The sequence below is a fragment of the Kribbella sp. NPDC005582 genome (assembly GCF_040605415.1).
GTDB lineage: Bacteria > Actinomycetota > Actinomycetes > Propionibacteriales > Kribbellaceae > Kribbella.
Genome location: NZ_JBEXCU010000001.1, coordinates 281,144 through 505,134, shown reverse-complemented (window position 1 = coordinate 505,134; position 223,991 = coordinate 281,144). Strand labels below are relative to the sequence as shown.

Sequence of the window (223,991 nt, the reverse complement as noted above, 5' to 3'; positions counted from 1 at the left end):
CCTGTTTCTTTGGCGCCTCCGGCGCGAGCACGCCACGCGGCCTTGAGCCAGGCCTAGCTAGGCGACAACCGGCCGCTTCGGTGATCGGCTCCGACCGTCGACCCCCGACGGACGTCTTCGTCGGTTCGTCCCAGTGTCTTCGTTCGTAGACACTTGCTTCTTGTCTTCGTTCGTGGACAGAGGCACACTGTCTATGAACGAGGACAACGGAGGGAGGGGGCGAATGCGTGATATTACGATCGCAGACTGGAACAAGTTCGGGGCGACGATCAAGGCCGAGCGTGCACGGCTGGCGCTGAGTCAGCATGAGTTGGCGACCCGGGCCGGGGTCTCTCGTTCCTGGCTGGCGAAGCTTGAAGCAGGTCACCGTGGAGCAGAGTTCGAACAGATTCTTCGTCTGCTCGACGCTCTCGGCTTGTCGCTGGTTCTCCGTTCTGGTGCGACTGCGCCTGCCGCGGACGAGCCGAGGGCTACAGCTCATCGTGTCGGCCAGGATTTCGACGCGCTGCGAGAGTTGATGGACAAACGCCAGCACAGCGCGGAGATCCGCCGACGCGCGTGGTCCGCCAGCAGGATCAAGCCAGCGCGATCCGATCATGGCTGAGCGCTTGGCCGTCCTGCTGTACGGACAGGTTGTCGGCCGGTTGGAGCGGATGGCGAGCGGAGACCTTCCGACGTTCAGTTATGACGGCGCGTATGCGGCGTCCGGTGGGGTGCCGCTCTCGTTGCGACTCCCGATCGCGCTGACCACCTATTCGGAGCAACGAGTCGAGCCCTACCTGCGTGGGCTTCTTCCGGAGAACAGAGAAACGCTCACGCGATGGGCTGACCGGCTCGGTGCAGTGCCGGACGACATCTTCGCGATTCTGGCCGAGATGGGATGGGAATGTCCTGGCGCGGTGCAGTTCTGTCGTCCGGACGAGATTGACGACCTGCTGAGCCGGAACGGTGAGTACAAGCCGGTCAGCGATACCGACATCGCTGAGCGCTTGCGTGAACTCGTCGACGAGCCCGCCTCGTGGAGCATGCCCGGCGAGCACTGGTCGTTGGGAGGACAGCAGGAGAAGTTCGCCCTCACACTGCTCGCCGGTCAATGGCACGAGGCGCACGGATCCGCTGCGACGACACACATCATCAAGCCCGGTATCAAGGCGCTGCATCACCAAGCGCTTGTCGAACACCTCACGATGGCCGCAGCATCTGACCTCGGAGTCGACGTTGCGACAAGCCGCATCGCTCAGTTCGATGACCAGTGGGCCTTGGTGGTCGAGCGCTTCGATCGCATCGTCGGACGTGACGGTTCAGTCGTGCGCGTCCATCAAGAGGACTTCTGTCAGGCGCTTGGCCGGCTTCCTGAAATGAAGTACGAGTCCCGTGGTGGTCCCCGGCTCACCGATATGGCGGGTGCCGTCAGGAAGTGGTCATCAGAGCGAGACGACGATTTGATGGCACTCGCTGACTTCGCGGCTGTCAATCTCGTCGCAGGCGCACCTGATGGACACTCGAAGAACATCTCGCTTCTCTTGGCTCCTGATGGCCGCCGTCGGATAGCACCCCTCTACGACCTCGCCACAGGCCTCAGTTACGACCGAGGATCGGTCGAACGAAGCGTCGCGCTCTCCGTCGGAGGCGAGCGGATCTTCAGTCGGATAAGGCGTAAGCAGTGGGAGAAGGCCGCTGGCACTGTGGGACTGGAAGCCGACCTGGTGATCGGCCGCGTCCGCGGGCTGGCCGATCAGTACCCGGATGCCTTCGAGCGTGCGGTAGCCCAGGCTCAGGGCATCCCAGGAGCGGACGAGATTGGCGCCCGGACCCTGCCTGCGTTGCGGGAACACTGCAAACGCCTCGTCCAGCAATTGGCTTGAGAGCTACATCATCTTTGCTCCCAGGGCAGGTAGTTCGTTGCCAGCGGCTGGGTGCTCTGTGAGCATGGCGGGCGTGGACGACCTCTCTACCCCTGCCCATGCCGCGGATATCTCGCGTTCGAAGAGCCAGTCGGGTCTCGAGATGCCGATTCGCTTTCGGTTTGGGCTTCACCCGCTGGCGAAGGTTGGGCTGTGGGGCGGCGACAAGCCGACTCTGCATTGGTTCGGCCTCACTGACGGCTGGTACTGGATCGAGCTGGGGGATGTTCGCCTGCTGAGGTTCGCGGCTGACTACGACATTCCCTACGTCGACTATTACGTCGTACGGCTTTGGGAGGATCTGCTGACGCTCCTACCCGCAGCACTCGAGGAAGTGCCGCCCGATCTGATCGACTTCCTCGAATCCGACGGCCGCGAATGGTGCGACGTCGAGTCCGAAGCAGCCGAGGCCGCCATCGATTGTTGGTCCGATCGCAGCCTGAACTTCAGCTACCTCCGCGAATCGCCAAGCCTCCGCTGCTGGCGAAACGGCGACGACATCACCATTGACTGGAACGCACCCGCCAACTTCGCCGAGCCCCGGACCCTGCGAACCACAGTCACCGTCACCGACTTCGTCACCGCCATCGACGAACTGCACACCGCGTTGATGGCTGCCATGGAAACCCGCATCACCGAAGTCGAAGCCTCCCCACGCCCAGGCGTCGACCTCGACCTCCCCAATCTCCACCGCGAACAGCAAGACCGCGCCCAGTGGCTGACCCGCGCCCGTTCTCGCATCCGCACCACCGACTGGACTGCCGTACGAACCGGAGCCACCCAACTACAACCGAGACGTTGATCCGCGACGCGACCAGGGCGAGTTCCGCTTCGACGTCTAAAGAGGCATCGCCTCCGGCGGTGCCTGCTCTTCTGGCGCCTCCGGCGCGGACGGGCGGGGTGGTCGCACTCGCGGCCGGACAGGGTGACTGCCGGCCGCGGCACTAACTGTCTGTGCAGTGAGCCGTGACGAGCTCTTCGGGTGTCGGTGGTTCGGGTATGGACAACCGCGGCGAGCCGTGGGAAGGATGTGCGAGGTGAGCGATGAAAAAGCGGTCGTGCCGGACAAACCCTCGGCAGTGGTCGCGGGCGGTGAAGGCCGCCAGAAGGACGAAGCGGATGGGCTGAGCGTCAACTCTGTGCTGGAAGAGCAGGACGCGGAGGCTGAGCAATTCGCTGTGGCGTTCCTGAAGAAGGTCGTCCGGCTGCGAGGTGTACGCGTCGACCGGAGTCAGTTCCTTAGGGCAGAACTGCACAAGCAAGGCGTTGCCTCTGCTGCGATAGATCGGGCTGTCGATGAGAATCCGGCGGCAGCAGGTATTCCGCTGGCGCTGCTCGACGACATCGCCAGAAGTGTTGTCGAGTTCGAGACCAGGAAATCCACGGCCTTGTCATTCGCGGCCGGCCTGCCTGGTGGATTTGCCATGGTCGGCACGGTGCCTGCGGACATCACCCAATTCTATGTTCACGCTTTCCGGGTTATGCAGAAGCTTGCCTACCTCTACGGCTGGCAGTCGTTCCTGGACGACATCGATGAGGTGGACGACGAGTCCCTGGGCATACTCGCGGCGTTTCTCGGCATCATGATGGGCGTCGGCGGCGCATCGGTCTCCCTGAGTCTCTTCGCGGCTCAAGTTGCCCGTCCAGCCGTTCAGAAGAAGATCGCCGGCGTGGCCCTGACCAAGACCGCGTGGTACCTCCCGATGAAGCAGATCCTGCGCGTGGTGGGGATTCACGTGACCAAGCAGAGCTTCGCCAGGAGTGTCAGCAAGGTCGTTCCGGTGGTTGGTGGCGTGGTGTCGGGCGGACTCACATTCGTCACCCTTCGCGCTCAGTCGAAGCGGCTGATGGAGCATCTCAGGGAACTCCCGCCGCCGAATGTCGACGCAGAGGTCTACCTGGCCGCGGTGCAGCGAGCCGATGAGCTGGGCTCGATGAAGACCAAGAGCGCAGGGGATGCGATGGTTGGGGCAGCGGGCGCTGTCGGCTCCAACATTGCTGGATTGTTCAAGTCGAAGAAGTCTGACAAGTAACACGCATCCCGGCAGTGTCAGAGCTCGTTTCCGTACCCGGAGTCGTCGACGAGGCCGGTGATGAAGGCGGCGAAGGTCGGGGCGAGGTTGGTGATTCGGTAGTCGACTTCCTGGTCGACGTGGACGACGCGGGGCTCGCCGGGGGAGCGGTAGTCGAGGGCGATCATGTCGTGGCCGGCGGAGGGGCAGTCCGCGAAGTAGATGCCGATGTCGGGATAGCCCCATTCGTCGACCCAGAATTTGCTTTTGAGGCTGCCGCACAGGCTCTCGTCGGCGGTTCGGCCGATGGCGAAGATGGACGTCACCCCTACGTGATCCTCGGCCCATGAGGTGGGTGACTCGACCGGGTGCGAGGTCCGCGCCAGGTACCCACCGTTGTGCAGGCGCGCCAGTTCGACGTACGCGGCCGGTAACTGCACTCCCAGCTCAGCCTCCACAGAAGCCACCAATGCGTGATCCACCGGCGGCTCGAATGCCTGCTTGTCCTCGAAAAGCCAGCTGGCTCAAGCACACCTCGAGATTAGTGCCCGAACACGGACTGTCGGTGGCGTGGGTCAGGATGGGCGTATGGCGGAATCGACGAGTACCGCGGGGGAGCGGCTCCAGTATGCGGCGCGGGACGCGGTGGAGCACTCCTACGACCTGGTGGTCGGTGGCTGATGGAAACGACGTTGCCGTTGTTCGAGGATGAACCGCATCGGCCGTTGGCTGATCGGATGCGGCCGACGGAGCTGGATCAGGTTGTCGGGCAGGAGCATCTGCTTGCGCCGGAGGCTCCGTTGGGGCGGATGGTTGCTCAGCAGCGGTTGGTCTCTGCGGTTCTGTGGGGGCCGCCTGGAGTTGGTAAGACGACGATCGCGCGGTTGCTTGCCGATCGGAGCAATCTTCACTTCGAGCCTGTTTCGGCGACTTTCGCGGGGGTGGCCGATCTGCGGAAGGTGTTCGCTGCGGCGCAGCAGCGGCGTACGGTCGGGCAGGGCACGTTGTTGTTCGTCGACGAGATCCATCGGTTCAATCGTGCTCAGCAGGACAGCTTCCTGCCGTACGTCGAGGACGGCACGATCGTGCTGGTCGGGGCAACGACGGAGAACCCGAGTTTCGAGCTCAACGGCGCTCTTTTGTCCCGCACGCAGGTCTTCGTGCTCAGGCGGCTCGACGAGGCCGCACGGCACGCCTTGACCGCGATGGCGGACGGCGACGGGCGGTACCTGCTCAACATGGTTGAGCAACTCCAGGCCCTGCCTGCCGACGAGCAGCCGCTGGACACGACCGCGCTCACCCGGCTCGTTCAGCAACGTGCGCCGTTGTACGACAAGGCGCAGGAGGGCCACTACAACCTGATTTCCGCGCTGCACAAGTCGATGCGCGGCTCGGATCCGGACGCGTCGCTGTACTGGCTCGCCCGCATGCTCGACGGTGGTGAGGACCCGCTGTTCGTGGCGCGTCGTCTCGTCCGCTTCGCCAACGAAGACATTGGGATGGCCGACCCGCACGCCGTACAGCAGGCTCTCGCGGCGTGGGATGTCTACGAGCGACTGGGGTCTCCCGAGGGCGAGTTGGCGATCGCGCAGGCTGTCGTTTATCTCGCGACTGCGCCCAAGTCGATCGCGGTCTACCGCGGCTTCGGCGCCGCGCACAAGTCCGCCAAGCGCACCGGCTCCCTGATGCCGCCGGCCCACATCCTGAATGCCCCGACCCGGCTGATGAAGGAACTCGGCTACGGCAAGGACTACCAGTACGACCCCGACACCACCGACGGCTTCTCCGGTGCCGACTACTTCCCCGACGACATGGACCGCGAGGCCTACTACCAGCCCACCCGCAACGGCTACGAGTCCCAGATCACCGAGCGGCTTCGCCAGTGGGCCGCCTTGCGGGCCGGCAAGTGACCGTTCTGAAGGCTGGCTGAAGCTTCCCGGCCACACTCAAGGCATCGGTTCTTTCGGAGGTTGGGGGAGACATGTCGGAGTCGTACTGGAAGTTCTGCTATTACGGGCCGGACGGCGAAAAGGTGTGTGACGAGCTGTACGCCGACCTGGATCCTCAGGTCGATGAGGTGCTGAAGGGAAAGCTCAAGGAGCTGGGCGGACTGCAGGAAGCTGTCGGGCAGGTGACGGATTCGGTCCTACAGGTAAGGCTTTTCGAGGTCTTGGATGAGGCGGCCACGCGGCTGAACCTTGCCCTGCCAGAGGGGTTCGAACTCAGCCGCGCCGACATCGCCTCCTTCGCGAACCAAGAGGAGTTCTTCGGCGTACCGGGTGTGGTCGGCATGACACATGTCGATGCGTTCAACACCTTGCGCGCCGCGGGATACGGCGTGAAGACCGTCTGGGAATGGACGAGCTCCGCCGACGAGGGCACGGTCACCGACCAGAGTCCCACCGGCGGTTCCTTCAACCTTCCGCCGACGGTGGTGAACATCTTCGTCCGCACGCTGCCGCCCGAGCCGGTGATCCCCGACAAGCCGGTGTTCCTACCCGAGTAGCGGGCGGTCCGCCTGGTGGAGGGTGGCGAGGCTCGCGGCTGCTTCGCGGATCGCGGTGACCAGGTCGGGCGGGGAGAGGGCTATGGCGTTACCGGCCTGAGCCAAGACGGTGGCGGTGGCTTCGGGGAGAGACTCCAGGTCGGTGTGGAGGATCCACCAGCCGGGCTCTGCGGCGGGGTGGATGGGGGTGGTGGGGCGGAAGCGGCGGAGGGAGTCGTCGTGGACGCGGAGGACGATCGGGTACGACGAGTGGGTGGCTCGGAAGGCGGCTTGGGACTGGGACCAGTGGGTGGCGAGGTCGAAGTCGGGTGGGCGGGTGAAGGTGGTGGGCAGGAGGGCGGCTGAGGTGAGTCGGCTGAGGCGGTAGGTGCGGAGGTGGCCGGCGGGGCGGGCGGCTACGACGTACCAGGTGCGGGCTTTGGCGACCAGGCCCAAGGGGGCGATGGTGAAGGGGGTCGTGCCGTCGGCGTAGGTGATGGAGAGGTGGCGTTCCTCCCAGAGGGCTTGGCGGCAGAGGTCCAGCCAGCGGGGCGTCTCGCGGCGGTCGTCCCAGTTGGCGTGGTCGATGAGGAGGCGCTGGCGGGCGTACTCGGCGTCGCGGCGGGAGGCGTCGGGGAGGGTGGCGATCAGTTTGAGGACGGCTTGGTCGGAGGAGGCGTCGAGGCCGAGGTCGGCGAGGACGTGGGCGGTGGCGCCGACGAAGACGGACATGACCTCCGACGGGGTGAGGCCGGTGAGGCGGCTGCGGTAGTCGGGGAGCAGGGACCAGCCGCCGCCGCGGCCGCGGGTGGCGTACACGGGGACGCCGGCCAGGCTGAGGGCGTCGAGATCGCGCTGGACCGTGCGGTGCGATACGTCGAGGGCGGCGGCCAGTTCGGCGACGGTGCAGCGGCCGCGGGTTTGCAGCTGCAGCAGGAGTCGGAGGAGCCGCTCGGCGCGCATGCGAGCAACTATGCCAGCTAAATAAGACATCAATTGGGAGGTTTTGTTTCTACGGTCGCGGGATGACTGTTGTCGAAGTGGATGAGCTCGCCATGTCCTATCGAGCTCCGGTGCGCAAAGGCGGGCTGCGGGCGGCGCTGGGTTCCCTCGTACGCCGCGAGTACAAGACGGTGCAGGCGCTCGACCAGGTGTCCTTCACGATCGAGCAGGGCGAGGTGGTCGGCTTCATCGGACCGAACGGCGCCGGCAAGACGACCACGATGAAGATCCTGTCCGGCATCCTGCACCCGACCGCCGGCCGGGTGAGCGTGCTCGGCGACACTCCGTGGCAGCGGCGGTCGGCGTTCCTGAAGCGGATCGCGTTCGTCCGCGGGAGTCAGCCGGTCGGCGGTTCGCAGGAGCTGACGGTGATGGACAGCCTCGAGTACCAACGCCTCCTGTACGACGTCGCGCGCCCCGACTTCCGCCGTACCCTCGACGAGCTCCAGGACCTGCTCGACCTCCAACTGGATCGACAGCTGCGGGCGCTCAGTTTGGGCGAGCGGATGCGGGTCGGCCTGGCGATGGCGCTGATCTACCGGCCGGAGGTCCTGTTCCTCGACGAGCCGTCGATCGGGCTCGACGTCACCGCGGGCGGTCAGATCCGCGAGTTCATCGCCGAGTACGTCCGCACGACGGGTGCGACTGTGCTGCTGACCAGCCACTACATGGCGGACGTCGCGTCGCTGTGTCCGCGGCTGATCCTCATCGACCACGGCGAACTCGCGTACGACGGTCCGCTCGCCGAACTGTCCGCCCGGCTCTCGCCGTACAAGCTGATCCGGATCACCACGCGGGACGGCGTACGGGACCTGCGGGTGCCGCGGGACGAGGTCGCGCAGACGACGGCCGAGTTGCTGCAGGCCGAAGATGTGATCGACCTGGCCGTCGAGGAGCCGCCGCTGGAGAAGGTCATCGACCAGGCGTACCGGGAAGGCGTGTGATGAGAACGCTGACCCTGCTCACGTTTCGCATCCGCCAGCAGGTGCTCGAGTGGTCCGGCGCCTGGTGGTTCCTGCTGACGCTCGTGGTCCAGGCGGTGATAGGTCCGCTGATCGGCCTGTTCATCTGGTCCGCGGTCTACCCGGACGATCCCTCGATCAAGAAGTACTACGTCGCGATCATCCTGGTCACGCTGATGACCGAGTCGTTCGAGCAGCACACCTTCTCCAACCGCGTGTACGACGGCACCCTCAGCCACGACCTGCTGCGCCCGCAACCGGTCGTGCTCGGTGTCATCGGGGAGAACCTCGCGATCCGCGGCTGGCTGACGTTGCTCGGGGCACCCATCGTGCTGGCGACCGCGTTCGCGATGGGCACCACCTTCGCCTGGCGGTCCGTGCTGCTGGCACTGCCCGGGATCGCGCTGGCCGCTGTACTGATCTTCCTGTTCACGTTCCTGCTCTCGCTGACCGCGTTCTGGACCGATCGGGTGCACTCGGTCGTCGGCTTCGGGCACCAGTTCAGCTTCCTGCTCGGCGGTACGGCGGCTCCGATCGCGCTCCTGCCCGACGGCTGGGCCCGGGTCGCCGAAGTACTGCCCTTCTACGGCATGCACGGGCTCCCGGCCGAGATCGCCTCCGGCAGCCGGTACGGCGGTTCGCTCGGTTATCAACTCGGTTGGGTGGTGATCCTGATGGTGGCGGTCGCGTACGTCTGGCGAGCCGGCGTCCGGCGGTACACGGCGGTGGGCTCGTGAAGCTTCTTCGTCTGCTCGGAGCGTCCTTCTCGATGTCGTTGCGCCGCAGCGTCGCGTTCCGGGTCAACCTGCTCTTCGACGTCATCATGGCCTTCACCGGACTCGGTACGACGATCGCCGCCGTACTGATCGTGTTCACCCGGACCGACACGGTGGGCGGCTGGTCGAAGGCGGAGTTCCTGGTGCTGATCGGGACCTACGAACTGATCACCGGCCTCCGCTCAACGTTCATCGATCCGAATTTGTCGTGGTTCCCGGACAACGGGATCCGCAACGGCAAACTGGACGCCTATCTGCTGCAGCCGGCGCCCAGTCTCTTCCTCGCCAGCCTGTCGCTGTCCTCGCCGCTCGCGCTGATCGAGTGCGTGCTCGGCGCCTCGGTGCTGGGCTGGGGGATCACCGCCGCGCCAGAAGCTCCCAGTGCAGCCGGCGTGCTGAGTTGGTTGCTGTTGCTGTGCGCGGGTCTGGTGGTGACCTGGGCGTTGAGCGTGCTGCTGGCCTGCCTGGCGTTCTGGGCGCCGAAGCTGCAGCTCGATGTCTTCTACGATTCCGCCTGGCAGCTCGGCCGCTATCCGACGGACGTGTTCGCGCGACCGATCCGCTTCGTGTTGACGTATGTCTTTCCGTTGGCGCTGATCGCCGCCGTACCGTCGTCGGCCTTGCTCAACGGAGCGCAGTTCGGCCAGCTGGCGGCCGGGCTGTTGGCGGCTGCGGTGGCAGGTGGGTTGGCTGCGCTGGCCTGGCGGGCGGGGCTTCGTCGATATACAGGTGCGACCTCGTAGCGCTCCTGGGTAGCGTGCGTGGATATGGCTGACGACTTGTTTGCGGTCCCGCGGCTGGCGGCGGTGTACGACGCGTTGGAGCCGGCGACCCGCGACGACCTGGAACCCTACGCGGCGATGGTGGTCGAGTTCGGCGCCGAACGGGTGCTGGACGTGGGCTGCGGGACCGGAGAGCTGGCCTGCCTGCTGGCCGGGCGCGGCGTCGAGGTGATCGGTGTCGACCCGGCAGCTGCCTCACTGGAGGTTGCCAAAGGCAAGGAGTTCGCGGATCGGGTGCGCTGGATACACGGCGACGGGACCACGCTGCCGCCGCTGCAGGTCGACCTGGCCGTGATGACGGGGAACGTGGCCCAGGTCTTCCTGACCGAGGAGGAGTGGTCGGCGACGGTGGCCGGGATCCGGGCGGCACTGAAGCCGGGTGGGCGGTTCGTCTTCGAGACGCGCGATCCGGCATACCGGGCGTGGGAGGAGTGGGCGGAGTGGACGCGCGAGAGCACCTACCGGGAGGTGCTGCTGCCCAGCGGAGAGACGGTCGCGCACTGGGGCGAGCTCACCCGGGTCGAGCTGCCGTATGTCAGCTTCCGTGGGACCTACGTGTTCAGCTCCGACGGTGCCGTTCTCACGTCGGACTCGACGCTGTGGTTCCGCGAGCGGGACGAGGTGTCGCTGGACGGGTTCGAGGTCGAGGAAGTACGCGAGGCGCCGGATCGGCCGGGCAAGGAGTTCGTGTTCGTCAGCAGGGCCGTCAAGGTGTGATGGGCCGTTCGCGACATCACCGGGTTGGTCTCGACGTAGTACCAGAGGCAGCCGATGGCTTGCGCGAACGCCCAGCCCATCCCGCGCCGCCACTGCGCGTCGTCGCTGCCGAGCGCCGTACGGAAGGCTTCGCGGGCGACCGGATCCAGCAGGTTCCAGGCCGGTTGCAGGTCCATCGCGGGGTCGGAGACGGTGAACGTGCCGACGTCGATCACACCCGCGAGGCGGCCGTCCGCGGCGAGCAGGTTGCCCGGCATCAGGTCGCGATGCGTCCACACGTCGGGTTCGGTCCGCGGCGTTTCGCGCAGCTCGGCCCACAAGCGTGCCAGCGCGTCGACGTCGATCATTCCGCGACTGCGCTCGAGCCCGTCGGCGACGTACTCGTCCTGTGAAGTCAGTACGCCGCCCCGCCAGGTGCCGGTGAACACGCGACCCTCGGTCGGCTCCGCGCGGAGTGCGAGGACGAAGCGCGCCAGGTCCTCGGCGAAGTCAGTCGAGCCGGCGACATCCGCGTCGTACGCCGTCCTGCCGTCGAGCCAGGTGTAGACCGACCAGGGGAGTGGGTAGCCGACGCCGGGCTCGCCGAGGGCGATCGGCCGTGGAGTCGGGTACGGCGAGATCGCGTGCAACCGCCGAGCCGCCTCAGCCTCGTCGGTGAGCTCCTGGCGGACCCGCGCGGGGTCGCCGGGCTGGAGCGGAAACCGCGCGACGAAGGCGTCCCCGATACGGAAGAGGGCGTTCACCGTGCCGTGCGAGGGGACTGCGCGAACGGTCCAGTCGGCCCACTCGGGGAACTGATTCCGGAGCAGCTGCTGAACGAGCGGGACGGTGAGCTCGAGCTGGCCGGCGTGCATCAGGTGGTGGCCAGTGGGCGGGCGCGCTCGGTGGCGAGGCGGATCGCGAAGACGGCCAGCGCCGTACCGGTCAGGTAGCGGTGAATCCGCATCCAGGTCGGCCGTCGGGTCAGGAAGACGGCGATCGAGCCGGCGGTGATGATGAAGACGGCGTTCATTGCGACGCCGACGACGAGCTGGGTCAGGCCGAGGACCAGGCTCTGCAGACCGAGCTGCCCGCGGCCCGGGTCCAGGAACTGCGGGAGCAGGGAGATGTAGAGGATCGCGATCTTCGGGTTCAGCAGGCAGGTGAGCAGGCCCATCCCGAACAGCTTGCGGGGGCTGTCCGGCGCGAGCTCCTGGGTGGCGAAGACGGAACTGCCGCCCGGGCGGAGCGCGTTCCAGGCGAGCCACAGCAGGTAGGCCGCGCCGGCGAACTTCAGCACCAGGTAGATCTCCGGCACCAGCGCGAACAGCGTCGCCAGTCCGGCGCTTGCCGCCAGCAAGTACACGAGGAAGCCGACGCCCACCCCGGCGAGCGAGGTCAGCCCGGCCCGGCGGCCCTGCGTGATCGAGCGGGAGATCAGATAGATCATGTTCGGACCGGGCAGCACCACCAGCCCGAGCTCCACCAGCGCGATTCCGAGTAACGCCTCACCACCGACTGGCATCTCCAGCTCCCTTCCACGTCACCGAAAACCTAACAGTGCCGGGGACCGGGGCCGCGGGGTTTTTCGCGGGCTGGGATACCTTGCGGGAATGGGCGAGCAGGAGTGCATGCGGTGCGGCAAACCGGTCGAGGGGAGCCGGGAGGACTACGAGCTCTTCGAGCGCATGCACTGGGACTGCTTCCACTTCGCCTACGAACACGACCTGTACGGCGAGGTCCCCGAGGACACCGATTGCGGTCAGCCGGGATGTCCGGCGGCGGTTTGACCGTATTCCGGTCGCTTGGAGTCCTCGTCCTCGGATAGCGTGTGCCATGTACGCCTGACGGTTTGAAGGAGACGGTATGAGCGAGAAGGCCAGCAAGCCGGCGGACGATCTGCAGAAGAAGTTCAGGGAAGCGCTGGAGAAGAAGAACGCCAATCACGCGGCACACCCGGGTTCCGGGAACCGCAAGGAAGGCGTCGGCGAGGCCCACAACGACAAGCAGAAGCGCCAGTTCCGGCGCAAGTCCGGCAGCTGAGAAACGCCAAACTGTCCATCCATCCGCCTGAGCCCTGGGTCCACGCCCAGGGCTCGACTCTTTTCGCCGTATTCTCGGCGGGTGAGTGTGCCGCTGCATTACGTGGTCAAGACCCGGCTGATCGAACTGGTCGAGGAGCTGGGCGAAGGCGCCGGCCTGCCGCCGGAGCGGGTGCTGGCCAAGGAGTTCGGGGTGTCGCGGTGGACGATGCGGCAGGCGATCCGGGAGCTGATCGCGGACGGGCGGCTGCGGGCCCGGCAGGGGCAGGGGACCTTCGTGGCGACGCCGAAGATCGTCCAGCCGCTGGCGTTGGTGAGTTACACCGAGGCTCTGCGGGCGCAGGGGCATACGCCGGCGCGTGAGGTGGTCAAGTTCGACGAGATCCCGGCGGACGACGTACTGGCTGAGCAGCTGGCGATTGCGCCTGGTGATCCGGTGTTCGAGCTGGAGCGGGTGCTGTTCGCGGACGGGCAGCCGATCGGGCTGGAGACGACGTACCTGTCGGTGGCGCGGTTTCCGACGCTGCGCGAGGTGCTGGAGCCGACCGGTTCGCTGTACCGCTGCCTGGTCGGTCAGCTCGGCGTCGAGTTCGGCGAGGGCGAGGAACTGCTCGAGACGGTGATTGCCTCACCGCGCGAGGCCGACCTGCTCAAGGCGACCCAGCAGTTGCCGATGCTGTTGCTGCACCGGCAGACCCGTGACCGCGACGGCCACACGATCGAGGTGGTCCGCTCGCTCTACCGCGGCGACCGCGTCGGCTTCCGCGCCACGCTGCGCCCTTGAGGTTCGGCGCCACAGGCAACTACTGCGACGACGGCGCCTCGCCTCGATCGCTGTCGACAAATCTGCTTTCGGCATCGGCAGCAAGGAGATCGCTGAGCCGCTGAAGCTCCGGTTCCCAGGCCATCTGGTGGTTGGCCGCATTTTCGGCGGTCGCGAAGCCCGTGTGGCTGAGAATCATCAGCGTGCCGTCCGCGACCTCGGAGAGGTCGACCTGCACGCGGCTGATCTCGTCCGCGCTGCCATCCCAGGCCCAGCTGAACACCAGCCGGTGCGGTGGCTCGACCTCGAGGTAGCTCCCGCGCACGACATGCGGGCCCATCTCCACGACGTACTCGCCGCCGACCCGGACATCGGCCTGCACCTTCAGCTCCAGCTGCGGATTCGGGCAGTACCACCGAACCATCAGATCGGCCCGGGTCCACGCGTCGTACACCCGGGAGATCGTTGCCGGAAGCACCCTTTCGATCCGGATCTCAGTCGTCATCGTCGTCCCCTCGCAGAAGTTCTTCCAGCCGGTCCACGGTGCTGTTCCAGTACGCCGTCAGGTCGTCGAGCCAGCGCTCCACCTCGGAGAACGCCTCCGGCCGGAGCGAGCAGACCACGGTCCGGCCCACCCGGCGGCGGCTCACCAGCCCGGCCTCGACGAGCACGCCGACGTGTTTGGTCATCGCCGGCGGCGTGATCCGGTGCGGCTCGGCCAGCTCGCCCATGGTCGCGTCGCCGCGGCTCAGCCGCCCGACGATGGCCAGCCGGGTCGGATCCGCCAGCGCTCCGAAGGTCGTCGTCAACACCTTCGACACTTCACCATCTGGTGAAATGTTCTGTCAAGACCGGCCATTGAACATCACGTGAAAGCCCGCTGAATCACACCACTGGGATTGTGAGGGGCTTGACCAGTGATGGCATCCTTTGTCAGATGACTGAGATCCTGGAGGTGGCGCGGCACCTGCTGGGCTTGGCCATGGCTTCGCACTGGTTGTTGCTCGTCCTCTTCCTGGCCGCCGCGATCGACGCCGTTTTCCCGATCGTTCCGAGTGAGGGCATGGTCGTCACCGCGGGCATGGCCGCCGCGGCCGGCCACCAGAACCTGCTGCTCGTGATCGTGGTCGCGATGGTCGGATCCGTCATCGGCGAGTCTGTCTGCTACCTGATGGGCCGCGGTTCCGGACCGGCGCTGCACCGCTGGATGAAGCGGCAGGAGCGCCGCCAGCAGCTCTACGAGAAGGTTTCCGCCGCGCTGCACAAGCGCGGCGGCCTGATCCTGGTGACGGTGCGCTACATCCCCGGCGCGCGGATGGTCGCGACGCTCACCGCCGGCGCGACCCGGTACTCGTTCAAGAAGTTCGTCGTCTTCACCTTCGCCGGTGTGACCATCGCCTACACGTACGTCGCTCTGATCGGCTACCTCGGTGGTGACGCGTTCGAGCACGACTCGCTCAAGGCGCTCGGCTTCAGCCTCGGGATGGCGTTCGTGATGGGGCTGGTGATCGAGACGACGCGCCGGATCGCGGGCCGGCGACGCGCGGCGAAGATCACAGCGGCCTAACGATCCCCGGGCGGGTTTTCGCGCGGCTGCGTGTTCCGGTTCAACCTCTGCTGCCATTCGTGCGTCAGTAGAGGCGTGGTGAGGCCTGCGGTGAATCTCGTTGCCGCTGCGGTGGTTGTCGCGGCGGTGCTGGTCGGCTGTGCCGATATCGAGTCCAGCGGGCGACCATCGGCGACACCTTCGGAGACGCCCACCAGTACGCCTTCCGGCACTCCCACCGGCACGCCTCCCAAGACGCCTTCCGGCACACCGTCGAAAACACCATCGCGGACTCCTTCGCCGACGCCTTCGGTGAAGCCGACGCCGACGCGTCCCCGCGGAGTCAACGCGGCGCCGGTGACCCGGCAGTTCCCGGCCCGGCTCGCCAACGGCAAGCCGCCGCTCTTCCTCGTCGTCTCGTTCGACGGCGCCGGTGATCTCGCCCTCTGGCACCACTGGCGCACTCTGGCCCACCAGGTCGACGCCCGGATGACGTTCTTCCTCTCCGGCCCTTACCTCTACCCGGCATCCCACCGCACCGACTACAAGCCGCCCTTCCACAACCCCGGCGCCTCCGACATCGGCTGGAGTACGCCGACCACCGTGGCGGCGCGTACGACGATCCTCCGCGAGGCGATCGCCGAGGGCCATGAGATCGGTACCCACGTCAACGGGCACTTCTGCGGTCCGAAGGGCGTCGGTGAGTGGACGACAGCTCAGTGGACCGCCGAGCTCAACGCCTTCGACCAGATGGTTCGCACCGGGCCGGGACTCGCGGCCGGCAAGACGGTCGCAGCGCCGTTCGACCCCGCCACGGTCAAGGGGATGCGGACTCCGTGCCTGGAGGGCAACAGAGCGGCGTACCGGCGGGCTATGAGCTACCGCGGCATGGTGTACGACGCATCCGCGACCGGGTATCTGCGGTGGCCCACGAAGGTCGACGGGCTGTGGAACTTCCCGCTGCAAGGCGTGACGCTGGCGGGGACGAGCAAGCAGACGCTGACGATGGACTACAACCTCTGGTACGCCCAGACCAAGGCCAGGAAAGCACCGCTCGCGCAGGTGCCGCAACTACGGGCGCAGGTGCTGGCGACGTACCGGCAGGCGCTCGCGCGGTCCCGGGCGAAGGGGAACCCGCCGCTGTTCCTCGGCAACCACTTCAACCGCTGGAACAACAGCGTCTACTCCGACGCGCTCACGACCTTCGTCAAGGAGACGTGTAAGCAGCCCGATGTCCGGTGTGTCAGCAACATCGAGCTGGCAGGTTGGCTGTCCAAGTACGCCGGAGTGCCCAGCGGCCGCCACTAGAACGGGGCGTAGCCGAACGCGTTCTGCCAGGTGCCGCCCTGCTTGATCCGGCTGACCACGAGCCGCTGCAGACTGGTGTCCTGCGGGAACTCGTCCAGGCGGCCGAGGTCGTGGCTGCGGAACGTGAAGAAGATCGCGCTGTCCTGGCTGTCCACCGGCGTCCCGTACGGCGTGAACCGGCGACCGAAACGCACCATGTTCGATTCCTGCGGGAGGTTGTCGAGCAGGTACGGGTCGAGCAGCCAGGAGTTCAGCGTCATGGTCTTGATCGGGTACTCCGGGAAGTACCGCGGGAAGAACTCGCGGGCCCGCGCGAAGCTGTCGTCGACCAGCTCCGGCGTCAGCGGACCGGACTCAGGAATATGTACGCCGACCACCCACTCGCCCGGCTCCGTCCCGGGCACCGGCTTCTCCTCGGTGACCTGGTAGAGCATGAACTGCAGGCGACCGAGCGCGTAGATCTGCCCGGCCCAGTGGATCGTCAGCCACCAGTGCGTCGCTAGCCCGTACTCGCCGTGCGTCCGTCGGCTGACCTGCATCTGCAAGCCCAGATCGGCCAAGGTCGCCCAGCTGATGTCGTCCGGGATCCCGCGCTCGCGGTGGTACTTCCGGATGTCCGGGACCGTCTCCAGTAGCGCTGCGATGGTGTTCCGCGTGTCCTCCGGCATCCGCAGCTGCGGCTCGGTGCCCTGATGCCCGACACCGGCCCGCAACTGCGCGACGAGGTCGGCGACCGCCGCGGGATCAGCCGTGAACTTCTCGGCGTCCTCCCGGTCCTCGTCGGCGAAACCCAGCAGCCGGTACTCGTCAACAGAAGTCACACGGCAACGGTAACCGATGTACGAAGGGGTCTACTCGGCCGCGGTGTCGATGTGGTGGGCCAGCACCAGGTCGTCCTCGGTAATGCCGCCGGCGTCGTGGCTGGTCACCCGGAAGGTGATCTTCGTGTAGCGGATGTCGATGTCCGGGTGGTGGTTGGTGGCCTCGGCGAGCTGCGCGACGGTGGCGACCAGCCGGATCCCATCCAGGAACGTGTCCCGCTCGACGGTTCGCACCAGCGTCTGGTCCACGGCCTTCCACAGCGGAATCAGGTCGCGGAGCGCGAGATCGATCTGGTCGTCCGTGAGCAGCTCAGCCATGTCGTCACTCTAGACCTTCGGACGGACTCGGCCCGCACACAGCAGCGCGAGGCCAGTCAGTACGGCGCCTGAGCTGGTGATCACGCCGAAGACCCAAGGCTGTGGGTCGCTGGCGTTGAGCGCGAGCAAGGTGCCGGTGACAGCGACTGCGGTCGCGATGCTCATCACCGAAGCCATCTGGGCGGCACTCGCGTTGCGGCCGGAGTTGCCGGCGTCGGACAGGTCGAGCATCAACACCGAGAGACTCGACGAACTGAGGCCCATGCCGATTCCCGCGATCGCCCAGCCGGTCAGCCCGAACCACACGGTCGCGTCGGTCCAGGCCAGCAACGACGTGACCGCGATACCGACGGTCATCAGTGCGAGACCGGTACGCAGTACGTTGACGCGCTGGAAGCTGTGCTCGCGCCCCTGCAACCAGGAGCCCAGCGCCCAGAACACCCCCGTGACCGACAGGCTCACGCCGGCACCTGCCGGACTGAAGTGATGCTGCAGCGTGAGCAGCAGCGGCAGGTAGACGCCAACGCCAGTGAATCCGGCACCGACGAGCCCGCGCATCGCGACCACCGCAGGGAAGCCACGCGCGGCGACGAACGCTCCCCGCGGCATCACTCGGACAGCCGCCACCCCCAGTACGACGAGCGCGACAGCGATCACCGTGCCGCCGAGCAGCTGGTGCTTGTCGAGGTGGTCACCGGTCAGCGTCAAGGTGAACAGCGCGACCGAGATCGCGGCCGCCCAGGGCAGCGCCGTACGCCAGGCAGCCAGCTCGGCGGCATGCTCAGCCGTGCGTTCGGGCTCCGGACTGTTCTGCGACTGCCGGATCGCCGGCCGCATCAGCAACCAGGTCGGGACCAGCAGTACGACGGCGCCCAGGAACACCCAGCGCCAGCCGAACTGCTCGGTGATCACGCCGGTCAGCAGCGGCCCGAAGATCGAGGGCAGCACCCACATCGCCGAGATCAGCGACATCATCCGCGGCCGCAGGACCGCCGGCAGCGTGCGGGCGACCAGCACGAGCAGCGACACATCGAGCAGACCCTCGGCGATCCCACTCAGCACTCGACCGGCGATCACCATCGGCATCGCGACAGCGAACCCGATCAGCACCTGCGCTAGCCCGAACGCGATCGCGCCGAGTCGCAGCGTCCGGATCGGTCCGTGCCGATCCGACCACAGCCCGGCGACCGCGAGTGAGAACACGAAGCTCGCATTCGGTGCCGCATTGGCCAGCCCGAAGCTCCCCAGTGCGTCGAACTCGCGCACCATCGTCGGCAACGCCGTACCGACAGCGCGGTTCTCCAGTGCGCTCAAGGTGACCAGGCCGATCACCCCGAGGGCGAGCGGCAGGTGGGAGCCGCTGAACAATCTCGGCGGGCTGGTCGACACGTCTGCGGTCATTGCGCCATCCTCGGAGTTCAAGCGGGCTTGAGGTCAATCGTGGCCTTTTACCGGGCTCCAGTTTTCTCGGGGATGCGGAAGATCAGGACCAGCACTCGGAGGACCAGCACCGCGCAGATCACCAGCAGGTTATAGGCGAACAGTTGGTACAGGCTGATGCTGGTGGTCACTCGCGGGCCGCCGTCGATGCCGAGCAGGAGCACGGCCATCAGGCCGGCGGTCGCGCCGAGGACCGCGAGCAGGACCTGGTGCAGGAGACCGGTCAGGTGCTGACGATCGCGTTCGTCGGCGAGCAGCCGGACATTGAGACCGAGCCGACCACTCTCGGCCGCGGCGGCGATCCGGTCGATCCGCCGCGGCAGTCTCCGCAGCATCGGCAGGATCGAGGCCAGCTCCTCGGTCGCCGTACGGCGTAGTGCGTCGGGGGTGAGCCGGTCGGTGACGTGCGCCGAGGCGAACTGACGCGACGCGGCAACCAGGTCGAACCCGGGGGAGATCCGGCTGATCGTGCCCTCGATCGTGGCCAGTGCCCGGAACACCGCCGCGACCTCCGGCGGTACGCCGAGTTCGTGCGAGGTGATGATCTTGAACAGGTCGTTGAACATCGCCGGCCCGATCGACACCGCGCCGGTCAGATGCCGGGTCATGAACTGCCCGACCGAACGCTCCAGACCGCGCTCGTCGATGACGTCCGGGCGGTCGACGATCTCGAGCAACGCATCGGTGGCGCCGACCGGGTCCCCGTGGTCGATGGCGAGCAGGAAGCGCTGCAGGGCCTCGCGGGTCGCCGGGTCGAGCCGTCCGACGGAGCCGAGGTCGAGCATGCCGATCCGGCCGTCGGTGAGCAGCAGGAAGTTGCCCGGATGCGGGTCGGCGTGGAACACGCCGTCGATCGCGACCTGGCCGAGCAGACAGTCGAAGAGGCTCCGGCCCAGCTGCGCGGCATCCAGTCCGCGTTCCGCGATCGTCTGTGCTGCGTTGCCGAGGCCGATCCCGTCCAGTCGCTGCATGGTGAGCACCCGCTGGGTGGACAGGCGGGCGTGGAGTTCGGGTACGACGATGTCGTTGCTGGCGGCAAGCGACTGTCCGGCCGCGACTGCCGCCATGTTGCCGGCTTCGACGGTGAAGTCGAGTTCCTCCCGCATCGCCTCCGCGAACCCGTCGGCCAGTGCCCGGACGCCCATCGAGCGACCCCAGTCGGTGTTCCGCTCGAGCAGCCGGGCGAGGCGCCGTACGATGTCGAGGTCTCGGTCGACCACGCTCGCGATCCCGGGGCGCTGGACCTTCACCACGACCTGCTGCGCCTCCGCGGTCCGGAGGGTCGCCGTGTAGACCTGCGCGACGCTGGCCGCGGCGAGCGGTTCGGTGCCGAAGTCGTCGTACACCTGACTGGGCGGAGCCCCGAGCTCCTCCGTCAGTACCTGCTCGATCTCCGCCCACGGCGCCGGCGTCACCTGATCCTGCAGCCGACTCAACTCGTTCGCGACCGACAGCGGAATGACGTCGCTCCGCGTCGACAACACCTGCCCCAGCTTTACGAACGTCACTCCCGCATCGTCCAGCGCCAGCCGCAACGACCGCGCCAACTCCGCCTGCCCCGCCGCATTCTCCCGCCCCGGCCGCCGCCGACCCCGCAGATACGGCCCCAGCCCGTGCTTGATCGCGATCCGCAAAATCTGCAGATACCGCCGCGTCCGCGCCACCCGGCCCCGCCACGTCCCGCCGCAAATCCCGGGCCCGAGGCAACGACCCCGTCGGCACCAACGCCTCCGCCAGCACCAGAAACACCAGCCCGCACAACGTCGCACACAACGTCGTCAACCCCACGAACGCAACCGCCGCCGCATTCGACCCCGTGAACGGCAACGGCCCCACCAACGCATTTGCGATCGGACTGAACGTCGACAACGTCAACGCCGCCGCCACCCCCAGCCGCACCAGCCCGAACCGCACCCCCAGCAACCGCTGCGCCACCGGAATGAAAATCACCATGAACACAACCAGGCTGAACACCCCAGCGATCGCAACATCCATCCCCGAACCCTAGGCCGTGCGCGCCAGACTCCGGTTCACCCACACGGGTGAGCCCACCCCGGTCCTCGCCCCTGCCCAAGCTGCCCATGAATCACCCGAACGACAGGACGTATACGCCCACTCGCCCCCTGGAGCCGTCGCCGGTGAGCGCGCGACCCGCGGCAGTGGACCTATACGTCCTGTCGTTGCGCGGATGGGTGGGATGCAACCGGCTGCGCGGTGACCTGCTGGCGCCGACCGGGCGTCGTGCGGTGATGCTGCTGCGCGCCGTGGGCCTATCGCCCACCGGTTTTCGCATCCGTCTGCCCGCGATGCTTGCCGCCGTCCCACTCGCAGGCATCGCAGCACGCGCCGCGTAGATGGTCGGTAAGGACACGTGGTGTGTGGTTGTGGCTGGCGGTTCACGCTTGGCTGGTCGCGTGGGAGGACCTTGAAGTCGACTACTACGTGTCCTTGGCGACGACGTCCAGGGCCCGCCAGCCACCGCTTGCGTCAGGTGGTCTGTACGCCTGGTCGAGTTCGGTGGTGGAAAAGCCTTGTCGCGCGGGGGCGGTGGGCGCCTAGGGTCGGGGCATGGGTGAGGGCGACTGGAGGGACAGCGGGTTCAGGGAGCGTCGGCCTTCCGAGGAGACTCTTGACTGGGTTGCGGCGTCGATGGGGCGGGGCAGTCGGGTTGTTGGGTATCGGCGGATGACGGGTGGCGTGTGCTCTGCGGTGCATCGGCTGACTGTTGAGCGTCGTGGGGTACGGACATTTGTCGTACTGCGGCAGTACCCGGCGGGGCTTGGGTTGGAGGAGGCCCTGGAGCAGGAGATCGCCAACCTGGGGGTGGTGGCGGGGAGTGGGCTGCCGGTTCCGGGGATCTTGGCTGCTGATGTTGCGGGTGCTGCGACGGGTGGGGCGCCGGCGTTGGTGATGACGCGGTTGCCAGGGCATGTTGAGTTGAGTCCTGCGGAGCCTGGGGTGTGGCTGAGGCGGATCGCGGAGATGGCGGCCTTGGTGCATTCGGTGGATCTTCCCGCGAAGACGTTCAGGCCTTGGACGGATTCTTGGATCGCTCCGCGGGGCGAGTTTCGGGTGCCTGTCGGTGGGCAGAAGCCGGAAGTGTGGGAGGCGGCGTTCGGAGCCATGGAGGCGGAGCCGCCGGAGGACGAGGCTGTGTTTCTGCACTGCGATCTGCTGCCGGTCAACTTGTTGTGGTCGCGCGGGAGGATTACTGGGCTGACCGACTGGAACGGGATCCATCGGGGGTCGCGTGCGGTCGACGTCGGGCACTGCCGGAGATACCTGGCGGCGCTCTACGAGCCCGAGTGGGCCGAGGAATTGCGGTCGCTCTACGAGTCGATCGCCGGGGTGACGCTCGATCCGTGGTGGGACCTGTATGCCTTGCTGCACTATGACGACAGCGCGTCGAAGTGGATCAGTAACCAGGTCGCCGGACGCCGTCCGGTCGATGTGCCCGGGATGACTGCCCGGGTCGAGGCGGCGGTTGAGACAGCACTACGGCGCCTCGGTTAGCTACCAACAGAACTGCGCCCGACCGCACAGGCGGTCGGGCGCAGCAGGGAAGCTAACCGGGTCAGACGCGGCGGCGGATCTTGTTGCCGAGCCAGACGATCGGGTCGTACTTGCGGTCGACGACGCGTTCCTTCATCGGGATCAGGGCGTTGTCCGTGATCTTGATGTGTTCGGGGCAGACCTCGGTGCAGCACTTGGTGATGTTGCAGAAGCCCAGGCCGTGTTGTTCCTGAGCGGCGTGCTGGCGGTCGGCGGCGTCGAGCGGGTGCATGTCGAGCTCGGCGATGCGCATCAGGAACCGGGGGCCGGAGAAGGATTCCTTGTTCTCCTCGTGGTCACGGATGACGTGACAGGTGTCCTGGCACAGGAAGCACTCGATGCACTTGCGGAACTCCTGCGAGCGTTCGACGTCGACCTGCTGCATCCGGTACTCACCGGGCTTCAGATCGGCCGGCGGCTTGAACGCGGGGACCTCGCGGGCCTTCTGGTAGTTGAAGGAGACGTCGGTGACGAGGTCCTTGATCACCGGGAAGGTCCGCATCGGGGTGACCGTGACGGTCTCCCCTTCCTCGAAGGTGTTCATCCGGCACATGCACATCAGCTTCGGCATGCCGTTGATCTCGGCGCTGCAGGAGCCGCACTTGCCGGCCTTGCAGTTCCAGCGGACCGCCATGTCGGGGGTCTGCGTGGCCTGCAGGCGGTGGATGACGTCGAGGACGACCTCGCCCTCGTTCACCTCGACCTCGTAGTCCTTCAGCTCACCGCCGTCGGCGTCCCCACGCCAGACCCGGAACTTGGCCAGGTAACTCATCGTCGTCCTCGCTTCGCTGCGGGCGCCAATGAGTGGAACTCGCTGTGCATATTGGTGTCCTCGCTTCGCTCAGCCACGAGGGAGCTCCTCTTCGGTGAGGTACTTCTTCAACTCGTCGCGCTCGAACAGTTCGAGCAGGTCGTCGCGCATCGGGATCTGGTCCTTCTTGACCACGGTGACGCCGTCGCCGTCGCTCTGCAGCGAGCAGACCAGGAGCACCTTGCGCCAGTCGGCGCTCATGCCGGGGAAGTCGTCGCGGGTGTGACCGCCGCGGGACTCCTCGCGGAGCAGGGCCGCCTTGGCGACGCACTCCGAGACGGTAAGCATGTTGCGCAGGTCGAGGGCGAGGTGCCAGCCGGGGTTGAACTGGCGGTGTCCCTCGACCGTCATCTTCGCGATCCGGCCGCGGAACTCGGCCAGCCGCGCGAGCGCCTGCTCGATCTCGTCGGCCTTGCGGATGATCCCGACCAGGTCGTTCATCGACTGCTGGAGCTCTTGGTGGATCGTGTACGGGTTCTCCCCGCCCTCGAGCTCGAACGGCGCCAGGGCCTCGGCCGCGGCAGCGTCGATGTCAGCCTCGGAAATACGAGGCCGGTTCTCGCCGAGCGACTCGACGTACATCGCCGCACCGGCGCCGGCGCGACGGCCGAAGACCAGCAGGTCGGAGAGCGAGTTGCCGCCGAGACGGTTCGAGCCGTGCATCCCGCCGGCGACCTCACCGGCGGCGTACAGGCCCTTGACCGAGGACTGCGCGGTGTCCGGCTCGACCTCGACGCCACCCATCACGTAGTGACAGGTCGGGCCGACCTCCATCGGTTCCGCGGTGATGTCGACGTCCGCCAGCTCCTTGAACTGGTGGTACATCGACGGCAGCCGGCGCTGGATCTCCTCGGCGGGCAGCCGCGAGGAGACGTCCAGGAAGACGCCGCCGTGCGGGGTGCCGCGGCCGGCCTTGACCTCGGAGTTGATCGCGCGGGCGACCTCGTCGCGGGGCAGGAGCTCCGGTGGGCGCCGGTTGTTGTCGGCGTCCTTGTACCAGCGGTCGGCCTCTTCCTCTGTCTCCGCGTACTGCGCGCGGAACACGTCGGGCACGTAGTCGAACATGAACCGCTTGCCTTCGGAGTTCTTCAGTACGCCGCCGTCGCCGCGCACCGACTCCGTGACCAGGATCCCCTTCACCGACGGCGGCCAGACCATGCCGGTCGGGTGGAACTGGATGAACTCCATGTTGATCAGCGTCGCGCCGGCCCGCATCGCGAGGGCGTGACCGTCACCGGTGTACTCCCAGGAGTTCGAGGTGACCTTGAACGACTTGCCGACACCGCCGGTGGCCAGCACGACCGCGGGGGCGTCGAACAGGATGAACCGGCCGGACTCGCGCCAGTACCCGAAGGCGCCGGAGATCGCGTCGCCGTCCTTCAGCAGCTCGGTGACCGTGCACTCGGCGTACACCTTGAGGTTGGCCTCGTAGTCGCCGGTGGCCTCGAAGTCCTCCTGCTGCAGCGAGACGATCTTCTGCTGCAGGGTGCGGATCAGCTCCAGGCCGGTGCGGTCGCCGACGTGCGCGAGCCGCGGGTAGGTGTGACCGCCGAAGTTGCGCTGGCTGATCTTGCCGTCCGGCGTCCGGTCGAACAGCGCGCCGTACGTCTCCAGCTCCCAGACCCGGTCGGGGGCTTCCTGCGCGTGCAGTTCGGCCATCCGCCAGTTGTTCAGGAACTTGCCGCCACGCATGGTGTCGACGTAGTGCGTCTTCCAGTTGTCGTTCGCGTTCGCGTTGCCCATCGCGGCCGCGCAACCGCCCTCGGCCATCACGGTGTGCGCCTTGCCGAACAGCGACTTGCACACGATCGCGGTGCGCTTGCCCTGTTCGCGGGCCTCGATCGCCGCGCGCAGACCGGCGCCGCCGGCCCCGATCACGACGACGTCGTAGGTGTGTCGTTCCAGCTCAGTCATGTCTCGGAGATCCTCAGTTCAAGAAGCGCAGGTCGGAGAACCAGCCGGCCGACAGCGCCATGATGTAGAAGTCGGTCAGGATCACGGTGAACAGCGACGCCATCGCGAACGTGCCGTGCTTCGGGTTCAGCTTGGACACGAAGGTCCAGTACCGGTACCGCAGCGGGTGCTTGGAGAAGTTCTTCAGCCGGCCGCCGACGATGTGCCGGCAGGCGTGGCACGACAGCGTGTAGAGCCAGAGCATCACCAGGTTGATCCAGATGATCAGCGTGCCCAGACCGATGCCGAAGCCGCCGTCCCTGCCGTGGAAGGCGAGTACGCCGTCGTAGACGTTCAGCAGACCGAAGACCAGCGCGCCGTAGAAGAAGTAGCGGTGCAGATTCAGCGCGATCAGCGGGAACTTCCGCTCACCGGTGTACGCCTTGTGCGGCTCGGGCACCGCGCACGCGGCCGGCGCGAAGAACAGCGACCGGTAGCCCGCCTTGCGGTAGTAGTAGCAAGTACCGCGGAAGCCGGCCAGTACGGCGAACGTGATGATGCTGTACGGGATGAAGACCGGGAACTTCGGGAACCAGGTGCCGAGGTGACTCGAGCCGGGAACACAGCCGTCGTTGATACACGGCGAGTACAGCGGAGTCAGGTAGTGGAAGTCACCCACCCAGTACCACTTGTTCATGAAGATCCGGATCGTCGCGTAGACGATGAAGAAGGCCAGGATCACGCCGATCCGCAGCGGCGCCAGCCACCAGCGATCGGTCCGTGCGGTCTTCAGTCCGACCTGTGCGCGCCCCGGTGAGTCGACTCCGTGCGTCATCAGGGTGCGTGCCGATCGGGTGCGCCGAAGCCTTCGTGCTCCGCGTCTGTCCACATGGACGCGTCATACTCCACGTCGGGAATCTCCTCGAGGTCCTCCGGAACCGGTCCGGGTCTGTGCTTCGGGTCGGGCGGGCCGAGCTCGGCCAGGTCGTCGCTCAGCCGGGCGACGTCCGACACCAACCGGCGGATGCCGAGGGTGTCGCCGTATTCCTGACTGAGCTTGCCGACGGCCGCATGCAGCGATTCGAGCGCGCGGACGACCGGCGCAACGGCGCTGTGACCTTCACCCATGCCGACTCCAGTGATGGTGTTGTAGCTGTCAGTATGGGCACACTTTGCCGCGCGGAGGCAGGCAACGGAAGACCTCTCGGTACGGCGTGTTTCTACTTAGGGTCGCCTCAGTTGCCGACGGCCGACGAGTGGAGTAATGGAGTGAATCCGGCCTTCAGCACAACGAGATTCGCGGGTGGGGTCAGCACCTCGACCTCGATCGTGCCCGGTGGCCGGCGCGCGTTTTCGTAGCCCTGCCACGACCATGGCAGCACTTGCCCCGCGAGCACCAGGGCCGGACGGCCGTCGTACCGGATCATTGCGCCGTCGGGTAGCTCGGCCAGCGGTCGCACGGTGGTGCGTTGCCGACGGGTGCGGGACTCGACGCGTTGACTGTGCAGTACGGCGTCCATCGCGGGCGCACGCGCGCGCTCAGCGAGGCCATGTCCCCGTGCCCAGGCCCCGGCGTACCGCAGGAAGTCGTTGCGGCGGCAGTAATGACAAGGACGATGACCGGCCGCGAGTGCCACCGCTTCGTCGAAGAAGAACAAGGCGGTCCAGCGCCCGGGTGGCATCGGATCGCGCTGAACTCCCTTCCAGTCAAGGACGCAGCAGATCCAGGCTTTCGAGCGCCAGCGCGTGACGCCCAGGCGGCGATCCGGGCCGTGCAGACTGCCGCGGTTGCCCATCAGCAGGCCGCGGCCTGGCTCGGCCACGATCTCCTGAGTGGGAAGAACCCTGTTCTGCAACGGCATGTGGCCGATCGTGCCGGAGGCCACCGACAGTTTTTCGTTGCAGGTCTGGCAGAGTCCACCTGTGCAGATTGTTGTCGGAGTTGCCGTCGTGCGGGGCGATCGGGTGCTGGCGGCGTACCGGCCGGGGCCCGACGGTGGATGGGAGTTCCCGGGCGGGAAGGTCGAGCCGGGGGAATCCGAGGCGCAGGCGGGAGCCCGGGAGTTGCGGGAGGAGCTGGACCTGGAGGTCGAGATCGGCGCCTCGCTGGGACCCGGCGTGGACATCTCCGACAAGTACCGGCTGCACGTCTACCGCGCCACGATCATCCAGGGCGAGCCGGTACGGCGGGAGCACGCGGAACTGCGCTGGTTCGCGGCGACCGAACTGGTCGAGGCGGACTGGCTGGTACCGGATCGACCGTTCGTCCGGGTGCTGCGCGACCAGTTGTAGTGGCGGAAGTCACATTCTGCCCCGAAGTCGTTCCGGAACCACTCGATCACGCTGAGAAAACGGCCCCGACCGCAACTGTATGGGTCGTTTGTATGGGTTGTACCTGGTGAGTGGTCTACACCGACGACGAGAATCCTTCTGCACGCTACTGGGGAGGAGTGAGGAATGTCGGTGTATCAGGTCGTTCCATCCGTCCGGAGGGAAGACGTCGTCGGTTCGGCCGATGTCTGCGAGATCTACGAGCTGGGCGCCCGGCGGCAGTCGCCGGCGGCGGTCAAGGAGCTGACGAGCCGTCAGATCGCGATCGGGCGGATGCTGTCCACCGGGACGAAGGACGCCGCGATCGCCCGTGAACTGGGGCTGTCGCTGCGGACCGTCCGGGCCGAGGTCAGTGCGCTGGTGGTCGGGCTCGGCGCCAAGTCGCGTTTCCAGGCCGGTTGCCTGCTGGTCCGCCGGTTCGGCTGATCCAGCTGGGCACCGGCAGCTCGGGAATATCTGTCGGTGCCCCGACGTAGTCTCTGGACATGGCTGATCTTCCCGACCGCCGGCTCCTGCTGGTGCACGCCCACCCGGACGACGAGACCATCAACAACGGCGCCACGATGGCGCGGTATGTGGACGAAGGCGCCCACGTCACGCTGATCACCTGCACCCTCGGTGAAGAGGGCGAGGTGCTGGTCCCGGACCTGGCCCATCTGGCCGCCGACCAGACCGACCAGCTCGGCGTGCACCGGATCACCGAGCTGGACGCCGCGATGGCCGAGCTCGGCGTCACCGACCACCGCTTCCTCGGCGGCCCCGGCAAGTACCGCGACACCGGGATGATCTACAACGACGAGGGCAACGCCGACGTCCCGCCGGACACCCGGCCGGACAGCTTCTGGCAGGCCGACCTGCTGACCGCGGCGAACGATCTGGTCCCGGTGATCCGGGAGATCCGCCCGCAGGTCCTGGTCACCTACGACCAGTACGGGAACTACGGTCACCCCGACCACATCCAGGCGCACCGCGTCGCGACGTACGCCGCCTCGCTCGCCGCGGCGCCGTCGTACCGGGAGGACTTCGGGCCGGCCTGGGACATCCCGAAGATCTACTGGAACGCGATGATCGAGTCGCGGCTGCGCGACAGCCTGCGCGCGCTGCGGGAGGCCGGCGACACTACGACCTTCGAGGGGATGGACCCGGAAGGGCCGCTCGGCCCGTTCGTGACCCCGGACCGGTTCATCGACGCGATCATCGACGGCCGGGCCTACATGGACCGCAAGATGAACGCGATGAAGGCGCACGCCACCCAGATCACCGTGGACGGCCCGTTCTTCGCGCTGTCGAACAACAACGGCAACGAGATCTGGGGCGACGAGGGCTATCGCCTGGTCAAGGGCACGGCGGCGCCCGGCCCGAGCGGCGTCGAGGACGACCTGTTCGCCGGCCTGGCGTGACCGTCCCCACACGCCTGCGCCCGGCAGCGGTCAGTCGCCGGGCATAGGCTGCTGGGGTGTCGTTGCCCGAGCCCAGTGGGATCGTGCCGCCCGGGGAGTTCCGGGCGGCGCTGGGTCAGTTCGCGGCCGGCATCCTGATCATGAGCACGCTGCAGGACGGCGTCGCCCACGCGATGACGGCGAACGCATTCACCTCCGTGTCGCTGGATCCGCCGCTCGTGCTGGTCTGTGTGGACAAGGGCGTGCGGATGCACGACGCCGTCCTCGACTGCGGCTACTGGGCCGTCTCCGTGCTGGCTGCGGACCAGCAGGCGCTGGCCGCCCGGTTCGCGCGGTCCGGACGCGACCTGCTCACCCAGTTCGACGGCGTCGCGATCGAATCCGGACCGAAGACCGGCTGCCCGGTCATCGCCGGCTCACTGTCCTGGCTGGAGTGCCGGACCTGGGCGACGTACGACGGGGGCGATCACACGATCGTCGTGGGCGAGGTGCTCAGTCTGGGGCTCGGTGAGCCTGGGCGCGGTGCGCTGATCCATCACGCCAGTCACTACCGGGAGTTGCCCGCGAGCTGAGCGTGGCGCTGGTGCGCAGGCGGGGACTTTGGGAGCAGGCGGGGCCTGCCCCAAGGGTCGGAGGGGCCTGCCCCGTCACGTAGGATGTTCGCTTGTGTCCTGAGCGGATACAGCCTGACCATGGGTGCCCTGCGGCGCCAGGGCTTTGAGCAGGAGGACTTCGTCCGGTGGGGAAGAAGCAGCTCGCGGGGATCATTGCCGCGGCAGGACTAGGCGTGTTCGTCGTGGGGTACGGCGCCGCGTTCGCGTTCGCCGGGGACAAGATTCCCGGTGACACCACCGTGCTCGGCATCCCGCTCGGCGGGCTGTCGGAGGCCGACGCCAAGGCCAAGCTCGAGGCCGGTCTGAAGGACCGCGTCACCGCGCCGATCAAGTTCTCGGCCGGCGACTCCGCCACGACGTACTCGGTGAATCCGGTCGAGGCCGGACTGGGCCTGGACTACGCGGCGACCGTCGAGCAGGCCGGCGCGGGCCGCAGCCTGGCCCCGGCGCGGATCTGGCGCGCGCTGACCGGTGGCTCCGCGGTCGAGCCGGTCGTCGCCAAGGACGAGGCGAAGCTGAAGGCCGCGATCGAGAAGCTCACCCAGCAGGTGAACCGCCCGGCCACCGAGGGCACGATCACTTTCGAGGGCACCAAGCCCGTCTCGCACAAGCCGGCCGAAGGGCTCGAGCTGGACGCCGCGAAGGCGACCGACGTCGTCGTCAAGGCTTACCCGGGCGGCGCCGACGCGGCGGACCTGCCGGTGCAGGTAACCCAGCCGCAGGCCAGTTCGGACGCGATCAGCAAGGCGATCAGCGAGTACGCCGAGCCCGCCATGTCGGGTCCGATCCGGCTGACTGTCGGTGACAAGTCGGTCTCTCTGAGCCCGTCCGAGCTCGCGCCCGCGCTGACCGTGACGGTGAAGGACGGCAAGGTCACCCCGTCGCTGAACGCGAAGCTGCTGGAGCCGCTGTTCCAGAAGCGGTTCAAGGCACTGGAGACGCTGCCGAAGGACGCCACCTTCGAGATCGCGGGCGGCAAGCCCAAGGTCGTCCCGGCCGTCGACGGCATGGTCGTCGACCGCGCCAAGGTCGTCCCGGCGATCCTGTCGGTGCTGCCGAAGCCGTCCGGTGAGCGCAAGGCCTCGGTCGGCCTGGCGAACTCCAAGGCGAAGGTGACCACCGAGCAGGTTCAGGCGCTCGGCATCAAAGAGGTGATGGGGGAGTTCACCACCGAGTTCCCGCACGCGCCGTACCGCAACACCAACATCGGTACGGCGGCCCGCAAGATCAACGGGACGCTGCTGAAGGCCGGCGAGACGTTCAGCCTGAACAAGATCGTCGGCGAGCGGACCAAGGAGAACGGCTTCACCGAGGGCAACATCATCAGCGGCGGCAAGTTCGTCCTGGACCTCGGCGGCGGCGTCTCCCAGTCCGCGACCACGACTTTCAACGCGGCGTTCTTCGCCGGGCTCAAGGACGTCGAGCACAAGGCGCACAGCGTCTACATCAGCCGCTACCCGATCGGTCGCGAGGCGACCGTCGCGTGGCCGTCGGTGGACCTGAAGTTCCTCAACGACTCCGGTCACGGGATCTACATCCAGACCATCTTCACCGCGTCGAAGCCCGGTAGCCAGGGCCGGCTCACGGTGAAGATCTGGGGCACCAAGGTCTACGAGATCAAAGCGCGGGCCTCCGGCAAGTCGAACAACCGCGCCCCTGGCCTGGTCTACAGCCAGGAGGCCGACTGCCGTCCCCAGGCGCCGACCGCCGGCTTCGACATCACGATCTTCCGGGACTTCTACCGGAACGGCGCGAAGGTCAAGACCGAGCAGTTCACCACGCACTACAACGCGGCCGACGACATCCGCTGCGGCCCGAAGCCCGGCACCGAGACTCCGGCCGTGCCCCCGAACAGCCAGGGCACGCCCCGCAAGCCCAGCTGAGCTCCTAGCTACGGCGCAAGCTCAGCCGCGGTGCAAGGTGTGGAGGCCGGCGGCGACCTGGTTGAACAGGTCCTCGCCGATCACCGCGCCCTCGCGCCGTACCAGCGCCGGCTCGACCCGCAGTACCCGGTCGAGCCGGACCTCGCTGTTGCGACCCTCGCGGTCCCAGGCGCCCTTGCCGATGTCCATCCAGACGCGGCCCCAGCGCGCCTCGTCGGCGGCGTCGCGGTCGTGGTCCTTGCTGGTCAGGATCAACGCGAGCAGGTACGGCCCGTCGGAGCCGACCACGAGCACCGGCCGGTCCTTGCCGCGCTGATGGTCCTCCTCGAACGGGACCCAGGTCCAGACGACCTCGCCCGGATCCGCCACCCCGTCGTCCGGATGCGGCGTGTACTCCACCCGCACCGTGCCTTCGAAGTCCCCGGGGTACTCAGGACGCTCCACCACGTGATCCGCCATACCGACGAAGCCTAGCGGGACGGACTCACCAGATAGCGGTACCGATAAGCCTCGACGTAGCCGAGCCGCCGGTACGCCGTCACAGCGGGCAGATTGCTCTCCAGGACCTCCAGATAGGTGCGGCGGCCGCCCTGAGGCCCTGCCCACCGCGCCAGCCCCTGTACGACGGCTGCCGCGAGCCCCTGACCGCGGTGCCCGGGCAACACCCGCACTGCGTCGATTCCCAGCCAGTGACCGGTCATCGAACCACGTCCGACCGCCACCAGCTCGCCGTCGACCGCGATCGACGCGAAGACGGCCTTCGGCGCCCCCTCCAGTACGACCGGTGCGGGCGCGGGAACCGGTCCCTCGAATGCGACGCCGTACCAGGCGTCGTCGGGGCGTTCGGCGAGCTGAACGTCGTACGGGGGGAGGGCGTTCACGTGGTCGAGCGTCGTATGCATGACCAGGACGTCCGAGCGGTCGGGGTGAGCGTCGATCCAGCCTTGCTCCTGGAACTCGGCCGCGGCCGGACTGTCGAGGCGGACGTGCGCCTGCGGCGGCAGACCTCGGTCGCGGTAGAAGGCCTCAACGCGCTCCAGGGCCTCGCTGAGTGGCATTCCAGGGCTGCCGACGGGGAGCACCGAGTTTCCACGGCCCGTCCAGCCCGACGATGCCCGCAGCAACCACTCGCCCAGGTGCACCGTCTCGGCCGCCGGCCGGCCCAGCGCGGTCGTCAGGAAGAGCTGGTCGACGTCGACCCGCCGCAACGGCATCTCCGGGATCGGCTTGGCCGCGGTGACCGCGGCGATCTCGATCTCGTGCCGGCTGCTGTCGGCGTGCCGAACCACGAGCCGGCCGTCCCGATGGCCCTCGAGCACGCCGATGACATCGGTCAGGCCACCCTCGATTCGGTGCCGGACCACCACACGGTGTCCGATATCACGGGTACCAAGGCCTGACACGATCCGGACTCCTGGCAGAGTGGGCAACGTATTACCGTGATACTAGTGTCCTGAGTCAGGCGTTCGACGGCACCGGAGGCGCCCAGGCACGCACCTCGCTGCGTTGGAGGAGCATCCACGATGAACACCACATCGAGGACGCCCCTCCGCCTTGCGAGGCACGCACCTGAACACCTCCGGCGCTCGCCGACCGCCTGACTCAGGACACCGACTCTCGCACCACCGCATCGCAGCAACCTCAGGACCGCCGCTGCGCTTGCCTGCCATAGGAGGAGTAGCAGTGACCTACGTCATCGCGCAGCCGTGTGTTGACCTGAAGGACCTCGCGTGTGTCGAGGAGTGCCCCGTCGACTGCATCTACGAGGGCAACAGGATGCTCTACATCCACCCCGACGAGTGCGTGGACTGCGGAGCGTGCGAGCCGGTGTGTCCGGTCGAAGCCATCTACTACGAGGACGACACCCCGGAGCAGTGGAAGGACTACTACACCGCGAACGTCGACTTCTTCACCGACCTGGGCTCGCCCGGTGGCGCGTCCAAGATGGGCAAGATCGACAAGGACCACCCGTTCATCGCCGCGCTGCCCCCGCAGGAGCACGACGAGGACTGAGCACGTGGCGGAGGTGGGGTACCCCGTACCCCACCTCGTCAGCCGACGTTGACCTCGGCCTTGGCGAGGATCTTCTCGTTCGCCAGCCGAGTGCCGAACCAGGCGAGCAGTGACCCCGGCAGGCCCCAGGCCGCGATGGTGACCAGCGTGCGGATCATCGCCTCCTCGGCCGAGTCCGACGACTGGGTCCAGATGCCGACGGCCGCATGCACGCCACCGTCGAGCCCGATGCCCAGCATCACGTAGGCGATCACGAGCAACAGCCGCCCAAAGCGATCGGCCGCGCCGCGCGTCCGGGCGCCCCGCCACAGATAGCGCCCGATCGTGAACACGATGATTCCCCAGAAGGCCGCCGCCATCCCGTCGGCCACGTGCACCGGCGGACCGTCGCCACGGAACGCGTCGAAGCTCTGGATGACCCCGACTGCCGCCACGAGGCCGTAGATGGTCAGGCAGATGCCTGCCACGATCAACACGAGTCCGGCCAGGTTGAACAGGATGTTCGGCCGGTGCCTTGCCCCCAGATTCGCCATGCACTCAGGGTGAGCGCGAGCCTTCAGACAGTCTTCAGGTCAGTTGTCGAGGACGTCGACGTGCACGTGGTCGAGATGCCGGAGGATCTTCTGGTCGCCGGCCCGCTCAGGCGGTGTGTAGTCGCGCCAGCCGCTGTCGGACTGGCCGCCCGCCGTCCAGATCTTGTCGCTGAAGATGATCGTGCGGATGTTGAGCTTCTTGGCCCGAGCGGCCAGGTACTGCGCCATCGCCCAGCCCTTGGTCGTGTTCGCCGCGGTGATCGGCCGCACGAAGACGTCGACCGCCCGGCCCTCGTAGTGCGCCGACCCCTCCATGTGCCCGCTCTGGATCCCGCCCGGCGCATAACCACCGGTCGACAGCTTCCCGAACGTCGCCAGCAGATCCCGCCGTACGGCGTCCGCGCGGGGCGTCAGCCCGTTCTTGCCGATCGTCTGCGCCGGTACGTCGTCCGGGTTGACCGTGCAGCTGAAGACGGCCTTCGAGTTGCCGGTGAGCGCTGATGCGAGCACGCGGGCGTCGGCCTCGTGGTCGGCGTACGCGTTCGGGAAGGCGCTGTGCTGGACCCGGTCGGCCGCGACCGTGATCGGGAGCGTCTGGTAGTTCTTGATCTTCACCAGGGCGTCGTAGAACTTGCCCGACGAGTAGTGCGGATCCTGCACCTGCTTGGTCGTGCCCCAGCCCTGCGACGGCCGCTGCTGGAACAGTCCCAGCGAATCCCGGTCGCCGTGCGCGAGGTTGCGCAGCCCGGACTCCTGGTACGCCGTGGCGAGCGCGATCGTGACCGCCCGCCCCGGCAGCCCACGCCGTACGGCGACGCCCGCGATGATGGCGGCCGACTCGGCCTGCTCCAGGTCCAGCTCGACCGTCGCGCCGTTGACCGTGGCCTCGCACTGCTCCGGCGGTGGCAGCAGCGGTCCGAGGTCCTTGCCGCCGATCCAGGCCACGGCTCCGCCGATGACGAGGCTGAGCGCCCCGATGGACCCCAAGGCGACGAGGACGCCTCGCTTCATCGGCATACCGCTCCCAACGTCCGGGAGCGGCGGCCTGGTTCCCAGGTGGTGGTCACGATGTGGTTGACGCTCGAACGTGCCTCGCGGTTGGCGCGAGCACGGTTGACGCGATGATCACGCGTTCGCGTGCGGTGCCGATGATCACGCGTTCGCGTGCAGGGCCTCGTTGAGCGTGATGCCCTCGCCCTTGCGCGGCCGGGCCTCGACCGCGCCGGTGACGGAGTTGCGCAGGAACAGCAGCCCAGGCTGACCGGACAGATCGCGGGCCTTGACCACGCTGCCGTCCGGCAGGGTGACCTTGGTACCGGCCGTCACGTAGAGCCCCGCCTCGACCACGCAGTCGTCACCGAGCGAGATCCCGGTTCCGCCGTTCGCGCCGAGCAGGCAGCGCTTGCCGATCGACACGACCTGCTTGCCGCCGCCGGACAACGTGCCCATGATCGACGCCCCGGCCCCGATGTCGCTACCGTCGTCGACCACGACACCCGCGACGATCCGGCCCTCGACCATCGACGTACCGAGCGTGCCGGCGTTGAAGTTCACGAATCCCTCGTGCATGACGGTGGTGCCCTCGGCCAGGTGCGCACCCAGCCGGACGCGGTCCGCGTCACCGATCCGGACCCCACTCGGTACGACGTAGTCCGTCATCCGCGGGAACTTGTCCACACTCGTCACGCTCAGGTGCTGACCGGCGGCGCGAGCCCGCAGCCGCACGTGCTCGATCTCGTCGACCGGCACCGGCCCGACCGAGGTCCAGGCGTTGTTCGGCAGGGCGCCGAAGATCCCGTCCAGGTTCAGGCCGTGCGGGCGGACCAGGCGGTGCGACAGCAGGTGCAGCCGCAGGTACGCGTCCGCCGTCCCGGCCGGCGCCTCGTCCAGCGCGATCTGCGTGCTCACGACCTCACGCCGTACCTGGCGGAGCTCGTCGTTGCCCTCCGCCGCGACCAGCTCGGCCGGCGCCTTCACGTCCGCGGGCTGCTCGCCCAGCTCGGGCGCCGGGTACCAGACATCCAGCACAGTGCCGCCGGCGGTAACAGTCGCAAGGCCGAAGCCCCAGGCATGGGTCACGTCAGTCATACCCACAGCCTAGTGGTCTACCCAGCGGAGCAACTTTCCGTCCGCCGGTGACGTCTTTAAGGTCATACGCCCACTGAAATGCGAGGCTGAGATGACCGTCCCCGTCATCAGCATCACTGATCTGTCCTGTCCGCCGGAGGATCCGGGCGACCACCTCGATCTGCTTCTGGCCTACGGCCTGCCCGAGCTGGACCTGCGCGCGGTGATCCTGGACGGCCGCGATCCCGGCGTGACCGCGGTCAGCCGGCTGAACGCGATCTTCGGCCGCGACGTGCCGGTCGCCTGGTGCCCGTCCACGCCGATGCGCGACCCGAACGACAGGATGTACGACGCTCCGCCGTCCCAGCAGCGGGGTGCCGACCTGCTCATCCACGCTCTCGCGGACAGCCCGGAACCGGTACACCTCCTGTCGTTCGGGTCGGCCCGGCCGGTGGCGGTCGCCTACAACCGGGCGCCGGAGGTCTTCCACGAGAAAGTTGCCCGGATCCACCTTTCGGCCCGGGACACCGATCTCGACCCGCAGGCCGGCGTCCGCATCGTGGACACCGGCCTGCCGCTCTCGCGCTACAGCGCTTCGTGGGAGCTGCCGGATCTGAAGTGGATCGAGGAGATGCACCCGTGGTTGCGGCGCTATCTCGGGTCCGCGCTCGGCCCGTCAGCGAGGCCGGATTTTCTGCGGGACCTCGAGGACGACGCAGCGGCCGACGTGATGGCAGACATCTACCAGCGCAGGCACACGGTCCGGACGACCGCCCTGTGGTTGGAGGTGTCGGGCCGGCAGCTGGTACGGCGTACCGACGGCTCGCACGCGATCATCCCGGCCGCCGAGGTGTCGGCCGGAGATACCGTGACCAGCAACGAGCAGGTGCTGATCGAGGCCTGGCCCGCGCTCTATCAGTCGTTATCTCCGAGCGGTCTCAGCTGACTCGTGATCTACTCGTCGGATGCTTCCTGGTTGGCTTCCTCCGGTTGTTCTCGAGGCGACACAGGCTCCGGAGGTCGAGGCGCTGCACGGTGACCTGCTGCGGAAGTGGGCGTCGTCGGAGGTCTGGCGTCTGTCGTACGGCCTGCGCAGTGTGATCGTGAAGCGCGGAACGGGCAGCCAGTCGAGCGAGGAGGCGGCGTACCAGCGGTTCGTGATTCCGCTGGAGCTGCCGGCGCCTCGACTCCTGTACGCCGAGGGCGGCGTGCTGGTCCTCGAGGATGTCGGCCGGGTGACGCTCGAGCAGGAGCCCACGGCCGAAGGTTTCGTGGCGGCGGCCGAGTTGCTCGCCAAGATCCGTACGGCGCCGGTCGAGGGTGCGAGCGAGTTCCCACCCGAGCGGGTGAAGGAGCTCGCGGCTCGGATCGGACGGATCGCCTTCGACGTGTCGCCGCTGACCGAAGCGCTCGCGGACCTGCACGCGCAGACGCCGTCGCGGGTGGTCCACAGCGACTTCGTACCGAAGAATCTGGTCACCGACGGCTTCCGTTGGACCGCGGTCGACTGGCCGCTGGCCCACCTGGCACCACACCTCAGCGACCTCTACACCCTGATCCGCGACGCAGTTGCCCTCGGCCACGATCGGGGGCCGATCGTGGCCCAGTACGTCGAGGCGGCCGGTGTGGATCCCTTCCTTGTCGACCGCCAGATCCTGGTCGGCGGCGCCTGTTTCTGCCTGCGGGCGCTCGACTTCGTGGTCGCCGAAGGACTGCAGACCATCCCCGAATCCGTGGACTGGATCGACCCGTTGCTGGCCGAGCTGGCCGACCTCGTGGAACAGCTCTCGTGAGGCTGCTGGTTCTCGGCGGTACGAGGAATCTCGGTCGGCACGTCGTCGAGGCCGCGCTGCGATCCGGTCACGAGGTCACGCTGTTCAACCGCGGTACGACGAACCCGGGATTGTTCCCGGATGTCCGGCGGGTGATCGGCGATCGCGCGGACCCGTCGGCCCTGGCCGCGGGGGAGTGGGACTGCGTGATCGACATGTCCGGTCTGCTGGTCAGCGATGTGCGGTTGAGCGCAGAGGTACTGCGAGATCGGGCCGGTCACTACGTCTTCATGTCGACGATCGGTGTGTACGCGGACAAGGCGACGCCCGGTCAGGACGAGTCGGGGAAGTTGCTGCCCTGGCCGGTCGATGCCCCGGACAACGAGTTCACGATGGACCTTTACGGCCCGGCGAAGGTGCGTTGCGAATCGTTGCTCGCAGCCACCTTCGGCAGCCGGACCGCCGCCGTGCGGTCGGGGTTCGTGGTCGGTCCCTACAACCCGGATTTCGGGAACTGGGGGACGGCGCTCGCGAGCGGCGGCCGGATGGAGTCCGCGGCCGGGCCTTCGCAACCCGTGCAGTACGTCGATGCTCGTGATCTGGCCGACTTCCTGCTCCGGTGCAGCGAGCTGTCCGGTCCGTTCAACGTGGTGGGTCCGACGCGGACGATGGGCGAGCTGGCCGCGGCCTGGCGGTCCGTCGTACCGGATCCGGCGCCGATGGACTGGGCGCCGGCGGTCGACCGCTTCCACCTGAACGACGAAGGGCTGTTCCGGCTGGACAACAGCCGGGCGCTGGCGGCCGGGCTGCGGCTGCGGACCGACGAGGAGATCGCTCGGGACTACGTGGCCTGGATCCAGGCGGGGAACATGCCCCCGGACCCGCCGCACTGAAATGTCATAACATTGCCGCCGTGATCCTTGAGACAGGTGGAGGGCCGGGCGGCCCGACCAGCCCGCGGGCAGGCTTCAGCAGCATCGACGCCGTGCGGTACGGCGGGACGACCGGTGGTCGGCAGGAGGCGTCGCTGAGTGTGACGGCCGGTCTGATCGAGCCCGGTCAACGGCTGCGGTACAAGGTGTATCCGGAGCTCGACGACCGCCTCGCGTACGACGCGACGTACGTGGCGGTGGATCTGGTCTTCACCGACGGTTCCCGGCTCTCCGAGCTCGGGGCGCAGGATCAGTACGGGTACGCCTTCGACGCTGTTGGTCAGGGTCTTGCGAAGGTCTTGTATGCCGACCAGTGGAACGACGTTCAGGTCTCACTCGAGGTGGCGGTCGGCAAGACGGTCGCGGACGTCGTACTGACTGTTGACGCGCCGACCTCTGGATCTGCCTTTGTGGGGTGGATCGACGACGTCGAGATCGGTGCCGCGCCTGCGCCGCTGGACGGTTCGGACCTCGCGGCGTACGTCGACACTCGACGGGGGACCAACGCGAGTTTCGCGTTCTCCCGGGGGAACACGCTGCCGATCACCGCGTGGCCGAACGGGTTCAACTTCATCACGCCGGTCACGGACGCGTCGACGTACCGGTGGGCATACGAGTACCACCGGCTGAACAACGCCGACAACCTGACCGAGTTGCAGGGGCTGACGTTCTCGCACCAGCCGAGTCCGTGGATGGGCGACCGTGATCAGCTGACGATCATGCCGGTCACAGCTGAGACACCGCTGGGCGATCAGGTTGCACGGGCGGCGGCCTTCAGTCACGGCGACGAGGTTGCCCGGCCGGACTTCTATTCGGTGCGCTTCACCGACGGGCTACTGGCCGAGTTGGCGCCGACCGATCACGGAGCGATCTTCCGATTCACGTTCCCGGCGGATGCGGCCGGCCGGCATCTGGTCATCGACACGATCGACGAGAACGGCGCGTTCGGGTACGACGACGGTGTGTTGACCGGCTGGGTCGAGAACGGCGCGGAGGCCGGGCGGACGCGGATGTTCTGCTACGGCGTCTTCTCGGCTCCGGCGCGTTTCGGCCCGGCCGATGGCGGGCGCGCCAACGCACGCGCGGCGAGCTTCGACGTGGACGAGGTGACGCTGCGGATCGCGACGTCGTTCATCAGCGTGGAGCAGGCTCGGCACAACTTGTCGCTGGAGCTTGAAGGACGGTCGTTCGAGGAGATTCGGCAGGCGGCCAACGAGATCTGGAACGAGCGGCTGGCGGTGATTCGTCCGGAGGGCGCGACCGAACCGCAGTTGCGCACGGTCTACGGCAACCTCTACCGGCTCAACCTCTACCCGAACTCACACTTCGAGAACACCGGTACGGCGGAGGCGCCGTCGTACGCGTATGCGTCTCCGGTGCTTCCGGCCGTTGAGGGTCAGGCGGTGGTGAGGCCGGGGAAGATGTATGTGAACAGCGGCTTCTGGGACACCTACCGGACCGCGTGGCCGGCGTACGCGTTCCTTTATCCGACGCTGGCGGCTGAGCTGGTGGACGGGTTTGTGCAGCAGTACCGCGATGGTGGGTGGATCGCGCGTTGGTCGTCGCCGGGATATGCGGACTGCATGACCGGTACGTCGTCGGATGTGTCGTTCGCGGATGCGTACCTGCGTGGGGTCGAGCTGGCGGACCCGTTGACGACGTACGACGCCGGACTGCGGAACGCGACCGTCGTACCGGAGGCAACCGAGGTCGGGCGAAAGGGTGCCACGACCGGGTTCTTCAACGGGTACGTCAGCAACGACACCGAGGAGAGTGTGTCGTGGTCGCTGGAGGCGTACCTGAACGACTTCGGGCTGGCCGCGATGGCTGCGCAGTTGGCGGAGGTCTTCCCGGAGCGCAGTGAGCAGCTGCGCGAGGAATCGGCGTACCTCTATCGGCGCTCGCAGAACTACGTGCTGCTCTTCGACCCGGCGATCAACTTCTTCCAGGGCCGGCGGCCGGACGGTTCGTTCGCCCGCACGCCGGAGGAGTTCGACCCCTGCGAGTGGGGCGGCGACTTCACCGAGACCGACGGCTGGAACTTCGCCTTCCACGTCGCCCACGACCCCCGCGGCCTCGCCGGTCTGTACGGCGGTCCGCGCGGGCTCGAGGCCAAGCTCGACGAGTTCTTCGCGACGCCCGAACTGGCCACCAAGAAGGGCACCTACGACATCGTCATCCACGAGATGCTCGAGGCGCAGGCTGTCCGGATGGGGCAGTTCGGCTTCAGCAACCAGCCCGCACACCACATCGCGTGGATGTACAACTACGCCGGCGCTCCGCACAAGACGCAGGCCATCGTCCGCGAGGTCCTGGACCGCCTGTACGTCGGCGAGCAGATCGGCCAGGGCTACCCCGGCGACGAGGACAACGGCGAGATGTCGGCCTGGTACCTGTTCGCCGCGCTGGGGCTCTACCCGCTGCGCGTCGGAGCGCCCGAGTACACGATCGGCTCGCCGCTCTTCCCGCGGGTCACCGTTGCACCGCTCGGCGGGAGTCCGCTCGTCATCACCGCCTCGAACGTCGAACACCCTTATGTCCAAGAGCTTCGCGTCGACGGCAAGCCGTTGCCCGTAGCATCGATCACGGATGCTGCTGTGCAGAGTGCCTCGGTTGTCGAGTTCGTCCTGGGCTCGGAGCCGTCCGACTGGGGCACGCTGGAGTCTCCGCCGTCGCTGTCGTCGGAGGTCCCCGTTCCGCTGGTCGACCTGATCCCCGCCGACCCGTCGAATCCGTTGTTCGACAACACCTCTGCCACGTCGGCTTCGGTCGACTCGGTCGTCGAGTGGTCCCTTCCGTCGCCGGAGGCCGCAGCCTTCTACACCCTCACCTCAGCTGCTACCGACGCTCCCAGCACCTGGCGCCTCGAAGCATCCCTCGACGGCATTGCTTGGTCCGTCCTGGACGAGCGCACCGACGAAACCTTCCCCTGGTCCCACCAACTCCGCCCCTTCCAGATCCCCACCCCCGCGCCGTACCAGCACTACCGCCTGACCTTCCCCGCCCCCGTCACCCTCACCCAGATCGAACTCCTCGCCTAACCACCCATCCCGATCACGCGGCGGCTTTGTGGAGGCGGGGCTCGGCTTGGGCGAGTACGGCGGTGAGGGCGACCGGCGGGTGGTTCCAGAGGATTTCGGCGCGGGCGTTGTGCAGGGCCGGCCAGAGACTGGCGGCCCAGGCGACCTCCAGTTCATCCGGTGTGAACTCGCGTTCCTCCTGATAGGCAACGAGAAACGCCTCCGAGCTCTCTAGCGGTGCGAGCGTCGGCACCTCCGTGCTGGCGAACGCTCCCGCGGCAGCACCGACCAGGGCGGGCTCGGGTAACCACGCCACGCTGTCCCAGTCGTGTACGACGTGGGGCGTGTGCCCGTGCCATCGCAGGTTCTGGGCTTCCCAGTCCGCGTGCCCGAGGATGCGCGGCATCGAGCCGGCCTGGCGCAGTCGCCGCCGTGCCCGAATGGCGATCGCGACCAGGTCCGCTCGGAGGGTTTCCGCGCCTGGGCGGCTGTCGTGCACCGGGTTCGGCGGCCACTGGCCTGGACCACCGTGGTCCCAGTGCACCCACTCCGGATTGGGCAATGGGGGCGGCAACTGCAGTCGGCGGGTCACCTCGGTCACCGCGGCATAGAGCCGCGCCGAGCGCGCCGCCGTACCGGGGTCGTTGCCGCGAGCAACCTCACCACCCGGCCGCCACTCCTCGGCATGCACCGCCCGGCCGTCCGCGACGGTCACCCCGGTCAGCACCCGAGCACACGGCAACCCGGCCTCGCTCACTGCCCGCTGCACCGCCAAACAAGTCGCCACGCGGCCGCCCGCATCCGGCCGGGCCTTCACCATGACTTCTCGGCCGTCATTGAGCCGCAGTCCCCACACCTGGCTCATCACCGAAGCGGCCAGCAACACCTCAGCCGGCTGAGTCCCCAACTCCTGCTCACACCACTCCACCAGCCACGGCTCGAGAGGCATCGGATCAGGAGGCGATGCGTTCGCGAGTACGGCGGGGAGTGGGTCCGGCTGGTGGGTTGATCTCGGTCCACACGTCGTCGAGGGAGAGACCGAGGACGTCGGCGATCGCGGCGATGGTCGGGAACGCGGGGGTGGCGACGCGGCCGGACTCGATTTTGCGCAGCGTCTCGGGTGAGACGCCGGCGTCGAGGGCGGTGTCGAGGATGGAACGGTCGCCGCGGGCGCGGCGCAGCAGCGCGCCGAGACGCTGTCCGCGCTCGATCTCGGTGGGGGTGAGCGGCAACCTGACCATGGTGGGATTATAGTACCGGTATAGTTATTGGTTCCACGAGAGGGACGCCCCCGCATGATCGAGATCCTGAGCTCCACCGAGCTCGTCAAAGCCCGCAAGACCGGCGCCCTGGTCGGCACCATCCTGCAGACCCTGAAGAGCCGGACCGCGGTCGGTACCAATCTGCTCGACATCGACCAGTGGACCAAGGCGATGATCGCCGACGGGGGCGCGCAGTCCTGCTACGTCGACTACGAGGCGTCGTTCGGTCGCGGGCCCTTCGGCCACTACATCTGTACGGCGGTCAACGACGCCGTACTGCACGGCAAGCCGGCCAACTACACCCTCGCCGACGGCGACCTCCTGACCCTCGACCTCGCCGTACTGCTGGGTGGAGTGGCCGCCGACGCCGCGATCAGCTTCGTCGTCGGCGAGACCCAGCCCGCCGAGAGCCTCGCGATGATCGCCACCACCGAGCGCGCCCTCGCCGCCGGCATCGCCGCCGCCCAGCCCGGCGCCCACCTCGGCGACATCTCGCACGCCATCGGCACCGTCCTCACCGCCGCCGGCTACCCCGTCAACACCGACTTCGGCGGCCACGGCATCGGCTCGACCATGCACCAGGACCCCCACGTCCCCAACACCGGCCGCCCCGGCCGAGGCTACAAACTCCGCCCCGGCCTCCTCCTCGCCCTCGAACCCTGGATCATGCAAGACACCGCCGACCTCGTCACCGACCCCGACGGCTGGACCCTCCGCAGCGCCACCGGCGCCCGAACCGCCCACACCGAACACACCATCGCCATCACCCCGGACGGCCCCGAGATCCTCACCCTGCCGGACGGCGAGTAGTCCGAACCCGCCGCTGCGTTCGGCGAACCGCCCCCACTCACCAACCTCAGTAGCAGCCGGTCCTGCGCGCTCAGCCGCCGGCCCGCGACAGCCCGGAACGGCAGTTGGTGAGTGGCGCAGGTCCGCCAACCCAGCCGCCGCGGAGCGGTGTCCCTACTTCGGGGCTGAGGTGGCCCGGATGTGGAGCTCGGTGCGGAGGGTGACGGTGGAGGGTGGGCGGCCGGGGGTGGCTATGCGGTCCTTGAGGAGGGTGCCGGCGGTTCGGCCGAGTTCGTACGTCGGTTGGGCGACGGTGGTGAGGCTGGGGACGACGAGGTCGGCCCAGGGGATGTCGTCGAAGCCGACGATGGCGATGTCGTGGGGGGCGCGGAGGCCTCGCTGGGCCAGGCATTCGAGGGCGCCCACCGTCATCAGGTTGTTGGTGGCGAAGAGGGCTTCGGGGGGTTCGGGGAGGGCCAGCAGGGATTCCATCGCGGCGTAGCCGCCGGCTTCGCGGAAGTCGGCGTGCCGGACGAGGTCCTTGTCGTAGCGGATGCCGGCGGCTTTGAGGGCGGAGCGGTAGCCGGCCAGGCGGTCCATCGCGGTACTGACCTTGCGGGGGCCGGTGATGCACGCGATCCGCCGGTAGCCGCCGTCGATGAGGTGTTTGACGCCTTCGTGGGCGCCGTGTTCGTTGTCGACCAGGACGGTGTCGGCCTCGACGCCCTCGACGCGGCGGTCGATCAGGACCATCGGCGTCTTTGCCTCGGCGAGCTGCTGAACACCTTCGGCGGTCGAGGTCGGCGAGATCACCACGCCCGCCATCTGCTCGGTCAGGACAGCCGACGCGTACGCCGCTTCCTTCGCCGGATCCTCGTCGGAATTACACAGGACGACGTGGTACCCCTCGGTCTGCGCGACATCCTCGAGCCCGCGGACCAGCGACGTGAAGAACGGGTTCTCGATATCGGAGATGACCACGGCCCACAGGTTCGTCCGGGACTTCCGCAGGTTCCGCGCGACGCCGTTCGGCCGGTAGCCCAGCTCGGCGACCGCAGCGCGGACCTTCTCCGACAGCTCCGGATCGACGTTGCGACGCCCACTCAGCACCCGGGAGACCGTCGCCGGGGACACGCCCGATCTACGCGCGACGTCGTAGATCGTCGTCATACCCGCCCCCTGCCGGAGATCGATTGGCCGTCTGGATCGCACTCTAACCCCGATCCGACGCAAAGGATCTCATGACGAGCCGGGCTCCAGCAGGGCGAGCGCTGCGGCGCGGGCGGGAGCTGAGGCGGCGGCGCCGTTGACGGTGGTGGAGAGGGCGCCGGCAGCGTTGGCCAGGCGTACGGCGGCGACCAGATCGGCGCCGGAGGCGAGGGAAGCGGCGAGGGAGCCGCAGAAGGCGTCGCCGGCGCCGACGGTGTCGACGGTCGCGACCAGGTGCGGTTCGATCCAGACCTCGGCGCCGGAGGAGCGGTCGACGACGAACGCTCCCCGCGCCCCGAGCGTCACCACGCATCCGCGCAGGTCCCACTCGTCCGCGAGTTTGCGGGCGATCACCGGTACCTGCGTCTCGTCGTCGCAGTCCAGTCCGGTCAGCGCAGCCGCCTCGACCTCGTTCGGCACCAGGATGTCGACATCCGCCATCAACCGCGGCTCGATCGGCCCGACCGGTGCCGGCGTGAGGACCGTCGTCACCCCAGCCGCTGCCGCGATCCGCAACGCTGTCTGGCTGGCCGCAACCGGCAACTCCAGCTGAACACTGAGCACTCGACTCGAAGTCAGTACGTCGGCCGCCGCCTCCACGTCCGCCGACGTGATCGCAGCGTTGGCCCGCGACACGATGATGATCGAGTTCCCGCCGTCCGGCAGCACGAGCGGAAGCCCGACCCCGGTCCCGAGCGACGGATGCCGGACGATCCACGACGTGTCGACCCCGTCGGACTCGAGCAGTTCGACGAACTCCTCGCCGTACCGGTCGCTGCCGATGGTCCCGACGATCGCGGTCCGCGCGCCCATTCGAGCCGCCGCGATCGCCTGATTCACGCCCTTCCCGCCGAGGTGCTCGGCGAACCCGGTCCCGTGCAGCGTCTCGCCGGGCAGCGGCCGCCGGTCCGCACTCGCGACCAGATCCTTCATGAACGATCCGAGCACGCAGACGTCGTACCTCATCCGTCCTCCCCGAGCAGACGCTTGCCCAGGGCACCGGACGGGTGGAACCGGGCGAAGTCGTGCTGGCTGAACTCCCGCAGTACGACGAGCGCACACGCCAGCGCATCGCCCATCGCCAGCGACGCCGTGGTCGACGCGGTCGGCGCCAGGTTCAGCGGATCGGCCTCGCGCAGCACCATCGTGTCCAGCGTGTACGTCGACAGCCGGGCCAGCGTCGACTCCTCGCGACCGGTCATCGCGATCACCGGGATGCCGCGGTCGCGCAGCATCCGGGCGAAGGCACAGACCTCGGCCGTCTCGCCGGACGCCGACAACGCCAGCACGAGATCGCGATCGGTGACCGCGCCCGAGTCGCCGTGCAGTGCGTCCCCGGAGTGGATGAAGGTGGCCGGCGTCCCGGTACTCGCCAGCGTGGCCGCGATCTTCCGCCCCACCAGCCCGGACTTCCCGAGACCGGTCACCACGAGATGCCCACGGCAGTCGGCGACTGCCATCAGCACATCGAGGAAAACCCCGTCGAGCCGATCCGCGAGGGCCGAGACGGCGGCGGCCTCGGTCTCGATCGCCGTCCGCGCTGCCTGCAGCCCGCGGGCCACCCGATCCGGCAGCACTGGCATCCCACGCCTCACAATCAGAAATCGATTTCCAAGAAGTAGGCGCAGAGTAGGGAGTGCGGCTGCGCAGTGTCAACGGCTGGATCGCGCTGGAATCCCTTGCAGGTAGACCAATACTGAGGGTCCAGGCTGGATCGAGGATGGCTCTGGTCTTGACCGACTTCAGTCTCAATCGTAGATTGCGAGAAATCGATTGCCCACCTCTGGAGCCGGCTGATGGTTGCCACCCCTGTCCCTGCCCGCCTGAGCCGCCGTACGTTGCTCGGTGCCTTTGCCGCGGTGCCGCTGCTGTCGGCCTGTGGCGGGTCGTCCGGCGGCGACGGCAAGGAGCTGTCGTTCTGGAACTTCTACGGCCCGTCGGACGACCAGGGTCCGCAGAGCAAGTGGTTCGTCTCGGTCGTCGACGAGTGGAACAAGAACAACGACGTCAAGGTCAAGCTGCGCTACATCCCCGGCAAGGACTATCTGAACGGGACCACCCTGCAGACGGCCTTCCAGTCCGGGCAGGGTCCGGACATCTTCCTGATCAGCCCGGGCGACTTCCTGCGCTACTACAACGGCAATGTCCTGCAGGACCTCGGGCCCGCGCTGTCGGCCGAGTCCAAGGCCGACTACCTTCCCGGCTTGCTCGAGGCGCGCAGCGTCGACGGCAAGGTCTACGGACTGCCGATGGAGATCGAGCCGCTGGCCATGTACTACAGCGAGACCGCGTTCGAGAAGGCCGGGCTCTCCGAGGCCGACCTGCCGAAGACCTGGGACCAGACGCTTGCGGTCGCCGAGAAACTCACCGGCAAGGACCGGTACGGCGTGATGTTCGAAACGCTGCCGGGCTACTACCAGAACTTCACCTGGTACCCGTTCCTCTGGCAGGGCGACGGTACGCCGATCAAGGACGGCAAAGTCGCCTTCGATTCGCCGGCCGCCGTCCAGGCGTTGAAGTTCTGGCAGGACACGATCCAGAACAAGGTCGCGCCGCGCAAGGCGCTCGGCGACGGCGGTGGTGATGTCGTCTCGAACCTTGGTTCCGGCGCGGCTGCGATGCAGCAGAGCGGAATCTGGGCGGTTGCGGATCTACGCGGCAAAGCGAAGAACTTCAAGTACGGAATCATTCCGCACCCGACTCCGGCCGGCGGCAAGCCGGCGACCGACCTCGGCGGCTGGGCGTTCGTGGCCAACTCCAAGGGCAAGAACCCGGAAGCGGCGGCGAAGTTCATCGCCTGGGCACTCGGCTCGACCGACGCAGCCGGGATCGAGCGGCAGCGGCAGTGGAACACCGTGGTCAAGACCAACGTCCCACCCCGCAAGTCGGTCCAGGCGGCCGCCGACGCCAAGGGTGCGTTCGACGACGGCGCACTGAAGAAGTTCGTCAGTGAGATCGCGCCGACCGGCAAGCCCGAGCCGCGGTTCCCACCGGAGGTCTATCAGCCGATCGCCGACGCGATCCAGGCCTGTCAGCTGAACGCTGCCGACCCGGCGAAGGCCGCGGCCGACGCGGCGGCCCGGATCGACACGTTCCTGCAGACCTACCAAGGCGCCCCGATCAGCTGATGGCTCGCAGGCGTGAGATGACGAGAAAGCGGCGGGAGGCGCTGGCGGCGTACGCGTTTCTCGCACCGGACACTCTTGGTTTGCTGACCTTCGTCGCGCTGCCGATGGTGCTCGCGTTCGGCGTCGCGTTCTTCAAAGTCGATGGCTTCGGCAACTATCAGTACGTCGGTCTGGCGAACTACAAGCTGATGGGCGGCGACGACCAGCTACTCGCTTCGCTGAAGGTGACCGCGACCTACGTGGTCACCTTCGTCCCGATCGCGTTCGTGGTCAGCTTCGCGCTGGCGATGCTGGTCCGCAACCACTTCAAGGGGATCGGCTGGGTCCGGGCGGCGTTCTTCCTGCCGAACGTGGTCAGCCTTGTCGTGGTCGGTCTGATCTGGCAGTTCCTGCTGGTCGACAAACGCGGCGCACTGTCCAAGCTGCTCGCACCCCTCGGCCTCGGCGACGTCTCCTTCCTCGGTACGCCATCCCTTGCCCTCGGCACCTATGTCGTGATCAGCGTGTGGTTCCTGATGGGCTACCAGATGCTGGTCTTCCTGGCCGGTCTGAAAGATGTCCCGAAGGAACTGGAGGATGCCGCCGAGATCGACGGCGCGAGCGCATGGCAGCGGTTCCGGTTCGTGATCTGGCCGCTGCTCCGTCCGACCAGCTTCTTCGTCGTGGTGAACTCGACGATCGGCGCGGTCACCGGACTGCAGGCCTTCGACCTGGTCTTCGTGCTCACCAAAGGCGGTCCGGCGCGCGCGACCAGCACGGTCGTGCTCTACATCTACGAGCAGGCCTTCACCTTCAACAACATGGGGTACGCCGCCGCGCTGACCACCGTGGTCGTTGCGGTCCTGGTGCTGTGTACGGGCCTGATGTTCGGAGTCACCCGGGGAGGACGCTTCGATGAGGATTAGAGTCCTGCCGATCGTGGCGCACGTGCTCGCGATTCTCGCGGTGTTGCCGCTGCTCTGGATTGTGATCAGTGCTCTCAAACCGGCCGAGGACGTCTTCGACTTCGGCTGGCCGAGCACGTGGACGCTGGACAACCTGCAGTACGTGCTGCTGAAGATCCCGATGCCGCGGTTCATGCTGAACTCGGCGATCGTCTCCGTGACGGTTACCGTGATCGCATTGTTCTTCCACTCGATGGCGGCGTACGCGCTGGCGCGGTTGCGGTTCCCGGGCCGCGGAATCATCTTCTCCGGGATCATGTCGACGCTGCTGGTTTCGCTGCCGGTGATTCTGGTCCCGCTGTTCCTGGTTGCCAAGCAGCTCGGTCTGCTGGACAGCTATGCCGGCTTGATCATCCCGAGCATCTTCCATGCCTTCGGCATCTTCCTGCTCCGGCAGTACTACCTGAACATCCCGCGGGAGCTGGAGGAGGCCGCTGACCTCGACGGCTGCGGCTACTGGCGGCGGTACTGGAGTGTCATCTTGCCGCTCAGCCGTCCGGTGCTCGCTTCCCTTTCAGTGCTGTTCTTCCTGGCCAACTGGAACGCGTTCCTCTGGCCGCTGACCATCACCCGGAACCCGGACCTGCGCGTCATCCAGCTCGGTGTCTCCGGCATGCAAGGGCAGTACGCGTCGGCGTGGAACCTCATCCTGGCGGCGGCCGTGATCGCGGCGATCCCGACGGTCGTGGTCTTTGTGGCGGGTCAACGCCGGCTGGTCGATGCGATGAAGACCACCGGTCTCAAGTGAGTGCGGCGACCATGCGTTGCCGGGCTCGGTAGTAATGGACCGGCTCGAGCACTGGGCGGTCGAAGCGCAGTGTGCGGTCCGGATCGAGCAGGTCCACCGCGGCATCCCTCCCGAGCCGCGCCCGGACGGCTTGGAGCGCGCGGTGGTCCCACATCGCTTGGGCGAACACCCGGTGCCGGAGCGACGGCCACGGCGTACCGTCTGGGCCGGGGTAGACGATGAACGGATCACCGGATGGGAACGTGTCGCCGGCTGAGGTCTCGGTGAACGGGTCGACCTGACGGACGGAGTACTGGGTGTACCAGAAGTTGAAACCCCAGTGCAGGAAGCCGTCGACGCCCGCTGCGAAGAGCTGGTGGCCGATGGCGCGGTTGCGGGCCGAGGGCATCCCGATGAAGCGGTTCGCGACGTCTTTGTTCTGGCTGACGCAGTAGTAGACCCACAACTGTTCCGGTCGCTCGGCCAGGAAGGGCTCGACGTGGTCGGTCGCGACGACCGGTACCTCGACGGCGCCTGAGGTCCAGAACGAGTGCTCGCTCAGAGCGTCGACAACAGTCCAGCCCTTGAGTAGATCGGCGACTACAGCCTTCGCCGCTAGGTAGCTGGTGAGGCCGTCCTCGCCGGACGGTTCGTCGGAGATGTGGAAGACCACGTGCTCGCGATCCCACTCTTCGTCGAGCACTGTCTGGAGTGCGGGTAGCAAGGCTTGCATCAGCTGCCGGTACTGCGGATCTGTCGCGTCGACGTCCCAGCCGAAGGCTCGCTGGTCGTTCACGACGATTCCGGGCGTTGCCTGGGCGCCCCACTGGGTGAAGAGGTGTGCGACCTCGACACCGGTGATTCCGTTGCGGCGGCAGAGCTCGAGCCAGCGCCGCAGCTTGTCGAAGCCGAAGCGGTAGCCGTCGTCGGTGCTCGTGATGTCGATCAGCTGTACGACGGTGCGGTACGAACCGACTGCCGTGTCGAGAGGTGGTGTCCAGACCGGAGTGAGCAGCGACGTGGCGCCCATCTCCGCTGCTGAGGCCATGAAGCGGTCGATGAGGGTCCAGTGCTCTTCGCTGAACACGTCAACGCGGTAGTGGTCAGCGAGTGCGTCGACGTGCATCCAGTGGCTCGACACGATGTCGAGTGCGGGTAGCTCGATGGCGGTGAGCTCGACGGTGACTGGCTGGCGGTGTAGCTCGGTTCCGTTCTGGGTTACTACGACAGTGAGCTCGTGGTGGCCGGCTCGTGCAGGGTCGGTGGTGGTGACGTCGAACCACAGCGCCGCCCACTCGCCGGGGCGCACCGGAGTCTCGCCGTTCGGGAGGGGGCGCAGCACGTCCGGATAGTCGCCGGGTTCGTCCCAGTCGTAGCCGGCGTCGTGGTCGGGGAAGGCGAGGAAGGAGCAGTGGACCAGCTCCACGCTCGACACCGCGACCAAGTCGGCCGCCGCCCCTTCAACCCGCACCCGCACCGAGCTCGCGCCCGCGCCGGCCCCTTTTACTCCCGCCTGCGGAGCGCACGCCTCCGCTGGTGCGCGGTAGGCGAGCTGGAAGGACGCCGGCTCGCCGAGGAACGCCTGGAAGTGAGCTGGCGCCGTCCGGTCGCCAGCAGGGCTGGTTGACGCCGGGCGCTGCTCCTGCGCGGGGTGCACTTTGGCGAGCGCGTCACAGAGTACGAACGTCCACTGCGCAGTCATGCCTACATCATTCAGATGCGAGCATCAATGCGCAACGGTCAGGGGTAGGGGAGGAGCTCCGGGGCGGGACCGGCGATCGGAGTGGGGGAAGGGCGGCCGGCGTACCAGGCGGTGAGTGCGGTGAGGGTGCCCGTGAGCACGTGGTCCTGGCCGGTGCCGTTCTCCCAGAGCGGGCCGTCTGACGGCTGCAGGATCAGGTGGACGCCGTCGGGCGTGCGGGGGCGGAGGAACTCGAGCAGGTGGGCGCAGAAGGGTGCGGGCCAGTCGTCGGGTGTGGAGCTGAGTCCGAGGTCGCTGGTGTGGATGACCAGCTCGCGCCAGGTGGCGTCGATGCCCTGGGCCAGGGTGCTGTTGCGGTGGAGGATCGGCCGGGACCAGTCGTCCGGGCCGACGCGGTCCCAGGCTGCCAGGAGAGCGGCGACGGCTTCGTTCAGGTCCGCGGTGAGCTCTGCGGCCGGGCGGTGGGCGCCGGCTTCGATCTCGGCGTCACGGGCGGGCCGGCCGCCGTCGTACACCTCGATGAGCTCGCCGCGCAGCGCGTACTCGACCTGTCGGGTGAAGGCGCGGGAGAAGTTGGCCAGGTGGGTGATCACGTGCCCCCGGGACCAGCCGGGCAGTACGGAGTCACCGCGAGCTGTGGACTCGTCCAGCCCGTCCACCAGCGTGCTCAACCGAGCCGCGGCGGTCTTCACGTCGCTCAGGGCCACAAGCGCTCCTTCGTCCAGGTGTCGGTCAGGCGGTACCGCAGGCGGAGGTGGCGGCGGTCCGCGTCCGCCTGCCAGAACTCAACCTCGTCTGCTTGCAGCGTGTACAGCGTCCAGTTCGGCGCGACCAATCCCGGGTCGGCGGTCAGACGCTCAGTCTGCTCGGCGACCGCGGCCTCAACTTCGGCCGGGTCCTCCAGTACGTCGCTCTGCCGCGCCGCCGACGCCATGGCGCGGGACGACACCGGCCGGGCCAGGAAGTCGCGTGCCGAGTCCTCTGGGGCAGCCGGCGCGACCCGGCCGAGGATGCGCACCTGGCGGCCGAGCGGAATCCAGTAGAACGTCAGAGCGGCGTACGGCGTCGCAGCCAGCTCAGCGCCCTTCGCGCTGGTGGACGTGGAGCCGAACTGCCAGCCCTCCGCGGTCACGTCCTTCAAGATCAGCACTCGCGCGTTCGGGTGACCGTCCGCGCGGACCGTGGACAGCGTGACCGTCAGCGGCTCCGGCACCTGCTGGTCCACCGCCGTCATCAGCCAGTCGACGAACAGCTCGTGCGGCGTCTCCGGGGCCTGCGCCGGATCGAACTGCAGGGGAGTCCCGGTCAACGTCGGTACGGCGCGCAGCCGGGTCCGCAGGTCAGTCACATCCACGACCCTAAGTCAGAGCGAGATCGAAAAAACTGGGGGTCGGCGTGGTTAGCCTTCGGGTATGACGGTGGCGAGGTTCAAGGACCTGTGTATCGACGCGAACGCGATGAGCCCGATGGTGACGTTCTGGTCCGGGGTGCTCGGACTGACCGTTCCGGCCGACAACCCGACCGTGCTGCTCGGCGACACGCCCGAGAAGACGGTCTGGATCAATGCGGTCGACGATCGGCGGACGGCGAAGAACCGTGTGCACCTCGACGTGCACACGGCGTCGATCGACGACCTGGTCGCGGCCGGGGCGACCGTGCAGGCGGAGCACTCGCACTGGACCGTGCTGACGGACCCGGAGGGCGGGGAGTTCTGCGGCTTCGTGCGGGAGCGCGTCCCGGCGTACCGGTTGATGGAACTGGTGGTGGACTCGGCCGACCCGAAGGAGCAGGCCGAGTGGTGGGCCGGCGTGGTCGGTGGCGAGGTCGGGAAGTCGGCGGACGACCCGTGGTACTGGCTGGAGAAGGTGCCCGGGCTGCCGTTCGCGTACTGGGTGTTCGTGCCGGTGCCCGAGCCGAAGACGGAGAAGAACCGCGTGCACTGGGACGTCACGGCACCCGCGCTGCAGCCAGTGCTGGACGCCGGCGCCACGCTGCTGCGGCCCAAGGACGACGAGATCGGCTGGCACATCTGCGCCGACCCCGAGGGCAACGAGTTCTGTGTGTTCATCCAGCATTGACCCCATGACTCTCGACTTGACCCTGTCCGGGCCTGACCTGACCGAGGCGTTGGTGAACATCTCGTCGGTCAGTGGGACCGAGGAGCCGTTGGCCGACCAGGTCGAGGCGGCGCTGTCGGCGTACTCGCATCTGAAGGTGTTCCGGCACGGGAACACGGTGGTGGCGCGGACCGACCTCGGGCGCGCGGAGCGGATCGTGATCGCCGGGCATCTGGACACGGTGCCGCTGAACGACAACCTGCCGGCGCGGCGCGCGGACGGGCTGATCCACGGGCTCGGGGCGTGCGACATGAAGGGCGGGGTCGCCGTCGGGCTGCGGCTCGCGGCCACGCTGGCGGAGCCGAACCGCGACGTCACGTACGTGTTCTACGACTGCGAGGAGATCGAGTCGGAGCGGAACGGGCTGTTCAAGCTGACGCAGTCCAACCCGGAGCTGCTCGAGGGCGTGTTCGCAGTCGTAATGGAGCCGTCGAACGCCGTGGTCGAGGCGGGCTGCCAGGGGACGATGCGGATCGAGGTCACCACCCGGGGCGAGCGGGCGCACTCAGCGCGGTCCTGGATGGGCCGCAACGCGATCCACGCGGCCGGGGAGATCCTCGCGCGGCTGGCGGCGTACGAGCCGCGGCGGGTGCCGATCGACGGGCTGGAGTACCGCGAGGGGCTGAACGCGGTCGCGATCACCGGCGGGGTCGCGGGCAACGTCGTACCGGATCTGTGCACGGTGGAGATCAACTACCGGTTCGCGCCGAGCCGGTCCGAGGCGGAGGCCGAGGCACATCTGCGCGAGGTCTTCGAGGGGTTCGAGATCGCGGTGACGGACTCCGCGCCCGGTGGGCTGCCCGGGCTGGAGCGCCCGGCCGCGGCCGCGTTCCTGCAGGTGGTCGGCGGCGAGCCGAAGCCGAAGTTCGGGTGGACGGACGTGGCGCGGTTCACGCTGCTCGGCGTACCGGCGGTGAACTACGGGCCCGGCGATCCGCTCTATGCGCACAAGCAGGATGAATTCGTGCCGGAGGCCGACATCGAGCTGTGTGAACAGCGGTTGAGGAGTTGGTTGACCGGCCCGGTCTGACCGGGGTTCTGCCGTGGCCACGCCCTAACCTGGGGGCATGGCAGACGAACCTTCGATCCACCCCGACCGTCCGGTCGGCCACCAGCAGCGCGGGCCGGTCGTGATGCGGCGTAACCAGGTGCAGCAGTCCACGTCCGAGCAGCGGCTGCTGGACAGCCGCGGGCCTTCGGACTGGGTGCACACCGACCCGTGGCGGGTGCTGCGGATCCAGTCGGAGTTCATCGAGGGGTTCGGCATGCTCGCCGAGCTCGGTGCGGCGATCAGCGTCTTCGGGTCGGCCCGGACGAAACCCGACGACCCGATGTACGAGGCCGCCGAGGAGCTCGCGCGCAAGCTCGTCGCCGCCGGGTACGCCGTGATCACCGGCGGCGGCCCGGGCGTGATGGAGGCGGCGAACAAGGGCGCCTCCGAGGCCGGCGGGGTCTCGGTCGGGCTCGGGATCGAACTGCCCTTCGAGAACGGCCTGAACGAGTGGGTCGACATCGGGATGAACTTCCGGTACTTCTTCACGCGCAAGACGATGTTCGTGAAGTACGCGCAGGGATTCGTGGTGATGCCGGGCGGGTTCGGCACGCTCGACGAGCTGTTCGAGGCGCTGACGCTGGCCCAGACGCGCAAGGTGACGTCGTTCCCGGTCGTCCTGTTCGGTACGTCGTACTGGGGCGGGCTGGCCGATTGGCTGCGCGAGACGATGCTCGCCGACGGGAAGATCTCGGCGGCTGATCTCGACATGTTCACGATCACCGACTCCGTGGACGAGGCGGTGAGCTACATCGTCAAGGCGGCCGAGCTCGCCGACGCCGCGGCGGAGGAGGCTGCCGCGACCGCCGCCGATCAGGTCGCCGAAGCCGAGAACCCAGCCGCCCGGGAACGCCGCGAGGAGCGCCGACTCGGCTCGGACGGAAGCTGAAAAGACCCGCCGATTGTGCGGGTGACTCGACCGGCATGGCACGATCGGTCCCGTGATGTGGTTCTTCGGGTTGATCGTGGTGCTGTTGATCGGGGCTGTCGCCGTCGTGGCCTCGGGACGTTGGGGTGCCATGAGCCCGGCGTACGACGACCGCCCCGACATGACTGTCCCCGCGCGGCAGGCGCTGACCGCGACCGAGATCGAGTCGGTCCGGTTCGCCGTCGGCCTGCGCGGCTACCGGATGGACGAGGTCGACACCCTGCTCGAGCGGGTCGCCCGGGAGGTCGCCGAGCGCGACCGCCGGATCGCCGACCTCGAGCGGGCCGTCGCTCCCATCCTCGATTCCCCGGACGGCGACGGGTTCGCCGCCCGGAACCGCTACACCGCGGCGGACTTCGACGACACCGGCGCGCAGCCGCCGATCCTGGTCGGCGGTGAGTTCCCCGGTGCGCACGACACGGCGGAGCAGCCCGCCGTGACCGGAGGAGCCGAAGCGCCGGCCGCCGAAGCTGCGGCCGCCGAACGGGCTGAGCCCGCTGGATCGGCTGAGTCGGCTGGATCGCCTGGATCGGCGGGACCGGCTGGGTCGGCGGGACCGGCTGGGTCGGCGGGACCGGCTGGATCGCCTGGATCGGCGGGACCGGCTGGGTCGGCGGGACCGGCTGGGTCGGCTGGATTGGGTGGATCGAGTGGATTGGCCGAGCAAGCTGGATCGGCCGAGCAAGCTGGATCAGCTGACCCTGCTGGATCGGGTGGATCGGGTGGATCGGCTGGGTCGGCTGAGGCTGCAAGCTCGGCGCAGCCTGCTCGGCCGACCGCGCCGGCACCGACTCCCGTGGCGGCAGCGCCCGGTGTCACGATCCCGGTAGTCGCCGTCCCGACGGCCGAGGCTCCGCAGCCCGCACCCGCCGAGACGCCCGCCGAGCAGGCACCTGCCTCGACCGCCGCCGAGGCGCCCGCTGAGCAGGCACCTGCCTCGGCCGCCGCGGAGTCGGCCGCGGACGAGTACGCGCGCCTGCAGGCCGAAGCCCGCGCGCTCCTCGAAGCCACCACCGGCAGCCTCCCCACCATCCGCCCAGCCGCCGAGCGCGCCGCTCCCATCCGCCCCACCGCGCAGCCGCCCGCCACCGAGCGGTCCGCGCCGCAGGCACCCGACGCCCTCAACACCCCAGCTCCCGCCGACCAAGGCACCTGGTTCCAAGACCAGCCCGCCTCCCCGGCCCAGCAGCCCCCTGCCCACCCCACGCCGTACCAGCAGGGCGAGGCGCAGCAGTCCCAGTACCAGCAGCCGCGGCAGCAGAACCAGGCACAGCAATCCCAGTACCAGCAGCCGCAGCAGCAGAGCCAGGCGCAGCAGTCCCCGTATCAGCAGCCTCCGCAGCAGCGCCAAGCCCAGCAGTCCCCGTATCAGCCCGCCGCGCCGGCCCAGCCCGCGAACCCCGGCCAGGCTCAGCCGCCCGCGTATCAGCAGCCCGCCGCGCCGGACCAGGGCACGCTCGCACCGGGCCAGCAGTTCCCCAGCCCGGGCCAGTCGCCGTACCAGCAGCCCGCCCAGGGCGCGCCGGCGCCGGTGCCGCATTGGGTGCAGCAGAACGGACAGCAGGAGAGCCCGGGGGAGCAGCAGGCCTGGGAGCCGCCGGCGGGCGATCCCGACGCTCAGGGGCGGCACAGCGCGCCGCCGGAGCAATCGGCGTACCAGCGTCCTAGCTGAAGCATCCAGTTCTGTCGGTGGCGTCGGGTTGACTGACGGCATGGTCATGAACAGGGAGGTCGCGGGATGACGGTTGTCGGCCCGGACGGGCAACCGCGGTGCGGGTGGGCGACCTCCGCACCGGAGTACATCGAGTACCACGACACCGAGTGGGGCAAGGAGATCCGCGACGACCGCGGACTGTTCGAGCGGATGACGCTCGAGGGCTTCCAATCAGGGTTGTCGTGGATCACGATCCTGCGCAAGCGGGAGAACTTCCGGGCCGCGTTCGCGCAGTTCGATCCGGAGGTGATCGCGAAGTTCGGCAGCGACGACTTCGACCGGCTGATGGCCGACACCGGCATCGTGCGGAACCGGCTGAAGATCAACGCGACGATCTCGAACGCGCGCGCCCTGCTCGAGCTCGGCGAGGGCGACTTCACCGAGCTGCTGTGGAGCTTCCGGCCGGCCAAGCAGAAGGTGCCGAAAAAGCTCGGCGACGTGCCCGCGACAACACCGGAATCGGTCGCGATGTCGAAGGCTTTGAAGAAGCACGGATTTGTCTTCGTCGGCCCGACGACGGCCTATGCGTTGATGCAGGCGACAGGCATCGTGAACGATCATCTGGCCACTTGTATAGCCCGCTGACCAGGGCGTTTGCATGGGTCAAATGCACGTGCACAACGCACGAAATCGTGTATTTTCCGTTGACTGAAAGACAAACGGCTGAACGAGTTGTGTTCCGGGCACGGAACGTGATGTGGTGTTCCACGGACTCCCCGTCTGTCAGGTGGTTGTCCGGTCGTGACTCGCCCGACCGGAAAGCGGCCGGGGAGTCCACCAACGTGAGGAGGCCGACCTTTACCGCCCGGTGAAGGTCGGCTTTTCTTTGGCCACGAACGACGCCACCGCGTTGTGGTGGTCCTCGGTGGCGCCGGTCAGTTGCATCTTCCCGGCCTCGAAGGCGAGCGACTCGGCCAGCGTGTGCGTCGCGGAGTAGGCCAGCGACTGCCGCACCGATCCGTAGGCGACGGTCGGTCCGGCCGCGAGCTTCGCGGCGAGCTCGGCAGTCGCCTTCTCGAGCTCGTCAGCCGGCACCACGGAGGACGCGAGCCCGAGCTCGAGCGACTCCGCGGCCGGGACGGTCCGCGGGAAGTAGAGCAGCTCCAACGCCTTCGCCTGACCGATCAGCCGCGGCAAGGTCCAGGAGATCCCGGTGTCGCACGACAGCGCGATCCCGGTGAACGCCAAGTTGAAGCCCGCGGTCTCCGCCACGATCCGGAAGTCGCACGCGAACGCCATCGACGCGCCCGCACCGGCGGCCACTCCGTTGACCGCGGCAATCACCGGCTTCGGCATCTCGGCGAGCGCCAGCGCGATCGGCGCGTAGTGGTCCGGCACCGTGCTCCAGAGCGCGTCCATGTCACCCGACTGCAGCAGCCCGATGTGCTCCTTGAGGTCCTGCCCGACACAGAACGCCCGCCCGGTCCCGGTCAGCACCACGACCCGTACGGCGTCGTCCTCGGCCGCAGCCTGGACCGTGTCGCGCAGCAGCACCTTGGTCGCGGTGTCGAGCGAGTTCATCGCCTCCGGCCGGTTCAGGGTGATGGTGGCGACACCTTCGGACACGCCGTACGTGACGGAGTCACTCATCGTGGTCAGCTCCTTGACAGTGGGTGAGGAAAATCAGTGCGTTGTCAGGCAGTCGTCGACGAAACGCCCGGCCGCGGGGCTCAGTCGTTGCGCGTGGAAATCGAAGTATGCGGCGGCCCGCGTCCCGGCCCAGCCGGCCGGCAGTAACTCGGCCGGCAGCCCCGGATCGAGGAACAGGAACTTGCGCCACTCGTGCACGAGTTCGGAACGGACGGCGAACGCCTGCTCGTCGGTGGTGTCGTCCCCGGCGGCGTCGACCAGGGCCTTCGCCTCGATCAGCCAGGCGTCGTACGACGCGCCGAGCTCGTCGAGTTTCCAGACCCGCCGGGCGAACTCGATCGCGCCGTCGTCGACGGGTGCCCGGAACCGGTCGGCGGTGATCCCTTCGACCTCCAGGATCTGGTCGACCTCGGTGTCGTTGCGCAGCCCGACCCAGGCGCCGTCGGACAGCGGAGCCCAACCCAGGAAGGCGAGTTGACTCGCCAGCTGCTCGCGGCGGCGGGCGTTCGGGACCTCGTGCAGGATGCCGAGATGCCAGTGCCGGTCCCAGGCCGGTACGCCGTCCGGATCGGTGCCGTCGGCACCGGTTCGGTAGATCCGGGCGGCCGCGTCGTCGAGCCGGCGGCGCGCCCGGGCCGACAACGCATAACCGGGCTGGCCGTCGATCCGGACCGGCTCCAGCCAGGCCTGCCGGACCATCCGCGACACGGCGGTCCGGACGGCCGGAGGATGGACGCCCAGCGGTGCGAGCAGGCGCACGAGAGCGGCCACCGGTGCTCGCGCTCCACGCGCGCGCAGGTGGTCGCCGTACAGGTCGAAAAGGGCTGAACGGGCGTGCACAAAACCCGAGTCTGCCGTATGGTGCGCGCCTTCGGCCTGTGATCGGGGATAATGGGTCCGGATACACATTGCGATACGCGCCGACGGCGCATCACCGCACGGCGCCGGCGACGGTTGTCCACGCGGTGTCGTCGCTCAACACCGAACTGGGAAGGGGTGCGCGCATGGCGGCGATGAAGCCGCGGACGGGCGATGGTCCGCTCGAGGTCACCAAGGAGGGCCGCGGGATCGTGATGCGGGTTCCGCTCGAAGGCGGCGGCCGGCTCGTGGTCGAGCTCAACGCCGACGAGGCGACCGAGCTCGGTAACGCACTGAAGGCCGTCGTCGGCTGACCGACTCTCCGGGGTGCCCTTCCGCACTCCTGTCATTCCCACGACCCCGGTGGGTGCCCTTTGCGGCACCAGCCGGGGTCGTTACGGTTAGGGGCCTGGACGGCGATCCCACGCCTACTGCGCGGCACTCGGCACGGCATCTCGCCGCACTGGTGCAAAGGGCACGATGCTCCACATCGAACCCTTCGCCCCAGCGCACCGAGCTACCGCACCGAGCACCTGCTCGCTACGGCGCTGGATCACCGTCCAGGCCCCTGGCTCCGCTGCACTTTTGACACTTGACCAGTGAGGACCCTCTAGTGGCTCGCCGCACCAGCACCTTCGCGTACCCGACGATTCCGGCCGTTGATTGGCAGCCCGGTCTGCCGGTGCACGGCGCGCCGACCTGGGTGATCGTGGTCGGGTCCGATGGGTTGCCCGCCGCGGCCAAGGAGGCGGGACAGCGACTCGGCGTCGATCTGGACCGGCTGCTCGAGGTGCAGCAGGAGGCCGGCTTCAGCGCGTCGGCCGGTTCGACGGTGGCGTATCCGCTGCTGTCCGGTGAGGTCAATGAGGTGCTGCTGGTCGGTGCCGGCGCCGGGACCGCGAAGGAGTTGCGCCACGCCGGTGCGGCGATCGCCCGGTCCGGCCGCGGCAAGGACGAGCTCACCACGCTCGTTGCCGAGGGCATCGACGACCAGGCGCTGCAGGCCTTTGCCGAGGGCGTCGTACTCGGCTCGTTCAGCTACACCCTGAAGACGGTCGACAAGCCCAAGCCGGTGGCCGGCCGGGTGACGCTGACCGACGGCTCGACCGCCGAGCGGCAGGCCGTGCTCGACCGCGGCATCGTGATCGGCCGGACCGGCTGGCTGGCCCGCGAGTTCGCGATCACGCCCTCGAACGAGAAGGACCCGGCCTGGCTCGCCGCCCGCGCCACCGAGCTGGCCGCGAGCACCGGCCTCGAGGTGAAGGTCTGGGACGAGAAGCAGCTCGCCGCCGACGGCTTCGGCGGCATCCTCGCGGTCGGCCAGGGCTCGACCCGCCCGCCCCGGCTGATCCGGCTGGACTACGTTCCCGCCGGCGCCACGGACAAGACGCCGTACGTCGTGCTGGTCGGGAAGGGCATCACCTACGACACCGGCGGCCTGTCGCTGAAGCCGCGCGAAGGCATGGTGTCGATGAAGCGCGACATGACCGGCGGCGGTTCGGTGATCGCGACGATGTCCGCGCTCCGCGAGCTCGGCGCGAAGGTCCGGGTGACCGGCCTGATCTGCTCCGCCGAGAACATGCCGTCAGGATCGGCGTACCGGCCCGACGACGTGATCCGCCACTACGGCGGCCGCACCACCGAGGTGAAGAACACCGACGCCGAAGGCCGCCTGGTGATGGCCGACGGCCTCGCCTACGCCGTCCAGGAGCTGAAGCCCGACGTCGTCGTCGACATCTCCACCCTCACCGGCGCGATCAAGGTCTCCCTCGGCGCGATGCTGTACGGCGGCCTGTTCGCCACCGACGACGCTCTCGCGGACAACCTGGCCGAGGCCGGTCGCGTTTCCGGCGAAGAGCTCTGGCGGATGCCCCTGGCCGCGGAGCAGTACCAGGACCTCATCTCGACGCCGATCGCCGACTCCGTGAACTCCTCCAAGGGCCCCGGCTCCATCACCGCCGCCCTCTTCCTCAAGGCCTTCACCGGCAACACCCCGTGGGCCCACCTCGACCTCTCGTCGATCGCCGAGTCCCCGGCCGACCGCCACGAGTACTCCGCCGGCGCCACCGGCGCCGGCGCCCGCCTCCTCACCACCTGGCTCACCACCGACGCCCCCACCGCCGGCATCGGCTGACGCCTAGCCCAGCAGGCTGGTGTACAGCTCGACCGTCTGCTGGGCTACGGCGTCCCAGCCGAACTGGGACACCGCGCGCTCGCGGCCAGCCTTGCCCATTGCCTCGGCCTTGGCCGGGTTGGCGACGAGTTCGTTGATGCCGTCGGCGAGTTCGCGCTCGAACGTGTCGATGTCGTTCTCGTCGTAGCGGACGAGGGTGCCGGTGACGCCGTCGTCGACGACCTCGGGGATGCCGCCGACCGCGCTGGCGACGACGGCGGTCTCGCAAGCCATCGCCTCGAGGTTGACGATGCCGAGGGGTTCGTAGATCGACGGGCAGCAGAAGGCCAGTGCGTGCGTCAGGACCTGGCGGACCTCTTCGCGGGGCAGCATCTCGGAGACCACGAACACGCCGTCGCGGGCGGCCTTCAGGTCGTCGATCAGTGCATCCGTCTCGGCCTTGAGCTCGACCGTGTCGGCCGCGCCGGCCAGTAGCACCAGCTGCACCGACGGGTCCAGGCGCAGTCCGGCGCGGAGCAGGTGCGGGACGCCCTTCTGCCGGGTGATGCGGCCGACGAACGTCACGTACGGCCGGCTCAGGTCCACGCCGAGCCGCTCGAGCACGTGGGTCGCCGGGTCGGGGTGGTAGAAGTCGGCGTCGATCCCGTTCGAGATCACGTGCACCTTGGCCGGGTCGATCGACGGGTAGCAGTCCAGCACGTCGTCGCGCATTCCGCGGCTGACCGCGACCACTGCGTCAGCAGCCTCGTACGACGTTTGCTCGGCCCAGCTCGAGAGTCGGTAGCCACCGCCCAGCTGCTCGGCCTTCCACGGTCGCCGCGGTTCCAGCGAGTGGGCGGTCACGACGTGCGGGACGCCGTACAGGAGTTTGGCCCAGTGGCCGGCCATGTTCGCGTACCAGGTGTGCGAGTGCACGAGTTGCGCCGCGCCGACCGCCGCGGTCATGGTCAGGTCGGTGGACAGGATCCGCAGCGCCGCGTTCGCGTGCGGGATCCGCGGGTCGTCCTCGGAGTGTGCGGTCGCGCCGAGGCGTGGCTCACCCATGCAGTGCACGTCGACGTCGAGCAACCGGCGCAACTCCCGCACCAGGAAGTCGACATGCACCCCCGCCCCGCCGTACACGTCCGGAGGAAACTCTCGCGTCAGGATGGCGACCTTCATAAGCCCCGACGATAGGTCATCAGGACGTGTGTGTAGCCACCCAGAACCGCAGCTTCCCGTGTCGCTCGTCCTCCAGTTCACCGCCGGCCGCCTGGATCACCTTCCGCGACGCGAGGTTGTCGGCGTCGCAGGTGACGAGTGCCGGGTCGATTCCGAGCTCGGCGGCGAACGGGAGGGACTGCACGAGCATCTGGGTCGCGTAGCCGCGGCGGCGGGCGGACGGGCGCACGCAGTACCCGATGTGGCCGCCGAGCTCCAGCAGCGGCGGAGTCAGCTCGTGCCGGATGGACAGCCGGCCGAGCCACTCCACACCGTCGACGAACCACAGGATCGTGTATGGGACGATTCCCGGCACCAAAACGGAGTCATGGTCGGCTGCGCCCCGGATACCGTCGACGAGACGCTTGAACTCCGCCGGATCAGCGGCCTGCTCGCGGGTCCAGTTCTCCTCTTCACCGCCGACGAACGTCTCGGCGCCCATCCAGCGCTCCTCGTCGGGCGCCAACTCGTCCCAGGCTGCCAGGAACGACCGGTGGACGGCGACAGTGGGCTCGACGAGGGTTGGCATCCGCCCAGTCTTACCTACGCCCGGTAGCCACCCAGTAGCGCAGCTTCCCGTCGTACTCGTCTTGGAGCTCGCCGCCCGCCGCCTCGATCGCCTTCCGCGACCCCACGTTGTCGACCAGGCAGGTGACTCGGGCCCGGTCGATCCCGAGCGCGGCGGCCACCGGCAGCGACTCGATCAGCATCGCCGTCGCATACCCCCGCCGCCGGTACGACGGACGTACGCCGTACGTGATGTGACCGGCGACCTCGGCGAAAGCCGGGCTGAGCCGGTGCCGGATCGAGAGCCGCCCGAGCCACTCCGCACCGTCGACGTACCAGAGCACGGTCTGCGGAATCATCCCCGGAGCCAGCGTGGTCGCAGCAGAAGCCTCGCTCGCAATTGCCGCCACCATGGCGGCGAACGCGGCCGGGTCCGCAGCCTGCTCGCGAGTCCACTCCGGTACGCCGGGGACGATCGAGCGCGCGCCCATCCAGCGGTCGTCCGCGCCGAACTCGTCCCACGCGCTCAGGAACGACTGGTGAACGGCGACCGTCGGCGAAGTGAGCTTCGGCATGGTTCCAGTCTCGCGACACTCGCAACCGCTTATGCAGAAACGTTTCGGAGACTAAGGTGCGGACATGGCAAAGGCGCCCAGAATTCTCGGAATCGTGCTGGCCGGTGGTGAGGGAAAGCGGCTGATGCCGCTGACGGCGGACCGGGCCAAACCGGCCGTGCCCTTCGGCGGCAGTTATCGGTTGATCGACTTCGTGCTGTCCAACCTGGTGAACGCGGGGATCCGCAGTCTGTGCGTGCTGACGCAGTACAAGTCGCACTCGCTGGACCGGCACGTCACGATCACCTGGCGGATGTCGACCTTCCTCGGTAACTACGTCACCTGTGTGCCGGCCCAGCAGCGGCTCGGCCCCCAGTGGTACCAGGGCAGCGCGGACGCGATCTACCAGTCGATGAACCTGATCAACGACGCCAAGCCCGACATCATCGTGGTGTTCGGCGCGGACCACGTGTACCGGATGGACGCCTCCCAGATGGTGGCCGACCACATCGCCCGCGGGAACGGCGTGACGGTCGCGGGGATCCGCGTGCCGCGCGCCGAGGCGTCGGAGTTCGGGGTGATCAAGACCGCGGACGACGGGCACACGATCGCCGAGTTCCTGGAGAAGCCGGCCGATCCGCCCGGGCTCCCGGACTCGCCGGACGAGACGTTCGCGTCGATGGGCAACTACGTGTTCAGCGCCGACGTGCTGGTGGAGGCGCTGCGCAAGGACGCCGCCAACCCGGCGTCGCGGCACGACATGGGCGGCGACATCGTGCCGATGCTCGTTGCCGAGGGCAAGGCCGGGGTCTACGACTTCAAGGACAACGACGTGCCCGGCGCGCTCGACCGGGACCGCTCGTACTGGCGCGACGTCGGTTCGCTGGACTCGTACCACGAGGCGCACATGGACCTGGTCTCGATCCAGCCGGTCTTCAACCTGTACAACTCGGACTGGCCGATCTTCACCTCGCACCCGCAACTGCCCGGTGCGAAGTTCACCGACAACGCCACCGTCAGCGAGTCGATCATCTGCCAGGGCTCGATCGTCTCCGGTGCGACCGTCGACCACTCCGTGCTCGGCTCGAACGTGAAGGTCGGCGCCGGTGCGAAGGTCGAGCGCGCGGTGATCATGGACAACTGCACGATCGGCGCGGGTGCGGTCCTGAAGAACGTCATCCTGGACAAGAACGTGATCGTCCCGCCGGGCGTCGAGATCGGCATCGACCCCGACTACGACCGCCAGCGCGGCTTCACGGTCTCCAAGGGCGGCGTCACGGTGCTCGGTAAGGGTCAAGTCGTCGAGCCGCCGCCTGCCCCTGCTGCCGAGGAGCCGGAGGGCCAGGTCGCCGAGGTATGAGCCCGGAGGAGGCGCTCGCCCTCGACGCGGCCGATCCGGGACACCGCGAGCTGTTCGACATCCCACCTGCGGAGCCCTTCGGAGAGGTCGCGTACTTCGCTGGCAACTCGCTCGGACTGCGACCGAAGGCGACTCGCACCGAGCTGCTCGAGGACCTCGACTCGTGGGGTGCGCTCGGAGTCGAAGGACACCTCGAGGGCAAGCGGCCCTGGCTGCCGTACCACGAGCTGCTGACCGCACCAGCGGCCCGGCTCGTCGGTGCGCTGCCCAGCGAGACCGTGGTGATGAACTCGCTCACGGTCAACCTCCACCTGCTGATGGTGTCGTTCTACCGTCCGACGCCATCGCGGTACCGGATCCTCATCGAGGACTCGGCCTTCCCGTCCGACAGCTACGCCGTACAGTCCCAAGCGCGCTTCCACGGGTACGACGATGCTGTCGTCCGCGTGCAGCCGGCGGAGGTGCTCGACCGGCTCGGCGATGACGTGGCATTGGTGCTGCTCGGCGGTGTGAACTACCTGACCGGCGAGCTGATGGACATCCCGGCTATCACCGCGGCTGGGCAGTCGGCTGGTGCAGTGGTCGGCTGGGACCTCGCCCACGCGGCCGGCAACGTACCGCTCGCACTGCACGAGTGGGGCGTCGACTTCGCCGCCTGGTGCTCGTACAAGTACCTCAACTCGGGCCCTGGCTCGCTGGCCGGAGCCTTTGTGCACGAGCGGCACCTGAGTGGCGACCGGCCGCGGTTCGAGGGCTGGTGGAGCACTGACGCCGCTACACGGTTTGAGATGGCCCCGTACTCGCGACCGCCTCAGTCTGCGGACGCCTGGCAGGTGTCGAACCCGCCGATCTTCTCGATGAGTCCGGTACGCACGTCCCTGGAGATCTTCGACCGGATCGGAATCACTGCTTTGCGTGAGCGCAGTCTGCGGCTGACCGCGTACTTGGAAAGCCTGCTCGACGTCCCGATCATCACACCGACCGACCCGGCTCGCCGCGGCGCGCAACTGTCGTTGCGGATCAGCGGTGCGCTGACTGCGGGCGAGCTGTCCAAGCAGCTACGGTTCGAGTACGGCGTGATCGCGGACGCACGCGAACCAGATGTGCTGCGACTGGCGCCGGTGCCGCTGTACTCGACGTACCACGACTGCTGGCGCGCAGCGGCGGCGCTGGCCGAGGTGATTCCAGGATGAAGGTTGCGATCGTCGGAGCCGGGCTGACCGGCAGTCTGCTGGCCTGCTACCTCGCCAGACGCGGGCTGACGGTGACTCTGTACGAGCGTCGTCCGGATCCGCGCGTGGCCACGGCGGACCGCGGCCGGTCGATCAACCTGGCGATCTCCGAGCGCGGACTGGATGCGCTGCGGCGGATCGGGCTGGACGCGACCGTGATGGCCGATGCGCTGCCGATGAAGGGCCGGATGATCCATCCGGTCGCCGGCGCGCTCGACTTCCAGCAGTACTCGGCCGGTGGCGACCGGGCGATCAACTCGATCAGCAGGGGCGCGCTGAACAACGCCCTGCTGACGGCAGCCTCGTCGGCTGACGGTGTGTCGGTGGAGTTCGAGCACCGCTTGTGCGAGCTGGACTCCGCGGCCGGGCGGATGGTGTTTCAGACGCCGTCCGGGAAGGTGGCGGCCACAGCGGACGTGGTGCTCGGCGCAGACGGCGCCGGCTCGGCGGTGCGCGAGCAACTGCTGACCGAAGGCATTGTCGCCGAGGACGTCGACTTCCTGGACTATGGCTACAAGGAGCTGACGATTCCGGCGGTGGACGGGGAGTTCGCGCTGGACCCAGGTGCGTTGCACATCTGGCCGCGTGGAACGTCCATGATGATCGCCCTGCCGAACCCGGACCGCTCGTTCACCTGCACCCTGTTCTGGCCGGCCGGGTCGTTCGACGCGCTCACCACCGCGGAAGGGATCATCGGGTACTTCGGTGAGCACTACCCGGATGTGTTGCCACTGGCACCGAATCTGGTCGACGACTACCTGCACAACCCCGTTGGCGTGCTGGGGACCGTCCACACGCTGCCCTGGCAGGCACACGGGCGCACTGGCCTGATCGGCGACGCTGCGCACGCCATAGTGCCGTTCTACGGCCAGGGCGCGAACTGTGCGTTCGAGGACGTCGTCGAACTGGACCGCTGCCTGGACGACACAGGTGGTTCGTGGGCTCGTGCACTGCCGCTCTTCGAGGCGCGTCGCCGCGAGAACACCGAAGCCATCGCAGCCATGGCACTCAACAACTTCATCGAGATGCGCGACAAGGTGGCGTCACCGGTCTTTCGGCTCACCAAGCGCGTGGAGCACACCCTGGAGCGGCTCCTGCCCGGCCGCTACGTCTCCCGCTACGAGCTCGTCTCCTTCAGCACCACCCCGTACGCGGAAGTCCAGCGGCGCGTCCAGCGCCAGCACCAACTGGTCGGAGGGGCGCTCGCAACCGCCCTCGGCATCGCACTGGCACTCATCGGACGGAGACGCCAGTGAGCACCCCCGCCGGCCTGTGGACGCCTGAGCTGCTCACCGGGCAACCGAGCTCGGTCGGGCTCCTGCGCCACTTCGTCGGTGGCGCCTTCGTGGACTCGCTCAAACGGTTCGCCAAGGTGAGCCCGGTGACCGGCGAGCAGATCTTCGAGGTGTGCGAGGCGGACGAATCCACCGTGGATGCTGCGGTGGAGGCGGCGCGCGGTGCGTTGAAAGGCCCGTGGGGTCGGATGGGAGAGCAGGAGCGGGCGAACATCCTGCGACGCGTGGCGGACGAGCTGGAGCGACGGTTCGACGATCTGGTCGCGGCCGAGGTCGGTGACACCGGCAAGTCGATCAGCCAGGCGCGCACACTCGACATTCCGCGCGGTGCGGCCAACTTCCGCGCGTTCGCGGACTTCGCGACGACCACCCCCACCGAGTCCTACACGACCACGCTCCCGGACGGGCGCCGCGCTCTCAACTACGCCATCCGCAAACCGGTCGGTGTCGTCGCGATCGTCGTACCGTGGAATTTGCCGCTGCTTCTGCTGACCTGGAAGGTCGCACCAGCGCTTGCCTGCGGCAACGCGGTGATCGTCAAGCCGTCCGAGGAGACGCCGTCGTCCGCGACTGTTCTCGCCGAGGTGATGGCGGCGGCCGGCGTACCGGAGGGTGTCTTCAACCTCGTGCACGGCCTCGGTCCGGCGTCGGCGGGGGAGTACCTGACCCGCCATCCCGGCATCGACGCGATCACCTTCACCGGCGAATCCGCGACCGGTACGGCGATCGCGAAGGTGGCCGCGGATCGCGTCAAGGCGGTCTCGTTCGAGCTCGGCGGGAAGAACGCCGGGTTGATCTTCGCCGATGCCGACCTGGACGCGGCCGTCGAGGGCTCGGTCCGCTCGACCTTCACGAACGGCGGCCAGGTCTGCCTCTGCACCGAGCGCCTGTACGTCGAACGCCCGGTGTACGACGAGTTCTGCGCGCTACTGGCCGCCCGTGCCGGTGAACTGACCTACGGCTGGCCGTCCGACGAGGCGACCACGAACATGCCGCTGATCTCGAAACAGCACCGCGACAAGGTTCTCTCGTACTACGACCTCGCGCGGGCCGAAGGGGCCGACGTACTGGCGGGTGGCGGCGTACCGTCGTTCGGTGATGTCCGTGACAACGGTTGCTATGTGCAACCGACCGTGCTGACTGGTCTGCTGGCCGACGCTCGGACGAACCGCGAGGAAGTGTTTGGGCCGATCTGTCATATCGCGCCGTTCGACACCGAGGAAGAGGCGTACGCACTGGCGAACGACAGCGATTACGGGCTCGCGGCAACCGTTTGGACGCGCGACGTCGGCCGGGCTCATCGGGCTGGAGCGGCGTTGGACGTGGGGCTGTGCTGGGTCAACACCTGGTTCCTTCGTGACCTGCGCACGCCGTTCGGTGGGATGAAGCTGTCCGGGGTCGGGCGTGAAGGTGGTACGCATTCGCTGGACTTCTACACCGAACTCACCAACGTCTGCGTGGAGCTCACATGAGCGTGGAGCCAGGGGCGAAAGTCGTTGCGGGTAAGGCGATTCCGCGAGGCCGCTTCCCGCATGTGAAGGTGGCGGGCGGTTTCGCGTTCGTGTCCGGGACCTCCAGCCGGCGCCCGGACAACACGATCGCGGGCGCGGTCGTGGACGAGCTCGGCACCACCACGCTCGACATTCGCGAGCAGACGCGCGCCGTACTGGAGAACATCCGCGACATCCTCGCGGCGGTGGGCGCTGATCTCGAGGACCTCGTGAGTGTGACGACGTACCTGGTGTCGATGAACGACTTCGGTGGCTACAACGAGGTCTACGGTGAGTACTTCGACGAGAACGGACCTTCGCGGACGACTGTTGCGGTGCATCAGTTGCCGCATCCCCAGCTGCTGATTGAAATTCAGGCCGTAGCGGCGATCCCGCAAAGGAGTGAATCATGAAGGCGACGAACTTTCCGGAGTGGATCGAGGAGAACAAGCATCTGCTGAAGCCGCCGGTCGGCAACAAGCAGATGTTCCCGACCGGGGACGACTTCATCACGATGGTGGTGGGCGGGCCGAACCAGCGCACCGACTTCCACGTCGATCCGTACGAGGAGTTCTTCTACCAGATCAAGGGCGAGCTCCGCGTCAACGTGATGACCGAGGACGGCCCGGAGGCCGTCGAGGTCAACGCGGGCGAGATGTGGGTGCTGCCGCGGAACATGCCGCACTCGCCGCAGCGCGGCCCGGACTCGATCGGCCTGGTGATCGAGCGAGTCCGCGAACCCGGCACGCTGGAGAAGTTCCGCTGGTACTGCGGTGAGTGCAGCGCGATCGTGCACGAGGTCGAGCTGCAGGTGACCGATATCGTCGCCGACCTGCCGCCGGTCTTCGCCGCCTTCTACGACAGCGTGGAAGCTCGCACCTGTCCTTCGTGCGGTGCGGTGCATCCGGGCAAGGCCTGAGTGTCCGTCGACGTCCACACCCACCTCGTCCCCAAAGGCTGGCCGGATCTCGCGGCGGCTTGCGGGGGCGAGGGGTGGCCGTGGCTGCGGGTCGACTCGGAGCGCGCCGCGATGATCATGGTCGGCGAGACCGAGTTCCGGCCGGTCGGTCCGCAGGCCTGGGACACCGCCGTTCGGCGGGCCGATATGGATGCCGACGGCATCGATCTGCAGGTGGTGTCGCCGACGCCGGTCTTCTTCGGGTACGACCGGCCGGCCGCGCAGGCGGTCAAGCTCGCCCGGATCTTCAACGATCGCACGCTGGAGACCTTGGCCGGGGACGAGCGGTTCATCCCGTTCTGCCAGGTACCGCTGCAGGACCCCGACGCGGCCTGCGCCGAGCTCGACCGTTGTCTCGCGGCCGGGCACGTGGGGGTCGAGATCGGCAATCACGTTGGTGACAAGGACCTCGACGACGCCGGAATTGTTGCCTTCCTCAAGCATTGCGCCGAGACCGGTACGCCGGTTCTCGTGCACCCGTGGGATATGCCGGGCGGGCCACGACTCGACCGCTGGATGGCCCGCTGGCTGACCGGCATGCCCGCCGAGACGCATCTGTCGCTGATCGCGATGATCCTCGGCGGAGCGTTCGACGTACTGCCGGAGTCGTTGCGGATCTGTTTCGCCCATGGGGGCGGGAGTTTCGCGTTCTGGCTGGGCCGGTTGGAGAACGCCTGGCACAGGCGCGGTGACATCGTGCGTGGTTGCTCCGAGCATCCACCCTCGCACTATCTGCAGCGGTTCTTCGTCGACACCGTCGTCTTCGAATCAGCGCCTTTACGGCTACTTGTCGATACCTTGGGAGAAGACCAGGTCCTGCTCGGCAGTGACTATCCCTATCCACTGGGTGAGCGACCGGTCGGGGAGGTGGTGCGGAACGCCGGCTTCCTGACCGTGGAACAGCAGCACAAGCTGTTGTCGACGAACGCTATGCGTTATCTCGGGAGGTCTTGATGAGCGAGGACCGATCAGTGCTCACGCGCGAAGCGCGCGCACCCGACGAACAGCTCCGCTACGGCGACCACGCCGACCAGGTGATCGACCACTGGCACGCCAAGAGCCCCCGCCCGCTGGTCGTCTTCATCCACGGCGGCTTCTGGCGTCCGGAGTACGACCGCGTCCACGCCCGCTCGCTCGGCGCCGCCCTCGCCGACCTCGGCTGGCCCGTCGCCTCCCTCGAGTACCGCCGCGTCCCCGGCTCCCCGGACATCACCACGGGGGACATCCGTACGGCGCTCGACGCGCTCCCGGACCTGATCGACGTAGAAGCGGGGTATGTGCTGGCCGGCCACTCCGCCGGCGGTCACCTGGCCTTGTGGGCTGCCGCCACTCTCAACCCGGTCCGCCTCCGCGGCGTAGTCGCCCTGGCCCCGGTAGCCGACCTACTCCTCGGCGACCAGCTCATGCTCGGCGACAGCGCCGTACAAGCCTTCATTGGCAGCGGAGTCCGCAACGACCTCGACCCCGTCCACCTCCCCGCCCCCATCGCCTCGGTCTCCCTACTCCACGGCCTCAACGACACCGTGGTCCCCTTCCGGCTCTCGGAGTCCTACTTCTCCGCCCACCCCACAGCCCGCCTGCACGCCATCCCCAACTGCGGCCACTACGAACTCATAGACCCCGAGACCGACCCCTTCAACGACCTGGCGACCGAACTAGCCCGCCTCACCACCTAGCCGCTTCGCTCACACCTGGTCGGGAATGCGAACCCAGACCGCGCCACGACCTGCTCCGGTCGACTTGACCTTGGCGTCGTCTCTGAGCTGTTCGAGTGCCAAGCGGATCGTTTGGTCGCTCACCCCTGGGAGCGCCGCGCGAACATCACCCACCTTGAAGATGATCGGTGCGTGCTTGAGTACGTACTCGCGAACCCGCTCCTGCTTGGTCCCTCCCGACCGGTCCGATGCCGCCCGTCGGGCGAATGTCTCGTAGGCCGTCGCTAGCGTGGCGGTGAAGTACGACAGCCACGGCCAGGGGTCCGCCGCGTCGTCGTGCCAGTCCCGAGTCGACTGGAGCAGAGCCTCGTAGTAGGCGTCCGCGGATTCGGCGATGAGCTGCTCGAGGGAAACCCAGCGGCAGACTTCGTGTCCGGCGTCGACCAGCAGGGCGTTGGTCAGCGCCCGGGCGACCCTGCCGTTGCCGTCGGCGAAGGGGTGGATGACGAGGAGGTCGAGAATCATCAGGCCGACCAGGAGCACGGGATGATGCCGCTGGCCATGCTGGGCGGTCCGATAGCCGTCGATCAGCGTCGTCAGATACTGCGCGGTCTTCGAGGCCGGCACCGGGACGAATCGAACGGTGGTGCTGCCGTCCGATGAGCGGTCGACGACCAGATTGTCGTCGGTCTTCAGCTGACCACCAGGGTAGTTGGTCTCCGACCACAGCAGCCGATGCAGGTGAAGCAGTAGACCCAGATTCAGGGGCTGCCAGTCCTCCTGGAACAGGTAGTCGAGTGCCTTGCGATAGCCGGCCAGCTCTTGCTCGCTGCGGGTACGAAGCACGCCGGCGCGACCCGCGATGATGCGTTCGGCTCGCTCTGCGTCCGGGACGACGATGCCCTCGATCGCTGAGGAGGCGGTGATGCTTTGAATGCGGGCGCGGTTGGCGAGCTCCGTGAGTAGAGCAGGCAACTGGTTGCGGTACAGCGCCTCACTACCTCGGCCGGTGTCGATCGCGCGGAGTTGCATGACTACGGTCGCGGGCACTTGCCCGATCACTCGATCCAGATCGGCGAACGAGCGCATGAAACCCCCAAAGAAACCCACAAATACGCTAATGGAGTGCCACTTTAGCGTATTTGTGGGTTTCTTTAGCGTATTAATCCGTCACTTGAGGCGTTTGGTGGCGGTAAGGAGGCCCTCCGAGGTGGGGAGGAGGGCGGAGACGAGGTTGTCGTCTTCGCGGACTGCGCGGATGAGGTCGCGCAGGGCGGTGGTGTCGGGGTCGCGGTGGGCTGGGTCGGGGACTCGGCCTCCTGCGAGGATGCCGGCGAAGATGACGATGCCGCCGGGGCGGAGGAGGCGCAGCGCCTCGTGCAGGTACGCCGTGTTCTCGCGGCGGTCGGCGTCGCAGAAGACCAGGTCGTAGTGGCCGTCGGTGAGGCGGGTGACGACGTCGAGGGCGGCGCCGGCGATCAGGCGGAAGCGGTTCGAGGTGATGCCGGCGTCCAGGAAGGTCTTGCGGGCCAGGCGCTGGTTCTCGGCGTCCAGGTCGACCGTGGTCAGGGTGCCGTCGGTGCGCATGCCGCGGAGCAGGGCCAGGCCGGAGACGCCGGTGCCGGTGCCGATCTCGACGACGGCCTTGGCGCCGACGGTGGCGGCGAGCAGGCTCAGCGCGGTCGCCGAACCGGAGCCGATCGCGGCGATACCACTGTCGGCAGCGCTCGCCCGGGCACCGGTGACGACCTCGTCGTCTCCGATGTAGTCCTCGGCGTACGCCCAGGAGCTCGGGTCGATGCCGGTGGCGATGATGCCCTCCCGTGGGTCTGCGGGGTAATCCGCTGCTGCGCTGCTCATGCTGTCGAGAAGCCTAGCGGCACCCGGTGCGGTTTCCTCGCCTCCCGCGCGGAGATTGCGCAAAGCTGCTCATTACAACAAGCGCGCAATCAGATATGATCGGTCTAGACAGACAGAGCTCACCTGAGGACAGGAGGTACGGCGAGATGCGGCTAAGCGCGGATGACGTCGATGCCGGCTTCCTTGAAGACGGTCAGCTGGCTCTCGTCGGCCTGGGCGTCGGTGACGAGGGTGTCGATCTCGCTCAGTTCGCAGATCCGGGCGAAGGCGCGCTGGCCGAGCTTGGAGGAGTCGGCGACCACGACGACCTTGGCGGCGCGGCTGACGATCAGCTGGTTGATGTTCGCCTCGCCCTCGTGGTGCGCGGTGGCGCCGGTCTCGTCGATCCCGTCGACGCCGATGAAGGCGATGTCCAGCGACAGGTCGGCGAGGATCCGGTGCGACAGCGGCCCGATCATCTCGTAGGACTGCGGCCGGGCCACTCCGCCGGTGAGCACCATCTTCACGTGCGGCCGGACGATCAGCTCGTTGGCGATGTTCAGCGCGTTGGTGACGAGCGTGAACGCGGGCTCGCCGTGTTCGGCCGACAACTCCGGCCGGGTCGCCAGCGTGCGCGCCACCTCGGAGATCGTCGTACCGCCGTTCATGCCGATCACCATGCCGCGCCGGACCAGCGTGGCCGCGGCCTGCGCGATCCGCTGCTTCTCGGACGCGAAACGCGCAGTCTTGTAGCGCAGCGGCAGGTCGTACGAGACCGCGTTGGCGACGGCGCCGCCCCGGGTCCGGGTGAGGAGCTGCTGCTTGCCGAGGTGGTCGAGGTCGCGCCGGATCGTCGCCGCGGACACGTGCAACTGCTCGGCGAGCTCGTCGACGTCGATGGCGCCCTTCTCGGCGAGCGACTCGAGCAAGGTGTTGAGGCGTTCATAACGCTTCACCCGGGGCTCCTCCTTCACACAATCGGTCAGCCGGATGGCGGCCGGTTGGCACCATTCGATCACGTTCGAGCAGTTTCGACCATGACAAGCCCGGAGACGACATGACCCAGACCCCCGACCAGAGCCCTTTCGTGACCGCTGAGATCGCCACCCAGCCTGAGCTTTGGCGCCGGGTGGGCAGCAGTTTCGCGCAGTACGGTGACGCATTGCCCAAAGCCGGCCAGCGTGTCGCGGCGGTCGGCTGCGGCACCTCCTGGTTCATGGCGATGGCGTACGCCGCCCTGCGCGAGGACCTCGGCCAGGGCGAGACCGACGCCTTCGCCGGCTCGGAGTTCCCCGCGGACCGCGCGTACGACGCCGTGGTCGTGATCAGCCGGTCCGGTACGACGACCGAGGTGCTCGACCTGATCCGGTCGACCGACCTGCCGACCGTCGCGATCACCGCGACGCCGGGGTCGCCGATCGTCGAGCTGGCCGATCACGTGATCATGCTGGACTTCGCCGATGAGCAGTCCGTTGTTCAAACCCGGTTCGCGACCACCACGCTGGGGCTGCTGCGCGCATCGCTCGGGCAGGATCTCGAGCAGGCGGCCGCGGATGCGGAGACCGCACTGAGCATCGACGTGGACGACCTGGCCAAGCTCGAGCAGGTCACGTACGTCGGGACCCGCTGGACCGTCGGTCTCGCCCACGAGGCGGCCCTGAAGCAGCGCGAGGCTGCTTCGGCGTGGACCGAGGCCTACCCGGCGATGGACTACCGGCACGGTCCGATCGCGATCGCGCAGCCCGGCCGCGGCGTCTGGGTGTTCGGCGAGGCGCCGACCGGCCTGCTCGACGATGTCGCCGCCACCGGCGCCACGATCGTTCACCATGCGGAGCTGGACCCGATGGCCTCCTTGGTCGTCGCCCAGCGGGTGGCCGTCGCCAAGGCTCTCGCGCTCGGTCTGAACCCGGACCAGCCGCGCAGCCTGACCCGCTCGGTCATCCTGCCCTGAGTAGAACCTGCTTCGTAGCCGGGCGTTGACGCAAGGTAGTCGAGTGATTACTTTGGCGCAGTGAATCGCCTTACTGCCGAGTAGGCCTTCGGTGGACAGGCGGTTCAACCGCCCCGCCCACCGAAGGAGTTGCCGTGCGCGCTTTCCGCCGCCGTCCGCTGCAGATCTTCCTCGCAACCCTGTTCGCCGCCGCCGTATTGACCCCGTCGACCGGCCAAGCCGCCTCGCTGGCCGCCAACCCGTACGAACGTGGTCCGGCTCCGACCAACGCCTCGATCGAAGCCCTGCGAGGCCCCTTCGCCACCGCGACCGTGACCGTCCCGGCCTCCGGGGCGCGCGGTTTCGGCGGCGGCACCATCTACTACCCGACCAGCACCAGCGAAGGCACCTTCGGTGCGGTGGCCATCTCACCCGGTTTCACCGCGACTCAGTCGAGTGTCGCCTGGCTGGGACCACGGCTCGCCTCGCAGGGCTTCGTGATCATCACGATCGACACCCTCTCCCGCTACGACTCGCCGGCCAGCCGCGGTGACCAGTTGCTGGCAGCGCTGGACTACCTCACCACCACCAGCTCGGTCCGGACTCGGATCGACGCGAGCCGGCTCGGTGCGATGGGACATTCGATGGGTGGCGGCGGCTCGCTCGAGGCCGCCAAGGACCGGCCCGCACTGCAGGCCATCGTCCCGCTGACCGCCTACAACACAACGAAGAACTGGTCGCAGGTGTCTGTGCCGACCTTGATCGTGGGCGCCGAGAGCGACACCATCGCGCCGGTCAGCAGTCACTCCGAGCCGTTCTACACGAGCCTGCCGGCCACCCTCGACAAGGCGTACCTGGAGCTGAACAACGCCAGTCACTCCGCCCCGACCTCGCCGAACACGACGATCGCGAAGTACAGCATTTCCTGGCTGAAGCGCTTCATCGACGACGACACCCGCTACGAGCAGTTCGTCTGCCCTGGACCGGCGCCGAGCACGCTTGTCGAGGAGTACCGCTCGACCTGCCCGTTCTGAGCCGGCCGGGCCCGGCCGCACGAAGCGGCCGGGCCTCGGAGGCTAGAACCAGACCTTGCTGGTGACCGCCTGCCTGAGCTGGGCCTCGCTCAGGGGCGCCTGCGAGCTGAGGTTCGGTCCGCCCTTGCGCGCGTAGGTGTACGAGAGGATCTCGATCACGTAGTGGTCCTTGGTGACCAGGATGGCCTCAGTGCCGCTGCCGCCGCCGTCCACTGCGGGTTCCCGGCCGAAAGCCGACAACAGGAAGGTCCCGTCCGGGCGCTCGGCGCAGGTCAGCGGCGGCCGGCCGGCGAGCCTCGCATCCTGGCGGATCTCCTCGCAGTGCTCGGCCGGAGTGCCGCGATAGGCGCTGAAGATGACAGACGTGAGGTAGCCCTTCCACAGGAAGTGGGCGACCTGGTTCTGCTTGCCGTCGTCGATGATCCGGCCGGTGCGCTTCTCGGCCTGGGTGATCTTGCCCGGGTAGATCTGGGCGAACAGTCCGGGCAGGTCAGCCGCCCGGACCGGGATGTCCGCCGTTGCCGGCGGCGGCACATTGGTGGGCTTGCCCGTCGGATTGTTCTTGGGATGGGTCGGCTTTGCGGTCGTACTCGTGGAGGGCCTCGCCGTCGTGCTGGTGGCCGGTACAGAGGCTCCGGCCGGAGCGACTCCGCTTCCGCCGCTGCCCAGTCCTGGGACGGTCACCGCGACCCCGACGATGCCGGCCACGCCGACCGCCGCGGCGAACGCCGTACCGGCCGTGTGCAGGCGGTGCTTGGCGCGGCCACGGCTGATCCCGCCGCGCACCAGCGCCGCGACGTCCACCTCGACCTCCGCCGTGGTGTCGTGGAACAGCGTCGTGACGCGGTCGTCCGTGGCCGTCTTGTCGTCGTGCATGTCAGTCCTTCCCGATTCTCAGTGAGTCGTCGGCCAGCCCGCGGATCCGTTCGAGTGCGCGCATACTGCGGTTGCGCACCGCGCCCGGCGAGGCACCCATCCGGTCGGCGACCTCGTCGACGCTGAGGTCCTCGAGGTAGCGCAGGACCAGCACCACGCGGTCAGCCGGAGGTAGCTCGGCCAGTAGCGCCCGGAGCGCCAGTCGCACGTCGGTCCGGATGGCCGGATCGTCGACCAGTTGCTCCGGTACGTCGGCGTACGGCTTCTCGCCGTAGCTCCGGCGCCGCCTCCCGCCGAGGAACGTCCGGGTCAGCGTGGTCTGCGCATAGGCCGCCGGATTGTCGATCCGGCCGAACGGCCGTCGCCATCGTGCGTAGAGCTTGGCGAGCGTCTCCTGGACGAGGTCCTCTGCCTGGTGGTGACTACCGCACAGCAACCACGCCGAGCGGTAGAGCTGAGCCGTCCGCGCCAGTGCGAACTCCTCGAACTCCTGCTCCGGACTCGACCCACTGCGATTCGGCATCGTTCTCCTCGGTTGGCGTCACTCCTTTCGATGCGATGCCTCCTCCGAATGTCACACCGGTTCGGGTCAATCGCAGTGGATCGCCGTGAAGAGAGCGATCACCGCGCTGGAGGGGTCGCCTCCGGGCAACGGGTTGTACGACAACGTCGCGTGGGTGGCACCGGTATGGGTCGAGTACGTCGTGTAGCCGAGGATCTCGCCGCTGTGCCCCTCGGCGGTGGTCCCGCAGGGCAATCGGAAGCGCTGCAGACCGAGCCCGTAGTCGAACAGATCGGTAGCGGGCACGTAGCGCCGCATCTCGGCCAAGGCGGCTTTGCTGGTCAACCGTGCCGCGAAGAGCGCTTCGAAGAAGCGGTTGATGTCAGCCGTCGTGGAGATCATCTCGCCGGCCGCCCAGTCCAGCGACGGGTTCATCCACGTCGCATCGACCAGCTTGCCGTCGACGGAGGTGTACCCGGGAGCGTGTGGTTCCGGCAGCCCGGGCCGGTCCCCGGGCAGGCTGGTGTGGACCAGCCGCAACGGTCTGACGATGCGCCGGACGATCTCCTCGCCGTACGAGCGGCCGGTGACGCGCTCGATCAGCAGCCCGGCGACGATGTAGTTCGTGTTGGAGTAGTGCCAGCCTGCGCCAGGTTCGAAGTACGGCGGATGGCTGAAGGCGACCTCGAGCAGTTGCTCAGGTTCGTAGTGGCGGAAGCGGTCATCGCCTCGCCATCGGTTGGTGGACCACCCCGGGTCGTGGGCGTAGTCGTAGATCCCGCTGGTGTGGTCGAGCAGTTGCCGCACGGTGATCCGCTCACCATCCGGTACGACGCCTGGCAGATACCGCTCGATCGGATCGTCGAGCCGGACCCGTTTCTCGTCGACAAGCTGCAGGATCACCGTCGCCACGAACGTCTTGGTGACACTTCCGATCCGGAAGTACGCATCCGGAGTGATCGGTCCGGCAGCACCCGCGCGGTCGCCGACGCGTAGTACGGCGGTGGATGCGCCGCCCGAATCGACGATCTGCTGCAGCTCAGCGGCGGGAAAAACAGGGGAGACGGCCAGTACGGCGCTGGCCACGAAGGCGGTGAGGTTCATGCCGAGAACGCTATGAATTCCGGCACCTCGTCCACTATGAGGACAACCCCCGAATCCGGTGGGGGGATAACCCAACCTAGTATCGAGAGGGTGAAGGCAGCGGCCGGGAACTTCCGGCCAGGGCGCCGCGTTGAGCCGTCGTACCAGCAACTCAGGGTCGAACCCGGGTGCTCCCGACGTGCGCAGAGGACGGTGACCGAGGCACCATGGCCTTCACGCTCATTGCCGAGAGGACCCAGGGAGGCGTTGCGGTGAAGCCGCTCGACACGCCGTCCGCCCCCGTGCGCCCAGCGGTCCAGGTGCCAGAGACGCTGCCCTCGTGGGACGAGATCGTCCGCACCCACTCCGCCCGGGTCTACCGGCTGGCCTACCGCCTCACCGGCAACAAGCACGACGCGGAGGACCTCACCCAGGAGGTCTTCGTCCGGGTCTTCCGGTCGCTGTCGTCGTACACGCCGGGCACCTTCGAGGGCTGGCTCTACCGGATCACCACGAACCTGTTCCTGGACGGCGCCCGCCGCAAGCAGCGGATCCGCTTCGACGGCCTGCCCGAGGATGCGCACGACCGGCTGCCGGCCAAGGGTGACGGCCCGGCCGAGAAGCTCGACTCGGACCTGTTCGACCACGACGTCCAGGGCGCCTTGGACTCGCTGCCGGAGGACTTCCGTGCGGCGGTTGTGCTCTGCGACATCGAGGGCATGACGTACGACGAGATCGCCGACGTGCTGGACGTGAAGCTCGGGACGGTCCGCAGCCGGATCCACCGCGGCCGCTCGATGTTGCGCAAGCATCTGGAGCACCGGGCCCCGCGGCCCGGTCAGACCCGGATCAGCGGCCCGTCCGTGGACGGACTGCTCGGTGAGAGTTCCGGAGGTGAGTACCGGTGACCCTTCAGCACCCGATGGACAAGCTCAGTGCCGTCGTCGACGGACAACTCGACCATGACTCGCGGGACAAGGTCCTGAGCCACCTGGTCGGCTGTGACACCTGCCGCGCCGAGGTCGACGCCCAGCGCCGGCTGAAGGCCCGGATGGCCGCCCTCGAGGCGCCGGATCCGTCGACCGACCTGATGCAGCGACTGATGGGCGTCTCGTCGTTCGCCACCGAGCCGCGTGAAGAGATCCGCCCGGTCCTGACACCGGCCCCGACGCTCTTCCCGCAGCGTTCGGCCTTCCCTGCTGCTCGCACGGGCGCCAGCCGCCCGGGTGCACCCCGGACGACGCGTTCCCGCCGCCGTGCAGGCGTCCTGGGCGCGGCCGGCTCCGCAGCGGCAGTCGCCTCACTTCTCGGTACGGCGTTCGTCGTCGGCGATCCGGCCCGTTCGGACCAGCCGCCGGCGCTACAGCCGCCGATGACCAGCTTCTCGTCCGACCACGCCAGCACCACGGGCGGGGCGCCGTTCGCCGACCCGGTGGCCGTGCTCAACTCGTACAACGGGTCCGGATACGTCGGGTTCAGCTCGACGCTGCAGCCGGTGGCCCTCACCGGGCGCTGATCCGTGAGCCTGAACCGGCTCGCCGTCCTGGTCAGCACCGCCCTGATCGGTATCGGCCTGCCGCTGCCTGCTGCCGCCGTACCGGCGATCGACCACGAGGACTCCCCGCTGGCCGTGACGTGGCTCGAGCGCGCCGCGGCGGCGCCGAACCAGGTTTCGTACCACGGCACCCAGATCATCACCGCCTGGGGGCCGCAGGGCGCCAGTTCGGCGATGCTCGACATCGTGCACGTGGCGACACAGGGCTCGGAGATCAGTGTCGTCGGTCCCTCGTCGTCGCCCGGCGCCAAGGCCTTCGTGCAGCGGGCGACCAGGACGGACGCCTCCATCGACGGCGGACCGCTCTCGCTGCTCCAAGCGACGTACAAGCTGGTCTACGACTGCTGCACGGACCTGATCGGGCGGACGGCAGTCGTGGTCGAGGCGCAGCGCGACGACAAGACCCTGGCCGCGCGGTTCTGGATCGACAAGACGACCGGGCTGCTGCTGCAGCGCCAGCTGTTCAGTGCGGACGGCAAGACGATGGTCCGGGCCACCGTGTTCACCGAGCTCGCGATCGAGCAGTCGGAGTTCATCGGGCACCTGCCGCCGATGACTCCGAACGGTGTGGAGCCGCTCGGACTCGGCAAGGTCGACCACTTGCGCTCCGAGGGCTGGGTCTGCAGCGCTGAGCTGCCCGCCGCCCTCAAGCTGTACGACGTCCATCAGGACACCACCAACAACTCGCTGCAGTTCTCGTACTCCGACGGCCTGTTCAACGTCTCCGTCTTCGAGCAGCGCGGTGCGCTCGACCCGGCCGCTGTCGCCGGCTTCACGCAGACCCGCACCCCCGGCGTCTACGTCCGCTACGGCATGCCGTCGTACGTCGTCTGGTCGTCCGGCGGCATCGTCTACACGCTGATCGGCGACGTACCGCCGGATGCCCTCGGCAAGGTGGTCGAGTCCTTCCCGCACGACCTCCCGGTGCACCTCAGCGCGGTCCAGCGGATCGGCAGCGGACTGGCCCGAATCGCGACGTGGCTCACTCCAATGGGTGCGCTTTCCCCCAAGCTGGGATAATCGAAGACGGATGGTGCTCCCGGCTACTCTCGGGAGTGGCCCCGGCCGATGTCTTCCGATCACGAGTGAGGCGATCACGTGAGCACCAACGACGCCGAACCGAGCACCCCGGTAACGCCCAGCGCCCCGCTGTCGGGCCTGACGCCGCCTGCGCCCGGGACCGGGACCACGCCGCTCGCGCCGCCGCGCAGTGACTCGGCCTTACGCCAGACCACCAGCTCCTCGCAGCCCGATCCCCAGCAGCCAGGCCAGCAGACGGCCCAGCAGCCGCTCCAGCCGCCCGGGCAGCCGATGCAGCAGGCGGGCCAGCAGCCGCTAGGGCAGTCAGCCGGCCAGCAGCCGCTCCGCTCGGTCACCCAGCGCAGCTTCGGAGTGCAGGAGCCCGCCTTCCGGCCTGTCTACCCGGGCCAGGCTTGGCCGACCGAGCGCCCCGGTTACCAGGGCCCGGTGCCTCCGCCGCCGCTGGACTGGCACGTGCAGCAGGCCCGCGCCTACACGCCGGGTCAGCCGCCGAAGAAGCTCGACAACCGGGTCATCCTGATCGCGGCGATCGTCGCGCTCGTCGTCGGTCTGCTGGCCGGCGGTGGCGCCGCAGTCACCGTGGTCGCGCTGAACGGCGGTAACGGCCCGATCACCGAGCAGCCCGACGTACCGGTTGGGACCGGCACCGACCCGAAGATCCGCAGTGGATCGGTCTCAGCGGTGGCCAGCAGCCTGCTGCCGAGCGTCGTGCAGCTCCGCGTCGAGGGCTCGGACAACTCGCAGTCGACCGGTTCCGGGTTCGTGATCGACAACGCCGGTCACGTGCTGACCAACAACCACGTGGTCGAGTCGGCCGCCAAGGGCGGTTCGATCCAGATCATCACCGAGAAGGGGAAGTCCCAGACCGCTCGGCTCGTCGGCCGGTCCCCGGCGTACGACCTCGCTGTGGTCCAGGTGATCGGGCTGGACGCTCCGTCGGTGCAGTTCGGCCGCTCGGACCTCGCGATCGTCGGGCAGGACGTGGTCGCGATCGGCTCGCCGCTTGGGTTGGCCGGGACGGTCACCTCGGGCATCATCTCGGCGAAGAACCGGCCGGTGACCGCCGGCGACAGCACGGACCAGGCGTCGTACATCAACGCCTTGCAGACCGATGCGGCGATCAACCCCGGCAACTCGGGCGGACCGCTCGTCGACATGAACGCCCGCGTGATCGGCGTGAACTCCGCGATCGCCGCCGTGCGCGGCGCACAGGAGGGTCAGACCGGCAACATCGGGCTCGGGTTCGCGATCCCGATCGACCAGGCCCGCCGGACCGCTCAACAGCTGATCGCGAACGGCAAAGCGACGTACCCGGTGATCGGGGCGACCATCGACATGCAGTTCGAGGGCGGCGCCCGAGTCAGCTCGGTCGGCGCCGGATCGCCGGCCTCCCGGGCCGGGCTGCGAGTCGGCGATGTAGTCACCGAAATCAACAACCAGCCCGTCGAGACCGCGGAGTCGCTGATCGTGGCGATCCGCACCCACCAGCCGGGCGAGACCGTCCGCCTGGTCTACGAACGCGCCGGCCGTCCGCGCCAAGCGACAGTGACGCTCGGCCAGCAGTTCGGCTGACACCTGCTCGGGTACGCTGTGCCCGGGAACGAGAAGTGAGGTGAACGGATGTTCGGCATCGGGCCGCTCGAGCTGGTCGTGATCGCGATCGTCGCCGTGCTCGTCTTCGGTCCGGATCGGTTGCCGGAGTTCGCACGCACCGCCGGCCGCCTGCTCCGCCAGGTCCGGCAGATGGTCAGCAACGCGCAGAACGACCTGCGCAGTGAACTCGGTCCCGAGTTCGCCGACCTCGACCTGCAGGACCTCAACCCGCGCAACTTCGTCCGCAAACACCTCCTCGAAGGCACGGACGACTTCGACGACAAGCCGGTCTCCACCGACTTCGCCGACGCCCCCCAACGTCTCCCCGCCGGCGCCAAACCGCCGTACGACCCCGAGTCCACCTGACCCGAAGCCGGGGGCGGACCCTTTAGCCACCCACTGCCGATCGCCCGACGGACAGGACGTATACGTCCGCTGGCCCGCCACACAGCCAAGGATGAGCGTGGCGGCGATCCGCAGTTGACCTATACGTCCTGTTCTTCGGCAGGTGGAGCGACGGGCGCAGTCAGTTCGTAGATGGCGAGGGCGTCTGGGCCGGTTGCCAGTTTGTACTTGTCTGGTTCGGTGCGTAGCAACGAGAAGCCGGCGCGTTCAGCCGTACGGCGGGCTGCGCGGTTTGTGCTCGCGGTTTTGATCAGGAGTTGCTGGCCGGCGTACTCGTCGAAGAACCAGCGGGAGACGCGTGCCAGGGCCTCGGTGATGAGGCCTTGGCCTTGGGCTTCGGGGTGGAGCCAGTAGCCGAGCTCGCCGGTGCCGTGTTCCAGGCGGAAGAGGGTGAGGTTGCCGAGGCCTAGGTCGGTTTGGCGGTCGGCTAGGCACCAGTTGTAGCGGGTGCCGGCGGCGCGTTGGTCGGCCAGGTCGCGTAGCCAGAACCGGGCGTCCTCCGCCGTGAAGGGCTGGGGGATGAACGGGAGGAAGTGTGCGGTCGCCTGGTTGGTGCGGGCGGTGGCGATCCGGTCGGCTTCGTCCTCGCGCCACAGCCGCAGCCGGAGCCGCGGTGTGGTCAGGAGGACGTCAGCGACCGGCAGGGCTCAGGCCCAGCTGGCGGCCGAGGAGGCCTCGGGGCTTGCCGCCGAGCTTGGCGGCGATGCCTTCGAGGACCTGGGCGGCGGGGGTGTCCGGGTTGGCGAGAGCGAGCGGCTGGCCGAGGTCGCCGCCGCTGCGCAGGCGCTCGTCCAGGGGGACCTCGCCGAGGAGTGGGATCGGGTAGCCGAGCCGGGCGGACAGGGTCTCCGCGACGCGGGTGCCGCCGCCGCTGCCGAAGATCTCGATCCGGTGCTCGGGACCGCAGTGCGGGCAGGGCAGGAAGGACATGTTCTCGATGACGCCCGCGACGCGCTGGTGCACCATCTGGGCCATCGTGCCGGCGCGCTCGGCCACCTCGGCGGCGGCCTCCTGCGGGGTGGTCACGACGATCACCTCGGCGCTGGTCAGCCGCTGGCCGACCGAGATCGCGATGTCGCCGGTGCCGGGCGGCAGGTCGAGGAGGAGGACGTCGAGGTCGCCCCAGTAGACGTCGGCGAGCATCTGGACGAGTGCGCGGTCCAGGATCGGGCCGCGCCAGGCGACCACCTGGTCGCGCTTCGGCTTCAGCATGCCGATCGAGATCACCTTCACACCGTGCGCGGGCACCGGCATGATCATGTCGTCGACCGCGGTCGGCCGCTCGTCGGCGACGCCGAACATCGCCGGGATCGAGTGCCCGTAGATGTCCGCGTCCAGGACGCCGACCGACAGACCCTGGCGCGCCATCGCGACCGCGAGGTTCACCGTCACCGAGGACTTGCCGACGCCGCCCTTGCCGGAGGCGATCGCGAAGACCTTGGTCAGCGAGTCCGCGCGGGAGAACGGGATCTCCTTCTCGGCCACGCCGCCGCGCAGCTGCGTCTGCAGCGCGGTGCGCTGCTCGGCCGACATCACGCCGAGGTCGATCTCGACCCCGGTGACGCCGTCGAGCTTGCTCACCGCGGCGGTCGTGTCGCGGCGCAGCGTGTCCTTCATCGGACAGCCCGCGACGGTCAGCAGGATCCGGACCGCGACCACACCGTCCTCGCGGACGGCGACGGACTCGACCATGCCGAGATCGGTGATCGGTTTCTTGATCTCCGGGTCGAGCACACCACCGAGAGCCGTGGTCACCTGGTCAGCAGTGGGGAGAGCCATACCCCAAGGCTACGTGCTGACGGCAATCCGCCCGACCACGGTCCATGTGACGTAGCTCCAGCAAGGCAACCCTTACAAACCCGGGGCGCCGTAGATCGGGAACCAGCGGGCCAGGTCCTGCTCGAGGCGCAGATCGTTGGCCAGCAGGGACTTGATCTGCAGTTCGGTGGCGTTGTCGCGGCGGTCCGCGCCGACGGGCACGAACGGGTACCAGGAGCCGCGCTTGTACAGGTAGACCAGGCCGAGCGAGTTGGTGCCGTTGCTGAAGTTGACCAGGGTGCACAGCAGCGCCGGGCCGAAGCCTGCGTCGACGAGCGAGGTGTTCACCCCGTGCAGGTCGGTGACGAGACCCTCGACGTTGTCCGGCGTCGTCTCGCGCACCAGCCAGGTGAAGCCGTAAGAGTCGGTGACCGAGGAGAACTTGCCGTTGTCGAGGGCGAGCAGGTTGTCGACCTCGGCGCGCAGCGCGGAGAAGCCACCGCCCTCAGCCGCCTTGAAGCAGACCGACCCGACCCCGGTCGGGCGATAGCCGCCCGCTGTCTCCAGGGTGATCGCCGCGGACGGCACTGAGAACAGTTGATCCAGGTTCGGCGGCACCGCTTTGCTGCGGCCGAGCAAGATGTCGAGGAAGCCCATAGCCCCAGGGTAGGTCTCGTGACCCCACGCCTACTGCGCTGCACTCGGCACGGCACCTCGCCGCACTGGAGGAAAGACCACGATGGAAAAACATCGAGGCCTCCCCTCCAGCACACCGAGCTACCGCACCGAGCACATGCTCGCTACGGCGCGGGATCACGAGACCTACCCAGCTTGCTCGCCCAGCTCGCGGGACAGCACACCGAGCCGGTCCAGGCGTGTCTCCAGCGGCGGGTGGGTGGAGAAGAGCGAGGACAGCGAGACGCCCTTGCCGGAGATCGCCGGGGCGAAGAAGAACGCGTTGAACGCCTCCGCCTGGCGCAGGTCGCGCGACGGTATTCGGGCGATGTCACCGCTGATCTTGGTCAGCGCCGAGGCCAGTGCGGACGGCCGTCCGGTCAGCATGGCGCCGGCGCGGTCAGCGGCCAGCTCGCGGTAGCGCGACAGCGCCCGCGTCAGCAGGAACGAGAGCGCATAGACGACGGCAGACACCGCGACGATAGTCAGTACGACGATTGCCGTGTTCTGGTCGCGACGCCCGCCGAGCCCGCTGTAGAGCCCGAAGCGCGTGATCAATCCGGCCAGTACGCCGAGGAAGGACGCGATCGTCATCACCGCGACATCGCGATGAGCGACATGGGACAACTCGTGCGAAAGCACGCCTTCGAGCTCGTCCGCGTCCAGCCGGCGCATGATCCCGGTCGTCACGCAGACCACCGCGTTCTTCGGGTTCCGGCCGGTCGCGAACGCGTTCGGCAGGTCGACGTCGGCGATCGCGATCCTCGGCTTCGGCATGTCGGCCAGTGCGCACAGCCGGTCGATCGCGCCGTGCAGCTGCGGCGCCTCCTCGGGCGTGACGATCCGCCCACCCATCGCGTAGAGCGCGATCTTGTCGGAGAAGAAGTACTGCACGAACAACGCGCCGCCGGCGATCACCACCGCGAGCACGGCGCTCTTCGTCAACGCGATCAGGGCCGCGACAAAGGCGACGTACAGGAGACCGAGCAGGAAGCTGGTCACGAGCATCCGCCTGCTGAGTCCCCGATCGGGCGCGAATCTGCTCTTCATCGTGACCTCCTTCCGTGGCTTGTCACCGAGATTAGCGCGGCCCCAAAGGGCTCTCGCGATCCAGCTCGGCCAGCAGCGACTTCAGCTCCGAGCGGAGGAAGTCGCGGGTGGCGACCTCGCCGACGGCCATCCGCAGCGACGCCATCTCCCGGGCCAGGAACTCCATGTCGGCGCGGGTCCGGGTGTCGATGTCGCGATCGCGTTCGTACTGGACGCGGTCGCGCGACTCCTGCCGGTTCTGCGCGAGCAGGATCAGTGGCGCGGCGTACGACGCCTGCAGGCTGAGCGCGAGCGTGAGGAAGATGAACGGGTACTGGTCGAACCGCACACTCTGCGGCGCGAAGATGTTCCAGAGCACCCAGAACAGGATCGTCGCGGTCATGTAGACCAGGAACTTCCCCGTGCCGAGGAACCGGGCGATCCGCTCCGACAACCGCCCGAACGCATCCGCGTCGTACGCGGACCGGATGGCGATGGTACGCCGCAGTTCCCGCGGGATGTCCAGGCGGTTGGAGGCGCGTGTACGACGGTCGTCGGTGCTGCGGTCGTCACGGGGCATCGTGGTCCACCTCCTGCGGTTGGTCGGATTCACGCCAGTCGGAGGGCAGCAGATGGTCCAGTACGTCGTCGACCGTAACCGCGCCGAGCAGCCGGCCCTCGTCGTCGAGCACCGGCGCCGCCACCAGGTTGTACGTCGCCAGGTACTTGCTGACCGCCGTCAGGCTGTCATCAGGGCGCAGTCCGTCCAGGTCGGTGTCCAGTGCCGCGGACACGAGCTCCGACGGCGGTTCGCGGAGCAGGCGCTGGATGTGGCCGACACCGATGAACCGTCCGGTCGGAGTCTCCAGCGGTGGCCGGCAGACGTAGATCATCGCCGCCAGCGCCGGACTGAGCTCAGCGTTGCGGACATGAGCGAGTGCGTCCGCCACTGTCGCATCCACCGGCAGGATGACCGGTTCGGACGTCATCAGACCACCAGCCGTGCGCTCCTCGTACGTGAGCAGTCGGCGCACGTCCTCGGCCTCGTCCGGCTCCATCAGTGTCAGCAGCCGCTCGGCCGTCTCCGTCGGCAGCTCCGCGATCAGGTCGGCCGCATCGTCCGGTGACATCTCCTCCAGTACGTCGGCAGCCCGCTCGGTGTCCAGACCGGCCAGGATCTCCACCTGGTCGTCCTCCGGCAGCTCCTCGAGTACGTCGGCCAGTCGCTCGTCGTTGAGTGCCGCAGCGATCTCCTTGCGCCGTTTGGGCGACAGATCATGCAGTACGGCGGCCAGGTCGGCCGGACGCATCGAGTCGAACGCAGCAAGGATGTGCGTCGCCCCCTGGCCCTCCTCGACCTGAGCGAACCCACTGACCTCGGACCAGTCGAGCACATGGGACTGCCCACGGCGCCGGAACCGCTTACTGCCTTCGCGGACCGCCACCTTCGACAGCACCCAGTCCTTGGTCCGCCACTGCTCCATAGCCATGTCGAACACCACACCGGTCGTCTCGGTCTCCCGGATGGTGACAGTGCGGTCCAGCATCTCGCCCAGCACCAGAATCTCGGTCGCGCGCTGTTCGAAGCGCCGCATGTTGATCAGACCGGTTGTGATCACGTGCCCGACGTCGACCGAGGTCACCCGTGTCATCGGCACGAAGATGCGCCGCCGCGCGAACACCTCGACCACCAGTCCCAGCACCCGCGGCGGCTGCGTACCCTGCCGCAGCATCGCGACCACATCGCGCACCTTGCCGACCTGGTCGCCGTTCGGGTCGTAAACAGGCAGACCGGCCAGCCGTGCGACATAAACACGTGTAGGTCCGCTCATGACCGAAGGCTAACCCGCAGCGCCTCAGCTCAACTTGCGACGCCCACGGACGCGCCGGTGCAGCGTGATCGGCTTCTTCCCCCGCGTGGTGGCAGGTGTCGCAGCCGGTGTCTCGTACGGCGATGCCCCGTCGAAGCCAGTGATCTCGCCAGTGGGCTCCAACACCAGCAGGTCCGCTTCAGAGCGCCACCGCTCGAGCTGTGTATCCAGTCCGGCCGCGTTGAGTCGTTCGGTGCGCAACACCAGCGCAGCGGCCGTCCACTCCTCAGTGCCCGGCTGCAGCCGCCGTACGGTCGCCTTCCAGCTCGCCAGCCGGTTGGTGGCCGGCTTAGCCGGTACGACGACCTCCGCGGTACCCGCCGCGGCCAGCCCCGGCAGCGGCTGCTCCGCACTGCCGTCAGCATCCGCCAGTACGACGTACTGGCCGTCGACCGTGGCGAACCAGGCAGGTGCTGGTCGCCGGCCGTCCCAGGAGAGCCAGACGAGTCCGGCTTTCTTCATGACGGTGGCGATCTCTGTCACAGCCTCCTCGCGAGTCACGGCACCAGGGTGTCACAGTGAGCGATGTCACCGGGCACTCAGCGGACCTTTCGCCGTACGCTGCCGAATGAACCGGTGAGTAACCAAAGGTGGAGGTCGACGGATGTCTGAGCAGGTGCTGCGAAGCAGAAGGTCGTGTCTGGCCACCCCGGGGTCGAACCCGCGGTTCCTGGCGAAGGCGAAGGGACTGGACGCCGACCAGGTGTTCCTCGACCTGGAGGACTCGGTCGCGCCGATCGCCAAGGTGGACGCCCGCAAGAACATCGTGGCGGCGCTGAACGAGGGCGGCTGGGGCAACAAGGTCCGCGTGGTCCGGGTGAACGACTGGACCACCGAGTGGACCTACGCCGATGTGATCGAGGTCGTCGGCGGCGCCGGCGCGAACCTGGACTGCATCATGCTGCCGAAGGTGCAGACCGCCGAGCAGGTGGTCGCGCTGGACCTGCTGCTCACGCAGATCGAGAAGGTGCACGGCTACGAGCCGGGCAAGATCGGCATCGAAGCGCAGATCGAGAACGCCCTCGGCCTGACCAACGTGAACGCGATCGCCGCCGCCTCGCCGCGGGTCGAGACGATCATCTTCGGCCCGGCCGACTTCATGGCCTCGATCAACATGAAGTCGCTGGTGGTCGGCGAGCAGCCGCCCGGGTACGACGTCGGCGACGCCTACCACTACATCCTGATGCAGATCCTGATGGCGGCCCGCGCCTACGGCAAGCAGGCCATCGACGGTCCGTACCTGCAGATCAAGGACGTCGACGGCTTCCGCCGGGTGGCCGGCCGCTCGGCCGCGCTCGGCTTCGACGGCAAGTGGGTGCTGCACCCGGACCAGATCGCGGCCGCGAACGAGGTCTACTCGCCGCGCCAGGACGACTACGACCACTCCGAGAACATCCTCGACGCCTACGACCACTACACCTCGGCCGCCGGCGGCGCCCGCGGCGCGGTGATGCTCGGCGACGAGATGATCGACGAGGCCTCCCGCAAGATGGCCCTCGTCATCTCCGCCAAGGGCCGGGCGGCCGGCATGACCCGCACGAACGTCTGGAAGCCCGAGGACTAGACCTGCGCCATCAGCGCGAGCAGGTGACCATCGGGGTCTGGGAAGAACGCCATCCATTCCTCGACCCCGTCGTCGTGGGTGTGGATCACGCGTGGCGGGTCGGTGAACTCCACACCACGCTGCCGGAGTTCGCCGTACGCCGCCTGAATGTCGTCCACCTGGAAGTACACGATCGGTACGTCGGCGCCCGCGCCTCCGGTCGCGGTGAGGAACAGCCGCGTCCCGCCGCAGTCGAAGAACGCGAGCTCGCCGAACGTGTACAGGTGCGGGAGCCCCAGCACGCCGCCATAGAACGCGATCGCCCGGTCGATGTCACCGACCGGCCGGGCGATCTGGCCGATCGGCCCCAGCTGCAGGGTCATCTCCCCATCGTGCCTCAGACAGTGATGACCTTGAAGATGCGGATCGGGCGGACCGGCGGTCCGTCCTGGTCCGGGTCGGCGATGCCGGCCTTGACCATCCGGTCGAAGGTGGGCATGCCGGCGATCACGTGGCCGAGCACGGTGTAGTTCGGCGGGATGTTGGCGAACGAGTGCACGACGAAGAACTCGCTGCCGTTCGTCCCCGGCCCCTGGTTGCCGTAGGCAACGGTTCCGCGCGGGTAGGTCTCCTTGCCGGTGACCTCGTCGGGGAACTTGTAACCCGGTCCGCCTTCCTCCTGGCGATAGATGTCACCGCACTGCAGGACGCCGAGGCGGGCCGAGTTGGTCAGCCGGAAGCACTGGGTGGCGTCGTAGAACCGGCTCTTCACCAGGTGCACGAAGTTCGAGACGCCGCAGGGTGCGTTCGCGCGGTCCATCCGGACCACGAACGAGCCGTAGTTGGTGAAGAACCAGACGTCGACGGTGCCGCGCGCCTTGGCGATCGGCGACGGCACTCGGACCGGCTTGGCGGCCGGGTTCTCGGGCGTCGGGGTGAACTCACACCGGACAACAGGCTTCGGATGAGCAACCGGTGCAGCCGACGCCGTGGTGGTGAACGTTGTTCCTAGCAGGGTGGCCGCGATCACAGCGGCAAACGTTCGCTTCATGGGCACACGGTAATACTCCGCTCGCGTTCCGCAGAGGTTTGCAAGGAATTGCCTCTGAACTCGATCTGATCGCCCGGGCCGCCTAGGGTAGGTCGGTCCGCTGCGGAAGGTGTTTGTGTGAACGGCGAGGTACTGGCAGGGCGCTACCGACTACTCACCCTGTTGGGGCGAGGTGGCGCAGGTGAGGTCTGGCAGGCCGAAGATCTCGTTCTGAAGCGCCAGGTGGCGGTCAAGCTGCTCCGCAGTCTCGACGGCGACCCGATGGACGCGGTAGCGCGGTTCGAGGCCGAAGCGCAGGCCGCTGCCCGGCTGATGCACCCGAACGTCGTCGCGACGTACGACGTCGGCTCTGCGGGTGACCGCGTCTTCCTGGTGATGGAGCTGGTCTCCGGACCGGATCTGGCCCAACTCATGCGTACGGCGGGCCTTCCGAGCGCGAAGCTGGTCGCGGACATCGCGGTCCAGGGCGCACGCGCACTGGACGCCGCCCACGCGGCCGGCATCGTGCACCGCGACGTGAAGCCGGGCAACCTGCTGCTGGCGCCGGACGGCACGCTGAAGATGACCGACTTCGGTATCGCCAAGCGAGCCGGCAACGAGACCACCGGGCTCGGAGTCCTGCTCGGCACCGCGTCGTACGTGTCGCCGGAGCAGGTGCGCGGCGGCGCAGCCACCCCGGCCAGCGACTGGTACTCACTCGGCTGCGTCCTCTACGAACTCCTCGCCGGTACGCCGCCCTTCACCGGCACGACCGTGGAGACGGTCATGCGGCAGCACCTGGAGTCGCCGCCGGCCCCCATCATGCGCAACGACGTCACCCCGGCGCTGGCGGCCCTGGTGATGCGCCTGCTCGCCAAGAACCCCGCCGACCGCCCCGCCTCAGCCACCGAGGTAGCAGAGCTCCTCACGTCGACGGCCCACAACGAAACCCAAGCAATCGCTTTGCCGCCCGTCAGCAACGCCACCCAGGTGTTGCCGGCCGCCGTGCTCGGTGTGGGGAAGTGGGAAGAGGAGCCCGCCGCTCCCAAATCAGCTCGAGCGAGCGCTTACGGCGCAGCGTCCCACGCCGAGGCGACCCATGCCGGGGCGGCGCATGCCGGAGCGCCCCATGCTGGGGCGTCCTACGCCGAGGCGCCCGAAGCCGGAGCGGCGTACTCCGATGCCCCCCACCTGGAGGCGCAGCACCGCGACCGCCCCCGGCGCACCTTCCCGTTTGCGAAGGTGATTGCTGCGATGGCCGTCGTACTGGCTGCTGCGGTGGGCGTTGCGTTGCTGAAGGAAGGCGTGAAGGGCGACCCGGCAGCAGTGGCTGGTGGCACGCCGTCCGCTCCCGTGAAGAAGGTGACCGCGTCGGCCAAGCCGACACCGACTCCGACGCCAACCCCCAAGCCCACCAAGAAGCCGACGAAGACGCCGACCAAGAAGCCGTCGAAGAAGCCTGACCAGTACCCGCATGTGGTCGCGCAGCTGCGGCAGTTGGCCGACAAGGTGCGCAAGAGCGGCCAGAACCAGCAGCAGTGGCCCGGTCAGAACCAGCCGAAGAGCAAGGCGCCGGGGCTGGCCGCGCGCGACCTGGACCAGGCGGCTGAGCAGCTGGCCCGCGGTGACGTCAACGCGGCCCGGAAGAACTACGACGAGGCCAAGGAGCGTCTGGTCGCCGCGCAGCGTGAGCGTAAGTGGCAGCCGACCGCCGAGATCTACATCGGGTTCGCGCAGCTGGACCGCACGATGCCGCAAGGCGACAACGGCGACGGCGACGAGTGAGGTAGGCGACGCTCATCGGGTGGCCGGTGTCACAGCGGGTGTCGGCGCTGTCCCGGGATGCTGAAAGCCGCAATACTCACCGGTAGCGGCCACCACCCCGAGGAGAATCATGAGCAGACTGCAGCAGACCGAGGGGCTGACCGATATTCAGGAGGAGATCCTGAAGACGGTCCGCGCGTTCGTCGAGTCGGAGATCCTTCCGGTCGCCACTGAGCTGGAGCACAAGGACGAGTACCCGACGGCGATCGTCGAGGGGCTCAAGGAGCTCGGCCTGTTCGGCCTGATGATCCCCGAGGAGTACGGCGGTCTGGGCGAGTCGCTGCTCACCTACGCACTGTGTGTCGAGGAGATCGCCCGCGGCTGGATGAGCGTCTCCGGCATCATCAACACGCACTTCATCGTCGCGTACATGCTGCTTCAGCACGGTACCGACGAGCAGAAGCAGAAGTATCTGCCGCGGATGGCCACCGGTGACGTGCGGGGCGCGTTCTCGATGTCCGAGCCTGGGTGTGGTTCCGATGTCGCCGCGATCAAGACGAAGGCCGTGAAAGACGGCGACACCTACATCATCAACGGCCAGAAGATGTGGCTGACCAACGGCGGCTCGTCGAACCTCGTGGCGGTGCTGGTCAAGACCGACGAGGGCCAGGACTCGGTCTACAAGAGCATGACCACGTTCCTGGTCGAGAAGGAGCCGGGCTTCGGCGAGGTCGACAAGGGCCTGACCGTGCCGGGCAAGATCGAGAAGATGGGCTACAAGGGTGTCGACACCACCGAGCTGATCTTCGACGGCTACTCGATCGGCGCCGACCAGATCCTCGGCGGCGTTCCTGGCAAGGGTTTCTACCAGATGATGGACGGCGTCGAGGTCGGCCGCGTGAACGTGGCCGCGCGCGGCTGCGGCGTGGCCCGGCGGGCGTTCGAGCTCGGGATCTCGTACGCCCAGCAGCGGGAGACGTTCGGCAAGAAGATCGCCGACCACCAGGCAGTGCTGTTCCGGCTGGCCGACATGGCGGTCAAGGTCGAGGCCGCGCACGAGCTGATGGTGAAGGCGGCCCGCAAGAAGGACAGTGGTTCCCGCAACGACTTCGAGGCCGGCGTCGCGAAGTACCTCGCCAGTGAGTACTGCTCGCAGGTCGTGGAGGACTCCTTCCGCATCCACGGCGGCTACGGCTTCTCCAAGGAGTACGAGATCGAGCGGCTCTACCGCGAGGCGCCGATGCTGCTGATCGGTGAGGGCACGGCCGACATCCAGCGGATGATCATCGGCCGCCGCCTGCTGGAGGACTACAAGCTCTAGCCCACAAGCCAACGCCTGCACCGGCGGCACGCTGGGTCGACAGGCGGGGCGGGGCCGGTCGGCCCAGCGCGCGGCGCGGGCAGGCGTCGAGTGCCTCAGGCGGTCAGGCGGGGCACTGCTTGCTGGTGCTGGTGCCGGGTGTTGCCGGAGCCGTAGCCCGACAGCAGCCAGATGCCGAGCTGGGTGATCTCGTGCCGGACGGAGGCGCCGGCACGACGGGTGGTGATCAGGCCTGCCTCCCGCAGGACGGTCGCCTGGTGGCTGGCGGCGGCCGGTGAGATCTTGCAGCGCTTCGCCAGCTCGGTCGTCGTACAGCCGGCGACTGCGGCCTCCAGGGCGGCCGCTCGGGTCGAGCCGAGCAGCGAGCCGAGCGGGTCGCTGGACGCGCTCTGATCCATCGACGCCTGCCGCAGAATGCCCGGTGCGTGCTGGATCGGATAGACCAGGATCGGCTTCAGCTCCGGGTCGCGCAGTTTCGTCGGCACCTGCCAGCAGAACGCCGACGGCTGCAGCTCGATGCCACGGCCGTCCAGGTAGAGATCGCGATCGTTCATGTCGAGCACCTGCAGCACCGGCGCCACCCAGCGCACCCGCGGGTGCAGCGACGACAGCAGCCGGTCCACACCGTGCCGAGCCAGTGCCTCACCGCGGTGCGCGTGGTCGGCTGAGACGTGCGTCCCGATCGACTTCCAGTACGGCGCGATCGCGGCCGCGTGGTACGTCCGGATCGCTCGGCCCAGCTTGTGCAGCGAACCGCGCTCGCCCTGAGCGAGCTCCCGGGTCCACGGCGAGGCCGGACGGTACTTCGACAGCAGGTCGAGCTGGCCGCGGATCTGCTGGCGTGGTGTCGCCAGAGCGATCTCCAGCGCGGTCTCGAAGTCCGGCGAGGACTCGGCCGGCGTGAGGAAGTCGGGGGAGTAGCCCTTCGGCGGGGTGAGCTCCAGCAGCAGCCGCATCTGGTCCGGAGCGACCGACGTCCGGACGTGCCGACGCCAGTCCTCGAAGATCAGCCGGCCGTCGGAGTGCTGCAACATGTGGAGGCTGAGCAGGACCTCCCATAACGGCGCGGGTCTGGTCGCGACCGTGACGCGCGTCAGGTCGCGCGGTGTGAAGTGAATTCTGAGCACGGCAACGCCCTCCCAGCGGCAAAACTGTCACGACATCCCCCGATGCCGTCGGTCGCAGATTGTGGCGGCCTGCTGACCGAACGCGATGGCACGCAGTAAATCAACTCCGCCAATCGCTGCACAACCGTTTGATCCATCCAACCGGCCGTGACTCCCGGCCATGGCAGAAGGCTGCCAACTCTGGCCGGACCCGGTGTCGCCGTGGTATTAGGCCTATTTGATCAAAGCCAGTGGTTGCGCTTGAACAATCGGTACAGACCGACACACGCCACGACCATCACGCCGAGCACCACGAAATACGCGTATTTCAGGCGTAGTTCGGGCATGTAGTCGAAGTTCATCCCGTAGATTCCGGCGATCATCGTCGGTACGGCGAGGATCGCGACCCACGACGAGATCCGCCGCATGTCCTCGTTCTCGGCGACCTGAACCTGCGCCAGACCGGCCTGCAGGATCGAACTGAGCAGCTCGTCGAACGAGATCACCTGCTCCTTCACGCGCAGCAAGTGGTCGTCGACGTCGCGGAAGTAGTTCCGGGTCTCGTCGGCGATCAACGGGTGCCGCAGAGTGGAGAGTGCTCGCATCGGGCCGGTCAGTGGAGCCACCGCACGCTTCAGCTCGAGCACTTCGCGCTTGAGCTGGTAGACGCGGTCGATGTTGCGCCAGCCGCGCGGGGTGAACATCTCGGACTCGATCAGGTCGATGTCGGCCTGGACCGCGTCCGCGACCTCCAGGTAGCGGTCGACCACATGGTCGGCGATGGCGTGCAGGACGACGCCCGGTCCGACCGCCAGTCGCTCCGGCTGTGTCTCCAGGTCCTGCCGGAGGCCGGTCAGTTCACTGTGTTCGCCGTGCCGGACGGTGACCACGAAGCCCGGCCCGCAGAACACCATCACCTCACCGGTCGCCACCACTTCACTGGTGGCGGTCAGATCCTGGTGCGGTACGTAGCTGACTGTCTTCAGTACGGCGAACAGAGTGTCGTCGTACCGCTCGAGCTTCGGGCGCTGGTGCGCTTCCGACGCGTCCTCCAGGGCCAGCGCGTGCAGACCGAACTCCGCACCGAGGATCGCGAGCTGGCGGTCGGTCGGCTGGAACAGGCCGATCCAGACGAATCCCTGGCCGCGCTTGGCCCGCCCGAGGGCCTCGGTATAAGAGCCGATCCGCTCGTCGCGATGACCGTCGCGGTAGAAGGCCCAGTCGACCAGGGCACCGTCGAGTTTCCCGCTCGCGACCAGGTCCGGCCGGGCCGGGCCGTCACCGCTCGGCCGGCGGGCGAACATCTGTCCCATCCGGCGTGTCGCGCCCAGGTCCCACCGTCGCCCGCCCATCACCGGCGAGGCTATCAAGACGCGGTAACCAGCCGTCGGCAATGATGGGGGTGGAAGCACGTGGAGAGGAACGACGATGACGCAAGGCATGCCCTTGATGGATCCGCGGCCGAGCGGTCTGACGATCGGGACGTATGACACCTACCGGGAGGCACAGCGCGCTGTCGACTACCTCTCGGACGAGAAGTTCCCGGTCGAGCACACGACCATCGTCGGCAACAACCTGCGCCAGGTGGAGAAGATCACCGGCCGGTTGACCTGGGCTCGGGCGCTCACCGCCGGTCTGGCCAGCGGCGCCTGGTTCGGCCTGTTCGTGGGTGTCCTGCTGGGCGCCGTCACGAACGCGAACTGGCTGGCCGCGCTGCTCACCGGTGTCGTGCTGGGCGGTTTCTTCGGCCTGGTCTTCGGCGGCCTGAGCTACGCCCAGTCGGCCGGCCGCCGCGACTTCACCTCCCGGACCGCGGTGGTGGCGACGACGTACGACGTACTGTGCGACTTCAAGTTCGCCGAGGAGGCGCGCAACCACCTGGCCAAGCTGGCGCTGAAGGGTGAGGTCAGCCCCCGGCTGCCCGACCACCCCGTGCAGCAGTCCCAGCCGCCGCAGAGCTGAAGCTTCCCGGGCGGAGTGACGCAGGTCTCTCCGCCCGGTGAGAGCCAGACCACGGCCCCCAGTGGTCCGATCCGCCAGCATGGGCTTGTCCAACCCACAGGAGGAGTCGGCATGCAGTTCGGGCGTAGTTACGAAGAGTTCGAGGTCGGTGCGGTCTACAAGCACTGGCCCGGCAAGACGGTCACCGAGTACGACGACCACCTGTTCTGCCTGCTGACGATGAATCACCACCCGCTGCACCTGGACGCGAACTACGCGGCCGAGACCACCCAGTTCGGGCAGAACGTTGTGGTCGGCAACTACATCTACTCGATCCTGCTCGGGATGTCGGTTCCCGACGTCAGCGGCAAGGCGATCGCCAACCTCGAGATCGAGTCGCTGCGGCACGTCGCGCCGACCTTCCACGGCGACACCATCTACGGCGAGACCGTCGTCCTGGACAAGTGGGAGTCCAAGTCCAAGGACGACCGCGGCGTGGTCTACGTCGAGACCAAGGGCTACAAGCAGGACGGCACCGTCGTCTGCCTGTTCCGCCGCAAGGTGATGGTCCCGAAGAACTCCTACCTCGAGGCCCGCGGCGGGGAGCAGCCGGCCCGCCCCACCCCGGCGTCCTGAGCAGACCATTCGTCGGACGTCGAAGGGGCAGCGACGGAAATCGAAATCCGTTCCATGCCCGTCGAACCTGTTGTTGCCTCTCGAGGCGGAGCTGACAGTGAGCTCTCCGTCTAAGGGGAGGTTCGATGTCTCGAGGTGTCGTTCGGCGTGCCTGGGCCGTAGTGCTCGGAGCCGCGCTCGTTGCGGGTCTGCATCCACCGGGTCCGACCGCTGCTCCGGCTGAGAGCGGAGAGGAACCGGCCTTCAAGGGGGCCAAGGTCAAACCGGTCCACGGCAGCAACTACAAGGTCAAGCCGAGGACTCCGGATCTCGACGTCGACGTCGTCCGGACGCCGACCGTGAACTGGCCGACAACCGGATCCGCTGAAGTGTCGCTGCCGACCACGGGCTGGTCGACGCAGCTCTCCGGCGTGCTGCCGAAGAAGGCCGCCGGCACGCTGCCGGTCGCGATCGGACCGGCGAGTGCCGACGGCGCTGCCCCGAGCGGTGTGAAGGTCGAGCTGCTCGGCCGGCAGGACGCCCGCATGCTGGTGAAGCTCACCAGCACCGACAAGACCGCCAAGGCTGCCGGCGGCAAGGTCCGGCTGGAGCTGAACTACCAGGCGTTCCGGCACGCGTACGGCGGCGATTGGGCGACCCGCCTCCGGCTGATTCAGATGCCCTCCGGTACGCCGGTCAAGACGCAGAACGTCGGCGGCGGCACGCTGAGCGCCGACGTACCGGCGACCGGCCTGTACGCGATGGAGGCGGCTGCCGCGGGAAGCAGCGGCGACTACGGCAGCACCTCGTTGTCCCCGTCGGCGTCCTGGTCGGTCGGTGGCTCCTCGGGTGACTTCAACTGGCAGTACCCGTTCCGGGCGCCACCAGGCACCGGTGGACCGATTCCGACCATGAGCTTGGGGTACTCCTCGGGCAGTGTCGACGGCCGGACGTCCGGCACGAACAACCAGACCTCCTGGGCCGGTGAGGGTTTCGAGCTGTCCCCGGGCGGCTCGATCGAACGCCGGTACGCATCCTGCTCCTCGAAGCCGCAGCAGACCGGCAACAACGGCACCCGCGCGGTGGGCGACCTGTGTTTCGCCACCGACAACGCGACCTTCTCCCTGAACGGCAAGGGTGGCGAGCTCGTCCTCGACGACACCACCAAGCAGTGGCGGCCGAAGGCCGACGACGGCACCAAGGTCGAGCGCCTGTGGGGCGCTCCCAACGGTGACGAAGGCTCCGACGGCAAGCCGCAGGAGCAGGGCGAGTACTGGGTCATCACCACCAAGGACGGCACGAAGTACTACTTCGGCCTGAACAAGCTCCCCGGTGCGACCACCGAGACGACGAACTCGACCCTGACGGTTCCGGTCGCCGGTAACCACGCCGGCGAGCAGTGCAACAAGGCGGCGTACGCGGACTCGTTCTGCCAGCAGGCCTACCGCTGGCAGCTCGACTACGTCGTCGACCTGCACGGCAACACGATGTCGTTGTTCTACGACGTCGAGAAGAACAACTACGGCTACAACGGCACGCAGACCACGGTGAAGAGCTACGACCGCGCGAGCAACATCCGCCGGATCGAGTACGGCCAGACCGATGGTCAGGTCTTCTCCGAGAAGCCGGTGGCGCGTGTTCACTTCGACACCACCGAGCGCTGCATCGCCGGCGCCAACTGTGCCCCCGCGGACTACTTCGACACTCCGCTGGATCAGGAGTGCACCAGCACCACCAAGTGCACGCAGACCGGACCCAGCTTCTGGACGAAGAAGAAGCTCAGCAAGGTCCGCACCGAGGTCTGGCGCGGTACGGCGTTCGACGCCGTGGACACGTGGACGCTGCGGCACTCGTTCCCCAACCCCGGTGACAACACCGGACCGCGGTTGTGGCTGGAAGCAATCACTCACACCGGTGAGGCCGGCCCCGGCGCGGTCTCCATCCCTGAGGTGAACTTCGACAAGCTGCAGCTGGACAACCGGGTCGCCGACGGGACTGCGCGCCCGCTGCTGCAGTGGTTCCGGATCCGCGGGATCCACTACGGCACCGGTGGCGAGCTGGCGGTCACCTACTCCGCCAAGGACTGTGCGCTGCCCGGCAATGTCCCGCCGGTGGACCGCAACGACCGGCGCTGCCACCCGATGAAGTGGACTCCGCCCGGAGAGACCGAGGAGCGCCTGGACTGGTTCCACAAGTACGTCGTCACCGCCGTCACCGAGTCCGACCGGGTCAGCGGCATGGTCCCGGTGCAGACCACCGTCAGCTACCCCGGCAAGCCGGCCTGGCGGCACGACGACGAGGACGGCCTGGTCGAGATCGGCCGCAAGACCTGGTCCCAGTGGCGTGGTTACGACCGGGTCATCGTCACCAAGGGCCATCCCGACGGCCCGCAGACCGTCACCGAGAGCCGCTACTTCCAGGGCATGGACGGCGACAAGCTGGCCGACGGAACGGTCAAGGACGTCAAGCTGACCGACTCCACCGGCGCCCAGACCGAAGATGTGAACGCGCTGGCCGGACAGGTCCGGGAGACCAGCAAGCTGGTCAACGGTGCCATCGTCGAGCGGTCCATCAATGACTCCTGGGTTTCCGGCGCGACCTCGACGCGGGTTCGCGACTGGGGAACCACCCAGGCCTTCAAGGTCGAGCAGAAGGCCGCGAAGCAGTGGGAGGCCAAGCAGGGCGGTGGATTCCGGCAGACGTCGGCCAACAACGACTACTCGGCGACGGGTGTGCTGCTGGCCGCTTCGAACGCCAACGACCTGGCCACCACGGCCGACGACACCTGCACGCGGTACGAGTACGTGAGCAACCCCGCGAAGGGGCTCACCGAGTTGCCGACCCGCACGCAGACCGTCGCCAAGGCGTGCGACCAGCCGTGGACCAAGGACGATGTCGTGTCCGACACGAAGCAGTCGTACGCCGGTGGGGCGACCCCCGAGAACGCCAAGCCGATCGCGGCCCAGCGACTCAGCGGCTTCGACAGCGCCGGTACGCCGACGTACGAGACCGTGGCCACCACGTCGTACGACGACCACGGTCGCCGCAAGACCGCGACGGACGCGAAGGAGAGCACGACGACCTTCGGGTACCTCCCGGCCGACGGCCCGGTCACCAAGACCACGGTGACGCTGCCGAACGGCCACACCACGAGCACCGAGCTGGACCCGGCCTGGGGTCAGTCGACCAAGGTCACCGACGTCGGTGGCCGGACGACGACCTCCGAGCGCGACCCGCTCGGCCGGATCAGCAAGGTGTGGCTGCCGGGTCGCGCACTGACGGAGACCGCGAACGTCGAGCACGTCTACACCGCCGGCATCGACCAGCCGGGCGTGGTGCAGACCAAGGCTCTGCAGGCCGACGGGACGGTGGAGACGAGCTACGAGATCCTCGACGGTCTCCAGCGCAAGCGGCAGACGCAGCGGGCGGCGTCCGATGGCATCGGCCGCGTGATCACCGACTTCGAGTACGACTCGCGGGGTCTGCAGGTGATCGAGAACAACCCGTACTACAACGACGCACCGCCCGGGGCCCAGGTCTTCGACCCGATCGAGGAGGAGCTGCCGGCGCGCAAGGCGACGACGTTCGACCAGCTCGAGCGGCCGTCGACGGAGGAGTTCTGGTCCCGCAACGAGCGGAAGTGGATCACCACCCACAGCCATCAGCCCGGGGTGCAGACGGTCGACCCGCCGGACGGTGAGCAGGCCACGACCCGGATCGACGACGCGCAGGGCCGGCTCCTCGAGACCCGGACGTACAACACCCCCGGCGTCAGCGCGGACTTCGACAAGACGTCGTACACCTACACCAAGGCCGGCCAGGTCGCCTCGGTGACCGATGCCGCCGGCAACCAATGGAAGTACGAGTACGACCTGCGCGGCCGCCGGACCAAGTCGGTCGAACCCGACCGGGGGACCACCACCTACACCTACACCGAGCTGGACCAGGTCGCGACGACGACCGACGCGCTCGGCAAGAAGCTGTTCTACAGCTACGACGCGATCGGCCGGCCGACGTCGGTGCGGGCCGACACCGCGGACGGTCCGCTCCAGATCGATCGCACCTACGACAGCCTGGTCAAGGGCTCACCCAGTACGGCGACCAGGTACGTGAACGGCAACGCGTACAAGACCGAGGTCACCGGGTACGACCCGTCCGGCCATCCGCTCGGCACCAAGGTCACGCTGCCGGCGGTGGAGGGCGGTCTGGCCCAGACCTTCACGACCGAGAGCACCTACACCGCCAGCGGTCAGCCCGCGACCCTCAAGGTGCCAGCCGTCGGCGGCCTGCCGGCGGAGACGCTGACCACGACGTACGACAGCAATGATCTGCCCAAGACGATGTCCAGCGACACCACGTCGTATGTGACCGACTCGCAGTTCAACTCCTTCGGCGATCTGACCTATCTGGAGGTCAAGCCGACCGGTGGCAAGTACCTGCGGCACAACTACGTGTACGACGACGCGACCCGTCGTCTGACCCGTGCGTTCAGCCAGCGGCAGACCACCGGACCGCAGCGCGTACTCGACCAGAGCTACGAGTACGACCTGGCCGGAAACGTCACGAAGATCATCGACGCGCCCGCCAGCGGCAGCACCGAACTGAAGGACGTGCAGTGCTTCGGGTACGACGAGTCGCGCCGGCTGACGCAGGCGTGGACGCCCTCCGACGAGAACTGTGCGGCGCAGCCGACCAGCGCGAGTCAGTTGGGCGGACCGGCGCCGTACTGGCACCAGTGGACCTTCGACAAGATCGGCAACCGCAAGACCGAGAAGCGCACCACAACCGCCGGCTCCACGACGAGCGCGTACGAGTACCCGGCCGCCGGCCAGGCGCAGCCGCACGGCGTACAGAAGATCACCACTACCGGCTCGGATGGGACGAGCAAGGTCAACAGCTACAGCTACGACGCTGCAGGCAACCAGATCACCCGCACGGTTGCCGGTGCCGGTGAGACCTTCGAGTGGACTCCGGAAGGCAAGCTGGCCAAGGTCACGAAGGGTGCTCAGAAGACCGAGTACATCTACGATGCCGACGGCAACCGGCTGCTCCGCAAGGACAGCACCGGTACGACGCTCTACCTGGGCAGCACCGAGGTCCTGCTGATGCCCGACGGTTCCCAGCTGGGCACCAGGTACTACCAGTTCGGCAAGCAGACCGTCGGTGTGCGGGTCGGGTCCAAGCTGACCTGGCTCGGATCGGACCACCACGGCTCGGCGACGCTGACGGTCGACGCGCAGACGCAGGCCTTCCAGCGGAAGCGGATCACGCCGTACGGCGAAGCCCGCGGACCGATCCCGTCCACCTGGCCGGGGCAGAAGGACTTCGTCGGTGGAACGCGCGACGACTCCACCGGTCTGATCCATCTCGGGGCACGGGAGTACGACCCGATCACCGGCCGGTTCATCTCGGTCGACCCGGTCGTCGATCCCAAGGATCCCCAACAACTGAACGGGTATGCCTACGCGAACAACAGCCCGGTGAGCTTCATCGATGCCGACGGCAAGCGGTATCGCACCGAGACGATCACCGAGACGAAGACGATCGTTCGCCAGCACGTGGCGCGGATCAAGGAACTGCGCCAGGAAGTGATCACGATCTACGTGAAGGTCGTGGTGCTGTCGATCGTCGCGATGATCGCCAACGCGCTCGGGTTGCACCAGTTCGCCCAGACCATCACCGCCGAAGTGGCCCGGCAGGTGACGATCTTCAAGGAAGTGATCAAGACACTGCGGTGGACGACCAACGAAGTGATCCGGATCGTCACCAAGAAACTCGTCTACATCCCTGAACTGCAACAGGCGCTGAACCTGGCCAAACAGACCGACAACAGCGTCGCGACGATGGAGAAACAGGTCGACGGCCTGGCCGACGTGGCCCGCAAGGTCGCGGAGCAGGCCAAGGCGCGCGAGGACGAGATCCTGAAGGCGACCGCGATCGCCGACGAGCAGAAGAAGAAGGACGCCGAGCAGGCTAACAAGGGCAGCTGTGGGGTCTGCGAGCGCGATCCGGGCGACGAGTCACTGTCGAAGACGGCTGTGATCGGAGGGGTCGTTCTAGCGTTCGGACTTGGTGCCTGTGCCTTCACCGCGGGGGTCGGCTGTGCGGTGGCAGCGGTCGTCGGTTACGGCGGCGTGATGGCCGGAGCCGGGACCTGGAACTGCCTCAACGGGCCGCCGAACTCGTGCAAGAAGCGCGACCCGAACCTGAAGTCTCCGGCTCAGCAGCACTCGGACCTGTGCAAGATGCCAGGTGCGCAGGAAGCCTGCAAGTGGTCCGGGCCCAGGTGATCCGGATGAGGAAACGCGCGATCGGCGGCCTGATGGCCGGTCTGCTGGCAGTGCCGCTGGTCGCGGTGGCCGGTGCGGGTACGGCGGTCTCCGCCGTGCCCGCCCCGGCGGGGCCGGTGCCGAAGCAGACGCAGCGGGTGGAGCTCGAGCACCTGCGCAACGAAACCACGCAGGTGTTCCGGGAACCCTCGGGCCTGCACACGATGGAACAGTTCGCGTACCCGGTCCGGGCCCGGAAGGGCTCGGGCTGGGCGCCCATCGACACCAAGCTCAGCGTTCGGCCGGACGGTTCGATCCGGCCGGGTGCGATCGTCACCGACCTGCGGTTGTCCGGAGGCGGCGACGGCAAACTCGTTGCCCTCGGCAAGTCCGATCGGCAGGTCCGGATGGACTGGAAGGGGAAGCTGCCGAAGCCGGTGCTGACCGGCGACACGGCGACGTACCGGGAAGTCATGCCTGGTGTCGACCTGCAGGTGCGGGTCGAGGCCACCGGGTTCCAGCACCTGCTGGTGGTCAAGAACCGGGCGGCGGCGGGCAATCCGGCGCTGAAACAACTGCGGTTCCCGGTCACCGGCACCGGGCTGAAGCTGGCAGCCAAAGCAGACGGTACGACGGTCGCGACCGACCCGGCGGGCAAGACCGTGTTCACGGCCGGCCGGGCCATGATGTGGGACAGCCCGGCGCCTGCGGCGAGTCCGGACGCCGGACAGCGAACCCGCCACGCCAGTCTGCCGACAGCCCGGTCCGGGAACGAGTTGGTGATCACCCCGGATCAGAAGCTGCTCACTGCGGCCACGACCCGGTACCCGGTGGTCATCGACCCGACCTGGTCGGTCAACAACAGCCTGTGGACCCATGTCAGCCTCGAACATCCCGAGGACTCGTACTGGGAGTACGACCGCGACCAAGGAGCCAAGGTCGGCCGCTCCTGGGACAACGTGATCACCTACCGGTCGTTCTTCCAGTTCGGTTCCGGTGACATGGCCGGGTCGAAGATCGTCAAGGGCAAGTTCGACATCTGGCTGGATCACAGTTCCGCCCGGGGACCGACTCCCGTCGACCTGTACGCGACCCTGCCCGTCAAGCGTGAGGAGAAGGTCACCTGGAACAGCACCGCCAACCATTGGCGGGCGTTCATGGGCCAGGTCAGCGGCAACGCCAACACCGACGGCGGCCAGCCGGACCTGCTGATGGCCTGGGAGAACGACGCGACGAAGGCCGAGTTCCAGCGCGCGGCCACAGACCGGGACGGGACCGTCACGTTCGGCCTGCGAGCGCCGAACGAGTGGGATATCACGCAGTGGAAGAGGTTCCACGGCGGTTCGGCGCGGATCGTCGTGACCTACAACAACGCGCCGTATGCGCCGGAACGGGTGAACTTCAGCCGGGCCCGGCCGTGTGGCACGGCCGCGAACCCGACCGTGGTCAGCTGGCCGCTGTCGGGGTACTCGTTCTCCGCGAAGGCGACCGACAAGGATGGCGACAACCTCGTCACCCGGTTGTCAATCCGCCGGACCTCGGACAACGTGCTGGTGCACGAGGTGGATTCCGCGCCGATCACCTCCGGATCGGCCTTCGGCTGGCCGGCGATCGACCGGACCAAGTTCGAGGACGGCAAGACGTACGCCTACTCGGCGAAGTCCGACGATGGTGTTACCGAGGACGACATCACCTATGGCCCGGCCAGTACCGAGTGCTTCTTCAAGGTCGACGCGAAGAAGCCCGGCAAGGCGGTCTTGTCGTCGACCGACTTCCCGGACGGCGAGGCGAACATCCCGGCCCGGACGGTCGGCACCGTCACGCTGAAGCCCGCGGCGGGGGACACCGACGTGGTCGAGTACCTCTACGGCTTCCAGCCCGAGCGAGTGGTGAGCCGGATCAAGGCGAACGCCGACGGTTCGGTCCAGCTCCCGTTGAGCGTCTTCCAGAAGTCCCTCACCGTGGAGCCGGAGCAGAAGGTGCTCTACGTGAAGGCGGTCGACGGCGCGAACAACATCAGCGACAACTCGACCGTCTGGTCGCTCAGTGCCGGTGAACTGGAACAGCTCCCCGCGACCAGCCGGAACGACGTGAACGGCGACGGCCGGGCCGACCTGTCCACCGTCCTCGACCAGGGCGACGGGCGGACCGCGATCTGGAACGTCGTCACCAAACCCGACGGCACCCTGCACACCGGTCAGATGGCGTGGGACTCCGGCGCCAACGGCGGCTTCCCGATGTACCGGAGCCGTCCGGTGCGTGGTGACTTCGACGGGGACGGCCGGACGGACGCCGTACTGTTCCGTGAGGAAGCGGGACGACGGATCGGCATGTACCGCGGGCTGTCCGCCGGTGAGCGGTACAACTTCGAGTCCGCGCCGGTCTGGTACAGCGGTGCGAACGGCTGGCCGCTCAGTACGGCGCGGATCATCGCCGGGGACGTCAACGGCGACGGCAAGTCCGATGTGGTTGCACAGCTGAACGTGTCGGGGACAAGCTGGCGCACCTTGGCGTTCCTCGGTGGTCCCGCCTTCGGTACGCCGGTCGAGTGGCTGCAGACGGGCAGTCCGTGGTCAGGCAGCGCTCCACTGCTGGCTGATCTCGACGGCGACAAGAAGGCCGACCTGGTGGACATGCAGAACCAGAGCGGTTGCCGCACGGTGACGAGGTACTTCAAGTCCACCGGTACGGCGTTCAGCAGCACACCGGTCACGCTGCACGACTCGGGCGCCGGTGCGTACTGCTGGGAGCGCAGCAAGCCGCAGGTCGCGGACGTCGACGGCGATGGGAAGGACGACATCGTCGCCCTCTACGAGAACAGTGGCACCGACGCCGCACTGAAGGTCTTCCGCTCGACCGGTACGGCGTACACGCTGTCCGAGTGGTGGCGGAACACGACGAGCTTCGACCCGGCCAAGACCGCGCTCTCCGTCGGTGACTTCACCGGCGACCGCAAGGAAGACGTCGGTCTGTTCTACTCACTGCCGGACGGCGGTCGCGAGGTCTTCACGCTCGCGTCGACCGGTACGGCGTTCGGTCCGGCGGTCAGCCGCTGGAAGGAGCCACGGGTCGGTGCGAGCACCGGACCGAGCTTCGACATCGAGGAACGCACGTACGAGCTGGTCAACCGCAACAGCAGTCAGTGCCTGGACGTGTGGAACGGCAGCCAGACCGACGCCGAGCGGCTCGTCCAGCACGAGTGTCACGGCGGTCTGAACCAGCGGTTCCGGATCGCCCGGATCGCGGGCACCGACCAGTTCGAGATCCGCACCGCGCATTTTCAGGGCAACATCGTCGACGGCAGGCCGCGCTGCCTGGACGTCGAGGACATGTTGCAGGACGACGAACGCAAGATCCTGCAGTGGCCGTGCATGGGCACGTCCAACCAGCAGATGCGGATCGAGTACCTGGAAGGGAGTAGCTACGACACTGTTGTCCGGCTGAAGTTCGCCCACAGCGACAAGTGCGCGTCACCGTCGGGCGGCAGCACCACGGCCGACGTGACGATCGTGCAACGCACCTGTACAGCCGAGGCCAGTCAGCAGTGGATCCTGCGGGCCGGCTTCAACCCGGCGCAGCCGACCGGGAAGTTCTACGTCCAGGCGTCGAACACGGCCTGGGTCCTCGACGTCGAGAACTGTCTTCCGGACGCCAGACTGCGGATGTGGAAGATCGTTGACCGCAGCCCCTGTCAGGGCTGGCAGCTGAAGCCGCTCGGCGACGACGTCTACCGGATCATCGAGCCGAGCACGGGCGAGGCGGTCGACGTACCCGGTTGCACCGAAGCGCTGGCGCAGTCGGCGACCACGATGCCGGAGAGCGACAGCCCCTGTCAGCGCTGGCGGATCGAACCGGCCTTCGACGGAACCTGGTCGATCACCCGAGAAGCCAACGGCTACTCGCTCGACGTCGCAGGCTGCAGTACCGCCGAGAACGCCGACCTGATCACCTGGCGCTACTGGAACGGCCCCTGCCAACGCTGGCGCCTCAACCCGGCCTGACGAATTGGGGCCGGCACCCGCGGGTGCCGGCCCCTGGCAACAGCTCAGTTCAGTTCAGTTCAGGAAGAGTTCGATCACCGGGACGTGCACGTCCGGCTTCTGGATCGGCAGCTTCAGAGTCAGTACGTCGGGCGCAGCCGCGGCCATGCTGGTGTTGTGGGCCTCGGCCGAGGGGTCGGGGGTGACGCGGTAGATCTCAGAGGCATCGTTGAGGAGCTGGGCGTACTTGACCTTGCCGGCCAGGCCGGCAAGGTGCACGTGGCCCATCGGCCAGGAGAACAGATGCAGGTAGAGGCGGTTGCCGTTCTGGGTGTAGCGGCAGTCCGGCGGCGGGGTGTACGCCGACGGGCCGGCGCCGCGGAAGGAACGTTCGTGCAGGCGGGTCCACTCGCCGATCGACGCCAGCGTCGCCAGGGCGCGGGGGTCGAACTCGCCGCGGCCGGTCGGGCCGACGTTCAGGAGCAGGTTGCCGTCCTTGGAGACGGAGTCGACGAGCATTTTGACCAGCAGCTCGGGTGACTTCCAGTCCAGGTTGTCGCGATCGTAGCCCCAGCTGCCGTTGAGGGTCTGGCAGGCCTCCCAGAGGACCGGCTTGCCGTCGCGGGTCATCGGGCCGTCCGGCTGGTACTGCTCCGGCGTCACGAAGTCGCCGGGGATGTCGAGGCGGTCGTTGATCAGAATGCCGGGCTGGAGTTCGCGGACCATCGCCATCAGCTCGACCGAGCGCCAGTCGTCGCGGCCCTTGCCGGGCAAGCCGTTGTGGTCGCGGCCGGCGTACGAGAAGTCGAACCACATGAGGTCGATCTCGCCGTAGTTGGTCAGCAGCTCACGGGTCTGCGCATGCAGGTAGTCCGCGTACACCTGGACGTCGCGACCAGCCGCCTTGGCGATCGCCTCCTGGTCGTCCCGCTGCGGGTGCATGCCGTCGATCGGGAACTCAGGGTGGTGCCAGTCGATCAGCGAGTGGTAGAACCCGACGCCGAGTCCTTCCTCGCGGCAGGCCTCGACGAACTGCTTCACCAGGTCCTTGCCGGCGCCCCACGCGGTGTGCGCCACGGTGTAGTCCGACACCGCCGAGTCCCACAGGCAGAAGCCCTCGTGATGCTTGGTCGTCAGAACGGCGTACCGCATCCCGGCCTCGCGGGCCGCCCGCGCCCACTTGCGCGGGTCGTACAGGTCCGGCTCGAAGTGGTCGAAGTACGGCTGGTAGTCCTCGTCGGTCAGCCGTTCGCGGTTCTTCACCCACTCGTGGCGGGCCGGCAGGGCGTACAGGCCCCAGTGGACGAACAGGCCGAACCGCCAGTCGCGGAACCTCTCGATCGAGGCAGCGGGTGGACCATCGGGCATGTCAAAGCTCCTCAGGAGTCGCGGTCATCCGATCTATAGTCGATTGTTTGGCCGCGACCCGCCAGGGTTTATAGTTAATTCACTCCGTTAAGTCTTAGAGGTCGGATGTATTTCCAAGAGCATCGCGTACGGCATCGGCAGTGTGACCTCGACCGCGGAGCCGGTGAGTTCGAGCGGCGTACTGATCATCCGGCTGCGCTCGGCGAGGTCGGCCAGCTGATCGTCGGTCGGCCAGTCGGTGATCCCTAGCTCGGCGGTCGCGGCGGCCAGGTCACCGGCGCCGATGCCGAGAGTGGTCGCCGTGACCTGCCAGGACGGATCCACGCCGGGCAGCTCCACGTGGACCGTCCTGGTCAGCTCGGGGGCGCCGTCCGCCTTGGTCTGGTCGAGAGTGAGATTCCACAGCAGTACGGCGATCCGATCGCGATCCCGGGAAGCCCAGGCCTCGATCAGACTGCCACCGCCGTCACCACTGAACGTGACGGGCAGCTCGACCGGTCCGAGCCGACTCAGCAGGCTCATGGCGTGATAGCGCGGCTTCCGCAGCCCGCCGACCGTTTGTAGCCCGAAGCCGCCGTGCAGGAAGCGCGGTGGCCGGCCGAGCTCCTCGAAGTGGTCGGAGGCGACCCAGTAGGCCAGGGCGTCCACCCGCCCGGCCGCCGACCGCATGCCGCGGAGCAGGAACACTCCGGCAAACACCGAGTCGTTGATCGGGTTGAAGTGCCGCGGCGTCACACCCCACTCGGTCCACAGGATCCGCGCATCGCCGTACCCGTGCCGTTCCAGCGAGGCCCGTACGTCAAGCGGCGGCGAACCGTAGGTGTGCGTCGACACGAAGTCGACCGGGGTGCCGTTGGCCCGGGCGTGCGCGAGCAGGTCGTCCACCCAGCCGGCGGCGGCCGACGAGGGACCGCCGACCTGGAACCGCTCGTCGACCCCCTTCACGGCCGCGACCGTGACGTCGTACAGGTGGAGCCACTCGGCCTTCGTGCCGGACCAGAAGACCTCGAGGTTCGCCTCGTTCCACACCTCGAAGTCCCAGCCCAGTACTTCGTCCAAGCCATAGCGGTCGACCAGGTGCTCGACCAGTGCGCGGACGAGCTCGTGCCAGCGCTCGTACGACGCCGGCGGCGAGATGATCGCGCCGTACTCGAAGACTGTCTTGGTCGGGTCACTGGCCAGCTCTCGCGGCATGAAGCCGAGCTCGACCACCGGCCGCAGCCCGATCGCGAGCAGCTTGTCGTAGATCTTGTCCACGACGGAGAAGTCGTACGACTCGCCGTCGATCACGTGGGTGTCGTCGTGGAAGATCGCGTGCGCCCGGACGGTACGCACGCCGAGCTCGTCGTGCATCCGGCGCAGTGCGTCCTCGAGCTCGATGCCGATCTCCTGCCCGCCGGTGGTGTCCGTGCAGAGCAGCTGACTGAGTCGTTCGCTGCCGATCATCGGTACCCACGGCCGCTGCAGTTCGGTGCCTTCAGTAACCGTATCGACCATCACCTGGACCCGCGGAACGGTGTCGTCGGCAACCAACGGCACCGCACCGACCGGCTGACTCGGCCTTCCGTGGACGGTCACTTCAGGCACGCTCGCCACCGCGTAGTGGTACGGCGTCCCCGGTGTGCACGTCGTGTCGACGTACGGCGGGCCGGGGACGGAGAGCACGTCACCGCTGTGGTGATCGACCGGTTCGAGTGATCCATGATCGCCGACCGACCGGAGGATCAGGTATCCGACCGCACCCTCCACCGGTGTCCAGTCAACCGTCACCTGGCCGACGCCGCCGACCGCTGTCACTTCCTTCGGCGGATCGAGTTCGGGGAAGGTGAACTCGTGCTCCTCGTCGCTGCGGAGTGCGATCCGCTCGTCCCAGTCGACCTTCGCGTCCTCGGTCATACGAGACCCGACTCGAAGCGTTCCATCCCGATCACCGGGCGGATCCCGCGCTCGGTGCGGCGGTCGGCGAAACTGCGGCGGATCACGTTGCCGCCGAAGACGTTGCCGATGGCACCCATCACCATCGCCTGGTCCAGCGAGAGATAGCGCTTTGCGATCAGCCCCGACTTCACCGCGACCGAGTCGTAGAAACCGCCGGCGCCGTACGCGTGCAGGTTCGTCTCGATCCGGCGCAGGTTCTCGATCGCCTGCCGCGGCGCGTACTCCATCGCGAGGAACGCCGCGTGCGGTGTCACCACACCGTCGCCGTACGCCGGGTTCGGGTTGGTGCCTTCACGGCAGCCCTCGAAGCCGGCGTCGAAGTTGGTCGCCTCCAGGTCCGAGGGATAGCCGTTCGGGTCCATCCCGATCGCGTCGACGCCGTACACGGAGTAGCCGCCCTTCGGGTTCGACGCGGGGGAGAAGCCCCAGTAGCCGTACTTCGCCTCCTCGAGCCCGTGCTCGATGTGCGCGCGGACGGTGAGCGGGTGGTTGATGCCCCAACTGTTCGGCGCCCAGGTCGCTTCGGGCACGAACAGGTCGGGCATCAGCGACTCGAACATGTCGCCGCCCCAGGATGGGACGAGACGCATCCCGCGGTACTCGTAGGTGCCCTCGAAGACGTCGAGGCCGAGATAGGTGCGGTGGACACCCTTCGGTTTCTGCTCCACCCAGGACCAGTCGCACGAGTCGGGGAACGTCCGGTACGTCGCGAAGTACTGCGTGGCCGGGACCTGGCCGAGCGCGAACCCGACGTACCCGGCGATCCGGGCCTCGGTGTTGCAGGTGTCGTAGTGGAACTTGCGGTAGTAGACGTCCGGTCCGGTGCCGGCGTGGTTGCCCTTGTCGGTCTCCTCGTCCGGCGGCGGCGTCTCGAAGAACCCGCCGCGCATGAGCCCGCCGGGGCGGACCGCGGGGTTGTAGTAGTAGGCGAAGTTCATCTTGTTCAGCAAGGAATCCGCGAGCGCCCGAGCCCGCGGCTCGGCGTTCCGGACCACCAGCAGCGCGCACGCGAACCAGCCGTTGTCCACGCTGGAGACGAACGGCGTGATCGGCTTGGTGCCGTCGGGGTCGACGCGGAGGACCTCGCCCGTGGCCTCGTCGTACCAGTTGAAGAACATGCCGCTGGGCTGGTGATGGACGACGTTCCGCATTGTCGTGAGTGTCTGCGTGATCCGGCGGAGCGACTCCTGCGGCGAGATGAGTCCCAGCTGTTTGGCCACGACGGTGCTCCACAAGTAGCCGCCGATGTTGGTCGGCGACGTGTACTTGCTCCGCACGGGGTTGCTGACGGACTCCCCGATGTTGTCCGCGGGCAAGCCGGTCCGTTCATCCGTCATTGCGACGAGACTGCGCCAGGTGTCCCGAGCCCATCGCCCCACGAGTGCCTTGTCGGCGCGGCTCGGCTTCCAGCCGCCGCGGAGAAGATCGGCGGGCGAGGCAGCGCCGCCGTAGGCTGCCCCGGCACTCCCGAGGAGTGCGGCGGATCCGGCGGCGGTCAGCAACGTGCGGCGGTTGATGGTGGCGGTCATCAGTGCTCCTTACTTCAAACCTGTGATGGCGATGCCCTTGGTGACATGGCGCTGGAAGGCCAGGAAGATCACCAGCACCGGGACGACGACAACCACCGCGCCGGCCATCAGCAGGCCGAAGTTCTGCGCGTTCTGGCCGGTCGAGTACAGCGCCAGGGCGACGGGAAGGGTGTACTTGTCCTCGGTCTGGGCGATCACCAGCGGCCAGAGGAAGTTGTTCCAGGAGCCGAGGAAGGTGAGGATGCCGAGCGTGGCCAGGGCGGGCCTGGTCAGCGGCAGCATGATCCGGGCGAAGATGCCGAGCTCACCGGCGCCGTCCACCCGGCCGGCGTCCATCAGGTCGTCCGGCAGGCCGAGGAAGAACTGCCGCATCAGGAACACGCCGAACGGCGAGACCAGGAACGGCAGGATCAGGCCGGGGTAGCTGTTGGCCAGCCCGGCGTTGGTGACGAGCACGAACAGCGGGACGAACGTGACCATCCCGGGGACCATCAGCGTCGCCATCACCAGCACGAACAACGCGTTGCGGCCGCGGAAGTGCAGCTTGGCCAGCGCATAGCCGATCATCGAACAGAAGATCAGATTGCCCGCGGTCACGACCAGCGCGACGATCCCGGAGTTCAGGAAGTAGCGCGGGAAATGCGCCTTGCTGAACAGTGCTTCGTAGTTCTCGTTCGTCGCGTCCTCGGGCAGCCAGGTTGGCGGCACCCGCAGCAGTTCGCCCTGGGTCTTGAAGCTGCCGAGCACCATCCACACGAACGGCGCCGCGACCGCGACCAGCCCGAGCACTCCGATCAGATAGATCCACCAGGTACGGCGCATCACTTCTCCCTCAGCAGCCGGAACTGGATGAACGTGATCACCGCGATGACCACGAACAGCAGGTACGCCATCGATGTCGCGAGACCGTAGTTGCCGAAGCCGAACTGCTGGTACGTGTACATCGACACCGAGACCGTGCTGTTCAGCGGGCCGCCCTGGGTCATTACGAACGGCTCCTCGAAGAACTGCAGGTAGCCGATCCCGGTGGTCACGCTGGTGAACAGGATCGTTGGCCTGAGCAACGGCAGGATCAGGTATCGGAATCGTTGCCACGAGCCCGCACCGTCGAGCTGCCCAGCCTCCTCGACCGACTGCGGAATGCCTTGCAGTCCGGCCAGGAAGATGATCATCGCCGAGCCGAAGTTGCGCCAGACCGCCATCGCGATCAGCGACGGCATCGCCCAGGTCTTCGACGCCAGCCAGTTCGGTCCGTCGATGCCTAACCAGCCGAGCACCGTGTTCAGCAGCCCCGCGTCGGGTGCCAGCACGAACCGCCAGATCACCGCGATCGCCACGATCGACGTGACCACCGGCAGGTAGTAGCCGACCTTGAACAACGCCTGGAATCGCTTCACGCCACGATCCAGCAGGACTGCGGCACCCAGCGCGACCACCAAGGTCAACGGCACCCCGATCACCACGAAGTACGCCGTGTTGAACGCCGCCTTGCGGAACGTTTCGTCCTGCAAGGCCTTCACATAGTTGCCGAACCCGACACCCTCCACCGCGAACGGCGTCCGCAGATCACGCTGCTTGATGTCGGTGAAGCTCATCCCCAACGACCCGAGCACCGGTCCCGCGGTGAACGCGAGGAACAGCACCGCGAACGGCAACACGAGCACCCAGGCGGCGAGCGTCTCCCGGCTCGGTCCGCGGCGACCGCTCGCGGGTGGCGGCGTCCGCCGTACCGTCTGAGGCTCCGCGATCGTTGCCATCAGCTACCGCCGGTGCCGATCTGGGACGCCTTGGTCTGGATCGCCTTCGCCGTGTCGGCGGGGGACTGGCCGGCCTTGACCATCTTCTCGATCTCGGTGTCGAACGCGGCCGCGACCTGCTCCCAGTTCACGATCGAGGGCGGCGCCTTGGCGTCCTCCAGTTGCTTGCCGAACACCGGCAGCAGCGGGTCGTTCGCGATACTCGGGTCCTGCCACGCGCTCTTCACGGCCGGCAGGTCGGTGGAGAGCTTGTACCAGGCGGCCTGCGTCTTCTCCTCCGAGAGCCACTTGACCAGCTTCCAGGCGCTGTCCTTGTTCTTCGAGTTCTTGAAGACGACGAAGTTCGAGCCGCCGACGAACGAGGTCGCGGTCTTGTTCTTCGGCAGCTGGAAGACGCCGATGTTCGGCTTCATCGCCGCACCGCCGGCCTTCGCCACCGAGCCCGCCATCCACGGTCCGGAGATGAACATCGGCGCCGTACCGTTGACGAACTGCGCCTCGGTCTGGTTCGGCGGCAGGTCGGTGCCGGCGATGTTGTCGGTGAAGAAGCTCTGGAAGTACTGCAGCCCTTCCTGCATTGCCGGGGTGTCCAGCGTGAACTCCTTCTGGTCGTCCCCGGTGATCTCGGCGCCGGCCGACCACGCGAACGGCATCACCGTCTGCCAGGACCCGGTCCCGCCCGGCTGCAGGTTGATCCCGTACTTCGATCCGGCCTTCTCCTGCATGGCCTTCGCCATCGCCTTCAGCCCGGCCCAGTCGGTCGGCGGCGTGGTGATTCCGGCCTTCTTCGCCAGGTCCTTGCGGTAGTACACGAGCCGCGTCTCGACGTACCAGGGAACGCCGTACTGGACGTCCTTGACCTTGGTCGTGTCGAGCGCGCCCTGGAAGAACTTGTCGTTGTCGAAGCCCTGCGGTACCGGATCGAGCGCGCCGAGGTCGGCGAACTCGCCCATCCAGGTGCTCCCGACCATCGCGGCGTCCGGCAGGCTCTGCGCGGTGATCGCGGTGGTGAACTTGTTGTGCGCGGCGTCCCAGGGGATCGGCGTCACGGTGACCTTCACACCCGGGTTCGCCTGCTGGAACTGCTCCATCAGTTTGGGCAGGTTCTCGCCCTCGGTGCCCATCGCCCAGACGGTCAGGTCTCCGGTGGCCGGGCCGTCGCTGACGGTCGTGGTCGCCTGACCGCCTGCCTCGGGAGTGTCGGTCGACCGTCCGCACGCGGCCAGCGTCAGTGCGGTGGCCACGGCGCAGCCGATCACCAGTCGGCGGCGAATGCTGTGGGTGAACATTGTTGTCTCCTCACTCGGTTACTGCGTCAGTGCATTGCCCCCGAGGTGCCACAGCTGTCCCGCAGGACCAGTTCAGTGGCCAGTACGTCGTTCCGTGCGCGGGTCCGCTCCCCGGTCACCCGCTCGTGCAACCGCTGCGCCGCCAACCGCCCCAACTCGGCCATCGGCTGCCGCACCGTGCTCAATCCCGGCGACACGTACCGAGCCGCCATCACGTCGTCCCATCCGGTCACCACAACGTCATCCGGTACGCCGACGTCCGCCGACCGCAGTGTGCTCATTGCGGCCAGCGCCAGCTCATCGTTCGCACACACCAGCCCGTCGACGCGCTCGAGCCCACCGCCTCGCTTCTGCGCGACCATCGTCGCGGCGACGCCCTGCCCCGCCTCTTCGGTCAGTTCGACCCGGATCGGCTCCGGCGCCACCTTCTTCCTCGACTCGTGTGCGTTTGCGAACCCGCGGTACCGCTCGGACACGTCGTACGAGCTGGCGGGATCACCGACGAACACGAGGTTCGAACGTCCGGCGTCCAGCAATCTCCCGGTGAGTTGCTCGGCACTCGACGCGCTCTCCGTGCGGACCGAATCGCAGCCCGTGACCGGTGGATGCGCGACCAGCACCAGTGGTACGCCGGCCTTGCGCAGCTCCTGGATCGTGGCCAGGTCGATGGCGTTGCCGTGGACAACGATTCCGTCGACCCGCCCGGCCAGGTCACGCACCGAGCGCCGCGGATCCGCGTTCCCGTGCGTCACCGTGAGGACGACGCTTTGGCCGTGCTCGCCGGCCCACCGCTCGTAGCCCATCAGCAGGTCGCCGTAGAACGGACCGCTGAGATCGGGCAGGACCAAGCCGTGCGCCTCGTGTCGCTGGACCGCGAGACTGCGCGCAGCCCGCAACGGCACGTAGTTGAGCTCCGCCGCGGCCTGCCCGACGCGAGCCCGTGCCTTCTCCGAAACCGGTCCAGTCCCTTGCAGGACACGCGAAACCGTCGCGATCGACAGCTTCGCGCGAGCTGCGACGTCATAGATCGTCGCGGGCTTGCCGGTCGCCATCGAACCTCCAGTGGAAGCGCTTACAGTTTCGATACCCTGCCGTGGATCGTTCAAACGGTCAAGGGTCTGACACGATGGAAGCGTGACCACTACGGAACGCAAAGACCGGCTCTTCCTCGTTCGGCACGGTGAGACCGAGTGGAGCAAGAACGGTCGGCACACCTCTGTCACCGACCTGCCGCTGACCCCGGAGGGTGAGCAGATCGCCTCGTCGCTGAAGTCCCGGCTGGCCGCTGAATCGTTCGACCTGGTCCTCACTTCGCCGCGGCAGCGCGCCCGTCGTACGGCGGAGCTCGCGGGCTTCCCCGACGCCGAGGTGGACGAGGACCTCGCGGAGTGGAACTACGGCGACTACGAAGGCATCACCACCGCCGAGATCCGCAAAACCGTGCCTGGCTGGACGGTCTGGGCCGACCCGGTCCCGAACGGCGAAACCGCGGCGGAGGTCTCAATCCGCCTCGACCGGGTGGTGGCCCGGATCGCCGCCACCGACGGCGACACGCTCGTCTTCGGTCACTCGCACGCGCTCCGCGCCCTGACCGCCCGCTGGCTCGAGCTCGACGTCACCGAGGGTCGCCACTTCGTCCTCGACACCGCCACGGTCTCCACTCTCGGCTGGGACCGCGGTTCCCCCGCGATCCTGCACTGGAACAGCTAACCGGTGACGAGCCGGACCAGCCGCTCGATGCGCTCGGTGCGCTGGGCCGGCCGCAGCCGCGACTCCTGGTTGAGCGTCGCCTGGCCATGGAGAGCGCTCCAGAACACCTCGGTCAGCGTCTCGGCGTCATCGGTCGCATGGGGCTCAACTCCCGCGAGTAGTTCACCGAAGGTGAGCTTCAGGACCTCCGGACTCTCGGCAGACCCGAACACCAGATCCGTCCGGCGCGTGAAGATCGCCGCATAGACGGCCGGGTGCGCCTCGGCGTACCCGAGATAAGCCTCCGCGAGGCCCATCAGCCCGCTGGCTTCACGCCCTTCGCGCAGTACGACGGCCAGCTCGGCCATCCCGTCGAGCGCTACCGCCGTGACGATCGCCTGCATGTTCTTGAAGTGGCTGTAGAGCACGGGCTGGCTGTACTCGACCGCGTCGGCCAGCCGACGCGTGGTGACCGCGTCCCACCCGTCGGCCTCGGCCAGTTCACGCGCCGTACGGACAATCAGCGCCCCTCGCTCCAGGCGGGCACGTTCACGGCGGTTCAGGCTCTCCATGCGTCGATCCTAGCACTGCTAGACAATCTAGCGAGAGCAGTGTTAGCGTTGCTATGAAAGTTAGCAACGCTAGAAAATGGAGACTCTGATGCGCCGCTTCACCTCGATCCTGACCGTCCTGATCGGCATCTTCCCGCTCACCTTCGGTGTCCGGTTCCTGCTCGACGGCGACGGCGCCGCCACCGGGTACGGCGTCACCGCCGCCGCCGGCGCCTACTTCGCCATCAAAGGCATCCGCGACATCGCCCTCGGCCTCAACGTCCTGACCCTGTTCGCCCTCGGCCACCGCCGAGCCACCGGCATCGTCCTCGCCGTCACCTCGATCGTCCCCTTCGTCGACGCCGCCATCGTCCTCACCCACGGCGGCTCCCTCCTCACCGCCCTCTTCGTCCACGTCCTCACCGCCCTAGTCCTCGTCTTCGACGCCGTACTCCTCCTCCGCGAGCGCCGCGCCACCGCCGAAATCCCCACCGCACAGCCAGCCACCGCCAGCCACTGAACCGCGTTATCCACAGGCCATCCGGCACAGCGCCAGGAAATCGGTCACGCTGGGTGAATGGAGTGGTGGTGGCAGCGGCAGCTTGCTGACGAAGGGCTGGAGGTCGTGATCCACCAGCAGGAACTGGCCGTGTCGCGGGCTCAGCTGTTCGCGGCGGGCTGGTCCGAGTCGCGGATCCGCCGACCGTTGCGAGCGCGGCGCTGGCGGGTACTGCATCCGGGCGTCTACGCGACCCACACCGGACCGATCGGGTACGACGGTCGCCTACTGGCCGCCCTCTTGTACGCAGGCCCCGAAGCTGCGTGGAGCCATGACACCGCAGCCGAGCAACTGGGGCTCATCAAGCCGGACGCCAATCGGCCGGTCTACGTGACAATCCCGGAGCGACGCCGGATCGCACCCCGGCCGCAGCTCGTCATCTACCGCGACAGCCGGTGGGCCGATCGGCTCGCCGCAGTCGTCCCACCCCGTCGTACGGCGCCGCATGCCGTGCTTGACGTGGTTGCCGGTTCGCGGACGCTGGACGACGCGGCTGCGATCGTCGCCGAGGCGTGTCAGAGCGCGCGACCCTGCGGGCCGAGGCGACGCTGCGCTACGGCTGGTTCGACATCACGACTCGGCCGTGCGCAGTCGCCGTACAGGTTCTGCAGGCCCTCCGCCACCGCCGGCCGGCTCTTATCGCCCGCCCCTGCGGACCGTCGTGTCCCGTCCGATGAGGTTGACGGAGTCCTACTGCCGCTCCGTGGCAGTAATCCTCCGTGGATCGAGCGCCTACAGGTCGATGGTGCAGTGTTGGTGGAAGCCAAGTGAGCTGTAGACGGATTGGCCGGCGGACGAGGATGTGAGGACGGCGTACTCGGTGTCGGCCTGGGTGAGGGCGGTGTGGGTGAGGGCGGCGCCGATGCCGCGGCGGCGGGCTTCGGGGACGGTCATGACGAAGTAGACGCCGGTGACGGACGCGGCGCGGTAGGTGGTGATGGTGCCGACGGGGGTGCCGTTGAGGGTGGCGAGGTAGTGGCGCCACGGGTCGGCGTAGCCGAGGGCGCGGTAGACGGAGGCAACCCACGTGGCTTCCTTCACGCCTTCGCCGAAGCCTTGGCCGAGGGTCTGGGCCCAGATCGCCAGACCGGCGTCGTCGGTGATGCGCTCGAGTGCCAAGCCCGGTACGGCGGTTGGCGCGCGAAGCTCGTCGAGGCGGACCGCCATTCCGGGTTCGCTGCCGTCGTAGGCGAAACCGGCCGTGGTGAGGCTCTCGATGAGTTCGGGCGAACGGAGCGACGGACCGACGTGCCAGGTGCCGGGTACGCCGTACCTGCGGAGTTCGGCGGCCGAATCGGCGACCACCTGCCCGAGATCACCGGCGGCCGCGACGACCGCGTTGTGATAGTCGAGCGGTGAACCCCCGATGGTCCAGCGGGCCGACCCGTCGTCGCGCTGGGAACCACCGCCCGCCGTGCCCATCGCCATCAGCAGTTCGGCCGTGTTGTCTTCAATGGCTTGTATTGGATCCATCAGCTGGGCAGGGCGTTCCACTGGTCCAGCGTGGAAATCAGCAGCGTGGTCGTGGGAAGGGCGAGCAGCTCGGGGCGGGTGACGAAGCGAGCGTCGCTGGCGTCGTCGCCGGGAGTGAGGGTGCCGGAGAGCGGCGTCGCCTCGTAGTCGCGGATGACGTAGAGACGGCCTTGCGGGGCTTCGCGTTCGACTTCGCCGACCAGACCGCCGACCTCGACTGTGAGACCGGTCTCCTCGACGACCTCACGCGCCACCGCGGTGGCATCGTCCTCACCCGGCTCGACCCGGCCGCCGGGCGGGGCCCACAGGCCGCGCCCCGGCTCGTTGGCCCGCTGGACGACGAGCAGCCGGTGTTGCTCGTCGTACACGAGTGCTCCCACACAGTCGATCCGGCGCGATTCCATGGCACAGGGTAGGACAACCGGGCAGGTTCCGGGAGCGATCGCGGATAGCATCTGCACTGACAGATGTCCATCTCAGGCTCGGCGAAGGGATCCCAACCGCTCGTGCGTATCGATCTGCACACCCATTCGAACCGCTCGGACGGCACCGACCCGGTGGACGACCTGATCACCCATGCCCAGCAGGCCGGGCTCGACGTGATCGCGCTCACCGACCACGACACCGCCGACGGCTGGGTGGAGGGACGGCAGGCGGCGGAGCGCCTCGGAATCGGGTTCGTGCCGGGGATCGAGATCTCCTGCAAGCTCAACGGGATCAGCGTGCACCTGCTCGGGTACCTGCTCGATCCGTCGTCCGAGCAGTTGGCCGCCGAGCTTCGCACGGTCCGCGAGGGCCGCACGGACCGGATCCCGACGATCGTTGCCCGGCTCAACAGCATCGGCATCCCGCTGACCGTCGACGAGGTGCTCGCCCAAGCCACCGGTACGCCGTCGGTCGGGCGGCCGCACGTCGCCGACGCACTGGTTGCCAACGGCACCGTCGCGAACCGGACCGAGGCCTTCGATCGGTTCCTGGCCGACGGCCGGGCCGGCCACGTCTCGCACTACGCGATCGAGCCCGGGCACGCGATCGACCTCGTTCGCGCGGCCGGCGGCGTACCGGTGATCGCGCATCCGTGGGGCCGGTCGAGTCACAAGGTGATGACCGAGGACATGATCGCGCGGCTGGTCAGTGAGCACGGGCTGGCCGGGATCGAGGTCGAGCACCAGGACCACTCACCGCAGTCGCGCGCCGCGCTGACCCGGATCGCCGACGACCTCGGCATCATCCGGACGGGTTCGAGCGACCACCACGGCGCGGGCAAGATCGACCACGATCTCGGCGTGAACACGACCGATCCCGAGCAGTTCGAGCGGTTGCTCGAGGTCGCGAAGGCGAACGCGGCCGCCGCCCCCGGGGTCCAGCCGCCCGAGGCGTGGCTGCCGTGAACAGCATCATCAACGTCGGTCTCCTCAGCGAGGTCGTCGTCACGCTCTTCGTGATCATGGACCCGCCGGGCACCGTGCCGGTCTTCATCTCGCTGACCGCCGGGCAATCGCGGGCAGTCCGCAAGCGGGCGGCCTGGCAGGCGGTGCTCGTCGCGTTCGGCGTGATCGTCGTCTTCGCGGCCTTCGGCCAGCAGATCCTGCATCACCTCGGCATCACGCTTCCCGCGCTGCAGTGCGCCGGCGGTCTGCTGCTCCTGCTGATCGCCCTGCAGTTGCTGACCGACACCGCCGAGGACCCGGTCCAGACGAAGAACGTCAACATCGCCTTCGTTCCCCTGGGTACGCCGCTGCTCGCCGGCCCGGGCGCGATCGTCGCCACGATGGTGTTCGTGCAGCGCGCCAACGGTTCGCTGCCGGACGTGGTCGCGATCTCCGTCGGCATCATCCTGATCCACCTGATCATGTGGCTGACCCTGCGCTTCTCCGGCGTGATCATGCGCATCCTCGGCGAGAACGGCGTACTGCTGGTCACCCGCATCGCCGGTCTCCTGCTGAGCGCGATCGCCGTCCAGCTCGTCGCCGACGCGGTCAGCGACTTCATCAAGGCCGGCTAAACCGCGGCCGTGCCAGTGCGGTGTGCGTGGGGTGCCAGCGCGGCGGGGGAGGGTGGGGCCACGGATTGAGAGGGGTGGCCTGGGATGGGTACCAAGACGGTGAACAAGCTGGCTGTGCCGGGAGCGACGCTGCACTACGAGGTCACGGGCACGGGGCCGATGCTGCTGCTGATCGCCGGCGGTGGGACGGACGGCGCGATCTTCGACGGGATCGTCGGGCGGCTGGCCGCGGACTACACGGTGGTGGCGTACGACCCGCGCGGCAACTCGCGCAGCCCGTACGACGGCGCTCCGGCGGACGAGCGGGTCGACCAGTCGGCCGAGGATGCGCTGGCGTTGATCGACGCGGTCGGTGGCGGCGAACCGGCGTACGTGTTCGGTAGTAGTTCGGGCGCGATCAGCGGGCTGGAGCTGATCACGCGGTACCCCGAGCGGGTGCGGCTGCTGGTCGCCCACGAGCCGCCGTGTGTCGAAGTACTGCCGGATGCGGCCGACCACCGGGCGTTCTTCGAGCAGGTCTACGACACGTACCGCACGGACGGAGAGGCGGCGGCCGACGTGCTGTTCAGCCGGGGGATCGGTCTGGACGAGGACGATGCGCCCGCGCCGGAGGACCTGCTGCCCGAGATCGTGGAGATGTTCATCCGCTTCCAGGGCAATGCGGCGAACTTCTACGAGCACAAGCTGCTGCCGTTCACGCGCTACCAGCCTGACCTGGATGCGCTGAAGGCAGTCGCCGCGCAGATCGTCCCGGCCGCGGGTGCGGAGTCGATGGAGTTCCTCCCGGCGCGCCCGATCCAGCAGTTGGCGGACGACCTCGGCTGGCCGACGGTGAAGTTCCCTGGCAACCACGCCGGCTACCTCAGCCACCCCGAAGCCTTCGCCACGCTGCTCGCCCGGGTCCTCGAGTCCGACTGATCCCCGCGTCGGCCGGAGTCTGGGGGTCTCCGGCCGACCCGGTCGTTATCTCGGTTGACGGCTCCGGGCAGAGCGTCGTACGGTCGGCACCTTTCCTTGACAAAACGGCGTGGGATCACCCATGCCTGCCACAGTGGTGTCCGAACCCCCCGGGTCCTGATGGATCCGGGGTAGTTCTGCGTGCTGCTGTGGGGCTTCGGACGCCGCTCTCGAGATTGTGGAGAGGAGGTTGCTGTGGGCGTCTATTGGGCGATCGCCGTGCGGTCGTTCCGGCGCTTTGCGACGTACCGGATCGCGACTGTCTCCGGTGCGTTCACGAACTCGGTGTTCGGGTTCATCCTGTGCGGCGTCTACCTGACGTTGTGGCACGAGCGGCCGGGGCTCGGCGGGTACGACGTCGCCGACGCGCTGACGTTCGTGTGGCTGCAGCAGGGGTTGCTGCTGCCGATCGGGCTCTTCGGTGCCAGTACGACGATCGAGCTCGGCGAGCGGGTGCGCAGCGGCGAGATCGCGGTCGATCTGTACCGGCCGACGCACCTGTTGCTGTGGTGGTTGTCGATGGACCTCGGCCGGGCGATGTTCCAGCTGATCGTGCGCGGCGGAATCCCGTTGCTGGTCGGGGCGCTCGTCTTCGACCTGCGGTTCCCGTCCCGGCCGCTGGTCTTGTTGGCCGTGGCCGTCGGGCTGCTGTTCGCGATCCTGGTCAGCTTCGGCATCCGGTACCTGGTCGCGCTGTCAGGTTTCTGGATCATCGACTCTCGCGGAACCGAGGCCGCCGCGATGCTGGTGTCGCTGTTCTTCTCCGGCGCGGTGCTGCCGCTGGTCGTGTTCCCGGGTTGGTTCGGCGAGGCGGTCCGGGCGACGCCGTGGGCGGCGACGCTGCAGGTGCCGATCGACATCTGGCTCGGCCGGAACCCGAGTGGTGTCGGCGGTGCGCTCCTCTTCCAGATCGGCTGGATCCTGGTCCTGCTGCTGATCGGGCAACTGGTGACCCAGCTGGCGATGCGCAAGGTGGTGATCCAAGGTGGTTGAGCGAATCCTGCAGGGTCCGGGCCAATACTGGATGCTCGCCGGGATGTGGATCCGGTCCACGCTGGCCTATCCGGCGTCGTTCGCGCTGCTGATGGTGACCGGGATCCTGATCACGATCACCGACTTCATCGCCGTACTGCTGATGTTCAGCCATATCAACGCGTTCGGCGGATTCTCGCTGGCGGAGATGGCGTTGCTGTACGCAACGTCCTCGCTGACGATGGGGATCGCCGATCTGGTCACCGGGTCGATCGAGCGGGTCGGACGGCGGATCCGGAGTGGTTCGCTGGACGCCTACCTGGTGCGGCCGGTGCCGGCGATCATCCAGACGGCCGCGGACGAGTTCCGGCTCGATCGGGTGGGGCGCGTGCTGCAGGCGATGACGGTGCTGGTGATCGCGCTGACCCAGCTCGACGTCCACTGGTCCGTTGCCAAGGGCATCATGTTGGTTGTCGGAACCGTCTCCGGTGCGCTGATCTTCGGTTCGTTCTTCGTCCTCGGTGCGGCGTTCCAGTTCGTCGCGATCGACTCCGCCGAACTGTCCAACTCCTTCACGTACGGCGGCCGCACGCTGACGCAGTACCCGTTGACCGCCTTCGGCACGGAGGTCGTCCGGGCGGTCACGTTCGTCGTACCGCTGGCTTTCGTGAACTTCTATCCGGTCCTGTTCGTGCTGGACAAAGAGGCTCCGCTGGGGCTGCCGTCCTGGATCGGTCTGCTGTCTCCGGTCGCCGCCGCTGTGATGGTCGCGCTCGCGGCCCTCGGCTGGCGCGGCGGTCTTCGTCGCTATCGCAGTACAGGGAGCTGAACCATGCCAGTCATCGAACTGTCCGACGTGTCCCGCGCGTTCACGGTGACGTCGCGGACCGGACTCCGCCGTACCAAACGAGAGGTGCGCGCTGTCGACGGCCTGTCGTTCACCGTCGAGCCGGGCGAGGTCGTCGGCTACATCGGCCCGAACGGCGCCGGCAAGTCGACCACCATCAAGATGCTCACCGGCATCCTCGTCCCCAGCGGCGGCACCATCCGCGTCGCCGGCGTCGACCCCTCCCGGCACCGCCTCAAGCTCGCCAAGCGGATCGGCGTCGTCTTCGGCCAACGCACCACCCTGTGGTGGGACCTCCCGCTGAAGGACTCCTTCGCCGTCCTGCAGAAGATGTACGGCGTCCCGATCGCGCGCCACCGCGAGAACCTGGCGACGTTCGTGGAACTGCTCGACCTCGGCGACCTGCTCGACGTACCGGTGCGCCAGCTCTCACTCGGTCAGCGGATGCGCGGCGATATCGCCGCCGCCCTCCTGCACGACCCCGAGATCGTCTACCTCGACGAGCCCACCATCGGCCTCGACGTGATCAGCAAGGCGCGCTTGCGCGAGTTCCTCGCCCAGGTCAACGCCGAACGCCGTACCACCGTCATCCTCACCACCCACGACCTCGACGACATCGAAGCCCTCTGCACCAGAGTCATGGTCATCGACCACGGCCGCCAGATCTTCGACGGCACCCTCCCCACCCTCCGAGCCAGCCAGTCCGCCCCCAGAACCCTGGTAGTGGACCTGGCCACCTCTCTCCCACCCATCACCGTCCCCGGCGCCACCGTCACCAAGGTCGACGGCCCCCGCCAGCACCTCACCTTCCCCCCAACCACCAGCGCCGCCCCACTAGTAGCCCACCTGGCCGCCACCTACCCCCTGGCCGACCTGACCATCGCCGAACCCACCATCGAATCCATCATCACCCAGCTCTACACCCCCCGGCTGCTAGACCGAGAAGAGCGTGCGACTCCCGTCGGACGCGGCGCGGTCGGCTGATTCCTCGCACCCGCTGGATCGCAAGGCGACATTGGTGATCTCAAGGCCGGGAAAGCGCCGGCGCATCGCCGCCTCATAGCGCTCGGCGTGCGCAGGCGCACCGATGTAGTCGCTGATCTGGTACTGCCCGAACCACACCCGGACACGGCGCCGTGATTTCACACCGCGACGCTACAAACCCCAATGGTCGAAAGTGTTACCTCCAGTTACAAACTGAAGTCACCGCAACGTGGTGTCAGGCGAGGTCGGCGATCATCGAGGCGAAGACGACCTCGGGGTCCATGGCCTCTTGGTCGTCCAGCCAGCCTTGGACAACGTCAGGCTTCTTGTCCGCATCGACCTGGCCGACGCCGGCGGCGATCAGTCGCTTCGCCTCGGTGACGCCGATTTCGGCGTACTGGGCGGTCGAGTGCATGAAGTAGTCCTCACGGATTCCTTCGTTGAGGTGGAACTTGCCCGTGTTGCCGACATACGTCCACATGTCCTCGTCGACGAGGGCGGCGACCCAGACCTTGCGATCCCCCTGAGTGACCAGAAACAGCCGTGTCATCGCGACAATCCGTCCTTTCGCTGCGATTCGGTCGACAACTTCGGGGTCGCGGACTCCGCCTGCGGTGCCGAAGTCGGCTCATGACGTTTGATGGGCCGAGTGTTCTGCTTACCGTAAACTCTGACCTCCACCGGTACGCCGCCGAGTGTCTTCAAGTCGTCGATACCGGCCGGCTGGCTCATCTGAGCGGACAGTGCGGTTGCGGCCCGACGAGCCGCGGATCGCTTGTCCTTCGGCTGCGCGCGGTCGCGTTCGACGTTGTACAGCGGCGTCGTCCGGTGTTTGACGTCGATCGATTCACGAGAGTGGATCTGTACTTCGATGCGCTGCCCGTGCCGCTGAAGAAACAGGTGCAGGCCCTTGTACCGGCTGCCATCCGCGTAGGAATGGATTGCGCCGCTCAGCGCCCAGCCTTGGCGCATCAGTTCCTCGCACGCGTACTTCGCGGCAGGAACGAGGTCGTCGGGGGCAGGCGTGACGAGCGTGTATCGCAGGGCGTCTTCGAGTGGCACTTGGGCGAGATCAGTGCCCGAGCGATTCCGCAGCTTGCGGGCCAGTGAGTGTGGAGATTTCACGCGGCTCTCCACCTGATGCGCCATCACCGCGGAGCCGCCGGCGCTCAGCAACTCGTAGGTGATCGAAGGCTCCACGGCGGCCGCCTGCGCCAGGAGAGTGAGGCTCTCACGCGTCCGGGCGACGCCGTACTGAGCGGCGATCTCCTGCTTGGTCGGGATCGGGTCGCCCCAGTCGAGTGGTCGTCGGGCACTGAGCCGAGCGTGCAGCTCGGCCGGCTCGGGTAGGTCCTCCAGACCTGTTCGCATTGGTCCCCCTGCATCTCGGCGTCCTTCGACCGTAGGGAGTTTTGGGCTTGCTGTGGGGTGGGTTCTGGGATCTGTGGATAACTCGGGGTGGTTACGAAGCGTGGGCGGGGGTGACTTAGGAGTAACGGGGTCGTTGAAATGTGGGTTGGGACCCAACCGGAGTGGGATTCGAGGGGTAGAACAGGTATGCCGACGTTGACGGGTGAGGCCGTGGTGGTGGTGGGGCCGCCGGGGGATGGGCCTGGCTTTGTCGAGTGGGTGCGGCCGCATGTGGGGGCGATGGCTCGGTTGGCGGGGCGGTTGGGGGTGGGGGCGGACCGGGACGACATCGTGCAGGAGGCGTTGGCGCGGGCGTGGGTCAAGCGCTCCCAGTACGACGGGAGCCGGGGGACGGCGGCGGCGTGGTTGCTGGCGATCACGGCGGACCAGGCGCGGAAGGCGGCGCGGCGGATCAGGCCGGCCGGGGCGCTGGAGGAGTACGACGGGCCGGGGGTGCGGCCTGATCTGGAGGGGCGGATCGATGTCGGGCAGGCGCTGGGGGAGTTGCCGGCGCGGCAGCGGCTGGCGGTCGACTGTTTCTACTTCGCGGATCTGTCGGTGGCCGACACGGCCGCGGTGATGGGGTGTTCCGAGGGCACCGTGAAGTCCACGTTGTCCGATGCGCGGGCTCGCTTGCGCACTTTGCTGGAGGTCAGCGAATGAATCCGACCGACGAGATCGACGAGCTGCTGACGCGGGCCGGAGCGCAGTGGCGTGCCGGGCAGCCGTCGGCGCCGGAGCCTGACCTGGACCGGATCACCGGGGCGGGGCGGCGGCCGCGGCGGTGGGTGCCGGCGCTGGCCGCGGCCAGTGTCGTTGCGGTCGCCGCGGCGACGCTGACGCTGCTTCCGAACAACGAGCCGGTGGTCGCTCCAGCGATCAGCAGCGCCGGCACCCCCGAGGTGGTGCAGTCTGTTGTCCCAGGCAACAAAAAGGCACCGGCGAACGACGACCTTCTGGTGCGCAACGGCGCCAAGGTCCGCGTCAGCGGCGAGATCATCGCCGCGCGGAACGTGGCGCCGGTGTTCTGTCCGTCCCGACCGATGCCCACGATCGGTTTCGCGCCAGGCAACGAACCGGCACCGACCTGCCCGGCAAGCCTCAAGGTGACGCTGACAGGTCTGGACCTCAGCCGCCTGACCGATCTCCTCACCATCCGCGGTGTCCGCACCGGCCGCGCGACCCTCACCGGCATCTGGACCGACCGCACCATCGCGGTTCAGGAGCAGAGTGCACCGACCCCGGAGCGCGACCCGGCGACTCCGCCGCTGCCGTGCCCGCCGCCTGCCGGTGGCTGGCAGGCGAAGCCAAGCAACGTGAACACGCCCGAGGTTGCGGAGTTCATCGACAAGCACCGCGATCAGGCGTTCGGCCCCGTCATCCACCACCCGTACGGCGAGGGCCGCACCAAGCCCGTGGTCGTCTTGGTGGGCGTGGCGCACGGCGATCGCGCCGCGTTCCGCAAGGCGTTCGAAGCGGTGTACGAGGGGAATCTCTGCGTGGCGCCGGTCCGGCTGAGCCAGGGCGACGCCGACCGGATCTCCGGCCAGGTGGCCGGCCTGATGAACCGTGACGAGCTCGGCATCACCACGTCGTCCACACAGATGGACGGCTCCAGCGAGAACGTCCGCCTCCTTGTCTACACGGACGCGGTGAAGGCGGCGCTGGCCCCGATCGGGCTCGACAACCTCCGGATCGAGCCGGCGGTGCAGCCCGTCTCGTAGAGCCGGCGGCACCGTTCGAGCAGGATCGAAACACCGGACGGACCTGTCCTCGCCGTGCCATCGTGTCCGCATCGACACGATGGGTGAGGTGGGCGACGAATGGCCAAAGTGCTGTCCGGACTCGTACTGGGCGCCTCGCTGGTGCTCTCGGCGCTCTTGCCGATCACCAGTGACGCCGCTCCAGCGCGCAGCGAGCAACCACGGGCCGTAGCACCGGCCGACGTCCTGCCGGCCCGCCCGAACACGGTCCGCAACCCGATCCGGGAGAACGCCGCCGACCCGTGGATGGTGTTTGCTGAAGGCAACTACCACCTGCTCTACACGCACGGCGACAAACTCGTCGGCGTCTCGGCGCCCTCCGTCGCCGGCCTCGGGGCCGCGCCCCAGCAGACGCTCTGGCAGCCGCCGCCGGGCGAGGCCTGCTGCAACCTCTGGGCGCCGGAGATCCATCAGCTCGACGGCAGGTGGTACCTCTACTACACCGCCGACAACGGCAACGACGGCATGCACCGGATGTTCGTCCTCGAGGCCGACCACCCGATGGGACCGTACGCCTTCAAGGCCAAACTCGACACCGGCGACTTCCACTCGATCGACGGCAGCGTGATGAAGCTGCCGGACGGCCGCCTGTTCCACCTGTGGTCGAGCGGCCGCGCCAACGGCCAGAACCTGTACGTCGCCCCGATGAGCAACCCGTGGACGATCAGCGGCCCGCCGGCCCTGCTGACAACTCCCGACCAGCCCTGGGAGCAGAACGGGCGCAAGGTCACCGAGGGCCCGGTCTCATTGATCCACAACGGCAAGATCTACATCTACTACTCCGCCAGCGCCTGCGAGTCGCCCGACTACTCGCTCGGAGCCCTGGAGCTGACCGGCACCGACATCCTCAGCCAGTCCTCGTGGACCAAATCCAGCGGCCCGGTCTTCAAGCGCAACGACGCCGGCTGGGTCTTCGGCACCGGTCACCACGGCTTCTTCACCTCGCCGGACGGCAAGGAGACCTGGATCGCCTACCACGGCGTGACCAGCACCAACGGTACGCCGGTCGGCAGCTGCAGCGCGGGTCGCGCCGTACGGATCGGCAAGGTCACGTACGACGCCGCCGGTAAGCCGCAACTCGGCGTACCGAAGGCTTCGTGGGAGACGGTCACCCTGCCGAGCGGCGATCCCGGTGCCGACATTGTGGCCGATGGCACCTACAAGCTGTCGCCGAAGAGCAGTCCGGAGAACCTGCTGGAGGTGGCCAGCTGTTCGACCGCAGATGCGGCGAATGTGCAGGTCTGGACCGCGAACGGCGGCGCCTGCCAGCAGTGGAAGCTCACCTACAACGGCGATGGGTCGTACAAGCTGCTCGCTGCGCACAGCGGGAAGGCGCTCGACGTGGCCGCATGCTCGCCCGCCAACCACGCCGACGTGATCCAGTGGCCGTACTGGGGTGGTGACTGCCAGGAATGGTATCTCGATGCCCTCGGCAACGGCTACTACAAGGTGAGTTCGAAGAACGGCGGCCGGGCGCTCGACGTGGACGGTTGCTCGACCGTCGCGGGGGCTGACGTCCGGGTCTGGCCGTACTGGCAGGGCGCCTGTCAGCAGTGGAAGCTGGAGAAGGTCGGATGAAACGCTGGATCGCCCTGATCGCGGCGGCCGGGATCGCGCTGGCCGGCCAGCAGGCAATGGCCACGGAGGCACAGCCTCAGAATCTGCCGGACGTGAAGACGCGGACCAAGGGCATCATCCCGCCCGGCGGCGTACTGAGCTCGAAGACCGGCGGCAACACCATCGACGGCGAGACGCGCGAAGCCAAGCCTCGCGCCGACGGCCGGTATCACTACGACTCACCCAAGCTGGTCCAGCGGTTGCAGGCGATGAAGGTCAACACTTACCTGTTCGGGATCTGGGAGTCGCCGACCGACTGGAACGATCTGCGCAGCGAGTTCGCCCCGCTGGCCCGGGCGGCCGGGATCGACATCTGGGTCGACCTGGTCCCGCCGTCGGAGTGCCAGGCCGATCGCCCGGAGGGGCCGTACCTGGAGGGGTATTGCTCCCGTCCCTTCAAACTCGACTTCGTCGCCTGGGCGCGGAACATCGCGACGCTGTCGCTGCAGTACCCGAACGTCAAGGCCTGGCAGATCGACGACTTCCTGGTCGCGCAGAACAGCCAGCTGTTCACCAGCCAGTACCTCGCACAGATCAAGCAGACCCAGGACGCGATCAATCCGAATCTCGGGTTCCTGACCACGATGTACCGCTGGGACTACACCGACGAGCATCTCGACAAACTCGCGCCGTACATCGACGGTGTGCTGTTTCCCTACCTCGGCGGCGCGCAGAGCACCACGGACCCGCGGTTCGCCGCGACCCAGATGGACGAGCTGCTCGCCAAGCTCAACCCGCGGCACCTCGACCTGATCCTGCTCCTCTACACCGACCGCTTCCTCGACGCGGCTTTACCGCCAAGCCCCGAGTACGTCGCGGAGTCGCTCGCGCAAGTGATGCCGTACGCCGAGGACGGCCGGATCGGCGGTGTGGTCGCGTACGGCGCTCCGGTCAACTACGACCGCCGCCCGACCGTTGCCTCCAACAACCTTGCGCAGACCGGCGACGGTCGATTGAGCTTCTCCCAGGGGAACTACACGACCGCGGATCCCGGCGGATTCAGCGAGGCGTACCAGCAGGTGACCGTCGACCCGTCGGCCGCAAGCTACAACCTCCGCTTCGCCACATACGACCAGGTCAGCCGCACGCCGGCCAAATCCGGCAAGCTGTTCAAGGAAGTGCTGGTCAACGACCAAGTCGTCTGGCGATCCGATGTCGCCGACGAGTTCGGCTTCACCTGGGTACCGGCGTCGATCGATCTGACCGCGGCCCTGCGCGGCAAGACCAGTGCGAAACTGAGCCTGAAGCTGTACGTGCAGTCCGCGGCCAACTTCCCGATCGACGTCGGCTTTGACAGCCTGGTCCCGACCGGTTTCACGATCCCCAACTTCGGCTTCGAGGACGTCAACCCTGCTACCCGGGGCTGGCAGTTCAAGCAGCAGAGCCAGGTGATCTACGGGGCGATCGAGAAGGTTACGCCGCACCAGGCCAAGGACGTGTACGACGTGGTCGCAGCAGCGTTCGGCCGGCAACCGCGCCCGGCCGTGCCGACCACTCCATCCGCTCCGATTCCGACTGACCTTCCCCGCACCGGTACGGCGTACCAGCCGGGCGGACCGGGCGCGATCCGCAACAGCGCGATGTACGGCAAGGGCCGGCTCAGCCTGTTCGTGCCGGAGCGATCGGCGACCAGCGCGGGCAGTTGCGTCTGGGCCGAGCAGCGCATGGCCGTCGACCCGAACGCCCCGCGGTACGAGATCTCGTGGTGGGACTATGACGGTCTCTCCGCCGACCTGGGCGGCTACCACCTGAAGCAGGTGACGATCGTGACGTCCAAGGGCAAGAAGCTGCTCAGCAACCTCGACGCCGCCGAAGCGCCGAAGCTGTGGATGAACGGCCAGGGACTCTGGGGCGCGATCGACATCACCGAGTTCGCCCGGGGTGAGCCGTCCGTCGTCCTGCAGTTCGCGCTGTGCGAGCAGCAAGGCGTCGGCGACTACATGGTCGACGTCGGGTACGACGAGATCGAGGCCGTCGGGCTCACCGTCACCAATGGCGGTTTCGAGCAGGGCAGTACCGGCTGGACCATCGTCAGCCCGCACGCCGGCATGAAAGCCCAGGTTCTGACCGCCGACTGAGAGGCACCTGAGCCGCACCATTTGACCGTGATCGTAAGGATATCGATTTCTCCGGCGGTGATGAGACTCTCCGAACAGAGTTTCGTCACCGCCGCCGCATTCGAGGAGACGATCGATGTCCGGACGCTTCCGCCTACCCGTCGCCGTACTGGCCGGGCTGGCTCTGACTCTTCCGCTCAGCTTGCCCACCGCCGCCGTGGCGGACGTGACGGCGGCGGTGGGTAAGGGGGCAGTCGGCTGGGACGCCCTGCGGCAGCTCGACCGGCTGCCGTACCTCGCCTCCGGCACGAGCACGCGGCAGTTCTCGAGCTTCGCGCGCAACGGCACCAACGACGACTTCCTCCCCGGCGTGGACTCGTGCCTGCGCCAGGTCGCGGCCGGGTGTGTGATCGCCGAGGACGCCGGACCGGGCCAGATCGACTCGATCTGGTTCACGAGGTTGCGCAACGGCGCTCCGGACGTCACCGACACCGGGACGATCGCGATCACGCTCGACGGGAGCACCGTGCTGAACAGGTCGCTGAAGGACGTCACCGACGGCCGGGTGGGTGCTCCCTTCGTGCATCCGCTGGTCGCCAACGCCGGCCAGTCCGCAGGTGGCTTCCAGATCAAGGTGCCGATGCCGTACCGGCAGTCGATGCAGATCGTGGTCCAGCACGCCCCGACCTACTACCACGTGAACTACCGGCATTTCCCGGACGCGGACGGCGTCACCCGGTTCGACCCGGCCGACCAGGCGAACGACGTACTGGCGACGCTGCGGGCAGCCGGTACGGCGGACCCCAAGCCGGCCGCCGCCGGCGCGACCACCACCGGGCAGACGCACGCGATCCCCGCCGGGGAGGAAGTTGCCTTCGGCACCTTGCAGGGACCGGCGGCGATCAGCGCGTTGCGGTTGCGGTTCGTCGGCGTGACGCCGTCGGACGCCGTACTGGCCGGGTTGCGGTTGCGGATGTCGTTCGACGGACGGCGTACGGTCGACTCACCGGTCGGCGAGTTCTTCGGGACCGGCCTCGGTGCGTACTCGGTGAAGTCGCTGATGTTCGCGGCCGATCCCGCGCCGGGCGGCTGGTTCACCACCTGGTGGCCGATGCCGTACCGCGAGTCGGCCGCGGTGTCGTTGGTGAACTCGACCGGCGCGGCTGTTGGCAACGTGGAGATTCAGCTGACCAGCGCCCCGGATTCGAGGTGGACCAACGATCTGCTGCCGGGCGGTCCCGCGGCGTACTTCACCGCCGCGTCGCGCAGCGGCCCGACCACCTGGGGCGACGACTGGCTGGTCGCCGATCAGACCGGCCGGGGCAAGCTCGTCGGAGTCGCGCAGACGATGGCGATCGGCGCGGAGATGGGGGTCAACCGCGGCTACCTCGAAGGTGACGAGCGCGTCTACATCGACGGCGCGATCTCGCCGCAGCAGCACGGAACCGGCACCGAGGACTTCTACGAAGGTGGCTGGTACTTCGCCGGCGGCACGTTCAGCGCGGCCTTCACCGGCAACACCGCTCATGAGGTCCAGGGCTCGGGCTGCGCGCGGGAGTGCGATGCGGTCTATCGCCTGCTGCTGACCGAGTCGATCTCGTACGACTCCGCGCTGCGCTTCGGCATCGAGCACGGGCAGCAGAACGACTGCATCGCCGACTACGGCTCGACCGCGTTCCTCTACACCCAGCCCACGGTCAGCTCCCGTGAGACTGACGCCATCGACCTGGGTGACGCTGCGGCTCGTACAGCACACCAGTACGCCGACGGCGGCAGCGAAGCCACAGTGACCAGCGTCGCCGAGGGAGACTTCGACCACCTGCCAGTGACCGACCAGGTCCGCTCGGGCCAAGGTCTGATCACCTTCCGGCTGGCCGTCGACCCCGCCAACCGTGGTGTGGTGCTCAAGCGACTCGCTGATCAGGCGCAGAAGTATCAAGAGGCGGCCGTGAGCGTGGACGACGTACCGGTCGGCACGTGGCAGCAGCCGCTCGGCAATGGCGGGATGCGCTGGCTCTCCGACCAATTCCCCGTGCCTGCTTCGGCAACGGCAGGCAAGTCCAGCCTCAAGGTGACGATCACTCCGGCGAGCGGGGCACCGGCCTGGACAGCGGCTCGCTATTTCGCGGCGAGCATCGTCGACCCGTACGCCGCCACTGGCGCACTGACCGCACCTGGTGGACTGACCGCGACACCCCGTGAACACGCGGTGCTGCTGAGCTGGAACCTGGTGCTCGGGGCGACGTCGTACCGGATCTACTCGGCGGCGACCGCCGGTGGATCGGCCACCCTGGTGGGGACCGCGCCCGCGCCGGGCTTCCTGGACAAGTCGCTCAAGGGTGGTCAGCAGCGGTTCTACACCGTGGCGGCGGTCGATGCCGCCGGCAACGTTGGCGTCTCGGCCCCGGTGGTCGCGGCGGCGAAGCTCGCGACCGTCTCCGATGTCGATGCCGATGGCAAGGATGACGCGGTGACCTTCCTTCGCGGCGACCCGGCCCACGTGTACGTCGCCAAGTCGACCGGGACCGCGTTCGGCGCGGGCGCCTTGTGGCACCCGTCGTTCGCGATCGGGACCGAGATTCCGGCGACCGGGGACTTCAACGGCGACGGGCGCGACGACATCGTCACCTTCACCCGCGGTGCCACGGCGGACGTCTGGGTCTCGTTGTCGAACGGTGTCGACGGCTTTCTGCCGGCCACCAAGTGGCACGATCACTTCGCCGTCGGCGACGAGGTACCGATGGTCGGCGACTTCAACGGTGACGGCAAGGACGACATCGTCACGTTCAACCGCGGCGGCCACGCCGTCTACGTCTCGCTGTCCGACGGCGGCCGGTTCGTCCAGGACGGCTGGCTGTGGCACGGCACCTTCGGCTTGCCGGGCGAGCTGCTCGACGTCGGCGACTTCGACGGCGACGGCCGCGACGACATCGTCACCTTCACCCGCGGCACGGCGGCGAGCGTGTACGTCGCGCTGTCGGACGGGAAGTCGTTCCTCGGGTCGGGCTGGAAGTGGCACGGGCACTTCGCCGTCGGGACCGAGACACCGGACGTCGGTGACTACAACGGCGACGGCCGCGACGACATCGCCACGTTCACGGGCAGTGCCGCCGGCGACGTCTACGTCGCGACGTCGACCGGGACCGGATTCGCCGGTGACGGCGATCTATGGCACGACTACTTCGCCCCGAACGGCGAGGTGCCCGGCTCAGGTGACTTCGATGGCGACGGTCTGTCGGACATCGTCACCTTCACCCAGGGCGCGAACGCGGACGTGTACGTGGCGCGCTCGAACGGTCGGGCCTTCGTGCCGAATCCGCAGGCGGAGCTGTGGCACGACTACTTCGCCCCGAACGGCGAGTGGCCCGCTCCCTCTACCCGGCGTCCGTGAAGCTGTCGCGGTCGTGGAAGAAGTCGACCAGGATGCGGGCCGTGGCGGCCGGCTGCTCGATGGCAGGCGAGTGGCCGGCATCGGGCACCATCTCGGGCTCGATGCCGAGACGCTCGGCCACCTCGTTCTGTACGGCGAGCGGCCAGCCGTCGTCGGTCTCGCCGTACACGAGTTGGGTGCGGACGCCGGACTTCGCCAGCCGGTCCGTCTTGTCCACGGCATCGGTGAGGTGCCGGGTGATCGCCGCGAGGCCGACGGGGGAGTTGCTGACGAAGCGCCGACGCAGGAACTCCGCGATCTCCGCGGGCGGTTCGACGTACCGGGGGTGCTTCGCGTCGTGCTCCAGCTTCAGGTCGTAGACCTGCTCGATCGGCAGATTGTCGAGACCGAACGCGAGCATCTGCAGGCCCTGCAGCGTCGCCTCGTCGGTGAAGCCGGCCGGGCCGGTACAGAGCAGAGTCAGCGTCGAGAACACCGACGGATCGATGAGCACCGCCTCCCGTGCGACCAGTCCGCCGAACGAGTGACCCACCAACTGGCTGTAGCCGCCAAGCGCCACGCTCATGGCCACGACGTCCGCGCCGAACTCCTCCAGCGTGTACGCCGCGGGGTCGGCCGGGCCGGGGGTGTCGAACTGACCGCGCTGGTCGACGCCGACCGCGATCCAGCCGTACCGCGCCAGGTGATCGAGCAGCGGAGTGAAGTCCTCCTTGCTACCGGTCCAGCCGGGCACGAGCAGCACGGTGCCGAGCGGCGTACCGATCTCCGGCACTGCGCGCAGGGTCGCGAAAGAGCCGCGGTCGGTCTCCAGCGTGGCTGGATGGACCCCGTCCGGCAGCGTCATCGTTCGTGGCGTACTCACAAGTCAAGAGAGTACGCGAACCAGCGCTTCCGCCGCCGGTGCGGCACAATGGCCGGGTGCCTCCTCGCACTCTCGCGGTTGCCAACCAGAAAGGCGGCGTGGCCAAGACCACCACTGTCGCCACACTCGGTGCTGCCCTGGCCGAGCTCGGGCAGCGGGTGCTGCTGGTGGACCTCGATCCGCAGGCCTGTCTGACCTTCTCGATCGGCATCGACCCCGAGGACCTCGACAAGTCGATCCACCATGTGCTGCTCGGCGGCGTGCAGGCCCGCGATGTGCTGATCGAGTTCGACGACGGGCCGGACCTGCTGCCTGCGACGATCGAGCTCGCCACCGCGGAGGTGCAGCTGGCCCGCGAGAGCGGCCCGGAGCAGGTGCTCCGAACCGCCTTGCGATCCGTGCGCTCGGCGTACGACTGGATCATCGTGGACTGCCCGCCGACCCTCGGACTGCTGACGGTGAACGGGCTGTCGGCGGCTTCGGATGTCCTGATTCCCTTGCAGTGCGAGACATTGGCGCATCGTGGCGTTGGGCAACTACTTGACACCGTGCACGACGTGCGGCAGCTGACCAACCCTGGCTTGCGCGTGCTCGGCGTTCTGCCGACGCTGTACGACGGCCGCACGACGCATGCGCGCGCCGTACTGGACACGATCGCCGAGACGTACTCGCTGGAGGTCTTGGCGCCGGCGATCCCCAAGTCGATCCGGTTCGCCGAGGCACCGGCAGTCGGCGAGACGATCCTGACGACCGCGCCCACCTCCGCCGGAGCCAAGGCCTACCGCAAGCTCGCCGGCTCGCTTCTCTAGGCGGGACCGCTCTCCACCGGTGCGGGCGGGGTTGCCGGGCGGCGGAAGCGGCGACGGAAGTAGAGGACCGGTACGGCGATCAGTGCCAGCAGGCCGATGAACGGGAGCAGTGCGCCCAGGACGGCTGCCAGCGCGGTGAAGGTTGCGGTGAAGGCGTGCCAACCGCCTTTGAGGCCGGCCACGAAGCCGCGGTCGGGTTCGGTGACCGGTGGCGGGGTGTCCTTGGTGGTCAGCGTCAGGTTGAGGGTGGCGAGCTCGGTCTGCAGGGAGAGGTTCTTCTGCTTTGCGAGCATCGACTCGAGATCCGCTTCACGACGGGTCAGCTCGGACTCGACCGAGACGATCTCGCCGATCGTGTTCGCCTTCGCGAGCAGGGTGCGCATCCGCTCCAGACTCGCGCGCTGCGTGCGGATCCTGCTCTCCACGTCGACCACCTGCTCGGTGACGTCGTCGGACTCCTGGTGGATCTGCAGCCGCTTGCCGAGCTTGGACAGCGCTTCGACAGCCTCGTCGTACGCCGATCCCGGCACCTTCAGGACGAGATTGGCCGTCATGGCCTTGCCGTCGGGATCGCCGTTGGTGTTCTCCGAGGCGACCTGGCCCTTGAGGCCGGTGATCACCGTGATCGCCTCTTGGCGGCGCTTGGTGATGTCGTCGGCTTCGACAGTGAGCGAGCCGGTCCGAATGATCGCTCGCGTCACGCTCGGTTGATCGGCGGCCGGAGCCTTCGGCTGCGCCTGCCCGCCGACCGCCTTGCCGCCGCTGTCACTGGCGGCCGCCTCAGGCTGCTGCGCCGTGTCGCTCCTGCTGTGGCTACTGCCGGCCGCGCTCTCACCGTCCGAGTCCGCCGCACAACCCGCCAGCAGTACCAGACCCACGGCCGCCAGCACCGCTGTCCCACCCTTGCGCCTCATCACCCAGCCCCTCTCGTGTGGTTACGCCCGAGGGACGCTCCACGAGGGGCTGGGTGTTGCAGCGTGCGATTACAGCTTGGTCACTTCACCGACGCGAGGAAGAGGCTTTCTTCGCCGGCGCCTTCTTGGCCACGGTCTTCTTGGCCGCGGCCTTGGCCGGTGCCTTCTTGGCCACCGTCTTCTTGGTCGCAGCCTTGACCGGCGCCGTCCTGGCGGTGGTCTTGGCGGGTGCCTTCTTGGCGGTGGTCTTGGCCGGCGCCTTCTTCGCGGCGGCCTTGACTGGTGCCTTCTTGGCGGCGGTCTTCGCCGGAGCAGCCTTCTTGGCCGGCGCCGCGGTCTTCTTGGTCGCGGTCGCCTTCTTGGCCGGTGCCTTCTTCGCGACCGCCTTAGTCGCCGGCGCCGTCTTCTTGGCAGCCGTCTTCTGAGCCGGTGCGGCCTTCTTGGCGATGGCCTTCTTAGCCGGTGCCGCAGTCTTCACCGCGGCAGCCTTCTTCGTCGGCGCAGCCTTCTTGGCAACCGGTGCCGCCTTCTTAGCAGGCGCCACCTTCTTCGCGGGAGCAGCCTTCTTGACCGCTACGGCCTTCTTCGCCGGTGCGACCTTCTTGGCAGCCGCCTTCTTCGCAGCAGCCTGCTTGACCGGAGCAACTGCCTTCTTGGCAGTCGCCTTAGCCGGAGCAGCCTTCTTAGCCGTGGCCTTCTTGGCAGGTGCTGCAGTCTTCACCGCAGCAGCCTTCTTCGTCGGCGCAGCCTTCTTGGCGACCGGCGCTGCCTTCTTAGCTGTGGCCTTCTTAGCCGGTGCTGCAGTCTTCACTGCGGCAGCCTTCTTCGTCGGCGCTGCCTTCTTGGCGACCGGCGCTGCCTTCTTAGCTGTGGCCTTCTTAGCCGGTGCTGCAGTCTTTACCGCGGCAGCCTTCTTCGTCGGCGCAGCCTTCTTGGCAACCGGCGCAGCCTTCTTCGCAGACGCGACCTTCTTCGCCGGTGCCGCGGTCTTCACCGCAGCGGCCTTCTTGGTCGGCGCCTTCTTGGCAGGTGCTTCGGCAACCTTGGTGGCAGCAGCCTTCTTAGCAGGCGCTTCGGCAGCAGCCGCCTTCTTAGCAACAGCCTTCTTGGCGGGCGCCTCGACAGCAACCGCCTTCTTGGCGGGCGCCTCGACAGCAACCGCCTTCTTGGCCGGAGCCTCGACAGCAGTTGCTTGCTTGGCCGCAGCCTTCTTGGCGGGCGCCTCGACAGCAACCGCCTCCTTCGCGGGAGCCTCGGCAGCCGCTGCCTTCTTCGCGGGCGCCTCGACGGCCTTCTTTGCCGGTGCTTCGGCAGCCTTCTTCGCGGGCGCTTCGACCGGAGCCTGGAACAGCGCCGCCGGCTTCTCCGTCGCCGCAGCCTCAGACGCCTTGGCGGCCTCGGCCTGCTGACGCCTGCGCGTCCGCCGCGACGGCTGCTCGCTCACAGATGCAGGCGCCGGGGCCGCAGCGGCCTCGGTCTCCTGCGCAGCCGGAGCAGCCTGGGCCTCAGCCGACGACCGGCGGTTGCGGCTACGCCGCGACGACCGCCCGCTCGACGCGTGCTCACCCGAACCCGAACCCGAACCCGAACCCGAGCCCGACTCCACCGGCGCAGCCGACTCGACGGCAGCCGGAGCGGACGTCTCAGCCGCGGCAGCCTGCTCCACCGGAGCGGACGTGGCGTCCGGCGTACCGGACTGTGCGTTCACCTCGGCGGAGTGCTCGGAGCGGCGACGGTTGCGCTTGCGCTTGCGGGGCTTGCGGTCCCGCGGCGCGTCGACGGCCGCAACGGCCTCCGGCGCCTCGGTGGCTTCCGGTACGTGCGTCTTGTTCGTGACGTCGGCGCCTTCGACGACCGGCTGACCCTGACGGGTGCGCTTGCGGGTGCGGTTCCGCTTGCGGTCCCGGCCGTGGCCGTGGCCGTGGGACTCGGACCCGTCCTCGGTACGGCGGTGCTTGTCGCGGGCGGGGCGCTCCGAACGCGGTTGCTCCTCGCGGTCGGCGGCCGGCTTGATCCGGCCCTTCGCCTCGGCCGGGATCCCGAGATCGTGGTACAGCTCGGGCGACGTGGAGTAGATCTCCTGCGGCTCGTCGTACGGCAGGTCGAGCGCCTTGTTGATCGTCTTCCAGCGGACCAGGTCCGCCCAGTCGACGAACGTCACCGCGATTCCGCTCGCCCCGGCGCGGCCGGTGCGGCCGATCCGGTGCACGTAGGCCTTCTCGTCCTCGGGGCAGGTGTTGTTGATGACGTGCGTGACGCCCTCGACGTCGATACCGCGGGCGGCGACGTCGGTACACACCAGTACGTCGACCTTGTCGCCACGGAACCGGGTCAGCGCCCGCTCGCGGGCCACCTGGTTCAGGTCACCGTGGATCGCGGCGGCCTTGAAGCCGCGGTCGATCAGGTCGTCGGTCAGCCGGCCGGCCTCGCGCTTGGTCCGGCAGAAGATCATCACCCGGCCGCGGTCGTCGGCCTGCAGGATGCGGGCGACCACCTCGGGCTTGTCCAGGTCGTGCGCGCGGTAGACGAACTGCGCGGTGGCCGGAACCATCTGCGAGTCGTCGCCGGACTCGGCGCGGATGTTCAGCGGGTGCCGCATGTGTGTGCGGGCCAGGCTGACGACGGCCGCCGGCATCGTTGCCGAGAACAACATCGTCTGCCGGAGCTCGGGCGTCTTGCGCAGGATGCGCTCGACGTCGGGCAGGAAGCCCAGGTCGAGCATCTCGTCGGCCTCGTCCAGCACCAGAACCTTGATATGGCTCAGATCCAGGACCCCGCGGTTGGCCAGGTCCAGCAGGCGCCCCGGCGTACCGACGACGACGTCGACACCGGTCTTGAGCGCGTCCAGCTGCGGCTCGTACGCGACGCCGCCGTAGATGGTCAGGATCCGCACCGAGCGGACGGTGGACGCGGTGACGAGGTCCTTGGCGACCTGGATCGTCAGCTCACGGGTCGGCGTGACGACGAGCGCCTGCGGCTTCCCGGGCGCGGCCAGCTCGTTGTAGTCGGGCTCACCGGGGGAGATCGTGCGCTGGAGCAACGGAATCCCGAAGCCGAGCGTCTTGCCGGTCCCGGTACGGGCCTGGCCGATCAGGTCGGTGCCCAGCAGGGCTACGGGGAGCGTCATTTCCTGGATCGGGAACGGCTCCACGATGTTGACGCGGTCGAGCGCGTCGCAGATCTCGGGCAGCACGCCGAGCTCTCGGAAGGTGGTCAGGCTGATCGCCTCTCACATGCTTGTACGGACAGTGGCCGGGCGCCAGAGGTCGCGGAGACCTCGTCAGAAGAGGCGCGGGGACACTGTGCAAGCACCTCGCACCAGCGTGCCCATGTGGGCGCGTCACCGGCGAATCGCTCACCAGTGTAACCGCAACCCGCGTCAACGCCGTTTCCTGTGGTTTGCGCCACGCCAGTGCTGGCAGCCCTGGTTCCCGGATAAGGTGCCGGGCATGGAACAGACGGCCTTCGACGACCCCGCCTACCGGGCCGCGGCGGTGGACTTGCTGGGAGTTCTCGCCTACGGCGAGCTGACCGCCTTCGAGCGGATGGCCGAGGACGCCAAGCTGGCCCCGACCCTCAACGACAAGGCGGAGCTCGCTGCCCTGGCGACCACCGAGTTCGGGCACTTCCAGCAGCTCCGCGACCGTCTCGTGACGCTCGGCGTGGACCCGATGGAGGCGATGCAGGCGTTCGTGACGCCGCTGGACGCCTTCCACGACCACACCGCTCCGTCGGACTGGCTCGAGGGCCTGGTCAAGGCGTACGTCGGCGACGGCCTGGCGAACGACTTCTACCGCGAGATCGCGTCGTTCGTCGACGCGGAGACCCGCGCCCTGGTGCTCGAGGTGTTCGCCGACTCCGGCCAGGCCGAGTTCGTCGTCGACCGCGTCCGCGCCGCCATCGAGGAGGACCCCAAGCTGGGCGGCCGACTCGCCCTCTGGGGCCGCCGCCTGGTCGGCGAGGCGCTCAGCCAGGCCCAGCGGATCGCCGCCGACCGTGACTCGCTGGCGGCTCTGCTGGCCGGCAGCGTCGACCGCCCCGGTCTCGATTTGGCCGCCATTGGCCGGATGTTCACCCGACTGACCGAAGCCCACACCGCAAGGATGACTGCGCTCGGCCTACAGGCCTGATTGCATGGCTCCCGTTCGTTGTTGACGGGGGTCTGACGCCGGAGCCTGCATGACATCGCACCACCGCCCGCTGCGCCTGGGCATCTACTCCGACACCTTGGTTCCGCGGGCCGATGGTGTGGCCGTCTCGATGGAAGCCGCCGGGCGAGCCCTGTGTGAGCTCGGCGTCCAGCTCGAGGTAGTCGCGCCGTACGACGCGAAGAGCCACCAGAGCACGCTGCCGATCCGGTCCGTGCCGGGCACCGAGGCCTGGGGCCGTGACTACCGCTTGGGCATGCTCAAGCCGACCCGCAGCAAGCCGACGTACGACGTTGTCCATGTGCACACACTCGGCCCGGTCGGAGTGGCCGGCCTGTACGCCGCCTGGCGCCGGAAGCTGCCCGTCGTACTGACCTGGCACACCGATCTCGACGTCTACAGCCAGCACTATGCGGAGATTCGGCTGGCGATGTGGCTGGCGGGCAGGGCCTGGCGGATGGGACTCGGCGCACCGCCCGGCTACCGGTCCGGATGCACCGAGGTGCAGAACCTGCTGCGTGCCGCCGACCTGGTGATCGCACCGACTGCCAAGGTGGTGCAGCAGCTGGACGACATCGGCTGTGAGTCGCCGACCGTGGTGCTGCCGAGTCCGACGCTTCCGATGCCGGCACCGGCAGTCAGTACCACCGAGATCCGGCAGCGGCTCGGACTCGGTCCGCAGGATCCGATCGTGCTGTCGGTCGGGCGGTTGAGTGGGGAGAAGAACGATGAGCTGTTGCTGCGGTCGTTCGCCGAGTTGCTGCGGATCCGGCCGGATGCCTGCCTAGTCATGGTTGGTGGGTATGCCGACCGGCGCCGGGTCACCGACCTGGTCGAGCGGCTCGGGATCGCCTCGCGGGTGCGGATGCCCGGCGTACTGCCGCGGGCGGAGCTGGCCGGCTACTACCTGGCTGCGGACGCAGTGGTGATCTGTTCGGTCTCGGAAACCCAGTCGCTGGTCGCCCATGAGGCCGAGGCGGCGGGCTGCCCGCTGGTGGTGGTCGACCCGTGGCTGTACCGCGGTCATGAGGGCACGCGCACGTTCGGACCGGCTGAGCCGGCGGGGCTGGCTGCGACGGTCAGCGCCGTACTGCGAACGCCGGATCCCGGGCGGGTGTGGGCACCGCGGTACCGGCCCGAGCCACGTGAGCATGCCGAGAAGCTGCTGGCGCTCTACGAACAGGTGGCAACGCAACGGCCGCCTGCCCCGGGTGGGGTGGCGGCCGTCGGGTGATGCGGTGCGTCAGGCTGTCCGGGGCTTCCGGGCAGCGATGATGGCGATGACGATCGCGGCGCAGACGATCTGGATCAGATACTGGATCCAGTCCGGACCGCTGGTGTCCTTGACGCCCGCGAAGTGGGCGATCAGACCACCGATGAAGGCGCCGATACCGCCGCCGAGGATGGTCCAGCCGAGGCTGATGTTCTGCTTGCCGGGAAGCACGAGCCGGGCCAGCGGCCCGAAGATGATGCCGGCGAGCAGGCTGACGATGATCATCCAGATCCAGTAACCCACGGTTCCTCCTTGTGAAGGTGACTGACCTGCGTCAAGGCGGCGCCCCGTAGCTACCAGACCACTACGACGCAGGTCTCACCGCACATGGTGCCCATCGAACCGGATTCCAGACCCCGGACACGCAAAGCGTGTCCGGAACGGGATCAGATCGCGCCGAAGCCGACCTTACGGATCGAGACCTCACCGATCTCGACGTAGGCGAGCCGGTCGGCCGGGACCAGGATCCGGCGGCCCTTCTCGTCGGTCAGCTCCAGCAGATTGCTCTTGCCGCTCAGCGCGTCCGCCACCTGCGCCTGCACCTCGTCCGGGCTCTGCTCGCTCTCGAGCACCAACTCACGATTGACGTGTTGCACGCCGATCTTGACCTCCACGAAACCCTCCGGGCACGCTCCGACCGGCGGCTCTCGCCGGTGACACTTCGAGCCTATCCGCTGCGGACGCCGAGCTCTCACCCGTCCGCCCAAAGCAGAACCGGGCCGGTGTCAGCCGTCGGTGCGAGGACTGTGTCAGTTTTCGCTGCGCGGGAAGCCTCGGATGCCCCGCCAGGCCAGCGACGCGACCAGGTCGGCGGCGTTCTGCTGCTGCAGCGAGTCCTGGTCGGCCGAGGCCAGCCAGTAGCGGGCGCTCACCTGGGCCATGCCGACCAGGCTGACGGCCAGCACCATGGACTGCTCGCGGTTCAGCCCGGCGTCCGCACTGATCACCTCGGAGACAGCCTCGGCGCAGGCGTGCGTGACGCGGTCGACGCGCTCGCGGACGGCCGGCTCATTGGTGAGGTCGGACTCGAAGACCAGCCGGAACGCGCCCTGGGCATTGGCCACGTAGTCGTAGAAGGCGTGGATGGTGGCCGCGACCCGGAGCTTGTTGTCGTCGGTCGACTTCAGCGCTTCGTGCACCGCGGCGACGATCGCCTCGCAGGAGGTGTCCAGCAGCGCCAGATAGAGCTCAAGCTTGCCGGGGAAGTGCTGGTACAGGACCGGCTTGGAAACCCCTGCCCGGTCGGCGATGTCGTCCATCGCGGCGGCGTGGTAGCCGTTCGCGACGAAGACCTCCTGGGCCGCCTCGAGCAGTTGCGCGCGGCGGGCGAGCCGGGGCAGGCGGCTGCCGCGTTTCGGTGCGGTCTCCGGTGTCGTCGACACGTCGGCTCCTTCGGTGGTGCGGCACCGGCGGCAGGAAACGCCGCCGGGTCGTAGCCCGAATCCTACCCACCGGTCCTCCCGGTCAGTAGCTTCCCCGCCGGAACTACGGCGGCAGTGGGCGTGGGTCGTCGTACAGCTCGGCCAGGATGTCGCCGTACTCCTCCAGCCGCGCGAGCACCTCGTGCGGGAGGAACTTGAGGTCCTCCGGGGCGCTGGTGGCGGCCACCTCGTCCCAGTCGATCGGCGTGGAGACGCGGGGCTCGTCGGAGCCGCGCAGCGAGTACGGCGCCAGTGTGGTCTTGGCGCTTGCGTTCTGGCTCCAGTCGATGAAGACCTTGTTCGGACGGAGCGCCTTGGTCATGTTCGCGGTCACGTCTTCGGGCAGCGCCTCGGCCAACTGCTCAGCCAGCTGCTTGGCGAACGCACTGGTCTTTTTGGACGACGCAGGCTCGATCGGCACGTACAGGTGCATGCCCTTGTTGCCGGATGTCTTCGGCCAGCCCTCCAGCCCGTAGTGCCCGAGCAGTTCGCGCAAGGCCAGGGCGACGTCGCAGCACTCGACTATGGTCGCGCCCGGACCGGGGTCGAGGTCGAAGACGATCAGGTCCGCCTGTGGGTCCCGGCCTTGATCCGAGAGACCGATCCGCCACTGCGGGACGTGCAGTTCGAGCGCTGCGAGGTTCGCCAGCCACACCACGGTCTGGACGTCGTCGGCGATCACGAAGTCCGCCTCGTCCCGGCCGGTCGAGCTACCGGGGGTCGGCAGCGTGACAGTCCGCACCCAGGACGGCGTACCGCGGGGTGCGTTCTTCTCGAAGAAGTACGACGCGTTGGTGCCGTCCGGCCAGCGCTTCCGGGTGAGCGGCCGGTCGGACAGGTGTGGCAGCAGTACGGCGGCCACCTGGTGGTAGTACTCGATCACCTCGGCCTTGGTGAACCCGGTCTGCGGATACAGGACCTTGCCGAGGTTCGTGAGCTTCAAAGTCTGCCCGTCGACCTCGGTCGTCACCTGCTGGGACGCTGCTGCCATAACTCCCAGTCTCCACCGTTATGCGTCCTACCATGGGTTGCGTGGAGAGTTACGGGGCAGTAACCGGCGCCGACGCGCCGCTGGCGACACAGGAATGGCCGGCCCGCCAGGTGCCGGTCGAAGGTGTGGATCTGCTGGTCAGAGAGGTGCCGGCGCCGGCGGCGGAGCTGCCGCCGGCGCTCTACGTGCACGGTCTAGGCGGCTCCTCGCTGAACTGGACCGCGCTCGGACTCCTACTGAACGACACCGTGCGGGGGATCGCACCTGACCTCCCGGGCTTCGGGCGGACGCCGCTGGCCGGACCGACGGGCATATCCGAGCAGGCCGACGTACTGGTCAAGCTGTTGGAGTCCGAGTTCGATCAGCCGGCGCATGTCTTCGGGAACTCGATGGGTGGGGCTTCTGCGGTCGCTCTGGCCGCTCAGCGACCGGATCTGGTCGCGTCACTCACCCTCGTGTCTCCCGCGCTGCCGCATCCGCGGGTGTCAGCCAGTGCGCTGTGGTTCGCGGCACTGGCGACGCCACGGCTCGGACCGGTGGTTCTGACCCGTGCCCAGCGGCTCCCGTTCGATCGGCGGTTCCAGGCGTCGCTGGCGATGGTCTTCGGTGACCCACGCGCCCTGCCAGAAGAAGTGCGTGCCAACTACGAGGCTGAACTGCACCGGCGAGACACCGACCCGTGGAACATGCAGGCGACGACTGACGCGGCCAAGAGCATCCTGCGCTCGTCGCTGACCCCACCTCGCCGCTCGCTCTGGGCAGACGCGGCCAGCGTCCAGTGCCCCGTCCTGCTCGTGTACGGCGGCCGCGATCGTCTCGTCGACGCGCGAATCCGGACGAAGGCCCAGCGGACTTTCCCCGACGCCCGGCTGCTGTATCTGCCCAAGTCCGGTCACGTCGCCCAGATGGAACACCCGGAGCAAGTGGCGGCTGCCTTCCGCGATCTGATTCGCTGACGAAACGATCGAGTCGAAGCTGTCGCAGGACTGAGACGCGACTGAGCGGCTCGTCAGGTCAACTTTGCTCTCGCCCACGAAGTCATCTTTGTGGTCTGTTTCGTCGAATCGAGAGGATGACTGTGCGAGAGATCGGCAGCTTGAGGCACCTGTCGCTGGGGATGGTCGCACTATTGGGGTTGGGTCTGACGACGGCGCCGTTCGCGTCCGCCGCGCCGCCCGCCCCCGCACCGAAAATTGCTCAAGGCAACAATTGGGACGTCCGGCCGGTGGCCGGCGGGTACCAGCTCACACTCCGGCTGGGGGCGCCGGCGCCGATGCGCGCGGCACTGCCGCTGCTGGCCGTGGACGGGGAGCCGCTCGGGGTGGCCAGGCAGTCGCCTGACCAGCGGACGCTGACCCTGGTCACCACGGATCCGGGTGTTCTGAAGGCGAAGAACGTCCAGCTGGTGTGGTCCGGGGACGTTGGCAAGGACGGCAAGCAGGCGGAGAGCCAGGGCCTGGCCGCGGCCGGCCCGAACGACGCCTACTGGCTGAAGCCGCGGCTCGGGCCGCTGCTCAAGGACGACCCGGCCAAGGCCGGCAAGTTCAAGGTCGAGACGTCGGAGTACAACCTCGGCGACCAGGCGGTCTTCCTGCCCGGGCTGAAGGAGAAGTCCGAGGTCGTCGGCAAGGTCTACACACCGGTCGGTGCGAAGGGCAAGCGGCCGTTCGTGCTCTTCCTGCACGGCCGGCACCAGTACTGCTACGGCGATGCCACGACGCCGCAGGACAAGCCCTGGCCGTGCGCCAAGGGTGAGAAGCCCGTACCGAGCTACCGCGGGTACGACGGCGCCGCGCAGGCTCTGGCCAGCAACGGCTACCAGGTCGTGTCGATCAGCTCGAACGCCGTCAACGCGTACGACGGCGACGTGTACGACGCCGGTGCGCAGGCGCGGGCCGAGCTGATCCTGCACCACCTGGAACTGTGGAAGAAGTGGTCGACCACCGGAGGCGCCCCCTTCGGCACCAAGTACGTCGGCAAGGTCGACCTGCAGAACGTCGGTCTGATGGGGCACTCGCGCGGCGGTGAGGGCGTCGCCCGCGCAGCGATCGTGAACGCGGACCGGGGCGGCCAGTTCGGGATCCGTGCTGTGCTGCCGCTGGCTCCGGTCGACTTCGCACGCTCGACAGTGCCGGGCGTCGCGATGAGCGTCATCCTGCCGACCTGTGACGGTGACGTCTCCGACCTGCAGGGGCAGAAGTTCTACGACGACACCCGCCACTCGGTCACCGGTGACGCGGCCACGCGCTCGACGGTGACAGTGCTCGGGGCCAACCACAACTTCTTCAACACCGAGTGGACTCCTGGTCAGTCCGAGGCGCCGTCCAACGACGACTGGGGTGGCGACGAGAAGGCCTCGCCCTGTGGCGCCAAGTACGCCGGGCGGCTGAAGGCGAAAGAGCAGCAGGCCGTCGGGACGGCGTACCTGTCCGGGTTCTTCCGGCTGCACCTGGGCCACGAGAAGCAGTTCCTGCCGCTGTTCGACGGTTCTGATGCTCGTGCGGCCTCGGCCGGGCGGGCCGTCGTACGGGTGGTCTCGCAGGCGCCGCTGGCGTCGCGTCGGGATGTGAACCGTTTTGACCAGGCGTTGCCGAAGGGTGCGCTGACCGGCAAGGCTTCTGCGGCCACGTGCTCCGGGGTGAAGCTTCAGTCGACGCTGGCGGCCGCTCCGGCCTGTGTGGTGACGGATGGCTCCGGTGACTCACCGCACTGGGACGCTGCCTGGTTCGCAGCCCGTACGCCGACCATGGTGGCGACGCGACTGTCCTGGCGCGACAAGACCGGCGTACTGCGGTTGAGCCTGCCGGCGGCACAGCGCGACGTACGGAAGTTCGCCGCACTGTCGTTCCGGGCGGCTCCGGACCCGGCGGGTGCGCCGAAGACCGACCTGAGCGTCCGCGTGGTCGATGGTCGCGGTAAGGCTGTTTCGGTGCCGGTATCCAAGGTCAGTGACGCGTTGACTCGGCTGCCTGGCCCGAAGGAGAACGGACTGCCGAAGACGCTGCTCCGGACCGTCCGGATCCCGCTGTCCCTGCTGAAGGGCGTCAACCTCAAGGACGTGCGCTCCGTCGAGCTACGGACCGACAAGGTCGCCAAGGGCACGGTGTACCTGAGTGACCTGTCCTTCGCATCTGCAGGCCTCGGAGTCTCGGCGCCGGCGACGAAGCTGCCGAAGGTGTCCGCGTCGGACGTCAAGGTCAAGGAAGGCGACAAGGGCACGCAGACCGTCGACTTCTACGTGCGGCTGAACCGGGCCAGCACCCGGCCGGTCAAGGTGTACGCCGAGACCTCGGGTGACCTGGGAACCACAGTGGGCGATGTCGTGCGCACGGTGGTCTTCAAGCCTGGTCAGGTCAAGCAGAAGATCAGCGTGCCGGTGAAGTCGAACACGCGGGACAGCTACGACGTGCACTTCAACCTGACGCTGTCGGTGCCGAGTGAGGCACTGCTCGACAAGTCGTTCGGGCATGGCGATGTCATTGACGACGACCCGACGCCGACGCTGACCGTCGGGAACCTCACCACCGTCGAGAAGAACGGCGAAGTGGGCTTCCCGCTCAAGCTGTCCGCGCCGAGCGACCAGTACGTCAGCCTGCACGGGCTGCTGAAGGACGGCACCGCGGTGCTCACCCAGGACTACGCGAGCACGTACGACTGGGAGCCGGGGATGCGGGACATCGAGGGCTCGGTCCAGCCGGGGGAGACCACGGGTGAGCTGACGGTCAAGATCGTCGACGACAAGGTCAAGGAGCCGACCGAGACGTTCACGGCGGTCATGACCGAAGGGTCGGGCACCGATCTCAAGCTCCCGATCACGCTGACCGGGACGATCACCGACAACGACTGATCGATCAGTCCTTGAGACCCCAGTCCCGGGATTCGGACCCGGGCTGGGGTCTCCGGGATTGTGCGGGAACATGGGGAGCAGGCCGATGGTTGAACCCAGACAGCCTGCCTGAACCCTACCGAGGAGCCGACACGTGTCACTGCCACCGCTGGTCGAACCGGCCGCCGAGCTGACCATCGACGAGGTCCGCCGGTACTCGCGGCACCTGATCATTCCCGAGGTCGGGATGGCCGGCCAGAAGCGGCTGAAGAACGCCAAGGTCCTGGTCATCGGGGCCGGTGGCCTGGGCAGCCCGGCGCTGCTCTACCTGGCCGCGGCCGGCGTCGGCACGCTCGGGATCGTCGAGTTCGACACCGTCGACGAGTCGAACCTGCAGCGCCAGATCATCCACGGCCAGTCCGACGTCGGGAAGTCCAAGGCGCAGTCGGCCCGGGAGTCGATCCTGGAGACCAACCCGAACACCAACGTCGTGCTGCACGAGGTCCGCCTCGACAACGACAACGTCTTCGAGATCTTCGAGCAGTACGACCTGATCGTCGACGGTACCGACAACTTCGCCACCCGCTACCTGGTGAACGACGCGGCGGTGCTGCTCGGCAAGCCGTACGTCTGGGGATCGATCTTCCGCTTCGACGGCCAGGTCAGCGTGTTCTGGGCCGAGCACGGCCCCTGCTACCGCTGCCTCTACCCGGAGCCGCCGCCACCCGGCATGGTCCCGTCCTGCGCCGAGGGCGGCGTACTGGGTGTGCTCTGCGCGTCCGTGGGCGCGGCCCAGGTCACCGAGGCGATCAAGCTGCTGACCGGGATCGGCGACCCGTCGCTCGGCCGGCTGAACATCTACGAGGCTCTCGACCTGAACTGGCGCGCGCTGAAGGTCCGCAAGGACCCGAACTGCGCCATCTGCGGCGAGAACCCGACCGTCACCGAGCTGATCGACTACGAGAGCTTCTGCGGCGCGCTGACCGAGGAGGCGGCCGACGCGGCCGTCGGCTCGACCATCTCGGTGAAGCAGCTCAGCGAGTGGATCAAGCTCAAGGAGAACGGCGAGAAGGACTTCGAGCTGATCGACGTCCGCGAGCCGAACGAGTACGAGATCAACCGGATCCCGGGCTCGGTGCTGATCCCGAAGGCCGACTTCCAGACCGGTGTCGCCCTCGAGAAGCTGCCGCAGGACAAGCAGCTGGTCTTCCACTGCAAGTCCGGCGTCCGCTCGGCCGAGGTGCTCGCGATCGTGAAGGGCGCGGGCTTCAGCGACGCGGTGCACGTCGGCGGCGGCGTGGTCGCCTGGGTCGACCAGATCGACCCGAGCCAGCCGGCGTACTGACCTGAAGTGGGGCCGGAGCGACTCCGGCCCCACTGCTCAGAACGGCATCCGGCAACTGGCGACCGCTTCGACCGCGGCCGGATCGCCGGTGACGACCGGGTTGTCGTCGCGCCCCGACAGCGTCCGCATGTAGCCGATGGCGTCGACGGCGGCGTGGCCGACCGGCTCGCCCCTCCCCAGTCGGTAGGTCCCACCTCCCTGGCCGGTGAGCTCCACGTCGACGGCCGGCCGGTCGCCCCAGAACGGTCCGTCGATCACGTCGCGCATCACCTGCGCGACCATCTCCTCGGCGTACGGGCCCGCGTCGAACGGGCGGCCGAGCGCCTGGCAGACGTCGTCGCGATGCGTCCACAGGTCTCGCGAAAGCAGGATGTCCTGGATGTAGCCGAGATCCATCTTGAACTGCGGCCACTCCTCCGAGGCCATGCTGATCCGGCGGATCAGTGCTGGGTTCTTCAAGATCTTCTGGGTCGCCTTGGCCCAGACGTGGTCGAAAGTGCTGCGAAGTGGGTCCGGCGGCGTGCCGCGGTGTTCGTCGGCCTGCACCATCATGTGCGCATCGAACTTCGGGGTGTTCGGATAGACCCGCTTGGCTTTGCGGAAGCGCCGCGGGAACGACAGCGGCCGGATCACGTCCTCGGCCTGGCCGATCAGGTGGCCGGCAATGTCGGCGACGTCCCACTCGTCGCAGACGGTACGGCGCTGCCAGTCGGAACCGTCGATCGACGCCAGGAGGTCGTGCCAGGCCTTGAGCTCTGCGGCTCGGTGTTCCAGGCAGCGGTTCCGGTCGGCCCGGCCGATGTCTGTTGCCAGTACTGCGTTCATGTCTTCCCCCTGGCTGGTGCGTAGTGCTGGTAGAACATCTCGAGCACTGTCGGCAGCAGCCGGACGTAGCGGCCGTCCTCGAAGGCGACATCCGGCTCGTTGGCCAACTGCTGCGAGATCAGACCGGCGGTGAGCGAGGTGTAGAGGGCGATGCCCTCGTCGCTCGCGGCCTCCGGCCGTAGCTGTCCCCGGTCGACTCCCCGCTGCAGATGCCCGCGCAGTTCGTCGAGCGCCTCCTGGGCGGGCGCGAACGCCTCTGGGCTCGGCTGGAACCCCGGGATGGTTCGCCAGAACAGCAGCTGTGAATAGACGGGGTGCGCCATACACCAGCGGCTGAAGGCGCCGGCGGACTGCAGGTCGAGCTCACGGACGTCGTTCGTGGTCGCCTTCGCGAGCACCTCGCGGTAGAGATCGCGGTACAACTCGGCTCCGCGCTGGAAAAGCGCGTCGTAGATTGCCATCTTGGACGGGAAGTACTGGTAGAGCGACGGCGGTTGCATCCCCAGTTGCCGGGCCACAGCGGACAGACTGAGGGAGGCGACGCCTTCGGCCTCCATCAACTCGATCGCCGCGGTCAGGATCTCCTCGATCGTTTCCTGCCGGCGCCGGGTCCTGCGATCCAGTCCAGTGTCGCTCATGGTCTGAGGAAACCCGAAGACCATTAGGGAAGTCAATACCCCGTAGTTTTTCCGCGGAAGTGTCCCCAGCGGGACGTACTGTCGGAGCATGTGCCGAAACATCACTGTGCTCCGGGGACTGGAGCCCGCCGCGACCTCCGAGGAGATCTACGCGGCCGCGCTGCAATACGTTCGCAAGGTGACCGGCGTCGGTTCGCTGAGCGCCACCACGCGAGGGCCGATCGAGCGCGCGGCGACCGAGGTCGCCCGGATCACCGAAGAACTGCTCGCCGAGATGCCCGACCGCCGCGTCCCGCCGCAGACCGTGCCGCCGCTACGCAGGCCTGAGGTGCGTGCGCGCCTCGGTCTGGACTAGTTCGCCACCTGCGGCAGGAAGGCTGCGATCGCACTGACCGCCAGCGGCCCGAGGACGCTGAAGATCGTCAGCGGGTTGCGCAGGATCGAGATGTCCAGGTGCAGGAGGTGCTCGATCCGCTTGTGTTCCTCGAGCCACTCGGCGCTCGGTCGCGCGTCGGACGGCATCGGGCAGATCCGCTCGGCGAGTTGCTGAGCACGGTTCCGCCAGGCCACCGCCAGGGGTACGCCGATGACCGCGAGCCCGACGGCGAACGTGGCGCCGTACAGGAGCACGTTCGCCGGCGGGAACTCGCTCGCACGGTCGGGATGCGCCGCGATGAACGCACCGCGCAGCGCGCCGGCCGACGCGACGGCCGCGACCACGCCGATGGCGAACGCGCCGACGCAGACCAGCAGGAGCTGCCACAGGCGCTCGAGCCGACGGATCGCCGGTGGGAACAGCGCCGGGTTGTCAGTGTCGTCGTCGAGTGCGTCCGCGTAGTCGTTGACGTGCCGGCCGCCGGGCGGGCGGTCCTCATGGTTGGGTAGCTCGCGGCACTCGGTGTGTGCCAGCCAGACGATCGTCAGCCATGGCGCCGTGGCGATGAGACTGCCGACGAAGGCCACCTGCGTCCGGAAGTCCAGTTCCCGCACCGGCAGGTCCGGGAGCTGGCCGGACAACTTGAGGCGGTAGACGAAGGCGATGAGACAACCTGCGACCGCGCAGACCAGATAGCCGAGAATCCGCCGCCGCGGTGGGTAGAAACCCCATCGGTAGGGGTGCTGGAGGATCCGCGCCGCCTGAACGGTGAGCACGACGAACAAAGCCATCGCCGCGCCGGTCACCGCCAGCCAGACATTCCACGGAACGCCCCGCACGAAGGTGTTGCTGACCGCGGTCCCGTCCGACCCGGCAGCTCCGAGCAGGCCCGTGAACAAGAAGGCCAGCCCCAGCACGATCATGCTGAGTAACGGCGGTGGCAGCTTCTCCCAGAACCTGTCCTCCGCGAGCTCCCGTGGCAGTTCCCCCAGCACCCCGACCCCTCTTCGTCGCCGTTCTTCTCACCAGTGTCCCGAGCCCGCACCGATGCGGCTGCGCTGTCCGGCGCGGCGGGTAATGTCAGCTCGGGAAGCGTTTGCTTGTTTGACTGGAGGCCGGAATGCGATTCGCCGTCAAGACCAGGCCAGAACACACCACGTGGCAGCGGATGCGGGATGTGTGGGTCGCCGCTGACCAGCTGGAGATCTTCGAGTCCGCCTGGCACTGGGACCACTTCTATCCGCTCAGCGGTGACATGGCCGGACCGAACCTGGAGGCCTGGACGACGCTGGCCGCGCTGGCGCAGGCGACGTCGCGGATCCGGTTGGGATGCCAGGTGACCGGCATGATCTACCGCCATCCGGCAGTGCTCGCGAACATGGCCGCGACCACCGACATCATCTCCGGCGGCCGGCTGGAGCTCGGCGTCGGTGCGGGGTGGAACGAGATGGAGACCGCCGCCTACGGCATCGAGCTGTACCCGCTGAAGGAACGCTTCGACCGGTTCGACGAAGGTGTGCAGGCGATGATCGCGCTACTCACCGAGAAGTCGGCGAACTTCGACGGTCAGTACATCAAGCTCACCGACGCGTACTGCGAGCCGAAGGCCGTGCAGACGCCGCACCCGCCGATCACCATCGGCGGCAAGGGTCCCAAGCGCACGCTGCGGGCAGTGGCCCGGTGGGCCCAGCACTGGAACGTCATCGTCGCGAGTCCGGAGGAGTGGAAGCCGCTCAAGGACATCCTCGTGCAGCACTGCTCGGACATCGGCCGGGACGTCAACGAGATCACGTGCTCGGTGAACATCCGGATCGACCCGGATCAGCCGCTCGACGTCGCGGTCGCGGCAGCAGCGGCGTACGGGGAAGCAGGAGTTGACCTCGCGGTGATGAACCTGCCGCTCGACGCGCCGCCGTCGGTGCTCGAGCCGCTGGCGAAAGCGCTGGCCCCGCTGGCCTAAATTGGGGCCCGTGGACAGGGACGAGTACGTCGAGGCCGTGCTGCGGGCGGTGGAGTCGATCCCGCCCGGCAGCGTCGCGACGTACGGAGACATCGCCGAGTACGTCGGTCAGGGCGGGCCGCGGCAGGTGGGCGCGATCATGCGTGAGTACGGCGGCGCTGTGCCGTGGTGGCGGGTGATCCGGGCGTCCGGCGTACCGGCTGACGAGGTCGGTGACGAACAGCTGCACAACCTGCGGTCCGATGGTGTGCGGATCACCAACGGGCGGGTGAATCTGCGCGAGGTGCGGTGGGATCCTGAGCATCCCGTCGATTGATCAGGGTGCCGCAAGAAATTGTCGGAGGGGTCTGATGGGATAGGGCGATGGTCAGCAGACAGGGTTCCCGCTATCGGCTCGTTCGGGCCGAGGGGCGCGCGGCGCAAGCGCCGGTGCTGGATGCAGACCAGCAGGCCGTGGTGGATCATCCGGGTGGACCCTTGCTGGTGCTCGCCGGACCGGGCACCGGGAAGACGACCACCTTGGTGGAGGCCGTCGTCGATCGGGTGCGGAACCGCGGCCTGAGTCCGGACGAGGTGCTCGTGCTGACCTTCGGGCGGAAGGCGGCGACCGAGCTCCGGGATCGGATCACGGGACGGCTCGGGAAGACGACCCGCGTGATGCCGTCGATGACGTTCCATTCCTTCTGTTACGCGTTGCTGCGCCGGTTCACGCCGGCTGACGCCTTCGATGTGCCACTGCGGTTGCCGTCGGGTCCGGAGCAGTCGCTGCGGTTGAGCGAGGCGTTGTCCGGGAGTCGTGAGGTCGGCGCGGTGCACTGGCCGCGGAGTCTGCATCCGGCGTTGAAGACTCGCGGTTTCACCGACGAGGTGCAGGCCGTGATCGGCAAGGCGCGTCAGCTCGGCCTCGATCCTGAGGACCTGACCGAGATCGGGCGGGCGGCGGATCGCGCCGAATGGGTGGCGGTCGGTGATTTCTTCGAGGAATACCTGCAGGTTCTCGATGCCGAGCAGGTCCTCGACTACTCCGAGCTGATTCATCGCGCGGTGATCCTGGCGCAGCAGCCGTCGGTGCAGGACAAGCTGCGGGCGGAGTTCAAGGCCGTCTTCGTGGACGAGTACCAGGACACCGATCCCGGCCAGACCATGTTGCTGCAGGCGATCGCCGGTGATGGGCGTGACCTCGTCGTCGTCGGTGATCCGGACCAGTCGATCTATACGTTCCGCGGCGCCGACGTGCGCGGGTTGCTCCGGTTCACCGAGGAGTTCCCGACGGTGTCCGGCGAGCCGGCGGCGCAGATCGCGCTGGCGACCACCCGCCGGTTCGGTACGACGCTGCAGCGGGTGTCGCGCAACGTCGTGAACCGGCTCGGGGTGCCGGGGACGCTGGATCGCGACACGTTCGACCGGTTCCGCAATCCTGATGCTTCGTCGTGTGTTTACGGTGCCGGCAAGGTCGAGGCGAATCTGTACTCGACCAGCGGTGCGGAGCTGGAGCACATCGCTGACCTTCTGCGGCGAGCTCACGTGCAGGACGGCGTCGGGTGGCACGAGATGGCGGTGCTGGTCCGGTCGGGTAGCCGGTCGATCCCGCCGCTGCGACGGGCGCTGGCTGCCGCTGGGATTCCGGTCGATGTCGCTGGTGACGAGCTTCCGCTGTCGCGTGAGCCCGCCGTGCGGCCGATGCTGCTGGCGCTGCGGGCGGTTGCGGATCCGGCCACGCTGACGGTTGAAGTCGTGCGGGCGCTGGCGTTGTCGCCGTTGGGTGCAATGGACGCTGGGCAGCTGCGACGGTTGGCGCGCGTGCTGCGGAAGCGCGATCGCGAGGCTGCGGACGGGCAGCGGTTGCCGCGCTCGTCGGACGAGCTGCTGCGTGATGCGTTGCTGAACCCGCTGCTGCTGGACGAGCAGGCCTCTCCGGCCGAGGCGCGGTTCGCGGCGCTGGGGGAGAGGTTGCTCAAGGCAAGGAATATCGTGAACGCCGGCGCCGCGCCGGACGAGGTGATGTGGTCGCTGTGGTCGGAGTCGCCGTGGCTGCGGCGGTTGCGCGGTCAGGCCCACTCCGGTGGTGAGATCGCACGGGCGGCGAACCGGGATCTGGATTCGCTCTGTGCGTTGTTCGATGCCGCGGGGCGGGCCGAGGAGCAGATCGGGTTCAAGGGTGTCTCGGCGTTCCTGAGCGAGCTCGAGTCGCTCGACATCGCGGGCGACAACCGGTACGACGCGACGTATCGCGAGACCGGTGTGCAGTTGATGACCGCGCACCGCTCGAAGGGTCTGCAGTGGCGGCTGGTCGTCGTGGCGAGTGTGCAGGAGCAGCAGTGGCCGGACCTGCGGCGACGTGGTTCGTTGCTGGAGCCGGACCGGCTCGGGCGTGATGGTCTCGTGGACCCGCTTTCCGCCGGGGCGTTGCTGGCCGAGGAGCGGCGGTTGTTCTACGTCGCGATCACTCGGGCGCGCGAGCGGCTGATCGTGACCGCGGTCCAGGCGCCGGAGGCGGATGGGGACCAGCCGTCGAGGTTCCTGGCCGAGCTGGACATCCCGATCAAGTTGGTGGCCGGGCGGCCGCGCCGGCCGCTCTCGTTGCCGGGTCTGGTGGCCGATCTGCGGTGTGTACTGGCGGATCCGGCATCCTCACCTGCTTTGAAGCGGGTTGCCGCCGATCGCCTTGCGCAGTTGGCCGACGCAGTCGACGACCGCGAGCAGGCGCTGGTGCCGACGGCCAACCCGGAGCGCTGGTGGGGTGTGCGGGAGCGGACCAAGTCCGAGCGACCGATCGCGGATCCGGAGCTGCCGGTGCCGCTGTCAGGCAGCGCGTTGACGACGATCGTGGACTGCCCGCTGCGCTGGTTCCTGACCAGGCGCGCCGGCGGTGAAACGCCAAGCACGTCGGCCATCGGATTCGGCCAAGTGCTGCACACGCTGGCTGATGCCGTGGCCACCGGGACCCTGCCACCGTCGGTCGACGAGCTGAACGGCTGGCTCGACAAGGTCTGGACCCAACTCGACTTCGAGTCGGCCTGGATCTCCGACCGCGAACGCGTCGAGGCCGAACAGGCGCTGCGGCGGTTCGTCGCCTGGCACCAGGGCCGCCCCGAGCGCGAACTCGTCGGCACCGAGGTCGAGTTCGACGTACTGCTCCCGGACGCTGAACAACCCGCCGTCCGCGTCAAAGGTCGGATGGACCGCGTCGAGAAGGACGGCGAAGGCACCATCCGCGTCGTAGACCTCAAGACCGGCCGCAACCTCCCCACCAAGCCCGCCCTGGCCCGCCATGTCCAGCTAGCCATCTACCAACGAGCCATCGCCTCCCGCCAGGTCGCCGCCGCCGGCCCCGACGCCGTCGCTGGCGGCGCCGAGCTCGTCCAACTCCGCCACGACGACAGCGGCTTCCCCAAGGTCCAGCACCAGGCCCCCCTCGAACCCGACGAAGACGGCAAGACCTGGCTCGACGAAGCAGTGGAAGACGCCGAAACCATGGTTCGTTCTGAAGAGTTCACCGCCCAACGCAACGACGGCTGCACCCGCTGCGAAGCCAGAGCCCTCTGCCCCATCCAACCGGAAGGCAGGGAAATCGTCTGATGACTGCTGTGAAACTGCAGACGACGGCTGAACTCTGCGATCTGCTGGGGATTCCGTTCAGCGACCAGCAGTTGGCGGCGATCACCGCGCCGTTGGCGCCTGGGGTGATTGTGGCCGGCGCCGGGTCGGGGAAGACGACGGCGATGGCGGCTCGGGTGGTGTGGCTGATCTGCACGGGGCAGGTGAAGCCGGAGGAAGTGCTCGGGCTGACGTTCACGAAGAAGGCGGCCAACGAGCTGGATGTGCGGATCCGCGACGACCTGACGAAGGCAGGCGTGCTCGGGTCGACGCTGCCGCCGGACCAGCATCCAATCCTCGCCGCGCACCTGCGGAAGAACGTGCCGAACTGGGAGCCCGAGGAGCCGGGCGAACCAGTGGTCTCGACGTACCACGCGTTCGCGGGCACGTTGATCGCCGAGCACGGACTGCGGCTTGGGCTCGAGCCGGATGCCCGAGTGCTGGCTGACGCAACTCGGTTCCAGCTCGCAGGACGCGTCGTACGGCGGTCTGCCGGACCGATCCGGTTTGCGTCGCATCACGTGCCGACGCTGGTCAACAGCTTGCTCTCGCTCGACGGTGAGCTGGCGGACCACCTGCTGCGGGCGGACGCCGTACGGGACCATGACGAGGCTGTTCGGCAGGAGGTGGCCGCGGCGCGGAAGCAGACCGTCGAGGTGCGCAAGCTGGCCGAGACTGCGTTGAAGCGTGGCGAGATCCTCCAGTTGGTCGAGGAATACCAGGCCTACAAGGGCGAGCGCGGTGTCGTCGACTTCGCCGACCAGATGGCGCTCGGGGCGCGGCTGGCCGAGGAGTGTCCGGAGGTCCCGGTTGCTGAGCGCGCGCGGTACAAGGTCGTGCTGCTCGACGAGTACCAGGACACCTCGGTGTCGCAGCGCCGCATGCTGACCGCCCTCTTTGCCGGTCCCGACGGCCGCGGTCATCCAGTCACCGCGGTCGGTGACCCGTGTCAGGCGATCTACGGCTGGCGTGGTGCCTCGGTCGCCAACCTGGACGAGTTCCCGGAACACTTCCCGAACCGCGACGGCAGCCCAGCCCAGCGGTATGTGCTGAGCGTCAACCGCCGGTGTGGCAGTCGCATCCTCGCCGCGGCCAACCAGCACGCCGCCGAACTCTACGAGCAGCACCCCGGCGTGATCCCGCTCGAAGCCCCGGCCGATGCGCCGGAGGGCGCGATCACCGTCGGCCTGTTCGAGACGCGCTCGCAGGAGATCGAGTGGGTCGCCGACGCGATCGTCGCCGCGCACAAGTCGCCGAACCGGCGCTGGAAAGACATCGGCATCCTGATGCGGACCAATGTCGACCTGAGCGCGGTCCACGAGGCTTTGATCTCGCGCAAGGTTCCGGTCGAGGTGGTCGGTCTCGGCGGGTTGCTCGCGCTGCCCGAGGTCGTCGACGTGGTCGCCACTCTGCAAGCCGTCAACGACCTCACGGCGAACGCCGCCATGCTCCGCATCCTCACCGGACCGCGGTACCGGATCGGCCACCGCGACCTTGCCCTGCTGGCGAATCGCTCCCGCTCACTCGCCGACACCGGCGCCCGCCCGGCCGCCGACGACCTCGTCGCCGCTCTCGACGCGGCGGTCGCCGGGATGGACTCGACCGAGGTCATCTCGCTGGCCGAGGCCGTCGACGACCCAGGCTCGGAGGCCTGGGGATATTCGCCCGAGGCGCTGACCCGGTTCAAAGAGTTGTCCGCCGAGCTGCGTGAGCTGCGCGCGCACGCGGGGGAGCCGCTGCTCGACCTGGTCCGCCGAGTGATCTCCACCATCGGCCTGGACGTCGAGCTCACGGCAACTCCCGACCACCTCAACTCCGGTCGCCGCGACCACCTGGCCGCGTTCCTCGATGCCGTCGGCAACTTTGTCTCGACCGAGTCGGACGGTTCACTCGACGGTCTGCTCGCTTACCTCGCGGCGGAGGAGGAGTATGCCGCCGGCCTGGACCTCGCCGTACCGAGTGAGGCAGATTCGGTGAAGCTGCTCACCACACACCGGTCCAAGGGACTGGAGTGGCCGATCGTCTTCGTGCCGACGCTGGTGCAGAAGGTGTTCCCGTCCGACCGCGGCCGCGACAAGTGGACGACCAACGCGAAGGTGCTGCCGTGGCCGCTGCGCGGTGACGCCGCCACGCTGCCCGACTTCCACGACCTGTCGAACGCCGGGCTCAAGGCGTTCTCCGACGAGTGCAAGGAGGTGAACTCCCTCGAGGAGCGCCGCCTCGGGTACGTCGCCTTCACCCGCGCGAAGGAGATCCTGGTCGCCACCGGGCACTGGTGGGGTCCGACGCAGAAGCGCCCGCGCGGCCCGTCGTCGTACCTGGAAACGCTGAAGAAGCACGCCGGCGAGCGCGTGATCTCCTGGGCCGAGCAACCTGACCTGGACGCGGAGAACCCGGAGCTCGCCGAGGCGACCACGGCACCCTGGCCGGCGCCGTACGACGAAGCGGCGTACCGGCTCCGCCTCGAGGGCGCCGGCCTGGTGCAGCAGTCGCGCGCCGAAGGACCCTCGACCGAGGCCGAGGACTCGCTGCTACTCGACGAGCAGGCGCTGGTCGCCCGCTGGGACTCCGAGCTCGAGCGATTGTTGTCCGAGGCAAGGGAAAGCCGAAGCCGCAAGGCGTACGACGTGACGCTGCCGACCGCGCTGTCCGCCACCCAGGTGATGCGCCTGGCCAAGGACCCCGACGGCCTCGCCTCCGAGCTCGCCCGCCCGATGCCCCGCAAACCCAACCGCGCCGCCCGCTTCGGTACCCGCTTCCACGCCTGGGTCGAGTCCTACTTCGGTCAGCAACTCCTGATCGACCCCGACGACCTCCCCGGCGCGGCCGACGAGGACATCGTCGACGACACCGACCTCACCGACCTGATGGAAGCCTTCCGCACCGGCCCCTACGGCGAAACCTCCCCCTACGAGATCGAAGCCCCCTTCGCCCTGGCCCTCGGCGGTCGCACCATCCGCGGCCGCATCGACGCCGTCTACCAGGTAGTCCGCCCCGACGGCTCCCGCGGCTACGACGTAGTCGACTGGAAAACCAGCCGCTCCGAAACCGCCGACCCCCTCCAGCTAGCCATCTACCGAGTCGCCTGGGCCGAACTCATGAACATCCCGCTGGAAGCAGTAGGCGCCGCCTTCTACTACGTCCGCACCGCCGACGTCATCCGCCCGGAAAGCCTCCCCGGCAAACAACAACTCATCGAACTACTGAACGGCTAGAGCTCAAGAAGCTCTTCCGGCACGATGCGCACTGAGAACGGGCGCTGGGCAAGGAAAACCTCGTCGCTCTTGAACGTTCGCTCAACGTATCGGCCGTCCTCCAGTTCCAACACCGTGAGCACTGCGTCCTCGGGCTCGAAGATCCAATAGGCGTCGACTCCGGTGGCCTCGTAGACACGCCGTTTCCGGAGTAGATCCTGTGCGCGCGTCGACGGCGACAAGATCTCAACGGCCAGCGCCGGCGGGCGCTGCAGGCCGCGATGTCCCAGGTCTTCTCGGCGGCAGACCAGGACGTCGGGCTGCAATGACGTCCGATCGTCTGGGCGGTAGTCGAACGGAGCGAAGAAGACTGGCAGGTCCGGTTCACGCGCGGCCCGGAGCAGCGTGTAGAGATTGCCGGCGGCGATCTGATGATCGGTCAACGGTGACGGGTTCACTAGCACCCGTCCGTCCAGCAGTTCGCGCCACTCCCCGTTGTCGGGCAGCGCGTCAAACTCAGCCAGCGTGAGCCTCGGCTCGATGGTCTCCACGGACACAATGGTGCCTCCTTCTCGGTCACAGAACCAGAATGTTGGATCCGGACGGGTGCTCAGTACCATTTCGGCGATCTGCCCTGGAATGCCCCGAGATGCCCCGTCAACTGGAGCCGGGCATGCCCCCGCGACGGTCAGCACGCGGCTCTCCGGCTCGAAGGTCCGATCAGGCTCTGCCCTTGGAAACCCCTGGAAACCCCGAATTCGCGCTAGGGCGCGTGGGGTGGGAAGAGGCAGCTGGTGAGGAGGGTGACCAGTGAGCAGACGGACTGGCGTTTGACCGGCACGTAGTTCGACGGGACGCCGCCGGAGGTGGCGAGGGTTCGGTAGGTGGCGACGGCGTCGGTTGGGGTGCGGGTGAGGGCTGGGTCGGTTGCGGCGTTGACGGTGTAGAGGCCGAAGCGGGGGCGGTAGCTGCCCCATTCGTAGTTGTCGGTGATGCTCCAGTAGTTGTAGCCGATCACGCTCATGCCGTCGGCGCGGGCGCGCTGGAGCCAGTAGACGTGATCGCGTAGGTGCTGGGAGCGGGTGTAGCCGTCGGTGCGGGGTGTGCCGTTGTCGGTCGACATGCCGTTCTCGACGATGTACAGCGGCAGTCCGGGCTTGCGGTCGTGGTAGAAGCGCAGGGCGTGGTAGATCCCGTCGGGCTGCGGATCCACCTTCCAGAACTCGCCTTTGGCGGCGTTGATCACCGACCAGTTGTCGAGGCTCAGGCCGTAGTAGTAGTCGAGGCCGATGTAGTCCAGCTTGTCGGCGATCCGGTTCCAGAACGTCAGATCGACCAGGGCCTCGCCGGCCGGGATGAACGCGACGTTGCTGGACACCGGAGCGCCCGGATCCAGTTGGTGGATGACGTCGTACACGCTGCGGTGGGCAGCGACGAGCCGGTCGAACATGAGTGGGACCAGCAACGGGTTCACGCCGCCGTTGGTGACTTCCTGTTGCACGTACGCCGTGGGCTCGTTGAAGGTGATCCAGTACGCGTCCTGACCGTGCAGCCGCTGAACGACATGCCGGGCATAGGTCAGCCACGCGTCCACCACACCGGCGCCGGACCAGCCACCGCGATCCGCGATCCAGCCCGGGTACACCCAATGGTCGAGGGTGATCATCGGCCGCATCCCCGCCGCCCGGATCCGCCGTACGACGTCCACGTAGTAGGCCAGTTCGGTCTCGTCCCAGCTGCCGGGGCTCGGCTGGACGCGTGCCCACTCGATGCCGAAGCGGAAGACCTTCAAGCCCATCCCGGCGGCGAGCGCGATGTCCTGCGGATAGCGGTGCCGGAAGTCGACGCCGTTGCGGTACGGCTCCTTCGTTGCGGCGTACCGCTTCCAGTTGCTGTCCGGGCCCGCGCCCTCGGACTGGAAGCCGGAGCTCGCCACGCCCCACAGGAACGAGTCCGGCAGCGGTGGCACGCCAGGAGCCGCCTCAGCAGCGGCAGGTACGGACAGCAGACAGGCAATCAGGCCGAGTGCGGTGAGAACCCGAGCGATCACGACAGTGCTCCCCTCAGTCCCCCATAAAACTGACAGAAGCTCAGTTATCCCGCAATCTCACGCGAGTCGCTGTCCTCTTGCGGACACCTTCGGCTGAGTGGCCGGGGACTATGTCGTCAAGCCGACGACCGCGGTGGAGGCGAGCGGGACCTCGGCCGGGCAGGGATCCACGGACGGGTTCGAGTGGAACTGAGCGCAGGACACGCCGGCTGGTGACCCGTCCTTGAGGTGGATCCGGTGGGTAATCCGCGCGGCGGATGTGAGCCGACCAACCGGTTGTTTACGTTGTGAGCATGTTGATCGCCGAGGACCTGTTGCTGCTCATGTACGACGACGAGACGGGCAAGCCGATCGTCGGGTCACCGAAGCTGGACTACGCGCTCGGTGGTGCGCTGCTGATCGAGCTGACGACGCTCGGGAAGGTGGACATCACTGCCGGCGGCGACGGCGAGCGGCCGGGCCGGCTGAAGGTGCTGGACCCGTCGTCGACCGGGGACCCGATCCTGGACGACCGGCTCGCCTATGTGGTCGGCAAGGCGGGGAAGAAGCCGAAGGACATCCTGAGCGGGCTGTCGAAGAAGGTGCGCGACCAGTTGCTGGCCCGGCTGGCCGAGCGCGGCGTTCTGGAGGCAAGCGAGGGCAAGGTCCTTGGGCTGTTCCCGGTCACCCGCTGGCCGGCCAAGGACGCGCAGCACGAGGGTGAGGTGCGGGCCGCGCTGGAGAGCGTGCTGAAGGTCGGTACGACGCCGGACCAGCGCACCGGCGCCCTGATCGCGCTGCTGAGCGCGCTGGACGTCGTACCGAAGGTGATCACGGATGCGGTCGACAAGCGGCAGCTGCGGGCGCGCGCCAAGGTCATCGCCGACTCCGACTGGGCTGCGGCCGCTGTGAAGAAGGCCGTTGCCGAGATGCAGGCGGCGATCACTGCGGCGATCGTGGTGTCGGCGACCGCTGGTGGCGCCAGCAGCTAGTGCAGCCGGGCCTTGATCTCCGGCTTCAGGACCTTGCCGACCTTCGAACGCGGCAGGTCCGTCCAGACCAGCACCTCCTTGGGCGCCTTCACGCTGCCGATCCGGCTCTTCGCGAACGCGATCAGCTCGGCCGGATCGGCGGCGGCGCCCGCCTGGAGCTGGACGACGGCCACGACCCGTTCGCCCCACTTCTCGTCGGGGCGGCCGATCACCGCGCAGTCCTGGACCGCCTCGTGCGCCATCAGCGCCTGCTCGACCTCGGTCGAGTACACGTTGAAGCCGCCGGTGATGATCATGTCCTTGGCCCGGTCGACGATGTACAGGTAGTTGTCCTCGTCGAGGTAGCCGATGTCGCCCGTGTGATGCCACCCGTACGCCGATGCTGTCGCCGTCGCTTCGGCATCGCGGTAGTACCCGCGCATCACCAGCGAACCGCGGACGACGATCTCCCCGCGTTCACCAGGCCCGAGCAACGTGCCGTCCGGCGCCATGATCGCTGTGGTGACCAACGCGGACGGCCGACCGGCCGACGCCAGCCGCTCGCGCGCGATGTTGCCGGAGGCATCGAAATGATCGGCCGGCGGCAGGATCGAGATCATCATCGGTGCTTCGGTCTGGCCGAACAGTTGGGCCATCACCGGACCGATCCGCCGCAGCGCCTCTTCGAGACGAGCCACCGACATCGGAGCGGCGCCGTACCAGAAGCACTGCAGTGAGGAGAGGTCCGTGCGGTCCAGCTCCGGGGCTGCGAGCACCATGTAGATCAGCGTGGGCGGCAGGAAGGTGTGCGTCACGCGGTGCTGAGGGATGAGCTCTAAGAACGTGTGCACGTCCGGAGTGCGCATGATGACGATCTCGCCGCCGGACGCGAGCACTGGGAAGCAGAGCACGCCTGCGGCGTGAGTGAGCGGTGCCAGCGCCAGGTAGACCGGACGCACGCCGAACGGGTAGCCGATCAGCGTGAGAGCCGTCATGGTCTCGAGGTTGGTCGTGGTCAGCATGACGCCCTTGGGTGCACCGGTGGTGCCGCCGGTGCCGACGATCATCGCCAGGCCTTCGGGCTCGAGCAGATCGGGAGCCGGCTGGGACGCGCCCCCGCAGAACGCGTCCCAGCCGATGGTCCGGTCACCGGGGGGCTCGGTGACCGGTTCCGGACCGACATCCAGGCACACGAAGGTGTGGACCTTCGGCAGCGCATCCCGGATCCGGTCCACCAGTGGCGCGAACGCCGGCTGGTAGATCAGTACTTCACAGTCGAACCGGTCGAGCAGCTCCCGGTTCTCGGCGGCCTCGTTGCGCGGATTGATCGGGCACCAGACCGCGCCGGCCCGGCTGATCCCGAAGACGCAACTGAACGCCAGGGGATCGTTGGCGGACAGAATCGCCACCTTGCCGCCGGGCCGGACGCCGGCCGCAGCCAGTCCCGCAGCGATCCGGTACGACAGCTCCTGGACAACGGCATACGTCAGCGTCTCGCCGTCGGTGGTCAGGCAGGGCCTGTCCGGTCCGAGTGAGGCGCCTTTGTCCAGGTAGTCGACCAGTCGCATCAGCTGGCTCCGATCAGTGCACCACGGTGAGCTGCGGCTCGGCGACCAGCCCGAAGCTGCGCAGTACGCCGAGCAGTTCGCGGTGACCGAAGGCTTGGCAGCCACTGGCGAACCCGACTCGCTTCGGAGGTGTCTGCAGCAGTGAGTACGCCGCATAGGCCTGCAGGAGACCGGTCTGCTGGTAGTTGCTGTTGCCGTGGATCACACAGTGCGCCCGGCCGAGCGGACCGGAGGCGTGCACGGAGTCGAGGGACTTGTTGACACGCGGGTTCTCCCGCGGCGGCATCTGGTCCATCACCTGACGTGCGGTCGCGGTGAGCGCTTCGTTGCGGTCGTCCGGAGACATGTCCTTCGTGGCCTCCAGTGCGGCCGCCACGATCTGCGGTACGCCGTTCATCAGCGCAGCGTTGAAGACACCGCCCTGCGCCTTGCAGTTGGCGACTCGCGGATCACGCTTGAACCACACCGGGTGCGACGTACCGCCCCAGGGCAGCGACAGCGCCAGCTCGTGCTGCCCCGGTACGACGAGTGGAACGAGCCCCTGCTCGGGGAACTCGACGTACGCGTTCTGTTCGAGGAAGTGCGCCTTCGACGTCGCAGCGTTCACCAGAATCGTGCGGGTCGAGGCGATGGTCGGGCTGCCGCCCCAGAACACCGCGATGTCCAGAGTGTCGAGCCCCGGCTGCTCCAGGCAGAGCTGCGCGGCGATCTCGCCGGTGGTGTACATCTGAGCGATACCAGGGGCGAGTAGTAGACCCGCTTCGGCGAAGCGAGCGCCGTACACCTCGTCGCAGGTGATCAGCCAGTCCTGCTCACCTGTTGTGTCGGTGTAGTGCGCACCTGCCGCGAGAGCTGCCTCCACGGCCGCAGGACCGAGCTCACTGAACGGTCCGACCGTGTTGAGCACCACCGATGCGCCCTTGAAGAGGTCGGTGAGCGCCTCCACGTCATGGTCGACAGTGGCGATCTCGTAGTCGGCTGTCTCGATGCCGGCCACGTTCGACGTCATCGACGACTTGAGCTTGTCTTCGCTGCGGCCTGCCGCCACGAACGGGACGTGGTACTGACGGAGGTACTCACAGACCAGACGCCCGGTGTAGCCGGAGGCGCCGTACACGACTACAGGCTTGGTGGCCATCACATCCCCATTCCGCCGTCGACCGGCAGACCGACGCCGGTGATGAAGCGGGCTTCGTTGGAGGCCAGGAAGACGACCGCGTCGGCCATGTCGGTGACCTCGCCGAGCCGTCCGGCGGGAGTCAGTCCGATGACCGCACCGACCGCCTCCTCCGGGGACCCGAACAGGCCGAGCTCGGCGACGTCGTTGGCCAGGCCTGCGCCCATCGCCGTCGGAACCAGTCCGGGGTAGATGCAGTTGACGCGTACGCCGTACCCGAGCTTGCCGGACTCCATCGCGGCGACCCGGGTGAGCCGGTCGACCGCGGACTTGGTCGCCGAGTAGACCGCGATGCCGGGGAAGGCGATGGTCGCGGCGACCGATGAGATGTTGATGATCGCGCCGCCCTGGCCGGCCAGGCCGTCCGGACGCATCGTGCGCAGCCCGTACTTGATCCCCAGCGTGGTCCCGAGGATGTTCACGTCGAGCATCTTGCGGATCTGGTCCGCCGTGACCTCGGTGAGCAGGCTGGTGATCTCGATGCCGGCGTTGTTGACCAGGATGTCGAGCCCGCCGAGGATGTCGGTCGCCGCGACGACCGCGTTCTCCCAGCTGCCCTCGTCGGTGACGTCATGGGCGACGAACCCGTTGCCGGCGCCGTACTCGCTGTCGAGCGCGTCGGCGACCGCGGCCCCGGCGTCCTTCTGCAGGTCGGCGACGACGACCTTCGCGCCCGCCGCGGCCAGTGCTTTGGCCATGCCTTCGCCCAGTCCCTGGGCTCCGCCGGTGACGAGTGCCTTCCGGCCGGAGAGATCGAGTCCGCCCATCGATGGTTCCTTTGCTCGAGTGGCTGCAGGGGGTGAATGAGGCACCACTCTGGACCTCCCTTTGACAGTCGTCAAGACTTTGCTTGACACTTGTCAAGAAGTCTCCCCACCGCAGGGCGCGCCTGACCTGCGGCGGGTAGGCTGACCGGCATCCCCACGGCCCGGCGAAAGGAGCGACGATGAGTTCGGCAGGCGTCATGCCCCAGGACCAGCCCGCCCGGATCTCCGGGATCGACAAGATCGAGCGCCGCCGGATCGCGCTGGCCGAGTCGGCACTGAAGACGCTGGGCGAGCTCGGCTACGCCCGCACCAGCCTGCGCGAGATCGCGAACAACTCCGAGTTCACGCACGGCGTGGTGCACTACTACTTCCGCGACAAGATCGACCTGATCAGCTACTGCGTGCGCTACTACAAGACCAAATGCGCCCAGCGGTACGACGAGGTCGTGGAGACCGCCACCACCGCCGACGAGCTCGGTGCGGGCTTCCTGGCGAAGATGACGCAGACCCTTGTCGACGAGACCCCGATGCACCGCCTCTGGTACGACCTGCGTGCCCAGAGCATGTTCGAGGACCAGCTCCGCGCCGACGTGGTCGCGATCGACCAGCTGCTCGAGGCGATGATCTGGCGCATCCTCGGCCGGTACGCCGAGCTGGTCGGCGGTGAGCCCGCGGTCGACGCATCGACGGCGTACGCGCTGGTGGACGGGCTCTTCGAGCAGGCTGTGGTCAACTACGCCGACGACCCCGCCGGGTCGTCCGAGCGCCTGGTTCAACGCGTCAGCTCGGTCTTGCCGAAGCTCATCACGACCTGAGTGCGCTCTAGGCTTCCTGCCGTGACGGTGGTGAAGCGGGTGCGGTCGGAGCCGGGCGGACTGGTCGATCTGGAGTTCACTGCGGACGGCTGGACCGCACGGCCGATCCTCGGGTCCAGGCTGGACCCCTCGCTGTGGTGCGTCATCGGGATGGCCGATGCGCTGTTGCTGGCCTATTTTGCCGAGCTCTCCGGCCTGCATGGCCTGCGGACCACCTTGCTGGTGGTCGCTGCGGTGAGTCTGGCTGCCGCCGTACTGCTGGTGGCGCTGGACTGGGTCGGCAACCTGCTGGGCGTGGCGTGGATGACGACGCGCGCGGTGGCCCGGCGGCGGCTCCGAGCAGAGGCCAAGGGCATCACCAACGACCTGATGGAGATCGTCCAGCGCCCGGAGTTCGTTCCGGCGAGCCGGGTCCAGCGGGCCCGGGTGATCCGGGAGCTGCGCGGAACCGCCGTCGAGTTGGTGCTCGACGACGGTTCCGTCAGACGCTACCTACGGACGCGGGCCGGGCTGGTCGAGCCCTTCCAGCGCCTGCTGGGGGAGCGGCTGGTTCACTCCGCCTGACAGTTGGTCTTGCACAGCTTGTCGGTCACGGTCAGGTGCACACCGGGCTCTTCGGTGTCCGCCTCGGCGGCGTAGCTCACCAGCCAGTCGCCCGCGGTCATCTCGGACTCAGCCTTGCCCTTCTGCGCACCGAACCAGGAGGTGATCTCCTGCGGCTGGCTGATGTGGGCGATCTCGAGCACCTTCGGCAGCACCTTGGCGATCGCGTCGGAGGCCGTGTCGGCCGGTCCGGCCGCGTTCACCGACACGACCGGCGGCCGCGCCTGGTCGCCGTTCAGGATCGAGACCGAGGCGGCGCCCGACGTACAGATGGCGTAGGCCTCGTCGGTACCGCACTTGAAGCCCGCTGCGGTCAGTCCGCTGACCACTGCCGACGCCTTGACCGGCGTCAGCGTCTCCGGCGCCGTGGTGGGCACCGATGACGGCGCACCGGACGTCTGGGTGGCGGCCGGCGGGTTGTCCGGGCTCTTGGCGGGCTCTTCGTTCGAGGAGCAGGCGGTCAGCAGCAGGAGAGCGGCGACGGTGGTGACGGCGCTCCCGATGCGGCTCAGACCGGCACCTCGATCGCAGCATCGAGGGCGATCGTGATCATCTCGGAGAACGTCGTCTGCCGCTCCTCGGCCGAGGTGACCTCCTTGGTGATCAGGTGGTCCGACACCGTCATGATGCCGAGCGCCCGGCGGCCGAACTTGGCGGCCAGCGTGTACAGCGCCGCGGCCTCCATCTCGATGCCCAGTACGCCGTACTCCGCGGTCCGCGAGACCAGGTCCGGACGGTCGTTGTAGAACAGGTCGCCGGAGAACACCTGGCCGACGTGCACGTTCAGCCCGGCCGCCTCGGCGGCGTCCACCGCGGCGCGCAGCAGCTTGTAGTCGGCGGTCGGCGCGTAGTCGATGCCGTGGAAGCGCAGCCGGTTCATCTGCGAGTCGGTGCTCGCGGACATCGCCACGATCACGTCCCGGACCCGGACGTCCTCGGTCAGCGCGCCACACGTCCCGACCCGGATCAGCGTCTGTACGTCGTACTCCGCGAACAGCTCGTTGGCGTAGATGGAGGCGGAGGCCTGGCCCATTCCGGAGCCCTGGACGGAGATCCGCTCACCCTTGTAGGTGCCGGTGAACCCGAACATGTTCCGGATCTCGGTGTAGCAGATCACGTCGGACAGGTAGGTCTCCGCGATCCACTTGGCCCGCAGCGGATCACCGGGGAACAGCACCCGCGGTGCGATCTGCCCCTTCTCGGCGGCGATGTGAATACTCATGCCGGGATGCTCTCACGCGGCCGGGATATGTTGAGCTACGTGGCCTATTCGATCGCTCCTGGTTCGCTGACCCTGTCCCGCTCCGTTCTGGATCGCGCCGCCGACCGGCGCCGCGACGACGCCTGGCTCGAGAAGGCCTGGGCGGCCCCGGACACGCAGGTGGTGCTGGTGGCCGGTGACAGGCTCCAGGTGACCGCCGACCGGTCCGCATTGCACCTGATCACGCCGTCCGAGGCGCCGGAAGGCGTCCGGATCTTCCTGGGCATCGACCGCGAGTCAGGTGCCGGTCAGACCGCCGACGGGCGGGCGGTATTCGCCGTACTGGTCGCGGACGAGGCCGACGAGTCGTATGCCGGGCTGCGGGAGATGGGTGTGGTGCTGGACGACCGTGAGGCCGGCATCGCGGTCCACGTGGTCGGACTGGTCAACTGGCACGCGGTGAACAGCCACTGTGCCAACTGCGGTGAGCACACCGTGGTCGTGGAGGCCGGGCACGTCCGGGACTGCCCTGGCTGTGGCATGCGCCACTTCCCGCGCAGCGATCCGGCGATCATCGTGCTGGTCACCGACGACCAGGACCGGGCGCTGCTCGGGCGCAACGGGGCCTGGCCCGAGGGCCGGTACTCCACACTGGCCGGGTTCGTGGAGCCGGGCGAGTCGCTGGAGAACGCCGTACGGCGTGAGGTGCTGGAGGAGTCCGGTGTGATCGTCGGACCCGAGGTCGAGTACGCCGGCAGCCAGCCGTGGCCGCTGCCGTCGAGCCTGATGCTCGGCTTCTACGCCAAGGCGACCGGTACCGACATCGAGGTGGACGGCGACGAGATCTCCGACGCCCGCTGGTTCACCCGGGAGGACCTCCGTGCGCTGGTCGAAGCCGGCACGATGGCCCTCCCGGGCAACATCTCGATCTCCCGCCGCCTGATCGAAGGCTGGTACGGCAAGGAGCTCACCGGGAGCTGGTGAACCTGTTACCGGCCGACGTTGGAGACAGCGGCGGCGATGCGGATCAGGACTCCTTCCCAGTACTCGACCTGGCCGGCGGCCTCGAGCTGCCGGAGCTTTCGGTCCACTGCGACCACGTAGGCGCCGTGGCTGGGCCACTGGGCCTTGGCGTCCGGCAGTACGTCGGCCAGCGTGCAGCCGTACTCCAGGAACCGGTTGAGCACGTGGCTGTTGATATTGCCGGTCCAGACGTTGGTCCGGAGGTCCGACGTGGGGCAGGGGTCGACCGGAGGCCGGTACGACGCCAGATTGGTCGGAATGGTCCAGCCGTCCAGGCGCAGCAGTGAGTAGTACGTGCCGTCCGGTCCTTCCGTCAGCCGGTTGAGACCGTGATCGCGGAGGATGGTCGACGTACCGCCGAGGCCGTCCAGGACGAACAGCCGGCCGCCGGAGACGCCGTACAGGTAGCCGTCGCGCCAGGACAGCGCACCGTCGTGTCCGGTGATGCGTCCGGAGAAGACGGTGTACGTGCGCAGGATTGCGCCGGTGGTCTTGCTGGCCACGAACACGTTGCCGTCTGCCAGCCCCCAGATGTTGCCGTCCGGTCCGATGGTCAGCTCGTTGATGCTGGCTGCGCCCGGCACCGGTACGACGTCTGCTGTCACAGCGCCGGTCGCGGGGTCCACCTTGACCAGGTGTGCCTCGGTGGCTCGGGGCTCGGTGCCCTGGCCGCCTTCGATCGCCGAACCGGCCCAGACACTGCTACCGATCGGGAGCAGGCTGGCGATCGACTGGTCGGTCACCAGGTTCCGGTAGACCTTGTACGTGTTGGTGGGTACGTCGTACACGGTGATCGCGCCGCCGTATTCGCCGTAGCCGGGCGTAGTGCCGACGTACACGCTGTCGCCCGCCGGTACGACGGCGAACGGACGGTTCTGGTGGTCACTGTCGACCAGACTGAACAGCACCTTCGGATTGGTCGTGCTCTCCGGCAGTGCGGTGTCCCAGAGCTGTAGTCGGCCGTAGGGATAGATGCCGACCCACATCTTGCTGCCGGCGCCCCACGACCAGCCCTCGACCTGGCCTTGGCGCGCAGTGACGGTGGCCTTGCCTGTCGCCGGGTCGTAGTACGACGTGGAGCCGTTGAGGTAGGCGTTGACGTAGACGCGGCCAGTAGCGGGGTCAGCGATCGTGTGCTGGAGTGCGACCGGCACGTACTGGAACGGTGAGCTCCACTGCGCGAGCGTGCGGGCGATCGGGTCGTAGCGGAACGTTCCGCCGGAGTAGTTGCCGGTGAGGCCGTAGAGAATCTGCTGGCCGTTCTCAGTCACCCAGCCGTAGCCGATCGCCGCACCACGAGTCATCCGGATCGGGGGCGTGGTCACTGTGCCGACGGTGTTGGCGTCGAGGTCGTAGCGCATGAGATTGAGCGTGGTCGCAGTCGTGAAGTAGACACCGCCCGGACCGGCGCCGGAGACGCCTCGAGCCGCGAGCGGGTACGTCAGAACCAGAGTCCCGGTTGCGGTGTCGGTGAACTTGACCTGCTCGAAGGTGACCGCGTCAACGACGGCCAGCTTGCCACTGGCGTTCGCGAACACCCGTCCGCCCGCGTAGTCGAGGTCGATGATGTCTGTCGCGATCAGACTCGCCGGAGTCACGTTCTGCACCGCGCCGGTGGCCAGGTCGATGCGGAGCAGCTTGCCGACCGGAGTGGAGATGCCGACGAACAGTGCGTTGTGATCGGGGTCGTAGACAGTCGACCGCGCGTACTGCTCCACCGGATCGAGTGAGCCGTAGTCGGTGACCTGTGCGGTGCCGGCGTCGTACTTGAAGGCGTGGGCGTTCGGATACGTGCCGCCGTAGACGTTGCCGTTGCCGTCAGCGGTGAGGCCGTAGATGAACGACTCACCGATGATCGGGCGTCCAAGGTCGGTGACCGCGGCAGTCACCGGGTCGTAGCGATAGAGGTGCGCGTTCGGGTAGGTCCCGACGTACAGCTTGCCGTCGCTGGCGACGACGATTCCCCAAGCACCGGCCGCGCCCGGTAGCGGCACGACGTGCAGGAGTTGGCGGCTGTGCAGGTCGACGACGTTCAGATTGGCGTTCTCACCGGCCGGTACGGCGTACACGACATCGCGGCCGTCGGAGGTGTGGCCGACGGTCCCTTCCATCACGGTGAGCGAACTGATCGGTGCCCCGAGATCGGTGATCGGATCCGGGGCGAGCGTGCGGCCGATGACATCGGGACGTTCCGGTCCGACTTCGGAGGGGAACGGATCCGGTCTCCCGGCGGGCGGGGCGGCGGTGGCCGTGGTGAACAAACCACTGATTACGGCCAGGACCGCTAAGAACAGGACAGGTCGGAAGAGACGACGCGGAATCATGGCGGATCTCCCTGCGGCGTAGTTCCTTCGAAGGTAAAACGGCCATGACCGTAAGTCCATGGCTCGCCGACCTCCGGCCCGCAGGGCCGGTGAAACGCGACGCGGCGCCTACCCGGGAAGGGCAGGCGCCGCGATTACGGGCTGGGGCAGATCAGGCGATGAGCTTCTCCGCGACCTGGGCCACCGAGGGGTTGGTCAGCGCGCTGCCGTCGGCGAAGACCAGGGTCGGCACCGTCTGGTTGCCGTTGTTGACCTTCTCGACCAGCTTCGCGGCCTCCGGGACCTGCTCGATGTCGACCTCGACGAACTCGATGCCGGCCCGCTTGAGCTGGCCCTTGAGGCGGTGGCAGTAACCGCACCAGGGAGTCGAGTACATCGTCACGGCCGCCATCTGAGGTCTCCTTGAAGATTCTGTCCGGTGAGCCGTCTAGGGTGGCTCTCGACCTGTCCCAACCACGCCGTAGGCGGTGCTGTTCCCGTATGACCCAGTCCGTGAGTGACCTCACACGCTCAGGGAGCCCTGACGACCTGTTGGCGGCTCTCGATCCGGAGCAGCGTGCGGTCGCGACTGCCCTGCACGGGTCGGTCGTGGTGATGGCGGGCGCCGGGACCGGGAAGACGCGAGCCATCACGCACCGGATCGCGTACGGCGTGCGGACGGGGACCTTCGACCCGGTCCGCGTGCTCGCGGTGACGTTCACCCAGCGGGCGGCCGGCGAGATGCGGGGCCGGCTCGCGCAGCTCGGCGTCGAGGGCGTGCAGGCGCGCACGTTCCACTCCGCTGCGCTGCGGCAAGCGCGCTGGTTCTGGCCCAAGGTGTACGGCGGTGAGCTGCCGCCGATCGCGGACCGGAAGTTCCCGCTGCTCACCGAGGCCGCTTCGCGCTGCCGGATCCGGGTGGACACGCCCGCGCTGCGCGACCTGGCCGGTGAGGTCGAGTGGGCCAAGGTCAGTAACGTGCGGCCCGACGACTACGCGCGGCTGGCGCCGAAGTCCGGCCGGGCGCTGGCCGCCTTCGACCCGGCCACGATCGGCAAGATCTTCGCGGCGTACGAGGACGTGAAGCTGGAGCGCGGGCGGATCGACCTGGAGGACGTGCTGCTCTGCGCGGTCGCGTTGCTCGCCGAGGACGAGCGGGTCGCGGCCGAGATCCGCCGGCAGTACCGGACCTTCGTCGTCGACGAGTACCAGGACGTCAGCCCGCTGCAGCAGAGCCTGCTCGACCTGTGGCTCGGCGGCCGCGAGGACGTCTGTGTGGTCGGCGACCCGGCCCAGACCATCTACTCCTGGGCCGGGGCCGAGCCGGAGAACCTGGTCCGCTTCGCCTCCCGGCATCCGAACTCGACACTGATCAAGCTGGTCCGCGACTACCGCTCCACGCCGCAGATCGTCGACGTGGCGAACAAGATCCTCGACGCGGCCGGTCCGGCCGGGCTGCCCGGCCGAGTGACGCTGCGGTCGCAGCGGGACCCCGGCCCGATGCCGATCTACCGCGAGTACTCCGACGAAGTCGCCGAGGCGGACGCGGTGGCGCGGGCGGTGGCGCGGCTGCAGGACGAGGGCGTGCAGCTGCGCGACATCGCTGTCCTGTTCCGCACCAACGCCCAGTCGGAGAACTTCGAGCAGGCGCTCGCGGAGCGCAAGATCCCGACCGTGCTGAAGGGCGCCGAGCGCTTCTTCGAGCGGCCCGAGATCCGCAAGGCTGCGGTGTTGCTGCGCGGTCAGGCCAAGGCCGGCGACCTGTCGGACGACCTGGTCGAGACCGTGACCGGCGTGCTGGGCGGAGCCGGCTGGACCGCCGAGGCGCCGAGCGGCGTCGGTGCCGTCCGCGACCGCTGGGAGTCGTTGAGCGCCCTGGTCACGATGACGTCGGACTTCGCCGCGGCGAATCCGGAGGCCGGGTTGACCGAGCTGATGGCCGAGCTGGACCGGCGGGCGTCGATTCAGCACGCACCGGTCGCCGAGGGCGTCACGCTGGCGACGCTGCACGCTGCCAAGGGCCTCGAGTGGGAGTGCGTCTTCATCGTCGGCGCCCACGAGGGGACGCTGCCGATCAGCTACGCCCAGACGCCGGCGCAGGTGGAGGAAGAGCGCCGCCTGTTCTACGTCGGGGTGACGCGGGCCAAGCAGCAGCTGTTCGTCAGCTGGTCGACCTCGCGATCGCCGGGCGGGCGGGGGACCCGTGGCCCGACCCGGTTCCTCGACCCGATCGGCGTCCGGACGTCCAAGCAACCGGCCTGGGAGCCGACGACCGATCGAGCCGAGCGGGTGGCGCGCTCCGGCCGCCCGATCCCGAAGTGCCGAGTCTGCGGTCGCGGCCTGATCGACCCGGGCGCGCGGAAGCTCGGTCGCTGCGAGGACTGCCCGTCGAGCATCGACCAGAAGCTGTACGACGCGCTCCTGGCCTGGCGCGCCGAGCAGGCCGAGGCGGAGAAGATGCCGGCCTTCGTCATCCTCACCGACGCGACCCTGACCGCGATCGCCGAGACCCGTCCGGACAGCGAATCCGCGCTGCGCAAGATCCCCGGCATCGGCCACACCAAACTCACCAAGTACGGCGAGCAGATCCTGGTGATCTGCACTCGTTAGGCGTGCTCGAGCAGCCGCTCGGCGTCCTGACTCGGCGGTACGCCGTACTGGCGGCGGTACTCGCGGCTGAACTGGGAGGCGCTGTCGTAGCCGACCCGGTGGGCGACAGTCGCGATGTCGCGCGGGTGTGAGGCGAGGAGCAGCCGGGCCTCCTGCAGGCGGACCTGCTTCTGGAACTGGATCGGACTCAGCGCCGTGACGGTCTGGAAGTGCCGGTAGAACCCGGACGCACTCATCCCGCTGAGCTTGGCCAGGTCCTCGACCCGGAACTGCTCGGCGTAGTTGTCGCGGATCCACCGCGCGGCCCGGGTGATGTGGTTCAGGCTGCTGTCGGCCAGCCCCAGCTGCCGGACGGCTGCCCCTTGCTCGCCGGTGATCAGGTGCCAGTGGATCTCGCGCTTGAGCATCGGCGCCAGCACGGCCTGGTCCCGCGGGCGTTCGAGCAGCCGGACGATCCGGATCAGGCTGTCCAGCAGTTCGTCGGTGAGCTTGCCGACGGCGATCCCTGGCACGGGTCCAGCCTGCGGCCGTGCGAGGTCGCCGGGACCGGCGTGCAGCAGCAGGTCGGCGATCAGTGCCGGATCGAGGACCAGAGCCATCCCCAACGCCGGCTCCTGAACGGTCGCGTCGACGAAGTGGCCGCTCACCGGCAGATCGACCGAGGCCACCAGGTAGTCGCCCGGCCGGTACAGATGAACGCGCTCGCCGACCGTCAGCCGCTTGGCGCCCTCAACCAGCACCGCCAGGACCACTCCCGACATCGACGGCGACGGCGGCCCCGAGCGCTCGATCTTCGCGATGTGCAGACCCTCGATCGCGGTGCTCTCGTCCGGCCGAACGTGGCGACGAAGTAGCGCCCGAAGCTCATCCATAGCTCGATCCCATCGTAGTTTGGAGGATCGTGCAAGGAATCAGACGCTTTTCTTCTACGCGGTCGTCTGAATTCCCGGTCGAATGGGATTCATGAGCGCAACCTACGGATTCACCTCCACTGTCACCGCCAAGCCCGGACTGGGCGACCAGCTCGTCGAGGTGCTGCTCAGTGCCCTCGACGAAGGCAACCCCGCCTCGACTGAGTACTGCGTGGCTTTCCTGATCTCGCAGTCCGCCGCGAACCCCGACCTGGTCCACGTCACTGAGGGGTGGACCTCCGAGGAGGACCACCACCGCGTCTTCGCCGGACCTGCGGCCCAGGCGATCGTCGCCCGGACTCAGGAGCTGGCCGCGGACGCGACGCCGTACACCGACTTCGTCCCGCGGGGCGGCAAAACCGTCCTCGGCGTCTGAAAGGGGAGCCCGATGCTCGATCCCGAACTGCACGACCTCCTCAGTGGCTTCCCGCTCGTCACCGAGGTCACCGCCGAGATGCTCCCGATCATGCGGGAGCAGTCCGCGACGCCGGTCGAGCCGCTGCTCGCCGGTCGTCCGATCCGGCGCCAGGAGGTGACCGCCACCGCCTCGGACGGCACCGCCCTCCCGATGACAGTCCTCAGCCCGGCCGAGCCGGCGCCCGGCGCGGCCTGTGTCTACTGGCTGCACGGTGGCGGGATGATCCTCGGCGACCGCTTCTCCCAGGTCGACATCCCGCTGGAGTGGGTGGAGAGCCTCGGCGTCGTCGTGGTCACCGTCGACTACCGCCTGGCGCCCGAGGCGACGGGGACGACTCCGGTCGACGACGCCTATCAGGGGCTGCTCTGGGTGGAGAAGCACGCCGACGAGCTCGGCATCGACCTCAGTCGGCTCGTGATCGCCGGAATCTCCGCGGGCGGCGGACTCGCGGCCGGCGTGACGCTGATGGCCCGGGATCTCGGTGGTCCGGCGATCACCGCCCAATTGCTCGCGTGCCCGATGCTCGATCACCGCAACAACTCGCCCTCGAGTCTCCAGTACGCCGGCCGGCCCGGCATCTGGACGCACGAGACCAATCGGTTCGCGTGGAACGCCGTACTGGGGAAGACGCCCGCCGATCAGGTCTCGCCGTACGTCTCGCCAGCGCTGGCGACCGACCTCAGTGGTCTACCGACGACGTACCTGGACGCCGGGAGCGCGGAGGTCTTCCGCGACGAGGATGTGGAGTACGCGCACCGGATCTGGGCGGCCGGCGGCCAGGCCGAGCTGCATGTGTGGGCCGGTGGGTTCCACGGTTTCGACGCGGTCTTTCCCGAGGCGGCGCTGTCCGTCGCGGCGCGGGCGGCCCGGACCCGCTGGCTGGCGGGCGTCCTCGGGGGCTGATTGCCTCTTCGTGCAATCTGCGGAAACTCTGTTGCCACGCTGGTCCCCGGCGGCGCATGGTTGAGTCTGTACGTCGGCATTTAGGTGACAGAGGCAACGATCTCGGAGCGTGCGTTCGGCGCCCCGGAGCGTGGTGGATGTCTGTCGCGGCGACCGGTTTCGGTCACCGTGGCGGCAACTTCCGGCCAACTTCGCAAACATGCCAATAAATAGTTTGCGGGCTCCGAGGACGACAGCGTACTGTTCTTTCTGCGGTCGGAGTCCGGCCCGAAAACTTCAAACAACCATAGCGATCGAGCCATCCGCTTGCTTCGCCACAACGAGAGGAGGTGCCTGGGAAATGTCGAACATCACCAAGAAGCCGTTCAGCAACGCTGCCGCGCTGCCGTGCGCCCTGATCCCGGGTGCCTCGCCGCGCGTGCACGGCATCTCCGTTGTGCTGATGGCTGTCAGCCCGGCCCAGTTCAAGGGCGGAGCTGTCGGCGATGCGAAGTACGGCGGTTCGGGTTCTCGAGCATGGAGTCCACCGGTCTGACATCGAGTCAGACCCGGCACCTCCAGGCCGCGGAACCCACCAAAGGGTCCCGCGGCCCTTTTGTTTGTCCAGGAGCGTCATTGAAGAACCAAGTTTGGCGGTCAGCAACCGCGGACCGTCTCCGACGACAAAAGATCAGCACCACAAGTCACTGGGAGGTGACCGGAATGAGCGTGAGCTTCCTCGATGTCTTCAACGAGGTGGCATCGTCGCAGGACCTGCCCTGTCGGTCCTACGCGCCAGAACTCTTCTTCGCCGAATCGCCGGCGGACGTCGAGTACGCGAAGTCGTTGTGCTCCACCTGCCCGCTCCAGGCCGAGTGCCTGGCCGGAGCGCTCGAGCGCTCGGAGCCATGGGGTGTGTGGGGTGGACAGCTGTTCGTCCAGGGAGCGGTGGTCGCTCGCAAGCGCCCCCGTGGACGTCCCCGCAAGAGCGACACCACGACCGCCGCCTGACATCCAGCATCCGAATCGAGACCACAGACCATGAAGCACCAGATTTCCCACAGGAGCCTTGAAATGCATTTACTTCACGAAGATCTCGCCCGTGCTCATCAACGCTCGACGCTGATCGATTCGGAGCAGAACCGGCGCTTCCGTCTCGCTCGCACCATTGAGCGGGCGCAGAAGCAGGCCGAGCGGGCCAGCAGGCGAGCGGAGAGGGCCAGCGCACGCGCGCGCCTCACCCTCGCTCGCCTCGTCTGAAACACCACTAACACCACAGCCTGCCCGGCCGGTCCGTCAGGAGGACCGGCTCAGCAGGCGGCATCACAGCCTGACCAGCTGAACGAATCGAAGGGCGGCACCGCGACGGTGCCGCCCTTCGGCGTCTCTATCCGCGCTGCAGCAGCGCCTGCTGAAGGCCGACCAGACTGATCCCGCTGACGATCTCACCGGCCGCGATCATCGCCGGTACGTCCCTCAGCGGGATCCACTCGATCCGGTCGGACTCGTTGCGCTCGGTCGGTACGCCGATGTGCGTGGCGCTGGTCGCGCGGAAGACGTGGTGAACGGCGTCCATGATCCCCGCGCCCGGCTGCGAACGGATCAGCTCAGTCAGCGGCCCAGGCCGCCAGCCGGTCTCCTCCTCGACCTCGCGCGCAGCCGCCGCGATCGGGGTCTCACCGGACTCGACGATCCCCATCGGCAGTTCCCACGCCCAGGTGTCGGTGAGGAAGCGGTGCCGCCACATCAGCAGCACGCGGTCCGCGGCATCGGTGACGACGGCCGCGGCGACATCCGCGAGCCGGACCGCGTGGTAGTCGACCCGATTGCCGTCGGGCTGCTCCACGTCCAGCCGCCGGACGCTCAGCCAAGGACTGGCCCAAACTTCTTGTTCTTCGTGGATCCGCCAGCGCACGAGGTGCAGACTACCGCCATGGCGAGTGTCACCTGTGCGTTGTGCGGTCGGCAGACCGAGTCCGAGGACGTCCCGCTGACCTGGGCCACCTCGGTCGAGAATGGCCGCAAACTCCACTACTGCGACGTTTGCGCCCGCGAGAACGTCCGCAGCATCGAAGGAAAGCTCGACTCCGTCTACTGGTGATCGGCGGTTTCGGTGAAGCCGGGGAGCAGCTCCTCGAGCACCGACCGGAACGGCGCCTTCGTCTCCAGCTGGGACAGCACCGCCATGCCTCCGATCCACACCCGGTGGATCAGCAGGTACGACGGCGGCAGGTTCAGCTTGAAGGCCAGCGTGGCGTTGGGGGAGCGGAAGTCGCTCGTCCGGTTCGCCTGCGCGCGCATCCAGGCCCGGTTGAACTGGAAGGTCTTGTCCCGGGCCGGCTCCGCGAACGGCGCCAGGTAGTCCATCAGCTGCTCGGGATCGATCTCCATCCGCGGCTTGATGAATCCCTCGGCGACCAGCCCGTCGTGGACCGCCTGGCCGTCACCCGCGAGCGAGATCCGCAGCAGCCGCCCGATCGCCGGCGGCAGCCCGTCGGGCAGCCGGGCGCACAGCCCGAAGTCGACCACGCCGAGCCGTCCGTCGGCCAGCACCCGGAAGTTGCCCGGATGGGGGTCCGAGTGCAGCAGACCGGCGTACTTGGGGCCGCTGAACAGGAACCGGGCGTACTTCAGGCCGATCTCGTTGCGTTCCTTCTTCGTGCCCTCGGCGATGTACGACGAGAGCGGCCGGCCCTCGATCCACTCCGACACGATGACGGTCGGGGAGTGCTTCACCACCCGCGGTACGACGAACTCCGGGTGGTCGGCGAAGGCATCGGCGTACTGCTGCTGGGCCTGGGACTCGCGGTCGTAGTCGAGCTCCTCGCCGATCCGCTCCTGCAGCTCCGCGACCAGCGGCTTCATGTCCATGCCGGGCACGAGCGTGCCGAAGGTGCGGGCGAACCGGCCGAGCTGTTTCAGGTCCGCGCGCAGCGCCTCGGCGGCACCCGGGTACTGCAGCTTGACCGCGACCTCGCGGCCGTCCTTCAGCCGGCCTCGGTGCACCTGCCCGATCGACGCGGCCGCGGCGGGTTTGTCGCTGAACTCGGTGAACCGGTCGCGCCAGCGCTTGCCCAGCTCCCGGGACAGGATCGTGTCCACGGTCGAGATCGGCATCGGGGGTGCGGAGTCCTGGAGCTTGGTCAGCGTCGCCCGGTACGGCGCCGCGAGCTCCTCGGGCATCGCCGCTTCCATCAGGCTCAGCATCTGCCCGAATTTCATCGCGCCGCCCTTGAGTTCACCCAGGACGGAGAACAACTGCTCGGCGGTCCGGCGCTGGAACTCGGCGAGCACGGCTTCGGCCGGCGCACCGCCGATCCGCTTGCCCAGCCCGACCGTAGCCCGGCCCGCGGCGCCCAGCGGAAGGCTGGCGAGTTTCGCGGTCCGGCTCAGCGCTTTGCGGGGGAGGTCCGACACACTCCCATTCTGTCGGGTCACCCAAGCCGGGGATCGCCGGGGTGCCGTTCAGGGGTGTTGCAGGTCGTCATCGAACGGCGTCGGGGCGGTGACGGACCGTGTTCGGCCAGTCACCGCCCCGCAGCCTAGTGCGTCAGGCCTTGCCGAGGATCCGGTTCAGGTTCGTACCGCACTCGGGGCACTTGGCCTTCGCCATGCGCGTGCCCTTGTCGTTGACCTTGACCTCGCCGTCGGCGGTGCGCTTGGCCTTGCACTTGACGCAGTAGAACTCGCCGCTCCAGGTCTCTGCCATGAGGGCCCTCTCCTTGGTTCTGAAATCAGCCCGGGGTTGTCACCGAGCCAGTCGTGGATGCTAACGGCAGACCTTCCTGCCGTAGGCCGTTCGGCCCAATCGGGATTCACCCTACGGCCTTCCGGCGCCTGCTCAAGCCCACTCCGCCACCGGAGTGCCGCTCAGCGCCGCCTGGGAAAACCCTTTCCGGAAAATCCGGCGGCACGGAACAGGCTCCCGGGAGTCCTCCTCCGAAACCGCTCGGCTTCCCCTCCGGGCGGCTCCGGAGAAGGTCCGGGAGCCTGTTGGGGACGACGCTAGGAGATGGCTGCCGCGCACACAAGTCCGCGTTGTCCACCCCTGTGGATAACTCTGTGAGCAAGCTGTGGGGCGCGCCGCCCGCGACTGTGGACGGGTGGGGGAACACGGTGTGAACAACCGGGATCGGCGAGCCCCGGAACTGGCGTCTGACCTGCGAAAACGTCCGTGCACAGGATGTGGACCGAAGAAACTTGTCCGATTGTGCGGGTAGTTTTTGCTGCATGGCCGAATCCCCGCCGCGCCCGATCCCGCCGTACGTCGACATCCGTCGCAGCAAGCGGCGCAAGCGGACCGTCAGCGCCTACCGCGACGGCGAGCGGGTGGTCGTGCTGATGCCGGACCGGCTCTCGGCCGCCGAGGAGGCGCGCTGGGTGGAGACCATGCTGGCGCGCCTCGACAAGCAGCGCAGCCGGTCCCGCGTGTCGGACGAAAAATTGTTGGCCAGAGCACACGAACTCGCGTGTCGCCACCTCCCGGAAGTGCCCGAACCTGCGTCCGTGAGGTGGGTTTCGAACCAAAACAGACGGTGGGGATCGTGCACCCCGGCGGACAGATCGATCCGGCTGTCGACCCGTTTGCAGTCGATGCCCGCCTGGGTTCTGGACTACGTGCTGGTCCACGAACTGGCCCATCTGGTCGAGCCGGCGCACAACGCGGCGTTCTGGGCGCTGGTCCACCGCTACCCCAAGGCCGAGCGGGCCGAGGGCTACCTCGAGGGGGTCTCCGCGGCCTCGTCGCTGGACCTCGAGGACTTCTGAGACCCCGTCGGCTTGCGTGACTGTCTGGTCACTCTCTGTAGTTCCATCGTCCCCTAGGGGGTTACCCCCAGGGGTGCGGGTGGGGTTGTCCCCAGGGTGAGTTCGGTGGCTTCCTGCATATCGCCGGAGGGTCGTCGCGGACCAGGCTTCTCCCCAGGGCCAGCGCCGTGCCAGGTGCGCTGGGTGGGGCGCTCAGCGGGCGCAGAGGGCGAGGGACGGTATGGCCAGGGGACAGATCACGGTGCGGGCGGCGCGCTGGAGCGCTACCCATCCGTGGCGGGCGATGGCGATGTGGGTGGCGGTGGTGATCGCTTGTTTCGCGATCGGTTCGGTGACCGGCACCAAGAAGTCCGAGGGAGACGGCGACATCGGTGAGGTGAGCCGGTCGGAGCAGATCGTCAAGGACGGCAACTTCGCCGACCCGGACGTGGAGAGTGTGCTGATCACCGCGCCCTCGGGGACCCTCGACCAGGCGGAGGCCGCGAAGGTGGCCGGTGTCGTGATCGAGCGGATGCGCGCCCTCGGTGGGGTCGCGGACGTCTCGCAGCCGATGCCCTCGCCGAACAAGGACGCAGTGATCGTCCGGGTGACGCTGAAGGACGGCGACGCGGACACGCGGGTCCAGCCGCTGCTCGACACCACGGCTCAGATCCAGCAGCAGTACCCACAGCTCCGGGTCGAGGAGGTCGGCGGGCTGTCCATCGGGCAGGCCCTGGAGAAGACGCTGGGTGAGGACTTCAAGCGGGCCGAGATCTTCAGCCTGCCGGTGACGCTGGCGATCCTGCTGGTCGCGTTCGGCGCGCTGATCGCAGCCTCGGTTCCGCTCGTGCTCGCGCTGTCGGCGGTGGCTGCCGCGATCGGGCTCTCGGCGGCAGCATCGCAGCTGGTGCCGGCGGTCGACGCGGTCAACAGCGTGATCCTGCTGATCGGGATGGCGGTCGGCGTCGACTACTCGTTGTTCTACCTTCGCCGCGAGCGCGAGGAGCGCGCGAAGGGCCGCAGTCACGTCGACGCGGTCGAGATCGCGGCCGCAACCTCCGGACACGCGGTCGTCGTCTCCGGTACGGCGGTGATCATCTCGATGGCCGGCCTGTTCCTGGCACGGGATGTGGTGTTCTCGTCGTTCGCCGTCGGCTCGATCCTGGTGGTGGCGGTTGCCGTCGTCGGTTCGCTGACCGTGCTGCCCGCCGTACTGGCCAAGCTTGGCCGCTGGGTGGACAAGCCGCGGATCCCGCTGGTCTGGCGGCTGACCGCGAACAGGGAGAAGCCGCGGTTCTGGCCGGCCGTGCTCAAGCCGGCCCTGAAGTACCCCGTCGTCACGCTGCTCGTCGCGGTGACCGCGCTGCTCGCCGTCGCCGCGCCGGCGCTGGGGATGACGCTGAAGTTCCCCGGTACGGAAGACCTGCCCCGGACGACGCCGGTGATGAAGGCGTACGACCGGCTGACCGCGGCCTTCCCGAGCACCGGGACGAGTCACGAGGTTGCGATCAAGGCTCCGGCCAACCAGGCGCCTGCGGTGCAAGCCGCGCTCGCTGAGCTGGTGCAGCGCACGAAGACCGACAAGTTGTATGCGCAGGACGGCCTGGAGAAGCCGCGCGTCTCCAAGGACGGCACGGTGACCGTGCTCGAGGTCGCCACGCCGTACGAGGGTGGTAGTCAGCAAGCGCGTGACTCACTGACCAAGCTGCGCACGGAACTGATGCCGCAGACCGTCGGCAAGGTGCCCGGCGTGGAGTACGCCGTCGGTGGGTTTGTGGCGGCCGATGTCGACTATGCCGCGCACACCAAGGCGAAACTGCCGCTCGTGATCGGGTTCGTGCTGCTGCTGACGATGATCGTGATGATGGTGACGTTCCGCTCGGTGGTGGTCGCCGTGACCGCGATCCTGCTGAACCTGCTCAGCGCGGGCGCGGCGTACGGGGTGGTCACTGCGGTCTTCCAGAACACGTGGGCGGAAGGGATTCTCGGCTTCCGGTCGAACGGCGCCGTCGTCTCCTGGCTGCCACTGTTCCTCTTCGTGGTGCTGTTCGGGCTGTCGATGGACTACCACGTCTTCGTCGTCAGCCGGATCCGCGAAGCGGTCCTCCGCGGTGTGCCGACCAAGCAAGCCGTTGCCGAAGGCATCACCGGCTCGGCCGGCGTCGTCACCAGCGCCGCCGCCGTGATGATCGGAGTCTTCGCGGTCTTCGCCACCCTCAGCACCCTGGACATGAAACAACTCGGCGTCGGCCTCGCCGTCGCGATCCTGATCGACGCCACGATCATCCGCGCCGTCGTCCTGCCGAGCATCATGATCCTCCTCGGCGAAGCCAACTGGTGGGCCCCCAAGTGGCTCCGCCCCAAGCAGGCCAAGCACGCCACTCCGCCGGCCGCGGAGCCCGAGCGCGAACTCACCCCGGTCGGCTGATCGATCGATGGGCGTCACAGCTTGGAGCTGTGGCGCCCATCGAGCTTCTCTCCGCACTTGCCGGTCTCGTGCTCGCGGTCGAGCGGCCGCATCCGGTGCGGGTCGCGATCGACGGCCCGTCGCGGAGGTGCGTTCGCTGAACGCGCAGACTGCACTCGCAGCGGCTGTCGAGACTGCTGCTGCCGGCGCGGTGGTCGTGGCCGATGGCTGCTTCCTGCAACGCTCAGAACTCTTGCAGCACTGGGATCTGCGCATCTACGTGCACGTCAGCTTCGACGTCGTGCTGCGACGGGGGACCGCACGTGACCAGGCGTGGATGGATTCGGCGGCCGCGGCGGAGGAGCGGTACCGGACGCGGTACATCCCCGGCGAGCGCCTGTACGTCGACCAGGTGGATCCGGCGTCGCTGGCGGAAGTGGTGGTGGACAACACGGAGTTCGACCAGCCGGTACTGCGTCAGCGCAGGTCGTAGTGCATGTCGTAGTTCGGGACGATGACGCCCCGGCGCAGTTCGTCGGGTTGTCCCGGTCGACGACAAGCCGAGGGCCTCGAAGGCCGGCCGCCCGGTGCGGCTGGCGTGCGTGACCAGCTGGATGAGACCGCACTTGCCGGCTTCGTCCTGGACCTTCAGGTCGTCGCGGCGCCGGAGGTCAGGTCGCTTGGCGGGCTCGGTGGGCGGCTGCTTTCACTCGGCTTTGGCATTGTGGCGAGCAGAACCGGCGCTGGCCGTTCTTCGAGGTGTCGACGAAGACGCGGTCGCACTGGGGCGCGGCGCAGACACCCAGCCGACCGGCGAGGTCGCTGCCGACCGCGAGGGCGAGGCCGGCCGCGCAGCCGGCGGCCCAGCCGTTGACGAGCGTGTCGTCGGGTCCGTGGAAATGCAAACTCCAGCCGCGCTCCCGGCGGTCGAGCTTGGGGCGCGCGTTCGTGTCGACGAGCAGGGCGTTGATCTCGTCCGCGGCCCGGTCCAGGTCTCCGGAGTGAGCCGCTTCGAAGACGATCCGCATCCGCCCGGCCAGCTCCGTCAGCCGCCGCGCATCTTCCGGTCGCACAGTCGGCTGCGGATAGCCGATCGCCGTCAGCGAGTCCGCGACCGCCTGGGCTTCGTCGACGGGTCCGGCGTACGGCGAACCTCCGGAGAAGCCTGGCGTCAGCCGGTTCACGTACTCGACCGACGCTGCCAGCACATTCCGGGCATGACTATCAAAAGAGACTTGACCAGTCACGACTCTCCTTCGTACGCTCGACCTGCGTGACCGATCATATCGAGTTAGACAGTCATGAGGTGGGTAATGAGTGCAGTGGCGACCCTGATCGCGCCCTGGCGCGGTCTGCCGACGACCGTCTGGGTGCTCGTGGCCGCCCGCGCCGTGAACCGGATCGGCGCGTTCTCGCTGTCCTTCCTGGCCGTCGTCCTGACCGTCGAGTTCGGGGCGTCGTTGAGCCGGACCGGTCTCGTGGTCGCGCTCTTCGGTCTCGCCACCATCCCGTCCCGCCTACTGGGCGGAGTGCTCGCCGACCGGTTCGGTCGGCGCCGGACGATCGTTCTCGGGTTGGCCGGTTGCGCGGCCGCGCAGCTGTGGATCGCCGCGAGTACGACGCTCTGGTCCGCGATGGTGGCGGCCGTCGTACTGGGGCTTGCGTTCGAGATCTACGAGCCGCCGAGTCAGGCGACCATCGCCGACGCGACCGCGCCTGAGGACCGGCCGGCGGCGTACGGGTTGCTCGGTTCGGCGATGGCGGTGGCGGGTGTTCTCGCGGGGTTGTTTGCTGCGGCGGTCAGTCACTGGGACCTGCGCTGGCTGTTCGTCGCGGACGCGATCACTTGCCTTGCCTGTGCCGTGCTCGTCGCGCTCGCGCTGCCGGCCGATCGAGGGCGCGAGCGGGTGCAAGTCGCGGGAGTCGCGGTATGGCGTGATCACCGGCTGCTGCTGTTGCTCGCGAGCGGCACGGTCTTCGCGACCATCTACATGCAGCTGATCGTCGGCGTACCGCTCACCCTGCTCAAGCAGGGCCTGCCGGCCTCCGGCACCGGAATCATCCTGGCGGTCTCAGCGGTGACGATGATCGTCGCGCAACGCTTCCTGCGGATGCGGCTCGACGACTTCCAGGCGATGCGCATCGGCTATGCGTTGCTGGCCGGCGGTCTGATCGTCTGCGCTTTCGCCCCCAGCCTGCCGGTCTTCCTGCTCGCCACTGCGTTCTGGAGTGTCGGTGAGGTCTTCCTGCTGACCCGCTACCTGACGCAGGCAGCCGGCCTCGCGCCGGACGGCGGTCGCGCCCGCTACCTTGCCGTCTTCGGTCTGAGCTGGGGCGTGGCCACGACCGTCGCACCGCTGATCGTGACCCAACTACTGGAGTCCGTCGGCCCGGAAGGCCTGTGGCTCCTCAATGCCGCGGCGGCCATCGCGCTGGCCGCCGCGCAGCCCTTGCTCAGGTCGCGACTGGCTCGAGCCTGACCGTCAGGCCCTTCGCCACCGGGGTGTTGCTGCCCTTGGCGACGTCGTCGGCCGACATCAGCACGTTCGTCTCCGGGTAGTACGCCGCGACGCAGCCGCGCGCGGTCGGGTACGACACCAGCCGGAAGCCGGACGCCCGCCGTTCGACGCCTTGGAACTCGCTGACGATGTCGACGGTATCGCCGTCAGTCAGGCCGAGCTCGGCCAGGTCCTCCGGGTTCACGAACACCACCTCGCGACCGCCGTGGATGCCGCGGTACCGGTCCTCGAGACCGTAGATCGTGGTGTTGAACTGGTCGTGACTGCGCAACGTCTGCAGCAGCAGCTTGCCGGGTGCCGTCGGCAACCAACTGAGCTCGTTCGCGGTGAACTGCGCCTTCGCGTCCGAGGTCTTGAACTCGCGCTTGTCGCGCGCCGCGTGCGCGAGCAGGAAGCCGCCCTCGTTCGCCCGGAGCCGGTCCTCGAAGTCCTCGTACCCGTCGGCGACCCGGCCGATCCGCTGCCGGATCAGGCTGTAGTCGTCGGCGAAGTCCGCCCACGGAATCTGCCCGACCTCCGGTACGACGGCCTGCGCGATCCCGGCGATGATGCCGATCTCGGACTTCAGTTCCGGGGCCGGCGGGGTCAAGTTCCCGGTGGAAAGGTGGACGGCGCCCTGCGAGTCCTCGACGGTCACCGACTGCGGACCCTTGGCGGTGTGGTCGTGGTCGGTCCGGCCGAGCGTCGGCAGGATCAGCGCCTCGCGGCCGGTGACCGTGTGCGAGCGGTTCAGCTTGGTCGAGACGTGCACGGTCAGGTCGCACTCGCGCAGTCCGCGATGCACCACCTCCGTGTCCGGCGTCGCCGAGGCGAAGTTGCCGCCCATGGCGAAGAAGACCCGCACCGAGCCGTCCCGCAACCGCTTCACGGTGTCGGCCGCGTCGATCCCGTGTTCGCGCGGCGACGTGAACGCGAACTCGGCGTCCAGCTTGTCCAAGAAGGTGTCCGGCATCTTCTCCCAGATGCCCATGCTGCGGTCGCCCTGGACGTTGGAGTGCCCGCGGACCGGGCAGGGCCCGGCGCCCGGCTTGCCGATGTTGCCCTGCAGGAGCAGCACGTTGACGATCTCGCTGATCGTCGCGACCGCCTCGCGATGCTGGGTCAGGCCCATCGCCCAGCAGATCACGGTGGCCTTGGACTTGATGAACCGCTGGGTCAGCTCTTCGATCTCGGCGCGTCGCAGACCGGTGGCGAGCTCGACCGCGTCCCAGTCCAGCTCGGTGTTGTGCTTGGCGTAGAGCTCGAAGCCGCTGGTGTAGTTCTCGAGGAATGCCTTGTCGAGGACGGTGCCCGGGTTGTCCGCCTCGGCCTGGAGCAGAAGGTGGCCGATGGCAAGGAACAGCGCCTGGTCGCCACCGATCCGGATCTGCAGGTGCTGGTCGGCGAGCTCGGTCCCCTTGCCGACCCAGCCGCGCGCCTTCTGCGGGTTCTTGAAGTTCATCAGGCCGGGCTCGGGCAGCGGGTTCACCGAGACGATCTGGCCGCCGTTGCGCTTGGCGATCTCGAGGTGGCTGAGCATCCGCGGCGCGTTGGTGCCCGGGTTCTGGCCGACGACCACGATCAGCTCGGACTCCTCGAGCATCTCGAGCGTGACCGCGCCCTTGCCGCTGCCGATCACTCGGGACAGCGCCGTACCGGACGATTCGTGGCACATGTTCGAGCAGTCGGGCAGGTTGTTGGTGCCGTAGGCGCGGACGAACAACTGGTAGAGGAACGCAGCCTCGTTGCTGGTCCGGCCGGAGGTGTAGAAGACGGCGTCGTTGGGGTCGGGCAGCGCCTTCAGGTGCCGCGCGACGACCTGGAACGCCTCCTCCCAGCCGACCGGCTCGTAGTGTGTGGCGCCGGCCCGGAGCAGCATCGGCTCGGTGATCCGGCCGAGCTTGCCGAGGTCGAACTCGGAGATCGCGTCCATCTGCTTGACCGAGTTCTCCGCGAAGAACGCCCGCGGTACCCGTTTGCGGGTCGCCTCCCAGGCCACCGCCTTGGCGCCGTTCTCGCAGAACTCGGCCGCGTGCTTGCGCTTGTGGTCGGGATCCGGCCAGGCGCAGGAGGGGCAGTCGAAGCCGCCGTCCTGGTTCATCTTCTGGAACACCTTGGCCGTCCGGGAGGGGCCCATCTCCCGCAAGCCGAACTTGAACGACGACAGCACCGCCGGGACACCCGCGGCCTTCTTCTTCGGCTGTTCGATATCGACCATGTCTCCACCATAGGTCCACCTATCAGCCGGGACGGGCTTGATAGCCGAACTCGGGGTTGCCTTGACCCCAGGGGCAAGGTTCTACGGTGGCGCGATGAAGTTCGCGATCAGTTACAGCCTGCCGTTCCACGGCGCGGATCCGGATCGGCTGGCCGGATTCGCGCAGCTCGCCGAGGACTCGGGTTTCGAGGCGATCTATGTGCCGGAGCACGTGGCGCTGTCACCCGGTACGAAGTTCGGCGGGATGGAGCTCCCGTCGACCCTGCCGTACCCCGACCCGCTGGACTGCCTCACCTTCGTGGCCGCGGCCACCGAGCGGATCCTTCTCGGCACCGGCGTGCTGCTCCTGCCGTATCACCACCCGGTCGGACTGGCGAAGCGGCTGGCGACGATCGATCACCTCTCGAAGGGCCGGATGCGCCTGCTGACGGTGGGCGTCGGCAGCATGCCTACGGAGGCTCAGGCGGTCGGGGTCGACTTCAGTACGCGCGGACGTCGTGCTGACGAGGCGATCGACGTACTGCGGCTGCTGTGGGAGAGCGGTGCGGACGGTGCGAGCTTCGACGGCGAGTTCTACCGGTTCGAGAACGTCTGTAGCTATCCGAAGCCGCTCGATGTTGTGCAGCTGCCGATCCATGTCGGCGGATCGAGCAGGGCGGCGGCTCGTCGTGCCGGTGCGCGGGGCGACGGGTACTTTCCGGGTGGAGCGCTCAGTGATGACGAGCGGCGGAGCCAGTTCGAGCTCGCGCGGGAGAGTGCTGTTCAGGCCGGCCGGGATCCTGATGCGCTGGAGTACACCCGCTGGGCGTCGATCGACCTGTCTGCTGAGGCTGTCGAGGCGTACGCCGCGCAGGGCGTGACCCGGCTGGTGGTGAGTAGCTCGGTCGCCGAGCCGTCGGAGCAGCGCGACGAGCTGGCTGCCTTCGCCGCTCGCGCCGGCCTGTAGGTGGCCTCAGGCCCTACGAACTGCCGTCTGGGTGTGTGCTGCGATCCCATAGTGCGGAGCGCTCGGAATTCCTACAGTCATCGGCCATGGAGACCCGTCGCGCCCTCGTCACCGGAGCCGCTTCCGGCATCGGTGCTGCCTGTGTCGAACGGCTCGTCGCGGACGGCGTCCACGTCGTAGCCGTCGACCGGGTCCCTGTCCGCGGGTCGTCGCGGGTCGAGCCGGTGCTGGCCGACCTGTCCGACTGGGACGCGGTGAGCAGGCTGCCGACCGACGTGGACATCCTGGTGAACAACGCCGGCGTCCAGCACGTCGCACCGGTCCAGGAGTTTCCGCCGGAGCGCTTCAGCTACCTGCTGCGGCTGATGCTGGAGGCGCCGTTCCGGCTGATCCGTCAGACGCTGCCGCACATGTACGGCGCCGGCTGGGGCCGCGTGATCAACATCAGCTCGGTCCACGGACTCCGCGCCAGCCCGTTCAAGGCGGCGTACGTCGCTGCGAAGCACGGGCTCGAAGGACTCAGCAAAGTCGTCGCACTGGAGGGCGCGGCCCACGGCGTGACCAGCAACTGCGTCAACCCCGCCTACGTCCGTACGCCGCTCGTCACGGACCAGGTCGCGGACCAGGCCAAGGCGCACGGCTTGTCGGAGCCAGAGGTGCTCAACAACGTCATGCTCGAACCAGTCGCGGTGAAACGACTGATCGAGCCGGTCGAGGTGGCGGAGCTGGTCGCACTGCTGTGCGGGCCGGCCTCCGCCTCCATCACGGGGAGCTCATTCGTACTCGACGGCGGCTGGACCGCCCACTAGGTCCTGGAGGGCCCCATGACAGCTACAGAACCGGTCCGCACCCGCCGGTCGATCGTTCGGGTGGTCGGCGCGAGTCTCGTCGGTACGACGGTGGAGTGGTACGACTTCTTCCTATACGGCGTCGCAGCGTCGGTCGTGTTCGGCGATCTGTTCTTCCCGAAGGGTGAGCAGCTCACCGGGACGCTGCTGAGCTTCGCCACCTTCGCGGTCGGGTTCTTCGCCCGGCCGATCGGGGGAGTGGTCTTCGGGCACTTCGGTGACCGGCTGGGCCGCAAGAACCTGCTGGTGCTGTCCCTGCTGATGATGGGGGTCGCCACCTTCGCCATCGGCTTGCTGCCGACGTACGCGCAGGTCGGGGCGCTCGCTCCGATCCTGCTGACCGTGCTGCGGCTCGTGCAGGGCTTCGCGCTCGGCGGTGAGTGGGGCGGCGCCGTACTGATCGTGTCGGAACATGGTGATCCGGCACGGCGTGGTTTCTGGGCGTCCTGGCCACAGGCCGGTGCTCCGGCGGGACAGTTGATCGCGAACGGCGTACTGGCTGGGCTGGCGGCGTTCCAGTCCGAGGCGGCGTTCGACTCGTGGGGCTGGCGGATTCCGTTCCTGCTGTCGGCAGTGCTGGTGCTGGTCGGGCTGTGGGTGCGGCTCAAGATCGAGGAGTCGCCGGTGTTCGAGGCGGCGCGGGCGCGGCAGGAGCCGGCTGACCGGATGCCACTGGTAGAGGTGCTCACGCGCTACCCGCGTGAGGTGCTGACCGCGATGGGTGCGCGGATGGCGGAGAACGTCAGCTACTACATCTTCACCATCGTCATTGCGACCTATGCCAAGGAGCACCTCGGTCTGGGGAAGTCCTTTGCGCTGAACGCGGTTCTGATCGCCGCAGCGATTCACTTCTGCGCCATCCCGCTGTGGGGCGCACTGTCGGACCGCATCGGTCGAAAGCCCGTCTATCTGATCGGTGCGGTCGGTGTCGGCATCTGGGCCTTCGTTTTCATCGCACTGGTCGACACGAAGAACTTCGGGCTCGCCACGCTCGCTGTGACGGTCGGACTCATCCTGCACGGTGCTATGTACGGCCCGCAGGCGTCCTTCTTCACGGAGCTGTTCGGCACCCGAGTGCGCTACTCAGGTGTCTCCGTGGGCTACCAGTTGGCGTCGATCATCGCCGGTGGTCTCGCACCGTTCATCGCCGTCGCGCTGCTGAAGGCTTACGACTCCGGCTACGCGATCTCGATCTACGTGGCGGTCTGTGCGGCCATCTCGGTCCTCGCCGTCACGCTGTACTCCGAAACCCGCGAGCGGGACCTCACACAGCTTTAGGTGACATCATCGCGAAGATGAGGGAGCTTCTGCGGCTGCTGGCCGAGGACGCGTCCGGTAGTGAGCTGGCCCGGGTGGCAGGTGACGATGCGGTCGCCCGGGACCTCGCTCTGCGCATCCGGGCCGTCATCGACGCCAGCAAGAAGCGCGAGACCGAGCTGACCGCCCTGGTCGAGGTGGCTCGCGAACTGGCCTCGGCGAGCGATCCGAGCGGCGTACTGGATACCATCGTGCACAGGGCGCGCACGCTGGTCGGTGCGGACGTGGCCTACCTGACCCTGTACGACGAGGCGCGCGGCGACACGTACATGCGAGCGACCGACGGATCGCTGTCGGCCGCCTTCCAGCAGCTCAGAGTGCCACTCGGTGCCGGACTGGGCGGACTGGTGGCCTCCGCGCGCAGGCCGTACTGGACCACCGACTACCCGTCCGACCAGCGCTTCCGGCACACCGGTCCGATCGACCACGCGGTCGGCGACGAAGGACTCGTCGCAATCTGCGGTACGCCGTTGATCGTGGACGAGGCGTTTGTCGGTGTGCTGTTCGCCTCGAACCGGACCGCCCGACCGTTCAGCCGCGAAGAGGTGCTGCTGCTCGGCTCGCTGGCAGCACTGGCGGCCGTGACGATCGTGCAGGTCCGTGCGGCCGCCGAGACCGCAGTAGCGCTGGAACAATTGTCAGAGGCTCATGCCGGTGTGGAGCATGCTGCGGCAGCCCATGACCGATTCGCCGACATCGTGTTGTCCGGTGGCGATGTGGACGCGGTAGCTGCCGCGCTGGCTGAGCTACTCGGCGTGTGGGTCGTGCTGGTCGATGCCGTCGGCAACGAGCTCGCTGTGGCCGGCAGAGTCCCCGGTACGACGGTGCCGTGGCGCGAGTCGTCATCCGGCCGCCTGACTCGAGCCGACGGGTGCTGGGTCGTGGCGGCCACCGCCAAGGGTGAGCGGCTCGGTGCGCTCGTCATCGGCGGTGTGGACGACCTGTCTGGCGCAGACCAGCGGATCGTCGAGCGTGCGGCTGTTGTCACCGCACTGGTCCTGCTGTTCCGGCGTCAGGCGGCAGAGCAATCCCAGCGGGCACAGGCCGATCTGCTGACCGATGTACTCAGCGGAGGCGGTGACTTCGAACGACTTCGACTACTGGCGCCAAAGCGGGTGCACGATCGGTTCGTCGTCGCCGTGTGCCGTGGCGACCACAGCGCCGTACGGGCTCGGTTGTCGGCGCCGGTGGAGGACAAACTGGTGCTGTCCGGCCCGTACGGCGGGGATCTGGTGCTGCTGCTCGCCCGGACCGATGCGGTGACCGCCGCACGGGAGCTGTCCGAGGTCGCGAAGCGAGCTGGAGTCACGATCGCTGTGGTGGGTCCGGCCCGCTGGGGTGAGGCGTTGGTGGATGCGCATCGGCAGGCCGTCCGGTTGGTGACGACCATGGTGCGGCTCGGCCGGCACAACGAGTCCGCGACGCCGGACGATCTCGGTGTGGCGGGTCTGGTCGGTGCGCCGGAGGTCGACGTACAGGCTCATGTTGAGCATGTGCTCGGCGCAGTGATCGCGTACGACGCCCAGCGCGGGACCGATCTGATCGGAACACTGCATGCGTACTTCGCGGCTGGGCAGAGTCCCACGAGAGCCGCTAGCGCGCTGCACATCCATCCCAACACCGTTCAGCAGCGACTGGACCGAGTGGGAGCGCTACTCGGCGCGGAGTGGCAGTCGCCGGAGCACAGTCTGAACCTGCAGGTCGCACTTCGGCTCCACCAGGCAATCAGGGGATAAGCACCAGCCGTCCGCGCACGCCGCCCTTCGCAAGCCGCTTGTACGCTGTGACTGCATCGTCGAGCGGGTAGGTGTCGGCTACTCGGGTAGAGATCACGCGACGCGCGGCGAGCTCAGATAGCTCTGCCAGTTCGGTTCGGTCGGCCTGAACCAGGATCTGATGCACAGTGATCCCACGCAGCGCCGGCGGCGTCGGACCGGCGTGGAAATGCGTGTGCTGACCGCCAGTGCGAACCGCCTCCTGTGCAGCCATCTCAAGGTTCGCCGCATCCACCAGCGCGTCGACACCGGCCGGAACGATCGCATGGACCGCGGTAGTCAGGTCTTGCGCGCGGGAGACGAAGTGATCGGCGCCGATGCTCCGCACGTACTCCTCGTCCTCCTCGCCGGCCGCGGCGATCACGGTCAGTCCGAAGTGCTTGGCCAGCTCGACCGCATAGCCACCCACACCACCGGCCGCACCAGTCACCAGCACTGTGTCGGCTGTCAGTTGCAACAGCTTGAGAGCTCGCAGCGCGGTCAGTGCGTTCAACGGGATGGTTGCCGCGTTGACCAGGTCCACGTTGGTCGGCGCGAGCGTCACCGCGGTGGTGTCCAGTACGACGTACTCGGCGTGTGTCTTGAGCGGTCTGCCGAGCCGGTCGGCCAGCCCGATCACCGGCGTACCGACTGCGAGGTCTGTGCCCGGTCCGGCCGCGTCGACGACACCTGCGACATCCCAGCCGAGGCCGAACTGCTCTCGGAGGACAGTCAGGCCGGCCTGCACCGCTATGCCGGAAGCGACCACTAGATCGATCGGATTGATGGCGGCGGCGGCCACCTTGATGCGGACCTGGCCTTGAGCCGGCTCCGGCAGCGGAGTCTCTATCATTTCCAGTGAATCCGGTCCGTCGAGCCGCCGGACCACCAGTGCGCGCATGTTCATGGGCTCTACTCTCGGAGAGCTACTCTCTTTGGGTAAGTACGTACTTCGGAGTGCGTACCGTACGAGGAGGAGAGCCATGCCGACGCGTACCGCCGCCCAGCTCCGGGAAGAGGCTGCCCGCGACTACGACGCCTTCATGGCGGAGTGCCCGGCGCGGCATCTGCTGGACCGGATCGGCACCAAGTGGGTCTCCCTTGTCCTGCTCGGACTCGCCGACGGCCCGCAGCGGTACTCCGACCTGTCCCGGCGGATCGCCGGCGTCAGCCAGAAGATGCTCACCCAGACACTGCGCAATCTGGAGCGCGACGGTCTGATCAGCCGTGCTGTGACCCCCTCGGTGCCGGTGCGCGTCGACTACGAGCTCACCGCGCTCGGCGAGAGCCTGCTCCCGCTCGTGGACGCCATCCGCGCCTGGGCGGAGTCCAACATGCCCAAGGTCGAGGCCGCCCGCGAGCAGTACGACGCGCTCTGAGGTGGTGTCGGGCGTTCGGCCGACACATGTCGGCCGAGTGGACACCGGCGTCAGGCGTTCACCCGCTGTGACGCAAGTCCCTGAGCGATCAGGCTGTGACCGGCAGATAGCAGCATCCGGGGGGATGTGAGCCGGGTTCAGCTGGATTTACAGGGGTCGAGCTGAGCCTGGTCGCCGCTCTGTCGCGCCTGGTAGACCCCGTCTCCGCCGCCTGCGGAGCATCTGTGAAGGAAGCACCATGAGCCACCGCCTTCGGGCAGTTGTCGCACACCTCACCCGTCGCCCTGTTGCCCGGACCAGAAGTCAGTCCGGGTTCACGCTGATCGAACTGCTCGTCGTCATCGTCATCCTGGGGGTCCTGTCCGGGATCGTCGTCTTCGCCGTCTCCGGCATCCAGGACCGCGGTAACGCCGCCGCGTGCAAGACCGACAAGAAGAGCGTCGAGGTCGCCGTCGAGGCGTACTTCGCCAAGAACGGCGCCTACCCACCGGCCGGCGACCCCGGCTGGCTGGAGCTCACCTCCGGCGTCAACCAGCTGCTCCGCAGCCGCCCGAGCGGTTCCGGCTACACGATCGCCCTCGGCCTCAACGGCGTCGTCACCGCAACGGGCGCCTGCACCTGAACGATTCCCGCCCCTCCAAGTGAGGTGGGCCGGCTCTGAGGAGAGCCGGTCCACCTCGGGCCTCGTTCAACGCCGAAGGGACCTCATGCGTATCCCCTTGCCCGGTAGCCGGGTCGATCTGTTGCTCGAAGAACTCTGGAACGCCGGTGGTACCGATCTGCTCCTCACCGTCGGCATGGCGCCGCAGTTGCGCGTCCACGGCGTCCTGCGACCGGTGGCGGACCGGACACCGCTGACCCGCCGCGACACCGACGCCATGCTCGCCGAGATCCTCAATCCGCACCGCTCGAACGTCTGGCAGACGACGTACGAGCACGACTTCTCGTTCTCGTGGCGGGACAACGCCCGGATCCGCGCGAACGCCTTCACCCAGCGCGGTGACACAGCTGTCGCGCTGCGCGTGATTCCGCGCAGCATTCCGACCATGTCGGAGCTGGGGCTGCCGCCTGTGCTCGGCAGCTTCGTCCGCGCGTTCCAGGGGCTGGTGCTGGTCACCGGGCCGACCGGTTCGGGTAAGTCGACCACGCTGGCTTCGATGATCCACCAGATCAACACCGAGCGGGCCTGCCACATCATCACCATCGAGGACCCGATCGAGTACGTCCACGAGCATCGCAAGTCGGCGGTGAACCAGCGAGAGGTCGGTAGTGACACAGCATCGTTCCCTGACGCACTGCGAGCCGCGCTGCGGGAGGACCCCGACGTCCTGCTGGTCGGCGAGATGCGAGACCTGGAGTCGATCAGGTTCGCACTCACCATCGCCGAGACCGGCCATCTGGTCTTCGCAACTCTGCACACCAACGACACCGCGCAGTCACTCGCCCGAATCATCGACGTGTTCCCACCTGAGCAGCAGTCCCAGGTGCGGGTACAACTGGCCGCCGCACTGAGCGGAGTGGTGCACCAGCGGCTGATCCCGCGCACCGGCGGCGGACTGGTCGCCGCGTTCGAGGTCATGGTCGCGAACGCCGGAATCCGCAACCTGATCAAGGAAGGCAAGACGCATCAGCTGCGCAACGCCCTCGTCACCGGCCGGCGCGAAGGCATGATCACTCTGGAGCAGTCGCTGTCGGCGCTGGTGCAGTCCGGTGAGATCTCGAGCGAGGACGCGTACGCACGGAGCTCGTACCCGAAGGAGATCGAGCTTCGGCCGCGGGCGAAGGCCGTGTCGTCGTGAAGCACAGCGGACAGGAGCGTGCCGAGGACGTCTCCGTGGTGCAGGTCGTGCAGCGCATCATCACCGAGGGGCTGCGCGAGCGCGCGTCGGACATTCACATCGAGCCGCATGACGACGTGGTGCGGGTGCGGCTGCGGGTCGACGGAGCTCTGCGTGAGCTCGTCGAGTTGCCCGGTGCGATCGGGCCGGGTCTGGTCAGCCGGATCAAGGTGCTGGCCGACCTGGACATCATCGAGCGCAGGCGGTCCCAGGACGGACAGATCCGGATGAAGGTCGCCGAACGCGACGTCGACATCCGGGTCTCGACCGCAGCCGTGGTCGGCGGCGAGAAGGTCGTGCTGCGGCTCCTCGACAAGAGCCGGGCACTGCTCCGGCTCCAACAGCTCGGCATGTCGCCTGAGTTGGCCGAGCGCTATTCCGCGCTGCTGCGCACGCCGTACGGGATGGTGATCTGCGCGGGGCCGACCGGGAGCGGCAAGACGACCACGCTGTACGGATCGCTCGGCGAGATCGACAGCCCCGAGCGCAACGTGATGACGATCGAGGACCCGGTCGAGTACAGCTATGCGTCGATCAACCAGATCCAGATCAACGAGGCCGCCGGGATCACCTTCGCCACTGGACTACGGGCGATTCTGCGGCAGGACCCCGATGTGATCCTGGTGGGCGAGATCCGCGACTCCGAGACCGCACGGATCGCCGTACAGGCCGCACTGACCGGGCACCTGGTCCTGTCCTCGGTGCACGCCACCGACACCGCGACAGCGCTGCATCGCTTGCTGGACATGGGGATCGAGAACTTCCTGGTCGCCTCGTCGGTCAGTGCGGTGATCGCGCAGCGGCTCATTCGGAAGGTCTGTGACAGCTGTCGCTCGTACTACGTTCCGCCGCCGGCCGAGGTGGCGTTCCTGGCGAGTGTGGGCGTCGACGTACCGGATAGGGGGCTGGTGCGCGGCTCGGGCTGCACCTTCTGCGCACAGACCGGCTATCACGAGCGGACCGGGGTGTATGAGCTGCTTCCGGTGACCGATCCGATCCGAGAGCTCGTGGTGGACCGCGCACCGCTCGCAGAGGTGCGCAAGGTCGCCACCTACGAAGGCATGCGCACGTTGCAGGAAGAGGGTGCCCGGCTGGCGCGAGCAGGAGTCACCACAGTCGCCGAGGTACTCCGGTCGATCTACACGGTGGGGATGCGATGACCAGATACACGTACGTCGCAGTCGAGTCCGACGGGAGCACCAAACGCGGTACGACGCGTGCGGAGAGCCGAGAGGACGCAGAACTGGCCCTGTACGAGCGGGAGCTGCGCAACATCCGGCTGACCGAGAAGCCGAGCATTCTGCAGCTGGAGATCACTGCTCGGCGCGTGAAACGGGAAGAGGTGATGCATCTGACCCGGCAGCTCGGTGCTTTCGTCGCTGCGGGTCTACCGCTGACGGAGTCGGTTCACAGCTTGGCCCGGGAGGCAGAGAACTCCACCGTGCGCCGGATGATGCTGGAGGTCGAGGACGGCCTGCGGGACGGCGAGCGGCTGTCGGAATGCTTCGACCGGCATCCACGGATCTTTCCCGAGTTCTACCGCGGCATCCTGCGCTCTGCCGAGTTGAGCGGCCGCCTGGACACTGTGCTCGCACAGCTCGCGCGCTACCTCGAACGCGATCTCGAAGCGCGCCGGCGGATCAAGCAGGCCACCATCTACCCGGCCGTCGTCGCGGCGATGTCGATGGTGACTCTGATCGTCCTGGCCGGGTTCGTGCTGCCGCGGTTCCGCACGTTCTTCGACAGCCTCGGGGCGACGCTGCCGTTGCCTACGCGCATTCTGCTCGGCATTACCAACTTCCTGAGCAGCTGGTGGTGGGCACTGATGATCGGCGCCGGAGTAGTGATCCTCGCGATCGTCTACGCGACCAGTACGACGGCCGGCCGCTACCTGCGCGACCGCATCGTGCTGGCGCTGCCCGTGATCGGACCGACCGTGCAGTACGCGCTGGTCGAGCGCTTCTGCCGGATTCTGGCCTCCATGGTCAGCGCAGGTGTCCAGCTGCCACAGGCGTTGCGAGTGGCGACCGGCTCGCTGCCCAACCGGGTCTACCGGCGCTCTCTGGGGCGAGTGATGGAGTCGATGTTGCAGGGCGAGGGACTGGCTCGGCCGTTGGCCGCTACCGGTCTCTTCCCGGCCACAGCTGCTCAGATGCTCCGAGTGGGCGAAGACACCGGCACGCTCGACACCCAGCTCGAGGTCACCGCGCAGTACTACGAAGGGGAGCTGGACTACAAGCTCAAGAAGCTCATCGGCCTGTTCGAGCCGGCCGTGATCCTGGTGATGGGCGGAGTCGTCGGCTTCGTCGCGATCGCCCTGGTGTCCGCGATGTACGGAATCTTCCGGCAGGTGCAGGGGTAATGCGGGAACACGGGGAGAGTTTGCTGGAGCTGGTCGTCGCCATAGCGCTGATGGGTGTTGCCATCGTGGCAGTGATGGCAGGACTGACGACGACGGTGTTGATGTCTGACACCCAGCGCAAAGAGGCGACTGCGGTGGCGACGGTCCGCAACTATGCCGAGGCGCTGCAGAACTACGTTGCCAGCGGCCACTACGTCCCGTGCGCCACGACGTACGTCGTACCGGGGTTTGCTGTGCCGGAGGGGTTCACAGCGAAGGTGGTCGGTGGGTCGGTGCAGTACTGGACCGGTGCGTTGTGGTTGCCGCTGTGCTTGCCGGATCGTGGGCTGCAGCGGGTGCGGGTGTCAGTTGCGAGTACGGACGGGCGCGCGGTGCAGACGCTGGACGTCGTACTGCGCAAGCCTTGCCGGGTTGAGGATCCGCCGTGCACCTGAGGCGGACCGAGCGTGGGTTCACGCTGATCGAGGTTCTGATCACCATGGCACTGATGGGCGTCGTAACGCTGGCACTGGCCGACCTGGTCACCGTGGCACTCCGCCAGATGAGTGCGACCTCGGACCGGATGGACATGGCGCAGGACGCGCAGCTCGGCGCGACGTACTTCTCCCGCGATGTTGCAGGGCTCGGACTGCGTGACTACGGCACGGTCGGTGTCGACGGGACCCAGCCGTTCAAACAGTCAGTGCAGCTCGATGCGCCCTTCGCTGCGGGCGGAGTCACCTGCGGGCCATTGCCCGATGCAACTGTCCGGCTCTTGTCGGACCATTGGGACACGTCCGTCGTTCCGGCTGTCCGGCGGACCGCGGTGGTTGCGTACTACCTGAAGGCCGATGAACTGCACCGAGCGAGCTGCGTCAGTCCCGGTACGGCGCCCGCGTTTGACGTTCGAGTAGCAGCGAACGTCAAACCGGGCAGCCTCACGGTCAGCTGCTCAACTGCCTGTACGTCGACCGTGGTCCCGCTGGCTGTCACGCTGCGCTTCGTGCTCGTCAAGCCGGCGGCGGGTGAGTACGAGGTCGTGCTCAGTGGACTCCGGAGGCAGTCGTGAGGCGCCGCGACGAGCGCGGCGGCTCGCTGCTGCTGGTGCTTGTCGTGATCACTGTGATCGCCACTGCGTTGTCTGCGCTGTTGTCCCGGGCTGACACTGCACAGCGGGTGTCGAACAGTCTCCGCCAGCAGACTGTGGCGTCGTACGCGGCGGACGGTGCGATGGAGGCAGCGATCAACAACCTGCGCAACAGCTCCTACAACGGCGAGTCCGGACAGAAGTGCTTCGGCCTGTCCGACACGTTGTCGCTGGTGCTGTTCAACGGGCTCGACTCCGCCGCGGTGACGTGCCGGCCGGATCCGAAGCAGGTTGTGGTCAGCTGCTCCACGCCTTCGGACTGCAACCGGCCTGCCAACGCGGTGCTGGCGCTCGGGCAGATTCCGGGGGAGAGCGGTGTGACCGTGGAGCAGCCTGCGGACTCCACGCTGCAGGTCCACGGCAGTGTCGTGTCGAACTCACCGATCTCCGTGACCGGTCTCTTCGATCCGAGTGGTCTGCTGACTCTCAACAGTGATGCCACGGATCCGGGGTATCCATCTCTTGCGACGGTTCCGAGCCATCGATCGTTGCCGGCGTGTACTGCTCCAGGAGGGCTCGTTACCTTCCTGCCGGGCTACTACGACGATGCTGCGGGGCTGACTGCGCTGATGGCTGGTGACAGTCCTTGTCGGGGGAGCACCTGGTGGTTCAAGCCGGGGATCTACTACTTCGACTTTCACAACAGTCAGAACCCGTTGCTGGACAGTAGTTCGCATGCTTGGACGATCGACAGTGGGACTCTGATCGGTGGCACGCGGGCCGGGAGTGTTCCGGGCGCTTGTGCGAGTCCGCTTGATGGTGCGGCCGACGGCGTACGGTTCGTGTTCGGTGGTGACAGCCGGTTGGTGGTGAAGGGCGGCCAGGCTGAGCTGTGCGGTACGTACTCCGCGACGCAGCCGCCGATCGCCGTACAGGGACTGACTAGTGGTGCGGAGAGTGTCACTACTCAGGACCGACGGCCGACGTCGGTGTCGCTGCTGAGCAAGTTCGGCTTGAGCGCGACACCTGCGCGACTCTCTGCGGTCGATGGTGTCGCTGCTAGCTGGAAGAGTGCCGTGGCGGGTGACAGCGCTCCGCTCACGCTCAGTGGCTACAGCCAGGGTGGTGCGATGCCCGCCGGCTCGGTGCTGGAGTCGGCCGCTCTGAAGATCACCCATCGGCACAGCGACCCGACCACGGTCGATCAGCTGGACCTGTCGGTTGACGTCGGAACTGGTGCGCCGATCACTGCGTCGGTGACCGGCGTTCCCGGCGGGACGGCGTACCGGACGGAGACGGCGCCGCTCGACGCTGCGCGGACGGGTGCACTCGCTCGGGCCGTGTACGACGGGACCTTCAGCAGTGCGAGTGTGGCGCTGACGACGCGGCTGGCCGCGAAGGACGACACGGAGGACATCGACGCCGTACAGCTGGAGCTCCGGTACACCGCACCGGCACTGCGTGCTGCGCACGGTTGTGTCACCGCAGGGCCGTATCCCAGTAATACAAGCGCTTGTGCGGTGATTGAGGCATCTGGGCGGTTCTTCGTTCAGGGCACGGTCGATGTGCCGGAAGGCGTCCTCGATCTGACCATTGCGCCGGGTCTGCCGCCCGCGGTGTCAGGTGGGGTGGTGGTTCGTGCTTTGCAGCTCACTGCAACGGGAAGGCTGTCCGGAGTGGCGATAGCTCGACCGGATGACTCTCCGGGACTCACCTTCGGTGTCCAGCTGACGGCGTACATCTGCCCGGGTGCGCTGCTGTGTGCGCCCGGTGGGAAGCCTGCACTGCAGGCACGGATCGGACTCGTCGACGCTGACCCGGAACATCCGGACGCAGGTCGCCGCGCGGTCACTGTCCTCGGCTGGTGGCGCGCCGGCTGATGGTGTCGTGTCGAGTAACACCACGGGGCCCGGCCTCTATCGCGTCGGCATCACGCTGCGTAGTTTGGTCCGCGGGGGGATCCATGAACGAGTTGGTCAAGGTCGTCGTCATCGACGATCACACACTGGTCCGCTACGGCCTGATCGGCCTGGTCGGTACCGAACCCGACCTCGAGGTGGTCGGCGACAGCGGCCGCCGCGCGGACGTCTTCGGAATCGTTCTGTCCGAGCGCCCGAACGTCATCGTCCTCGACGTCTCGCCGCCCGACCTCGCCGGCCTCCGCATCGCCCGCGACCTCCGCCACCGGTACGCCGACCTGGGCATCGTCCTGCTCGCCCCCGACGGCCAGGACGATCTTCTCTTCTCCGCACTCGAGTCCGGCGTCTCCGCCTTCGTCGCCAAAAGCGCGCCCACCGACGAGATGCTCGCCGCCATCCGGCACGCCGCCGTGGCCCCGACCTCCTTCACCGCGACCGGCCTCGGGCCCGCCATGGCCCGCCGCGACCACCCAGCCGCTCAGACCCTGCTCAGTCCCCGTGAAGCGCAGGTCCTGGATCTGCTGGGCCAAGGCCTGTCGGTGCGCGACATCGCCCTGGCCCTCTCGGTCAGCATCTCCACCGCCAAGACCTACGTCGCCCGTCTCTACGAAAAACTCGAAGTCTCGAACCGGGCCCAAGCCATCATGACCGCCCTCCAACGCGGCCTGCTGGCACCGAAGGGCTGACCGCTACGCTCTACCACCATGGCGTCCAGCCGCTCCACCTCCTCCGCAGACCGTCGCGTGGTCGTTCTGGTCGTCCCTGCGACGCCTAGCTGGGCCCCACCCGGCCGCACTCCGACGGCCTGGCACCACGCCCTCACCGAGGACACCTACGAGCTCCTCGCCGATCTGGCGCAGGTAGACGTCGCCGTAGCTGTGGTGACCGACCATGCGGTCTCGGGTGACGACGCTTCGGTGGCTGCGGTTCGTGAGCTCACCTGGCCGGGTACTCCGGTCTACGCAGTCTCGGGTGACAACCCCGTGCTGCAGGCGATCGAGCTCGCTGGCCCGGCGGCCGCGGTGGTGGCGGTGAGTCACGACGTACCGGATCTTCCGGGGCTGCTGATCGGCAAGCTGTTCCGCGCGCTCGGCTCGGCCGACATCGCCGTCACACCCGCGACCGATGGTTCGCTGGCCGCGATCGGTGTCAATCTCCCCATCGCGCCCTGGGTCCAGGAACTCGCCCCGACCTTCGACACCACGCTGCCCGACCTCGAAGCAGCGAAGCCTCGGCGCCACGCTGTTGCCGTCGGCCCTGGTTGGCACCGGCTGCGATCGAATGCTGACCTAGCGCAACTGGATCCCGGCCTCGAGGGCTGGGATGCGACAAGATCTCTACTTCGTCGTCCTTGACCCGTCACCTTCGTCCTGGTGGCTCGTTCACCATGCAGCGGGGGCTTCTGGGGGAGGCCGCACCACCCGTCGATGCCGTTCAGGGGCGGTGATCGACACCGGTGCAGACCCGCCGCGGAGGCCCGCTCGGGGGAGCGGGCCCGCAGTCAAGGTCGCCCCTGAGCCGGCCGAGGCTGCACCGGCAATCGGGGGGATCCACGGGGGATCGCAGTACGACGGGGGAACGCAGTACCAGCGGGGGAACGCAGTACCGCTAGGTGAGGGATCGCGCTGCAGCGGGGGGATTCACGGGGGACGCAGTACCGGGGGGATACGGGGGTTGTGGGGCAGCAGTGAGGCACCACAGACGTAACGCCGGGGTGGGCACAGCAGGCAGGTGTCCACCCCGGCGTCGCTCGCTCAGAACACGCCGGGGAGCAAGGCGGCGGTCCGAGTCCGGTACGACGTGTAGGCGGGCAGTGCGCCGATGAGGACCTGCTCCTCGCGCCGGGCTCGGTAGATCTGCAGCCCCACGAGGATCAGCCAGACACCGCCGACCAGGAGGTTGTCCGCGGCAATGGCCAGGCCAAGGGACGACACGATTTCGCCCGTGTACAAGGGATGTCGCACCCACCGGTACGGACCGTGGTCGACGACGTCGCGGGCCTGGGCGATGATCGACAGATTCCGTCCGAGCGTCCACAGCGACCAGACGGACCACGCCGTACCGGCGACCAGCAGGACGTCCGCGATCAGCAGCCGTCCGACACCGCCGGTTCCTCGGGTGAGCAGGGGAAACGCGAACGGGGTCAGGGTCGCCACGATCGCGGCCACGTGGGCGACGACCGACGTACCCGTGGCCTTGGCCGGACCGCGTCGCAGGTACGCCCAGATGATCACCGCGTAGAACACCGCGACCAGCGCGGTGCCGATCCAGCGCAAGGTGCTCGCGTCGGAGGGCTGACGCAGCACCATCGCGCCGGCGATCAGCATCAAGGTCGCGAGCGGCACCATGATCAGCCGGCCGAGGTCGAGCCGGCGGGACGGGACACGAACAGCGGTGCGAACGACCATGGCCGGTCTACTTTCCGAAGAAGAGCGCGACGATGCTGAGCGCGCCCGGACCGATGATGACGACGAACATCGACGGGAACAGGCAGAACACCAGCGGAAACAGGATCTTCACGGGCACCTTCTGGGCCCGCTCCTCGGCCCGCTGCCGACGCCGCAACCGCATCTCCTTGGCCTGCTCGCGCAGCACGTCGGCGATCGTGATCCCCAGTTCGCCGGCCTGGATCAGCGCCGACACGAATGCCCGCAGTTCGGGGACGGTCGTCCGCTCGGTCGACGCCCGCAGCGCCTGCGACCGCGACTTGCCGATCTGCATCTCCTGCAGCACCCGGGAGAACTCGGCCGCCAGCGGACCCTTGGTGTTGCGCGCGACCTGAGCCAGCGCGGCGTCGAATCCGAGTCCGGCCTCGACGCACACCGTCAGCATGTCGAGCGCGTCCGGCAGGGCCCGCTGAATCTTCTGCTGCCGTTTGATTCCGGCGTTGTACAACAAGATGTCGGGCAGGAAGAAGCCGGCCGCCGCACCGACCCCGGTCCCGACGATCAGGAGCCCGATCGCACGGACGCCGTACAGGGCGCCGAGGCCACCGAGGACGAACAGGCCGAGGCCTTTGACGGCCAGGATCCGGTCCGGCGTCCACGCCGACGGGTTGCCCGCGAGGTCGAGTCGGCGTTGCAGCGTCGTACCGATGCCGGACGGCGACAGCCGCACCGCCAGTCCGCGGAGCCAGCCGGGCATCGCGGCGAACCGGTCGGTCGAGGTCTCGGCCTCGGCCGGCGTGTGTCGCGTGTAGTGGTTGTCGATCGTGGCCAGCGCCCGCGCCACGCCGCCCTCGGCGGGCCGCGCGAGGACTCCGGCCACAGCCAGCGCGATCGCCAGTCCGAGCGCGGCGACGCCGCCGATCAGGAGCAATGTCATGTCACGCCTCCACCTTGATCAGTGCCCGGATCCAGAACGCACCGATGATGATCAGGACGGCGCCGCCGGCGACCATCATCAGACCGGCCGGTGTGGTGTAGAGCGGCCGCATGTACTCGGATTTGGTGTACGTCATGAACAGCGCCAGTACGATCGGCAACGCGACGATGATGTAGCCGGACAGCCGGCCCTCCGCGCTCAGCGCCTGCACGTGGCGACGGGTCTGGGCTCGTTCGCGCATGGTGTCGACGGTGTTCTTCAGCACCTCGGCGAGGTTGCCGCCGACCTCACGCTGGATGCGGATCGCCATCACGACCCAGCGCAGGTCGTCGGACTCCATCCGGTCGGCGACGTGGTTGAGGCTCTCCTCGAGTTCGATTCCGATCCGCGTCTCGGCGAGCGCCCGGGAGAACTCGCCCGCCGCGGGCTGAGTGCCGTCCCGGACCACTGCGTCGACAGCTTGTGCGACCGAGAACCCGGATCGCAGCGACCCGACGATCAGCTGCAGGACATCCGGCAGCTGCTCGCTGAACGCTGCCCGTCGCCGGCTGATCCGGATGCTGAGGTACGCGAACTGCAAGAACCAGCCGCAGGCCAGTCCGACCGGGATACTCGCCAGCGGCGACAGACCGAACAACATCGCCAGGACCACCAGCACAGCGGCCACACACACGGTCAGCAACGCCCACTCGGCCGGTTTGCGCTTCACGTCGGCGAGATCGAGCCGCCGCGCGAGCCCCTGCTCGGCGCCTGCCGACCGCAACGCCTGACCGACAAAACCGACCGCAGTCCGCGCAGCGGCTCCCTCGGCCTCAGTGGCAGCGTGCTCGTCACGCCGGGGACCGTATTGACCGACCTGGTGCAGCAGCCGCCGTGTCGCGTCCTGGCGAACCCCCTGCCACCGGAAGAGCACTACTGCTAGCAGTAGGAACAGGAAGACACCGGACAGCAACGCGAGCAACTGCCAGGTCCATACAGTCCGATGCGGCACAGGAGCCGGTACGACGTTCTCCGGCGTCGGCGTACTCCGCGGAGTGAGCGCGGCGAAGGTGACCGTGGTCTGGGCGTGGACCGCTCCGACTGTGACCTGCAGCGAGACGCGTTGACCGGCCAGAGCATCCGGGACAAGAACGTCGATCGCCGAGCGAGCGGTGAAGTTGCGAGCAACCTCTGCGAATGCTGCTGTCAGCTCGGAAGCGCTCTGGGCGGTGAGAGTCCGCCCGCCTGCGGCTGCCGCGATCTGTTGTGCGGCCGACCGGTCACCTTTGCCGTAGCGGAAGGCGACCACGTCAGCAGGAACGCCAGCACCGGCCAGCTGTCCGGTAACCAAGCTGAGCTTGGCTTTGCTCGAGGTGTCGACGCCATCGGACAGTACAACGAGCCTGCGCTGAGCACCGGCCCCGAGCTGGGTGCTGCCGAGCGCATCGGCCGCCGCTCGGACCGCGTCGTACAGGGCGGTGTCTCCGCCGGCCCGTACTTGCGCGAGTGCGTTGCGGACCGAGTTGCGGCTGGTGGTCGGTTTGACGACGAGCCGAGGACGATCGGAGAAGGTGAGCAGTCCGGCCAGCACGTCCCCGGGCAGGCTGTTCAGGTAGCTCAGCGCTGCCTGGCGTGCGGCGGCGATACCAGAACCGGCCATCGAACCGCTGCTGTCGAGGACGAGAATCACCGCACGTGACGGTGCTGTTCTGGTCTTGGCGCTGCTGATCGGGGTCGCGCGCGCCACCAGTGTCGTTCGGCCGGCGGTGACCTGGACAGGCCCGTCGACGTTGGCCGTGGTGAGTAGCAGGCTGGCGTGTCCCGGGGTGACCTTCACCGAGTCGATGCGCACCGACGGGTCGCCCGCGGCCCACGCCGTACCGGGAACGAGTGTCAGCAGCAGAAGCGCGGCGAGTAGCCGTCTCATCGGGTCACCTCGTCCAGACCGAACATCCGCGGCGGCAGGTGGACACCCTGGTCGGCCAGCCGGTCCAGGAAGCCGGGGCGGAGACCGGTCGGCCGCAGTGCGCCCCGGAACCACCCACGCTCGTCCACCCCGGCCCGGAAATCGAACAGGAACAGGTCCTGCAGGGTGATGACCTCCCCCTCCATCCCGGTGACCTCAGTGATGTGAGTGATCCGCCGCGTCCCGTCCCGAAGCCGGGACTGGTGCACGATCAGGTCGATCGCGGACGACATCTGCTCACGGATCGCCCGTTGCGGCAGGTCCACACCGGCCATCAGCACCATGGTCTCCAGCCGGGACAGCGAGTCGCGCGGTGCATTGGAGTGCACGGTGGTGATCGAGCCGTCGTGACCGGTGTTCATGGCCTGCAACATGTCCAGCGCGGCCCCGTCGCGGACCTCGCCGATGATGATCCGGTCGGGCCGCATCCGCAGCGCGTTGCGGACGAGGTCGCGGATCGCGATCTCACCGCGCCGCTCCACGTTCGAGGGTCGCGACTCCAGCCGCAGGACGTGCTCCTGCCGGAGCTGCAGTTCGGCGGCGTCCTCGATCGTCACGATGCGCTCGTCGTCGGGCAGGAACGACGACAGGACGTTGAGCGTCGTCGTCTTGCCCGACCCGGTGCCGCCGCCGATCAGAATGTTCAGCCGGCCGCGGACACACGCCTGCAGGAGGTCTGCGACCGCCGGAGTGAGGGTGCCGAACGAGACCAGATCGTCGACGGTGAACGGATCGGCGGCGAACTTCCGGATCGTCAGCAACGACCCGTCCAGCGCGATCGGCGGGACGACGGCGTTCACGCGGCTGCCGTCGGGCAGCCGGGCGTCCACCATCGGACTCGCGTCGTCGACCCGCCGGCCGACCCGGGACACGATCTTGTCGATCGTGCGCCGCAGGTGGTTCTCGTCGGTGAACGCCGCCTCGACAGGCTGCAGCCGTCCGTTGCGTTCGACGTAGATCTGGTCGTGGCCGTTCACCATGATCTCCGAGACGCCGGCGTCGCGCAGATAGGGCTCGAGCGGACCGTGGCCGAGGATCTCGTCGGCGACTTCCTGGGCCACCCGCGCCCGGTCGGTGGCGGTCATCGGGGTGTCGTCGCGTTGCAGGACGGCCTGCAGGGTCTGGGTAACCTGCTGCTCGAGTTCGCGCTGGTCGAGATGGGCGTCGTACAACTTGGGGCCCAAGGTCTCGATCAGTCCCTGGTGGACACTGCGCTTCACACCGGCGAACGGATCCGCGTTGCGCGCGGCGCGCCGGGGTACGTCGGCCGCCGGTCGCGGCGCCTCGGGGTGCGCCTGCGGAGTCTGGCCCTGCCGCTGGGCGAGGCGCTCGGACAGGTTCATCATCGCCTCCCCGAGCTACGCCGGGCGAGGCTCCGGGCCCGGGGCCGGACGGGCTGATCGATCAGGCGCTCCCGGGCGAACCGGGCGATCGCCTTGCTGACCGGATGCGCCGGCGTACCGAACACGATCGGGATGCCCTGGTTGGTCGAGATCGGCACGTTGCGGCTCGACGGCACCTGGGCGTCGATCGTCGTACGCACCACTCGTTCGACATCGCCCGGAGTCAGCCCGACCTTCGAATCGGACCGGTTGACCAGCACTGAGCGGATGTCGCGCGAGTACGACAGCAGGTCGAGCATGTCGAGGGTGATCCGCATGTTCTTCATCGCCGGCGTGTCCGGCGTGGTCAGGAGGACATGGTGGTCGGACAGGTCCATCGCGGTCAGCACGTGCTCGCTGAACTGGGCCGGAGTGTCGACCACGACGAAGTCGTACATCCCGCGCAGGACCGTGAGCAGCTCGCCGACGAGCGCGGCCGGGATCTTCTCGGCGTCGCCGGGGGTCACCGGCGCCAGCAGCATGTCCAGGCCGGGCCGGTACGGCGTCAGGAGCGAGGCAGCGCCGGTCACGTCGAGATGGCCGGCCATCGGCAACGCGTCGCTGATCGTCCGGACCGGCTCGAGCAGGACGCTGATCGCGACATCTCCGAACGACAGGTCGAGATCCACGAGGCAGACCCGCCGGACGCCGTCGGCCAGTGCCGCGGCCAGGTTGATCGCGATGGTGGTCTTGCCACATCCGCCCTTGGCGGCGAACACCGTCACCACTTTGCCGTACTGGACTGGCTCCGGCTCCGGGCCGACGTGCGGCTCCGACCGAACCCGCCACGACAACTCGCGGGACCGCTCGCACGCCGCGGTCAGTGCGGCTTGGTCGCCGACGGCAACGACTTCCCGTACGCCGGCCCGCAGGGCCTCGGTGAGCAGAGTGACGTCGACCTGGTCACGGACGAGGATGACGCCCGTGGTCGGCCGTTCCACCCGGAGCTGCTCGGTGAACCCGAGTGCCTCGGCGGTGTCGGCGGCTGGTCCCACGACGACGAGGTCCTCGGCGGGATCGTCGTACAGGGCGTGGAAGGCGGAGGCGAGGTCCTCGACGGTCCGGACCGCTCCGTCGATACTTGCGGACAGGTCCTCCGGCCACGTGGCCGGCTGGCAGAGAATCGTCATCTCAGCGTCCTTTCTTGGCCGGTGGCGGGAACTGCGGGACGACGTGGTCGTCGGGCTTCACCTCGGCGTTCGGGCCGCGCAGAGCCAGGTAGGGCAGACCGGTCTGGGTGAGCAGGATCAGCCGCTCGGCGTTGTCCTGGTTGACCGCGACCGTCACCAGGATCAGGTCGTTCTGCGGTCCGGAGGTGTTCTGCGAGACGTTGGTGGTTTTCACGTCGCCCTCGGTCTGCTTCGCCGCGCCGATCGCGATCACACGCACCTTCGGGATCACCACGCGGGTGTTGCTGATGCCCTTACCCACTTGCTGTTTGTGCTGGCCGGTGCAGTTCGGCTGCGCCGCGACATCGGCGTTGTCGCCGGTGACGACGGTGCCGAACACCGCGACCTGCGAGCCGACTTTCACGTTGCCGGCCACTGCTTCCGCGCCGCACAGCGTGATCGTGACGGCGACCTGCCCGTCCGGGATCACGAGCCCGTTCGTCGCCCGCTCGGCAGGCACCAGCATCGAGCGCAGCATCAGCTGACCGGGGCCGAGGTCGGACGACGTCACCAGGGCGTCCTGGTTCGCGGCCAGCTCGGTGACCGCGTCCGTCGACACCGACGCCGCCGGCAGCGTTTCCTTGCGCAGCAACGGTTTCGCGTCCTTGACCGTCGTACCGGACGGGATCGCCTGGTCGGCGACGAGCACGGTGACGGCCTGCTGCCCGGCGACGGCGCGAGCGTCCGCGCGGTTGACGTAGACCAGGACGGCCAGCGTTCCGGTGATGGCCAGCGCGACCGCCAGCACGATGGTCACAACTCGACGTTTCATTTCGATTCTCTCTTCTGCGCGGCGCGCTAGCCGGCGAGCTTGATCGCGGTCGCACCGAAGTAGGTGCCGCTGCCGATGGTGGTGGTGACCGGGACGAGGGCCTGAGTGAAATGGCCGAAGAGGCAGGACGGCGTGGTCTTGCCGTTCGGGCAGTCGGCCTTGGAGAACGGCGCCGGAATGGCGTCCTTGAGCGGGTTCAGGTTCGAGTAACCGGTCAGCACGAAGGCCGCCAGCCCGACCATGTGGTACGTCGCCCCGCTGCCGGTCCCGGTCGTCGTGTCGAAGATCGGGAGGAAGATCGGCGTCTTGTTCGCGACGTACGACGTTATTGCGTCCTGACACGCCTTGGAGATGTTCTTGCCGGGATCGTTGCCGGCCGCGTAGCCGCTGGCGGTCAGGTCGATATCGGCCGTACACGGACCGCTCTCGCTCAACCAGCCGAATTCGCCAGGTCTGCTCAGACCGGCGCAGGTCGGCGCGCTGGGAGCATCCCGGACAAAGATCCGGACATCGGTGCCGAACACCGGGGGCGTACCACCGGTCGCCTGCGTCCAGGCGCAGAGCGACAACGTGATGGCGAGCGACTTCGCGGTCTGCAGGGCCGGTCCCCACATCGCGCGAGCACAGGCGAGCACCGTGCTGCCTTGATAGCTGGACTTGCCGGCGACAGCGCGGGAGAACACCGGCGGCAGCAACGACGATCCGCCAGTTGTCCGGGTCGCAGTGTGTACGTCGACGTAGTTCGTACCCGACGCCGGAGCGGTCGGGCAGTCCAGGAGCGTCCCCGACGATCCCGGGCAACCGGGTAGGCCGCCTTTGAGGTCGTGGCCGCACACCAGGGTCACGGCTGAGACGCCGTCCTTGGCGTTCAGGTTCGCGTAGGTTCCCGCGGATCCCGGAGTGCACGAAGGACCGACGACACAGCTCTTGGCGACTGCGATCGAGCCGGCGTCGGCACCGTTCTGCAGCTCGGCACGCTCCTGGTACAGCATGCCGACGTCGATGACGAGGGCAGCCATTCCCAGCAGCACCCCGGTACCGAGCAGCGAGGCGACCAGGACACCGAACGCGCCCCGGTCGTCGGAGCCGAGCAGCCGCAGCGTCGGGCGGCCAAGCTTGCGCAGCACGTTGCGTCGCATCACGTTTCGCATGGCATGACTCCCTTGGCCGTCAAAGTGACCTGGCCGCTCATGCCGCTGCCGCCGAAGAAGCTGACGAGATAACCGAGCCCGGGTGTGAACTGGAAGCTGTAACTGGTCTGAACGGAACCGTTGCTCGCCGGACCGGCCCCCACCGGGCAACTCGACGAGACCGCCACGCCGACCGGGCTGAGCCCGGTCGCGGCGGCCTGCGTACGGCCCGAGACGTTCGGCTGTCCGAGTGCCACCAGCCGGGCGCCCTCCCGGGCGGCCTGGGTGAGGGTCTGCTGGGCGTTGAGCATCCGGCCGAAGTCGACGATGCCCATCACGATCAGCAGCAGCATCGGCAGCAGCAACGCGAACTCGACCGCGGTGGCGCCCCGATCCTCGCGGACTCTGGCAAACATGGGGTCTCCTGGTGAACGATTCCTGGGCGGTGTGAGTTCTGGGGATGGAGTCAGAACGCGGCGACGACGGCTGTGTACAGCGCGGCGACCTGCGGCCCGAAGACGACCAGCGCCGGAGCGACGACCACGGCGACCAGCGCCAGCAGGAGGCCGTACTCGACCATGGACGCCCCGCGCTCGTCGTACCGGAGCATGTCTTTGACGAACCTGGTGAGAGTGCGCATCGGTCCTCCTCTCGGGACAGTGGCGGCCCGGCCGGTCGGCCGGGCCGCATCACCCACGTGGTCTGAGTGGGCCGACTCGTCAGAGGCTGCCGGCGACGGTGGTGAACAGCGCGGCGATCGCCGTACCGAGCGGGCCGGCCGCGGCGGCCACGATGACTGCGATCAGGGCGACCAGCAGGCCGTACTCGACCATCGAGGCGCCGCGCTCGTCGCGGCGCAGCTGGCTGGTGTAGGTCCGCACGAAGGCGGTCAGGTTCTTACGCATGAGGCACTCCTTCTGGGGTGGCGGGCAACGAGTCCCACCGTCTGGTCCGGTCGGCTCGCTGCCACCCGGTACCGGAACAGTGCCGGACCGCCGCGGTCTCGCGGGATCGGTCAACCGGCCACGATCGCTCGCCCGACCGACCGACTCCGAACCCGTTGCCGGCACCCGAACGGCCGACAGCCGACACCCGTTGTCGTCCATCCGGAGGGCGGTGTCGTCCACCGGACCGACACTCGCCCTTCGGTCGGGCAGACCTCCCCGGCATCCATTCCGCGGAGTCGCCCGCCGACCTACCTTGGCCAGCATGAATGCGCTGATCTCGACCGGCCTTGGGGGAAGCGGCCTCGCCGGCTGGGTGGTGGCCGGTGCCGTGGTCGGCTTCGTGGCGGCCACGCTGCTGCGGACGACTGTGTTCCGGTTGTCCGTACCCTCCGGTGAGCCGCCCCGCACCACGTGCCTGAGCTGTGGGACGCGCATCAGCGCTGTCCTTCGCTGTCCCCGCTGTCACACCTGGTACGGCGTCCCGCTCGTCCTCGAGCTCGTGACCGCAGTGGTGGCCGGCCTGTTGACCTGGCGCTTCGCGGGCTCACCGGCCGCGCCCGCCTTCGTTTTCATCGGCGTGATCGGGGTGGCCCTGGCGGCCGTCGACATCTCCGTCCAGCGCTTGCCCAACCGGTTGACCGTCCTGCTCTACCCGGGCCTGATCGTGCTGTTCGGCGCGGCCGCGGTGTCCAGCGGTCAGGCCGATTTGTTGCTTCGGGCAATCTTCGGGGGGCTGGTCCTCGGCACTGCCTATCTAATCCTCGCGCTGCTCGGCCGTGGTCAGCTCGGTGGCGGCGACGTCAAGCTCGCCGGCGGTATCGGCATCGCCCTCGGGTGGCTGGGCTGGCCGGCCGTCTTCGCCGGAGCGGCGCTCGGGTTCGTGCTGATGGCCGTCGTCAGCCTCGCACTGCTCGCCGCCCGTCGGATCACGTTGCAACACTCCGTGAGCTTCGGGCCGTTCATGCTCGCGGGCGCCTTGGTCGCCGTGCTCCTGAGTGCTGCCGTCCCGACGGCGTGAACATAACGGAGCGTGATATCAATAAGCGCTTTCGGGGAATTTGATTACCAAGCGTTCAACCACCTGAGTGGGAAAGCACCTGTTTGAAAGATGTAACGGAACCCCGAAAGTCTGCGATCATCCTTACAGAACGTGACAACACCTGATTCTCCGGCTGGGGGGCCACGGGGCGAGGATGCGGGGGACCGGCTATGCACAACCCAATCACAGTCGTCGTCATCGACGGCCACACGCTGACCAGATACGGATTGATCGGGCTCGTCGGCGCCGACGCCGACATCACGATCGTGGGCGAATGCGCCCTCGCGGCCGACGCGCCCGCGCTGGTCGGTTCGGCTCGCCCGGATGTCGTCGTACTGGATGTCTCGCTGCCGGACGCGGACGGCTTCCAGCTCGCCCGGCAACTCCGGGACCGGCACCCCGAGCTCGGCATCGTCGTCCTCACCGCCCAGGCCGAGGACGACGTCCTCTTCCGGGCGCTGGAGAACGGCGTCTCCGCCTTCGTGCACAAGACCGCCCCGACCGCCGAGGTCCTCGGTGCGATCCGCCATGCGGCGGTGGCGGCCGCGTCCTTCACCGCCACCGGTTTGGCGCATGCCTTGGCTCGCCGTACGCAGATCGCCCAGGTCGGCCTGCCGGCGGTCGCCGGTCACGCTCTCAGCCCACGCGAGTTCGAAGTCCTCGCCCAGCTCGCCACCGGCCGATCGGTGCCGATGATCGCCGCGAGCATGTTCGTCAGCGTCTCGACGGCGAAGACCTATGTCTCGCGGGTCTACGACAAGCTCGGCGCGACCAACCGGGCCAACGCCATCATGACCGCGATGCGGCTGGGTCTGCTCACTGCTGAGGTCGACGTCCCAGCCTGAAGCTCACCGCAACCCGCTGGCCACCAACTGCCGAACCGAATCGTCCAGCCCGGCCGGCAGTTCGTCCACGCCGAACCACGCGAGGTCGTGCGATTCCTCGCTCACGACGTACGCCGTGGCCGCGGCCGCCGTCACCAGGAACTGAACATCCAGGTGATAAGTCCCCGCACACCCACCCGCCAGAATCTCGTGCCGTGAAAGCCGCACCGGCACCGGATCGATCGTGAGCCCGCTCAACCCCGACTCCTCCGTTGCCTCCCGCAACGCAGCCCCTGCAAGCGTCTTGTCTCCCCGCTCGCAATGCCCACCCAGCTGCAACCACAGCCCGATCGTCCGGTGCAACGTCAGCAGAACCCGCTCACCAGCCCCGTCGACCACCAACGCACTCGCCGTCACATGCTCGGGCCGGCACTCCCGCCACATCCCATCGGCATGCGCCCGGAGATGCCGCAGATAGTGCTCCCGCAACTCCTCCTGCTCCGCATCCGGCGCATCCCACCCCGTCAAAACCCCAACCGCATCCTCAAGAAGCACACCCCAGCATCCCAACCGCCCCACCCCAGGACAGCTAGCGGGGTGGGGCGGAGGGGTGCCAGGGAAGTCTGTGCCGCTCGAGCTTTGGTGAGCGCCTACTTCGTATCGGGGTTGCTCTCGTCGGTCGGAGGGTTGTCGAGGAAGTCGGTGATGTCGATGTCGGAGAGTTCGCCGGCGTGCTGGGCGAAGCCGATCGGGTCGTCGAGGTCGGTGGTGCTGGGCAGCAGGTCAGGGTGCGACCAGAGGTTGTCGCGCCCGTCGATGCCGCGGGCGTCGCGGACGGCGGCCCAGAGGTTCGCGGCGTCGCGGAGGCGGCGAGGGCGCAGCTGGAGACCGACGAGGGTGGCGAAGGTCTGCTCGGCGGGACCACCGGCGGCACGGCGACGGCGTACCGTCTCGGCGAGCTGGATGGCGGCGGGCATCCGGTCCTTGGTCGCCTGCCGGACGACGTCGTCGACCCAGCCCTCGACCAGCGCGAGCGCGGTCTCGAGACGGGCGAGCGCCGCCTTCTGCTGCTCGGAGTCCTCGGGCTCGAACAGTCCGCCGGCGAGTGCCTCCTGCATGGCCTCGGGGTTCTGCGGGTCGATGTCCGCCATCGCGCGCTCGATCTTGCCCCGGTCGACCTCGATGCCGGCCGCGTAGTCGGCGACCGCGGCGAACAGGTGCTGGCGCAGCCACGGCACGCCTGCGAACAGCCGCTGGTGAGCGACCTCACGCAGCGCGAGGTAGAGCCGGACGTCCTCGTCCGCGAGCTCCAGCCCTTCGGCGAACTTCAGGATGTTGTCCGGCAACAGAACGGCCTGACCTGTCGGCCCCAGCGGCAGACCGATGTCCGACGAACTCACCACTTCACCCGCAAGCTCACCGAGCGCCTGACCGACCTGCGCACCGAAGATCGAGCCGCCGAGCTGGCGCAGCATCCCCGCCATCGGTCCGGCGAGCTGCTGGGCCTCGGCGGGCAGCGCGCCGCCCATCGCGCCGGCGACGTGCTCCGCGACCGGGTCGACGACCGTCTGCCACACGGGCAGCGTGTTCTCGACCCACTCGGCGCGGCTCCAGGCCGCGGAGGTCGTGGAGACCTCGGGCAGCGTGGTCGCCTCGTCCAGCCAGTGCTCGGCCAGCCGGACCGCGTCCGCGACCCGATCGGAGTCGGTCGGAGTGATCGACCGGTCACCGGCAGCCGACACCGTCTTGCGGGCGATGTCCTTGGCCAGGTCCCAGTTCACCGGCTTGCCGTCGGTCGACCCGCTCAGCAGCTGCTGGACCTGCGCGAAGATCGCGTTCAGATCCGGCGTGCCACCCGCGCCGGCCGCACCGGAGAACTGCTGGAACATGGCCTCGAACGGAGTTCCCTTGAACGGGTTGTCCGGTTCGTCGCTCATCGGAGTGGCCTTCCTGTGCGGGTACGGCGTACTACTCCAACGTACTGGTTCCACGTGTCGGTTCCGCCCCCGGCGAACGGGGGTGTGCTGGCCCAGGCCGGAGTACCAAGGGAGAATAGAGCCATGAGCGACGCGATCAGGCTGCTGGACATCCGTGCGGACGCACTGTCCAGTGACGAGGTGCTGGCCGCTGTGTCCGACCCCACAGCGGGCGGGACCGCTCTTTTCATCGGCACGGTGCGCAACCACGACCAGGCCAAGCCGGTCGATCGGCTGAGCTACGAGGCCCACCCGGACGCGCTGCGGCACCTGCAGTTGGTGGCCGAGCGGATCTGCGCGGACCCGGCGGTGACAGCCCTGGCCGCTGTTCATCGGATCGGTGATCTGAAGATCGGCGACGCCGCGGTCATCGTCGCCGTCGCCGCCTCGCACCGGGACCTCGCCTTCACCGCGTGCCGGCGGTTGATCGACGATCTCAAGTCCGAGGTCCCGATTTGGAAACACCAGCACTTCGCCGACGGTGCCAGCGAGTGGGTCGGCGCGCACTGACCCGTACGCTGGGCGCATGAAGGTGGCCGGATGAAGGTTTTGGCGTGGCTGGCGTTCCCGCTGGCCGCCACTGTCCTGGCCATGTGCTGGGCCGCGTGGCGTGGCCGGAACCGCGGTCCGCGCCGGTCGGCAGGCACCTTCGCCTCGGTCGAGGAGTTCCACCGTTTCAGCGATGCCCTGGCTGCTCCCGGCCCGCAGGCCACCCCGCGCCGCCGTACCTTGGCGTCCGCGCGGCTGGGCCGGCGCGCGCCGCGCAACACCTCGGGCAACACGTCGGGCAACGCTTCGGACACGGCGGGGACAGATGCGGCGACCCGCTCGTTGAGGTCGGCAGAGGGGCACGTCGGCAAGAAGCTCGGTTCGGCCGAGACGTTGGATTCCACCAAGACCGCAGGGCAGGGTTCGTGACACGTCGTACCGCAACGCTGGTCACTTCGATCATCGTGCTCGTCATCTCGCTCGGGCTGCTCACCGCGTTCCCGGTGCCGTTCGTCTCGTTCAGCCCCGGCCCGGTCAAGGACACCCTCGGGACGGCGAAGAACAAGCCGGTCATCGAGATCACCGGCTACGACACCTTCCCGACCTCCGGCCAGCTCGACCTGACCACGGTCTCGGTCACCTCGCCGGACCGCGAGCTCACCCTGCCGCAGGCGATGCGGAACTGGCTCGACCCGCACCACGACCTCTTCCCTCGCGACATCATCTACCCGCCGGACCAGAGCGCCGACGAGGTCGAGCAGCAGAACACCGCGGAGATGACCGGCTCGCAGGACAGCGCGGTCGCGGCCGCACTGCAGGCCGCGAAGGTTCCCTTCCACACGAAGGTCGCGACGGTCTCCAAGGGATCGCCCGCCGACGGGAAGCTGAAGCCCGGCGACGTCGTCCTGCAGGTGGACGGCCAGCCGATGACGCAGATCCCGCAGGTCGGTGACGCGGTCCGCAAGCACAAGGTCGGTGAGCTGGTCACCTTCGAAATCCGCCGGGACAAGAAGGAGCAGACCGTCCAGCTCAAGACGGCAGCCACCCCAGGTGAGGAGACCCGGCCGATGGTCGGCATCACCATCGGGGTCGACTCCCCGGTCAAGGTGACGGTCAACCTCGGGCAGGACATCGGGGGCCCGAGCGCCGGAACGGCCTTCGCCCTGGCCATCTACGACAAGCTGACCCCGGGTCCGCTGCTGGCCGGCAAGCACGTCGCCGGCACAGGCACCATCGACGCGCTCGGCCAGGTCGGCGCGATCGGCGGCATCCAGCAGAAGATCGCCGGCGCCAAGAACGACGGCGCCACGGTGTTCCTGGTGCCCGCCCCGAACTGTGCGGCCGCGCTGCACGCCGGGGTGAAGGGCATCCAGCTCGTGAAGATCAGCACGCTGGAGGACGCGATCGCCGGCCTGAAGGCGGTCAGCAGCGGAAAGGGCGACGTCCCCGGATGCACGCCCTGAGTCATCGAGACCTGAGTCATCGAGAAGTTTGTGCCGGCCGAAGGAGAGATCTGGCGGTATGGAATCCGTAGGCATCCTGCCTCCTGACGCGCTCAGCCGAGCGGTGATCGAGATCGAGAAGCACGTGAGCGGCGCGGGCTGGGACCAGCCCGCGCAGTTGTTCGCGCTGGTTCCGACCGAGGACCTGCTTCGCGCCGAGCCCCAGCTGGCCGCCCAGCTCGGCGCCGACGACCTGTCCCAGCCGCTCACCCCGGTGGCCCAGGGCGAGTTACCGGGAGTGCTCGAAGATGAGCACCTGGCCGACGCGCTGGCCCGGATCGAATGGCCCGACGGCGTCAGCGGTTGCGCCCTCGCCATCGAACGGATCGTGCTGCCCGCAGGGGCGGAGGCGGGCCTGTCCGACGCCGACACCGACGCTGAGCTCGCCCGGATGGCGGGCAGCGATCCACGCCGCCACGAGGTCCGGATGGTCGCGGCCGTCCTGCGCGAGGGCGACCGCTTCGGCGCGGTCCGGCTGCGCTCCCACGACGAGGACAGCGCCGTGCTCACCGGCATCGACTTGGTCCCCACGCTGTGCGAAGTACTGTCATTGACATTCGAACCCTCGACCGGTGTGCCGCCGGGAGCGGGTCCTGGGGTCGACGGCAGCAGTGACGACGAGGAGAACCGACCATGAGTGACGGCGTCTACGACATGCCGGACGAGCCGCGCCGGCCGGGACGAAGTTCGGGGCGACGCCCACGGGCGTTGCTGCCGACCATCGCGACCCTGATCGTCCTGCTGATCCTGTTCAGTGTCTTCACCGACGTCTGGACGCAGCGCCTGTGGTACCGCTCGGTCGACCTCGGCTCGGTCTTCAGCACCGTCCTGGGCACCCGCGTGCTGCTGTTCGTCGTGGTCGGCCTGGTGATGGCCGTGGCGGTCGTCGCGAATGTCATCGTCGCCTTCCGGACCCGGCCGCGGGTGGCACTCGCACCGTCGCCGAGCCCGGGCTTCGAGCGGTACGGCGACCTGCTGCAGCAGCGCGGCAAGATCGCGATCGCCGTGGTCGGCGTGCTGATGCTGGTCTTCGGCGGCTCGGCCGCCTCGGGCGAGTGGAAGGTCTTCCTGGCCTGGCGGAACCGGACCCCGTTCGGTGTCACCGACCAGCACTTCAACAAGGACATCGCGTTCTTCGTCTTCGACTATCCGTGGCTGCGCGTCCTGCTCGGCTTCGGCTACTCGATCGTCCTGCTCTCGCTGGTCGCCGCGATCATCACCCACTACCTGTACGGCGGCTTCCGCCCGTCGGCGAAGGGGCAGAAGGCCTCGGGAGCGGCGCAGGTCCAGTTCTCGGTACTGCTGGGTCTGCTCGTCCTGCTCAAGGCCTTCAGCTACTGGCTCGACCGCTACGGCCTGACCACTGACAAGGCGCGACTGTTCACCGGTATCTCCTACACCGGCGACAACGCCGTCCTGCCCAGCAAGGAGATCCTCGCCGTCATCGCGGTGCTGTGCGCCGGCCTGTTCTTCGCGAACGTGGTCCGGAAGACCTGGCTCCTGCCCGGTGTCGGCACGGTCGTGCTGATCCTGTCGGCGATCCTCCTCGGTGCACTGTGGCCGGCCGCGCTCCAGCAGTTGCGTGTCCGCCCGAGCGAGCCCGTGAAGGAAGCGCCGTACATCGACAAGAACATCGCGGCGACCCGGCAGGCCTACGGCCTGGAGGGCACCGAGGTGATCAACTACGAGGCGAAGACGACGGCCACGCCGGCGCAGCTCAACCAGGACGCCGAGGTGTT

The 223,991-nt window shown here is 68.0% G+C and carries 221 protein-coding genes and 1 pseudogene (1 of these 222 cut by a window edge); 121 read left to right on the top strand and 101 right to left on the bottom strand.

Annotated features, from left to right (window positions below):
- Positions 1–223: 223 nt before the first annotated feature.
- From ABZS29_RS02455 to ABZS29_RS02440, 4 genes are all read left to right on the top strand, one after another.
- A complete protein-coding gene (locus ABZS29_RS02455) occupies positions 224–604 on the top strand; it encodes a helix-turn-helix domain-containing protein (RefSeq protein ID WP_355457805.1) in 381 nt (126 codons plus the stop codon).
- On the top strand, positions 597–1,865 hold the full coding sequence (locus ABZS29_RS02450; protein ID WP_355457803.1) for a type II toxin-antitoxin system HipA family toxin: 1,269 nt from the start codon (positions 597–599) through the stop codon (positions 1,863–1,865). The genes ABZS29_RS02455 and ABZS29_RS02450 overlap by 8 nt, the downstream gene beginning before the upstream one ends.
- A 73-nt stretch (positions 1,866–1,938) precedes the next feature.
- The gene (locus tag ABZS29_RS02445; protein WP_355457802.1) at positions 1,939–2,706 is read left to right on the top strand and encodes a DUF5984 family protein; all 768 of its coding nucleotides are present in this window, start codon (positions 1,939–1,941) and stop codon (positions 2,704–2,706) included.
- A gap of 235 nt (positions 2,707–2,941) precedes the next feature.
- A complete protein-coding gene (locus tag ABZS29_RS02440; RefSeq protein WP_355457800.1) occupies positions 2,942–3,937 on the top strand; it encodes a hypothetical protein in 996 nt (331 codons plus the stop codon).
- Positions 3,938–3,954: 17 nt separating this feature from the next.
- Here the strand turns inward: ABZS29_RS02440 and ABZS29_RS02435 are convergent, their stop codons facing one another.
- Positions 3,955–4,398, bottom strand: a complete 444-nt coding sequence (locus ABZS29_RS02435) for an SMI1/KNR4 family protein (protein WP_355457798.1) — start codon at positions 4,396–4,398, stop codon at positions 3,955–3,957.
- Positions 4,399–4,596: 198 nt separating this feature from the next.
- Here ABZS29_RS02435 and ABZS29_RS02430 point away from each other — a divergent pair, with 198 nt between their 5' ends.
- Together ABZS29_RS02430 and ABZS29_RS02425 are read left to right on the top strand one after the other, a co-directional pair.
- The gene (locus tag ABZS29_RS02430) at positions 4,597–5,826 is read left to right on the top strand and encodes a replication-associated recombination protein A (protein WP_355457797.1); all 1,230 of its coding nucleotides are present in this window, start codon (positions 4,597–4,599) and stop codon (positions 5,824–5,826) included.
- Between the two features lie 71 nt (positions 5,827–5,897).
- Positions 5,898–6,422: a PASTA domain-containing protein gene (locus ABZS29_RS02425; RefSeq protein ID WP_355457795.1), complete on the top strand. Its 525-nt coding sequence runs from the start codon at positions 5,898–5,900 to the stop codon at positions 6,420–6,422.
- Here ABZS29_RS02425 and ABZS29_RS02420 read toward each other — a convergent pair.
- Positions 6,411–7,364 (bottom strand): WYL domain-containing protein, encoded by a 954-nt coding sequence (locus ABZS29_RS02420; protein ID WP_355457793.1) that lies wholly within the window; start codon positions 7,362–7,364, stop codon positions 6,411–6,413. The two genes, ABZS29_RS02425 and ABZS29_RS02420, sit on opposite strands and share 12 nt — an antisense overlap.
- Positions 7,365–7,426: 62 nt before the next feature.
- On the opposite strand from ABZS29_RS02420, the gene ABZS29_RS02415 reads away from it, so the two are divergent.
- From ABZS29_RS02415 to ABZS29_RS02400, 4 genes are read left to right on the top strand one after another with little or no spacing between them, the layout of a single operon-like run.
- A complete protein-coding gene (locus ABZS29_RS02415) occupies positions 7,427–8,347 on the top strand; it encodes an ATP-binding cassette domain-containing protein (protein WP_355457791.1) in 921 nt (306 codons plus the stop codon).
- Positions 8,347–9,102 carry an ABC-2 family transporter protein gene (locus ABZS29_RS02410; RefSeq protein WP_355457789.1) on the top strand — a complete coding sequence of 252 codons (756 nt, stop codon included), beginning with the start codon at positions 8,347–8,349 and terminating at the stop codon, positions 9,100–9,102. Before ABZS29_RS02415 ends, ABZS29_RS02410 begins: the two co-directional genes overlap by 1 nt.
- Complete coding sequence (locus ABZS29_RS02405) at positions 9,099–9,884, top strand: ABC-2 family transporter protein (protein WP_355457788.1); 786 nt, start codon at positions 9,099–9,101, stop codon at positions 9,882–9,884. The genes ABZS29_RS02410 and ABZS29_RS02405 overlap by 4 nt, the downstream gene beginning before the upstream one ends.
- A 24-nt stretch (positions 9,885–9,908) precedes the next feature.
- Positions 9,909–10,640, top strand: coding sequence for a class I SAM-dependent methyltransferase (locus ABZS29_RS02400; protein WP_355457786.1), 732 nt, complete (start codon positions 9,909–9,911; stop codon positions 10,638–10,640).
- A gap of 92 nt (positions 10,641–10,732) precedes the next feature.
- Here the strand turns inward: ABZS29_RS02400 and ABZS29_RS02395 are convergent.
- Positions 10,733–11,494: pseudogene (locus ABZS29_RS02395) on the bottom strand (aminoglycoside phosphotransferase family protein); the annotation flags it as partial.
- On the bottom strand, positions 11,494–12,144 hold the full coding sequence (locus ABZS29_RS02390; protein WP_355457785.1) for a LysE family translocator: 651 nt from the start codon (positions 12,142–12,144) through the stop codon (positions 11,494–11,496). The gene ABZS29_RS02390 and the pseudogene ABZS29_RS02395, both read right to left, overlap by 1 nt.
- Before the next feature lie 88 nt (positions 12,145–12,232).
- On the opposite strand from ABZS29_RS02390, the gene ABZS29_RS02385 reads away from it, so the two are divergent.
- The 3 genes from ABZS29_RS02385 to ABZS29_RS02375 all read left to right on the top strand — a co-directional run bounded on the left by ABZS29_RS02385 (position 12,233) and on the right by ABZS29_RS02375 (position 13,445).
- Positions 12,233–12,409, top strand: coding sequence for a hypothetical protein (locus tag ABZS29_RS02385; protein WP_355457784.1), 177 nt, complete (start codon positions 12,233–12,235; stop codon positions 12,407–12,409).
- A gap of 76 nt (positions 12,410–12,485) precedes the next feature.
- A complete protein-coding gene (locus ABZS29_RS02380; RefSeq protein ID WP_165952829.1) occupies positions 12,486–12,662 on the top strand; it encodes a DUF5302 domain-containing protein in 177 nt (58 codons plus the stop codon).
- Positions 12,663–12,743: 81 nt separating this feature from the next.
- Positions 12,744–13,445 carry a GntR family transcriptional regulator gene (locus ABZS29_RS02375; RefSeq protein ID WP_355457782.1) on the top strand — a complete coding sequence of 234 codons (702 nt, stop codon included), beginning with the start codon at positions 12,744–12,746 and terminating at the stop codon, positions 13,443–13,445.
- A 19-nt stretch (positions 13,446–13,464) separates the two neighbouring features.
- Here the strand turns inward: ABZS29_RS02375 and ABZS29_RS02370 are convergent, their stop codons facing one another.
- On the bottom strand, positions 13,465–13,929 hold the full coding sequence (locus ABZS29_RS02370; protein ID WP_355457780.1) for an SRPBCC domain-containing protein: 465 nt from the start codon (positions 13,927–13,929) through the stop codon (positions 13,465–13,467).
- Positions 13,919–14,245, bottom strand: coding sequence for a metalloregulator ArsR/SmtB family transcription factor (locus ABZS29_RS02365; protein WP_355457778.1), 327 nt, complete (start codon positions 14,243–14,245; stop codon positions 13,919–13,921). The genes ABZS29_RS02370 and ABZS29_RS02365 overlap by 11 nt, the downstream gene beginning before the upstream one ends.
- 116 nt (positions 14,246–14,361) lie before the next feature.
- On the opposite strand from ABZS29_RS02365, the gene ABZS29_RS02360 reads away from it, so the two are divergent.
- Both ABZS29_RS02360 and ABZS29_RS02355 read left to right on the top strand, forming a co-directional pair.
- Complete coding sequence (locus tag ABZS29_RS02360) at positions 14,362–14,991, top strand: DedA family protein (RefSeq protein WP_355457777.1); 630 nt, start codon at positions 14,362–14,364, stop codon at positions 14,989–14,991.
- A gap of 78 nt (positions 14,992–15,069) precedes the next feature.
- Positions 15,070–16,278, top strand: a complete 1,209-nt coding sequence (locus ABZS29_RS02355) for a hypothetical protein (RefSeq protein ID WP_355457776.1) — start codon at positions 15,070–15,072, stop codon at positions 16,276–16,278.
- On the opposite strand, the gene ABZS29_RS02350 is transcribed toward ABZS29_RS02355, so the two are convergent.
- From ABZS29_RS02350 to ABZS29_RS02335, 4 genes are read right to left on the bottom strand one after another with little or no spacing between them, the layout of a single operon-like run.
- On the bottom strand, positions 16,275–17,099 hold the full coding sequence (locus ABZS29_RS02350; RefSeq protein WP_355457774.1) for an acyltransferase domain-containing protein: 825 nt from the start codon (positions 17,097–17,099) through the stop codon (positions 16,275–16,277). The two genes, ABZS29_RS02355 and ABZS29_RS02350, sit on opposite strands and share 4 nt — an antisense overlap.
- A gap of 30 nt (positions 17,100–17,129) precedes the next feature.
- Complete coding sequence (locus tag ABZS29_RS02345; protein WP_355457771.1) at positions 17,130–17,417, bottom strand: 4a-hydroxytetrahydrobiopterin dehydratase; 288 nt, start codon at positions 17,415–17,417, stop codon at positions 17,130–17,132.
- Between the two features lie 9 nt (positions 17,418–17,426).
- Positions 17,427–18,818: an MFS transporter gene (locus tag ABZS29_RS02340; protein ID WP_355457769.1), complete on the bottom strand. Its 1,392-nt coding sequence runs from the start codon at positions 18,816–18,818 to the stop codon at positions 17,427–17,429.
- A 47-nt stretch (positions 18,819–18,865) separates the two neighbouring features.
- On the bottom strand, positions 18,866–20,521 hold the full coding sequence (locus ABZS29_RS02335; RefSeq protein ID WP_355457767.1) for an AarF/UbiB family protein: 1,656 nt from the start codon (positions 20,519–20,521) through the stop codon (positions 18,866–18,868).
- Positions 20,522–20,673: 152 nt separating this feature from the next.
- On the opposite strand from ABZS29_RS02335, the gene ABZS29_RS02330 reads away from it, so the two are divergent.
- Together ABZS29_RS02330 and ABZS29_RS02325 are read left to right on the top strand one after the other, a co-directional pair.
- Entirely contained in the window at positions 20,674–20,865 is a 192-nt protein-coding gene (locus tag ABZS29_RS02330; protein ID WP_355457765.1) for a hypothetical protein, read from the top strand.
- 677 nt (positions 20,866–21,542) lie between these two features.
- Positions 21,543–22,370: an aminoglycoside phosphotransferase family protein gene (locus tag ABZS29_RS02325; protein ID WP_355457763.1), complete on the top strand. Its 828-nt coding sequence runs from the start codon at positions 21,543–21,545 to the stop codon at positions 22,368–22,370.
- Between the two features lie 61 nt (positions 22,371–22,431).
- Here ABZS29_RS02325 and ABZS29_RS02320 read toward each other — a convergent pair whose 3' ends face one another.
- From ABZS29_RS02320 to ABZS29_RS02300, 5 genes are all read right to left on the bottom strand, one after another.
- On the bottom strand, positions 22,432–23,181 hold the full coding sequence (locus ABZS29_RS02320; RefSeq protein ID WP_355457762.1) for a succinate dehydrogenase/fumarate reductase iron-sulfur subunit: 750 nt from the start codon (positions 23,179–23,181) through the stop codon (positions 22,432–22,434).
- Between the two features lie 69 nt (positions 23,182–23,250).
- On the bottom strand, positions 23,251–25,134 hold the full coding sequence (locus ABZS29_RS02315; protein ID WP_355457761.1) for a fumarate reductase/succinate dehydrogenase flavoprotein subunit: 1,884 nt from the start codon (positions 25,132–25,134) through the stop codon (positions 23,251–23,253).
- A gap of 13 nt (positions 25,135–25,147) precedes the next feature.
- Positions 25,148–25,948, bottom strand: coding sequence for a hypothetical protein (locus ABZS29_RS02310; protein WP_355457759.1), 801 nt, complete (start codon positions 25,946–25,948; stop codon positions 25,148–25,150).
- The gene (locus ABZS29_RS02305) at positions 25,948–26,241 is read right to left on the bottom strand and encodes a hypothetical protein (RefSeq protein ID WP_355457758.1); all 294 of its coding nucleotides are present in this window, start codon (positions 26,239–26,241) and stop codon (positions 25,948–25,950) included. Before ABZS29_RS02305 ends, ABZS29_RS02310 begins: the two co-directional genes overlap by 1 nt.
- 107 nt (positions 26,242–26,348) lie before the next feature.
- On the bottom strand, positions 26,349–26,975 hold the full coding sequence (locus tag ABZS29_RS02300) for a hypothetical protein (RefSeq protein WP_355457756.1): 627 nt from the start codon (positions 26,973–26,975) through the stop codon (positions 26,349–26,351).
- Here ABZS29_RS02300 and ABZS29_RS02295 point away from each other — a divergent pair.
- The 5 genes from ABZS29_RS02295 (at position 26,947) to ABZS29_RS02275 (ending at position 31,341) form a co-directional block, all read left to right on the top strand.
- Positions 26,947–27,405 carry a (deoxy)nucleoside triphosphate pyrophosphohydrolase gene (locus ABZS29_RS02295; protein ID WP_355457754.1) on the top strand — a complete coding sequence of 153 codons (459 nt, stop codon included), beginning with the start codon at positions 26,947–26,949 and terminating at the stop codon, positions 27,403–27,405. The genes ABZS29_RS02300 and ABZS29_RS02295 overlap by 29 nt on opposite strands.
- Before the next feature lie 165 nt (positions 27,406–27,570).
- Positions 27,571–27,870: a LuxR C-terminal-related transcriptional regulator gene (locus ABZS29_RS02290; protein WP_355457753.1), complete on the top strand. Its 300-nt coding sequence runs from the start codon at positions 27,571–27,573 to the stop codon at positions 27,868–27,870.
- A gap of 59 nt (positions 27,871–27,929) precedes the next feature.
- Positions 27,930–28,844: an N-acetyl-1-D-myo-inositol-2-amino-2-deoxy-alpha-D-glucopyranoside deacetylase gene (gene mshB, locus ABZS29_RS02285; protein ID WP_355457751.1), complete on the top strand. Its 915-nt coding sequence runs from the start codon at positions 27,930–27,932 to the stop codon at positions 28,842–28,844.
- A 56-nt stretch (positions 28,845–28,900) separates the two neighbouring features.
- A complete protein-coding gene (locus ABZS29_RS02280; protein ID WP_355457749.1) occupies positions 28,901–29,416 on the top strand; it encodes a flavin reductase family protein in 516 nt (171 codons plus the stop codon).
- Positions 29,417–29,583: 167 nt separating this feature from the next.
- Positions 29,584–31,341, top strand: a complete 1,758-nt coding sequence (locus ABZS29_RS02275) for a VanW family protein (protein WP_355457747.1) — start codon at positions 29,584–29,586, stop codon at positions 31,339–31,341.
- A gap of 21 nt (positions 31,342–31,362) precedes the next feature.
- Here the strand turns inward: ABZS29_RS02275 and ABZS29_RS02270 are convergent, their stop codons facing one another.
- Both ABZS29_RS02270 and ABZS29_RS02265 read right to left on the bottom strand, forming a co-directional pair.
- Complete coding sequence (locus ABZS29_RS02270) at positions 31,363–31,800, bottom strand: type II toxin-antitoxin system PemK/MazF family toxin (RefSeq protein ID WP_355457745.1); 438 nt, start codon at positions 31,798–31,800, stop codon at positions 31,363–31,365.
- A gap of 11 nt (positions 31,801–31,811) precedes the next feature.
- A complete protein-coding gene (locus tag ABZS29_RS02265) occupies positions 31,812–32,708 on the bottom strand; it encodes a GNAT family N-acetyltransferase (RefSeq protein ID WP_355457743.1) in 897 nt (298 codons plus the stop codon).
- 316 nt (positions 32,709–33,024) lie between these two features.
- On the opposite strand from ABZS29_RS02265, the gene fdxA reads away from it, so the two are divergent.
- Positions 33,025–33,354 carry a ferredoxin gene (gene fdxA, locus ABZS29_RS02260; RefSeq protein WP_355457742.1) on the top strand — a complete coding sequence of 110 codons (330 nt, stop codon included), beginning with the start codon at positions 33,025–33,027 and terminating at the stop codon, positions 33,352–33,354.
- 38 nt (positions 33,355–33,392) lie between these two features.
- On the opposite strand, the gene ABZS29_RS02255 is transcribed toward fdxA, so the two are convergent.
- The 3 genes from ABZS29_RS02255 to dapD all read right to left on the bottom strand — a co-directional run bounded on the left by ABZS29_RS02255 (position 33,393) and on the right by dapD (position 35,975).
- Positions 33,393–33,887, bottom strand: a complete 495-nt coding sequence (locus tag ABZS29_RS02255; protein ID WP_355457740.1) for a hypothetical protein — start codon at positions 33,885–33,887, stop codon at positions 33,393–33,395.
- 39 nt (positions 33,888–33,926) lie between these two features.
- Positions 33,927–34,904 (bottom strand): hypothetical protein, encoded by a 978-nt coding sequence (locus ABZS29_RS02250; RefSeq protein ID WP_355457738.1) that lies wholly within the window; start codon positions 34,902–34,904, stop codon positions 33,927–33,929.
- 135 nt (positions 34,905–35,039) lie between these two features.
- Positions 35,040–35,975 (bottom strand): 2,3,4,5-tetrahydropyridine-2,6-dicarboxylate N-succinyltransferase, encoded by a 936-nt coding sequence (gene dapD, locus ABZS29_RS02245; RefSeq protein WP_355457736.1) that lies wholly within the window; start codon positions 35,973–35,975, stop codon positions 35,040–35,042.
- Positions 35,976–36,066: 91 nt separating this feature from the next.
- On the opposite strand from dapD, the gene ABZS29_RS02240 reads away from it, so the two are divergent.
- The 4 genes from ABZS29_RS02240 to ABZS29_RS02225 are packed head-to-tail and all read left to right on the top strand — an operon-like array spanning position 36,067 to position 41,699.
- On the top strand, positions 36,067–36,900 hold the full coding sequence (locus ABZS29_RS02240) for a hypothetical protein (RefSeq protein WP_355457734.1): 834 nt from the start codon (positions 36,067–36,069) through the stop codon (positions 36,898–36,900).
- A gap of 19 nt (positions 36,901–36,919) precedes the next feature.
- Complete coding sequence (locus tag ABZS29_RS02235) at positions 36,920–37,747, top strand: phosphotransferase (RefSeq protein WP_355457732.1); 828 nt, start codon at positions 36,920–36,922, stop codon at positions 37,745–37,747.
- Positions 37,744–38,619 carry an NAD-dependent dehydratase gene (locus ABZS29_RS02230; RefSeq protein ID WP_355457730.1) on the top strand — a complete coding sequence of 292 codons (876 nt, stop codon included), beginning with the start codon at positions 37,744–37,746 and terminating at the stop codon, positions 38,617–38,619. The genes ABZS29_RS02235 and ABZS29_RS02230 overlap by 4 nt, the downstream gene beginning before the upstream one ends.
- Positions 38,620–38,639: 20 nt before the next feature.
- Complete coding sequence (locus ABZS29_RS02225; protein WP_355457728.1) at positions 38,640–41,699, top strand: GH92 family glycosyl hydrolase; 3,060 nt, start codon at positions 38,640–38,642, stop codon at positions 41,697–41,699.
- Positions 41,700–41,712: 13 nt separating this feature from the next.
- Here ABZS29_RS02225 and ABZS29_RS02220 read toward each other — a convergent pair whose 3' ends face one another.
- Positions 41,713–42,627 (bottom strand): hypothetical protein, encoded by a 915-nt coding sequence (locus ABZS29_RS02220; protein ID WP_355457727.1) that lies wholly within the window; start codon positions 42,625–42,627, stop codon positions 41,713–41,715.
- 4 nt (positions 42,628–42,631) lie between these two features.
- Positions 42,632–42,919, bottom strand: coding sequence for a helix-turn-helix transcriptional regulator (locus ABZS29_RS02215; protein WP_355457725.1), 288 nt, complete (start codon positions 42,917–42,919; stop codon positions 42,632–42,634).
- Positions 42,920–42,973: 54 nt separating this feature from the next.
- Between ABZS29_RS02215 and map the strand changes: the two genes are divergently transcribed.
- Positions 42,974–43,750: a type I methionyl aminopeptidase gene (gene map, locus ABZS29_RS02210; RefSeq protein ID WP_355457723.1), complete on the top strand. Its 777-nt coding sequence runs from the start codon at positions 42,974–42,976 to the stop codon at positions 43,748–43,750.
- A 153-nt stretch (positions 43,751–43,903) separates the two neighbouring features.
- On the opposite strand, the gene ABZS29_RS02205 is transcribed toward map, so the two are convergent.
- Genes ABZS29_RS02205 through ABZS29_RS02195 form a run of 3 tightly spaced genes read right to left on the bottom strand, consistent with a single transcriptional unit; the run spans position 43,904 to position 46,521 of the window.
- Entirely contained in the window at positions 43,904–44,941 is a 1,038-nt protein-coding gene (locus ABZS29_RS02205) for a LacI family DNA-binding transcriptional regulator (RefSeq protein WP_355457721.1), read from the bottom strand.
- Between the two features lie 27 nt (positions 44,942–44,968).
- Entirely contained in the window at positions 44,969–45,904 is a 936-nt protein-coding gene (locus tag ABZS29_RS02200; protein WP_355457719.1) for a ribokinase, read from the bottom strand.
- Positions 45,901–46,521: an SIS domain-containing protein gene (locus ABZS29_RS02195; RefSeq protein WP_355457717.1), complete on the bottom strand. Its 621-nt coding sequence runs from the start codon at positions 46,519–46,521 to the stop codon at positions 45,901–45,903. Before ABZS29_RS02195 ends, ABZS29_RS02200 begins: the two co-directional genes overlap by 4 nt.
- A gap of 213 nt (positions 46,522–46,734) precedes the next feature.
- Between ABZS29_RS02195 and ABZS29_RS02190 the strand changes: the two genes are divergently transcribed.
- Genes ABZS29_RS02190 through ABZS29_RS02180 form a run of 3 tightly spaced genes read left to right on the top strand, consistent with a single transcriptional unit; the run spans position 46,735 to position 49,758 of the window.
- The gene (locus ABZS29_RS02190; RefSeq protein ID WP_355457715.1) at positions 46,735–48,066 is read left to right on the top strand and encodes a sugar ABC transporter substrate-binding protein; all 1,332 of its coding nucleotides are present in this window, start codon (positions 46,735–46,737) and stop codon (positions 48,064–48,066) included.
- Between the two features lie 17 nt (positions 48,067–48,083).
- A complete protein-coding gene (locus ABZS29_RS02185) occupies positions 48,084–48,971 on the top strand; it encodes a sugar ABC transporter permease (protein WP_355457713.1) in 888 nt (295 codons plus the stop codon).
- Positions 48,961–49,758: a carbohydrate ABC transporter permease gene (locus ABZS29_RS02180; RefSeq protein ID WP_355457711.1), complete on the top strand. Its 798-nt coding sequence runs from the start codon at positions 48,961–48,963 to the stop codon at positions 49,756–49,758. The genes ABZS29_RS02185 and ABZS29_RS02180 overlap by 11 nt, the downstream gene beginning before the upstream one ends.
- On the opposite strand, the gene ABZS29_RS02175 is transcribed toward ABZS29_RS02180, so the two are convergent.
- The 3 genes from ABZS29_RS02175 to ABZS29_RS02165 are packed head-to-tail and all read right to left on the bottom strand — an operon-like array spanning position 49,751 to position 52,787.
- Entirely contained in the window at positions 49,751–51,439 is a 1,689-nt protein-coding gene (locus ABZS29_RS02175; RefSeq protein ID WP_355457709.1) for a DUF4091 domain-containing protein, read from the bottom strand. The two genes, ABZS29_RS02180 and ABZS29_RS02175, sit on opposite strands and share 8 nt — an antisense overlap.
- A 38-nt stretch (positions 51,440–51,477) precedes the next feature.
- Complete coding sequence (locus tag ABZS29_RS02170) at positions 51,478–52,146, bottom strand: maleylpyruvate isomerase family mycothiol-dependent enzyme (protein ID WP_355457707.1); 669 nt, start codon at positions 52,144–52,146, stop codon at positions 51,478–51,480.
- Positions 52,137–52,787: a pyridoxal 5'-phosphate synthase gene (locus ABZS29_RS02165; RefSeq protein WP_355457705.1), complete on the bottom strand. Its 651-nt coding sequence runs from the start codon at positions 52,785–52,787 to the stop codon at positions 52,137–52,139. Before ABZS29_RS02165 ends, ABZS29_RS02170 begins: the two co-directional genes overlap by 10 nt.
- A gap of 64 nt (positions 52,788–52,851) precedes the next feature.
- Here ABZS29_RS02165 and ABZS29_RS02160 point away from each other — a divergent pair, with 64 nt between their 5' ends.
- The 5 genes from ABZS29_RS02160 (at position 52,852) to ABZS29_RS02140 (ending at position 57,834) form a co-directional block, all read left to right on the top strand.
- Positions 52,852–53,517 (top strand): VOC family protein, encoded by a 666-nt coding sequence (locus ABZS29_RS02160; RefSeq protein ID WP_355457704.1) that lies wholly within the window; start codon positions 52,852–52,854, stop codon positions 53,515–53,517.
- A 4-nt stretch (positions 53,518–53,521) separates the two neighbouring features.
- Complete coding sequence (gene dapE, locus ABZS29_RS02155) at positions 53,522–54,586, top strand: succinyl-diaminopimelate desuccinylase (RefSeq protein WP_355457703.1); 1,065 nt, start codon at positions 53,522–53,524, stop codon at positions 54,584–54,586.
- A gap of 37 nt (positions 54,587–54,623) precedes the next feature.
- Complete coding sequence (locus tag ABZS29_RS02150) at positions 54,624–55,496, top strand: TIGR00730 family Rossman fold protein (protein WP_355457701.1); 873 nt, start codon at positions 54,624–54,626, stop codon at positions 55,494–55,496.
- A gap of 55 nt (positions 55,497–55,551) precedes the next feature.
- Positions 55,552–57,207, top strand: coding sequence for a DivIVA domain-containing protein (locus ABZS29_RS02145; RefSeq protein ID WP_355460811.1), 1,656 nt, complete (start codon positions 55,552–55,554; stop codon positions 57,205–57,207).
- 66 nt (positions 57,208–57,273) lie between these two features.
- Positions 57,274–57,834 (top strand): DNA-3-methyladenine glycosylase I, encoded by a 561-nt coding sequence (locus tag ABZS29_RS02140; protein WP_355457699.1) that lies wholly within the window; start codon positions 57,274–57,276, stop codon positions 57,832–57,834.
- Positions 57,835–58,047: 213 nt separating this feature from the next.
- Here ABZS29_RS02140 and ABZS29_RS02135 read toward each other — a convergent pair whose 3' ends face one another.
- Both ABZS29_RS02135 and ABZS29_RS02130 read right to left on the bottom strand, forming a co-directional pair.
- Positions 58,048–58,839, bottom strand: a complete 792-nt coding sequence (locus ABZS29_RS02135) for an enoyl-CoA hydratase-related protein (protein ID WP_355457697.1) — start codon at positions 58,837–58,839, stop codon at positions 58,048–58,050.
- A gap of 33 nt (positions 58,840–58,872) precedes the next feature.
- Positions 58,873–59,679: a PaaX family transcriptional regulator C-terminal domain-containing protein gene (locus ABZS29_RS02130; protein WP_355457696.1), complete on the bottom strand. Its 807-nt coding sequence runs from the start codon at positions 59,677–59,679 to the stop codon at positions 58,873–58,875.
- A 164-nt stretch (positions 59,680–59,843) separates the two neighbouring features.
- Between ABZS29_RS02130 and ABZS29_RS02125 the strand changes: the two genes are divergently transcribed.
- Positions 59,844–60,011, top strand: coding sequence for a DUF3117 domain-containing protein (locus ABZS29_RS02125; protein WP_012923066.1), 168 nt, complete (start codon positions 59,844–59,846; stop codon positions 60,009–60,011).
- A gap of 299 nt (positions 60,012–60,310) precedes the next feature.
- Positions 60,311–61,831, top strand: a complete 1,521-nt coding sequence (locus tag ABZS29_RS02120; protein ID WP_355457694.1) for a leucyl aminopeptidase family protein — start codon at positions 60,311–60,313, stop codon at positions 61,829–61,831.
- A gap of 3 nt (positions 61,832–61,834) precedes the next feature.
- Here the strand turns inward: ABZS29_RS02120 and glgA are convergent, their stop codons facing one another.
- Genes glgA through ABZS29_RS02105 form a run of 3 tightly spaced genes read right to left on the bottom strand, consistent with a single transcriptional unit; the run spans position 61,835 to position 64,113 of the window.
- Complete coding sequence (glgA, locus tag ABZS29_RS02115; RefSeq protein ID WP_355457692.1) at positions 61,835–62,992, bottom strand: glycogen synthase; 1,158 nt, start codon at positions 62,990–62,992, stop codon at positions 61,835–61,837.
- Between the two features lie 19 nt (positions 62,993–63,011).
- Complete coding sequence (locus ABZS29_RS02110) at positions 63,012–63,560, bottom strand: GNAT family N-acetyltransferase (RefSeq protein ID WP_355457691.1); 549 nt, start codon at positions 63,558–63,560, stop codon at positions 63,012–63,014.
- Positions 63,561–63,570: 10 nt separating this feature from the next.
- On the bottom strand, positions 63,571–64,113 hold the full coding sequence (locus tag ABZS29_RS02105; RefSeq protein WP_355457690.1) for a GNAT family N-acetyltransferase: 543 nt from the start codon (positions 64,111–64,113) through the stop codon (positions 63,571–63,573).
- 64 nt (positions 64,114–64,177) lie between these two features.
- Between ABZS29_RS02105 and glgC the strand changes: the two genes are divergently transcribed.
- From glgC to ABZS29_RS02065, 8 genes are read left to right on the top strand one after another with little or no spacing between them, the layout of a single operon-like run.
- On the top strand, positions 64,178–65,452 hold the full coding sequence (gene glgC, locus ABZS29_RS02100; RefSeq protein WP_355457688.1) for a glucose-1-phosphate adenylyltransferase: 1,275 nt from the start codon (positions 64,178–64,180) through the stop codon (positions 65,450–65,452).
- Positions 65,449–66,645 (top strand): kynureninase, encoded by a 1,197-nt coding sequence (kynU, locus tag ABZS29_RS02095; RefSeq protein ID WP_355457687.1) that lies wholly within the window; start codon positions 65,449–65,451, stop codon positions 66,643–66,645. Before glgC ends, kynU begins: the two co-directional genes overlap by 4 nt.
- Positions 66,642–67,940: an NAD(P)/FAD-dependent oxidoreductase gene (locus tag ABZS29_RS02090; RefSeq protein WP_355457685.1), complete on the top strand. Its 1,299-nt coding sequence runs from the start codon at positions 66,642–66,644 to the stop codon at positions 67,938–67,940. Before kynU ends, ABZS29_RS02090 begins: the two co-directional genes overlap by 4 nt.
- Positions 67,937–69,451, top strand: coding sequence for a 2-hydroxymuconic semialdehyde dehydrogenase (locus tag ABZS29_RS02085; protein WP_355457683.1), 1,515 nt, complete (start codon positions 67,937–67,939; stop codon positions 69,449–69,451). Before ABZS29_RS02090 ends, ABZS29_RS02085 begins: the two co-directional genes overlap by 4 nt.
- Positions 69,448–69,882 (top strand): RidA family protein, encoded by a 435-nt coding sequence (locus ABZS29_RS02080; protein WP_355457681.1) that lies wholly within the window; start codon positions 69,448–69,450, stop codon positions 69,880–69,882. Before ABZS29_RS02085 ends, ABZS29_RS02080 begins: the two co-directional genes overlap by 4 nt.
- Complete coding sequence (locus ABZS29_RS02075; RefSeq protein WP_355457679.1) at positions 69,879–70,388, top strand: 3-hydroxyanthranilate 3,4-dioxygenase; 510 nt, start codon at positions 69,879–69,881, stop codon at positions 70,386–70,388. Before ABZS29_RS02080 ends, ABZS29_RS02075 begins: the two co-directional genes overlap by 4 nt.
- The gene (locus tag ABZS29_RS02070; RefSeq protein ID WP_355457677.1) at positions 70,389–71,381 is read left to right on the top strand and encodes an amidohydrolase family protein; all 993 of its coding nucleotides are present in this window, start codon (positions 70,389–70,391) and stop codon (positions 71,379–71,381) included.
- The gene (locus tag ABZS29_RS02065; RefSeq protein ID WP_355457676.1) at positions 71,381–72,103 is read left to right on the top strand and encodes an alpha/beta hydrolase; all 723 of its coding nucleotides are present in this window, start codon (positions 71,381–71,383) and stop codon (positions 72,101–72,103) included. Before ABZS29_RS02070 ends, ABZS29_RS02065 begins: the two co-directional genes overlap by 1 nt.
- Positions 72,104–72,112: 9 nt before the next feature.
- Here ABZS29_RS02065 and ABZS29_RS02060 read toward each other — a convergent pair whose 3' ends face one another.
- From ABZS29_RS02060 to ABZS29_RS02050, 3 genes are all read right to left on the bottom strand, one after another.
- Positions 72,113–73,132 carry a Fic family protein gene (locus ABZS29_RS02060; RefSeq protein ID WP_355457674.1) on the bottom strand — a complete coding sequence of 340 codons (1,020 nt, stop codon included), beginning with the start codon at positions 73,130–73,132 and terminating at the stop codon, positions 72,113–72,115.
- 120 nt (positions 73,133–73,252) lie between these two features.
- Complete coding sequence (locus ABZS29_RS02055) at positions 73,253–73,942, bottom strand: O-methyltransferase (protein ID WP_355457672.1); 690 nt, start codon at positions 73,940–73,942, stop codon at positions 73,253–73,255.
- Between the two features lie 152 nt (positions 73,943–74,094).
- Positions 74,095–74,877, bottom strand: coding sequence for a DeoR/GlpR family DNA-binding transcription regulator (locus tag ABZS29_RS02050; protein ID WP_132410249.1), 783 nt, complete (start codon positions 74,875–74,877; stop codon positions 74,095–74,097).
- Positions 74,878–74,978: 101 nt separating this feature from the next.
- Here ABZS29_RS02050 and ABZS29_RS02045 point away from each other — a divergent pair, with 101 nt between their 5' ends.
- Complete coding sequence (locus tag ABZS29_RS02045; protein ID WP_355457670.1) at positions 74,979–75,872, top strand: SIS domain-containing protein; 894 nt, start codon at positions 74,979–74,981, stop codon at positions 75,870–75,872.
- A 134-nt stretch (positions 75,873–76,006) separates the two neighbouring features.
- Positions 76,007–76,885, top strand: coding sequence for an alpha/beta hydrolase (locus ABZS29_RS02040; RefSeq protein WP_355457668.1), 879 nt, complete (start codon positions 76,007–76,009; stop codon positions 76,883–76,885).
- A gap of 42 nt (positions 76,886–76,927) precedes the next feature.
- Here the strand turns inward: ABZS29_RS02040 and ABZS29_RS02035 are convergent, their stop codons facing one another.
- The 3 genes from ABZS29_RS02035 to ABZS29_RS02025 form a co-directional block, all read right to left on the bottom strand.
- Entirely contained in the window at positions 76,928–77,761 is an 834-nt protein-coding gene (locus ABZS29_RS02035) for a hypothetical protein (protein WP_355457666.1), read from the bottom strand.
- A gap of 1 nt (position 77,762) precedes the next feature.
- Complete coding sequence (locus tag ABZS29_RS02030; RefSeq protein ID WP_355457664.1) at positions 77,763–78,284, bottom strand: SigE family RNA polymerase sigma factor; 522 nt, start codon at positions 78,282–78,284, stop codon at positions 77,763–77,765.
- Between the two features lie 66 nt (positions 78,285–78,350).
- Entirely contained in the window at positions 78,351–79,367 is a 1,017-nt protein-coding gene (locus ABZS29_RS02025) for a serine hydrolase domain-containing protein (RefSeq protein ID WP_355457662.1), read from the bottom strand.
- A 206-nt stretch (positions 79,368–79,573) separates the two neighbouring features.
- Here ABZS29_RS02025 and sigE point away from each other — a divergent pair, with 206 nt between their 5' ends.
- The 5 genes from sigE (at position 79,574) to ABZS29_RS02000 (ending at position 83,901) form a co-directional block, all read left to right on the top strand.
- Positions 79,574–80,254: an RNA polymerase sigma factor SigE gene (gene sigE / locus ABZS29_RS02020; RefSeq protein WP_355457660.1), complete on the top strand. Its 681-nt coding sequence runs from the start codon at positions 79,574–79,576 to the stop codon at positions 80,252–80,254.
- Positions 80,251–80,862, top strand: a complete 612-nt coding sequence (locus ABZS29_RS02015; protein WP_355457658.1) for a zf-HC2 domain-containing protein — start codon at positions 80,251–80,253, stop codon at positions 80,860–80,862. Before sigE ends, ABZS29_RS02015 begins: the two co-directional genes overlap by 4 nt.
- Before the next feature lie 3 nt (positions 80,863–80,865).
- Entirely contained in the window at positions 80,866–81,921 is a 1,056-nt protein-coding gene (locus ABZS29_RS02010) for a sigma-E factor regulatory protein RseB domain-containing protein (protein WP_355457656.1), read from the top strand.
- Between the two features lie 78 nt (positions 81,922–81,999).
- A complete protein-coding gene (locus ABZS29_RS02005; RefSeq protein ID WP_355457655.1) occupies positions 82,000–83,514 on the top strand; it encodes a trypsin-like peptidase domain-containing protein in 1,515 nt (504 codons plus the stop codon).
- Between the two features lie 48 nt (positions 83,515–83,562).
- Positions 83,563–83,901: a sec-independent translocase gene (locus tag ABZS29_RS02000; RefSeq protein ID WP_355457653.1), complete on the top strand. Its 339-nt coding sequence runs from the start codon at positions 83,563–83,565 to the stop codon at positions 83,899–83,901.
- A gap of 119 nt (positions 83,902–84,020) precedes the next feature.
- Here ABZS29_RS02000 and ABZS29_RS01995 read toward each other — a convergent pair whose 3' ends face one another.
- The 7 genes from ABZS29_RS01995 to ABZS29_RS01965 all read right to left on the bottom strand — a co-directional run bounded on the left by ABZS29_RS01995 (position 84,021) and on the right by ABZS29_RS01965 (position 89,774).
- Positions 84,021–84,542 carry a GNAT family N-acetyltransferase gene (locus ABZS29_RS01995; RefSeq protein WP_355460809.1) on the bottom strand — a complete coding sequence of 174 codons (522 nt, stop codon included), beginning with the start codon at positions 84,540–84,542 and terminating at the stop codon, positions 84,021–84,023.
- A gap of 28 nt (positions 84,543–84,570) precedes the next feature.
- A complete protein-coding gene (locus tag ABZS29_RS01990) occupies positions 84,571–85,719 on the bottom strand; it encodes an Mrp/NBP35 family ATP-binding protein (protein WP_355457651.1) in 1,149 nt (382 codons plus the stop codon).
- Between the two features lie 72 nt (positions 85,720–85,791).
- Entirely contained in the window at positions 85,792–86,355 is a 564-nt protein-coding gene (locus ABZS29_RS01985; RefSeq protein ID WP_355457649.1) for a hypothetical protein, read from the bottom strand.
- 165 nt (positions 86,356–86,520) lie between these two features.
- Positions 86,521–87,423, bottom strand: a complete 903-nt coding sequence (gene htpX, locus ABZS29_RS01980; RefSeq protein ID WP_355457647.1) for a zinc metalloprotease HtpX — start codon at positions 87,421–87,423, stop codon at positions 86,521–86,523.
- A 31-nt stretch (positions 87,424–87,454) separates the two neighbouring features.
- Entirely contained in the window at positions 87,455–87,982 is a 528-nt protein-coding gene (locus tag ABZS29_RS01975; RefSeq protein ID WP_355457645.1) for a DUF1003 domain-containing protein, read from the bottom strand.
- Positions 87,972–89,234 (bottom strand): CBS domain-containing protein, encoded by a 1,263-nt coding sequence (locus ABZS29_RS01970; protein WP_355457644.1) that lies wholly within the window; start codon positions 89,232–89,234, stop codon positions 87,972–87,974. Before ABZS29_RS01970 ends, ABZS29_RS01975 begins: the two co-directional genes overlap by 11 nt.
- A gap of 24 nt (positions 89,235–89,258) precedes the next feature.
- Positions 89,259–89,774: a hypothetical protein gene (locus tag ABZS29_RS01965; RefSeq protein ID WP_355457642.1), complete on the bottom strand. Its 516-nt coding sequence runs from the start codon at positions 89,772–89,774 to the stop codon at positions 89,259–89,261.
- A 103-nt stretch (positions 89,775–89,877) separates the two neighbouring features.
- Here ABZS29_RS01965 and ABZS29_RS01960 point away from each other — a divergent pair, with 103 nt between their 5' ends.
- Positions 89,878–90,837 (top strand): CoA ester lyase, encoded by a 960-nt coding sequence (locus tag ABZS29_RS01960; protein ID WP_355457640.1) that lies wholly within the window; start codon positions 89,878–89,880, stop codon positions 90,835–90,837.
- Here the strand turns inward: ABZS29_RS01960 and ABZS29_RS01955 are convergent.
- Complete coding sequence (locus tag ABZS29_RS01955) at positions 90,834–91,199, bottom strand: VOC family protein (protein WP_355457639.1); 366 nt, start codon at positions 91,197–91,199, stop codon at positions 90,834–90,836. The two genes, ABZS29_RS01960 and ABZS29_RS01955, sit on opposite strands and share 4 nt — an antisense overlap.
- A 14-nt stretch (positions 91,200–91,213) precedes the next feature.
- Positions 91,214–91,867, bottom strand: a complete 654-nt coding sequence (locus tag ABZS29_RS01950) for a peptidylprolyl isomerase (protein WP_355457637.1) — start codon at positions 91,865–91,867, stop codon at positions 91,214–91,216.
- Between the two features lie 117 nt (positions 91,868–91,984).
- On the opposite strand from ABZS29_RS01950, the gene ABZS29_RS01945 reads away from it, so the two are divergent.
- Both ABZS29_RS01945 and ABZS29_RS01940 read left to right on the top strand, forming a co-directional pair.
- Positions 91,985–93,631, top strand: a complete 1,647-nt coding sequence (locus tag ABZS29_RS01945; RefSeq protein WP_355457636.1) for a serine/threonine-protein kinase — start codon at positions 91,985–91,987, stop codon at positions 93,629–93,631.
- A 109-nt stretch (positions 93,632–93,740) separates the two neighbouring features.
- Positions 93,741–94,931, top strand: a complete 1,191-nt coding sequence (locus tag ABZS29_RS01940) for an acyl-CoA dehydrogenase family protein (protein WP_355457634.1) — start codon at positions 93,741–93,743, stop codon at positions 94,929–94,931.
- A gap of 95 nt (positions 94,932–95,026) precedes the next feature.
- Here the strand turns inward: ABZS29_RS01940 and ABZS29_RS01935 are convergent, their stop codons facing one another.
- Together ABZS29_RS01935 and ABZS29_RS01930 are read right to left on the bottom strand one after the other, a co-directional pair.
- Positions 95,027–96,058: a helix-turn-helix domain-containing protein gene (locus tag ABZS29_RS01935; protein WP_355457633.1), complete on the bottom strand. Its 1,032-nt coding sequence runs from the start codon at positions 96,056–96,058 to the stop codon at positions 95,027–95,029.
- A 221-nt stretch (positions 96,059–96,279) separates the two neighbouring features.
- Positions 96,280–97,389 carry a magnesium and cobalt transport protein CorA gene (locus tag ABZS29_RS01930; RefSeq protein WP_355457632.1) on the bottom strand — a complete coding sequence of 370 codons (1,110 nt, stop codon included), beginning with the start codon at positions 97,387–97,389 and terminating at the stop codon, positions 96,280–96,282.
- A 76-nt stretch (positions 97,390–97,465) separates the two neighbouring features.
- On the opposite strand from ABZS29_RS01930, the gene ABZS29_RS01925 reads away from it, so the two are divergent.
- From ABZS29_RS01925 to ABZS29_RS01910, 4 genes are all read left to right on the top strand, one after another.
- On the top strand, positions 97,466–97,999 hold the full coding sequence (locus tag ABZS29_RS01925) for a general stress protein (protein ID WP_355457631.1): 534 nt from the start codon (positions 97,466–97,468) through the stop codon (positions 97,997–97,999).
- A 111-nt stretch (positions 98,000–98,110) separates the two neighbouring features.
- Positions 98,111–98,614: a MaoC family dehydratase gene (locus ABZS29_RS01920; protein WP_355457630.1), complete on the top strand. Its 504-nt coding sequence runs from the start codon at positions 98,111–98,113 to the stop codon at positions 98,612–98,614.
- 125 nt (positions 98,615–98,739) lie between these two features.
- Positions 98,740–104,883, top strand: a complete 6,144-nt coding sequence (locus ABZS29_RS01915; RefSeq protein WP_355457629.1) for an RHS repeat-associated core domain-containing protein — start codon at positions 98,740–98,742, stop codon at positions 104,881–104,883.
- Between the two features lie 5 nt (positions 104,884–104,888).
- On the top strand, positions 104,889–108,863 hold the full coding sequence (locus tag ABZS29_RS01910) for an RICIN domain-containing protein (RefSeq protein ID WP_355457628.1): 3,975 nt from the start codon (positions 104,889–104,891) through the stop codon (positions 108,861–108,863).
- Between the two features lie 54 nt (positions 108,864–108,917).
- On the opposite strand, the gene ABZS29_RS01905 is transcribed toward ABZS29_RS01910, so the two are convergent.
- The 7 genes from ABZS29_RS01905 to ABZS29_RS01875 form a co-directional block, all read right to left on the bottom strand.
- Positions 108,918–110,210, bottom strand: a complete 1,293-nt coding sequence (locus tag ABZS29_RS01905) for an alpha-L-fucosidase (RefSeq protein ID WP_355457626.1) — start codon at positions 110,208–110,210, stop codon at positions 108,918–108,920.
- A gap of 87 nt (positions 110,211–110,297) precedes the next feature.
- Positions 110,298–112,106, bottom strand: a complete 1,809-nt coding sequence (locus tag ABZS29_RS01900; protein WP_355457624.1) for a xylan 1,4-beta-xylosidase — start codon at positions 112,104–112,106, stop codon at positions 110,298–110,300.
- On the bottom strand, positions 112,103–113,677 hold the full coding sequence (locus ABZS29_RS01895) for a glucoamylase family protein (RefSeq protein WP_355457622.1): 1,575 nt from the start codon (positions 113,675–113,677) through the stop codon (positions 112,103–112,105). Before ABZS29_RS01895 ends, ABZS29_RS01900 begins: the two co-directional genes overlap by 4 nt.
- Before the next feature lie 9 nt (positions 113,678–113,686).
- Complete coding sequence (locus ABZS29_RS01890; protein ID WP_355457620.1) at positions 113,687–114,499, bottom strand: carbohydrate ABC transporter permease; 813 nt, start codon at positions 114,497–114,499, stop codon at positions 113,687–113,689.
- The gene (locus tag ABZS29_RS01885; protein ID WP_355457619.1) at positions 114,499–115,434 is read right to left on the bottom strand and encodes a sugar ABC transporter permease; all 936 of its coding nucleotides are present in this window, start codon (positions 115,432–115,434) and stop codon (positions 114,499–114,501) included. The genes ABZS29_RS01890 and ABZS29_RS01885 overlap by 1 nt, the downstream gene beginning before the upstream one ends.
- The gene (locus ABZS29_RS01880) at positions 115,434–116,723 is read right to left on the bottom strand and encodes a sugar ABC transporter substrate-binding protein (RefSeq protein WP_355457617.1); all 1,290 of its coding nucleotides are present in this window, start codon (positions 116,721–116,723) and stop codon (positions 115,434–115,436) included. The genes ABZS29_RS01885 and ABZS29_RS01880 overlap by 1 nt, the downstream gene beginning before the upstream one ends.
- Before the next feature lie 26 nt (positions 116,724–116,749).
- The gene (locus tag ABZS29_RS01875) at positions 116,750–117,775 is read right to left on the bottom strand and encodes a LacI family DNA-binding transcriptional regulator (protein WP_355457615.1); all 1,026 of its coding nucleotides are present in this window, start codon (positions 117,773–117,775) and stop codon (positions 116,750–116,752) included.
- 82 nt (positions 117,776–117,857) lie between these two features.
- On the opposite strand from ABZS29_RS01875, the gene ABZS29_RS01870 reads away from it, so the two are divergent.
- Positions 117,858–118,433 (top strand): histidine phosphatase family protein, encoded by a 576-nt coding sequence (locus tag ABZS29_RS01870; protein WP_355457613.1) that lies wholly within the window; start codon positions 117,858–117,860, stop codon positions 118,431–118,433.
- Here the strand turns inward: ABZS29_RS01870 and ABZS29_RS01865 are convergent.
- Complete coding sequence (locus ABZS29_RS01865) at positions 118,430–118,984, bottom strand: TetR/AcrR family transcriptional regulator (RefSeq protein ID WP_355457611.1); 555 nt, start codon at positions 118,982–118,984, stop codon at positions 118,430–118,432. The genes ABZS29_RS01870 and ABZS29_RS01865 overlap by 4 nt on opposite strands.
- An 88-nt stretch (positions 118,985–119,072) precedes the next feature.
- Between ABZS29_RS01865 and ABZS29_RS01860 the strand changes: the two genes are divergently transcribed.
- Together ABZS29_RS01860 and ABZS29_RS01855 are read left to right on the top strand one after the other, a co-directional pair.
- Complete coding sequence (locus ABZS29_RS01860; RefSeq protein WP_355457610.1) at positions 119,073–119,483, top strand: DUF4267 domain-containing protein; 411 nt, start codon at positions 119,073–119,075, stop codon at positions 119,481–119,483.
- Positions 119,484–119,540: 57 nt separating this feature from the next.
- Positions 119,541–120,293, top strand: a complete 753-nt coding sequence (locus tag ABZS29_RS01855; protein WP_355457608.1) for a hypothetical protein — start codon at positions 119,541–119,543, stop codon at positions 120,291–120,293.
- Here the strand turns inward: ABZS29_RS01855 and ABZS29_RS01850 are convergent.
- Entirely contained in the window at positions 120,255–121,016 is a 762-nt protein-coding gene (locus ABZS29_RS01850) for a GNAT family N-acetyltransferase (RefSeq protein WP_355457606.1), read from the bottom strand. The genes ABZS29_RS01855 and ABZS29_RS01850 overlap by 39 nt on opposite strands.
- Complete coding sequence (locus ABZS29_RS01845) at positions 120,995–121,399, bottom strand: NUDIX domain-containing protein (RefSeq protein WP_355457604.1); 405 nt, start codon at positions 121,397–121,399, stop codon at positions 120,995–120,997. Before ABZS29_RS01845 ends, ABZS29_RS01850 begins: the two co-directional genes overlap by 22 nt.
- A 102-nt stretch (positions 121,400–121,501) precedes the next feature.
- Between ABZS29_RS01845 and ABZS29_RS01840 the strand changes: the two genes are divergently transcribed.
- From ABZS29_RS01840 to ABZS29_RS01815, 6 genes are all read left to right on the top strand, one after another.
- Positions 121,502–122,386 (top strand): PHP domain-containing protein, encoded by an 885-nt coding sequence (locus ABZS29_RS01840; RefSeq protein WP_355457602.1) that lies wholly within the window; start codon positions 121,502–121,504, stop codon positions 122,384–122,386.
- Positions 122,383–123,000, top strand: coding sequence for a MarC family protein (locus ABZS29_RS01835; protein ID WP_355457600.1), 618 nt, complete (start codon positions 122,383–122,385; stop codon positions 122,998–123,000). The genes ABZS29_RS01840 and ABZS29_RS01835 overlap by 4 nt, the downstream gene beginning before the upstream one ends.
- 84 nt (positions 123,001–123,084) lie before the next feature.
- Positions 123,085–123,918, top strand: coding sequence for an alpha/beta hydrolase (locus ABZS29_RS01830; protein ID WP_355457598.1), 834 nt, complete (start codon positions 123,085–123,087; stop codon positions 123,916–123,918).
- 234 nt (positions 123,919–124,152) lie between these two features.
- On the top strand, positions 124,153–124,950 hold the full coding sequence (locus ABZS29_RS01825) for an ABC-2 family transporter protein (RefSeq protein WP_355457596.1): 798 nt from the start codon (positions 124,153–124,155) through the stop codon (positions 124,948–124,950).
- On the top strand, positions 124,943–125,758 hold the full coding sequence (locus ABZS29_RS01820; protein WP_355457594.1) for an ABC-2 family transporter protein: 816 nt from the start codon (positions 124,943–124,945) through the stop codon (positions 125,756–125,758). The genes ABZS29_RS01825 and ABZS29_RS01820 overlap by 8 nt, the downstream gene beginning before the upstream one ends.
- A 3-nt stretch (positions 125,759–125,761) precedes the next feature.
- Positions 125,762–126,760, top strand: coding sequence for an ATP-binding cassette domain-containing protein (locus ABZS29_RS01815; RefSeq protein WP_355457592.1), 999 nt, complete (start codon positions 125,762–125,764; stop codon positions 126,758–126,760).
- Here ABZS29_RS01815 and ABZS29_RS01810 read toward each other — a convergent pair.
- The 3 genes from ABZS29_RS01810 to ABZS29_RS01800 form a co-directional block, all read right to left on the bottom strand.
- Entirely contained in the window at positions 126,710–126,922 is a 213-nt protein-coding gene (locus tag ABZS29_RS01810) for a hypothetical protein (protein WP_355457590.1), read from the bottom strand. The two genes, ABZS29_RS01815 and ABZS29_RS01810, sit on opposite strands and share 51 nt — an antisense overlap.
- A gap of 73 nt (positions 126,923–126,995) precedes the next feature.
- The gene (locus ABZS29_RS01805) at positions 126,996–127,310 is read right to left on the bottom strand and encodes a hypothetical protein (protein WP_355457588.1); all 315 of its coding nucleotides are present in this window, start codon (positions 127,308–127,310) and stop codon (positions 126,996–126,998) included.
- Positions 127,307–128,131 (bottom strand): hypothetical protein, encoded by an 825-nt coding sequence (locus ABZS29_RS01800; protein WP_355457586.1) that lies wholly within the window; start codon positions 128,129–128,131, stop codon positions 127,307–127,309. Before ABZS29_RS01800 ends, ABZS29_RS01805 begins: the two co-directional genes overlap by 4 nt.
- Before the next feature lie 186 nt (positions 128,132–128,317).
- On the opposite strand from ABZS29_RS01800, the gene ABZS29_RS01795 reads away from it, so the two are divergent.
- The 5 genes from ABZS29_RS01795 to ABZS29_RS01775 all read left to right on the top strand — a co-directional run bounded on the left by ABZS29_RS01795 (position 128,318) and on the right by ABZS29_RS01775 (position 136,998).
- Positions 128,318–128,833 (top strand): RNA polymerase sigma factor, encoded by a 516-nt coding sequence (locus ABZS29_RS01795; protein ID WP_355457584.1) that lies wholly within the window; start codon positions 128,318–128,320, stop codon positions 128,831–128,833.
- Positions 128,830–129,894 (top strand): hypothetical protein, encoded by a 1,065-nt coding sequence (locus ABZS29_RS01790; RefSeq protein WP_355457582.1) that lies wholly within the window; start codon positions 128,830–128,832, stop codon positions 129,892–129,894. Before ABZS29_RS01795 ends, ABZS29_RS01790 begins: the two co-directional genes overlap by 4 nt.
- A gap of 99 nt (positions 129,895–129,993) precedes the next feature.
- Positions 129,994–131,511 (top strand): family 43 glycosylhydrolase, encoded by a 1,518-nt coding sequence (locus tag ABZS29_RS01785; RefSeq protein WP_355457580.1) that lies wholly within the window; start codon positions 129,994–129,996, stop codon positions 131,509–131,511.
- Complete coding sequence (locus ABZS29_RS01780) at positions 131,508–133,628, top strand: hypothetical protein (RefSeq protein ID WP_355457579.1); 2,121 nt, start codon at positions 131,508–131,510, stop codon at positions 133,626–133,628. Before ABZS29_RS01785 ends, ABZS29_RS01780 begins: the two co-directional genes overlap by 4 nt.
- A 115-nt stretch (positions 133,629–133,743) precedes the next feature.
- Positions 133,744–136,998, top strand: coding sequence for a DUF2961 domain-containing protein (locus ABZS29_RS01775; RefSeq protein WP_355457577.1), 3,255 nt, complete (start codon positions 133,744–133,746; stop codon positions 136,996–136,998).
- On the opposite strand, the gene ABZS29_RS01770 is transcribed toward ABZS29_RS01775, so the two are convergent.
- Complete coding sequence (locus ABZS29_RS01770; protein ID WP_355457574.1) at positions 136,982–137,860, bottom strand: alpha/beta hydrolase; 879 nt, start codon at positions 137,858–137,860, stop codon at positions 136,982–136,984. The two genes, ABZS29_RS01775 and ABZS29_RS01770, sit on opposite strands and share 17 nt — an antisense overlap.
- 56 nt (positions 137,861–137,916) lie before the next feature.
- Between ABZS29_RS01770 and ABZS29_RS01765 the strand changes: the two genes are divergently transcribed.
- Positions 137,917–138,669 carry an AAA family ATPase gene (locus ABZS29_RS01765; RefSeq protein WP_355457572.1) on the top strand — a complete coding sequence of 251 codons (753 nt, stop codon included), beginning with the start codon at positions 137,917–137,919 and terminating at the stop codon, positions 138,667–138,669.
- On the opposite strand, the gene ABZS29_RS01760 is transcribed toward ABZS29_RS01765, so the two are convergent.
- Both ABZS29_RS01760 and ABZS29_RS01755 read right to left on the bottom strand, forming a co-directional pair.
- The gene (locus ABZS29_RS01760; protein ID WP_355457571.1) at positions 138,666–139,583 is read right to left on the bottom strand and encodes a DUF4349 domain-containing protein; all 918 of its coding nucleotides are present in this window, start codon (positions 139,581–139,583) and stop codon (positions 138,666–138,668) included. The genes ABZS29_RS01765 and ABZS29_RS01760 overlap by 4 nt on opposite strands.
- Positions 139,584–139,668: 85 nt before the next feature.
- Positions 139,669–142,776, bottom strand: coding sequence for a DEAD/DEAH box helicase (locus tag ABZS29_RS01755; protein ID WP_355457569.1), 3,108 nt, complete (start codon positions 142,774–142,776; stop codon positions 139,669–139,671).
- Positions 142,777–143,032: 256 nt separating this feature from the next.
- On the opposite strand from ABZS29_RS01755, the gene ABZS29_RS01750 reads away from it, so the two are divergent.
- Positions 143,033–143,713 (top strand): ferritin-like fold-containing protein, encoded by a 681-nt coding sequence (locus ABZS29_RS01750; RefSeq protein ID WP_355457567.1) that lies wholly within the window; start codon positions 143,033–143,035, stop codon positions 143,711–143,713.
- Positions 143,714–143,762: 49 nt separating this feature from the next.
- Positions 143,763–144,965, top strand: coding sequence for a glycosyltransferase (locus ABZS29_RS01745; protein WP_355457565.1), 1,203 nt, complete (start codon positions 143,763–143,765; stop codon positions 144,963–144,965).
- Positions 144,966–144,974: 9 nt separating this feature from the next.
- Here the strand turns inward: ABZS29_RS01745 and ABZS29_RS01740 are convergent, their stop codons facing one another.
- From ABZS29_RS01740 to ligD, 4 genes are all read right to left on the bottom strand, one after another.
- Positions 144,975–145,247: a GlsB/YeaQ/YmgE family stress response membrane protein gene (locus ABZS29_RS01740; protein WP_355457564.1), complete on the bottom strand. Its 273-nt coding sequence runs from the start codon at positions 145,245–145,247 to the stop codon at positions 144,975–144,977.
- A gap of 143 nt (positions 145,248–145,390) precedes the next feature.
- A complete protein-coding gene (locus ABZS29_RS01735; protein WP_355457562.1) occupies positions 145,391–145,618 on the bottom strand; it encodes a DUF3107 domain-containing protein in 228 nt (75 codons plus the stop codon).
- A gap of 135 nt (positions 145,619–145,753) precedes the next feature.
- Positions 145,754–146,386, bottom strand: a complete 633-nt coding sequence (locus tag ABZS29_RS01730; RefSeq protein ID WP_355457560.1) for a TetR/AcrR family transcriptional regulator — start codon at positions 146,384–146,386, stop codon at positions 145,754–145,756.
- A 103-nt stretch (positions 146,387–146,489) separates the two neighbouring features.
- Positions 146,490–147,416 carry a non-homologous end-joining DNA ligase gene (gene ligD, locus ABZS29_RS01725; protein WP_355457558.1) on the bottom strand — a complete coding sequence of 309 codons (927 nt, stop codon included), beginning with the start codon at positions 147,414–147,416 and terminating at the stop codon, positions 146,490–146,492.
- 41 nt (positions 147,417–147,457) lie between these two features.
- Between ligD and ABZS29_RS01720 the strand changes: the two genes are divergently transcribed.
- The 3 genes from ABZS29_RS01720 (at position 147,458) to moeZ (ending at position 152,587) form a co-directional block, all read left to right on the top strand.
- A complete protein-coding gene (locus ABZS29_RS01720) occupies positions 147,458–148,372 on the top strand; it encodes an alpha/beta hydrolase (RefSeq protein ID WP_355457556.1) in 915 nt (304 codons plus the stop codon).
- Between the two features lie 116 nt (positions 148,373–148,488).
- Positions 148,489–151,263, top strand: coding sequence for a Calx-beta domain-containing protein (locus ABZS29_RS01715; protein ID WP_355457554.1), 2,775 nt, complete (start codon positions 148,489–148,491; stop codon positions 151,261–151,263).
- A gap of 133 nt (positions 151,264–151,396) precedes the next feature.
- Positions 151,397–152,587, top strand: coding sequence for an adenylyltransferase/sulfurtransferase MoeZ (gene moeZ / locus ABZS29_RS01710; protein ID WP_355457552.1), 1,191 nt, complete (start codon positions 151,397–151,399; stop codon positions 152,585–152,587).
- 36 nt (positions 152,588–152,623) lie between these two features.
- Here the strand turns inward: moeZ and ABZS29_RS01705 are convergent, their stop codons facing one another.
- Positions 152,624–153,412, bottom strand: coding sequence for a maleylpyruvate isomerase family mycothiol-dependent enzyme (locus ABZS29_RS01705; RefSeq protein ID WP_355457551.1), 789 nt, complete (start codon positions 153,410–153,412; stop codon positions 152,624–152,626).
- Positions 153,409–154,050: a TetR/AcrR family transcriptional regulator gene (locus ABZS29_RS01700; protein ID WP_355457549.1), complete on the bottom strand. Its 642-nt coding sequence runs from the start codon at positions 154,048–154,050 to the stop codon at positions 153,409–153,411. The genes ABZS29_RS01705 and ABZS29_RS01700 overlap by 4 nt, the downstream gene beginning before the upstream one ends.
- An 88-nt stretch (positions 154,051–154,138) precedes the next feature.
- On the opposite strand from ABZS29_RS01700, the gene ABZS29_RS01695 reads away from it, so the two are divergent.
- Entirely contained in the window at positions 154,139–154,405 is a 267-nt protein-coding gene (locus ABZS29_RS01695) for a DUF2277 domain-containing protein (protein WP_355457548.1), read from the top strand.
- On the opposite strand, the gene ABZS29_RS01690 is transcribed toward ABZS29_RS01695, so the two are convergent.
- Positions 154,402–155,421, bottom strand: coding sequence for a hypothetical protein (locus ABZS29_RS01690; protein ID WP_355457547.1), 1,020 nt, complete (start codon positions 155,419–155,421; stop codon positions 154,402–154,404). The two genes, ABZS29_RS01695 and ABZS29_RS01690, sit on opposite strands and share 4 nt — an antisense overlap.
- Positions 155,422–155,546: 125 nt before the next feature.
- On the opposite strand from ABZS29_RS01690, the gene ABZS29_RS01685 reads away from it, so the two are divergent.
- Genes ABZS29_RS01685 through ABZS29_RS01670 form a run of 4 tightly spaced genes read left to right on the top strand, consistent with a single transcriptional unit; the run spans position 155,547 to position 163,198 of the window.
- Positions 155,547–156,386 carry a TIGR03560 family F420-dependent LLM class oxidoreductase gene (locus ABZS29_RS01685; protein ID WP_355457545.1) on the top strand — a complete coding sequence of 280 codons (840 nt, stop codon included), beginning with the start codon at positions 155,547–155,549 and terminating at the stop codon, positions 156,384–156,386.
- A gap of 10 nt (positions 156,387–156,396) precedes the next feature.
- A complete protein-coding gene (locus tag ABZS29_RS01680; protein WP_355457543.1) occupies positions 156,397–156,702 on the top strand; it encodes an MGMT family protein in 306 nt (101 codons plus the stop codon).
- A 47-nt stretch (positions 156,703–156,749) separates the two neighbouring features.
- Entirely contained in the window at positions 156,750–159,965 is a 3,216-nt protein-coding gene (locus tag ABZS29_RS01675; protein WP_355457542.1) for an ATP-dependent DNA helicase, read from the top strand.
- Positions 159,965–163,198: an ATP-dependent DNA helicase gene (locus ABZS29_RS01670; protein WP_355457540.1), complete on the top strand. Its 3,234-nt coding sequence runs from the start codon at positions 159,965–159,967 to the stop codon at positions 163,196–163,198. The genes ABZS29_RS01675 and ABZS29_RS01670 overlap by 1 nt, the downstream gene beginning before the upstream one ends.
- Here ABZS29_RS01670 and ABZS29_RS01665 read toward each other — a convergent pair.
- Together ABZS29_RS01665 and ABZS29_RS01660 are read right to left on the bottom strand one after the other, a co-directional pair.
- Positions 163,195–163,728: a Uma2 family endonuclease gene (locus ABZS29_RS01665; protein WP_355457538.1), complete on the bottom strand. Its 534-nt coding sequence runs from the start codon at positions 163,726–163,728 to the stop codon at positions 163,195–163,197. The genes ABZS29_RS01670 and ABZS29_RS01665 overlap by 4 nt on opposite strands.
- A 212-nt stretch (positions 163,729–163,940) precedes the next feature.
- The gene (locus ABZS29_RS01660) at positions 163,941–165,227 is read right to left on the bottom strand and encodes a family 1 glycosylhydrolase (RefSeq protein WP_355457536.1); all 1,287 of its coding nucleotides are present in this window, start codon (positions 165,225–165,227) and stop codon (positions 163,941–163,943) included.
- A 293-nt stretch (positions 165,228–165,520) separates the two neighbouring features.
- Between ABZS29_RS01660 and ABZS29_RS01655 the strand changes: the two genes are divergently transcribed.
- Positions 165,521–166,198 (top strand): GPP34 family phosphoprotein, encoded by a 678-nt coding sequence (locus tag ABZS29_RS01655; protein ID WP_355457535.1) that lies wholly within the window; start codon positions 165,521–165,523, stop codon positions 166,196–166,198.
- On the opposite strand, the gene ABZS29_RS01650 is transcribed toward ABZS29_RS01655, so the two are convergent.
- Genes ABZS29_RS01650 through ABZS29_RS01640 form a run of 3 tightly spaced genes read right to left on the bottom strand, consistent with a single transcriptional unit; the run spans position 166,195 to position 169,689 of the window.
- Positions 166,195–167,745, bottom strand: a complete 1,551-nt coding sequence (locus ABZS29_RS01650) for an AMP-binding protein (RefSeq protein ID WP_355457533.1) — start codon at positions 167,743–167,745, stop codon at positions 166,195–166,197. The two genes, ABZS29_RS01655 and ABZS29_RS01650, sit on opposite strands and share 4 nt — an antisense overlap.
- Before the next feature lie 13 nt (positions 167,746–167,758).
- Positions 167,759–168,883, bottom strand: a complete 1,125-nt coding sequence (locus tag ABZS29_RS01645) for a DUF5938 domain-containing protein (protein ID WP_355457531.1) — start codon at positions 168,881–168,883, stop codon at positions 167,759–167,761.
- Positions 168,883–169,689 (bottom strand): SDR family oxidoreductase, encoded by an 807-nt coding sequence (locus ABZS29_RS01640; protein ID WP_355457529.1) that lies wholly within the window; start codon positions 169,687–169,689, stop codon positions 168,883–168,885. The genes ABZS29_RS01645 and ABZS29_RS01640 overlap by 1 nt, the downstream gene beginning before the upstream one ends.
- Before the next feature lie 179 nt (positions 169,690–169,868).
- Between ABZS29_RS01640 and ABZS29_RS01635 the strand changes: the two genes are divergently transcribed.
- Together ABZS29_RS01635 and ABZS29_RS01630 are read left to right on the top strand one after the other, a co-directional pair.
- The gene (locus tag ABZS29_RS01635; protein WP_355457528.1) at positions 169,869–170,504 is read left to right on the top strand and encodes a TetR/AcrR family transcriptional regulator; all 636 of its coding nucleotides are present in this window, start codon (positions 169,869–169,871) and stop codon (positions 170,502–170,504) included.
- A gap of 21 nt (positions 170,505–170,525) precedes the next feature.
- Entirely contained in the window at positions 170,526–171,068 is a 543-nt protein-coding gene (locus tag ABZS29_RS01630; RefSeq protein ID WP_355457527.1) for a hypothetical protein, read from the top strand.
- Here ABZS29_RS01630 and ABZS29_RS01625 read toward each other — a convergent pair.
- Positions 171,056–171,484: a hypothetical protein gene (locus ABZS29_RS01625; protein WP_355457525.1), complete on the bottom strand. Its 429-nt coding sequence runs from the start codon at positions 171,482–171,484 to the stop codon at positions 171,056–171,058. The genes ABZS29_RS01630 and ABZS29_RS01625 overlap by 13 nt on opposite strands.
- Before the next feature lie 131 nt (positions 171,485–171,615).
- Positions 171,616–172,329 (bottom strand): purine-nucleoside phosphorylase, encoded by a 714-nt coding sequence (gene deoD, locus ABZS29_RS01620; RefSeq protein WP_355457523.1) that lies wholly within the window; start codon positions 172,327–172,329, stop codon positions 171,616–171,618.
- 39 nt (positions 172,330–172,368) lie between these two features.
- Here deoD and nudC point away from each other — a divergent pair, with 39 nt between their 5' ends.
- Positions 172,369–173,292, top strand: a complete 924-nt coding sequence (nudC, locus tag ABZS29_RS01615; protein ID WP_355457522.1) for an NAD(+) diphosphatase — start codon at positions 172,369–172,371, stop codon at positions 173,290–173,292.
- A 5-nt stretch (positions 173,293–173,297) separates the two neighbouring features.
- Here nudC and ABZS29_RS01610 read toward each other — a convergent pair whose 3' ends face one another.
- Both ABZS29_RS01610 and ABZS29_RS01605 read right to left on the bottom strand, forming a co-directional pair.
- Positions 173,298–175,655, bottom strand: coding sequence for a hypothetical protein (locus ABZS29_RS01610; protein WP_355457520.1), 2,358 nt, complete (start codon positions 175,653–175,655; stop codon positions 173,298–173,300).
- Positions 175,656–175,806: 151 nt separating this feature from the next.
- Positions 175,807–176,046, bottom strand: coding sequence for a mycoredoxin (locus tag ABZS29_RS01605; protein WP_355457519.1), 240 nt, complete (start codon positions 176,044–176,046; stop codon positions 175,807–175,809).
- Between the two features lie 89 nt (positions 176,047–176,135).
- Here ABZS29_RS01605 and ABZS29_RS01600 point away from each other — a divergent pair, with 89 nt between their 5' ends.
- Positions 176,136–178,244, top strand: coding sequence for an ATP-dependent DNA helicase UvrD2 (locus ABZS29_RS01600; protein WP_355457517.1), 2,109 nt, complete (start codon positions 176,136–176,138; stop codon positions 178,242–178,244).
- Here ABZS29_RS01600 and ABZS29_RS01595 read toward each other — a convergent pair.
- The gene (locus ABZS29_RS01595; protein ID WP_355457516.1) at positions 178,241–179,116 is read right to left on the bottom strand and encodes an AraC family transcriptional regulator; all 876 of its coding nucleotides are present in this window, start codon (positions 179,114–179,116) and stop codon (positions 178,241–178,243) included. The genes ABZS29_RS01600 and ABZS29_RS01595 overlap by 4 nt on opposite strands.
- Before the next feature lie 91 nt (positions 179,117–179,207).
- Here ABZS29_RS01595 and ABZS29_RS01590 point away from each other — a divergent pair, with 91 nt between their 5' ends.
- The 5 genes from ABZS29_RS01590 (at position 179,208) to ABZS29_RS01570 (ending at position 181,715) form a co-directional block, all read left to right on the top strand.
- The gene (locus ABZS29_RS01590; protein ID WP_355457514.1) at positions 179,208–179,531 is read left to right on the top strand and encodes an antibiotic biosynthesis monooxygenase; all 324 of its coding nucleotides are present in this window, start codon (positions 179,208–179,210) and stop codon (positions 179,529–179,531) included.
- Positions 179,532–179,543: 12 nt separating this feature from the next.
- Positions 179,544–180,476, top strand: coding sequence for an alpha/beta hydrolase (locus ABZS29_RS01585; protein ID WP_355457512.1), 933 nt, complete (start codon positions 179,544–179,546; stop codon positions 180,474–180,476).
- Positions 180,477–180,816: 340 nt separating this feature from the next.
- Positions 180,817–181,011 carry a hypothetical protein gene (locus ABZS29_RS01580; protein WP_355457510.1) on the top strand — a complete coding sequence of 65 codons (195 nt, stop codon included), beginning with the start codon at positions 180,817–180,819 and terminating at the stop codon, positions 181,009–181,011.
- A 167-nt stretch (positions 181,012–181,178) separates the two neighbouring features.
- Positions 181,179–181,466, top strand: a complete 288-nt coding sequence (locus ABZS29_RS01575) for a WhiB family transcriptional regulator (RefSeq protein WP_355457508.1) — start codon at positions 181,179–181,181, stop codon at positions 181,464–181,466.
- Positions 181,467–181,496: 30 nt separating this feature from the next.
- Positions 181,497–181,715, top strand: a complete 219-nt coding sequence (locus tag ABZS29_RS01570; protein ID WP_355457507.1) for a hypothetical protein — start codon at positions 181,497–181,499, stop codon at positions 181,713–181,715.
- Between the two features lie 127 nt (positions 181,716–181,842).
- On the opposite strand, the gene ABZS29_RS01565 is transcribed toward ABZS29_RS01570, so the two are convergent.
- The gene (locus ABZS29_RS01565) at positions 181,843–182,370 is read right to left on the bottom strand and encodes an NUDIX domain-containing protein (protein ID WP_355457505.1); all 528 of its coding nucleotides are present in this window, start codon (positions 182,368–182,370) and stop codon (positions 181,843–181,845) included.
- An 18-nt stretch (positions 182,371–182,388) separates the two neighbouring features.
- On the opposite strand from ABZS29_RS01565, the gene ABZS29_RS01560 reads away from it, so the two are divergent.
- Entirely contained in the window at positions 182,389–182,556 is a 168-nt protein-coding gene (locus ABZS29_RS01560; protein WP_355457504.1) for a hypothetical protein, read from the top strand.
- On the opposite strand, the gene ABZS29_RS01555 is transcribed toward ABZS29_RS01560, so the two are convergent.
- On the bottom strand, positions 182,547–183,872 hold the full coding sequence (locus tag ABZS29_RS01555; protein WP_355457503.1) for an AarF/ABC1/UbiB kinase family protein: 1,326 nt from the start codon (positions 183,870–183,872) through the stop codon (positions 182,547–182,549). The genes ABZS29_RS01560 and ABZS29_RS01555 overlap by 10 nt on opposite strands.
- A 133-nt stretch (positions 183,873–184,005) precedes the next feature.
- A complete protein-coding gene (locus ABZS29_RS01550; protein WP_012922897.1) occupies positions 184,006–184,164 on the bottom strand; it encodes a DUF5679 domain-containing protein in 159 nt (52 codons plus the stop codon).
- Between the two features lie 521 nt (positions 184,165–184,685).
- Between ABZS29_RS01550 and ABZS29_RS01545 the strand changes: the two genes are divergently transcribed.
- The 3 genes from ABZS29_RS01545 (at position 184,686) to ABZS29_RS01535 (ending at position 188,101) form a co-directional block, all read left to right on the top strand.
- A complete protein-coding gene (locus tag ABZS29_RS01545) occupies positions 184,686–185,222 on the top strand; it encodes a YgjP-like metallopeptidase domain-containing protein (protein WP_355457502.1) in 537 nt (178 codons plus the stop codon).
- A gap of 220 nt (positions 185,223–185,442) precedes the next feature.
- Positions 185,443–187,629 (top strand): MMPL family transporter, encoded by a 2,187-nt coding sequence (locus ABZS29_RS01540; protein WP_355457501.1) that lies wholly within the window; start codon positions 185,443–185,445, stop codon positions 187,627–187,629.
- 127 nt (positions 187,630–187,756) lie between these two features.
- Positions 187,757–188,101 (top strand): hypothetical protein, encoded by a 345-nt coding sequence (locus ABZS29_RS01535; RefSeq protein ID WP_355457500.1) that lies wholly within the window; start codon positions 187,757–187,759, stop codon positions 188,099–188,101.
- Between the two features lie 178 nt (positions 188,102–188,279).
- Here ABZS29_RS01535 and ABZS29_RS01530 read toward each other — a convergent pair whose 3' ends face one another.
- A complete protein-coding gene (locus tag ABZS29_RS01530; RefSeq protein WP_355457498.1) occupies positions 188,280–188,855 on the bottom strand; it encodes a CGNR zinc finger domain-containing protein in 576 nt (191 codons plus the stop codon).
- A 66-nt stretch (positions 188,856–188,921) separates the two neighbouring features.
- Between ABZS29_RS01530 and ABZS29_RS01525 the strand changes: the two genes are divergently transcribed.
- Positions 188,922–190,088, top strand: a complete 1,167-nt coding sequence (locus ABZS29_RS01525; protein WP_355457497.1) for an MFS transporter — start codon at positions 188,922–188,924, stop codon at positions 190,086–190,088.
- Here the strand turns inward: ABZS29_RS01525 and ABZS29_RS01520 are convergent.
- The gene (locus ABZS29_RS01520) at positions 190,063–192,324 is read right to left on the bottom strand and encodes an FdhF/YdeP family oxidoreductase (RefSeq protein ID WP_355457496.1); all 2,262 of its coding nucleotides are present in this window, start codon (positions 192,322–192,324) and stop codon (positions 190,063–190,065) included. The genes ABZS29_RS01525 and ABZS29_RS01520 overlap by 26 nt on opposite strands.
- A gap of 94 nt (positions 192,325–192,418) precedes the next feature.
- Between ABZS29_RS01520 and ABZS29_RS01515 the strand changes: the two genes are divergently transcribed.
- From ABZS29_RS01515 to ABZS29_RS01500, 4 genes are all read left to right on the top strand, one after another.
- The gene (locus ABZS29_RS01515) at positions 192,419–193,270 is read left to right on the top strand and encodes a TIGR03619 family F420-dependent LLM class oxidoreductase (RefSeq protein WP_355457495.1); all 852 of its coding nucleotides are present in this window, start codon (positions 192,419–192,421) and stop codon (positions 193,268–193,270) included.
- A gap of 86 nt (positions 193,271–193,356) precedes the next feature.
- Positions 193,357–194,079: an SDR family NAD(P)-dependent oxidoreductase gene (locus ABZS29_RS01510; protein WP_355457493.1), complete on the top strand. Its 723-nt coding sequence runs from the start codon at positions 193,357–193,359 to the stop codon at positions 194,077–194,079.
- A 15-nt stretch (positions 194,080–194,094) separates the two neighbouring features.
- On the top strand, positions 194,095–195,396 hold the full coding sequence (locus tag ABZS29_RS01505; RefSeq protein WP_355457491.1) for an MFS transporter: 1,302 nt from the start codon (positions 194,095–194,097) through the stop codon (positions 195,394–195,396).
- 17 nt (positions 195,397–195,413) lie between these two features.
- A complete protein-coding gene (locus ABZS29_RS01500) occupies positions 195,414–197,171 on the top strand; it encodes a helix-turn-helix domain-containing protein (protein ID WP_355457490.1) in 1,758 nt (585 codons plus the stop codon).
- Here ABZS29_RS01500 and ABZS29_RS01495 read toward each other — a convergent pair.
- Positions 197,161–198,096: an NADP-dependent oxidoreductase gene (locus ABZS29_RS01495; RefSeq protein ID WP_355457488.1), complete on the bottom strand. Its 936-nt coding sequence runs from the start codon at positions 198,094–198,096 to the stop codon at positions 197,161–197,163. The genes ABZS29_RS01500 and ABZS29_RS01495 overlap by 11 nt on opposite strands.
- A 76-nt stretch (positions 198,097–198,172) precedes the next feature.
- Between ABZS29_RS01495 and ABZS29_RS01490 the strand changes: the two genes are divergently transcribed.
- The 10 genes from ABZS29_RS01490 to ABZS29_RS01445 all read left to right on the top strand — a co-directional run bounded on the left by ABZS29_RS01490 (position 198,173) and on the right by ABZS29_RS01445 (position 207,108).
- Complete coding sequence (locus ABZS29_RS01490; protein ID WP_355457486.1) at positions 198,173–198,568, top strand: helix-turn-helix domain-containing protein; 396 nt, start codon at positions 198,173–198,175, stop codon at positions 198,566–198,568.
- Positions 198,569–198,806: 238 nt separating this feature from the next.
- A complete protein-coding gene (locus ABZS29_RS01485) occupies positions 198,807–199,190 on the top strand; it encodes a prepilin-type N-terminal cleavage/methylation domain-containing protein (RefSeq protein ID WP_355457484.1) in 384 nt (127 codons plus the stop codon).
- 85 nt (positions 199,191–199,275) lie between these two features.
- Entirely contained in the window at positions 199,276–200,367 is a 1,092-nt protein-coding gene (locus tag ABZS29_RS01480) for a type IV pilus twitching motility protein PilT (protein WP_355457482.1), read from the top strand.
- A complete protein-coding gene (locus ABZS29_RS01475; protein ID WP_355457480.1) occupies positions 200,364–201,566 on the top strand; it encodes a GspE/PulE family protein in 1,203 nt (400 codons plus the stop codon). The genes ABZS29_RS01480 and ABZS29_RS01475 overlap by 4 nt, the downstream gene beginning before the upstream one ends.
- Positions 201,563–202,768, top strand: a complete 1,206-nt coding sequence (locus tag ABZS29_RS01470; RefSeq protein WP_355457478.1) for a type II secretion system F family protein — start codon at positions 201,563–201,565, stop codon at positions 202,766–202,768. Before ABZS29_RS01475 ends, ABZS29_RS01470 begins: the two co-directional genes overlap by 4 nt.
- Complete coding sequence (locus tag ABZS29_RS01465; RefSeq protein WP_355457476.1) at positions 202,768–203,202, top strand: type II secretion system protein; 435 nt, start codon at positions 202,768–202,770, stop codon at positions 203,200–203,202. The genes ABZS29_RS01470 and ABZS29_RS01465 overlap by 1 nt, the downstream gene beginning before the upstream one ends.
- The gene (locus tag ABZS29_RS01460) at positions 203,193–203,816 is read left to right on the top strand and encodes a prepilin-type N-terminal cleavage/methylation domain-containing protein (protein WP_355457474.1); all 624 of its coding nucleotides are present in this window, start codon (positions 203,193–203,195) and stop codon (positions 203,814–203,816) included. The genes ABZS29_RS01465 and ABZS29_RS01460 overlap by 10 nt, the downstream gene beginning before the upstream one ends.
- Positions 203,813–205,714, top strand: a complete 1,902-nt coding sequence (locus ABZS29_RS01455) for a hypothetical protein (RefSeq protein ID WP_355457473.1) — start codon at positions 203,813–203,815, stop codon at positions 205,712–205,714. The genes ABZS29_RS01460 and ABZS29_RS01455 overlap by 4 nt, the downstream gene beginning before the upstream one ends.
- 83 nt (positions 205,715–205,797) lie before the next feature.
- Positions 205,798–206,439: a response regulator transcription factor gene (locus tag ABZS29_RS01450; protein ID WP_355457471.1), complete on the top strand. Its 642-nt coding sequence runs from the start codon at positions 205,798–205,800 to the stop codon at positions 206,437–206,439.
- Positions 206,440–206,457: 18 nt separating this feature from the next.
- Positions 206,458–207,108 (top strand): hypothetical protein, encoded by a 651-nt coding sequence (locus ABZS29_RS01445; protein ID WP_355457469.1) that lies wholly within the window; start codon positions 206,458–206,460, stop codon positions 207,106–207,108.
- A 399-nt stretch (positions 207,109–207,507) separates the two neighbouring features.
- Here ABZS29_RS01445 and ABZS29_RS01440 read toward each other — a convergent pair whose 3' ends face one another.
- From ABZS29_RS01440 to ABZS29_RS01395, 10 genes are all read right to left on the bottom strand, one after another.
- Positions 207,508–208,161 carry a methyltransferase gene (locus ABZS29_RS01440; RefSeq protein ID WP_355457467.1) on the bottom strand — a complete coding sequence of 218 codons (654 nt, stop codon included), beginning with the start codon at positions 208,159–208,161 and terminating at the stop codon, positions 207,508–207,510.
- Between the two features lie 7 nt (positions 208,162–208,168).
- Entirely contained in the window at positions 208,169–209,077 is a 909-nt protein-coding gene (locus ABZS29_RS01435) for a type II secretion system F family protein (protein ID WP_355457465.1), read from the bottom strand.
- A gap of 1 nt (position 209,078) precedes the next feature.
- A complete protein-coding gene (locus ABZS29_RS01430; RefSeq protein ID WP_355457464.1) occupies positions 209,079–210,983 on the bottom strand; it encodes a VWA domain-containing protein in 1,905 nt (634 codons plus the stop codon).
- Complete coding sequence (locus ABZS29_RS01425; protein ID WP_355457463.1) at positions 210,980–212,365, bottom strand: CpaF family protein; 1,386 nt, start codon at positions 212,363–212,365, stop codon at positions 210,980–210,982. Before ABZS29_RS01425 ends, ABZS29_RS01430 begins: the two co-directional genes overlap by 4 nt.
- A complete protein-coding gene (locus ABZS29_RS01420; protein WP_355457461.1) occupies positions 212,365–213,534 on the bottom strand; it encodes an AAA family ATPase in 1,170 nt (389 codons plus the stop codon). The genes ABZS29_RS01425 and ABZS29_RS01420 overlap by 1 nt, the downstream gene beginning before the upstream one ends.
- Position 213,535: 1 nt before the next feature.
- Positions 213,536–214,345, bottom strand: coding sequence for a Flp pilus assembly protein CpaB (gene cpaB, locus ABZS29_RS01415; protein WP_355457459.1), 810 nt, complete (start codon positions 214,343–214,345; stop codon positions 213,536–213,538).
- 26 nt (positions 214,346–214,371) lie between these two features.
- Positions 214,372–215,496, bottom strand: coding sequence for a pilus assembly protein TadG-related protein (locus ABZS29_RS01410; RefSeq protein WP_355457457.1), 1,125 nt, complete (start codon positions 215,494–215,496; stop codon positions 214,372–214,374).
- A complete protein-coding gene (locus tag ABZS29_RS01405; protein WP_355457456.1) occupies positions 215,484–215,891 on the bottom strand; it encodes a TadE/TadG family type IV pilus assembly protein in 408 nt (135 codons plus the stop codon). Before ABZS29_RS01405 ends, ABZS29_RS01410 begins: the two co-directional genes overlap by 13 nt.
- Before the next feature lie 50 nt (positions 215,892–215,941).
- Positions 215,942–216,115: a Flp family type IVb pilin gene (locus ABZS29_RS01400; protein ID WP_355457455.1), complete on the bottom strand. Its 174-nt coding sequence runs from the start codon at positions 216,113–216,115 to the stop codon at positions 215,942–215,944.
- 79 nt (positions 216,116–216,194) lie between these two features.
- Positions 216,195–216,380, bottom strand: a complete 186-nt coding sequence (locus ABZS29_RS01395) for a Flp family type IVb pilin (RefSeq protein WP_355457454.1) — start codon at positions 216,378–216,380, stop codon at positions 216,195–216,197.
- A gap of 304 nt (positions 216,381–216,684) precedes the next feature.
- Between ABZS29_RS01395 and ABZS29_RS01390 the strand changes: the two genes are divergently transcribed.
- On the top strand, positions 216,685–217,440 hold the full coding sequence (locus tag ABZS29_RS01390) for an A24 family peptidase (RefSeq protein WP_355457452.1): 756 nt from the start codon (positions 216,685–216,687) through the stop codon (positions 217,438–217,440).
- A gap of 191 nt (positions 217,441–217,631) precedes the next feature.
- Entirely contained in the window at positions 217,632–218,306 is a 675-nt protein-coding gene (locus ABZS29_RS01385) for a response regulator transcription factor (protein ID WP_355457451.1), read from the top strand.
- Between the two features lie 3 nt (positions 218,307–218,309).
- On the opposite strand, the gene ABZS29_RS01380 is transcribed toward ABZS29_RS01385, so the two are convergent.
- Positions 218,310–218,813 (bottom strand): NUDIX domain-containing protein, encoded by a 504-nt coding sequence (locus ABZS29_RS01380; protein WP_355457449.1) that lies wholly within the window; start codon positions 218,811–218,813, stop codon positions 218,310–218,312.
- Positions 218,814–218,935: 122 nt separating this feature from the next.
- Positions 218,936–220,222 (bottom strand): zinc-dependent metalloprotease, encoded by a 1,287-nt coding sequence (locus ABZS29_RS01375; protein WP_355457447.1) that lies wholly within the window; start codon positions 220,220–220,222, stop codon positions 218,936–218,938.
- Between the two features lie 123 nt (positions 220,223–220,345).
- Here ABZS29_RS01375 and ABZS29_RS01370 point away from each other — a divergent pair, with 123 nt between their 5' ends.
- The 5 genes in view from ABZS29_RS01370 to ABZS29_RS01350 are tightly spaced (at most 58 nt apart) and all read left to right on the top strand, a layout consistent with a single transcriptional unit that may run on beyond the window.
- Positions 220,346–220,771 carry a molybdenum cofactor biosynthesis protein MoaE gene (locus tag ABZS29_RS01370; protein WP_355457445.1) on the top strand — a complete coding sequence of 142 codons (426 nt, stop codon included), beginning with the start codon at positions 220,346–220,348 and terminating at the stop codon, positions 220,769–220,771.
- A gap of 30 nt (positions 220,772–220,801) precedes the next feature.
- A complete protein-coding gene (locus ABZS29_RS01365) occupies positions 220,802–221,179 on the top strand; it encodes a hypothetical protein (protein ID WP_355457443.1) in 378 nt (125 codons plus the stop codon).
- Entirely contained in the window at positions 221,176–222,213 is a 1,038-nt protein-coding gene (locus ABZS29_RS01360; RefSeq protein ID WP_355457442.1) for a PDZ domain-containing protein, read from the top strand. Before ABZS29_RS01365 ends, ABZS29_RS01360 begins: the two co-directional genes overlap by 4 nt.
- Before the next feature lie 58 nt (positions 222,214–222,271).
- The gene (locus tag ABZS29_RS01355; RefSeq protein ID WP_355457441.1) at positions 222,272–222,889 is read left to right on the top strand and encodes a PPA1309 family protein; all 618 of its coding nucleotides are present in this window, start codon (positions 222,272–222,274) and stop codon (positions 222,887–222,889) included.
- Positions 222,886–223,991 carry the 5' end (the start) of a UPF0182 family protein gene (locus tag ABZS29_RS01350; RefSeq protein ID WP_355457439.1) on the top strand. The gene runs 1,873 nt beyond the window's last position, so only the first 1,106 of its 2,979 coding nucleotides appear in the window; it begins with the start codon at positions 222,886–222,888; its stop codon lies beyond the right edge, outside the window. The genes ABZS29_RS01355 and ABZS29_RS01350 overlap by 4 nt, the downstream gene beginning before the upstream one ends.

Bases quoted from the DNA above. Each gene is read 5' to 3' on its own strand.
- ABZS29_RS02125 (WP_012923066.1), top strand. From the start codon at position 59,844: ATGGCGGCGATGAAGCCGCGGACGGGCGATGGTCCGCTCGAGGTCACC.
- glgA (WP_355457692.1), bottom strand. From the start codon at position 62,992: ATGAAGGTCGCCATCCTGACGCGAGAGTTTCCTCCGGACGTGTACGGC.
- ABZS29_RS02140 (WP_355457699.1), top strand. From the start codon at position 57,274: ATGACGGTTGTCGGCCCGGACGGGCAACCGCGGTGCGGGTGGGCGACC.
- ABZS29_RS01605 (WP_355457519.1), bottom strand. From the start codon at position 176,046: ATGGCGGCCGTGACGATGTACTCGACTCCCTGGTGCGGTTACTGCCAC.
- ABZS29_RS02320 (WP_355457762.1), bottom strand. From the start codon at position 23,181: ATGAGTTACCTGGCCAAGTTCCGGGTCTGGCGTGGGGACGCCGACGGC.
- ABZS29_RS02380 (WP_165952829.1), top strand. From the start codon at position 12,486: ATGAGCGAGAAGGCCAGCAAGCCGGCGGACGATCTGCAGAAGAAGTTC.
- ABZS29_RS02360 (WP_355457777.1), top strand. From the start codon at position 14,362: ATGACTGAGATCCTGGAGGTGGCGCGGCACCTGCTGGGCTTGGCCATG.
- ABZS29_RS02315 (WP_355457761.1), bottom strand. From the start codon at position 25,134: ATGACTGAGCTGGAACGACACACCTACGACGTCGTCGTGATCGGGGCC.
- ABZS29_RS01635 (WP_355457528.1), top strand. From the start codon at position 169,869: ATGAGTTCGGCAGGCGTCATGCCCCAGGACCAGCCCGCCCGGATCTCC.
- ABZS29_RS01815 (WP_355457592.1), top strand. From the start codon at position 125,762: ATGCCAGTCATCGAACTGTCCGACGTGTCCCGCGCGTTCACGGTGACG.
- ABZS29_RS01880 (WP_355457617.1), bottom strand. From the start codon at position 116,723: ATGTTCACCCACAGCATTCGCCGCCGACTGGTGATCGGCTGCGCCGTG.
- dapD (WP_355457736.1), bottom strand. From the start codon at position 35,975: ATGACTGACGTGACCCATGCCTGGGGCTTCGGCCTTGCGACTGTTACC.
- ABZS29_RS01795 (WP_355457584.1), top strand. From the start codon at position 128,318: ATGCCGACGTTGACGGGTGAGGCCGTGGTGGTGGTGGGGCCGCCGGGG.
- ABZS29_RS01560 (WP_355457504.1), top strand. From the start codon at position 182,389: ATGGCGAGTGTCACCTGTGCGTTGTGCGGTCGGCAGACCGAGTCCGAG.
- cpaB (WP_355457459.1), bottom strand. From the start codon at position 214,345: ATGAAACGTCGAGTTGTGACCATCGTGCTGGCGGTCGCGCTGGCCATC.
- ABZS29_RS01970 (WP_355457644.1), bottom strand. From the start codon at position 89,234: ATGAGCGGACCTACACGTGTTTATGTCGCACGGCTGGCCGGTCTGCCT.
- ABZS29_RS01385 (WP_355457451.1), top strand. From the start codon at position 217,632: ATGCACAACCCAATCACAGTCGTCGTCATCGACGGCCACACGCTGACC.
- ABZS29_RS01885 (WP_355457619.1), bottom strand. From the start codon at position 115,434: ATGGCAACGATCGCGGAGCCTCAGACGGTACGGCGGACGCCGCCACCC.
- ABZS29_RS01990 (WP_355457651.1), bottom strand. From the start codon at position 85,719: ATGGCTCTCCCCACTGCTGACCAGGTGACCACGGCTCTCGGTGGTGTG.
- ABZS29_RS01515 (WP_355457495.1), top strand. From the start codon at position 192,419: ATGAAGTTCGCGATCAGTTACAGCCTGCCGTTCCACGGCGCGGATCCG.
- ABZS29_RS01715 (WP_355457554.1), top strand. From the start codon at position 148,489: ATGACTGTGCGAGAGATCGGCAGCTTGAGGCACCTGTCGCTGGGGATG.
- ABZS29_RS01375 (WP_355457447.1), bottom strand. From the start codon at position 220,222: ATGAGCGACGAACCGGACAACCCGTTCAAGGGAACTCCGTTCGAGGCC.
- ABZS29_RS02270 (WP_355457745.1), bottom strand. From the start codon at position 31,800: ATGGCGGATCACGTGGTGGAGCGTCCTGAGTACCCCGGGGACTTCGAA.
- ABZS29_RS02035 (WP_355457666.1), bottom strand. From the start codon at position 77,761: ATGCACGACGACAAGACGGCCACGGACGACCGCGTCACGACGCTGTTC.
- ABZS29_RS01745 (WP_355457565.1), top strand. From the start codon at position 143,763: ATGACATCGCACCACCGCCCGCTGCGCCTGGGCATCTACTCCGACACC.
- ABZS29_RS02160 (WP_355457704.1), top strand. From the start codon at position 52,852: ATGACGGTGGCGAGGTTCAAGGACCTGTGTATCGACGCGAACGCGATG.
- ABZS29_RS01600 (WP_355457517.1), top strand. From the start codon at position 176,136: ATGACCCAGTCCGTGAGTGACCTCACACGCTCAGGGAGCCCTGACGAC.
- ABZS29_RS02250 (WP_355457738.1), bottom strand. From the start codon at position 34,904: ATGCCGATGAAGCGAGGCGTCCTCGTCGCCTTGGGGTCCATCGGGGCG.
- ABZS29_RS01420 (WP_355457461.1), bottom strand. From the start codon at position 213,534: ATGACGATTCTCTGCCAGCCGGCCACGTGGCCGGAGGACCTGTCCGCA.
- ABZS29_RS02430 (WP_355457797.1), top strand. From the start codon at position 4,597: ATGGAAACGACGTTGCCGTTGTTCGAGGATGAACCGCATCGGCCGTTG.
- ABZS29_RS01655 (WP_355457535.1), top strand. From the start codon at position 165,521: ATGTTGATCGCCGAGGACCTGTTGCTGCTCATGTACGACGACGAGACG.
- ABZS29_RS02425 (WP_355457795.1), top strand. From the start codon at position 5,898: ATGTCGGAGTCGTACTGGAAGTTCTGCTATTACGGGCCGGACGGCGAA.
- glgC (WP_355457688.1), top strand. From the start codon at position 64,178: ATGGCAAAGGCGCCCAGAATTCTCGGAATCGTGCTGGCCGGTGGTGAG.
- ABZS29_RS02065 (WP_355457676.1), top strand. From the start codon at position 71,381: ATGAGCGAGGACCGATCAGTGCTCACGCGCGAAGCGCGCGCACCCGAC.
- ABZS29_RS01915 (WP_355457629.1), top strand. From the start codon at position 98,740: ATGTCTCGAGGTGTCGTTCGGCGTGCCTGGGCCGTAGTGCTCGGAGCC.
- ABZS29_RS01640 (WP_355457529.1), bottom strand. From the start codon at position 169,689: ATGGGCGGACTCGATCTCTCCGGCCGGAAGGCACTCGTCACCGGCGGA.
- ABZS29_RS01925 (WP_355457631.1), top strand. From the start codon at position 97,466: ATGACGCAAGGCATGCCCTTGATGGATCCGCGGCCGAGCGGTCTGACG.
- ABZS29_RS01395 (WP_355457454.1), bottom strand. From the start codon at position 216,380: ATGCGTAAGAACCTGACCGCCTTCGTGCGGACCTACACCAGCCAGCTG.
- deoD (WP_355457523.1), bottom strand. From the start codon at position 172,329: ATGAGTATTCACATCGCCGCCGAGAAGGGGCAGATCGCACCGCGGGTG.
- ABZS29_RS01650 (WP_355457533.1), bottom strand. From the start codon at position 167,745: ATGCGACTGGTCGACTACCTGGACAAAGGCGCCTCACTCGGACCGGAC.
- ABZS29_RS01785 (WP_355457580.1), top strand. From the start codon at position 129,994: ATGGCCAAAGTGCTGTCCGGACTCGTACTGGGCGCCTCGCTGGTGCTC.
- dapE (WP_355457703.1), top strand. From the start codon at position 53,522: ATGACTCTCGACTTGACCCTGTCCGGGCCTGACCTGACCGAGGCGTTG.
- ABZS29_RS01865 (WP_355457611.1), bottom strand. From the start codon at position 118,984: ATGGAGAGCCTGAACCGCCGTGAACGTGCCCGCCTGGAGCGAGGGGCG.
- ABZS29_RS01930 (WP_355457632.1), bottom strand. From the start codon at position 97,389: ATGGGCGGGCGACGGTGGGACCTGGGCGCGACACGCCGGATGGGACAG.
- ABZS29_RS02385 (WP_355457784.1), top strand. From the start codon at position 12,233: ATGGGCGAGCAGGAGTGCATGCGGTGCGGCAAACCGGTCGAGGGGAGC.
- ABZS29_RS02145 (WP_355460811.1), top strand. From the start codon at position 55,552: ATGTGGTTCTTCGGGTTGATCGTGGTGCTGTTGATCGGGGCTGTCGCC.
- ABZS29_RS02300 (WP_355457756.1), bottom strand. From the start codon at position 26,975: ATGCCGTTGCAGAACAGGGTTCTTCCCACTCAGGAGATCGTGGCCGAG.
- ABZS29_RS02185 (WP_355457713.1), top strand. From the start codon at position 48,084: ATGACGAGAAAGCGGCGGGAGGCGCTGGCGGCGTACGCGTTTCTCGCA.
- ABZS29_RS01975 (WP_355457645.1), bottom strand. From the start codon at position 87,982: ATGCCCCGTGACGACCGCAGCACCGACGACCGTCGTACACGCGCCTCC.
- ABZS29_RS01940 (WP_355457634.1), top strand. From the start codon at position 93,741: ATGAGCAGACTGCAGCAGACCGAGGGGCTGACCGATATTCAGGAGGAG.
- ABZS29_RS01525 (WP_355457497.1), top strand. From the start codon at position 188,922: ATGAGTGCAGTGGCGACCCTGATCGCGCCCTGGCGCGGTCTGCCGACG.
- ABZS29_RS01780 (WP_355457579.1), top strand. From the start codon at position 131,508: ATGAAACGCTGGATCGCCCTGATCGCGGCGGCCGGGATCGCGCTGGCC.
- ABZS29_RS01920 (WP_355457630.1), top strand. From the start codon at position 98,111: ATGCAGTTCGGGCGTAGTTACGAAGAGTTCGAGGTCGGTGCGGTCTAC.
- ABZS29_RS02400 (WP_355457786.1), top strand. From the start codon at position 9,909: ATGGCTGACGACTTGTTTGCGGTCCCGCGGCTGGCGGCGGTGTACGAC.
- ABZS29_RS02420 (WP_355457793.1), bottom strand. From the start codon at position 7,364: ATGCGCGCCGAGCGGCTCCTCCGACTCCTGCTGCAGCTGCAAACCCGC.
- ABZS29_RS02240 (WP_355457734.1), top strand. From the start codon at position 36,067: ATGACCGTCCCCGTCATCAGCATCACTGATCTGTCCTGTCCGCCGGAG.
- ABZS29_RS01645 (WP_355457531.1), bottom strand. From the start codon at position 168,883: ATGGCCACCAAGCCTGTAGTCGTGTACGGCGCCTCCGGCTACACCGGG.
- ABZS29_RS01480 (WP_355457482.1), top strand. From the start codon at position 199,276: ATGCGTATCCCCTTGCCCGGTAGCCGGGTCGATCTGTTGCTCGAAGAA.
- ABZS29_RS01545 (WP_355457502.1), top strand. From the start codon at position 184,686: ATGGCCGAATCCCCGCCGCGCCCGATCCCGCCGTACGTCGACATCCGT.
- ABZS29_RS01500 (WP_355457490.1), top strand. From the start codon at position 195,414: ATGAGGGAGCTTCTGCGGCTGCTGGCCGAGGACGCGTCCGGTAGTGAG.
- ABZS29_RS01610 (WP_355457520.1), bottom strand. From the start codon at position 175,655: ATGATTCCGCGTCGTCTCTTCCGACCTGTCCTGTTCTTAGCGGTCCTG.
- ABZS29_RS02345 (WP_355457771.1), bottom strand. From the start codon at position 17,417: ATGGCTGAGCTGCTCACGGACGACCAGATCGATCTCGCGCTCCGCGAC.
- ABZS29_RS02135 (WP_355457697.1), bottom strand. From the start codon at position 58,839: ATGAGTGACTCCGTCACGTACGGCGTGTCCGAAGGTGTCGCCACCATC.
- ABZS29_RS01435 (WP_355457465.1), bottom strand. From the start codon at position 209,077: ATGACATTGCTCCTGATCGGCGGCGTCGCCGCGCTCGGACTGGCGATC.
- ABZS29_RS01960 (WP_355457640.1), top strand. From the start codon at position 89,878: ATGTCTGAGCAGGTGCTGCGAAGCAGAAGGTCGTGTCTGGCCACCCCG.
- ABZS29_RS01575 (WP_355457508.1), top strand. From the start codon at position 181,179: ATGAGCGTGAGCTTCCTCGATGTCTTCAACGAGGTGGCATCGTCGCAG.
- ABZS29_RS02190 (WP_355457715.1), top strand. From the start codon at position 46,735: ATGGTTGCCACCCCTGTCCCTGCCCGCCTGAGCCGCCGTACGTTGCTC.
- ABZS29_RS01510 (WP_355457493.1), top strand. From the start codon at position 193,357: ATGGAGACCCGTCGCGCCCTCGTCACCGGAGCCGCTTCCGGCATCGGT.
- ABZS29_RS02045 (WP_355457670.1), top strand. From the start codon at position 74,979: ATGACCCAGACCCCCGACCAGAGCCCTTTCGTGACCGCTGAGATCGCC.
- ABZS29_RS01955 (WP_355457639.1), bottom strand. From the start codon at position 91,199: ATGACCCTGCAGCTGGGGCCGATCGGCCAGATCGCCCGGCCGGTCGGT.
- ABZS29_RS02175 (WP_355457709.1), bottom strand. From the start codon at position 51,439: ATGACTGCGCAGTGGACGTTCGTACTCTGTGACGCGCTCGCCAAAGTG.
- ABZS29_RS01465 (WP_355457476.1), top strand. From the start codon at position 202,768: ATGCGGGAACACGGGGAGAGTTTGCTGGAGCTGGTCGTCGCCATAGCG.
- ABZS29_RS02415 (WP_355457791.1), top strand. From the start codon at position 7,427: ATGACTGTTGTCGAAGTGGATGAGCTCGCCATGTCCTATCGAGCTCCG.
- ABZS29_RS01845 (WP_355457604.1), bottom strand. From the start codon at position 121,399: ATGGAATCGCGCCGGATCGACTGTGTGGGAGCACTCGTGTACGACGAG.
- ABZS29_RS01675 (WP_355457542.1), top strand. From the start codon at position 156,750: ATGGTCAGCAGACAGGGTTCCCGCTATCGGCTCGTTCGGGCCGAGGGG.
- ABZS29_RS02235 (WP_355457732.1), top strand. From the start codon at position 36,920: ATGCTTCCTGGTTGGCTTCCTCCGGTTGTTCTCGAGGCGACACAGGCT.
- ABZS29_RS01790 (WP_355457582.1), top strand. From the start codon at position 128,830: ATGAATCCGACCGACGAGATCGACGAGCTGCTGACGCGGGCCGGAGCG.
- ABZS29_RS01390 (WP_355457452.1), top strand. From the start codon at position 216,685: ATGAATGCGCTGATCTCGACCGGCCTTGGGGGAAGCGGCCTCGCCGGC.
- ABZS29_RS01895 (WP_355457622.1), bottom strand. From the start codon at position 113,677: ATGACCGCCACCATCAACCGCCGCACGTTGCTGACCGCCGCCGGATCC.
- ABZS29_RS01450 (WP_355457471.1), top strand. From the start codon at position 205,798: ATGAACGAGTTGGTCAAGGTCGTCGTCATCGACGATCACACACTGGTC.
- ABZS29_RS02325 (WP_355457763.1), top strand. From the start codon at position 21,543: ATGACGGGTGGCGTGTGCTCTGCGGTGCATCGGCTGACTGTTGAGCGT.
- ABZS29_RS01805 (WP_355457588.1), bottom strand. From the start codon at position 127,310: ATGACACGGCTGTTTCTGGTCACTCAGGGGGATCGCAAGGTCTGGGTC.
- ABZS29_RS02370 (WP_355457780.1), bottom strand. From the start codon at position 13,929: ATGACGACTGAGATCCGGATCGAAAGGGTGCTTCCGGCAACGATCTCC.
- ABZS29_RS02220 (WP_355457727.1), bottom strand. From the start codon at position 42,627: ATGCCTCTCGAGCCGTGGCTGGTGGAGTGGTGTGAGCAGGAGTTGGGG.
- ABZS29_RS01685 (WP_355457545.1), top strand. From the start codon at position 155,547: ATGCGATTCGCCGTCAAGACCAGGCCAGAACACACCACGTGGCAGCGG.
- ABZS29_RS01775 (WP_355457577.1), top strand. From the start codon at position 133,744: ATGTCCGGACGCTTCCGCCTACCCGTCGCCGTACTGGCCGGGCTGGCT.
- ABZS29_RS02340 (WP_355457769.1), bottom strand. From the start codon at position 18,818: ATGACCGCAGACGTGTCGACCAGCCCGCCGAGATTGTTCAGCGGCTCC.
- ABZS29_RS02200 (WP_355457719.1), bottom strand. From the start codon at position 45,904: ATGAGGTACGACGTCTGCGTGCTCGGATCGTTCATGAAGGATCTGGTC.
- mshB (WP_355457751.1), top strand. From the start codon at position 27,930: ATGGCTGATCTTCCCGACCGCCGGCTCCTGCTGGTGCACGCCCACCCG.
- ABZS29_RS01950 (WP_355457637.1), bottom strand. From the start codon at position 91,867: ATGAAGCGAACGTTTGCCGCTGTGATCGCGGCCACCCTGCTAGGAACA.
- ABZS29_RS02105 (WP_355457690.1), bottom strand. From the start codon at position 64,113: ATGCCGAAGCTCACTTCGCCGACGGTCGCCGTTCACCAGTCGTTCCTG.
- ABZS29_RS01495 (WP_355457488.1), bottom strand. From the start codon at position 198,096: ATGAACATGCGCGCACTGGTGGTCCGGCGGCTCGACGGACCGGATTCA.
- ABZS29_RS01440 (WP_355457467.1), bottom strand. From the start codon at position 208,161: ATGGTCGTTCGCACCGCTGTTCGTGTCCCGTCCCGCCGGCTCGACCTC.
- ABZS29_RS01355 (WP_355457441.1), top strand. From the start codon at position 222,272: ATGGAATCCGTAGGCATCCTGCCTCCTGACGCGCTCAGCCGAGCGGTG.
- ABZS29_RS02215 (WP_355457725.1), bottom strand. From the start codon at position 42,919: ATGGTCAGGTTGCCGCTCACCCCCACCGAGATCGAGCGCGGACAGCGT.
- ABZS29_RS01905 (WP_355457626.1), bottom strand. From the start codon at position 110,210: ATGCCCGATGGTCCACCCGCTGCCTCGATCGAGAGGTTCCGCGACTGG.
- ABZS29_RS01425 (WP_355457463.1), bottom strand. From the start codon at position 212,365: ATGAACCTGTCCGAGCGCCTCGCCCAGCGGCAGGGCCAGACTCCGCAG.
- ABZS29_RS02030 (WP_355457664.1), bottom strand. From the start codon at position 78,284: ATGCCGAATCGCAGTGGGTCGAGTCCGGAGCAGGAGTTCGAGGAGTTC.
- ABZS29_RS01505 (WP_355457491.1), top strand. From the start codon at position 194,095: ATGACAGCTACAGAACCGGTCCGCACCCGCCGGTCGATCGTTCGGGTG.
- map (WP_355457723.1), top strand. From the start codon at position 42,974: ATGATCGAGATCCTGAGCTCCACCGAGCTCGTCAAAGCCCGCAAGACC.
- ABZS29_RS02150 (WP_355457701.1), top strand. From the start codon at position 54,624: ATGGCAGACGAACCTTCGATCCACCCCGACCGTCCGGTCGGCCACCAG.
- ABZS29_RS02305 (WP_355457758.1), bottom strand. From the start codon at position 26,241: ATGGGTGAAGGTCACAGCGCCGTTGCGCCGGTCGTCCGCGCGCTCGAA.
- ABZS29_RS01910 (WP_355457628.1), top strand. From the start codon at position 104,889: ATGAGGAAACGCGCGATCGGCGGCCTGATGGCCGGTCTGCTGGCAGTG.
- ABZS29_RS02410 (WP_355457789.1), top strand. From the start codon at position 8,347: ATGAGAACGCTGACCCTGCTCACGTTTCGCATCCGCCAGCAGGTGCTC.
- ABZS29_RS01365 (WP_355457443.1), top strand. From the start codon at position 220,802: ATGAAGGTTTTGGCGTGGCTGGCGTTCCCGCTGGCCGCCACTGTCCTG.
- ABZS29_RS02110 (WP_355457691.1), bottom strand. From the start codon at position 63,560: ATGCCAACCCTCGTCGAGCCCACTGTCGCCGTCCACCGGTCGTTCCTG.
- ABZS29_RS01875 (WP_355457615.1), bottom strand. From the start codon at position 117,775: ATGGCGACCGGCAAGCCCGCGACGATCTATGACGTCGCAGCTCGCGCG.
- htpX (WP_355457647.1), bottom strand. From the start codon at position 87,423: ATGAAGAGCAGATTCGCGCCCGATCGGGGACTCAGCAGGCGGATGCTC.
- ABZS29_RS01695 (WP_355457548.1), top strand. From the start codon at position 154,139: ATGTGCCGAAACATCACTGTGCTCCGGGGACTGGAGCCCGCCGCGACC.
- ABZS29_RS02255 (WP_355457740.1), bottom strand. From the start codon at position 33,887: ATGGCGAATCTGGGGGCAAGGCACCGGCCGAACATCCTGTTCAACCTG.
- ABZS29_RS01400 (WP_355457455.1), bottom strand. From the start codon at position 216,115: ATGCGCACTCTCACCAGGTTCGTCAAAGACATGCTCCGGTACGACGAG.
- ABZS29_RS01860 (WP_355457610.1), top strand. From the start codon at position 119,073: ATGCGCCGCTTCACCTCGATCCTGACCGTCCTGATCGGCATCTTCCCG.
- ABZS29_RS02310 (WP_355457759.1), bottom strand. From the start codon at position 25,948: ATGACGCACGGAGTCGACTCACCGGGGCGCGCACAGGTCGGACTGAAG.
- ABZS29_RS01410 (WP_355457457.1), bottom strand. From the start codon at position 215,496: ATGCGAAACGTGATGCGACGCAACGTGCTGCGCAAGCTTGGCCGCCCG.
- ligD (WP_355457558.1), bottom strand. From the start codon at position 147,416: ATGGCAGCAGCGTCCCAGCAGGTGACGACCGAGGTCGACGGGCAGACT.
- sigE (WP_355457660.1), top strand. From the start codon at position 79,574: ATGGCCTTCACGCTCATTGCCGAGAGGACCCAGGGAGGCGTTGCGGTG.
- ABZS29_RS01485 (WP_355457484.1), top strand. From the start codon at position 198,807: ATGAGCCACCGCCTTCGGGCAGTTGTCGCACACCTCACCCGTCGCCCT.
- ABZS29_RS01470 (WP_355457478.1), top strand. From the start codon at position 201,563: ATGACCAGATACACGTACGTCGCAGTCGAGTCCGACGGGAGCACCAAA.
- ABZS29_RS01700 (WP_355457549.1), bottom strand. From the start codon at position 154,050: ATGAGCGACACTGGACTGGATCGCAGGACCCGGCGCCGGCAGGAAACG.
- ABZS29_RS02180 (WP_355457711.1), top strand. From the start codon at position 48,961: ATGAGGATTAGAGTCCTGCCGATCGTGGCGCACGTGCTCGCGATTCTC.
- ABZS29_RS02055 (WP_355457672.1), bottom strand. From the start codon at position 73,942: ATGAGCAGCGCAGCAGCGGATTACCCCGCAGACCCACGGGAGGGCATC.
- ABZS29_RS01585 (WP_355457512.1), top strand. From the start codon at position 179,544: ATGCTCGATCCCGAACTGCACGACCTCCTCAGTGGCTTCCCGCTCGTC.
- ABZS29_RS01855 (WP_355457608.1), top strand. From the start codon at position 119,541: ATGGAGTGGTGGTGGCAGCGGCAGCTTGCTGACGAAGGGCTGGAGGTC.
- ABZS29_RS01590 (WP_355457514.1), top strand. From the start codon at position 179,208: ATGAGCGCAACCTACGGATTCACCTCCACTGTCACCGCCAAGCCCGGA.
- ABZS29_RS01890 (WP_355457620.1), bottom strand. From the start codon at position 114,499: ATGCGCCGTACCTGGTGGATCTATCTGATCGGAGTGCTCGGGCTGGTC.
- ABZS29_RS01800 (WP_355457586.1), bottom strand. From the start codon at position 128,131: ATGCGAACAGGTCTGGAGGACCTACCCGAGCCGGCCGAGCTGCACGCT.
- ABZS29_RS01520 (WP_355457496.1), bottom strand. From the start codon at position 192,324: ATGGTCGATATCGAACAGCCGAAGAAGAAGGCCGCGGGTGTCCCGGCG.
- ABZS29_RS01580 (WP_355457510.1), top strand. From the start codon at position 180,817: ATGTCGAACATCACCAAGAAGCCGTTCAGCAACGCTGCCGCGCTGCCG.
- ABZS29_RS01670 (WP_355457540.1), top strand. From the start codon at position 159,965: ATGACTGCTGTGAAACTGCAGACGACGGCTGAACTCTGCGATCTGCTG.
- ABZS29_RS02450 (WP_355457803.1), top strand. From the start codon at position 597: ATGGCTGAGCGCTTGGCCGTCCTGCTGTACGGACAGGTTGTCGGCCGG.
- ABZS29_RS02455 (WP_355457805.1), top strand. From the start codon at position 224: ATGCGTGATATTACGATCGCAGACTGGAACAAGTTCGGGGCGACGATC.
- ABZS29_RS01430 (WP_355457464.1), bottom strand. From the start codon at position 210,983: ATGAGACGGCTACTCGCCGCGCTTCTGCTGCTGACACTCGTTCCCGGT.
- ABZS29_RS01705 (WP_355457551.1), bottom strand. From the start codon at position 153,412: ATGAACGCAGTACTGGCAACAGACATCGGCCGGGCCGACCGGAACCGC.
- ABZS29_RS02080 (WP_355457681.1), top strand. From the start codon at position 69,448: ATGAGCGTGGAGCCAGGGGCGAAAGTCGTTGCGGGTAAGGCGATTCCG.
- ABZS29_RS01405 (WP_355457456.1), bottom strand. From the start codon at position 215,891: ATGTTTGCCAGAGTCCGCGAGGATCGGGGCGCCACCGCGGTCGAGTTC.
- ABZS29_RS02075 (WP_355457679.1), top strand. From the start codon at position 69,879: ATGAAGGCGACGAACTTTCCGGAGTGGATCGAGGAGAACAAGCATCTG.
- ABZS29_RS02025 (WP_355457662.1), bottom strand. From the start codon at position 79,367: ATGAACCTCACCGCCTTCGTGGCCAGCGCCGTACTGGCCGTCTCCCCT.
- ABZS29_RS02290 (WP_355457753.1), top strand. From the start codon at position 27,571: ATGTCGGTGTATCAGGTCGTTCCATCCGTCCGGAGGGAAGACGTCGTC.
- ABZS29_RS01490 (WP_355457486.1), top strand. From the start codon at position 198,173: ATGCCGACGCGTACCGCCGCCCAGCTCCGGGAAGAGGCTGCCCGCGAC.
- ABZS29_RS01370 (WP_355457445.1), top strand. From the start codon at position 220,346: ATGAGCGACGCGATCAGGCTGCTGGACATCCGTGCGGACGCACTGTCC.
- ABZS29_RS01750 (WP_355457567.1), top strand. From the start codon at position 143,033: ATGGAACAGACGGCCTTCGACGACCCCGCCTACCGGGCCGCGGCGGTG.
- ABZS29_RS01445 (WP_355457469.1), top strand. From the start codon at position 206,458: ATGGCGTCCAGCCGCTCCACCTCCTCCGCAGACCGTCGCGTGGTCGTT.
- ABZS29_RS01570 (WP_355457507.1), top strand. From the start codon at position 181,497: ATGAAGCACCAGATTTCCCACAGGAGCCTTGAAATGCATTTACTTCAC.
- ABZS29_RS01830 (WP_355457598.1), top strand. From the start codon at position 123,085: ATGGGTACCAAGACGGTGAACAAGCTGGCTGTGCCGGGAGCGACGCTG.
- ABZS29_RS02090 (WP_355457685.1), top strand. From the start codon at position 66,642: ATGAAGGTTGCGATCGTCGGAGCCGGGCTGACCGGCAGTCTGCTGGCC.
- ABZS29_RS02195 (WP_355457717.1), bottom strand. From the start codon at position 46,521: ATGCCAGTGCTGCCGGATCGGGTGGCCCGCGGGCTGCAGGCAGCGCGG.
- ABZS29_RS01595 (WP_355457516.1), bottom strand. From the start codon at position 179,116: ATGGATGAGCTTCGGGCGCTACTTCGTCGCCACGTTCGGCCGGACGAG.
- ABZS29_RS02390 (WP_355457785.1), bottom strand. From the start codon at position 12,144: ATGCCAGTCGGTGGTGAGGCGTTACTCGGAATCGCGCTGGTGGAGCTC.
- kynU (WP_355457687.1), top strand. From the start codon at position 65,449: ATGAGCCCGGAGGAGGCGCTCGCCCTCGACGCGGCCGATCCGGGACAC.
- ABZS29_RS01900 (WP_355457624.1), bottom strand. From the start codon at position 112,106: ATGACCGAGGACGCGAAGGTCGACTGGGACGAGCGGATCGCACTCCGC.
- ABZS29_RS01985 (WP_355457649.1), bottom strand. From the start codon at position 86,355: ATGGGCTTCCTCGACATCTTGCTCGGCCGCAGCAAAGCGGTGCCGCCG.
- ABZS29_RS02000 (WP_355457653.1), top strand. From the start codon at position 83,563: ATGTTCGGCATCGGGCCGCTCGAGCTGGTCGTGATCGCGATCGTCGCC.
- ABZS29_RS01760 (WP_355457571.1), bottom strand. From the start codon at position 139,583: ATGAGGCGCAAGGGTGGGACAGCGGTGCTGGCGGCCGTGGGTCTGGTA.
- ABZS29_RS01550 (WP_012922897.1), bottom strand. From the start codon at position 184,164: ATGGCAGAGACCTGGAGCGGCGAGTTCTACTGCGTCAAGTGCAAGGCC.
- ABZS29_RS01540 (WP_355457501.1), top strand. From the start codon at position 185,443: ATGGCCAGGGGACAGATCACGGTGCGGGCGGCGCGCTGGAGCGCTACC.